Genomic DNA, 229,073 nt, shown 5'->3' on the forward strand with positions numbered 1-229,073 from the left:
GACCGGTGGCCTTGATTGCCTTGACGAAGTCTTCGTTATCCCACGCATTGATCTGACCAGGGCGGGCGATGTAGGGCGCGTCCGGGAACATCTCTTTCAGTTCCGGCACCAGCGGGCCATTGGGGCCTTGCTCGAAGCTGGTGGTGAGGATGGTCGGCAGGTTGAAGAACTTGGCCAGGTCAGCCAGGGCGAGCACGTTGTTCTTGAACTCGTTGGGCGAGAAGTCCTGTACCAGGGAAATCAGGCCGGTCTGGTGGTCGACCAGCAGGACGACGGCGTCGTCTTTGTTCAAGCGGTTGTAGGTTGCAGTGCTCATGGTTGAATCCTTTTTTGTTCAGGTTGGTTGGACGTTGCGTTCAACATGGGCACAGATTAATGGGTGGGCAGTAGGGGATAAATCGGGTGAAACCGGTAATACCGTCAACTCACAGGGGACAATGGTGGCTGCGTCGAAGGTGCTTGGGGAGCCGCTGGGTGCGCCGCAGAGGGCGGTGATGTATTTGATGGAGATGGCGAACAGGATGGCGAATCGGACTGTAAGCCGCCCGCTTTTGGTCATTCAATTGTCCAGCAGCTTGTTGGACAATTGAATTGGGATTTTCACGGGCATTAAAAAGCCGGCTTGTGGCCGGCTTCTCGGGGACTGCCTCAGCTTGTTTTTGACAAACCTCACCAGCCTTCAAATCGCTCAGCCCACAACACGTCTGGCTGAATAGTAGGGGCATCCGCGGTAACTCCTCCGCTTCGCCAGGCAAGGTGGATAGCGTAAAGCCACCCCCTGCCAAATGTGCGGCGCATGATACCCATATTCACCTCAGTTGCCCACCTCCGGATCCGATTTAGAGCCTTCCCAGCCCAACAGATGCTCATCCAGTGGCACGGGCGGGCGGCGGTTATTCAGGGTGGACCACCAGAAAACCCACCCCACAATCTGGAAGTTCTGCTCAAAGCGTTGTTCGTAGGTGAGGTATTCGTCGGGATGCTCGCCGGCATTGTGACTGCGCATGCGCAAACCTCCGCCGGGCCTGTTGTAGAGGTATTTGATGCGCAGCATGCCGTCGTGTTCTACCGCGTAGATCTCGCCGTCGATGATTTGCGTGCGGCCTCGGTCGATGGCGAGGGTGGCGCCTTGTTGGATGATGTCGATCATGCTGTTGTCGACCATGTAGGCGCCCAAAGCGCGGTCGGGGTTTACGTTCAGGGCCTGAAGGGTGTGCTGCGAGAGGCGGATGCGCTCGTTGGAGGTGAATGAAGGGTGGAGATCGATCTCCACGTCGGTTTTTTCCGGGAGGCAGGCGGGGCCTGTGAGGTATTTGCCGCTGGCTTCGCGGGTGGTGGGCAGTCCTTTTCGTGAGCTCGGGCCATCCAGCAGGAAGTTGGCCGGTGGGTGTTTGGGGCCTTCGCCGGTGCGCAGCCAACGGCTGGAGATGCACAGCAGTTCTGCGATCTCGTTGAGTCGGCCCATGGGTACACCGCGCTTGAACCAGTTGTTCACGTGCTGGGGCGTGACACCGCGGTTCTTGGCGAAGTCGGAGGCGGAAAGATGAACTTCCTGTAGTAGCGCTTTTAAACGATCACCTGATGTATTCATAAACGCAGAGTTTACTGGCCGGAATTACAGATCAAATAAACCATGCGTTGAGTTGCGCTTGTAGGGATTTACTTAGTTGTAGCCTGATACTTCGGATTTTGATTTAAATTAAACGTTATTTATAAAACATTGAACTTTCCGTTTAATTTTTCCCACAAAAAAAGCCCCGAATAATCGGGGCTTTTTCAATTGCCGGGGCAATGAGGAGCGGGTATCAGCCTTTGTAGGCGGCAACCGACTTCAGGATCTCGGCGCGGGCGGCGTCTGCGTTGCCCCAACCGTCGATCTTCACCCATTTGCCTTTTTCGAGGTCTTTGTAGTTCTCGAAGAAGTGTTTGATCTGCTCCAGCAACAGTGGCGGCAGGTCGGTGTATTCCTTCACGTCCACGTAGAGCTGGGACAGCTTGTCGTGTGGAACCGCGATCACTTTAGCGTCGCCGCCGCCGTCGTCGGTCATGTTCAGGATGCCGACTGGACGCGCACGGATAACCGAGCCTGGGGTAACCGGGTAAGGGGTTACCACCAGCACGTCGAGGGGGTCACCGTCGTCAGCCAGCGTGTTGGGGATAAAACCGTAGTTGGCCGGGTAGAACATCGGGGTGGCCATGAAACGGTCAACGAACAGGCAGTCGCTGTCTTTGTCGATTTCGTATTTGATCGGCGCGTGGTTGGCCGGAATCTCGATGGCGACGTAGATGTCGTTCGGCAGGTCTTTGCCAGCCGGAATCTTGCTGTAGCTCATTGGGCGTTGCCCCCGTTAATTGGCCATGAAACATGGCCGGATTGGCCTAAAAGTGGCGGCGATTATAGGCACATTCTGACGCCGATGCCATGCGCCAGACGTCGTACGGTCATTCGCCCGGTGGCTGATAGCGCGGGTCGCTGGCTTGCAGTTGACTGAGGCGGGCCAGGGGATCCTGGCGATAAAAGCGGCTGAGTTGGGCGTACACCTGTGGATAACTGCTGACCAGCAAATCCGGGGCGCTGAAAAAATATTCGCTGGTGACGGCAAAGAATTCAGCGGGGTTTTCGGCGGCGTAGGGGTCGATCTCGGTCTCGGCATCCGGGTTGGCATCGAGTTGGCGATTGAGATCGTCGTAGGCGCTCTGCATCACGTTGGCCCACTCCTGCACGCGCATGTCATGGTGCAGTGGCGGCAGGCCGTTGGCGTCGCCGTTGAGCATGTCGAGCTTGTGGGCCAGTTCGTGGATGACCAGGTTGTAGCCTTCCCACTGACCGCTGGCCAGCACGCCGGGCCAGGCGAGGATCACGGGGCCTTGTTGCCAGGCTTCGCCGCTGTGTTCGCCGTCCCACTCGTGTTCGACGCCGCTGCTGTCGCGGTGACGCTGGGGGCTGAGGAAGTCGTCGGGGTACAGCACGATTTCGTGGAAGCCCTGGTACCAGTCGAGGTCGCCCAGGTTCATCAGCGGCAATTGCGCCTGGGCGGCGAGCAGCAGGCGTTGTTCCTGATGCAATTCGACGCCGGGCAGGGCGGTCAGGTGTTTTTCGGCGAGGAACAGCACGCAGGCTTCGCGCAGCCACTGGTCCTGCTCGGTGCTGATGCCGTCGAGGAAGGTCAGGTGATGGCGCACCCGTTGCCAGGTGTCATCGGCAATCGGGTGTTTGGCCAGCAAGCGCCGGCGACGCCAGGCGCTGAGGGACCACATCGCAGGTTACTGCGGCTTGGCTTCGGAGGATGTGCGGCCAAACCGGCTGCGGAACACCCCAATGATCATCGGCACGAGCGACAGCAGGATGATGAACACCACCAGCAGCGACAGATTTTTCTTGATGAACGGCACATTGCCGAAGAAATAGCCCAGGGTTACCAGGCCGCCGACCCAGAGGATGGTGCCGAATACGCTGAAACCGAAGAAGCGCGGGTAGGGCATTTTCGCGATGCCGGCAACGAACGGCGCGAACGTGCGCAGGATCGGCAGGAAGCGCGCCAGGGTCACGGTTTTGCCGCCATGTTTGTCGTAGAAGTCGTGGGTCTTTTGCAGGTAGTCGCGACGGAAGATCTTCGAGTTCGGGTTGCTGAACAAGCGCTCCCCGGCCGTTCGCCCGATCACATAGTTGGTGCTGTCGCCGAGGATTGCCGCCAGCATCAGCAGGCCGGCCAACAGCACCGGGTCCATGCCACCACCCGCAGCGACTGCGCCGGCGATGAACAGCAATGAATCGCCTGGCAGGAACGGCATGACCACCAGGCCGGTTTCGCAAAAGATGACAAGGAACAGAATGGCGTAGATCCACGGACCGTAATTGGTTACCAGCAGGTCGAGGTAGACGTCGAGATGCAGGATAAGGTCGAGCGGGTTGAAATCCATGGATGGCACCTGTGTGAATGGCCCGGCTCAGCAGGCCTGTGCGGAAGCTCGGGTAATAAGGCTACAAGTGTATGCCGCATTTCTTACAACCCTGAAAGGTCCGCATTATACGGATTGAGAGGTGAAAAGCGTGTTGGTTTTGTAGCGAAGGATGTCGTGGTAGCTTCAGGCAAACATCCAGTCTGAACGTGGGAGGGGGCTTGCCCCGATGGGGTAGTGTCAGTCAACACATCTGATACTGACCCAACGCAATCGGGGGAAAGCCCCCTCCCACAGCGGATTTGTGGTGTTTTTGATAGCGATGATCAATCCTCGCTGATCGGCAGCGTGTAGTTCTTGAACTCCGTGTCTTCCCGAAACCCAATGGACTCATAGGTCTTCTGCGCCACTTCGTTGTCGCTGCTGGTCGACACGCGCAGTCGCACCGCGTGGGTCTCCTTGGCCATTTTCTTCGCCGTGCGCATCAGGTTGTCCGCCACCAATTGCCGGCGGGCGTCTTCAGCCACATAGATGTCATTGAGGATCCACACCCGCTTGAGCGACAGCGACGAAAAGCTCGGGTACAGCTGGCAAAACCCCAGCAGCTTCTTGTCATCATCATCCGCCAGGGCCAGGTAGATCACCGACTCCTTGCGCCGCAGGCGCTTCTCCAGGAAGGCCCGCGACGAATCCGGGAACGGCAACGCCCCGTAGAACTCACGGTATTTGACGAACAGCGGGGTCAACAGGTCCAGGTGTTCCAGGGTCGCTTGAGTAATCCGCATGCCAGGCCTCAACTTCCAAATGGGGGATGACCACACAAGCGGCCGTGACTCGATGCTGCCTAATGGCGCGAAAAAGCGCAATCGTGCAGCGTTCAGTCATCCGGTGAACTGAGCAGGAAATTGCCTTTCATCAGGTCAGGATCATCCGACTCGAGGGTCTGCACCTGCGCCTCATCCTTGAGATTGACCCCCGACAGCTGCCGGCGACACGCCTCTCGCATCAAGTAAAGCAGGCGGTGGGCGGCCATGCCGTAGCTCAGGCCTTCCAGGCGCACATTGGAGATGCAGTTGCGGTAGGCGTCGGTGAGGCCGACCTTGGGGTTGTAGGTGAAATACAGGCCCAGGCTGTCCGGCGAGCTGAGGCCGGGCCGTTCGCCGATCAGAATGACGGTCATCTTGGCCCCGAGCAACTGGCCCACTTCATCCGCCACCGCCACGCGGCCCTGTTCCACCAGGATGACCGGCGACAAGGACCAACCGTCTGCGCTGCTCTGTTCTTCCAGGCGCGTCAGAAACGGCAAGGTGTGTTTATGCACCGCCAGTGCCGACAGGCCATCAGCGACCACCACCGCCAAGTCCACGCCGCCGGGGTTGGCCGATGCATGATCGCGCAGCAACTGGGCTGACTCATCGCTCAGGCGCCGCCCCAGGTCCGGGCGTTGCAGGTAGAGGTGACGGTCAGTGGCAGCACTGTGCAGCAACAGGCTGTCACGCCCGCGTTCGGCCAACTGACCGCGCAGGCCCGCATGGTCGAAGGGCAAGTGCACCGCATCCCGCGCCTGGGCGTGGGCAAACTGGAAATCCAGCTGCGCGTTAGTGGGGATGCTGGTGCCGGTGCGGCCCAGGGCTATTCGGGCTGGCGTCAGGCGGCGCAGTTCCAGCCAAGGGTTGTCAGGCAGGTCGAGTTGCACAGGCGGCTCCTTCATCCCAATTGCGCCAAGGCTTGGCGAAACGCCGGTGGCAGGCTGTTGCCGAAGTGCACCTTGCCGTCGGCTTGCGTAAAGATGCCCATTTTCGCCAGCCACTGCTCAAACTCCGGCGCTGGCTTCAAGCCCAGGGTCTGGCGGGCGTACAAGGCGTCGTGGAATGAGGTGGTCTGGTAGTTGAGCATGATGTCGTCGGAGCCGGGAATGCCCATGATGAAGTTGATCCCGGCCACTCCCAGCAGGGTCAGCAGAGTGTCCATGTCGTCCTGGTCGGCTTCGGCGTGGTTGGTGTAACAGATGTCGCAACCCATCGGCACGCCGAGCAGCTTGCCGCAGAAGTGGTCTTCGAGGCCGGCGCGGATGATCTGCTTGCCGTTGTACAGGTACTCGGGGCCGATAAAGCCTACGACGGTATTCACCAAAAATGGTTTGAAATGTCGCGCCACCGCGTAGGCGCGGGTTTCGCAGGTTTGCTGGTCGACGCCAAAGTGCGCGTTGGCCGACAGGGCACTGCCCTGGCCGGTTTCGAAGTACATCAGGTTCTGGCCCAATGTGCCGCGATTGAGGCTCAGGCCTGCTTCGTAACCTTCCTGCAGCACACTCAGGCTGATGCCGAAGCTGGCGTTGGCCGCCTCGGTGCCGGCAATCGACTGGAACACCAGGTCCAGCGGCACGCCACGGTTGATCGCTTCGATGGAGGTGGTGACGTGGGTCAGCACGCAGGCCTGGGTGGGGATTTCATAGCGTTGGATGATCGCGTCGAGCATCTCCAGCATGGCGCAGATCGAGGCGATGCTGTCGGTGGCCGGGTTGATGCCGATCATGGCGTCGCCGTTGCCGTACAACAGGCCATCGAGAATGCTCGCGGCGATGCCGGCCGGCTCATCTGTAGGATGGTTGGGCTGCAGCCGCGTGGACAAGCGCCCGCGCAGGCCCAGGGTGCCGCGAAACTGCGTGACCACGCGGATCTTCTGCGCCACCAGCACCAGGTCCTGCACACGCATGATCTTCGACACGGCGGCGGCCATTTCCGGTGTCAGCCCTGGCGCCAGGGCGCGTAGGGAATGTTCATCGGCCGCGTCGCTGAGCAGCCAGTCGCGCAAGCCGCCGACGGTCAGGTGGCTGACCACGCTAAACGCCTGTTTATCGTGGGTGTCGATGATCAGTCGGGTGACTTCATCGCTTTCATAGGGGATCAGCACTTCGTCGAGGAAGTGTTTGAGCGGGATATTCGCCAACGCCATCTGCGCCGCCACGCGTTCACCGTCGTTCTGTGCGGCGACGCCGGCGAGAAAGTCACCGGAGCGTGCGGGGCTGGCCTTGGCCATCACGTCCTTGAGGCTGTCGAAGCGGTAGGTCTGTGCACCCACCGTGTGGGAAAAACTTGCCATACAGTGTCTCCTTGGCGACGCAGGCACGCGCCTGCGTCGAGGTTTACGGCTATCAGTGCAAGGCGGCCTCTGCGGCCTGGATCGCCGCGAATTCCTCTTCGGGCGTGCCCGCTACCAAGTGATGCCGGCTGTAGAAAGCAAAGTAAGCAATTAATACTCCATAGATGATCGCGGCGCCAATCACCACCCGTGGATCCACCAGAAAGCCCGCTACCACGGCCACGCAGGCCAGCACGAGGGCAACGCCGGAGGTGAAGACGCCGCCCGGCGTGCGGTACGGACGGTCCATTTTGGGGCGACGGATGCGCAGGGTGATGTGCGCGGCCATCATCAGCACGTAGGAAATGGTCGCGCCAAACACCGCCACCAGGATCAGCAGGTCACCCTGGCCGGTCAGCGACAGGCCAAAGCCGATGATGCCGGGGATCACCAACGCCAGCACGGGCGCCTTGCTTTTGTTGGTCTCGGACAGTTTGCGTGGCAGGTAGCCGGCACGCGACAGCGCGAAGATTTGTCGCGAATAGGCGTAGATGATCGAGAAAAAGCTGGCGATCAGGCCCGCCAGGCCTACCAGATTGACGAAGCTGCCCATCCAGGTCGAGCCGCCATAGGACAAGGCCAGCGCCTCCACCAGCGGGTTGCCGGACTTGATCAACGCGTACGTGCCGGCGCCGCCCGGTGCTATTACCAGGATCAGCAGGGCAAAACTGGTCAGCACCACAATGGCGCCAATCAGGCCGCGCGGCAGGTCGCGCTTGGGGTTCTTGGTTTCTTCGGCGGCCAGCGGCACGCCCTCGACGGCCAGGAAAAACCAGATGGCATAGGGGATTGCCGCCCACACACCCACATAGCCGAACGGCAGGAAGGTGCTGGCACCCTTGGCCTCGGTCACCGGGATGTCCAGCAGGTTGGCGACACTGAAGTGCGGCACCATCGACACCAGGAACACGCCCAGGGCAATCGCAGCCACGGCGGTAATCACGAACATCAGCTTCAAGGCTTCGCCGACACCCAAGATGTGGATGCCGATAAAGATGATGTAGAACGCCAGGTAAATCATCCAGCCGCCAATGCCGAACAGCGACTCGCAATACGCGCCGATAAACACCGCGATGGCGGCGGGGGCGATGGCGTATTCGATCAGGATCGCGGTGCCGGTGAGAAACCCGCCCCAGGGACCAAAGGCGCTGCGGGCGAAGCCGTAGCCACCGCCGGCGGTGGGGATCATGGAAGACAGCTCGGCCAGGGAAAAACACATGCACAGGTACATGGTGGCCATCAGCAATGTGGCCAGGAACATCCCGCCCCAGCCACCTTGGGCCAGGCCGAAGTTCCAGCCGGCGTAGTCGCCGGAGATCACGTAGGCAACGCCAAGGCCGACCAGCAGTACCCAGCCGGCGGCGCCTTTTTTCAGTTCGCGTTGTTGGAAGTATTGGGAGTCGACTTTTTCGAAGTCGACAGAAGATCCAGTCGGTTCGCTAGGCATGGGAAAGTACCTTTCATTCTTATTGTTTTTAATTTGGCGTCTTTGTGTCGAATGCAAAATGTGGGAGGAGATAAGCCCCTCCCACATTTGATTGCATTTCAAATGTGCGAGGGGGTAATTAGAAGAAGCCCAGCGGATTAATGTCGTAGCTCACCAGCAAGTTCTTGGTCTGCTGGTAGTGATCCAACATCATCTTGTGGGTTTCACGGCCAACGCCGGACTTCTTGTAACCACCGAACGCGGCATGGGCCGGGTACAGGTGGTAGCAGTTGGTCCACACGCGGCCCGCCTTGATCGCGCGGCCCATGCGGTAGGCGCGGTTGATGTCGCGGGTCCACACACCGGCGCCCAGGCCGAACTCGGTGTCGTTGGCAATCGCCAGGGCTTCGGCTTCGTCCTTGAAAGTGGTGATGCTCACCACCGGGCCGAAGATTTCTTCCTGGAACACACGCATCTCGTTGGTGCCCTTGAGCAGGGTCGGCTGGATGTAATAGCCGCCGGCCATGTCGCCGCTAAGCTTCTCGACCTTGCCGCCGGTCAGCAACTGCGCGCCTTCGCCCTTGGCGATTTCCAGGTAGGACAGGATCTTGTCGAACTGCTGCTCGGACGCCTGGGCGCCGACCATGGTGTCGGTATCCAGCGGGTCGCCGCGTTTGATCGACTCGATCTTCTTCATCACCACTTTCATGAAGTCGTCGTAGATCGATTCTTCCACCAGTGCACGGGAAGGGCAGGTGCACACTTCGCCCTGGTTGAAGAACGCCAGCACCAGGCCTTCGGCTGCTTTATCGATGAACGAAGGTTCGGCTTTCATGATGTCGGCGAAGAAGATGTTCGGCGACTTGCCGCCCAGCTCAACAGTCGACGGAATAATGTTCTCGGCCGCCGCATGCATGATGTGCGAACCCACCGGGGTGGAGCCGGTGAAGGCAATCTTGGCGATGCGCTTGCTGGTCGCCAGGGCTTCGCCGGCTTCCTTGCCGAAACCGTGCACCACGTTCAGCACGCCCGGTGGCAGCAGGTCGCCGATCACTTCCAGCAGCACGTTGATGCCCAGCGGCGTTTGCTCGGCAGGCTTGAGCACCACACAGTTACCGGCGGCCAGCGCCGGGGCGAGTTTCCACGCGGCCATCAGCAGCGGGAAGTTCCACGGGATGATCTGGCCAACCACGCCCAGCGGTTCGTGGAAGTGGTAGGAGGCGGTGTGTTCGTTGATCTCGGCGCTGGTGCCTTCCTGGGCGCGAATGCAGCCGGCGAAGTAGCGGAAGTGGTCGGCCGCCAGCGGGATGTCGGCGTTGAGGGTTTCACGCACGGCCTTGCCGTTGTCCCAGGTTTCGGTGATGGCCAGCAGTTCGAGGTTCTGTTCGATGCGGTCGGCGATTTTCAACAGGACCAGCGAACGGTCCTGGGCCGAGGTCTTGCCCCAGGCGTCGGCGGCGGCGTGGGCGGCGTCCAGGGCTTTGTCGATGTCTTTGGCGGTGGAACGCGGGAATTCAGCAATTGCCTTGCCGTTGACCGGCGAAGTGTTGGTGAAATAGTTGCCATCGACCGGTGCAACGAACTCGCCACCGATGTAGTTGCCGTACTTGGCCTTGAACGAAACGATGGCGCCTTTAGTACCGGGGTGTGCGTAACGCATGGTGGGTATCTCCTGGCTTTTATGTTTATTGGGAGCGCAGCGCAACGAGCGCTTGATAAGCGTAGAGCAAAGGTTGGGCCACCGCTGTGTGAGCCAGCTAAATCAAGGGGTTGGGCATTGTTGCAAGGCGTTGCTGTGGCAGGGTTGATACAGCCTGTGTGACAGTTTGTGCCGTAAACGGTACAGCCCGTGACCGGCGGGTCGGCACGGGATTGCATTGCCTGGATGGCTGGGGGATGCTGGGGGTTCTCACGCAGGGAGAATAATAAGAAATGCACAACGATCATTTCAGTCGCCATGCCCAGCAAGTGCTCACCGTGGCGCATGGCCGCGACCCGTCCAGCGATCCGTCCATCGCCCGCTCCTGGCTGCGCTGCCTGGAGGACTATCACCTCGACCCTGCGCAAACCATTGCCCCCACCGTGCTTGAACACGGGCGCCTGCTGGAAAGCCGCGAGCGCCTGCAGCAGGTGCTGCACATTGCCGGCAGTGAGATGAACAGCCTGCACCAGCAGCTGTCCGGCGCCGGGCATGCGGTACTGCTGACCGATGCGCGAGGCGTGATCCTCAACTGTGTCACCGCGCCGTCCGAGCGCAAGATCTTCGAACGCGCCGGGCTTTGGCTGGGCGCTGACTGGAGCGAAGCGTGCGAGGGCACCAACGGCATCGGCACCTGCCTGGTGGAGCGCCAGTCCCTGACCATTCATCGTGATGAACACTTCCGTGGCCGGCATACCGGGCTGACCTGTTCGGCTAGCCCGGTGTTCGATCCCCATGGCGATCTGCTGGCTGTGCTGGATGTGTCCTCGGCCCGCGAGGCGGTGTCGCGTCAGAGCCAGTTTCACACCATGGCGCTGGTCAATCTGTCGGCGAAGATGATCGAGAGTTGCTATTTCTTGCGCCACTTTGAAAACCACTGGTTGCTGCGCTTTCACCTGCAGGCTGAGTCGGTGGGGTTGTTCAGTGAAGGATTGCTGGCGTTCGATGGCGACGGGCGCATCTGCGCGGTGAACCAAAGTGCGCTGAACCTGTTGGGGCAGTTGCGTGGCGGTCTGCTGGGCCAGCCGGTGGAGGCATTTTTCGAATGCACCCTCGATCAGTTGCTCGGCCGCGCCAGCGCCAATGCCACCGCCAGTTGGCCGTTGCGTACCCGCGATGGTCGGCATTTGTTCGCGGCGCTGCGCGGTCAGGTGCGCAGTATTCCCACACCCGTTGCCAAACCTGCGGTAGTGGAACGGCCGCGCCTGCCCGGCATCTGCCTGGGCGATCCGGCCCTGCAACAGGACTTCAGCAAGGCGTTGCGGGTTTTCGAGCGCGATGTGCCGTTGCTGATCAATGGCGAAACCGGTTCCGGTAAAGAGGCCTTTGCCAAGGCCGTGCATCAGGCCAGCCGGCGGGCCGACAAGGCATTTGTGGCACTCAACTGTGCCGCCATCCCGGAAAGCCTGATCGAAAGTGAATTGTTCGGCTATCGGGGAGGCAGCTTTACCGGTGCGCGCAAAGAAGGCATGCAAGGCAAGTTGCAGCAAGCCGATGGCGGCACCCTGTTTCTCGATGAAATCGGCGATATGCCCCTGGCGCTGCAAACCCGTCTGCTAAGAGTGCTGGAGGACCGGCTGGTGGTGCCGCTCGGCGGTGAGCCCCAGGCGGTAAACGTACGAATTATCAGCGCCACCCATCGCAATTTGCTGGCGCGTGTGCAGGACGGCACCTTTCGCGAAGACTTGTACTACCGGCTCAATGGTCTGGAAATTTCCCTGCCGGCACTGCGTGATCGCGCGGACAAATCCCAGTTGCTGGATTTTCTGCTGGGCCAGGAGGCGGGTGAGCAACAGGTCGCGCTGGATCCTGCTGCACGCCGGGTGTTGTTGGCGTTTGCCTGGCCAGGCAATGTGCGTCAGATGCGCATGGTGCTGCGCACGCTGATCGCGCTATGTACGGACGGTCTTGTTCGGCTTGAAGACGTGCCCGCCCGTGTTCGTGGTTCGCAGACCGCACAGGCAAACAGTGTCATGCCATCGGTTGATTCATCGCTTGATGTCGCCGAACGTGGAGCGTTGCTGGCCGCCTTGGCGCAGCAACACTGGCACATGAGCCAGACCGCGGTTTTATTGGGCATCAGTCGAAATACGTTATATAGAAAGTTGCGCAAGTACGGAATCGCTCGTCAATTGCGCCAGGAATGTTAGTTGCCGGTCGCTTATTAACTGCGGCGTGTAAGTAACGGTTATCGCTCACCGTCCGAGGGGTCGGCTTTGTTTGCGCGGCATTGGTTTTCTGGAACTGGTGGTTGGTTTTTCAAGACGCAAAGGATAAGGCCAATGTGCAATTTGGCCTTGCCTGTCTCAACAACCATCCGTTTCAGAAGTTATCAGGGTGAAGGTTATGCGTATAACAGGTCAGACTCCGGCAACACCTATGCAAACTGAACAACCGTCCACCGAGTCATCAAAAGAGCCCACGGCACCGCCCATTAATTATCCCAGTGATGAAGCCCAAAACGGGCAAGAGGTACACAGTCGTCGCAAGAGAGACTTGTTTTTCAACCCGTTCAGGCGGCGTCCGCCATCACCACCGACACGGGGAAGCAGCGTTGGAGGCTCACGGCCACGCCTCAATCCCCCGCCTGCAAGCCCAGCGCCGCCGACGGGGTCTGCGGGAAGTGCCTTCAAGAGTATTTTGCCAAAGATCACTGGCCAGCCGGTGGCCAATGTGATTCCGTCCCAGACCCATGCTGCTCCCAAGACCTTGGCCGAGGTGACGCAAAACCTGATCGTTGCGGATCGATTGCACAAGGCCGGTGTGTTTTCCACTTCCCCCAAACTCGGCACGGTGGCCCGTGATGCCTTTGTAAATGCGGGTGTCAATGGGCTCGTCAGTGCGCCACTCAGTATTGCAACCTACGCAGGGTCCGCTTGGACAGGAGAGGCGATCAAAGGCCAGTACGCCGCACAGACCCCGGTACTGCCACCGGTGCACCAACCGGCCCCCAGCACTCAGGGGACGACGCCCACGGGCAGTATTTCGACGCAGAATGCCAATGTAGACACGCGATTGGCCCTGGCCGAACTGCGTATCGAGGTCGTGGCGAATAACATCATGGCAATACGGGAGGGGACGGATGCGACGGCCCTCAAATTGGTTGAACGTGATTCACAGTCTCCGGGTGAGCGACTGGCCGCGCTTGAGGCCTTGTACGACGTCGCCGAAAATCAACTCAAGATGATCGGTGATGAAAACGACATGATCTTTCGACCTTACAAAGAAGCTTCCGGCGCAACGACCGGTACCGACAGCAGCCGGCTGGACAGCCTGGACAAGCGTTTTGAGGCGGTGAACAAGTTCATCGGCAAACTCATCGTACTCAAGGCCACCGAGTTACCCGTCGAAACAACAGCTGATACGGCGACCGTCTGAGTCCCCGGGCGGCCCTCCGGGGCCGCTTCCTGACAGCTAAAGAGTGCGATTTTCGCCCCCCTGCGCTAACCTGCCTCGATGTTTTACGAGGTCGACTATGCACATTCATATTCTCGGTATCTGCGGCACGTTCATGGGCTCGATGGCGGTGCTGGCCAAAGAGCTGGGCCACCATGTCACCGGCTCCGACGCCAACGTCTATCCGCCCATGAGCACGCAACTCGAGGCCCAGGGCATCGAGCTGACCCAAGGCTACGACCCGGAGCAATTCGACCCGGTCCCTGACCTGGTGGTGATCGGCAACGCCATGTCCCGTGGCAACCCAGCGGTCGAATATGTGCTCAACAAAGGTTTGCCTTATGTGTCTGGCCCGCAGTGGCTGGCCGACCACGTGCTGCAAGGCCGCTGGGTACTTGCTGTCGCCGGCACTCACGGCAAGACCACCACCAGCAGCATGCTGGCCTGGGTGCTTGAGCATGCGGGCATGAGCCCGGGCTTCCTGATTGGCGGCGTGCCGCAGAATTTCTCGGTGTCGGCGCGCTTGGGCGACACGCCGTTCTTCGTGATCGAGGCGGATGAATACGACAGCGCCTTCTTCGACAAGCGCTCAAAGTTCGTTCACTACCGTCCGCGCACGGCAATCCTGAACAACCTGGAATTCGATCACGCCGACATCTTCCCCGACCTGGCGGCCATCGAGCGCCAGTTCCACCACTTGGTGCGGACCATTCCAAGCGAAGGCCTGGTGATCCACCCGACCACTGAGCCTGCCTTGCAGCGCGTGATCGAGATGGGCTGCTGGACCCCGGTACAAACCACCGGCGCGGGCGGGCAATGGCAGGTCAAGTTGCTCAGCGAAGACGGTTCCCGCTTTGAAGTGCTGTTCGAGGGCGAGGCCCAAGGCATCGTCGAGTGGGACATGACCGGCCAGCACAACGTCGCCAACGCTTTGGTGACCCTGGCGGCTGCGCGGCATGTAGGCGTAGTGCCGTCCATGGGTATCGCCGCGCTGAGTGCATTCAAGAGCGTGAAACGGCGTATGGAAAAGGTCGCCGACGTGAATGGGATTACCATCTACGACGACTTTGCCCACCACCCGACGGCGATTGCCACCACCCTGGATGGCCTGCGCAAGCGCGTTGGCGATGCGCCGATCATTGCGATTGTCGAGCCGCGCTCCAACTCCATGAAGCTTGGCGCGCACCGCGACGGCCTGCCGGAAAGCGTCACCGATGCCGACCAGGTGGTCTGGTACGCACCGGCCAATCTCGGCTGGGACCTGCCGGCGATTGCCGCCCTGTGCACGGTGCCGTCCAGCGTCTGCGACTCCATCGAAGGCATCATCGAACACGTCAAGCACCAGGCCAAGCCCGGCACTCACGTAGTGGTCATGAGCAACGGCGGCTTTGGCGGCCTGCATGGCAAGTTGGCCGAGGCGCTGAAATGAGCGGCCCGGAGCGCGTCACCCTGGCGATGACCGGTGCATCCGGCGCACCCTATGGCTTGCGTCTGCTCGATTGCCTGGTGCGTGAAGACCGCGAAGTGCATTTCCTGATCTCCAAGGCCGCGCAGTTGGTGATGGCCACCGAGACCGACGTGGCGCTGCCGCCCAAGGTGCAGACCATGCAGGCCTTCCTCACCGAATACACCGGTGCGGCGGCGGGGCAGATCAAGGTCTACGGCAAAGAGGACTGGATGTCGCCGGTGGCGTCCGGCTCGGGAGCGCCGGCGGCGATGGTGGTGGTGCCGTGTTCCACGGGCACCTTGTCGGCGATTGCCACGGGGGCCTGCAACAACTTGATCGAACGGGCTGCTGACGTGACCTTGAAGGAGCGCCGCCAGTTGATCCTGGTGCCACGAGAAGCGCCGTATTCGAGCATTCACCTGGAGCACATGCTCAAGTTGTCGAACATGGGCGTGACCATTCTGCCGGCCTCGCCGGGTTTCTATCACCAGCCGCAGACCATCGATGACCTGGTGGACTTTGTGGTGGCGCGCATTCTCAACCTGCTGAACATTCCCCAGGACATGCTGCCACGTTGGGGCGAGCACCATTTGAGCAGCGATGAATAAGGCGCTGCTGGTCCTGCTGGCGCTGCAACTGACGGGCTGCGCCACCGCGCGCACGTTGGACGCGGCGCAACCGGGTGCGCCGGTGGTGTATGCCGGCACGCGGTTGGATTTGTATGCGATGAATGGTGGCTGCTGCGCCAAGGACAGGTTTGGTGCCGAGGCGCCGGGTTATCCTGGGGTGGATCTGCCGGCGAGTGCGTTGCTCGATACCTTGTTGTTGCCACTGTCGGTGTTGACGGTGTTGGGCGTTGGTTTCAACGCCACGGGCGGCCTGTAACCCTGGGGCAAGCCAGCTCGCCACGAAAAAGCCCTTCAGTGGGAAGGGACCGGTTATTTGCCGAGCTTGCGCAACTCGTCCGACTCCACCACCCGCACCCCATCCTGCTCTTCCAGCGCCAGGCGCCACATGGCGCGGGCCAGTTCGCACACTTCAATGCCGTGGTATTTGCCCGGAATCAACCGCGACAGCGGCCCGGCCAATTGCTCCGCCAAGCGCGGTTGCAAGCGTTCCCCCAGCAACAACGAAGGCCGCACGATGGTCAGCTGTGGCCAGTCCTGGGCCCTCAAGGCTTGTTCCATTTCCCCCTTGACGCGGTTGTAGAACACCGAGGATTTCGGGTCGGCGCCAATCGCGCTGATCACGATCAGGTGCCGCGCGCCCATTTCCCGCGCACGCTTGGCGAACGCCACGACCATGTCCAGGTCAACCGCGCGAAAGGCGGCTTCGGAACCAGCTTGTTTGAGGGTGGTGCCCAGGCAGCAGAAGGCGATATCCACCCGGCCGCTCAGTTGTGGCAGGAGCACCGCCGGGTCGCCCACCGGGTTTTCCAAATGCGGGTGTTCGGCCAGCGGCTTGCGGCTGGGCGCAAGCACGCGGGTCACGGTGGGTTCGTTGAGCAGGCGGTCGAGCAGGTGTTCGCCGGTAAGGCCGGTGGCTCCGGCGAGCAAGATATGCTGAGGCGTCAGGTACATGGTGTTTCCCCCTTGTTACACGTTACAGCTTAGTTGCCTTTGGCTTCCTTGCTATTCATTGAGACGCTTTCCAGCGCCTTTCGTGCCTGCTGTTTGCGTAATAATTGCCAGTGGGCGATCACACCCTTGGGGGCCCAGATCTGCGGTTCGGAGGCTTCGAAGTTGTCCGCCTGTTCGCGTTCGGCCACATGCAGTTGCGCCAGCTTGAAGGCTTGCTGCAAGTCGTCGGTCTGGTTGAGGGCTTGGGCGAAGAGGGCGTCGCCGAAATAGGTGAAGTCGGCTTCCTCGGAGCAGCCGAAGGACACGCGGTCGGCCCGGGAGGCGGTCATGATCAGCGTGTGCTCATCCTTCAAGGCCGGGATGAAGCCGCCGGAGTAGCAGGCCGAAATCACCACGATCTTGTCGCGGTTCTTCAGCGGTGCCAGCACGGCCGCCAGCTCATCGGCTGGCAGGTCGGCCAGCTCCATGCGCGGCTGGTCCAGCACCAGTTCGTGTTCGTGGGTACCGTGGCTGGTCATGTAGATGAACACCAAGTCTTCCGGGCCGGTGCGCTCGGCCAGGGTTTGCACGGCGCGACGCAAGCTTTCGCGGGTGGCCAGGGGGCGATCGGTGATGTGGTCGCGGTGATTGACCAGGCGAATCTGCCCGCGTGCGCCGAAGCGGGTGGCGAGCATATTACTGACGTAATCGGCTTCGCGCAGGAACACGCTTTGTTTACCGTCGCCAGCCACGGCCAGGGTGTACAGCTCCACGGCGGGGGTGGAGGCGGGCACGGCGGCGAGGGCTGCATCCAGCAGGCGGCCTTGGGCCAGCACGCCGATTTCCAGGGGGTCGGGCAGCAGCTTGCCGTCGGCGTCACGCACGCGCATGCCATTGACCCAGGTACCGGCCTGCACGGTGCCGTCGGTGAGGACCAGGGTACCTTTGCCTTGATAGTTGTCGCCGTCGAAACCGCCGATATAGAAGCTGCCATCGGTGAGGTTGAGGCGACCTTCGCCGCTAAAGCGCCAATCAGCGAACTGGCCGACGTAGTGGCTGCCATCCACACCGATCAACTCGCCCTTGCCGCTGAGCGCGCCTTCCTTGAATTGGCCGATCCACACGTCGCCATCGGCGTTCTCGTAGCGGCCCTTGCCGTTGAGTTGGTTCTGCTTGAACTGGCCGACATAGATGTCACCGTCGGCGCTGTTGAAGGTGCCGTTGCCTTCCAACTGGCCATCGACGAAATGGCCGCTGAACTGGTTGCCGCTGTCGTCGTTACGCTGGCCTTCGCCATTGGGCTTGCCGTGGGCGAACTGGCCCTGGTACTGGCTGCCGTCCGCCAGCTCCAGGCGACCAAGGCCGGAATACTGGTCGTCCTTGAATTCGCCGCGATAGGTCATCTGCCCCTCTTTGAGGGTGCCTTCGCCATTGCGTCGTCCGTTCTTGAAGCCGCCCACATAGTGGCTGCCCGCCGTGGTCAGGCTGCCCTGGCCATCGAACAGGCCTTGCTGGAACCGGCCTTTATAGACTTCGCCGTTGCTGCCATGCCATTCGCCCTGGCCGTGCCACTGGCCCTTGTCGAACTGCCCGGCGTACCAGCTGCCATTGGGGTAGTCCACGCGGCCCTGGCCCTGCAGCAAGCCATCGACCACATCACCCCGGTAGCGGCCGCCATCAGGCAGGCGCGCATCGGGCGGCAACAGCGATTCGCCATCTCCGCAAGCGGTGAGCAACAGGGCAAGGGCGAGGGGAGCGAGTGGGCGCATAGCGGGATCCGGATAATTGAGCGCCGAGTATGCCGCAGCTGCGAGTTTCATACATAAATTTACATACCCTGTGGTGAGGTTTATTTCCCCACCACAGGCACGGCCTTATACAAAGCAGAGTGACAACGACTCGGCAATGTAAGCCGGTTTTTCCTGGCCTTCGATTTCCAGGGTGCAGGTTGCCTTGAGCAACCAGTGGCCGGGCTTTTTCTCGGACACGTCGGTGAGGGTGACCGCCAGGCGCACGTTGGAGTTGACCTTCACCGGCTGGATGAAGCGCACGCTGTCCAAACCATAATTGACTGCCATCTTCAGGCCTTCGGGCATGATCAGGATGTCTTCGATCAGCTTGGGAATCAGCGACAACGACAGGAAGCCGTGGGCGATGGTGCTGCCGAATGGCGTTTGCGCGGCCTTGACCGGGTCGACGTGGATGAACTGATGATCGCCCGTGGCCTCGGCGAACAGGTTGATGCGTGCCTGGTCGATGGTGAGCCATTCGGAACGTCCCAGTTCCTTGCCGACATAGTCTTTGAGCTGCGCTACGGGTACATGGGGCATTGCGTCTCTCCTTGGTTCATCGGTGCTGTTTTTATCGATTACAGAGAACCAATGTAGATCATCATGGCCAATCGGCCCGGTCAACCCACCATGCTTTTGGCGAATGCCGGTGCATAGGGCGGGCATGCTTATAATGCGGGCGAGTTTCGAGGGGGAAGAACGGATGCTGTTACGGGGCCTGACCTGGCTGGTGCTGTTTCAATTGATCGGCACCGCGATCAATCATTTGCTGTTGCCGGTACTGCCGGGGCCGATCATCGGGCTGCTGCTGATGCTGGGTTTCCTGGTCTGGCGTGGCGAAGTCGGCGAGCCATTGAGCCTGGCCGCCAGCAGCCTGTTACGGTACCTGCCGTTGCTGCTGGTGCCGCCGGCGGTAGGCGTGATGGTGTATGCCAAGGACATCGCCGCGGACTTCTGGGCCATTGTCGGTGCGCTGGTGTTGTCACTGGTGATTGCCATGGGCTTTGTCGGCGTGTTGATGCAGCAGATGGTCAAGCGCAAGGAGAAGGATCAATGACCTTCGACTGGCAGGGCGCCTGGGCGGCGGTGATCCATCACCCGTTGTTCGGCATCGGCATCACCCTGGGTGCCTATCAACTGGTACTGGCCGGTTTCGAGAAAACCCGCTGGATCTTCCTGCAGCCTGTACTGGTTTCCATGCTGCTGGTGATCGGCGTACTGATCAGCTGTGGCCTGAGCTACGCCGAGTACCGCAAGAGCACCGAGATCATGGGCATCCTGCTGGGCCCGGCGACGGTGGCCCTGGCGGTGCCGCTCTACTTGAACCTGCGGCGCATTCGCCAATTGTTCTGGCCGATTTTTACTACGCTGGTGATAGGCGGAGTGTTGGCCACCGGCCTGTGTGTACTGCTGGGCTGGTGGTTTGGCGCCGAACACAGGATGTTGATGACCATGGCGCCCAAGTCGGTGACCTCGCCGATCGCCATGCTGGTGGCCGAGCAGATTGGCGGTGTGGCGGCATTGGCGGCGGTGTTTGTGCTGATCACCGGGGTGATCGGCGCGATGATCGGCCCGGCATACCTGTCGCGCCTGGGCGTGCACAGCCCTGAGGCGCGGGGCATGGCCCTGGGCATGACCGCTCACGCGGTCGGCACCTCAGTGGCGTTGCAGGAAAGCGAAGAGTGCGGCGCCTTTGCGGCGCTGGCCATGAGTCTGATGGGCGTGGCCACGGCAGTGTTCCTGCCGCTGGCTGTGTCGGTGATCGTTTAAACCGGGTTTAAGGAAACCTTTATGAGTCTGGCGCTGTTCCCACTCAATACCGTGCTATTCCCAGGCTGCACCCTCGACCTGCAATTGTTCGAGGCGCGCTATCTGGACATGGTCGCCCGCTGCATGAAAAAGGGCGAAAGCTTCGGCGTGGTGTGCATCCTCGACGGCAAGGAAGTGGGCCTGGCCCCGGACGGCTACGCGCTGATCGGCTGTGAAGCGCTGATCCGCGACTTCAAGCAGCAGGACAATGGCCTGCTGGGGATTCGTGTCGAAGGCGGTCGCCGGTTCCGGGTGCGTGACGCGGGCGTGCAGAAAGACCAACTGCTGGTGGCTGATGTGCAGTGGCTCGAAGAACTGCCGGATCAACCGCTGGAAGAAGAGGACGCCGACCTGCTGGCATTGCTCCAGGCGTTGGCCGAGCATCCGATGGTGGCCTCGCTGGACATGGACGCCCACGCCGACGGGCAGCAAGCCTTGGGCAATCAACTGGCGTATCTGCTGCCATTCACCGAGGCCGACAAGATCGACCTGCTGCAACTCGACGACCCGCAGCAGCGCCTGGATGCGATCCAGATGCTGCTCGATGAGTTGCAGGGCGAGTTGTTCACTTAATAGGCATAACGCAGCAGGGCGTGGGGCGTGCCGGTGAGGGCGATAAAGCTGAGCACCGCCACCAATGCTGGCAGCAACAGCCACCAGGCTTTTTGCGGCATCGCCGGCAGCGGGCTGCGGTACTGGCTGACCCCCAGGCTGAACGCACATACCGTCATCGCCAGCAGCGTGCCGGCCAGGATGTCTGTGGGCCAATGCGCGCCCAGGTAGACCCGCGACAATGCGATAAAGGCGGCGGGAATGCAGCCCAGCAGCATCCAGGTCAGGCGTAGCCGGATGGGTTGCCCGCGCCCGGCCAGGACCGCGAGGGCCAGGAAAAACGCAAACGCGCCGGATGCATGGCCGCTGGGCATACTGAAACTGGTCAGTGGGTCTGTGAGGATTTCCGGGCGGCCACGGGCGAAAAACAACTTGGTTCCGGTGTTGATCACCGCCGCACCGGCGAGGGTCGCGCCGACAAACACCGCATGGCGCCATTGCCGAGCCACTAGCAGCAAGCCGGTAAACACGGCGCTGGCGACGAACATCTTCTTGAATTCGCCCAGTTGGGTGATGCGCACCATCACTTCGTCCAGCCAGGGGCTGCGGTGCTCCTGTACCAGGGCGCTCAGGCCCTGGTCAAAGTCATTGAGGTGGGGGTAGCCGATAAACAAGGCGATCAACATCGTCAGGCTGGCGCAACCGATCCAAAGGGTAGCGCGACGATGGCCACGCAGGCTGCTGTTCAGGCTCAGGCCCACCACCACCGCGATACAGGCTGCTACCACTCCCGCTTCAGGCCAGAAACCCTCCGGCAATGGCAGGCGGAACGCGGCGCCGGTCGCCCAGCCTGGCAGCAGGTACGCCACCGACCAGCCCGCCGCCGCCACGAGGCTGACAATCGCAAAACGCGGGAAGGGCATGTCGCACATCCCGGCCACCATCGGCAGCATGGGCCGCAGCGGGCCGATGAAGCGCCCGACCAGCAGGCTGGCAATGCCGTACTTGTGGAAGTAGGTTTCGGCGCCGTTCATCCATTCCGGGTGATGACGCAAGCCGGGCAAGCGCCGGATGTTCTGGTGGAAATGTCGCCCCAAGTAGTAGGAAACCCCGTCACCCAACAATCCGCCGAGGAAGCCCAGCAGCAGGGTCTCGCTCAGTGACAGCGCACCGCTGCCGGCGAGGGCGGCAATGGCAAACAACAATACCGTGCCCGGCACGATCAGCCCGGCGATGGCCAGGCACTCCACGCAGGCGACGATAAACACCGCGACCGCCAGCCATTCGGGGTTCAGGGTCAACCAGCCGGTAATGCTATCGAGCCATTGGCCCATACAATCCACTCCATGCTCAAATCAAAAAATAATCGCGGCCTTCGACCTGGCCCCTGCGCAGCGGGTTCCGCGTGCAATAAGGCGCGTAGCCAGCATCGACGAAGCGGTACATCAGGTGTTCATCACGCCCGCTGGGAATCCCCAGGCGGGTGGTCTGGATGATCTGGGTCGGGGTCTGCCCCACATCTTCCACGTAGAGCCGTTCCTGATCGAAGCGCTTGGCATCCCACATCGGCACCTTCAGACCCAAGGCCTTACACAGCAGGGTCTGGCCGGCGCACAGTTTTTGCGAGGCGCGGGGACTGCCGTCGGGGGTCGGGTTGTTCAACAACATCTGTGCCAGGCTGGCCGGGCCTGATACCTCATCGACCCATGGATAGGCCGATTTGATCAACACGGCATTGCCTGGTCCATGGGCGCTGAAGTTCAGCGAATCGCCACCCCGGGCGTAGTACATGTAGATATGCCCGCCATCCAGAAACAAAGCCTTACGCTTTTCTGTGTAGCCCAATGAGGCGTGACTGCCTTTTTCCGCCACGTAATAGGCTTCGGTTTCAATAATCCGCGCCGAAAGCCAGGTTTCACCGACGCGATGGCGGATGACTTTGCCGAGCAATTCCTGCGCAAGCAGTTGCGCGTCACGGTCGAAGAAGCAGTCGGGCAGGGCGCTGGCGGGGAGTTGCGGCGATGAACTGGGCATGGCGGTCAGGGTAAATACGGCTAAATGTGACGGAATCATAACAACTCCCACCTTAATTACCGCTGAACCCCAGGTTTTTACAGTTCATTTCGACCATCCGCCCCTCACCGCTGTCAGTCGGGCGGCGTCACAGCTATAATCTGCCGCTTTCCTCCCTGCCAAGACTCCCTGACCATGACTGAGTCCGTTCTTGACTACATGACCCGCCTGGGTCGCGCTGCCCGTCAGGCCTCGCGGTTGATCGCCCGTGCGAGCACTGCGCAGAAGAACCGTGCCCTGCTGGCCGCCGCCGATGCCCTGGATGCTTCGCGCTCCGAGCTCAGCGCCGCCAACGAGCAAGACCTGGCCAACGGCCGCGCCAGTGGCCTGGAGCCGGCCCTGCTGGACCGCCTGGCACTGACCCCGGCACGTATCGACGACATGATCGAAGGCCTGCGTCAGGTGGCCAAGCTGCCTGACCCCATCGGTGAAATTCGCGACATGCGTTACCTGCCGTCCGGCATTCAGGTCGGCAAGATGCGCGTGCCCCTGGGCGTGATCGGTATCATTTACGAGTCGCGTCCGAACGTGACCATCGACGCCGCGAGCCTGTGCCTGAAGTCTGGCAACGCCACCATCCTGCGCGGCGGTTCCGAGGCGATCAATTCCAACCGTGCCATCGCGGCCTGCATCCAGCAGGGCCTGGCCGTGGCCGAGTTGCCCGCCGAAGTGGTGCAAGTGGTGGAAACCACCGACCGCGCCGCCGTGGGTGCGCTGATCACCATGCCGGAATTCGTCGACGTGATCGTGCCGCGTGGCGGCAAGAGCCTGATCGAGCGCGTCAGCCGCGATGCCAAGGTGCCAGTGATCAAGCACCTGGACGGCGTGTGCCACGTGTACATCGACATCGCCGCCGACATCGACAAGGCGATCCGCATCGCCGACAACGCCAAGACCCACCGCTACGCCCCGTGCAACACCATGGAAACCCTGCTGGTGCACGTCGGCATTGCCGAGCGCGTGCTACCGCCGCTGGCTGCCATCTACCGCGACAAGGGCGTTGAACTGCGCGGTTGCGAGCGCACCCGTGCGCTGCTGGGCGCGGACGTGATCGAGGCGACCGAGCTGGACTGGTACACCGAATACACCGCGCCGATCCTATCGATCAAGATCGTCGATGACCTCGACGAAGCCATCGAACACATCAACACCTACGGCTCCAAGCACACCGACGCCATTGTCTCCGAGCATTTCAGCGATGCGCGACGCTTCCTCAACGAAGTGGATTCCGCCTCGGTGATGATCAACGCTTCGACACGCTTTGCCGACGGCTTCGAATACGGCCTGGGCGCAGAGATCGGGATTTCCACCGACAAGCTCCACGCCCGTGGCCCGGTCGGGCTGGAAGGCCTGACCAGCGAGAAGTACGTGGTGTTCGGCGACGGTCATGTGCGCACTTGATGGGTAAACGCATCGGGCTGCTCGGCGGTACCTTCGACCCCGTGCACATCGGCCATTTGCGCAGTGCCCTGGAAGTTGCGGATGCCCTCGCGCTGGACGAGCTGCGTGTGATGCCCAATGCGCGGCCGCCCCATCGCGATACGCCGCAGGTATCGCCGCAGCAACGCCTGGAAATGGTGCGCCTGGCGGTGGAAGGCATAACGCCGCTGGTGGTGGACGACCGCGAGCTCAAGCGCGATAAACCGTCCTACACTGTTGACACCCTGGAGCTGATGCGCGCCGAGTTGGCCGCGGATGACCAGTTGTTTTTGCTTCTGGGCTGGGACGCTTTTTGCGGCCTGCCCTCTTGGCATCGCTGGGAGGAACTCCTCCAGCATTGCCACATCCTGGTTCTGCAACGCCCGGATGCCGACAGCGAACCGCCGGATGCCTTGCGCAACCTGCTGGCCGCGCGGTCGGTAAGTGACCCCTTGGCCCTGACCGGGCCGAACGGGAATATTGCATTCGTCTGGCAGACCCCGCTTGCGGTGTCCGCCACCCAGATCCGTCAACTGCTGGCCAGCGGGAAGTCGGTACGTTTCCTGGTGCCTGACGCGGTCCTGGCCTACATCGATGCGCACGGGCTTTACCGTGCGTCGAACTGAAAAGGCGCGCTTGAACGCACGAAAAATCGTACGGCAGGCGCCCGAACATACGAGCAAAACGAGTTTTATATGACGAACAAAGACGTAAGCAAAGTTAAGCGCAAAGGCACTTTCAAAAGCGCGCCGTTGCCGGTTGAAGCCCACGTAGGCCCGGAACTGGCCGGCGAAGAGCTGGTAAAGGTTGCCGTGGCTGCCCTGGAGGACGTCAAGGCCCAGGATATCCAGGTGCTGGACGTGCGCGACAAGCAGAGCATCACCGACTTCATGATCATCGCCACCGGTACCTCGAACCGCCAGATCGGCGCGATGCTCGACAAGGTCCGCGAAGCCGTCAAAGCCCAAGGCGTGAAGCCGCTGGGTGAAGAAGGCAAGGGCGACAGCGACTGGGTGCTGCTGGACATGGACGATGTGATCGTTCACATGATGACCTCCAACGCTCGCCAGTTCTACGACCTGGAGCGTCTGTGGAAAGGCGCCGAGCAGAGCCGTGCCGCCGATGGCAAGCACCACAGCCCGGAAGTGGGCCACGCGCACTTCGACAAGCTGAACAAAGACCAGGAATAAGGAACGGCTGTGCGCCTGCGTCTGATTGCTGTCGGTTCACGCATGCCCAAGTGGGTGGAAGAAGGCTGGCACGAGTATGCCAAGCGTCTGCCCGCCGAGCTGTCGCTGGAACTGGTAGAGATACCGCTCAATACCCGGGGCAAGAATGCCGACGTGGCGCGCTTTATCCGTCAGGAAGGCGAAGCCATGCTGGCCAAGGTCGGCCCCAACGAGCGCATCGTCACCCTCGAAGTGCACGGCAAGCCCTGGAGCACCGAGCAGCTGGCGGTGGAACTGGATCGCTGGCGCCTCGACTCGCGTACGGTCAACTTCATGGTCGGCGGTCCCGAAGGGCTGGCGCCGGAAGTCTGTGCGCGGGCGGACCAGCGCTGGTCGCTGTCGGCGCTGACGCTGCCGCACCCGTTGGTAAGGATCCTGATCGGTGAACAGCTGTATCGCGCCTGGACAGTCCTGTCCGGGCACCCTTACCACAAATAATCTGCGCCCCTCCCGATGACCCAACCGATCCGCATCAAGGACCACGAGAAAGACGCACGTCTCGTACGCGCACGCGTGGTGTTTGGCGCGATCATGGTGGTGGCGTTGTTGGGCGTGCTGATCGCCCGTCTGTATTTCCTGCAGGTGATCCAGTACGACTATCACTCCACGCTGTCGGAAAACAACCGGGTGCATGTGCAGCCGATCCCGCCGACCCGTGGGCTGATTTTCGACCGTAATGGCGTGGTGGTGGCGGACAACCGGCCCAGCTTCAGCCTGAGCATGACCCGCGAGCGCTCTGGCGACTGGCAGCAGATCCTCGATGTGATCGTCGAGGTGCTGCAGCTGACGCCGGAAGACCGGGTGATCTTCGAGAAACGCATGAAGCAGGGGCGCCGGCCTTTCGAGCCGGTGCCGATCCTGTTCGAGCTGACCGAAGAGCAGATCGCGCGGATCGCGGTGAACCAGTTCCGCCTGCCGGGTGTGGAAGTGGTGGCGCAGTTGGTGCGGCATTACCCGCAGGGGCCGCACTTTGCTCACTCCGTCGGCTATATGGGGCGGATTAACGAGAAAGAGCTGAAAACCCTCGATCCGGTGAATTACAGCGGCACCCACCATATCGGCAAGACCGGCATCGAGCGTTTTTATGAGCCCGAGCTGCACGGCCAGGTGGGTTACGAGGAAGTCGAGACCAACGCCCGTGGCCGCGTGCTGCGGGTGCTCAAGCGCACCGACCCGGTGCCGGGCAAGGACATCGTACTGAGCCTGGACATCAAGTTGCAGGAAGCGGCGGAGATGGCCCTGGGCGGGCGTCGCGGCGCGGTGGTTGCCCTGGACCCGGCTACCGGTGAAGTCCTGGCGATGGTCAGCCAGCCGAGTTTCGACCCCAACCTGTTTGTGACCGGGATCAGCTTCAAGGCCTACGCCGAGTTGCGCGATTCCATTGATCGTCCGCTGTTCAACCGCGTGCTGCGCGGCCTGTACCCGCCGGGTTCGACCATCAAGCCGGCGGTGGCGATTGCCGGCCTGGACGCGGGTGTGGTTACCGCTTCCAGCCGCGTGTTCGACCCGGGCTACTACATGCTGCCCAACTACGATCACAAATACCGTAACTGGAACCGCACCGGCGACGGCTTTGTCGACCTGGACACCGCAATCATGCGCTCCAACGACACCTATTTTTACGACCTGGCCCATAAGCTCGGGATCGATCGCCTGTCTGCCTACATGGGCAAGTTCGGTCTCGGCCAGAAAGTCTCCCTGGACATGTTCGAAGAGTCCCCCGGCCTGATGCCGTCGCGGGAGTGGAAGCGCGCAACCCGCCGCCAGGCGTGGTTCCCGGGCGAAACCCTGATCCTCGGTATCGGCCAGGGCTACATGCAGGCCACGCCGCTGCAACTGGCCCAGGCCACGGCGTTGGTCGCCAACAAAGGCATCTGGAACCGTCCGCACCTGGCCAAGACCATCGAGGGCGAGAAGCCCCTGGATGAAAACCCGATCCCGAACATCGTGCTGCGCGATCCGTCCGACTGGACCAAGGTCAACCATGGCATGCAGCAAGTGATGCACGGTGCACGCGGCACCGCACGCAAGGCGGCCATTGGTGCGCAGTACCGCATTGCCGGCAAGAGCGGTACCGCCCAGGTGGTGGCGATCAAGCAGGGCGAAAAATACGACCGCTCCAAGGTTCAGGAACGCCACCGCGACCACGCCTTGTTTGTCGGCTTTGCCCCGGCGGACGATCCGAAGATCGTGGTCGCGGTGATGGTCGAGAACGGCGAGTCCGGCTCCGGCGTCGCGGCTCCCGTGGTGCGCCAGGTGATGGACGCCTGGCTGCTGGCCGACGACGGCAGGCTCAAGCCCGAATATGGCGGCCCCCCTTCAAGCACCGAGGTTACGGCCCGTGAAGAGTAATTTTGACCGCATCCTCTCCAGTGAGGATGTGATGCGTCGCCGTGCGACGTTGCTGCAACGCATGCACATTGATGGCCCGCTGCTGATCCTGCTGCTGACCCTGGCGGCCGGCAGCCTGTTCGTGCTGTATTCGGCCAGCGGCAAGAACTGGGACCTGCTGATCAAGCAGGCGTCGTCGTTCGGCCTGGGCTTGTTGTCGATGGTGGTGATCGCCCAGCTCGAGCCGCGTTTCATGGCGCGCTGGGTGCCGTTGGGCTACGTCGCCGGGGTGTTGTTGCTGGTGGTGGTCGACGTGATGGGCCACAACGCCATGGGTGCCACCCGCTGGATCAACATTCCGGGGGTGATTCGCTTCCAGCCGTCGGAATTCATGAAAATCCTGATGCCCGCGACCATTGCCTGGTACCTGTCCAAGCGCACCTTGCCGCCGCAGCTCAAGCACGTGGGGATCAGCCTGATCCTGATTGGCGTGCCGTTTATCCTGATCGTGCGCCAGCCCGACCTCGGCACCTCGCTGCTGATCCTGGCGGGTGGCGCGTTCGTGCTGTTCATGGGCGGCTTGCGCTGGCGCTGGATCCTCAGCGTGCTTGCCGCTGCCGTGCCGGTGGCCGTGGCCATGTGGTTCTTCTTTATGCACGACTACCAGAAGCAGCGGATCCTCACGTTCCTCGACCCGGAAAGCGATCCGCTGGGTACCGGCTGGAACATCATCCAGTCGAAGGCCGCCATCGGCTCCGGCGGGGTATTTGGTAAGGGTTGGTTACTGGGCACCCAGTCGCACCTGGACTTTTTGCCCGAGAGCCACACCGACTTCATTATTGCGGTGATGGGCGAAGAGTTCGGCCTGGTGGGCATTTGCGCGTTGTTGCTGATCTATCTGCTATTGATTGGTCGCGGCCTGGTGATCACCGCGCAGGCGCAGACGCTGTTCGGCAAATTGCTCGCCGGCGCCCTGACCATGACTTTTTTTGTTTACGTTTTCGTCAACATCGGTATGGTCAGTGGCCTGTTGCCGGTGGTTGGGGTGCCGTTGCCATTCATTAGCTACGGCGGAACTTCGCTGGTGACATTGCTGTCAGCGTTTGGGGTTTTGATGTCGATTCATACGCATCGCAAATGGATCGCACAGGTTTGAATAAGGTGAAGATGTCAATGCAAGTAATGCGCGGCTGGGCGACTCGGCACGCGTCCTGGATGGGCCTGATTGGGCTGCTGGGCGCAACGCAGGAGGCGCAGGCCGGTGACTATGATGGTTCACCCCAGGTCGCCGAATTTGTCGGTGAGATGACCCGCGACTATGGTTTCGCCGGTGAACAGCTGATGGGCGTGTTCCGCGAAGCGCAGAAAAAGCAGGCGATCCTCGACGCCATCTCGCGCCCCGCCGAACGTGTGAAGCAGTGGAAGGAATATCGCCCGATGTTCCTCACCGACGCCCGCGTGGCCCGTGGTGTGGACTTCTGGCGCCAGCACGAGGCCGTGCTGGCTCGCGCCGAGCAGGAGTACGGCGTGCCGGCCCAGGTCATCGTTGCGATCATTGGCATTGAAACCTTCTACGGGCGCAATACCGGCAGCTATCGGGTGATCGACGCCTTGTCGACCCTGGGCTTCGATTATCCGCCCCGCGCCGAGTTCTTCCGCAAGGAACTGCGCGAGTTCCTGCTGCTGGCCCGCGAAGAGCAGGTCGACCCGCTGAGCCTCAAGGGTTCCTATGCCGGTGCGATGGGCTTGCCGCAGTTCATGCCGAGCAGCTTCCGCGCCTATGCAGTGGACTTCGACGGCGACGGGCATATCAATATCTGGAGCAACCCCGACGACGCCGTCGGCAGCGTGGCCAGCTACTTCAAGCGCCATGGCTGGGTCGCCGGCGAGCCGGTGGTGATCCGCGCCGATGTCAGTGGGGACCGCGTCGATGAAGGTCTGACTCAGGGCATCGAGCCGGCCAAGACGGTCGGGGAGTTGCGGGCGCTGGGCTGGTCGAGTCAGAATGCGCTGCCTGACGATATGCCGGTCACGGCATTCCGCCTTGAGGGCGAAAACGGCCCGGAATACTGGATGGGCCTGAAGAATTTCTACGCAATCACGCGTTATAACCGCAGTGTGATGTACGCCATGGCCGTGCATCAGCTGTCAGACATGCTGGTCCAAGCACGGGGCACTAAGTAATGCGGGCATCGCCGTTCAATCAACCGCTCAAGCTGGTGGCGTTCGTCGCGTTGTCCCTGCTGGTCGTCAGTTGCTCCACCAGCCGCGGTCCGGCGCAGAAGTCCGGGGGCACCGCAGTTCGTTCCCAGCCGGGCCTGGACATCAACCGTGCGCACAAAGACGGCGCGCCGTGGTGGGATGTCGATGTGTCGAAGATCCCGGACGCCACGCCCACCCTGCACACCGGTGCCTACAAGGCCAACCCGTACACCGTGCTGGGCAAGACCTATTTCCCGTTGCAGGACTCCAAGACCTACGTGCAATCGGGCACGGCTTCCTGGTACGGCACCAAGTTCCATGGCCAGAACACTGCCAACGGCGAAGTGTATGACCTGTATGGCATGAGTGCAGCGCACAAGACCCTGCCGCTGCCGAGCTATGTGCGGGTGACCAACCTGGACAACAACCGCACGGTGATCCTGCGCGTCAACGACCGCGGCCCGTTTTACTCGGACCGTATCATCGACCTGTCCTACGCCGCCGCGAAGAAACTCGGCTACGCCGAAACCGGCACTGCGCGGGTCAAGGTCGAAGGCATCGATCCGGCGCAGTACTGGGCCCAGCGCGGCAAGCCGGCACCGTTGATGCTCAACGAGCCGCAGACACCACAACCGCAAATCACCGCATCGGCCGGCAAGGTCGAGCAGTGGACACCGCCGCCACAGCAGCACGCCCCGGACACCGTGGCTGTGCCGCAGGCTGCCCAGGGCGCTTCGCTGGCTGGCGGCCAATACTTGCAGGTGGGCGCTTTCGCCAACCCGGATGCGGCAGAACTGTTAAGGTCCAAGCTCAGCAGCATGGTCAACGCGCCGGTCTTCATCAGTTCCATCGTGCGTAACCAGCAAACATTGCACCGTGTGCGCATGGGCCCGATCGGCTCGCCGAGCGAAGTGGCGCAAGTGCAGAACAGCGTGCGCCTGGCCAACCTGGGGCAACCCAGCGTGGTCACCGCTGAATAAACAGAATTGATGGTTCTGGCCCGTGCGCGGGGCAGGGCTGTGGTTGTTGGCTCGTTGAACAATAAAAACCCGGGGGCAAGGGGTGAGCGGGCAACCGAACACGTGACAGTCTGGTAGCGGACTGTCTGAATAAGTTTTGCCCGCGAGGGCAAGTTTCCATAAGCAATTTCGAGAGACGGATGAACATCACCACCTTAGCCAAACGCACGTGCCTGCTTCTTTCGCTGATCATCACCCCGGCCGCCTGGGCGGTTGAAATGGTGCCGGCTTCCCCGCAACTGGCTGCCAAGGCCTGGGTCCTCATGGATGCCGCCAGCGGCAATGTGCTGGTCGAGAACAACGGTGACCAGCGCCTGCCACCGGCCAGCCTGACCAAACTGATGACCGCCTACATCGCGACCCTGGAAATCCGTCGCGGCCAGATCGGCGAGAACGACCCGGTTACCGTCAGTGAAAACGCCTGGCGTACCGGCGGTTCGCGGATGTTCATCAAAGTGGGTTCGCAGGTGACTGTGAGCGACCTGCTGCACGGCATCATCATCCAGTCCGGTAACGACGCCAGCGTCGCCCTGGCCGAGCACATCGCCGGCAGCGAAGACGCGTTCGCCGACATGATGAACAAAACCGTGGCCGACCTGGGCATGACCAACAGCCACTTCATGAACCCGACCGGCCTGCCGAACCCGGAGCACTACTCGTCGGCGCACGACATGGCGATCCTGGCGCGCGCGATCATTCGTGTCGACCCGGTGCACTACGCGATCTACTCCCAGAAGGAGTTCTTCTGGAACAACATCAAGCAGCCTAACCGCAACCTGCTGCTGTGGCGCGACAAGACCGTCGACGGTCTGAAAACCGGCCACACCGAAGAAGCCGGCTACTGCATGGTGTCGTCCGCTGTGCGCGACGGCCAACGCCTGATCGCCGTAGTCTTCGGCACCAACAGCGAGCAGGCCCGTGCGGCCGAGACGCAGAAACTGCTGACCTACGGTTTCCGTTTCTTCGAAACCCAGACCTTCTACCAGAAGGGTACTGAGCTGGCGACCGCGCCGGTGTGGAAGGGCGCTACCTCCCAAGTCAAGGCCGGCCTGGCTGAAGACCTGACCCTGACCATGCCTAAAGGCCAGCTGAAGAAGCTCGCTGCCAGCATGACCATGAACCCGCAACTGGTTGCGCCCATCGCCAAGGGCGACGTGATCGGTAAAGTCGAAGTGAAGCTGGACGACAAGGTGGTGCACAGCGCCGACCTGATCGCCCTGGACGCCGTCGACGAAGGTGGTATCTTCCGCCGCGTGTGGGATAGCATCCGTCTATTCTTCTACAGCCTGTTCAACTGATTGTGTGCACCTGCAAGGCCCCGTGTTGATCCGACGCGGGGCTTTGCCCGTCGCCACGGCTTACGCTTACGAGGCCGTTACGCCATGACCGATAAAGAAGCAGAAGTAAAGGCGCCCAAGATCGAATTCCCAGTGACGGATTATCCCGTCAAGGTGATCAGCGATACCGGCGTGGGCCGTAAGGACACGATTCTCGCGATCGTTCGCAAATACGCGACGATCAATGACAACCGCGTGGACGAGCGTCAAAGCTCCACCGGCAAATACACCACGATCCAGTTGCACATCGTTGCGACGGATCAGGACCAGCTCTACAACATCAACAGCGAACTGCGGGCCACCGGCTTCGTGCACATGGTGCTGTGATGTCACAGGTCCTGGGCTTTCGCGAGCTCGGCCGGATGGACTACGAGCCCGTCTGGCACGCCATGCAGCGCTTCACTAACGAGCGCGGCACGTCGGCCCCCGATGAGATCTGGCTGGTGGAACACCCGCCCGTGTTCACCCAGGGCCAGGCCGGCAAGGCCGAGCATCTGCTGCTGCCGGGGGAAATTCCGGTGGTGCAGGTCGACCGAGGTGGCCAAGTGACTTACCATGGGCCCGGCCAACTCGTGGCTTATTTGCTGCTGGATGTGCGCAAGCTGGGGTTTGGCGTGCGCGACCTGGTCAGCCGCATGGAGGCTTGCCTGATCGAGCTGCTGGCCAGTTACGGAGTGACTGCTGCGGCCAAGCCGGATGCGCCGGGTGTGTACGTTGATGGCGCGAAGATCGCCTCCCTGGGGCTGCGGATTCGCCACGGCTGTTCCTTTCATGGCCTGGCCCTGAACGTGGACATGGACCTGGCACCGTTCCGGCGGATCAACCCGTGTGGCTATGCCGGGTTGGCGATGACGCAACTGAGCGACCACGCCACACCGATTAAATTTGCCGAGGTAAGTGCCCGGCTGCGTGCGCAGCTCGTCAAACACCTCGACTATGCTGAGCAGACGACCCTTACGGGCGGAATCGACTGATTATGACTACTGATGCAGTGCAAACCATGATCCCGACGGTGGACGTTACCGAACGCCCAGCCCCGGCCCCGCGTGCCAAGGTGGAAGCCGGCGTCAAGCTGCGCGGCGCCGAAAAGGTTGCACGCATCCCGGTGAAGATCATTCCGACCACCGAACTGCCGAAGAAACCCGACTGGATCCGCGTGCGCATCCCGGTTTCGCCGGAAGTCGACCGTATCAAGGCGCTGCTGCGCAAACACAAGCTGCACAGCGTCTGCGAAGAGGCCTCCTGCCCGAACCTGGGCGAGTGCTTTTCCGGCGGCACCGCCACCTTCATGATCATGGGGGATATCTGCACCCGTCGTTGCCCGTTCTGCGACGTTGGCCACGGCCGTCCGAAGCCACTTGACGTCAACGAGCCGGAAAGCCTGGCCATCGCCATCGCCGACCTGCGCCTCAAGTACGTGGTGATCACCTCGGTAGACCGCGACGACCTGCGTGACGGCGGTGCCCAGCACTTTGCCGACTGCATCCGCGAAATCCGCAAGCTGTCGCCGAACGTGATGCTCGAAACCCTGGTGCCGGACTACCGCGGTCGCATGGACGTGGCGCTGGAAATCACCGCAGCCGAGCCGCCGGATGTGTTCAACCACAACCTGGAAACCGTGCCGCGCCTGTACAAGGCTGCCCGCCCCGGTTCGGACTACCAGTGGTCGCTGACCCTGCTGCAGAAATTCAAGCAGATGATGCCGCACATCCCGACCAAGTCCGGCTTGATGCTGGGCCTGGGCGAGACCGACGAAGAAGTCATCGAAGTCATGAAGCGCATGCGCGAACACGACATCGACATGCTGACCCTCGGCCAGTACCTGCAACCGTCCCGCAGCCACTTGCCGGTGCAGCGTTTCGTGCACCCGGACACCTTCGCCTGGTTCGCCGAGGAAGGCTACAAGATGGGCTTCAAGAACGTGGCGTCCGGCCCGCTGGTGCGTTCTTCGTACCATGCGGACGAGCAGGCCAAGCTGGTCAAGGCAAGCCTGGTTTCCTGATAGCGCTGTGAGCGGCACCGCAGGTTAATGTGGGAGGGGGCTTGCCCCCGATAGCGGACTGTCAGTCAGCACTTCTGATACTGATACACCGCCATCGGGGACAAGCCTCCTCCCACAGTTGTTTCGCGTTAGCCAAGGAGAGTCGTGGATGACCGCTGCAGTACCTGCCCTCCGTAGCGAAGGCACCATCGCCCTGATCGCCCCCGCCGGCCCCGCCACCCTGGACGTTGAAAAAGCCGGCCAATGGATGCGCACCCGCGGCTACGACCTGCGCATCTTCCCGGGTGTCTATGAACGCGACGGCTACCTCGCCGGCAGCGATAAAACCCGCCTCAACGACCTGCACACAGCTTTCGCCGACCCTGAAATCGACGCCATCTTCTGCCTGCGTGGCGGCTACGGCACGCCGCGCCTGCTCGATAGCCTGGACTTCGACCTGCTACGCGCCAATGCCAAACCCTTCGTGGGTTACAGCGACATCACCGCGCTGCACCTGGCAATCAGCCGTTACGCCGGCTTCGTGACCTTCCATGGGCCGATGCTCAACGCCGATCTCTTGGGCGACAAGCAACCACCTACCGAGTCTTCATTGTTCAGCATGCTGCGCGGCCAGTTGGGCGCTGGCAGCGAGTTGACGCACCCCGTGGCGTACCCGCTGACCACAATCGAGCCTGGCATTGCCTGTGGGCGCTTGCTGGGTGGCAATCTGTCGATGATCGCGGCAGTCATGGGCACACCCTTTGAGATCGACGCAGATGGCATCATCCTGTTGATCGAGGACGTCAACGAGCCGATCTACCGTATCGACCGCCTGCTGACGCACCTGCGCCTGGCGGGCAAGCTGGAGCAGGTCGCCGGCGTACTGGTAGGGGACGTGGCGGGTGTGGATCAGGTTGCGCTGGAGCGCTTGCTCAAGCAGACCTTCGAGCCATTGCGCATCCCGGTGTTGTCCGGTTGGCGCAGTGGTCATTGCGACCCGAACCTGACGTTGCCGATGGGCGCATTGGTGCGGTTGGATGCGGGGGAGCAGCGGGTGGTGTTGGAGCAGGATGTGGTGTTCAAAGCCTGAGCTTTTTAGTCTGTCAGTCCGTCATCGGGGGCAAGCCCCCTCCCACAATGGAATGCTGTCGAAATGTGGGAGGGGGCTTGCCCCCGATAGCGATAGCCGCCATAGGCAGCTCTATCGATTCTGCAACGACTCCAGCAGCTTCACGGTCGGATACCCATCCGCCGGCCAGCCCAAGGCCTGCTGCGCCGCACGAATCGCCTTGCGCGTATTGGCGCCGATAATCCCATCCGGGTTGCCCGCGTCATAGCCGTTGGCACTCAAGGCCGTCTGCAAGTCGATGCGCTGTGAGCGGCTCAATGGCAGCTCATCCTTCGGCCAATCGCCACGGATCACTCCACCGCCACCAAAGCGTTCCGACAACAAGCCAACCGCCAGTGCATAGGACGAGGAGTTGTTGTACTTGAGGATCGCGCGGAAGTTATCCAGCACCAGGAACGCCGGGCCACGGTAACCGGCCGGCAACAGCAGCGCAGCGGAGAGTTGGTCGACGTTGGGCGGCATGCTTGCGCCGGGCGGCAGTTGGATACCCAGTTTCAGCCAATCTGCGACCGTCTTGCGGATGCCGCCATCGGCCAGGGCGTAATCGAAGTTCGCCGGCAGTTGTTTCACTTCGAAACCCCACGGTTGGCCTTTCTGCCAGCCGGAGCTCTGCAGGTAGTGTGCGGTGGAGGCGAGGGCGTCTGACGGGCTGTTCCAGATATCGCGGCGACCGTCGCCATCGAAGTCGACGGCGTGGGTGTTGTAGGTGGTTGGGATAAATTGGGTCTGGCCCATGGCGCCGGCCCAGGAACCTTTCATCTGGTCGGCCTGGATATCGCCGTGCTGGATGATCTGCAGCGCCGCCAGCAATTGCGCCTGGGCAAATGCCGGGCGGCGGCCTTCGTAGGCCAGGGTCGCCAGGGAGCGGATCACCGAGTTGTTGCCCTGGAACTGGCCGAAGTTACTTTCCATGCCCCATACCGACACCAGCGCCTGGCGGTCGACGCCATAACGTTGTTCGATGCTTTGCAGGATGTCGGCGTACTTGACCAGCAACGCCTGGCCGTTGCGCACGCGCACGGGCGACAGGGCGCCGTCGAGGTATTCCCACACCGGGCGGGAAAATTCCGGCTGGCTGCGGTCGGCGCGGATCACCGCCATGTCGGGTGTGACGTTGGCGAATGCGTTGTCGAACACGGTGGCGGTGATGCCGGCCTGCAGGGCTTGCACGCGAAAGGCCGCCTGCCATTCGGCGAAGGTCTGGGTCGGCTGGATATCAAGATTATCCACAGCCAGCGGGGCCACGACAGCGGGCGCAACCACAGGGGCGGTCTGGAGCTTGGGCAGCGGTTGAGCGTCGGCGGCGGTGGGTTTCTCCGCACAGGCGACGAGCAGGATGAGGCTGGAGGCAGCGATCAGCTGGCGAAAGTGCCAACGACGGGAAAGACTAGAGGGCATGCACAGGTCCAGGGATTGCAAATCAGGTGCAGACCTTATCATGCCAGAGGGCTGCTTGCCTTCAGGCAGCCAGAAAGTAAGAAGCCTCCCAGCTATTAGACTGGAAGGCTTCGCGGCGGTAGCTGCCTTTGCCCTTGCCGGCGCGTTCCTGACGGCTACGGAACAGTGGCTGGGCGATGATGGATTTGGCCTTGTTGGGGCCATGCTTGGATGGCTTTTTGCTCATGGTCGTTACTCTCGTTGGGTGGTTGAAGCGGTGCAAATCATCTGCCGATGTTGCGCCGCTGTAAAGCCCTTCGAGAGGTAGGACTATTCTGCCGGCAATGTCAGGCGCTGGCCGGCCATCAACAATGATAAACGGCTCAGGCTCATCCACGGCGAACCCGCCGCCTGGCCCTTGATCTGCGCGTCGATGCGTTGCGCTTCCAGCAGCAATTGCGCCCAGCGTTGCGCCGAGTGCCGCTGCAGTGCTTTGCTCATCAAGGGTTTGCGCTTGTCCCACACCGGTGGCTTGGCCTGGCTGAAGCATTTGTCCAGCGGCGTACCCTGGCTGTATTGCAGGGCAATATTGGCCAGCACCCGCAGTTCCCGGGCCAGGGCCCAGAGAATCACCGGCGGTTCCACGCCTTCGCCGCGCAGGCCTTCAAGCATACGCAAAGCGTGGGCGGGTTCACCGTTGAGGATCGCATCCACCAGCCCGAACACATCGAAGCGCGCGCTATCGGCCACGGCGCCCTGGACGGTTTCGACGGTAATCTGCCCGTCTTCGGCCATCAGCTTGAGCTTTTCGATCTCCTGGGCAGCGGCCAGCAAATTGCCTTCAACCCGGGCGGCGATCAACTCCACTGCGTCCTGGGTCGCCGACAGTCCCGACTGCGACAGCCGCTGGCGAATCCATTGCGGCAACTGGCTGCTATCCACCGGCCAGATCTGGATGAACTGGGTCTGCGCCCCTTCCACCAGGGCCTTGCCCCACTTGGTTTTCTGCGCGCTGCCATCAAGCTTGGGCAGGCTGATCAACAGCACGGTGTCTTCGGCGGGGCGCGAGCAGTATTCCATCAGGGCGGCCGCGCCTTTGTCGCCAGGCTTGCCCGAAGGCAGGCGCAGTTCCAGCAGGCGCTTCTCGGCAAACAGCGACATGCTCGCACCGGCCTGCAGCAGCGTGCCCCAGTCGAAGCTGGCGTCGGCGCTGAAGACCTGGCGTTCGTCGAAACCTTGCTGGCGTGCCGCCGTGCGAATGGCGTCGGCGGCTTCCTGACACAGCAGCGGATCATCACCGCTGACAATGTAGACAGGCGCAAGGCCACCTTGCAGGTGTTTCGCGAGTTGGGCAGGGGCGAGTTTCATAGGCGGGGTAAACGGGGCGCTTGGGGCGCCCCGTCCGGCTTACTCGACAGGGACTTCAACAGGCGACTGTTTCGGTGTGTTGTCTTCGTACTCTTTGGCAGCTTTCAGCGCGTCGGCCTCGGCCTTGGCCTTGTTGTCAGCCTGTTGCTGCAGGGTCTCCAGTTGTTCCGGAGTCAGCATCGACAGGCGCAGCACAATGCGCTGTACCAGTTCGCGACGCATTTCCTTGCGCACCTGCTGGATTTCGGAGTCCGAACCCACCAGGTTGTTGCCATCGTGGCTGACCACTTTCTGCACCTGGATCTTGTCACCCATCAGCGGCAGATGATCGCGGCCCTGGATTTCGAAGTTGAGCGCAGTGCTCAGTTCGATGTCGGAGGCACGCCCGGCGCTGGCGTAGCTCAGGTTACGCTGGGTTTCTCTTTCATCCACCAGGAACAGTTTGTACGTCGCGCCGGTGTAGACGTGCACGCCGCTGTTTTCCAGCACCTGACGCAATTGCGTCACCGTATCGCCGTAGGCGTTGCGGGCGCTGACGTCGAGTTCCTTGATCGTCAGGTCATTGGTGGCAGTACCGCGCAGCTGGAAGCCGCATGCGCTCAGCAGCACGGCAAGGCCCATCACCAGCAAATTGCGTTTGATCATTTTGTTGCTCCCCTTGAAACCATGTGGGCCTTATCGAGGCCCTGAAGGCTTTGTTCGACGCAGGGCCCAAGCCCTGCGCCCGATCCGATTAGCTCGCGACGATATTGACCAGTTTGCCAGGCACCACGATCACTTTGCGAATCGTCAGGCCTTCGGTAAAGCGCAGCACGTTTTCGTTGACGCGGGCAGCCGCTTCAACGTCTTCGCGGCTGGCGGTGGCTGGCATGTCGATCTGGCCACGCAGTTTACCGTTGACCTGGATCACCAGTTGCAGCGTGTCCTGTACCAGGGCGCTGTCATCCTGCACCGGCCAGCGCGCATCGATGACGGCGTCGCTGTGGCCCAGGCGGTTCCACAGGTCGTGGCTGATGTGCGGCGTGATCGGCGCCAGCAGCAGGGTGACCGTTTCCAGGCCTTCCTGTACCAGTGCGCGATCCTGCTCAGTCACTTGTGGGGCTTTTTCCAGCACATTCATCAGCGTCATCACCTGGGCGATGGCGGTGTTGAACTTGTGGTTCTGGCCCACGTCCTGGCTGGCTTGCTTGATGGCCAGGTGGGTGCTGCGGCGAATGAGTTTCTGCTCGTCGCTCAAGGCGGCCACGTCCAGTTTGCCCGGCAGGCCCTGGCTGATGTGAGCGTGCGCCAGGCGCCAGACGCGCTTGAGGAAACGGTGCGAGCCTTCGACGCCGGAGTCGGACCATTCGGCGCTCATGTCAGGCGGCGAGGCGAACATCATGAACAGGCGGCAGGTGTCCGCGCCGAACTGATCGATCATCGACTGCGGGTCAACGCCATTGTTCTTGGACTTGGCCATCTTCTCGGTGCCGCCGATTTCCACCGGCAGGCCGTCGGCGATCAGCTTGGCGCTGATGACCTTGGCTTTGCTGTCGCGCTCAAGCTCGACGTCTGCCGGGTTGAACCAGGTGTAGGCGCCATTGGCTTCACGGCGATAGTAGGTCTCGGCGACCACCATGCCCTGGGTCAGCAGGTTCTTGAACGGCTCATCGGAGCTCACCAGGCCTTCGTCACGCATCAGCTTGTGGAAGAAGCGCGCGTACAACAGGTGAAGGATGGCGTGTTCGATACCGCCGATATACTGGTCAACCGGCAACCAGTGGTCGGCCGCGGATTTCTCTACCAGGCCGCCTTCATAGTGCGGCGAGGCGTAGCGGGCGTAATACCACGAGGACTCCACGAAGGTGTCCATGGTGTCGGTTTCACGTTTGGCAGGCGCGCCGCATTTGGGGCAACTGCATTCGTAGAATTCGGGCATGCGCGCCAATGGCGAACCGGCGCCGTCCGGCACCACGTCTTCCGGCAGGACGACTGGCAGTTGATCTTCCGGTACTGGCACGTCGCCACAGCTTTCGCAGTGGATGATCGGGATCGGGCAGCCCCAGTAGCGCTGGCGGCTGATACCCCAGTCGCGCAGGCGGAACTGGGTGCGCGAGGCACCGAGGTTTTTCTTGATCAGGGCGACTTCAATGGCGTCGAAGGCGCCCTGGAAGTCCAGGCCATCAAACTCGCCGGAATTGATCAGCTCACCGTGCTCGCCGTAGGCGTCCTGCCACGGGGCCGGGTTGGTGTCGCCCGAGCTGGTACGCACCACGGACTTGATCGGCAGGCTGTACTTGGTGGCGAATTCGAAATCGCGCTCGTCGTGAGCCGGCACAGCCATGACAGCGCCATCGCCGTAGTGCATCAGCACGTAGTTGGCCACCCACACCGGCAGCTTTTCACCGGTGAGTGGGTGCTCGACGAACAGGCCGGTCGGCAGGCCTTTTTTCTCCTGGGTGGCGACGTCGGCCTCGGCCACGCTACCGCCTTTGCATTCGGCGATGAACGCCTGCAACTCAGGGTTGTTCTGTGCAGCCTGGGTGGCCAGCGGGTGTTCGGCGGCCACGGCGACGTAGGTCGCGCCCATCAGGGTGTCCGGGCGGGTGGTGAAGACTTTCAGTGCGCCCGCTTCGCCGATCGAGTCGATGTTGTACGGGAACTGCACTTCCATGCCCTTGGATTTGCCGATCCAGTTGCGTTGCATGGTCTTGACCTGCTCCGGCCAGCCCGGCAGGTCGTCGAGGCTCGACAACAGTTCATCCGCGTAGGCGGTGATCTTGAAGTAGTACATCGGGATTTCGCGCTTTTCGATCAGCGCGCCGGAGCGCCAGCCGCGACCGTCGATCACTTGCTCGTTGGCAAGGACGGTCTGGTCGATCGGGTCCCAGTTCACGGTGCCGCTTTTTTTGTAGATCACACCTTTTTCGAACAGGCGCGTGAACAGCCATTGTTCCCAGCGGTAGTAATCCGGCTTGCAGGTGGTGACTTCGCGGGACCAGTCCACCGCCAGGCCCAGGCTGCGCAGCTGGGTCTTCATGTAGGCGATGTTTTCGTAGGTCCACTTGGCGGGGGCCACGTTGTTTTTCATCGCGGCGTTTTCCGCCGGCATGCCGAAGGCGTCCCAACCCATGGGTTGCAGGACGTTCTTGCCTTGCATGCGCTGGTAACGGGAAATCACGTCGCCGATGGTGTAGTTACGCACGTGCCCCATGTGTAGCTTGCCGCTGGGGTAAGGGAACATCGATAGGCAGTAGTAAGTCTCCTTGCCTGGCTGTTCACTGACTTCAAAGGACTTTTGCTCGTCCCAGAAGGTTTGGGCGGCATTTTCTATTTCACGGGGCTGATATTGTTCGTGCATGGCTACTTTTGAACTGAATAGGGGTGGCCTAATCCTCTTCGGTGCAACATTCAGGTTGATCGACACCAAAAAGCGGCGCGTCCGTGCCCAAACCCTGCGGGAAGTGGAGTTACAGGAAGCGCCGTAGCATACATGACCCCACTCTATCGAGGGAAACCCTGATTGCTCTGGCAGGGCCGTCTGTCGCGGCGCCGGGCAGGCGCAGCCACGGGGGCTACGCTGTTTATTGGGGAGCAAGTCTTTCTTCAATGAGGTGAGGGGATGGTTGAATCGCAGCGAATCGTAACGAAACCGGAAATCTACGAAGGACTGATCGACCGATTGGGTCGTGCATTGGATGCAGCGAGGACAGCGGGCCGATTGCGTGATGAACGGCCTGTGGAGTTGGAACTGCGCGGTTTGACCCGCGCGGAGCTGGAACTGATCAAGGCTTTTCTGGAACGGAATGGGCGCGGTGCGCCTCCTCTGGTGGCAACCCCGCCACCCAAGGAGCCCACGCACTCTGCCAAGGTGGTGTGGCTCAAGGACTTGTCGGTCGGTCGCGGCCCGGAAAAACGCCGCTTCGTACGCTACAAGTAGTTCACTCCCCCAGAGCAACACCTTCGCGTCATGTCACGATAAAGATTGTCGCTAAACCCCGTTACACCTTAGGCTTCGGGCATCTTTGGAGATGCCCGATGCCTATTCGTTACTTCATCAAACAACTGCTCCTGCCGCCCGGCATTCTTTTGCTGTTGCTGGCCCTTGCCTGGTGGTTTCGGCGCAGCCGGCCACGCTTGGCGGGTTGCTGCTTTGCGCTGGGGTTTGGCGGTATGTGGCTGATCAGTCTGCCGGTGATGGTGGAGTGGGGCGCGCGAACCCTGGAAACCGAGCCGCCGTTGGCGCGGGAAGACTGGTCGACGCTGGCGCAGCGCGCCGATGCGATCGTGGTGTTGGGCTCCGGGCGGGAGCGCGGGGACCCGGCCTGGGGCACCGATCAGCCGACGGGTATCGGCCTGGAGCGCCAGCGCTATGCCGCACGATTGGCCAAGGCCTCCGGGCTGCCGGTGCTGACTACCGGCGGCCTGCATTACGGCACACCGCCCAGCGAGGCGGAACTGATGGCGGTATCGATGCAGGATGACTTCGGCGTGACAGTGCGCTGGAAGGAAGAACGCAGCCGAACCACCTGGGAAAACGCGCAGATGAGCGCGGAAATTCTCTTGCCCGAAGGCATCAGTCGCGTGGTGGTGGTGACCCAGGCCTGGCACATGCCGCGTTCGGTGTGGAGCTTCGAGAAGGCCGGTTTCACCGTGGTGCCTGCGCCGGTGGGCTTCCTGGGCGTGGATAACGCCCGGCCACTGGGTGGCTGGATGCCTGAGTTCGTATCAGTGTGGCGCAGCGGGCAGTTGATCAACGAAGCGGTGGGGCAGCTGGGTTATCGGTTGTTCTATCGATAACACGGCAGATCAACATCTGGGAGGGGGCAACCCCCCCTCCCACATTGGTTATGGGTTGTCTGTCAGACGGTTTTGGACATGCGGCCCGCCAGCAGCGCCCAACCGAACAGCCCCAGGCACAGGATGATCAACGGCCACGAACGCCATTGCAGGTACGGCGTGAGGTTGTGCATCGGCACCACTTCGCCGTAGAGAATGCCGCGTTCGAATTGCGGGATCTGCGCCGTGATCTGCCCGAACGGGTTGATCAGGCCGGTCACGCCATTGTTGGTGGCGCGGATCATCCAGCGCCCGGCTTCCAGCGCACGCATCTGCGCCATTTGCAGGTGCTGCAACGGGCCGATGGAGCGGCCGAACCAGGTGTCGTTGCTGATGGTCAGCAGCAGATCGCTCTGGGCCGACAGGCCGGCGGCGAATTCCGGGTACACCACTTCGTAGCAAATGAACGGCGCAATCTGATAACCCTTGGCCTGCAGCATCGCCTGGTCAGAGGGACCGCGGGCGAAGTCCGACATCGGTAGATCAAAAAAGGCAATCAGGCCACGCAACATGTCCTGCAGCGGCACGTATTCACCGAACGGCACCAGCTTCTGCTTGAGGTAGGTACCGTCGCCTTCGCCGACCACGGTGATGCCATTGAAGTAGCGCTTCTGGTGGTGCACTTCCTGGCGAATCGGTACCCCGGTGATCAGCGCGGTGTGCCGGTCGGCGGCGAACTTGCCCATCATGCCCAGGTAGCCTTCGACAGACTCCTTGAGCACCGGCACCGCCGTTTCCGGCCATACCAGCAAGTCGACACGCTTGGAGCTGAAGCTCATGTCGCGATACAGCGCCAGCTGCGCGTTGAGCTGCTCCGGGTCCCACTTCATGCTCTGTTCGACGTTGCCCTGGATGGCGGCCACGCTCAGCGGCGCGCCGGACGGACTGGTCCAGGCGTGATGCTTGAGTGCCAGGCCGATCGCCCAGGGTGCTACCAGCAATACCAGGCCGGCACCGATAAAGGCGTTGCGCTTGCCGGCCAGCAGGCGCGGCAGGTTGCACAGCAGGGCGGCGGTGAGTGCCAGGGCAAAGGAGATCAGCCACATCCCGCCCAGCGGCGCGAGGCCGGTGAGCGGGCCATCGAGTTGGCTGTACCCGGAATACAACCACGGGAAACCGGTGAGGAACCAGCCGCGAAACGCCTCCTGGCCAACCCACAACGCGGCAAACGTCAGGGCATCGGCCAGCGGCGCTTCGTTGCGACGCAACCAGCGCGCCCACAGCCAGGCGGGCAGGGCGAAGAACCAGGCGATGGCAGCGGTGAACAGCAGCATCAGGAACCCCGCCAGCAACACCGAAGCGCCGCCGAAGTGGTGGATGCTGTAGTAGATCCAGCTGGTGCCGGCGCCGAACAGGCCGAAGCCGAAACACCAGCCACGGCCCAGAGCCTGGCGTGGGCTCAGTTCCCGCAGCCCGACATAGAACAGGCCGACCGCCACCAGCGCAAAAGGCCACAGGTCGAACGGCGCCAGCGCCAGGGTGGTGATGGCGCCGGCCACCACGGCCAGCAAATTACCGGGCCAGCCGGGGCGGGTTAGGCGCTGCATGTCATTCCTTAGCGGGCAATTGGTGTCAGGCGGATCAGGTGGATGCGACGGCTGTCGGCATTCAGGATACGGAAGCGATACGCGCCGATCTCGGTGGTTTCGTTACGCTTGGGCAGGTGCCCGAACGCACTCATCACCAGGCCGCCGACGGTGTCGAACTCATCGTCGGAGAATTCGCTGTCGAAGAACTCGTTGAAGTTCTCGATCGGCGTCAGCGCCTTGATCAGGAAGTCACCGCTGGGCAGTGGCTTGATGTAGCTGTCTTCTTCGACGTCGTGTTCGTCTTCGATATCGCCGACGATCTGTTCCAGCACGTCTTCAATCGTCACCAGGCCAGCTACGCCGCCGTATTCGTCGATCACAATGGCCATGTGATTGTGGTTGGCGCGGAATTCGCGCAGCAACACGTTCAGGCGCTTGGATTCAGGCACGAAGGTGGCCGGACGCAGCAAGTCCTTGATATTGAAGCTGTCGCCGTTCTCCTTGAGGATCAGCGGCAGCAGGTCCTTGGCCAGCAGGACGCCCATGACATCGTCATGGCTTTCACCGATCACCGGGTAGCGCGAGTGCGCCGAGTCGATCACGGCCGGGAGGAACTCCCGTGGGGTCTGGGTCGCCTTGATGCTGATCATCTGCGAGCGCGGGACCATGATGTCCCGTACTTGCAGGTCAGCCACCTGGATGGCGCCCTCGACAATGGCCAGCGCTTCGCTGTCCAGCAACTTGTTCTGATGGGCCTCGCGCAGCAGCTCCAAGAGCTCCTGGCGGTTTTTCGGCTCGTGGGCAAAAGCCTGGGTCAGTTTACCCAGCCATGACTTCTGCCCGTTGCTCGATCGGTCTTCGCTCATAGCGATTACTCTGAATCCTTTATTGTTACAGTTGAGTGTTTTTAAGCTTCGTCGTCGGCATATGGGTCCGGATGACCCAATTCTGCAAGCAACGTTTGTTCCAGTGTTTCCATTTCCTCGGCTTCCTCATCGTCTATATGGTCGTAACCCAAGAGATGCAAGCAGCCGTGGATGACTAGATGGGCCCAGTGGGCTTCAAGTTCCTTGCCTTGTTCCTTTGCCTCGCGCTCCACCACGGCGACACAGATGACCAGATCGCCCAGCAACGGGATATCCAGCAGCTCATCCGGCACATCGGCGGGGAAGGACAGCACATTGGTCGCGTAATCCTTCTGGCGCCAGGTGTGATTCAGTTCGCGGCCCTCGGGCTCGTCCACCAGGCGAATGGTCAGTTCCGAGTCGGCGGTGCGCTGGCGCAGGGCCAGGGCGCACCACTGACGGAACTGGACTTCGCTGGGGGCGGGCGCTTCGGTGGCCAGCTGCAGGTCTAGCTCAAGCATCGCGGCGAAGGTCCTTGGCCGGTGCATCGTCGCGATGGTCGAAGCGCTCGTAGGCTTCGACGATGCGCTGCACCAGCGGGTGACGAACCACATCCTTGGGCATGAAGTGCGTGAAGCTGATGCCCGGCACGTCCTTGAGCACCTCGATCACCTGGGCCAGGCCCGACTTGGTGCCTTTGGGCAGGTCGACCTGGGTGACATCGCCGGTGATCACGGCGGTGGAGCCGAAACCGATGCGGGTGAGGAACATCTTCATCTGCTCGACCGTGGTGTTCTGGCTTTCGTCGAGGATGATGAAGCTGTTGTTCAAGGTACGACCACGCATGTAGGCCAGCGGGGCGATCTCGATCACCTGGCGTTCGATCAGCTTGGCCACGTATTCGAAGCCGAGCATCTCGTACAGTGCGTCGTAGAGCGGGCGCAGGTACGGGTCGATCTTCTGGGCGAGGTCGCCGGGCAGGAAGCCGAGCTTCTCGCCAGCCTCGACCGCCGGGCGTACCAGCAGGATGCGGCGCACTTGCTCGCGCTCCAGCGCGTCGACTGCGCAGGCCACGGCCAGGTAGGTCTTGCCGGTACCGGCAGGGCCGATGCCGAAGTTGATGTCGTTGCCGAGGATTTCCTTGACGTACTTCTGCTGATTCAAGCCGCGCGGGCGAATCATGCCTTTTTTGGTACGCAGGGCCACGCTGGCTTCGGCCACGGGGTTATTGGCCAGGTCTTCGACGGCCGATTCCTGCAGGTACAGGTGCACGGTTTCCGGCGACAGCTCGCTACCCTTGGTTTCGCGGTAGAGGCGGCGCAGCAGGTTTTCTGCGGACGTGGTGTGTTGGGGTTCACCAATGAGCTCGAACTGATTGCCGCGGTTGCGGATCTCGATGCTCAGGCGTTGCTCGATCAGGCGCAGGTGCTCGTCGAACTGTCCGCACAGATTGGCGAAACGGCGAGCCTCAAAGGGCTCGAGGAGAAAACGATGGGGTTCTGCTATGGGTGCGTTCAAGGTTGTTTTTAGCCGCCCTTTGGCTGTTGAGGTGAAAGAGAGAATAACGCCAGCTGCCCGTGCGCGAAAGCACTTACGTCATCGGAATGTTGCGCGGTCAGAATGTGGGAGGGCGCTTGCCCCCGATAGCGCCGGTTCAGATAAAACATCTGTGTCTGACACGCCGTCAGCGGGGGCAAGCCCCCTCCCACCTAATCAGGCAATTATTGCCGCAATGACCCGCGCAACGAATGCGGCTGCGCCGCATCGATGTGCACATCGGCAAACTGGCCGATCAGGGTCGGATTATCGCAACGGAAGTTTACGATTCGGTTGTTCTCGGTACGCCCCTGCAATTCGCCCGGGTCTTTTTTCGAATAGTCGGTGACCAGGATGCGCTGGACAGACCCGACCATTTGTCGGCTGATCTCGAAACCCTGCTGGTTCAAGCGGTGTTGCAGCGCATTGAGGCGCTCTTTTTTCAGCGCTTCCGGGGTGTCGTCCGCCAGGTCGGCCGCCGGGGTGCCGGGGCGTTGGCTGTAGACGAACGAATAGGAGAAGTCGAAGCCGACATCTTCGATCAGTTTCATGGTCTGCTCGAAGTCTTTCTCGGTCTCGCCGGGGAAGCCGACGATAAAGTCCGAACTGATGCAGATGCCCGGCACCGCTGCGCGCAATTTGCGCAGTTTGGATTTGTATTCCAGGGCGGTGTGGTTGCGCTTCATGGCCGCCAGGATGCGGTCCGAGCCCGATTGCACCGGCAAGTGCAGGTGCTTGACCAGTTCCGGCACTTCAGCGTGGGCCTGGATCAGGCTGTCGGAGAACTCCAGCGGGTGTGAGGTGGTGTAGCGGATGCGCTCGATACCGTCCACGGCAGCCACCACGCGGATCAGCTCCGCCAGGTCGGCCAGGCGGCCATCCTCGGTCAGGCCGCGGTAGCCATTGACGTTCTGGCCCAGCAGGGTCACTTCGCGCACGCCGTTTTCGGCCAGGTGGATGATTTCCGACAGCACATCGTCAAATGGCCGGCTGACTTCTTCACCGCGTGTGTAGGGCACCACGCAGAAGGTACAGTACTTGCTGCAGCCTTCCATCACCGACACATAGGCGCTTGGCCCATCGATACGGGGTTCGGGCAAGTGGTCGAATTTTTCGATCTCCGGGAACGACACATCCACCTGCGGCAGCTTGGTAGCGCGCGCGGCGTCGATCATTTCCGGCAGGCGGTGCAGGGTCTGCGGGCCGAAGACCACGTCGACATAAGGTGCGCGGTCGCGGATCGCGGCGCCTTCCTGGCTGGCCACGCAACCGCCGACGGCGATCACCATGTCCGGGTTGGCCAGTTTCAATTCGCGCCAGCGGCCCAGCTGCGAGTACACACGGTCCTGGGCCCGCTCGCGGATCGAGCAGGTATTGAGCAGGATCACGTCGGCATCTTCGGCGCGGGCGGTGACTTCCAGGGCCTGGTGTTCGCCCAGCAGATCGACCATGCGCGAGCTGTCGTACTCGTTCATCTGGCAACCGTGGGTTTCGATGTAAAGCTTCTTGGCCATGGGAATCGTCAACTGGTGGTAAAGAACCGCGCATTATAGGGGGCATGCCCATTGGTTCCTAGCGTTGTGCATCGGGTGCCATGCTATAGTTCGCGCCCTCTTTTATATCCCCGATGTGTTGTTCGCCCACCATGACCAAACGTGAAGCTCCAATCTACAAGGTGATTTTCCTCAACCAGGGCCAGGTGTTCGAAATGTACGCCAAGCAGATCTATCAAAGTGATCTGTGGGGTTTCCTGGAGGTGGAAGAGTTCGTCTTTGGCGAGCGCACCCAGTTGGTCGTCGACCCGGGCGAAGAGAAGCTCAAGGCGCAGTTCGAAGGCGTGGTGCGCAGCTTTGTGCCGATGCATTCGATTGTGCGTATCGATGAAGTCGAGCGCCTGGGCACGCCGAAGATCAGCGAGGCGCGGGGCACCAGCAATGTGATGCCATTTCCGATGCCAATGCCGGAGAAGTAAGGCGGCTGTCAGGGCAGCGGTGAGAAGGGCGAACGCCCATCGGCGCTCTGCAGTTCCAGAAGGTAGTTGCGGAAAATCTGGCCCAGCACCTGGGTCGCCACTTCCAGTTCATCGCGCTGCATGTGCTCGGCGACTTCGTCGGCGGTGTCCAGCGCGTCTTCAGCGCCGTTGACCGCGGCCATTTTCAGCACGATGTAGGCCTGGACGTTGTTGGCCGGCACGCCTTCGCCCTTGAAGAACATGTTGCCCAACTGGAATTGCGCTTGGGCATGGCCCTGCAACGACGCTTTCTCGAAGTAGCTCAAGGCCTTGTTGAGGTCGCGGGCAGGGTTCTTGCTGTCGTGGAAGTACTCGCCCAACTCGTATTGCGCCTGCGCATCCCCGCCGTCGGCCTGCTTCTGGCACGCGCTCAGGGGTTCGGCCTGGCTGTCTGGCTGGGTATTGAGGGTGCAACGACCCATCGCTGGGATTAACAACGAGTTGCCGCCTGCTTGTGCATGTGCCAGCAGCGGCTGAAGGAGCAACAGGCAGCCCAGAACCAGGGTGCGGCCGGTGCGTTTCATGGGAATCGACTTACCTCTGACGGGGCACGCGGACCCTCGGGGGATCCAATAAGCGCGCATTATGAAATAAGCAGGCCTCTGCTTACAAAGTCTTTACTCGTTTTTCTGCTGCTTGGGCAAGTTATCTGCCGGATTGCAGGTGAATTCTCGGAAAAACTCGGAAATATCTGTAAGCAAAGTAGCAAATCAGACACCGTTTGCGGGGTGCCTGATGGTTGCGGCCTGTTACTTCAGTGCGGCGAAGGCGCGTTCGGCGGCGTCGAGGGTCAGTTTCAGCTCGGCTTCGCCGTGGGCGATCGAGGTGAAGCCGGCTTCGAAAGCGCTCGGTGCCAGGTATACGCCGCCTTCCAGCATCAGGTGGAAGAAGCGTTTGAACAGACCGGCATCGCTGCCCATTACGTCGTCAAAAGTGACGATATCGTCGGCACCGCTGAAGTACAGGCCGAACATACCGCCCGCCTGGGTGGTGACAAACGGAATGCCGGCGGCATCGGCGCGCTGTTGCAGGCCGTCGAGCAGGCGCGTGGTGTAGTCGGTCAGCTCGGCGTGGAAGCCCGGGCGGCTGATCAGGCGCAGGGTGGTCAAGCCGGCGGCCATGGCCAGTGGGTTACCCGACAAGGTGCCCGCCTGGTACACCGGGCCAAGCGGCGCGATGTGCTGCATGATCTCGCGCTTGCCGCCGAAGCAGCCCACCGGCATGCCGCCGCCGATGATCTTGCCGAAGGTGCTCAGGTCCGGCGTGACGCCGTAGTGCGCCTGGGCGCCGCCGAGGGCGACGCGGAAACCGGTCATCACTTCGTCGAAAATCAGCACCACGCCGTGTTTGTCGCACTGTTCGCGCAGGCCTTCCAGAAAGCCTGGCGCGGGCGGCACGCAGTTCATATTGCCGGCCACCGGCTCGACGATGATGCAGGCCACGTCCTGGCCCACTTCATTGAGCATCTGCTCGACGGCGGCGATGTCGTTGAACGGCAGGGTCAGGGTGTGCTTGGCAAACGCGGCAGGCACGCCCGCCGAGCTAGGGACACCTTGGGTCAGCGCGCCAGAACCGGCCTTGACCAACAGGCTGTCGGAGTGGCCGTGGTAGCAGCCTTCGAACTTGATGATGCTGTCGCGGCCGGTGAAACCACGGGCCAGGCGGATTGCGCTCATGGTGGCTTCGGTGCCGGAGCTGACCATGCGCACCATTTCCATCGACGGCACGATCGAGCAGACCAGGTCCGCCATCTCGGTTTCCATGGCGGTCGGCGCGCCGTAGGACAGGCCGTGTTCCAGTTGCTTGCGCACCGCGTCCAGTACGTCCGGGTGGCTGTGGCCGAGGATCATCGGGCCCCAGGAGCCGACGTAGTCCACGTAGCGCTTGTCATCTTCGTCGGTGACGTAGGCGCCTTCGGCATGCTTGAAGAACAGCGGCGTGCCGCCCACGCTCTTGAACGCACGCACGGGGGAGTTCACACCGCCGGGGATGTGTTTCTGGGCATTGGCAAACAGCGTTTCGGAACGGGACATGATCGGGCTCTCTAAACTGAAATTTTAAGAAGGTCGTTGAACGCACGGGCGCGGCGCGTGACTTCCTGGGTGCTATCGGCGCCAAACAGGCCGTGCACCACCGCCAGCAGGTCGGCACCGTGGGCCACCAGGGGTTCGGCGTTCTCCAGGGTGATGCCGCCGATCACGCAGATCGGCAGCTGCAGGCGCGCACGGGCCAGGGCCAGCATTTCGACGGTGGCGGCCGGGGCGCCGGGCTTGGTACTGGAATTGAAGAAGCGACCGAAGGCGACGTAGCTCGCACCTTCCTTGGCAGCCTGCTCGGCCAGTTCGATCTGGCTGTGGCAGGTGGAACCGATGATGGCCTTGGAGCCGAGCAGGGCACGGGCCGGGGTCAGCGGGCCGTCGGTCTGGCCCAGGTGCACGCCGACGCCGAGGCGCGCGGCCAGTTCGGCGTCGTCGTTGATAATGAGTTGGGTTTTGTAGCGCGAGCACAGCTCCCGCAGCTTTTCTGCTTCACGCAGGCGCCGGGCTTCGTCGCTGCTTTTGTCGCGGTATTGCAGCAGGGTCACGCCACCGTCCAGCGCCGCTTCGACGTAGGCGAGGAATTTGCCGGCCAACAGTTGGCTGTCGGTAATGGCGTAAAGGCCACGTAGTTTCATCAGGCAGGCCTCGTGCTGTTAAGAGCAGAAATCCAGCGGCAGACGGCGCGGCACGAACTGGCCCTGGCCGAGTTGTTCTGCGTCACGCAGGGTGCGCCAAGTGTAGTTGAGGGCCGATTGCACGGCGCTCACCAGGCCTTCGCCCTGGGCGATCCGGCCCGACAGGGCACTGGCCAGCGTGCAGCCCGAACCGTGATAACTGCCAGGCAGGCGCTGGCAGGTAAAGGTCTGGCGCGTGCCGTCGCGGCTGTAGAGGCGGTTGTGTACTTCGTGCTCGTCGCCATGCCCGCCGGTGATCAGCAAATGCCTGATATACGGCAGCAGCTTCTCGGCGCATTCGTCCGCCGAGCCTTCCGGCAGCTCGGCGAGGATGCGCGCTTCGGGCAGGTTCGGCGTGGCGATCAGCGACAACGGCAACAGCCGCTCGCGCATCGCATAACCGACCTCGTCCTTGCCCAGGCTACCGCCGCCACCGGCGCGCAGTACCGGGTCGCACACCACCGGCAGGTGCGGATGCGCCTGCAGCAGTTCGACCACGGTGTCGACCATCGCGGTGGAACCGAGCATGCCGAGCTTGACCGCCGCCACTTCGGAGTCGCCGAGCACGGCATTGGCCTGGGCCAGTACCCATTCGCGGTCGAGCACGCGGAAGTCGCTGACGTTGACCGTGTTCTGCACGGTCAGCGCGGTGACGGCCGGAGCCGCGTGGCAACCCTGGGCGAGCAGGGCTTCGATATCTGCCTGCAAGCCGGCGCCACCACTGGGGTCATGGCCGGAGAGACAGAGGACAACGGGGCGAGAGCTGTAGATATTCATGGTGCGCGAGCTTACCACCAAACGCTTTTGGCGGGGCTGTTGCGCGAAAGAGGATTTTCACCGCGGGTGGAAGGTTTCAGCAATCCAGGTGAGTGCATGAACATTGCTGAAAGCCGCGTTCTAGAGCCTTTCAAAAAATTATTTCAATGGTGTCTAATAGCCTTTAGTGGCTATGCTAGAGTGGATCCAAACTACTAACTGTATTGCCGGTGTACGTCTTCTCAAAAGGAATGGGGGGCTTTTTGACATAACCGGGCAGGCCACGCTGGGGCTCTATGCGCTATTTGCTGATTTTATTGTTGTGCGGGCTGCCGCTGCTCGCCAGCGCCATCGAGTTCAACCAGGACACGCGCAGTCTGCCGCTGGGTCGAGCCTTGCAAGTGCTCGAAGACCCGACCGATGCCCTCACGATCGCCGATGTCAGCGCACCCTCTGCCGTCACGCAGTTCAAGCCCCACGATAAAGACACGCTCAACGCCGGTTACTCACGTTCGGTGTTCTGGCTCAAGGTCAATCTGCACTACCTGCCTCAGAATCCTGAAGCCCAACGCACCTGGTTGCTGGAGCTGGCCTACCCGCCGCTCGACCATCTGGACCTGTACCTGCCCGACAGCACAGGCACCTATCGCCTCGCCGGGCGCACAGGGGATGCGCTGCCGTTTGCCGCCCGTGAGATTCGCCAGAACAACTACCTGTTCAAGCTCGACTTCACGCCGGGCGAAGCGAAAACCGTCTACCTGCGCCTGCAAAGCGAAGGCTCGATCCAGGCGCCCTTGACGCTGTGGTCCAGCACCGCCTACCTGGAACAACAGCCGCTGCGCCTGTATGTGTTGGGCCTGATCTACGGCGTGTTGCTGGGCATGCTGGTGTACAACCTGTTCATCTATCTCAGCGTGCGCGACACCAGCTACCTCTATTACATCCTGTATATCGCTTCATTCGGCATGTACCAGCTGTCGGTCAACGGCGCGGCAGTGGAGTACTTCTGGCCGGACAACCCCTGGTGGGCGAATGCGGCGACGCCGTTCCTGATTGGCTCGGCCGCGTTGTTCGGCAGCCTGTTTGCGCGCAGCTTTCTGCACACGGCCCAGCACAGCCGCTGGATCAACCGTCTGTTGCTGGGGCTGGTGGCGTGTGGCGGTGTGGTGATGCTGCTGTCGTTGATGACCAGCTACGCCCTGGCGCTGCGCCTGGCCACCGGCTTGGCGCTGGTATTTACCGTGACCATCTTTGTCGCGGCCATCAAGGCCTGGTATTGCGGGCAGCGGGTGGCGCGCTATTTCATCATTGCCTGGTCGGCGTTCCTGCTCGGCGGGGTGGTCAATACCCTGATGGTGCTGGGCTACCTGCCGAATGTGTTCCTGACCATGTACGCCAGCCAGATCGGTTCGGCGATCGAAGTAGCGTTGTTGTCCCTGGCCCTGGCCGACCGCATCAACGCAATGCGTGAGCAACAGGCGCAGATCCTGTTCGATGCCAGCCAGAAGCTCGAAGTGCTCAACCAGCAATTGGCCCGCAGCAACCGCCTCAAGGATGAATTCCTCGCCACCCTGACTCACGAACTGCGCACCCCGATGAACGGTGTGATCGGCTCCCTCGAACTCATGCAAACCGTGCCGCTGGATGCGGATCTGGCGCAGTACCAGCAAACCGCCGCCGGCTCGGCGCGGGACATGATGCGCATGGTCAACGGCATCCTTACCCTCACCGAGTTGCAGGCCGGACGCTTGGTTGCACGGCCCGAGGTGTTCAGCCTGCGCGGTACGCTCGACACCTTGCGCCAGCAGTTCAGCGCCAGCGCCCAGAGCAAGGGCCTGGCCTTTTCCATCGATGTGGCGGACGAGCTGCCGGACCGCGTGCTGGGCGATGCCGACAAACTGCTGCAGTGCCTCGATTGCCTGCTGGATAACGCCTTCAAGTTCACCCACGAAGGTTCGGTGCGCCTGCGGGTGGTCGGTGTGCCCCACAGCGATGGTCGCCTTCGCCTGAGTTTTATCGTCACCGACACCGGGATCGGCTTTGCTTTCCTTGATGAAGCCACCCTGTACCAGCGCTTCTTCCAGCTGGATGGCTCCACCACTCGTGAGTACGGCGGCCTGGGCATCGGCCTGGCCATCTGCCGGCAACTGGTCGAACTGCTGGGCGGGCGCCTCACCCATCATTCCGAGCCGCGCAAAGGCAGCCGCTTTCAGCTGGAAGTAGAGGTCAGCCCGGTCCCGTCCGAGTCAAAGCCTGGACCGGACAAACAACGTGCGCCCCAGGAATGCTCGGTGCTGTTGGTGGATGACAACAGCGTCGGCCAATTGGCGGTGCGCGGTATGTTGCTCAAGCTCGGTTACCGGGTGAAAACCGTGGACAGCGGCCCGAGCGCGCTGGCGGCGTTGCAGGCAGCGGATTTCGATGCAGTGCTGTTGGATGTTCCAGAAGGCGGTTTCTCGTTGTGCTGTCAGATTCGTGCGTTGCCTGGCTGCGGCGAATTACCGGTGATCGCCTTGAGCTCGTCACTGAATGTGTCGGAGCGCGAGGGCTGCCATGGCATCGGGATTTCCGAGCGCCTGGCCAAGCCTGTACGTTTCGAGGCGTTGCAGGTGGTGTTGGAGCGTCGGTTGTTGTGCCCGTTAGAGGGCAAAAGCGCCGGACAATCGGCGGGTATGTCACTTTTTTAAGCGGTATGACGGTGCTTAACTGAAATGCAGGCCTCAACTGAACGTGGCCTTTTTTCTTGGAGGCCCGTCATGAATCTGCATCAATTCGCCGAAACCCACGACGTCACCAACCAACCGCCGTCCCTGGACGGCACCAACCTGTACCGTATCGATCTGCCCCTGCAGGAATGGTCGCGCCGCTTTGGCGCCGGCTGGGCGCAGGCGCGTATCGACGCCTACGGTGCGTTGGCGGGCGGGCCGTTGATGGAAGCCGGGTTCCTGGCCAACCAGAACAAGCCGGTGTTCAACAGCCATGACCGTTATGGTCGTCGCATCGACCTCGTGGAATTTCACCCGGCTTATCACGAGCTGATGCGCACCGCCGTCGAACACGGCCTGCCGTCACTGCCCTGGGCCCATCCGCAGTCCGGCGCCCACGTGGCCCGCGCCGCCATGACCTACCTGCACAGCCAGGCCGAAGCGGGCACCGGCTGTCCGCTGACCATGACCTTCGCCTGTGTGCCGGCGCTGCGTTTGCAGCCGGACCTGGCCGATATCTGGCTGCCGAAAGTCCTCGGCACCCAATACGATTCGCGCAACGTTGGCATCGCCCACAAGGCCGGTGCCACCATCGGCATGGCCATGACTGAGAAGCAGGGCGGCACCGATGTGCGTGCCAACACCACCCGGGCATATCCGGTGGGCGCTGGCGGGCCAGGGCAGGCCTATGAACTGGTGGGCCACAAGTGGTTCTGTTCGGCACCGATGTGTGATGCGTTCTTGACCCTGGCGCAAACCGACAAGGGCCTCACCTGTTTCCTGCTGCCCCGGCACCGTCCGGATGACACACGCAACGAGTTCTACATCCAGCGCCTGAAAAACAAACTCGGCAACTGCTCCAACGCTTCCAGCGAAGTCGAATTCCGTGGCGCCCTGGCCTGGATGATCGGCGAAGAAGGCCGTGGCGTGCCGACCATCATCGAGATGGTCGCCATGACTCGCTTCGATTGCATGGTCGGCTCCAGCGCCCTGATGCGCCAGGCGCTGACCCAGGCCAGCCATCATTGTGCCCATCGTTCGGTCGGCGGCCGCGTGCTCAGCGAGCAGCCGTTGATGCAGAACGTGCTGGCGGACCTGGCGCTGGAAAGCGAATCCGCACTGGCCCTGAGCCTGCGCATGGGCCGTGCGCTGGATCATCTGGACGATGAACAGGAAGCCAAGTTCGCCCGGCTGGTGACGGCGGTGGGCAAGTATTGGATCTGCAAACGTGCGCCAGCGATGATCAACGAGGCCGCTGAGTGCATGGGCGGCGCGGGGTATGTGGAAGACAGCATTCTGCCGCGCCTGTACCGTGAGGCACCGGTGAACTCGACGTGGGAAGGGTCCGGCAATGTGCAGTGCCTGGACGTGCTGCGGGCGTTGTCGAAAGAGCCGGGCGTGCTGGAGGCGCTGTTTGTCGAACTGGGCGATGGGCACGGCGACCGGCAGCTGGCGCGGCATATCGAGCAGTTGAAGTCGGCATTCATGGATACCCAGGACATCCAGTACCGTGCGCGGCAACTCACCGAAGACATCGCCGTGGCATTGCAGGCCAAATTGTTGCTGGAGGCGGGGAATGCGGCGGTGAGTGATGGGTTTATTGCCAGTCGGTTGGGTGGCTTGTCTGGCCGTGTGTATGGAACCTTGCCACGCGGCGTAGATGTGGAGGCTCTCATCGCCCGTTCCACCCCCAATCTATCGGACTAAAATGCGGTAAACATGTGGGAGGGGGCTTGCCCCCGATAGCGGTGTGTCAGCGATAGATGTGTTGGCTGACAGTCAGCTATCGGGGCAAGCCCCCTCCCACATTTACCGCATTCCAACTCTGGTGTTTCGGTGAGGCCGGTATACAGGCAAGATAAAGGCCTGCAAGTCAGAACACAGGATGCTTACCGTGACCGAAGCTTTTGTTGTCGTTCAAACCGCTGAAGAAGCCGTGGACCGGCTGGCGGCCCTGCACGAGCGTGCCACTGGCGCGCTCAATCAAGCCCTCAAGCAATACCTCAAAGACCGCGTCGAGCCCGACGCCGAACAACGTGCGCTGTTTCGCTACCCGGAACTGCGCCTGACCTACCATTGCCACGGCGAAGTCCCACAGACCACCCGGGCGTATGCCAAGGTCCAGTTGCCGGGAACCTACAGCGTCACCGTCACCCATCCTGCGGCGTTCCGTAAATACCTGCTGGAGCAACTGGTGCCGTTGATGCACGACTTCACCGTGACCGTGGAAGTCGGCGTGAGCCAGCAGAACATCCCGTACCCGTACGTGGTGGAGCAGGGCGACGAACTGGCCGGTTCCGGCGTGACCGCCGCGACCCTGGCCCGTGTATTCCCCAGCACCGACCTGTCGGCCGCCACCGATGGCATCGCCGACGGCTTGTACGACTGGGAAAACACCGACCCACTGCCCCTGGCACTGTTCGATGCGGCCCGCGTGGACTTCTCCCTGCGCCGCCTGGTGCACTACACCGGCAGCGACTGGCGCCATGTGCAGCCGTGGATCCTGCTGACCAACTACCACCGGTATGTCGACCAGTTCATCCTGCATGGCCTGGAGCAACTGCGCAGCGACCCGCGCTTTATCCGCATGGTGCTGCCGGGCAACGTGGTGATCGACAAGAGCATGGATCACGGCGAGGCGTCGGCAATTGCCGCCGGTGTGGTGTGGCACCGTTACCAGATGCCGGCCTATCACCTGCAGGCCACTGATGGCCATGGCGTGACCCTGGTGAACATCGGCGTCGGCCCGTCCAACGCCAAGAACATCACCGACCACTTGGCCGTGCTGCGTCCGCATTGCTGGCTGATGATCGGCCACTGCGGCGGCCTGCGCCAATCCCAGACCATCGGCGACTACGTACTGGCGCACGCCTACATGCGCCGCGACGGTATTCTCGACCGCGTGGTGCCGCCGAACATCCCGATCCCGGCGCTGGCTGAAGTGCAGCTTGCGTTGCAGCAAGCGGCGGCTAACGTTACCGGCGAAAAAGGCGAAGAGCTGAAAAAACGCCTGCGTACCGGCACCGTGTTGACCTACGACGACCGTAACTGGGAACTGCGCTGGGCCCAGGAACGCCCACTGATCAACCTGTCCCGCGCCGTGGCCGTGGACATGGAGAGCGGCACCATCGCCGCGCAAGGCTATCGTTTGCGGGTGCCGTACGGCACCTTGTTGTGTGTATCGGACAAACCGCTGCACAGCGAAATCAAGCTGCCGGGTTCGGCCAACGCGTTCTATGAGCGTGCGGTCAGCCAGCACTTGAAGATCGGCATCGAGGCGGTGGACCTGTTGCGCACCGAACTCAACTCGCTGCACTCGCGCAAACTGCGCAGCTTCGACGAGCCGCCGTTCCGCTAAGCGGTTGGGATGGTCATTTAACGGTCAGGCCACTAGCATTGTCGGTCCTGACCGTTAGATGTTCCTTTGCCATGTCCCGTCCCACCCGTCCCGATTCGCGCCGCCCTGGCGTGAAACCCCCGTATTCCGCTGCGCGGCGTGTCGCCAAGGCGCCTCCGGCCGAACCGAAGTTGATCCTGTTCAATAAACCGTTCGATGTGCTGACCCAGTTCAGCGACGAAGGCGGCCGCGCGACGCTCAAGGATTTCATCGATATTCCCGGCATCTACCCGGCGGGCCGTTTGGACCGTGACAGCGAAGGCCTGCTGCTGCTGACCAATGACGGCCAGTTGCAGGCACGGATTGCCGATCCCAAACATAAACTGGCGAAAACCTACTGGGTGCAGGTGGAAGGCGAACCCACCGAAGAACAGTTGCAACGCCTGCGCAAAGGCGTCGAACTGAACGACGGCATGACCTTGCCCGCCGAGGCTCGGCAGTTGGATGAGCCCGAGCTGTGGCCGCGCAACCCGCCCGTGCGCTTTCGCAAAAGCGTCCCGACGCATTGGCTGGAACTGGTCATTCGTGAGGGGCGCAACCGACAGGTACGGCGCATGACCGCTGCTGTCGGTTTGCCTACTTTGCGTCTGGTGCGCGTGCGGATTGGCGATTGGTCGATCGACGGCCTGGACCAAGGCCAGTGGAAGGAAGTGCCGGCGCGCTTATAAGGCGCCGGACTCGATCAGGCCGATCACCACGCTCTTGATGATGAACGCGGCCACGCCCAGGCCCAGCACGAAGAACAGAATGAACGAGCCAAAGCGCCCGGCCTTGGACTTCTTCGCCAGATCCCAGACGATAAAACCCATGAAAATGATCAGGATCGTGACCAGGCCGGTCATCATCCATTCTTCGAAGAGGGCGGGGTCGATGTTGTTCATGGGGGATTTTTCCGACAGGGCAGGCGGGCAGTATACGGCAGCGTTACCGACGCAACATTGACCTGGATCGAAGTGCAATCCAAATGTGGGAGGGGGCTTGCCCCCGATAGCGGTGGGTCAGTTGATAAATAACTGACTGACACTCAGCCATCGGGGGCAAGCCCCCTCCCACATTTGACCTTCACCGATCTTAAGTGCGCAGGTGGGTCAGGGGCAGTTCGGTGCTGTTCAATACCTGATTGAGCACAAAGCTGGAGCGCACGCTGGTCACACCTTCGATGCGGGTCAAGTGTCCGAGCAGCAATTTCTGGTAGTGGTCCATGTCCGGCACCACCACCTTCAACTGATAGTCCGCATCCATCCCCGTCACCAAACTGCACTCCAGCACCTGGGGCAGGGTGCGGATCGCCGCCTCGAAGTTCTCGAAACGCTCGGGGGTATGGCGGTCCATGCCGATCAGCACGTAGGCGGTCAGGCTCAGGCCGAGCATCTTTCGGTCGAGCAACGCGACCTGGCGGGCGATGTAGCCGTCATCCTCCAGTTGCTTGACCCGGCGTGAGCAGGGCGACGGCGACAGGCCGATGCGTTCGGCCAACTCCTGGTTGGAGATCCTCGCGTCGCGCTGCAATTCCGCCAAAATACTCAGGTCGTATCGGTCAAGCTTGCTCATTGGGTTGGCCTTTGTCGTAACTATTGCGGCGAATTATCCATGAAGGGTTAAAAATTGCGCAAGCACTGTTTATTGACGCAATCTTCGCAATCATCTGTCGGCCGTCTACGGGTATCTTTATCAACAGAATCACCGCCTGGACAACAGTCCACAGCAGCCCGCCCAATCAGGCTCGCTGCGGCCGCTACCCCAGCAGGGTTGAGCCGGCCTCCAGGCTGCACACTGTCCACAAGACGGCGTGAGGTGAGCCAACGTCAAAAGCGTTGAGCCAGGACGAAGTTCTCAAGGGGTGGCCGACGGGTCACCCCTTTTCTTTTGCCTGCTGATAACCTGTGCGAGAACCGGGCCTGGCTTTTCCAGTCTCATGGACAGGCCCTAATCCGCAGTGAGGAATAGCATGAAGCGCATCTGGCGTATGGCAGGTGTAGGTTTGCTGGTGGTCACCGTTGGCGCCCAGGCAGTGGCCGACGAACGTGACAACGGGCCGCGTGGTGAAGGCGGTGGTCAGCATGAAAGAGGGCCGGAGGGCGGACGGCCAGGGGGCAATGAACAGCCGCGCCCGCAGAGCAACCCGCCACGGCCGGAGAACAATCAGCCACGCCCGCAGAATCAGCACTTTGATCGCGGCGGCCAGAACGGTGGCGGCCAATGGCAGGGACGTCCCCAGGGCAATGAGCAGGGGCGGCCGGTGCAACCCCCACCGCCACAACCGTCGAACAACCTGCCGATCCAGGGCCGCCCCGACACCGTACGCCAGACCCAGGAGCCCCGTCAGGGCTACTACCGCGACATCCCGCGCCGCAATGACGGCAATCAACACTGGGAAGCCGGCGGGCCCGGCTCGCGTCCCGGCGACAACCGCTGGCCAGGGCGCCCCGACGGTCATGGCAATGGCTGGGGCCTCGGCCCGCAACATCGCCCGGGCTATGTGATCGACCGTTTCCCCGACCGCAACTACCGTGTGCCTTACCGTGGCCAGGATTACTTCTACTCCGGCGGCTATTGGTATCGCCCGCAAGGCCCGCGTTATGTGGTGGTGACGCCACCGTACGGCATCCGTGTGCATTACCTGCCGGACTACGCGCGTGAAGTGTGGGTGGGTGGCGCGCTGTTCTTCCTCGCCGCAGGTGCCTATTACACCTACGAAAGCAGCTCCCAGCAGTACGTGGTCGTGCAACCACCGACGCAGGTGCCGCCGCCGCCCGCGCCGCAAGGCAATGGCTATGACGTGGTGGCGTACCCCGTCAACGGCCAGTCGCCGGCCCAGGTGCAGCAGGACGGTTATGACTGCTATCGCTGGGCGGTGCAGCAAAGCGGTTTCGACCCGCAGCAAGTGACCTACGCCCCCGACCCGGCAGTGGTGCAAACCTATCGCCAGGCCCAGGGCAACTGCCTGAGCAGTCGCGGCTATCAGGTGCAGTACTAGGGTTTATTGCCCGTGACCACTTCCCGTGGGTCGGCGTGCACCAGCACTTCGGCACGCGGGTAGGCTTTGTGAATGGCATTGGCGGCCTGGTCGCTGATGCCGTGGGCCACTGACAGCGTCAATTCCCCCGGCAATTCCAGGTGCAGCTGTACGAACCAGTGGCTGCCGGAAATCCGCGTGCGCAAATCATGGGCGCCCAACACTCCGGGCACACCACGGGCCAGTTCCAGCATGTGCTGGCTGACCTCCGGCGGCAGCTCCTCGTCCATCAGTACCGCAAAACTTTCCCGGGCGATCTGGATCGCGCTCCACAAGATATAGGCGGCAATGCCCAGGCCGAACCAGGCGTCCACCTGATGGTAGCCAAACCCTGCCAGCACCAGCGCCACCAGGATGCTGCCGTTGAGCAGCAGGTCCGAGCGATAGTGCAGTGAGTCGGCGCGCACGGCGTTGGAGCCGGTTTCGCGGATCACCCGGTGTTGCAGCATCAACAAGGCCACGGTCAGGACCAGGGAAAACACAATCACGCCAATGCTCAGCCACGGTGCGCCGACCGGCTCCGGGTGTTGCAGGCGCTGGTAGGCCTGGAACGCGATCAACACCGCACTGACGCCGATAAATAGCGCCTGGGCCATGCCGGACAGCGACTCAGCCTTGCCATGCCCATAGCGGTGATCGTCATCGGCCGGACGCAAGGCGTAGTGCACCGCGAGCAAATTCAACAGCGAGGTCACGCCGTCCAACAGCGAATCGGTCAAGCCGGCGAGCATGCTCACCGAGCCGCTGAGCCACCAGGCGATGGCCTTGGTGATAATCAGCGCACAGGCCACGCCCACCGAAGCGCGGGTGGCCAGGCGCAAGAGCCTGGCGTGTTCGGGACTGCTGGTCATGGACGGTCCTTATGCGGCGGGTTGCAGGCCCAGGGACGCGAGTTGCTGCACACTGCCCTTGAACTGGATCATGCGCGGGTCGTCCAGCGGCAGGCTGCGGCCGGTTTCCTTCTGGATGATGCTTTGCAGCTTGGCATTGTCGACCTTGCCGTCGGCGCCAATGGCGTCGTGGAGTTTGGCCGGGTCGACCTGGGCAGTCTTGCCCGGTTCGAAATAGATGGCGCCGGTGGCGAAGTCCACGCCGAACGCGATCAGGCCGGGGATCACATAGAACAGCAGGCCCACGGCGTCGAGCACGGCGATGGTCGGGTCGATCTTGCCGTCGATCTGGCCACGGCGGTCGGGGTAGAAAATCGACCCGCAGGCGGTGAGTTGGCTCAGCAGGGTGACGGCGAGGACACCGCCGATGACACGGGAAGCGATACGCATGGGGACTCTCCTGAACACGGTGGATACGCGACTATATAGCAACGGCCTTACAGCAATGGCCTTGAGACCATCGTCGGCATTCGGCAGTTCGCCGTTATACTCGCCGCTCTGCTTTGGAGCCAGTATGAATTCGTTGCCGATCGATGAAGTTTTACCCGCGCTGCGTGACGCCTTGGCGAATCGCCATGAAGCCGTGCTGGAAGCACCGCCCGGCGCCGGTAAAACCACCCGTGTGCCTTTGGCGTTGTTGAACGAGCCCTGGCTGGCCGGACAGACCATCCTCATGCTCGAACCCCGCCGCCTGGCCGCCCGTGCCGCGGCCGAACGCCTGGCCAGCGAGCTGGGTGAAAAGGTCGGCGAAACGGTCGGCTATCGCATCCGCCTGGACAGCAAAGTCGGCCCTGACACCCGCATCGAAGTGGTCACCGAAGGCATCCTCACCCGCCGTCTGCAGGACGACCCGGCGCTGGACGGTGTGGGCCTGTTGATCTTCGACGAGTTCCACGAGCGCAGCCTCGACGCCGACCTGGCGCTGGCCCTGAGCCTCAACGGCCGCGAACTGTTTCGCGATGAGCAACCGCTGAAGATCCTGCTGATGTCCGCCACTCTGGAAGGCGAGCGTCTGGCCAGCCTGCTGGATGACGCGCCGATCCTGCGCAGTGAAGGCCGCATGTTCCCGGTGCAGATGCGCTGGGGCCGCCCTTATCAGCCCGGTGAATTCATCGAACCGCGGGCGGTGCAAACCATCCTCGAAGCCCTGCACGACGAAACCGGCAGCGTGCTGGTCTTCCTGCCAGGGCAGGCAGAAATTCGTCGGGTCCACCAGCAACTGGCCGACGTCCTCGGCGAGCGCCCCGATGTGCTGTTGTGTCCGCTGCATGGCGAGTTGGACCTCAACGCTCAACGCGCCGCCATCGACCCGGCGCCCGCCGGTAAACGCAAAGTCGTGCTGGCGACCAACATTGCCGAGACCAGCCTCACCATCAACGGCGTGCGCGTGGTGATCGATGCCGGGCTGGCACGCGTACCGCGTTTCGACCCGGGCAGCGGCATGACTCGCCTCGACACCCAGCGCATCTCCCGCGCCAGCGCCACCCAGCGCGCCGGTCGGGCAGGGCGCCTTGAGCCGGGCGTGTGTTATCGCCTGTGGTCCGAAGACCAGCATGAAGGCCTGGCCGCTTACGGCAGTGCGGAAATCCTCGCCGCCGACCTCGCCGGCCTGGCCCTGCAGCTGGCGCGCTGGGGCGTTACACCCAATCAATTGGTGTGGCTGGATGTGCCGCCGACCGCCGCGTATACCCAGGCCCAGGATTTGCTGGTGCGCCTCGGTGCGTTGAATGACGACACACTCACCGCCCACGGCCAGAAAATGGCCGAACTGCCGGCCCACCCGCGTATCGCCCATCTGCTGTTGCGCGGGCAGGACCTGGGGCTGGCAAGCACCGCGTGCGATGTCGCCGCGCTGTTGGGCGAGCGCGATATCTTGCGCGGCGGCGGTGCGGACTTGCACAGTCGCCTGGCGCTGCTGTCCGGTGAAGAGCGCTCGCGCGGTACGCAAGGCGGCGTGCAACGGGCCAGGCAGTTGGCCCGGCAATACCGCGGCTATTTAAGAGGGCAGGCGACTCAAGCAGTGGCCGACCCCGATCATCCGCGCTGGCTCGGCGCCTTGCTGGCACTGGCCTACCCGGACCGCGTTGCCCAGCAACGTCGCCCAGGCGGTGCCGAGTACCGCCTGGCCAACGGCCGCGCGGCGCTGTTCGCCGAGGCCGATAGCCTGATGAAACAACCCTGGCTGGTCATCGCCGACCTGGGCAGCCGCCAGGGCCAGCGTGAAGAGCGCATCTACCTGGCGGCGGATTTTGACCCGGCGCTGTTCGACACGGTGCTTGCCGAACAAGTGCGCAACGTCGATCAACTCGACTGGGACGAGCGTGAAGGCGTGCTGCGCGCCGAGCGCCAACGCAAAGTTGGTGAGTTAGTGCTCAGCCGCGAACCCCTCACCGGCCTCGATGAGTCCGCGCGCAGTCAGGCACTGGTCAACCTGGTGCGTCGCAAAGGCCTGGAACTGCTGCCGTGGACGCCGGAACTGCGCCAATGGCAGGCCCGCGTCATGCTGCTGCGTCACCTTGACGCCGGCAAAACCAGTGAATGGCCGGATATCAGCGACAGTGCCTTGCTCGCCAGCCTCGAACACTGGCTGATGCCCTACCTGGGCAAAGTGTCGCGCCTGAGCCATTTCGCCAACCTGGATATCTCCAGTTTCCTGCACAACCTGCTGCCGTGGCCGCTGCCCCAGCGTCTCGATGAACTGGCGCCGCAGCATGTGAAAGTGCCGTCGGGCTCGTCGGTGCGGCTGGACTACAGCGAACAGCCACCGATCCTCGCGGTGCGCTTGCAGGAGTTGTTCGGGCTGGCCGACACCCCGCGCATTGCCGGTGGGCGCCAGGTGGTGAAGCTGCACCTGCTGTCCCCGGCGCGACGGCCGGTGCAGGTCACCCAGGATCTGGCGAACTTCTGGCGCAGCACCTACGCCGAGGTGAAGAAGGATCTGAAGGGGCGCTATCCCAAGCATTACTGGCCGGATGATCCGTTGGTGGCCGAGGCAACGGCGCGGATCAAGCCACGCAAGTCGTAACACCACAGGGTCCAAATGTGGGAGGGGGCTTGCCCCCGATAGCGGTCTGTCAGCTAGAGAGGTATTGGCTGGCACACTGTAATCGGGGGCAAGCCCCCTCCCACATGGGTTTGTGGTGTTGGTTATGGCGCGGCCGGTAGCAGGAACCGGGCGATCACCGGCAGGTGGTTGGATATCCGCAAGGTGTCTTCCTGCCGCACTTTCGCCTCGACCCGCTTGATCCGTGGGCTGTAGAACAGGTAATCCAGCGTGCGGTCCGGCCCGTCCACGCTTGGGTCGTTAGGGAAGTGCGTCAGCCACTTCTCACGGTCGATGCCGCTGGATTGGCTGTTGCTCGGGACCATCGGGTATTTGTCCCACAGCAGATGCAGCTCGCTGTCCGGCGAATACTGCCCGCGCTTGCCGGCGTCCAGGCGCAGGAATTGGCCCAGGGGCAGCAGGTTGAAATCCCCGCCGATCAGCCAGGGCGTGCCGCGCCCTTCGAATTTATCCAGCAGCTTGACCGTGGTCTGTACTTGTTCCAATACCGCGCTGCGCCCTGGGGCGTCACCGTCCAGGCGCGTGTTGAGCACCGCCAGTTGGCCGCCGTCGCTCAGGGGCAGGTAAGTCAGCAGCAAGGCCGGCTTGGGCTGGAACTGGCGGCTGAGGATGTTGGCATCGGACGCCGGCAATTGCAGGCGTTCGGCGTGTTCGATCTGATAGCGGCTGAGTGTCGCGAGCTTGCGGCCGACGCTGCCGAAGATATGCCAATCGGGCACGAAGTCGGCTTTCCAGTCGAAGGCCTGGGCGCTGCATGGGTACAGGTCGACCAGGCGTTCCTGCAGCAGGGCCAGTTGGTCCTGATAGTGGGAAGGCTTGGCGTTTTCGTCGAGCTCCTGCAAGAGCAGGATGTCGGGTTGTTCGTCGCGGATCACCCGCGCCACTTCGTCAAGGCTGGCGGCCATGTCTTCCACGGTAGGCCGATCATCCGGGCCGCTGCCATCGGCCGTGTCGTACCAGAACACGTAGTTCTTGCCGGCCAGGTATTGCACGTTCCAGGTCATGACCTTGAGCGCCTGCCCCGGCAGCAGCGTGGGCGCACGCGGCGCAACGCAACTCACCGGCAGGGTTTCCTTGGGCTCGGGACGCCAGGTCAGGCTGTAGACCATGGCTGCAAACAGCCCCGCGATGATCAGCAGGCTCAGCAAGGTGATGCGCAATAAACGGGTCATCGGCTCGGCTTATAGCGTTTCAGAAGTGGCACGGAGCATATCACCGCGCGTCGGCATCGCCACCGATCAGCATGAATAAACGGAACAGTACCACGCTGGTAAACAGCTGCAGGAAGCTGTGGGCGCTGTCCAGTAACAGGCCCAGCAGCGGCGCGGGCTCGGGGTAGGCCGCTACGCTGGCGCCCTTGAGCAGCCACAACGGCGTCATCACACACAGCAGGCACACCAGGATCCGCCAGAAATGCCCACGGCTCAGGCGGAAACTTTCCTTCATCGCCTCCAGCGCTGGCATGCCGCGCAGCACCAGCAGGTACTCGGCAAACGCCAGCACCACCATCAGCCACAGGCCCGGCAGGAAATACAGCGACAGCCCCAGCAGGATCAGCAGTGTGCTCATGGCCGTCAGCAGGGCAAAGCGCGGCCACAGGGTCAGGGCCATGGCCCAGACATCCTTGGTGCGCGGCGACTCGCCACGGGTGCGGGCATCCAGAAAAAGTATCAAGGCCCCGGTGTACAGCGGGTACACCAGCAACCCCACCACCACGCTGTAGCCGGGGAATGCATCCTCGCCCACCACGTGATTCAGCACCTGTTGCAGCAGGGCTTCGAAAATCACCAACGGCAAGCACAACTGGACGATGGCGCCCAGGTTGCGTTGGGTGAAACGGAAGGAGTCGCGCAGCACGTCTAACGGATTCATCAAGTTCATCGCAGGCCTGAAAGCAAGGGCAACACTTTAACCGATCATCACCGGCGGTGAGCAAACGTAAACCTTGAGTAAAGACCATTGAAACAACTCGTAACACCCCCATAACTAGAGCGGCGCCTGATGACAGGCACACCACGATTTCTACCGGCAATCTAACGAGGTCGCCATGAACAGCGAAGAGCAAACCCTGATCGATGGACTGTTTTCACGGTTGCAACAAGCCGAAACGGACTCAGCCCCCCGCGACGCCCAGGCCGAAGCGCGGATCAAGGAGCACATGACGCGCCAACCGGCGGCCGGGTACTACATGACCCAGTCGATCCTGGTGCAGGAACATGCGCTCAAGAGCCTCGACGCGCAGAACAAGCAGCAGGCGCAGCACATCCAGCAATTGCAGGATGAACTGCAGAGGGCCAAATCCGCGCAGCCTGCTCCGGCGAGCAGCGGCGGTTTCCTGTCGAGCATCTTTGGCGGCGGGGGTTCCCGTGATCAGCAGCCGGCTCAAAGTGCACCCCCTTCTTCTGGTGGCGGCTGGCGCGAACCGGCGCGGCCTGGGTTCAGCCAACCTGCCCCGCAGCAGAATTATCAACAGCCTGCTCCAGCCGCTCCGGTGGGCAGCGGTTTCCTCGGCGGCGCGATGAAAACCGCAGCCGGCGTGGCCGGTGGTGTATTGCTGGCCGAAGGCATCAGCAGCCTGTTCAACCACAATTCGCAACAGCCGCAAGTCGTGGAAGAAATCATTCGTGAGGAGCCAGCGCCTGCCAGTGACAACGGCAACTGGGGCAATGATGACCAGAAGTACGCCGGCAACGACAGCTGGGGCAGCAACAATTCGGACAGCTTTGCCGACAGCGATTATTCTGACGATTCTTCCTCCTTCGGCGACGACGATTCCTTCGTCTGACCTACCTTGGCCCGGGGCGCTGCGTCGCCCCGGTCTGATTTTTCCCGGCAACCCTCTCGCGGCTGGCATACTTGCACCCTTTCCGGGCCCTGGCGCCTGGCTGTCATGAGGAAGTGCGGTGAAGAAAATTGCAGTGTTCGCCGATGTGCAAAACCTCTACTACACCGTCCGCCAGGCCTATGGTTGCCACTTCAACTACGCCGCGCTGTGGGCTGACATCAGCGCGCGCGGGCAGATCGTCGAGGCGTACGCCTATGCCATCGACCGTGGCGACAGCAAGCAGCAGCAATTCCAGCAGATCCTGCGCAACCTGGGCTTCACGGTAAAACTCAAGCCCTACATCCAGCGCAGCGACGGCTCGGCCAAGGGCGACTGGGACGTGGGCATCACCCTCGACATCATGGACGCCGCCGACCACGTCGATGAAATTGTGCTGGCCTCCGGCGACGGTGATTTCGACATGCTGCTCGACCGGGTTATCCACAAGCATGGCGTCGAGGCTGTGGCCTATGGCGTACCGGGGCTGACGGCCAATTCATTGATACGCGCCGCCAGCCGCTACGTGCCGATCGAAGGCGCTTTGTTGCTTAAATAGATCTTCAGATGGAGTTGGAACAGGTTTGGAACGTATAGCGGTCATCGACTTTGAAACCACCGGCATCACCCCGAGCAGCCGTTGCCGGGCCACGGAAATCGCGGTGGTCATCCTTGAGCGTGGCCAGATCGTGGACCGCTACCAGAGCCTGATGAAAACCGGCGTGCACGTGCCCGCGTTCATCGAACAACTCACCGGCATCAGCAACGCCATGCTGCGCAGCGCGCCGCCGGCGGAGCGGGTGATGAACGAGGTCAATGAGTTCGTCGGGACTACGCCGCTGATGGCGCACAACGCTGCGTTCGACCAGAAGTTCTGGGATTACGAATTGGGCTTGATCCGCCGCACGCGTTTGCAGAAGTTTGCGTGTTCTCTGTTATTGGCGCGACGCCTGATGCCGTCGGCGCCAAACCATAAGCTCGGCACGTTGAACGCCTTCGCTCAACTGCCCCACACCGGCCAGGCTCACCGGGCGCTGGCGGATGCGGAGATGGCGGCCAACCTCACGGCGCACCTGGCCCAGGAGCTGCGCCGTACCCACGGCTTGCGCGAACTGTCCCACGACCTGCTGTGCACCTTGCAGAAAGTGCCGGCGGCGAAGATCAATGAGCACTTGAAGAAGCATCGCGGGTTCTGACCTCGCCACACGCTCCAGAACACTGGGCTCTGAATGTGAAACTCAACATGTGGGAGCCGGGCTTGCCCGCGATGTCGTCGTCAGGGGATAAACGCTATCACCGATGCGGGTGAGCCCGAACCGCCTTCCAGTGCCAGGACGCCGATCACTAATGTGGCTCCTTTGACCGGCAGTTGGTCGAGGTTGGTCAGGCACTCCAACACAATCCCGTCCCCGGCCAGCACCGCACGATTCGTCGCAAATGCAGTGCTCTGCCCCGAATCAATCCCGTGGGTATCAATGCCTACACCGGCTACTTGGCGCTGCGACAGCAGAAATTGAATTGCCGCCTCGCCGATCCCTGGGAAATGCGAGCCTTGGGCGTCCTGGCGGAAGAACGCCGCCGGATCATTCCAAAGGTGCTGCCAGCCGGTGTACATCAGCACCACGCAGCCCGGCTCGATAAGCCCGTGCTGGTATTCCCAGTCTTGAATGTCCTGCACGCTGATTTCGTAGTCTGGCGTGCATCGGGCCCGTACGTCGATGACCACCGCATGCCGCACCAGGTCGTGGGGTTGATAGCCGTCGATGCCTATGCCATCAGCATAAAAGCTGTTCGGCGCGTTCATGTGGGTGGCGCTGTGTTCGCCCATGCTGAAACGGCGCAGGAAGTAGCCGTCTTTGCTCAACGACGCTATGTCTTCGAACACCACCGGCGGATCCCCTGGCCACAACGGAATACGCGGGCTGATTGGATGGCTGAGGCTGACGACCTTACCCACCATTTTTCACCTCCAGTTGAGCCAACGGCACCCGCCTCTCTATCGCACTCGACAAAATAATCGAGGTCTTGCTGAACCCGAACTTCGCGATCCGGTTGATCAAATTCTCCAACTCCGGCATCGACCCCACCGCCGCCTGCATGATCACGCACGGGTCGCCGGTCACCCGATGGCATTCTGTCAGCTCGGGAATTTCCGCCAGCGCGTCGTACACCTTCTGACTGCCATGATTGGTCAACCGCAGTTCAATCACGCACTGGATCGGCAACCCCACCTTGGATAAATCCACCTTGGCCTGATACCCGGTGATCACCCCGCTGGCCTCCAATTTGGCCACGCGTTCGGCCACGGCAGGGGCGGAGAGGTTTACCGTGCGGGCCAGTTGCGCGTAGGACGCGCGGCCGTCTTCGAGCAGGGCGCTGAGGAGCATGCGGTCGTATTTGTCCATGATAAGGCTCCGGTTACGCGTGACTTTCGAAAGCACGGTTTATAGCCTTCACAACCATGCTTTGAAAAGTGTAACGGCGTTTTAAACAGGTTTTGTAACTTATGTTTAACGACCTGTCTTTTTAGAATAAGCCTCCCATCTCCTGCCATAGAGCTGCCCAATGCCTGGCCCACGTCGCTTTCCCTTACCGTTGATCGCCGCTTTTTTTGCGCTGTATGTGATCTGGGGGTCCACCTATCTGGTGATTCGCATCGGCGTTGAGTACTGGCCGCCGTTGTTGCTGGCGGGGATTCGGTTTTGCACGGCGGGGGCGTTGATGTATGGCTTCCTGCGCTGGCGTGGGGTGCCGGCGCCGACGTGGCCGCAGTGGAAAGCAGCCGGGATGATTGGTCTTTTGCTGCTCACCGTGGGCAACGGCGGTGTCAGCGTGGCGGAACACATGGGGGTGTCTTCCGGCGTGGCGGCGCTGGCCGTGGCGACGGTGCCGTTGTTCACCTTGCTGTGTGGGTATTTCTGGGGCGCGCGCAACACTCGCTTGGAGTGGGCGGGGGTGATTCTGGGGATCATCGGCATCGCCATGCTCAATATGGGCAGCACGTTGCAGTCGAGCCCGATGGGTGCTGTGTTGCTGTTGGTGGCGGCGGCTTCCTGGGCGTTTGGTTCGGTGTGGAGCCGGCAATTGCCGTTGCCCCAGGGCGCGATGGCCAGTGCTGCGGAGATGCTGGTCGCCGGTGTGGCGCTGTTGTTCGTCAGCGCGCTATCCGGTGAACGCCTGCAGGCCGCGCCGCCGCTGGAAGGCTGGCTGGCCCTGGCCTATCTGACGGTATTCGGCTCGATCATCGCCTTCAATGCCTACATGTACCTGCTCAAGCACGTACGCCCGGCGGCGGCGACCAGCTATGCCTACGTCAACCCGGCGGTGGCGGTATTGCTGGGGATTGTATTCGTGGGCGAGACCATCGGGCTGGAAGAAGCCCTGGCGATGCTGGTGATCATTAGCGCCGTCCTGCTGATCAGCCTGCCCCAGTGGCGCAAGCCCAAGCCGGAAATAAGGTAAACTGCGGCGCATTGCGACCTTGCGCTGAATTTTTCCTACGGTAAACACATGACTTTCGCCACCCTTGGCCTGATCGAACCTTTGCTGCGCGCCCTTGAGACGCTTGGCTACCAGACCCCGACGCCGGTGCAGGCGCAAGCCATTCCGGCAGTGCTGGCCGGTCGCGACCTGATGGCCGCGGCCCAGACCGGCACCGGCAAGACCGCCGGTTTCGCCCTGCCGCTCCTGCAACTGCTGACGATGGAAGGGCCGAAAGTCGCCGCCAACTCGGCGCGTGCGCTGATCCTGTGCCCGACCCGCGAGCTGGCCGAGCAGGTGCACGCCAGCGTCGCCGAGTACGCCCAACACCTGCCACTCACCACCTACGCGGTGTACGGCGGCGTGAGCATCAACCCGCAGATGATGAAGCTGCGCAAGGGCGTCGACATTCTGGTCGCCACGCCCGGTCGCCTGATCGACCTGTTCCGCCAGAACGCGCTGAAGCTCAACCAACTGCAAACCCTGGTGCTCGACGAAGCCGACCGCATGCTCGACCTGGGCTTCTCGGAAGAGCTGGCGAACATCTACCGCATGCTGCCGAAAAAGCGCCAGACCCTGCTGTTCTCCGCGACCTTCTCCGATGACATCCGCCTGCTGGCCGGGCAGATGCTCAACGACCCGCTGAGCATCGAAGTCAGCCCGCGCAACGTTGCTGCCAACACCGTGAAGCAATGGATCGTGCCGGTGGACAAGAAGCGCAAGCCGGAGCTGTTTGTGCACCTGATGCGCAAAGGCCGCTGGAAGCAGGTGCTGGTGTTCGCCAAGACCCGTAACGGCGTGGATGCGCTGGTGGATAAGTTGCAGGGCCTGGGCATCAATGCCGACGGCATCCATGGCGACAAGCCTCAAGCGACCCGCCAACGTGCGCTGGACCGTTTCAAATCCAGTGAAGTGCAGATCCTGGTAGCCACTGATGTGGCAGCCCGTGGCCTGGACATCGAAGATTTGCCGCTGGTGGTCAACTTTGACTTGCCGATCGTGGCTGAAGACTACATCCACCGAATCGGCCGTACCGGGCGTGCGGGCAATACCGGTGAGGCGATTTCCCTGGTGTGTGCCGATGAAGTGAACATGCTGTCGGCCATCGAGATGCTCACGCGTCAGACCCTGACCCGCAAGATGGAGCCGGACTTCGAACCGGAGCACCGCGTGCCGGACACCGACGCCAGCGGGCAGGTGGTAAAGAAGCCGAAGAAACCGAAGAAGCCTAAAACGTCCGGTGGTGGCGGTAAGCGCAACCTGGGCAAGTGGGTGGACAGCGGTGAAGTGACGCCGGCGGAGCCTTCGATCAAGCCGGTGCGCAAGGTGCCCGTTTTTAATACCGGGCCGCGCAAGAAGAAGTAAGTTCTTCAGCGCGGCTGATGGCCTCATCGGGGGCAAGCCCCCTCCCACACTTTGATTTGTGAATACAGTCAAATGTGGGAGGGGGCTTGCCCCCGATGGCGGCTTTGAATTCACCGCAATCTCAGCGATTGAGCCACTCCAACATCCCCCGCCCAGCCGCCCGGCCGCTGGCAAAACACCCCGTCAGCAAATACCCCCCGGTCGGCGCTTCCCAATCCAGCATCTCCCCCGCACAAAACACTCCCGGCAACTGCTTGAGCATCAAGCGCTCATCCAGCGCCTCAAACGGCACGCCGCCTGCGGTGCTGATGGCCTCATCCATCGGCCGTGTCTTCACCAGCGTCAATGGCAGCGCCTTGATCGCCACCGCCAACTTCGCCGGATCGTTGAAGTGCTCAGCCGGCGCCAACTCACGCAGCAGTGCCGCTTTGACCCCCTCCAACCCCAACTGACTGTGCAGGTGTTTGCTCATCGAGCGCGAACCACGCGGCTTGGCCAGGGCAGCCAGGACCTTGTCCAGCGGCTTGCTCGGCAACAGGTCGATATGCACGGTGGCCGAGCCGTCCCTGTTGATCGCTTCGCGAATCGGCGCGGCCAGCGCGTAGATCAAGCTGCCTTCGATGCCGGTAGCGGTGATCACGCATTCGCCCAGCCGAGGCTTGTCGTCCCCCAGCCCGATGGCGACGTTTTTCAACGGCGCGCCAGCGAATTTGCTGACCATCAATTCGCTCCAGGCCGACACCTCGAAACCGCAGTTGCTCGGTTGCAGCGGGGCGCAGGGCACGCCGCGATCCGCCAGCAACGGGAGCCACGCACCGTCCGAGCCCAGGCGCGACCAGCTGCCGCCGCCCAGCGCCAGCAGCACGGCATCGCTGCGGACCGTTTTTTCGCCTTCGGGGCTGTGGATAAGTAAGTCGCCCTCGGCATTCCAGCCTACCCAACGATGCCGGGTGTGGATAACCACGCCCTGGTCGCGCAGACGCTTGAGCCAGGCGCGCAGCAGCGGGGCGGCTTTCATATCTGTAGGAAACACTCGGCCCGAGCTGCCGACAAAGGTCTCGATCCCCAAGCCATGAATCCACTCGCACAACGCCTCGGCCCCAAAACTACGCAGCAGTGGCGCCATGTGCGGCGCACGTTCGGCATAGCGCGACAGAAACGCCGGGTACGCCTCGGAGTGGGTGATGTTCATGCCGCCCACACCGGCCAGCAGGAACTTGCGCCCCACGGACGGCATGCCGTCGTACAGGTCCACCCGTACGCCCGCCTGGCTCAGGACTTCGGCGGCCATCAATCCGGCAGGGCCGCCGCCAATGATGATGACGTGTGGGGGAGGGGTATCGGGCATGGGCTGCGCTCGCATAAATTAGCCGAGCATTCTACCCGACGAGAGTGAAAACGCCTGATCAAAAAACGTACAGCTTCCTACAGGCCTTATGGTTAGTAGCTCTCACACGCTTACACTCAAGTTATCCACAGGTGGTTCCACAGGCATTGTGGGTAACGCCCACAGTTCAGTGACAACCTGATGACGTCCATACCCGTTGCGCACTGTGGTGCAGAATACCGTGGCGGCGGGCCAGGGCCGGGCGGTCCTTGCTGTAGCCGCCGCCGATCACGCCCATCACCGGGATGTCGCGGCCCAGGCAATGGCGCATCACGCTTTCGTCGCGGGCGGCGACGCCTTGGTCTGTCAGCTTGAGGTAACCGAGGGCGTCGTCCTTGTGCACATCGACGCCGGCGTCGTACAGCACCAGGTCCGGCTGGTAGAGCGGCAGCAGGTAGTTGAGCGCGTCGTCCACCACCTTGAGGTAATCGGCGTCGCCCATGCCCATCGGCAGAGGGATGTCCCAGTCACTCTGGGCCTTGCGCGCGGGGAAGTTCTTTTCGCAGTGCAGCGATACGGTGATGGCGTCCGGCGTGTCGTGGAGGATGCGTGCCGTGCCATCGCCCTGGTGCACGTCGCAATCGAAGATCAGCACGCGGTTGACCCGGCCACTGGCAAGCAGGTAATGGCTGATCACCGCCAGGTCATTGAAGATGCAGAAGCCCGCCGGGTAATCGTAGTGAGCGTGGTGGGTGCCGCCTGCAAGGTGGCAGGCCAGGCCGTGTTCCAGTGCTTGCTCCGCTGCCAGGATGGAGCCACCGACCGCGCGCACGGTGCGCCGGGCCAGGGCTTCGTTCCAGGGCAGGCCGAGGCGACGTTGGTCCTCGCGGGACAACTCGCCGCCCATGTAGCGTTCGATATACCCAGCGTCATGGGCCAGGGCCAGAATCTCTGGCGGGCACAGCTGCGGGCGCAGCAGTTGGCTGTCCTCGGTCAGTCCGGTGGACACCAGGTGGTCGCGCAGCAGGCGGAACTTGTCCATGGGGAACCGGTGGTCCGCCGGGAACTCGGGGCTGTAGTCATCGTGGTAGATCAATGGCAGAGGCATGGGATTTTCTGACGGGAACCTGCGACGCATCTTACCCGCGTTGTACACTCACGCACATGGCAAGGGAGGGGACCCATGGAGCCGATACTCGAATTGGAAAGCGCACGCCTTTTGTTGCGCCAATGGCGCGACAGCGACCTGCCGGACTTTGCGCGCATGTGCGCCGACCCGCAGGTGATGCGTTATTTCCCGGCCACACTGAGCCACCTGGAAAGCGCCGCGTTGATCGGGCGGATTCGTGGCCACTTCGCCGAATACGGCTTTGGCCTGTGGGCGTTGCAACGCAAGGACACGGGGGAATTCATCGGTCTCACCGGGTTGCTGAATGTCAGCTTCGATGCCGACTTTACCCCGGCGGTGGAAATCGGCTGGCGCCTGGCTCGCGAACACTGGGGCCTGGGCTATGCCAGCGAGGCCGCGTGGACCGCATTGCGCTGTGGTTTTGATCGTCTGAACCTGGACGAGATTGTCGCCTTCACCACCGAATCCAATCTGCCATCACAAAAAGTCATGCAGGCCATCGGTATGCATTACGATCCCCAGGCAGATTTTGAACACCCCAAGGTCGCAGCCGATGACCCGCTGCGCCATCATGTTTTGTACCGCATCACCCGCGCCCAATGGTTGGACACGCTGCACGGATAGGCAGCCCGGAATGCCCGATAGATTTTAGGAGTTGCTCTATGAGCCAAGTATTGGAAGATCTGGTGGACCTGCTGACCCTGGAGCCGATCGAGGAAAACCTCTTTCGTGGCCGCAGCCAGGACCTGGGTTTTCGCCAACTGTTCGGCGGCCAGGTGCTCGGCCAGTCGCTGTCGGCGGCCAGCCAGACCGTAGAAGAAGCGCGGCATGTGCATTCGCTGCACGGTTACTTCCTGCGCCCCGGCGACGCGAAATTACCGGTGGTGTACTCGGTGGACCGCGTGCGGGATGGCGGCAGTTTCAGCACGCGTCGCGTGACCGCGATCCAGAAGGGCCACCCGATCTTCACCTGCAGTGCATCCTTCCAATATGACGAAGAAGGTTTTGCGCATCAGAGCACCATGCCGGTGGTAGTCGGCCCGGAAAACCTGCCGTCAGAGCTGGAACTGACCCAGCAACGCGCGCACCTGATCCCCGAGCACATGCGCGACAAGCTGCTGTGCCCCAAGCCGATCGAAGTGCGCCCGGTCACCGAGAAAGACCCGTTCAACCCGCAACCGTCCGACCCGGTCAAGTACGTGTGGTTCCGCGCCGACGGCGCCCTGGCCGATGCACCGGCGCTGCACAAATACCTGCTGGCCTACGCCTCGGACTTCGGCCTGCTGACCACTTCGCTGCTGCCCCACGGCAAAACCGTGTGGCAGAAAGACATGCAGGTCGCCAGCCTCGATCACGCGCTGTGGTTCCACGCCGACCTGCGTGCCGATGACTGGTTGCTCTACGCCATGGACAGCCCGTGGGCCGGCAATTCCAGGGGGTTCTCCCGAGGCAGCGTGTACAACCGCGCCGGGCAACTGGTGGCCTCGGTCACCCAGGAAGGCCTGATTCGCCATCGCAAGGATTGGGCATGAGCCTGACAGAGGTTAAACATTGGGTGTTCGACATGGACGGCACCCTGACGGTGGCCGTGCATGATTTCGCGGCCATTCGCGTGGCCCTGGAGATTCCACCTGAAGACGACATCCTCACGCACCTGGCGGCGTTGCCGAAGGAGGTTGCGGCGGCCAAGCATGCCTGGTTGCTGGAGCACGAGCGTGAGCTGGCGTTGGAGTCGGTGGCCGCCGAAGGCGCGGTAGAACTGGTGCGCGAACTGGCCGGGCGTGGCTATCGCCTGGGTATCCTGACGCGCAATGCTCGGGAGCTGGCGCATATCACCCTGGACGCGATTGGCCTGGCGGACTGTTTTGCCATGGAGGACGTACTGGGGCGTGACGATGCGCAACCGAAGCCGGATCCGGACGGCCTGCTGAAACTCGCGGCGGCGTGGGATGTGGCGCCAAGCGAGATGGTGATGGTCGGTGATTACCGCTTTGACCTGGACTGCGGCCGGGCGGCGGGGACGCGAACGGTGTTGGTGAATCTGCCGGAGAACCCGTGGCCGGAGTTGGCGGATTGGCATGCATCGGACTGCGCGGTGCTGCACCAGATGATCCAGCCCAGACAATAGAGATCAACTGTGGGAGGGGGCTTGCCCCCGATAGCGGTGTATAAATCAGCACATGTGTAGTTGGCAGACCGCAATCGGGGGCAAGCCCCCTCCCACAGGTTATGGCGTGAACAGTACTTTCTGGCCCTCGGGCGACGTAAACATCCCATCCCCGTTATGCCCCACTCCCGGCACTTCCACCAGCGTGTGACTCAACTGCGGGTGCCGCTGCTTGAGGTAGTCAAAATAGTTGTGCCCACGAATCAGGCGATACGCGCCCTGGGTTTCGGCGGCGCAGCTTTTGTCCAGCGCCGGGTGGTTCGGGTCGGTGTCCTGTTGGCCCAGCAGGTAGGTGATATTGCGTGACACGTAAGCCTGCTCCAGCTGTTGGGCGCTATGGCCCTTGGCGTAGTCGGGCAGGTTGTGCAGGCCGTACTTCCAGTCGTTGAAGCCTGGGCAACTCGCCGTGTCGAACTTCACTGGGCGTTGTGGGGTGAAGTAGGCGTAGGACGAAGGGTTGGCCACCACGTAACGCAGGCTGATGCCTTCGGTTTGCAGCAGCGGATGGTCGTGCCCGGTGAGGGCGAAGCGCTGCACCACCTGGCCGCCACCGGAGTGGCCGGCCACGACGATTTCCTTCAGCGCCGGGAACAGCGTGCGGTTGCCCAGGTGCTTGATGATCTGGTCGAGGACGCCGTAGGAACTGATGTGTCCCGGACCGGTGGAGGGTTCGCCGGCCATCCAGTCATTGCCGTTCCAGCGCAGTACCTGATTGTCCAAGTGGTTGCGCTTGACGTCGGACGCATTCAGAAACTGCGGCGCAATCACCAGTGTGTTGGCGCTCTGGCCTGCGTGCTCGGCGGCGTCTTCGGCGCTTTGCAGGTAGGTTTGCGCATTGCGCAGGCGGCCGTGCACGATGATCAATGCGCGGGTGACCTGGGGCAGTGGCTGGCGCCAATCCTGGCTCAAACCGAAGCTGAGATCGCCGGCCTCCAGGTGGAAACGATGGGGGCTGACGTCCTTGACGCCGTGTTCGGCGGCCCAGGTTGAACACGTGACTAACAAGCCCAGCAGCCATCCCAATCGTTTATTCATTTAAAGACTCTTGGCGGTAAACGTGTCGCATTGAGTGATCTGGCCCTGGGCGAAGCCGGTCTTGAACCAGCGAACCCGCTGTGCCGAGGTGCCGTGGGTAAACGAGTCCGGCACAACACGCCCCTGACCCTGTTGCTGCAAGCGGTCATCGCCAATGGCGTTGGCCGCGTTCAGTGCTTCTTCGATATCGCCGGGTTCCAGCCAGTTGAGGCGCTTTTGCGCACGGTTGGCCCAGACCCCGGCGAAGCAGTCGGCCTGCAGTTCCTGGCGCACCAGCAGGCCGCCATCACCTTGCATCGGCCGACCCTGCTGGCGTGCGGCCTGGATTTTCGACGAGATGCCCAGCAAGGTCTGCACGTGATGCCCGACTTCGTGGGCGATCACGTAGGCCTGGGCGAAATCACCGGCGGCCTGGAAGCGCTGCGACATTTCCCGGAAGAAATCCAGGTCCAGGTACACCTGCTGGTCAGCCGGGCAATAGAACGGGCCGCTGGCCGAGGTGGCTCCCCCGCAGGCGGAATTGACCCGGCCACGGAACAGAATCAGTTTCGGATTCTTGTAGGCCAGGCCGTTTTCCTGGAACACCTGGCCCCAGGTGTCTTCGGTATCGCCCAGCACGGCGCGGACAAAGTCTGCTTGCTCATCGTTGGCCGGCGGCGCCTGACGTGTCTGCGTACTCACCGAGGGTGCCTGTTCCATCTGGCCGGTCAGTTGGCCGAGGATCTGCAACGGGTCCTGGCCGGTCAACCAGCCGATGCCGACAATCAGCACGATGGCCGTGAGGCTCAGGCCCTTGCCGCCCCCAAAGCGCATACCGCCCCCACCACCGCCGCTGTCATCGCGGGCGTCGACCACGTTGTCGCTGCGTCGGCCTTTTTTCCATAGCATGGGGCAATCCTCTTGGTGAACGGTCCTACATTAATTGGGGAAGAGTATGGCCGTTAATCGCGGCAATAGCCTTCGCCGGTATCGACAATCAGGCAATCCTTTTTATCCGCCAACCATTTCAAACCGGTGGCTTCGCCGTCGCCGGCGCTCAATTGCTGGGGGCCGTCCGGGCGGGTAAAGGCGATGCCGTCTTCGTTGGCTTCACCTTTGAAGGTGCCGGAGTCGTCGTCATCAAGGCCATATTTCATGGTCAGAATGTAGTGACCACGGCCAATACTGTCGTCCTTGGCGATGGTGAGGTAGAGGCCTTCTACGCCGATCCACTTGCCGAGCCATTTGTCGGTGGGCGGCGTTGCCGGCACCAGGGTGGCCTGCACGGACGCCGGTGCCGGCTTGGGGGCTGGCTGCTCTTGCTGGTTGCACGCGGTGAGCAGGGCAAGGGCAGACAGGACAAAGAGGATTTTTTTCATAGCAGCAAGGCCTTGATTAAAAAGTGTGCAACACGGCGGTCAACGTGCAGCGTTGGACTCGAATCCCGTGATTTAGTGCGCTGTTCGCACGGTGTTTGGTTATGCTCTAGGGGCAGACGCAGGCCCGGCTGCTAGATTACCGGGTTGAGTGCCACGCGTTCAGCTCGCCACGCAAGAGAATTCCATGACTGTCAGCACCCCCCTTTCCGGCGTCAACCACCCCTTCAAAGGCATTTTGCTGATTGTACTGGCGACGTTCCTGTTCTCCAGCCACGACGCCTTGTCCAAATACCTGGCCGGGTTCTATCCGATCGTGATGGTGGTGTGGGCGCGTTACCTGGTGCACACCCTCTTGATGGCCGGCATCTTCCTGCCGCAATCGGGCTTGCGCGTGCTGCGCAGCAAGCGGCCGGGGATGCAGGTGGTGCGGGCGCTGTGCCTGTTGGGCACCAGCCTGTTTTTCACCTCGGCGCTGCACTTCATCCCTCTGGCGGAAGCCACGGCGGTGAACTTCCTTGCACCGATCCTGGTAACGGCGCTCTCGGTGCCGCTGCTCGGCGAACATGTGACGCGTGGCCAGTGGCTGGCGGTGATCTGCGGGTTTGTCGGGGTGCTGGTCATCATCCACCCGGGCGGCGAACTGTTCACCCCGGCGGTCTTGTTGCCCCTGTGTTCGGCGCTGTTCTTCTGCTTCTACCAACTGCTCACGCGCATTCTCAGCCAATACGACACGCCCACCACCAGCAACTTCTTCGCCGGCCTGTGCAATACCTTGGTGATGAGTGCGATGGTGCCGTTTTTCTGGCAAGTGCCGACGCTGTGGCACGGCGTGTTGATGCTGGCCCTGGGCACCTGCGGGATGACCGCGCATTTGATGCTGACCCAGGCGTTCCGCTTCGCGGCACCGGCCTTGCTGGCGCCGTTTGGCTATTGCCAGATCGTGTTCGCGGGGTTGTTGGGCTGGCTGGTGTTCAACCACACCCCGGACCTGACCACGGTGGTCGGTATCGGGGTGATCTGCATGAGTGGGCTGGCCGCTGCCTGGCAGCAGCGGCGCCGGTAGCTGAGACGGTAGATCAAACGTCCACGGTAGGGATCTTGCGCGGCGCCATGAAGTACATCCAGGTCAGCGCAATGAAGTACATCGCCGGGATCAGGGTGAACAACACGGTGTAGTTGTTGTTAGTGACCGTCAGGATGTGGCCGACGATCTGGGTCATGAACATGCCGCCGATGGCCGCGCACATGCCACCAAAACCGAACACCGTGCTCATCATGTGCTTGGGTGTGTAGTCCATCACCAGGCTCCAGATGTTGGCGGTCCAGGCCTGGTGTGCGCCAATCGCCAGGGAGATGGCAAACACCGCGACCCACAGCTGGCTGGAACCGGCGGCCATGATCACGCCGACGATGCAGCAGGCAAACAGCAGCATCGACAGCAGCCGCGCCTTGATCGAGTTCATGCCTCGGCCGATCAGGAACGACGACAGAATCCCACCCCCCACGCTGCCGAAGTCGGCGGTCAGGTAGATGATGATCAGCGGGATACCCATCTGGGTCACGTTGATGCCCAGGTTGTATTGCTGGTTCAGGAACGGCGGCAGCCAGTACAGGTAGAACCAGAACACCGGCGCGGTCATCGAGTAGGCGAGGGCGAAGGCCCAGGTGCCACGCATGCGCAGGATGCGGCTGAAGGGCACGCGGGGTTGTTCCGGTTCGACTTCCTGTTGCACGTAGTCCAGTTCGGATTGTTTGACGGTGGGGTGGTCTTCCGGGTTGAAGTACTTCAAGCCCCAGAACAGCAGCCAGATCCCGCCGAGCGCCGACATGCACAGGAACGCCGCCTGCCAGCCCCACACGTGCAGGATCAACGGCAGCAGCATCGGCGTCATCATCGCACCCACGTTGGTGCCGGCGTTGAAGATACCGGTGGCCACTGCCCGTTCACCGGCCGGGAACCACAGGCGCGTGGTCTTGACGCAGGCCGGGTAGTTGGCGGCTTCGGTCAGCCCGAGAATGAAACGACAGACCATGAAGCCCACCGCCGAGGTGGCCAGGCCGTGGGCGCCGGTGGCCAGGCTCCACAACAGGACCGCGCAGAAGAACACGCGTTTCACACCGACCCGGTCGATCAAGCGGCCCTGCAGCACAAAGCCGATGGCATAGCCGACCTGGAACCAGAAGTTGATGTTGGCGTAGTCCATCGCCGTCCAGCTCATCTCCTTGGCGAGGATAGGCTGCATCACGCCCAATGCGGCGCGGTCGATGTAGTTGAGGGTGGTGGCGAAGAACACCAGGGCCAACATGCCCCAGCGCGTTTTGCCCACGGCCAGGGCGCCGCGGATCTTGTCGCCGATGCCGGCGTGCGGTGTGCCCGGGCGGTCGGCCAGGACGGAGTTTTGCAGAGGCATGAGGTCGTACCCGTTTTTTGAAATTTTTATGGTGTGTTCTGGGTCTTGTTACTGAATCGATGGTGCGCAGCGGCTAAAAAATCGTCAATTCGCCAAAACGGCTTTGTGTTCGATAATCGCACCAAAAACTAACCGGTTCGTACATTTTAATTGCTGTGAACAGTTTAGCGGCCAATAATTTGCCGTAAATAAGACGCGCCTTAAATGCCGGGAGTCGCCCATGCAACGCTCTATTGCCACCGTTTCCTTGAGCGGAACCCTGCCGGAGAAACTCGAAGCCATCGCGGCCGCCGGGTTCGACGGCGTAGAAATCTTCGAAAACGATCTGTTGTATTACGATGGCAGCCCCCGTGAAGTGAGGCAAATGTGTGCCGACCTGGGCATTGCCATCACCTTGTTCCAGCCGTTTCGCGATTTTGAAGGCTGCCGTCGAGACCGCCTTGCACGCAACCTGGAGCGCGCCGAGCGCAAATTCGACTTGATGCAGGAACTGGGCACCGACCTGGTGCTGGTGTGCAGCAATGCCTCCGCCGATTGCGTGGGCGACGAGCGCATTCTGCTCGATGACCTCGGCCTGCTCGCCGAACACGCCGGCCGCCGTGGCTTGCGCATTGGCTATGAAGCGCTGGCCTGGGGCAAGCATGTAAATACCTGGCAACAGGTGTGGAACCTGGTGCGTCAGGTCGATCACCCGAGCCTTGGTGTATTGCTCGACAGCTTTCATACCCTGTCCCTCAAGGGCGACCCGAGCGCCATCGCCGAGATCCCCGGCGACAAGATCTTCTTCGTACAAATGGCCGACGCGCCGATCCTGGCCATGGACGTGCTGGAGTGGAGTCGGCACTTCCGTTGCTTCCCCGGCCAAGGCGAATTCGACTTGGCTGGGTTCCTCGCGCCGATCATCAAGAGCGGCTACACCGGGCCGCTGTCCCTGGAAATTTTCAACGACGGCTTCCGCGCCGCGCCCACCCGTGCGAATGCGGCGGATGGCCTGCGCTCCCTGCTGTACCTCGAAGAGAAAACCCGCGAACGCCTGAAGCAGGAAGCGCCGACGCAACCGGTCGAGATTCTGTTTGATACCCCGCCTGCCAGCGAATACGACGGCATCGAGTTCCTTGAATTTGCCGTGGACGAGAGCCTTGGCGCCAAGCTCACCCACTGGCTGGAACGCCTGGGGTTCGTCAAGGCCGGGCAGCATCGCTCCAAGAGCGTGAGCCTGTTGCGCCAGGGCGATATCAACCTGATCCTCAACTGCGAACCCTATTCGTTTGCCCACAACTTTTTCGAGGCCCACGGGCCGTCGCTGTGTGCCACCGCGATTCGGGTCAAGGACAGCGCCAAGGCCCTGGAGCGGGCGGTGGCGTACAAAGGCCAGCCGTATCGCGGCCTGGTCGGGCCGAATGAGCTGGAGCTGGCGGCGGTACGTGCGCCGGATGGCAGCCTGATTTACCTGGTGGATGAGAGTGAAGGCGGGCTGTACGACACCGACTTCAACCTGCAGCCCGGCGTGTCATCCAGCGGCGGCTTGCTGCGTATCGACCATATGGCCATGGCCCTGCCAGCCGACAGCCTCGACAGCTGGGTGCTGTTCTACAAGAGCCTGCTGGATTTCGAAGCCGATGACGAAGTGGTACTGCCCGACCCTTACGGCCTGGTGAAAAGCCGCGCGCTGCGCAGCCGTTGCAGCTCGATCCGTCTGCCGCTGAACATCTCCGAGAACCGCAACACGGCGATTTCCCACGCGCTGTCGAGCTATCGCGGCTCGGGTGTGCACCATATCGCCTTCGACTGCGCGGATATCTTTGCCGAAGTGCGCCGCGCCAAGGAGGCCGGTGTGCCGCTGCTGGATATCCCGCTCAACTACTACGACGACCTGGCGGCGCGTTTCGATTTCGACGATGAGTTCCTCAGTGAGCTGGCGTACTACAACGTGCTGTACGACCGCGATACCCAGGGCGGCGAGTTGTTTCACGTCTACACCGAACCCTTCGAAGGGCGGTTTTTCTTCGAGATCATCCAGCGCAAGAACGGTTATGCCGGCTACGGTGCGGCCAACGTGGCGGTGCGCCTGGCCGCCATGGCCAAATCGCGCAGCGGTGCGGTGCGCCAGGCACGTTTATAACGACGGTTGCGGTGCTTTCTTTCGGGGAGCGTCGCGGCCCATAATCACGGCCTGCATAACACTGGCCGTGAGCGCACCATGACCACCGAGGCACCTCGCAAGAGTCGTAAGAACAATCCGGAAAAGACCCGCGAAAACATACTCCAGGAAGCCATCGTCGAGTTTGTTCAGCAGGGCCTTTCCGGCGCTCGCGTGGACGCGATCGCCGAGCGTATCCACACCTCCAAGCGCATGATCTATTACTACTTCGGCAGCAAGGAGCAGTTGTACGTCGAGGTGCTGGAGAAACTCTACGGCGACATCCGCAACACCGAGACCCGCATGAACCTCACGGCCCTGGAGCCGCGTGAAGCGATCCGGCGGCTGGTGGAGTTCACCTTTGATCACCATGACCAGAATGTGGATTTTGTGCGCATTGTCAGCATCGAAAATATCCACAATGCCGAGTACGTGAAGCGCACAGACACCATCAAGGCGATGAACAGCAAGATCCTTGAAGGGTTGGGGGAGACCTTGCGCCGTGGCGCCGAGCTGGGCTTGTTCCGGGAAGGGCTGGAACCGTTGGACGTGCACCTGCTGATCAACTCGTTCAGCTTTTACCGGGTGTCCAACCGCCATACCTTCAGTGAGATTTTTCAGATCGACCTGTCGGATGAGGCGGTTAAACAGCGGCATCGGGACATGATTTGTGATTCGGTGATGCGTTACCTCCAGGCCTGAAGTCTCAGGTTGGAATGCATTCAAAATGTGGGAGGGGGCTTGCCCCCGATGACAGTGGGTCAGCTACAGATAAGCTGGCTGATCCACCGCTATCGGGGGCAAGCCCCCTCCCACATTTGGATTTTTATTCCAACTCAGTCAGGTATTCATGCTCTTGAAGTGCGCCAGCATGCGCTGCGCATCCGGCACTTCCCCACAGAACAGCTCAAACGCCTTCACCGCCTGAAACACCGCCATGTTGCCGCCATCCAGGGTGCGACAGCCCAATGCGCGGGCATCGCGCAGCAGTTCGGTTTCCAGCGGGAAATACACGATTTCCGCCACCCACAGGTCTGCCCTTAGCAAAGCGGCGGGCACCGGTGTGCCGGGCAGCTTGGCCATGCCCATCGGCGTGGTGTTCACCAGCCCATCGGCCTCGGCCACGGCGTTTTCTACGTGGTTGCCCACTTGGGCGCGCCCTGGGCCGAAACGGAGCGTGAGGTTCTCCACCAGGTCGCGGGCACGGGCGGGGTCCACATCGAAAATACTCAACTGTTGCACTCCCTCGGCCAGCAGCGCATGGGCCACTGCGGCACCTGCACCGCCGGCGCCCATCTGCACCACGCGTTGGCGGGCGACATCACTCAAGTTGCGCCGGAACCCTTCGGCAAATCCAAGGCAATCGGTGTTGTGGCCGATGCGCTTGCCGTCCTTGAACACCACCGTGTTGACCGCGCCAATGCCATGGGCCTCGTCGGAGAGTTCATCGAGCAGCGGTAGGATAGCCTGCTTGCACGGATAGGTAATGTTCAGCCCGGTAAAGCCCATGAGCTCGGCGGCGCGCAGCAGATCGGGCAAGGCGTCGATGCCCAACTGCCGGGGCTCAAGGTCGATCAGGCGGTACAAGTAGCGCAAACCTTGGGCATCGCCTTCCTGTTCATGCAGCGCGGGCGTGCGGGAAGCCTGGATGCCAGCGCCGATCAGGCCGGCGAGGATGCGTGTTTTCATCGGGCCGATCCTTTGAGCAACTGGCTGAAGTGTTCCAGCGCCAAGTGGTAGCCGTGGCTGCCGAACCCTGCGAGCACGGCCTTGGCGATGGGTGACACAAAGGAGTGATGACGGAACGCTTCGCGGGCATGCACGTTGGAGAGATGCACTTCGATCACCGGCACTTCACTGGCCACCAGCGCATCACGGATCGCCACCGAGGTGTGGGTCCAGGCCGCCGGATTGATCACGATCCCGGCGCAGCGGGCGCGGGCGCCGTGGATCCAGTCGAGCAGTTCGCCTTCATGATTGGTCTGGCGGAATTCGATTTTCAGGCCCAGCTGTTCAGCGCTGCGGCCGCACAAGGCCGCCACATCGGCCAGGGTTTCATGGCCGTAGGTAGCGGGCTCGCGGGTGCCGAGCAGGTTGAGATTGGGACCGTTGAGCACCAGCACGATAGGCGGCATGGGGTGTTCTCCACAATTCTTGTTAGTTGTGCAGATAAAATGTACTGAATGGTTAATTTGGTCAATTGATGGCGCCGTATGTGTTCGATTATCGAACCGTTAATCAGACCGTTCATAAAGGCGGATCAGATTAGATATCAATTGAAAATCATTCTCGACAACGCTTAAGATGCCCGCCTGTTTCCTTAACATTCCAGGGAGTCGGTTTGTCGGACGTGGATCTCAAAGGCCTGTTTCTCAAGCATGCCGATGCCTTGCGCGGGTATCTGGCGCGCAAGGTACGGGACCCGCAGTTGGCCGCAGACCTGGTGCAGGAGAGCTTCCTGCGCCTGGCGGAAAAGCCGGCGGGCGAGCGCATCGACAACTCCCAGGGCTATCTCTATCGAACGGCAAGCAATCTGCTGATCGACCATATTCGCCAGGAAGCGCGGCGCAAGACTGACTCCGTGCCCCATGAGGCGCTGGCCGAGATTGAAGATGACGTGGCTGGGTTGGAGGTTCAGGCAATGGCGCAGCAACAGCGACAGGCATTGAAGCAGGCACTGGCGGAGTTGCCGGAGCGCACCCAGCAGATTTTCCGCCTCAACCGTATCGAAGGCATGACCCACGCCCAGGTCGCCCGGCACCTGGACATCTCTGACAGCTGCGTCCAAAAGCACCTGGCCAAAGCGTTGGCCTACGTGATGCAACGCTTGCAGGAAGGCGAGAGGGCGCCATCCGACGAATGAATTACCGAAAAACGCCCGTTCACTCGTCACAGCGTTATATAACGAAAAATTCGAGATTCACACGTGAATAGCCAGGGTCCGCAGCAGCACAGCATTACCGAGGCGGCCGCCGAGTGGGCGGTGCGCCTGCACGCCGGTGCCCTGACCGAACAGGAGCAGGCCGAATTGCGGCATTGGATCGCCTGCGACAGCCGCCACGAAGCGGCATTGCGTTTTGCCGAACAGACCTGGGCGGCACTGGGCGAGGTGTACAAGGAACCGCCGGTGAACCGCCAGCGCCCGTCGACGGCGACGCAGCCTGTGCGCGGGACCAGGCGGCGCCGGCCATGGCAACGTGCGGCGGCCGTCGCGCTGGTCGTGGTGGTAGCCGGTGTCGGCTGGGTGCGTGGTCCGGACTTGTTGCTGCGCATGCAGGCCGACTACATCACCGAGAAAGGCGAAGTGCGCACCGTGCACCTGGCCGATGGCAGCAAGGTCGAGCTGGATTCCGCCAGTGCCATCCGCCTGGATTACGACAGTGTGCAACGCCGCATCAGCCTGCTGCAGGGCTCGGCGATCTTTGATGTGGCACCGAAGGTGGGCGAGGAAACCCGACCGTTCGTGGTGCAGAGCGCCGGCGGGCAGACCCGGGCGCTGGGCACGAAGTTTGTGGTGGAGCGCGAGGGCGACAGCCAGGCGTGGACCGGGGTGTTGGAACACAGTGTCGAGGTCACGCTGCAAGCCATCCCGAAAAAAGGCCCGGCCGACAAAGTGGTCAAACAAGGCCAGGCCGTACGCTACAGCACTCAGGAAGGCATCGTGCCTTTGGATCAACTCGACGTCGCGCGCGCCACCAGTTGGCGACGCGGTGTGTTGATCTTTGATCGCCAGCCGTTGGCCTATGTCATCGAACAACTCAACCGCTACCGTCCCGGGCGCGTGGTGTTGACTGACTCGGCCCTCGGCGAGCGTGAAGTCAGCGGCGTGTTCCGCCTCGACATGCTCGACACCGCCCTTGCCACGCTGACCCAGGAACTGCAGGTGCAACGCCTGGACCTGGCTGGCCTCAGCCTGATCTATTGATGACCCGGTGGGAGCCTGCTCCCACCGCCTGAAATCCCCCTTCCTGAAAAACTTTCAAAAAACCTTACTGACTTCCTGCGCGTCGCACGTCTTGCTAGGTGAGAAGCATTCGCATAAACAAGAAAACGCTCAGCGCAGGGAACAACAGAAATGTCAGCACTCAACAAGGGGCGTATCACCGCAAGCCGGTTAGCCCTGGCCATCCACTTGGGCCTGTTCGCCGCTGTGGCTCCGGTATTCGCTGCTCAGTCTCAGGCGAATGCTGCACGCCCTGCGGTGCTGATGCTGGATATCCCCGCGCAGTCCCTGGGCAGTGCTGTGCTGGCATTCGCCGACCAGGCCGGCCTGCAAGTGCTGTTCGACAGCCAGCGCCTGGCCGGTTTGCAGAGCACGGCCGTGAGAGGGCAATACAGCGTGCAGGAAGGTTTGGCGCGTCTGTTGGGGAATGCGCCGGTGGAGTATCGCTTCAATGGCGAACGCCAAGTCACCCTGACCCGCGTCGAGCAGAGCGGCGCCGCGTTGGCACTGGCGACCACCACGATCACCGGCCTGCACCCCAACGACTGGGTGTATTCGTCGCCACGGTCGGTGAGTGTGGTCGGGCGTGAGCAACTGGATCGCAACCCACCACGGCATGCCGCCGAGATGCTCGAAGAGGCGCCGGGCGTCTACTCGGCGGTCAGCCAGCAAGACCCCGGTTTGTCGGTGAATATTCGCGGCATCCAGGACTACGGCCGGGTCAACATGTCGGTGGACGGCATGCGCCAGAACTACCAGCAAAGTGGCCACCAGCAACGCAATGGCACGCTGTATGTCGACCCGGAATTGCTGTCGGAGGTGGTGATCGAAAAGGGCGCCACGTCCACGATGGGCGGCGCCGGGGTGATCGGTGGTGTGGCCAATTTTCGCACCGTGGAAGCCGCCGACCTGCTCAAGGGCGGCAAGGAAATCGGTGGGCGCATCCGCTTGACCACCGGGCTGGGTGGGCGCAGCAACGGCACGCATTTTATCGGCAGTTCGGCGTTTGCCGTGGGCACCGATGTGTGGGACATGTTGGTGGCTGCCAGTGAACGTCATCTCGGCGACTACAAACCCGGCACCCGGGGCAGCATCGGCGAGTTGCGCACCGGCAGTTCTTTCCTGCCGGCCAGTGAAGACCGGATCAAAAACTCCACCGTCGAGTACACCGGCTCGGTGATGCGTTCACGCCTGCTCAAGCTGGGTCTGAACCTGCCGGTGGATCAGCGTCTGCAATTGAGCTACCTGACCACCGAGGTCGACTACGACGACGTCAACATGATGACCGCCGAAAAGGCCCAGCTGTGGGAGAAGCTCGGCAGCAGCAATGTCACGGCGCAGAACTTCGCACTGGACTACAGCTACACGCCGGACAACCCGCTGATCGATTTCAAGGCCAAGCTTTACTACGTCGACACCCGCAATGACCAGACCACACTGACCCGTGGCAGCAGCAAGGGCTACGACGTTACCTATCAGACCAACACCTATGGTTTGCAGGCGCAGAACATTTCGACCTTCGCCTTGAGCGAGCTGTCGGTAATCAAGGCCAACTACGGCCTGGAGTTTTTCTACGACAAGGTCCGGCCGGATTCCAATCAAATGGTGGCCGCCGATTCGGCGGTGACGGCCTCGGCGGCGGAAAGCATCACGCCCAGAGGTGACCGGGCGATGGGCAGCCTGTTCGCGCGCCTGGACTACGACTACGACAACTGGCTGAACCTCAATGCCGGGTTGCGTTACGACCGCTATCGGCTGCGCGGCGAGACCGGCCTGAACACCCGTACCTTCATCATCGGCACCACGCGACAGATCGGCTTGCCCATGACTTATGACGTGGATCGGGAAGAGGGGCACGTCTCGCCGACCTTCGGCCTGTCAGTCAAGCCCGGCGTGGATTGGCTGCAACTGTTCGCCACGTACGGCAAGGGCTGGCGCCCTCCGGCCGTCACCGAAACACTGGTCAGCGGCCGGCCCCACGGCGGCGGTTCGGAGTCGATTTTCCCCAACCCGTACTTGAAGCCCGAGACGTCCACGGCCTGGGAGGTCGGCTTCAACGTGCTCAAGGAAGACCTGCTGTTCGCCGAGGACCGCGTGGGCATGAAGGTGTCCTACTTCAACACCCGCGTGGATGACTTTTCCTATATGGCCCTGGGGGTGCAGCCGCCCGGTTATGGCATCGCCAATATCGGCAATGCGGCGTATGTGAACAACCTGGAAACCACCCGTTTTCGCGGCCTGGAGTACCAGTTGGATTACGACGCCGGGTTCGCCTACGGCCAGTTCAACTACACGCGCATGCTCGGCAGTAATACGTTCTGCAGCAAGACCGCGTGGCTGGGTGGTGTCACCAAGATCCAGAAAGGCCCGGGCAGCCGAGCGCCGGTAGACGCGATGGTGCCGGACGACGTGGCCAATGCGGGGCAGAGCTGCAGCGCGATCCTGGGCTCCTCCGAACACATGCCGATGGACCGCGGCACCGCGACGCTGGGCGCACGCTTGTTCGAGCGCAAGTTGGATGTGGGGGTTCGTGCGCGCTACAGCGGCGGTTACTACGTCAAAGGTGGCGCCGGCGTGACCACCTCGCAAACCGGCGTCTACCCGGCTGACTGGAAGTCCTACACCGTCTATGACCTCTACAGCAGCTACCGCGCCACCGAGCAGTTGACCCTGCGCCTGGCCATGGAAAACGTCACCGACCGCGCCTACCTGGTGCCGCTGGGCGACGTACTGGCCTTCACCCTCGGGCGTGGGCGCACCTTACAGGGCACCGTTGAATATCAGTTCTGACCGATTTTGCCCAGTGACGGGCAAAACCACAGCAGGCACTGGCTTGCTGCGGAGATACCACCCCATGACTTGGAGTTTTGCATGAGCATTTCTATTTCATACAGCACCGCCTTCGCCGCGAACACCGTTGCCGAGTACCTGAGCGACTGGTCGGCTTACTTTGGTGACCTGAACCACCGTGAAGGGTCGGTCAAAGAGGGTTCGAATACCGGTGGTTTCAATCCTGGCCCGTTCGACGGCACCCAATATGGCGTGTCGAGCACCGTCAGCGATGCCGCGGTGGTGGCCAACGGCGACCTGCATTACACCTTGTTCAACCCGCCGTCGCACACCTTGTGGGGTTCGATCGACTCGCTGGACCTGGGCACCATTCTGACGGGCGGCGCTGCCGGCGGTAGCTACGCCCTCGCCGAGCAGGAAGTCAGCTTCGCCAACCTGGGCCTGTCGAGCCTGCAGTCCGAAGGCCGCGACGGCCAGGTGCACAAAATCGTCTACGGCCTGATGAGCGGCGACAGCTCGGCACTGGCGTCGGCGATCGACTCCCTGCTCAAGGACATCGACCCAAGTCTGTCGATCAACTCGACGTTCGACCAACTGGCCGCTGCCGGTGTGGCGCATGTGGACTCGGCTGCTGTCGCCGCCTCCGACGTGGCGCTGGTGGGCGTGCAAGACGTGCCTCAGGACTTCGCGCTGGCCGCTTAAGCAAAAAAGCGAATGGAAGATCGCTCTCCCATTCGCCGCATGACACACCGCCGTCGCCCAAGCCTTCTATCTCTTCAGCGACGGCGGTGCCGAATTCTGCGCAGCGTCGTACAGCCTGTCAACGCGACGGCGCTGCCCGCTCAACCCTTTGAGAATCCCCAGATGCGCCACGCCGGCAACGAAACCCTGGCTGCCCTCACGGCCTATAAAAGTGGCTTCTTCAACATCGGCCTGTTCTCGGCGGTGATCAACCTGCTGATGCTCGCCCCGGCGCTGTACATGCTGCAGGTGTACGACCGGGTGCTGGCTTCGGGCAACCAGATGACCCTGCTCATGCTGACGCTGATGATCCTTGGCTTGTTCGGCCTGATGGGCGCGTTGGAGTGGGTGCGCAGCCAGGTGCTGATCCGTCTCGGCACGCAGATGGACATGCGCTTGAACCAGCGGGTGTACGACGCCGCGTATGAAGCGCAACTCAAGGGCGGCACCCAGGCGGCCGGCCAGGCGTTGCATGACCTGACCACGCTACGTCAGTTCGCCACCGGCCAGGCGTTGTTCGCGTTTTTCGATGCGCCGTGGTTTCCGGTGTACCTGTTGGTGATCTTTCTGTTCCACCCCTGGCTCGGGCTGTTGGCGCTGGTCGGCGCAGTGCTGTTGATCGTGCTGGCGTGGGTCAACCACCACGTCAGCCAGGCCCCGATGGCCCTGGCCAGCCAACTGTCGATCAGCGCCAGCCAGCAGGCCACGGCTAACCTGCGCAATGCCGACACCATCGAAGCCATGGGCATGCTCGCCACCTTGCGCGCGCGTTGGTTCGGCCAGCACCAGGCGTTCCTGGCGCAGCAGAACCTGGCCAGTGAAAAGACCGCGACCGTCACCGCCTGGTCCAAGGGCGTGCGCCTGGCATTGCAGTCGCTGGTGCTGGGCCTGGGCGCGTTGCTCGCGGTGCAGGGTGACATCACGCCGGGGATGATGATCGCCGGTTCGATCCTCATGGGCCGCGTGCTCAGCCCCATCGACCAGTTGATCGGCGTGTGGAAGCAGTGGGGCTCGGCGCGCCTGGCGTTTGATCGCCTGTCACAGATGCTGGAGGCCAACCCGGCCCGGCCCGAACGCATGAGCCTGCCGGTGCCCAAGGGCCAACTGAGCGTCGAGCAAATCAGCGCCTGCGCCCCCGGCAGCCGCCGACCGGCGCTGGCCAACCTGGGTTTCAGCCTGGCGGCGGGCGAGGTACTGGGGGTGATCGGGCCGTCAGGCTGCGGCAAATCCACCCTGGCCCGGATCCTGGTGGGCGCCTGGGCGCCCTTGGCCGGCAAGGTGCGGCTGGACGGTGCCGACCTGGCCCTGTGGGACAAGCAGCAACTGGGCCCGCACATTGGCTACCTGCCGCAGGACATCCAGCTGTTCGCTGGCAGCATCGCGCAAAACATCGCGCGGTTTGCCGAGGTCGACGCGGACAAGGTCCTCGCCGCCGCACAAATGGCCGGCGTGCATGAGCTGATCCTGCAACTGCCGCAAGGCTACGACACGCCGTTGGGCGAAGGCGGCGCCGGGCTGTCCGGTGGCCAGAAACAGCGGGTCGGCCTGGCGCGTGCGCTGTACGGCCTGCCTGCGCTGATCGTGCTGGACGAGCCCAACGCCAACCTCGACGAAGTGGGCGAACAGGCCCTGCTCCAGGCCATCGCCCAGCTCAAGCAACAGCGCCGCACGGTGATCCTGATCACCCACAAGCCCAACGTACTGACCCTGACGGACCAGTTGCTGATTCTCAAGGACGGCCAGTTGCAGGCCTTCGGGCCGACGGCCCGCGTGTTGGAGGCACGGCAGAAACCGGCAGCGAGCAAGCCAGTGTCGACCCTGAACATGAGTTACCGCCTTGGTGAAGGAAAACAGGCATGAGCCAGAGCAAACCCGTGCTGATCAGTGACGCGCCGAACAATGTGCTGGCGCTGGATGATAAAAAATATTCGCGCCTGGGTTGGCTGCTGGTGCTCGGCGGTTTTGCCGGGTTTCTCGGCTGGGCAGCGTTGGCGCCGTTGGACAAGGGTGTTGCGGTGCCGGGCAAGGTCATGGTCTCGGGCCATCGCAAGACGGTGCAGCACCCGGCCGGGGGGATCGTGGAGCGCATCGAGGTGCGCGACGGTGATGTGGTCAGCGCCGGCCAGGTCCTGCTGCGCTTGAAAGAAACGCCTTTGCGCGGGCAGATGCAGTCCCTGCGCAGCCAGTACCTGGCATCCCTGGCCAGTGAGGCGCGCTTGAGTGCCGAAAGCGAAGGGCTGGCGGCGATCAGCTTCGGCCCCGAGCTGCTCAACGATCCCGAGGCGGCGGGCACGCTGAGCCTGCAACGGCAACTGTTCCAGAGCCGGGCCCAGGCACTGGCCACCGAGCAACAAGGCCTGCGCGAAACCATCGCCGGCGCCGAGGCGCAGTTGCGTGGCACGCGGGATTCGCAAGCGAGCAAAGTCCGGCAGCGGGCGGCGTTGAATGAGCAACTGCAAGGCCTGCGCGAGTTGGCGCGTGACGGTTACATCCCGCGCAACCGCCTGCTCGACAGCGAGCGGCTGTACTCCCAGATCGACGGCGCCATCGCCGAGGACGACGGGCGCATCGGCCAATTGCAGCGCCAGATGATGGAACTGCGCCTGCGCATCCGCCAGCTTGGCGAAGACTTCCAGAAAGACCTGCGCGGCCAGTTGGCCGAGACCCGCACCCGCAGCGACGACCTGCGCAATCGCCTGGCCTCGGCCGAGTTCGAACTGGCCAACAGCCTGGTGCGAGCGCCGGCGTCGGGCGTGGTGGTGGGGTTGGACGTGTACACCGAAGGTGGCGTGATCAAACCCGGCCAGGCGTTGATGGACATCGTGCCCCAGGGCGAGCCCTTGCTGGTGGAGGCGCGGGTGCCGGTGCAGATGGTCGACAAAGTGCATCCGGGCTTGCCGGTGGAGTTGATGTTCTCGGCGTTCAACCAATCCACCACGCCACGGGTGGCCGGTGAGGTGACCCTGGTTTCGGCGGACCGCCAGGTCGATGAGCGCACCGACGAGCCGTATTACACGCTGCGTGCCCAGGTCAGCGCGGCGGGCATGCAGCAACTGGACGGCGTGCAGATCCGTCCGGGCATGCCGGTGGAAACCTTCGTCAAGACCGGCGAGCGCTCGATGCTCAACTACCTGTTCAAACCGTTGATGGATCGCACCCACATGGCGCTGGTGGAAGAATGAAGGCGCTGCTGTTTACCTTGTGTTTGGGGTGTACCTCGGCGCACGCCTTGGGTTTGCTGGATGCCTACGACCTGGCCCTGCGCAATGACCCGACCTTTCAGGCCGCGATCCAGGCGCGTGAAGCCGGTGAAGAAAACCGCGTGATCGGCCGCGCGGCGCTGTTGCCGAACCTATCGTGGAGCTACAACAACTCGCGCAACGAATCCGAAGTGACGGCGGGTGATGTCACCAGTGACCGTGACTACCGCAGTTACGCGTCGACCCTGACCTTGCAACAACCGCTGCTGGATTACGAGGCCTACGCGCGCTTTCGCCAGGGCACCGCCCAGGCGTTGATGGCCGATGAACGCTTTCGCGGCAAGAGCCAGGAGCTGGCGGTGCGGGTGCTCAACGCCTACAGCCAGGCTTTATTGGCCCAGGAGCGAATCGAGCTGAGCCGCGCACAGAAACGTGCGTATGCCGAGCGCCTGCAACTCAATGACCGCCTGCTCAAAGGTGGCGAAGGCACGCGTACCGATGTGCTGGAAACCCAGGCGCGCCTGAGCCTGGCCCAGGCCGAAGAAATCGAATCCCAGGATGCCCAGGACAGCGCCCTGCGCGAGTTGGAAGCCATCGTCGGCCAACCGTTGCAGATCGAAGAACTGGCGCCACTGACGCGCCAATTCGAGATCCCGCCGCTGGAACCCAACCGTTTCGAAACCTGGCGCGAACTGGCCATGGCCAACAACCCGGAACTCCAATCCCAGCACCACGCCCTGGAAGTGGCCGCCTATGAAGTGGAGCGCAAACGCGCCGGGCACCTGCCCAAGGTCAGCCTGTACGCCTCCAGCCGCCAGACCCACTCCGACTCGGAGAGCAGCTACAACCAGAAGTACGACACCAACACCGTCGGCATCCAGGTCAGCCTGCCGCTGTTTGCCGGTGGCGGCGTATCGGCCTCTACGCGCCAGGCGGCTAATCAACTGTCCCAGGCCCAATACGAACTGGACGCGCAAACCTCGGCCACGCTGGTGGAGTTGCGCAAACAGTTCAACCTCAACACCAGCGGCGCGGCCAAAGTGCGTGCTTATGAAATGGCCGTCAGCTCTGCCACGGCTTTAGTCGCTGCGACGAAAAAGAGTGTGGCCGGCGGTGAGCGGGTCAACCTCGACGTGCTCGACGCAGAACAACAACTCTTCACCGCCCGCCGCGATTTGGCGAATGCGCGACATGCCTATCTGCTGGCGAGGATTCAGCTGAAGTATTACGCGGGGTTGCTGAGCGAGCAGGACTTGCGGGCCTTGGCGGGGTATTTCCAGCCTTCGGCCTGACAACGATAGTTGCTCCGATGTGGGAGGGGGCAAGCCCCTCCCACCTTTGGATCTTCGGTGTCCTGCAGTATTACCGGCGCGTCAACAACACCCCGGATTCCATGTGGTGCGTCCACGGAAACTGGTCAAACATCGCGCATTTCGTAATCTTATGCGTGTCATGCAGTTGCGCGATGTTCGCCGCCAACGTCTCCGGGTTGCAGGAGATGTACAGGATGTTGTCGAAGCGTCGGGTCAGTTCGCAGGTGTCCGGGTCCATGCCGGCGCGCGGTGGGTCGACGAACACGCTGCCGAATTCGTAGCTTTTCAGGTCGATGCCGTGCAGGCGGCGGAACGGGCGCACTTCGTTGAGGGCTTCGGTGAGTTCTTCGGCAGAGAGACGCACCAGCGTGACGTTACCCACCGCGTTTTCATCGAGGTTGCTCAGGGCCGCATTCACCGAGGTCTTGCTGATTTCGGTAGCCAGCACGTTGCGCACGCGCGTCGCCAGGGGCAGGGTGAAGTTGCCGTTGCCGCAGTACAACTCCAGCAGATCATCCGGGCGATCGCCCAGGGCGTCGTAGGCCCAGTTGAGCATCTTCTGGTTCACCTTGCCGTTGGGCTGGGTGAAGGCACCTTCGGGCTGGCGATAGCTGAAGGTGCGCCCGCCGACTTCGAGCTTTTCCACCACGTAGTCATGGCCGATCACATCGCGCTTGCCCTTGGAGCGGCCGATGATGCTGACATTCAAGTCGGCAGCCAGCTGGTTGGCGGCGGTGTGCCAGTGCTCGTCCAGCGGGCGGTGATAGCACAGGGTGATCATCGCGTCGCCGGCCAGGGTGGTGAGGAACTCCACCTGGAAAAGCTTGTGGCTCAGGGCGGCACTGGCTTGCCAGGCGGCCTTGAGCTGCGGCATCAACTGGTTGATGCGCTGGCTGGCGATGGGGAACGCTTCGATCAGGATCGGCGTGCGCTTGTCGTCCTGGGAGAACATCGCGTAGTGGCGTTCACCGCCTTCGCGCCACAGGCGGAACTCCGCGCGCAGGCGGAAGTGCTGCAGCGGCGAGTCGAAGACCTGCGGCTCGGGCGCGTCGAACGGTGCCAACAGGTCACGCAAGCGCGTGACCTTGTCTTGCAGTTGAGCGGTGTAGCGTGCGGCGTCAAAAGTCATGCGTTGAACCAGCCCAGCTTGATCACGAACAGAATCGACAGAATCACCAGCGCCGGGTTCAGCTCACGGTAGCGGCCCGAAAGCAGCTTGATGGCGGTCCAGGCGATGAAACCGAAGGCGATGCCGTTGGCGATGGAGTAGGTGAAAGGCATTGCCAGGGCGGTGATCACCACCGGCGCTGCTACGGTAATGTCGTCCCAGTCGATTTCGGCCAGGCCCTGGGTCATCAGCACCGCCACGAACAGCAGGGCCGGCGCGGTGGCGAAGGCTGGGACGCTGGCGGCCAGTGGCGAGAAGAACAACGCCAGCAGGAACAGGATCGCGACCACGATGGCGGTCAAGCCGGTGCGGCCGCCGGCGCTCACGCCCGCCGCCGACTCGATGTAGCTGGTGGTGGTCGAGGTGCCGAGCAGGGAGCCGGCCATGGCGGCGGTGCTGTCGGCGATCAGCGCACGGCCCATTTTTGGCATGTGGCCATCCTTGCCCATCAGGCCGGCACGCTTGGCCACGCCGATCAGGGTGCCGGAGTTATCGAACAGGTCGACGAACAGGAAGGCGAAGATCACGCTGACCAGGCCGATATCCAGCGCGCCCTTGATATCCAGCTGCAGGAAGGTCGGGGCCAGGGACGGTGGCATCGACGTGACGCCGCCAAAAGGCGTGACGCCCAGCAGGATGGACACGAGGGTCACCGCCAGGATGCCGATCAGCACCGCGCCGCGCACGGCCAGGGCTTCCAGGGCCACGATCAGCACGAAACCGAGGGTGGCGAGAATCGGTGCCGGTTGTTTCAAGTCGCCCAGGCCCACCATGGTGGCCGGGTTGCTGACCACGATGCCGGCGTTGTGCAGGGCGATCAAAGCCAGGAACAGGCCGATACCGGCGGCAATCGCCGAGCGCAGGGGCAGGGGGATGGCGTTGATGATCCACTCACGGATACGGAAGATCGACAACAGGAAGAACAACACCGCCGAAATGAACACCGCACCCAGCGTCACCTGCCAGGTGTGGCCCATGTGCAGCACCACGGTGTAGGTAAAGAAGGCGTTGAGGCCCATGCCCGGCGCGAGGGCGATCGGGTAGTTGGCGATCAGTCCCATCACGGTCGAGCCGATGGCGGCCGCCAGGCAGGTCGCGACGAACACCGCGCCCTTGTCCATGCCGGTCTCGCCGAGGATGCTCGGGTTCACGAACAGGATGTAGGCCATGGCCAGGAATGTCGTGATGCCCGCGAGGATCTCGGTGCGCACGTTGGTGTTGTGTGCCTTGAGTTGAAACAGCTTTTCCAGCATGCCTGCTCCCTGTGACGCTCTGTGGCGTCGTGATTTGTTGACCTCTAAGTCAAAGCACAAACTGCGCCAAGCGCCTTTGGTTTCAGAGAGGATCGGAAAAAGCGGCGCATCATACCAGCAGCCGAGGCCTTGAGGCATACTGCGCCGACGTTTAAACCAAGGTCATCTGCAACATGAAAAACGCCAGCCTGTGGAGTCTAGCCCTGATCCCCTGTATCAGCCTGTTGCTCGGCGCAGCACCGGCCTGGGGCGCGACTGCACCGCCGTTGAGCGAAGTGCGCGTGTTCAAGGTTGAATCGGCGGCGTGCACGGAAACCATCCCCGAGCGCGCACAAAGCACGCAGATGTGCACGCACCGTGGGCCCACCAAGGTGTCAGTCATGGAAGTCGGCCTGGGCAACAACCCCATGGGCCGCTTTGATGGCGCAGAGCTCAATGGGCAGCGCACGGCGGTCTGCCAGGTCGGCAACATCAGCGAGGCCTGCAACGGGGCCGGCACACTGATGGGCTACATCTATGTATTTGACCTGAACGTGCAGGCCCAGGGCTGGTTCCAATACAGCAATTCCTCGATCAACCCCCCGCAGAACACCCTGACGACGCTGCTCAATATCCGCTGATCAATCACCTTGAACGCTCATTACCCCGGGAAGTCGTACCCCTGAGACGGCGATTTCCCTGAACGCCGCGGATGTCCACCAACCCGTGAGGTGTTTATGAGCGCAACCCCCAATGGCGCGGCGGCCCAACCGTTCGTCAGCCACTCGATACGCCTGAGCCTCAACGGCCAGGACCGCCAACTGGATGTATTGCCGTGGACCACACTGCTCGACCTTCTGCGCGAGCAACTTGACCTTGTCGGTAGCAAAAAAGGCTGCGACCACGGCCAATGCGGCGCCTGCACGGTATTGCGCGACGGCAAGCGGATCAATGCCTGCCTGACCCTGGCGGTGATGTGCGACGGCGCCGAGCTGACCACTATCGAAGGCCTGGCCGACGGCGACCAACTGCACCCGATGCAGCAGGCGTTTATCAAGCACGACGCCTTCCAGTGCGGCTACTGCACCCCCGGCCAGATCTGTTCCGCCGTGGGCCTGGCCAATGAAGGCCGTGCCCACGACACCGCGCAGATCCAGGAGCTGATGAGCGGCAACCTGTGCCGCTGCGGCGCCTACAGCAATATCCGCGATGCCATCGAGGAAGTCCTGGAGGGCAAACCATGAACCCCTTCCATTACAGCAGGCCGACCGGCGTACAGGAGGCCGTGCACCTCAGCAGCGCCGCATCGCGCTTTATCGCCGGCGGCACCAACCTGCTGGACCTGATGAAAGAGAACATCAGCCGCCCCGAACACCTCATCGACATCACCGGCCTGCCGCTGCATGACATTCAGCAAACGTCCAGTGGCGGACTGTTGATCGGCGCCCTGGTGAGCAATGCCGACCTGGCCTGGCACCCGTTGATCGAACAGCGTTACCCGTTGCTCTCCCAAGCCATCCTCGCCGGTGCCTCGCCGCAGCTGCGCAATATGGCCAGTACCGGCGGCAACCTGTTGCAGCGCACCCGCTGCTACTACTTCTATGACGCCACGGTGCCGTGCAACAAGCGCGAGCCCGGCAGTGGCTGCCCGGCGCGCACCGGCTTGAACCGCATCCATGCGATCCTCGGTGCCAGTGAGCAGTGTGTCGCTACCCATCCTTCGGACATGTGTGTCGCCCTGGCGGCATTGGCGGCGCGGGTGCATGTCGAGGGCCGTGGCGGTGCGCGGATCATCGAGTTCGCCGACTTCCACCGCCTGCCCGGTGATACGCCGCAACGGGACAACCTGCTGGCCGACGATGAACTGATCACCGCCATCGAACTGCCTGCCGACAACCTGGCAAGCCATAGCAACTACCTGAAGATTCGCGACCGCGCCTCTTACGCCTTCGCCTTGGTGTCTGTCGCTGCAGCCCTTGAGCTGGACGGCGACCGCATCATTGATGCGCGCCTGGCGCTCGGCGGCGTGGCCCACAAACCCTGGCGCGACCGCGCGGTGGAAGCCGGGCTGATCGGCCAGGTTGTCAGCCGCGAAACCTTCAGCCAAGCCGCCGACGCCCTGTTGCAAGACGCAGAACCCTTGGAACACAACGGCTTCAAGATCAAGTTGGCGCGCCGGGGCATCATTCGTGCCCTGAGTGACGCCGCTGTTGCAGGAGAACGCCCATGACTGCCATCGGCAAACCCTTGGACCGGGTCGACGGTCTGCTCAAGGTTACCGGCCAGGCGCGTTACGCCGGTGAGTTTCCCGAGGAGGGCCTGCTGCATGGCAGCGTGGTGTCCAGTACCGTCGCCAAGGGCCGCGTGCTGCGTATCGACGCTTCCAGGGCGTTGGCGCTGCCGGGGGTGGTGGCGGTAATTGATCACCTCAACCGGCCAAGAATCGCCAGCTACGACGACGCTTTCCAGGACGACGACGCGGCCGACGGCTCGCCGTTCCGCCCGCTGTACAACGACCGTGTGCTGTACAGCGGCCAACCCCTGGCCTTGGTGATCGCCGACAACCTCGAATTGGCGCGGCATGCCGGCTCCCTGATGGAGATCGAGTACGCAACCGAAGCCTTCGAAACCGACCTGCTGGCCATGCAGGAACAGGCCTATGCCTCGCCGCAAACCCCGCCCAAGCCGCGCGGCAACTTCCAGGCCGAGTGGAGCGGCGCCCCCTTCAGCCTGGACCTGCACTACAGCACGCCCGTCGAACATCACAACCCGATGGAGCCCCACGCCAGCACCGTGCTGTATCAGCCGGACGGCACCCTGCATATCCATGACAAGACCCAGGGCCCGCAGAACTGCCAGGCCTATGTGCAAAAAGTCTTCGGCCTGGATAAAAGCCAGGTGCGCATCTTTGCCGCGTTCGTCGGCGGCGCGTTTGGCTCAGGTTTGCGCCCGCAGTACCAATTGCCGCTGGCGGTGATGGCGTCCCTGGCGCTCAAACGCTCGGTGCGCGTTACCCTGACTCGCCAACAGATGTTCACCTTCGGCTACCGCCCGCGCACCTTGCAGCGTTTGCAGATGGGCGCGGCCGCCGACGGTCGTTTGCTCGCGCTGGGCCACACCGCTATCGGCCAGACCTCGCGCTTCGAGGATTTCAGCGAACATGTGGTGGAGTGGAGCGGCATGCTCTATCACTGCGACAACGTGCAACTGACCTACAACCTGGTGCCCCTGGACGTGTTCACGCCCCTGGACATGCGCGCACCTGGCGCAGCGCTCGGGGTGATCGGCCTGGAGTGCGCCATGGATGAACTGGCCTGCGCCTTGGGAATCGACCCGGTGCAACTGCGGCTGATCAACTACGCCGAGCGCAACCAGAACGAAGACAAACCCTGGTCAAGCAAGGCCCTGCGCGAATGCTACAGCGAAGGTGCCGAGCGTTTCGGCTGGAGCCAGCGCAACCCGGAACCGCGCAGCATGCGCGACGGTCGCCAGTTGATCGGCTGGGGCATGGCCGGCGGGGTGTGGGAAGCCATGCAGATGAAGGCCAGCGCCAAGGCGCGGATCGACGCGCAGGGCAAGCTGACGGTCAGCAGCGCCACCACCGATATCGGCACCGGCACTTACACGGTGATGACCCAGATTGCCGCGCAGGCCAGTGGCGTGGCGGTCGAGGACGTGGCGTTTGTGTTGGGCGATTCCTCATTGCCTACCGCACCGCTGCAGGGCGGCTCGTTTACCGTATCTTCGGTGGGCACGGCGGTGCAGCAGGCGTGCGAAGCGTTGACCGGCAAACTACTGGCCATTGCTCGGCAGACTTACCCGGTCTTCACGCAGGCCGAAACCGTACGCTTTGAAGACGGCCAGTTGCATACCGGTGACGTGAGTGTGTCGTTGGCGCAGTTGGTCAAGGACAGTGGCGAAGACGCGCTGGAGGTGCAGGTCGACAGCGAGCCCGACAAAAAACGCGAGGGCTATAGCACCGCGACCCATTCGGCGGTGTTTGTGGAAGTCCGGGTCGACGAAGACCTGGGCACCATCAAGGTCAGGCGCGTGGTCAGTGCGATTGCCGCCGGGCGCGTGGTCAACCCCAAGATGGCCCGCAGCCAGATTCTCGGCGGGGTGGTGTGGGGCATCGGCATGGCCCTGCATGAGGAAACCCAGACGGATCATCAGTTGGGGCGCTTCATGAATCACAGCCTGGCCGAGTACCACATCCCGGTGAACGCGGACATCGGCGAGATCGACGTGGTGTTTGTCGAGGAGCATGACGAGATCGTCAACGCCCTCGGGTCCAAGGGCGTGGGGGAGATCGGCATCGTCGGTGTTGCGGCGGCGGTGGCGAATGCGATTTATCACGCCACCGGCAAACGGGTGCGGGAATTTCCCATCACCCTCGATAAGGTGCTCTGACACGCTCTAGCCAGCACTGGTTATCCAAGTGTGGGAGGGGGCTTGCCCCCGATGGGGGGTGTCAGTCAACGATGCTGTGACTGACATGGCGCTATCGGGGGCAAGCCCCCTCCCACACGGGTTATACGCTGGTCTTTTGAATAGGCTCTTCCACCGGCACGTGCATGCGGTCACGGTTGGCCAGGGTCGGGAACAGCTTGATCCACACGCCTGTTACCACCAGCGTACCGATCCCGCCCATGACCACGGCCGGCACGGTGCCGAACCAGTGGGCCGTGATCCCGGATTCGAACTCGCCCAACTGGTTCGACGCACCGATAAACAGGCCGTTGACCGCACTGACCCGACCGCGCATTTCATCCGGGGTTTCCAGCTGCACGAAGGACGCACGGATGACCATGCTGATCATGTCCGCCGCCCCCAGCACCACCAGCACCGCCAGGGAAAACCAGAAGGAGGTGGACAGGCCGAAGGCGATGGTCGCCACGCCGAACACACCGACAGCGGTGAACATCACGCGGCCCACATGGCGGTCCACCGAGAACCGCGCCAGCCACAGCGACATCAGCAACGCCCCCACCGCCGGCGCCGAGCGCAGCAGGCCCAGGCCCCAGGCGCCGGTCAGCAGGATGTCCTTGGCGAACACCGGCAACAGCGCGGTCGCACCGCCCAGCAGCACCGCGAACAGGTCGAGGGAAATGGCGCCGAGAATGTCCGGGCGGCTGCGGATAAACCGGATGCCGGCCAGCAGCGAATCCAGGGTGGCCTTGCCTTTATTCAATGGGGTCTGGCGGGCGGGCAGGTTGAGGGTCAGCACGCAGGCAATGAGGTACAGCACCACGGTAGGGCCATACACCCACACGCTGCCGAACGCGTAGAGCAAACCGCCGAGTGCCGGCGCGACAATGGTCGCCAGTTGCTGGGCCGACTGCGACGAGGCCACGGCGCGTGGGAACAGCGCGCTGGGCACGATGCTTGGCAGCAGTGCCTGGGTGGTGGGCATTTCGAACGAGCGCGCGGCACCCAGCAGGAAGGCGAGGATAAAGATCATCTCGCGGGTCACGTTGCCGGTCAGGCCGCCGATGGCCAGGCTCAGGGCAATCAGCGCCTGCACGGTCTGGCAGATGGCGGCCACCTTGCGTCGCTCATAGCGATCGGCCACATGCCCGGTGTGCAGCATGAACAGTACGCGCGGTACGAACTCCACGAGGCCGACCAGCCCCAGGTCCAGCACATTGCCGGTCAGTTGGTAGAGGTTCCAGCCGATGGCCACGGTGAGCATCTGGAAGCCGCTGGCGGTGAAGATGCGCGCCAGCCAGAACGCGATGAAAGGGCGGTGGTGACGCAACAGCAACGCGGGTTCACTAGGCATCGGGGAATTCAGATCAGAGCCAAAGGGAGCGCCGAGATTATCATTAAGTTGTAACAGATAGTTGCAACAACTGAGCTGAGGCAGTCTGTCACGCGGCAAAAGACCACACAGTTCATTCCTGAAAATGGGACTACTCTTTCAGCAATGCTTGATCCAGATCAATGCCCGCCCGGGCATCGGCCTGGTGGCCTCCGGGCCAGATTCCCTACGCGGTTGGCTAAAAAAAGAAACGAATCGAAATTCGCCAGACTCCATATCCGTGGGGGCAGTGGGTGCAGGCTCCCGCCAGCAGCCGGTATTACCTGACAGAGGAAGACTTATGTTCGGTTTGGAGGCGCTCGATCTCGCCCGAATTCAATTTGCGTTCACCATCTCGTTCCACATCCTGTTCCCGGCGATCACCATCGGCCTGGCCAGTTACCTCGCGGTGCTGGAAGGCTTGTGGCTCAAGACCCACAACGACACCTATCGCGACCTCTACCACTTCTGGTCGAAGATCTTTGCCGTCAACTTCGGCATGGGCGTGGTGTCCGGCCTGGTCATGGCCTACCAGTTCGGCACCAACTGGAGCCGCTTCTCGGACTTTGCCGGCGCCGTCACCGGCCCGCTGCTTACGTACGAAGTGCTCACGGCGTTCTTCCTCGAGGCCGGTTTCCTCGGCGTGATGCTGTTCGGCTGGAACAAGGTCGGGCGCAACCTGCACTTCTTCTCCACCGTGATGGTGGCCGTGGGGACGTTGATTTCCACGTTCTGGATCCTTTCGTCCAACAGCTGGATGCAGACGCCCCAGGGTTTTGAAATCATCGATGGCCGTGTGATCCCGACCGACTGGTTCGCCGTGGTCTTCAACCCGTCGTTCCCCTATCGCCTGGCGCACATGGCCACGGCGGCCTTTGTGGCCACGGCGTTCTTCGTCGGCTCCTCGGCAGCCTGGCACTTGCTGCGCGGCAAGGACAACCCGGCGATCCGTAAGATGCTCTCCATGGCGATGTGGATGGCCCTGATCGTTGCGCCCATCCAGGCGGTGATCGGTGATTTCCATGGCCTCAACACCCTGAAGCACCAACCGGCGAAAATCGCCGCGATTGAAGGCCACTGGGAAAACATCGGCAACGAACCGACTCCGCTGATCCTGTTTGGCTGGCCCGACATGAAGGCCGAGAAAACCAAGTACGCGGTGGAGATCCCGTACCTGGGCAGCCTGATCCTCACTCACTCCCTGGATAAGCAAGTGCCGGCCCTCAAGGAGTTTCCACCGGAAGACCGCCCCAACTCGACCATCGTGTTCTGGTCGTTCCGGGTCATGGTCGGCCTGGGCTTCCTGATGATCTTCACCGGCCTGTTCAGCCTCTGGCTACGCCGGGGCGACAAGATGTACACGTCCAAACCGTTCCTGTACCTGGCGTTGTGGATGGGGCCGTCCGGCCTGATCGCCATACTTGCGGGTTGGTTCACCACCGAGATCGGCCGCCAGCCGTGGGTGGTCTACGGGCTGATGCGCACGGCGGACGCGTCCTCCGGGCATAGCCTGGCGCAGATGACCATCACCCTGGTGTTGTTCGTGGTGGTGTACTTCGCGCTGTTCGGCGCAGGCCTGGGCTACATGATGCGCCTGGTGCGCAAAGGGCCTCAGACCCACGAAGGCAGCGAGCCCACCCATGGTGGCCCGGGCCAGAAACGTACACCGGCCCGTCCGTTGTCCGCCGCCGATGATGGCAGCGACGACGATCACGCGCACATCCAGCACAAGGGGCATTGAGATGGGTATTGATCTTCCGCTGATCTGGGCCGTGATCATTATCTTCGGCATCATGATGTACGTGGTCATGGACGGCTTCGACCTGGGTATCGGCATCCTGTTTCCGTTTATCCCGGGCAAGACCGACCGTGACGTGATGATGAACACCGTGGCCCCAGTGTGGGACGGTAACGAAACCTGGCTGGTACTGGGCGGCGCAGCGTTGTTCGGTGCGTTCCCGCTGGCCTATTCGGTGGTGTTGTCGGCGCTGTACCTGCCGCTGATCCTGATGCTGATCGGGCTGATCTTCCGCGGTGTGGCCTTCGAGTTCCGCTTCAAGGCCAAGGACCACAAGCGTCATCTATGGGACAAGGCCTTTATCGGCGGTTCACTGGCGGCCACGTTCTTCCAGGGCGTGGCGCTGGGCGCATTCATCGATGGTATCCCGGTGGTGAATCGCCAGTTTGCCGGCGGTTCGCTGGACTGGCTCACGCCGTTCACGATGTTCTGCGGCGTGGCGCTGATCGTGGCCTACGCGTTGCTCGGCTGCACCTGGTTGATCATGAAGACCGAAGGCCCGCTGCAGGAAAAAATGCACAACCTGGCGCGACCGTTGGCCTTCGTTTTGCTGGCGGTGATCGGCATCGTGAGTATCTGGACGCCGCTGACGCACCCGGAAATCGCCTCGCGCTGGTTCACCCTGCCGAACCTGTTCTGGTTCCTGCCGGTGCCGATCCTGGTGCTGGTGACCCTGTACGGGTTGTTCCGTGCCGTGGCGCGTAATGCGCACTACACGCCGTTCCTGCTGACGCTGGTGCTGATCTTCCTGGGCTACAGCGGCTTGGGTATCAGCCTGTGGCCCAACATCATTCCGCCATCGGTGTCGATCTGGGACGCTGCCGCGCCGCCCCAGAGCCAGGGCTTCATGCTGGTGGGTACGCTATTCATTATCCCGTTCATCCTGGGCTATACCTTCTGGAGCTACTACGTGTTCCGCGGCAAGGTCACCCACGAAGACGGTTACCACTAGGAGGGGCGTTCCATGTCCGGCAAACCTTCGTTGCACGAGATTGAACAGGCCGAGAAGCAGCCGTTGTGGCGGCGCCTGGGGTGGCTGGCGATGATCTGGACGGGCAGTGTGCTGGCCCTGTTCGTCGTGGCCAGCCTGATGCGCATGTTTATGAGTGCGGCTGGCCTGACCACCCACTGACATCCCGATCCGGGCTTTGCGGCCCGGCTTTCCAGCCCTGCTTTTCGCCAGAGAAGCAGGGTTTTTTTATTTGCGCGCCTTGAGGATCACGAATTTTGGCGTGGTGGCGACTTGCTCGACACCCCGGAACAGGCGCGCCAGCTTGGTGTGATAACCGAGGTGGCGGTTGCCGACGATATAAAGGGCGCCGCCCACCACCAGGGCTTCCCGTGCCTGTTGGAACATGCGCCAGGCGAGGAAATCGCCGACCACCTGCTGCTGGTGGAACGGTGGATTGCACAGCACCACGTCCAGGGATTGCGGCTCTTGCCCCGCCAGGCCGTCGGCGGCACGCACGATCACATCGCGATCACCAAGGGCCGCTTGCCAGTTTTCGGCCGCCGATTGCACCGCCATGTAGGACTCGTCCACCAAGGTGTAGTGCGCTTCGGGGTTTTGCAGGGCGCTGGCAATCGCCAGTACGCCGTTGCCGCAACCCAGGTCTGCCACGCGGGCGCTGCCCAGGTTTTTCGGCAGGTGGGGCAGGAAGGCGCGAGTGCCGATGTCCAGGCCTTCGCGGCAGAACACGTTGGCGTGGTTCAGCAGTTCGATAGCCGGTGCGTCCAGGGTGTAGCGGGTGGGGTAGGGCGACACGGCAGCAGGGCGATCTTCAACGGTGGCGATCAGCAATCGCGCCTTTTTTACCGCGAGCGATGCGTGCATCGGGCCAATGTAACGCTCCAGCAACTCGCCCGCCGCCCGTGGCAAATGCTTGATCATCGCCCCGGCGATCACTTCGGCGCCTGGGGCCAGCTGGCCTTGCAAGCGAATCAGTTGTTCTTCCAGCAATGCCAGGGTTTTGGGTACGCGGATCAGCACCCGGTCGAACGGCCCGGTGGGGATATGGCTGGCCGGGATGAACGCAACGGCGTCAAACGCCTTGCCGTTGCGCACCAGGTTTTTTTCCAGGCCTTGCGCCGCCAGGAACGAATCGCCACTGGAGGTCAGTTGCACGTTGCCTTGAAGGCTGGCCGCAAGGGCGCCGAAGCTGTCATTGAGCACCAGCACCCGGGTTTGTGCGGTCGGCTGCTGTTCCGCCAAGTGGCTGAGCAGGTACTCGTCGGCGGCATCGAAGGCTTGCAGCGGATCGTTGTGTTGCTCTGGCTGGCGGATCAGATCGAGCTGGGCAAAGGGGCTTTCGAGCAGGGGCATGGCGGGGGAGACTCTGGGTAAACGATGGGTGTTCGACAGCGGTTGCCGAACCGTCTGAGTGAACCACGGGCGACACCCCGGAGGGGTCGCTCAGCACTCAGAGTGGGTGGTAAATGTTACGTTTTTTTCAGCGCGATTACATGCGGTGTTTCTTGGCCGGTTAAATAATCCCGGCCTGCGCGGCGCGAAGCACGGCGGCGATTTTGTTGTTGACGCCCAGTTTCTTGAGGATACTGCTGACATGAAAGCCTACCGTACGCTCGGACAAACAAAGTATGGCGGCGATATCTGCTGCGGTCTTGCCCATGCCAGACCACATAAGGACTTCCGTTTCCCTAGGGGTCAATTTGCTTGCAGGGTTGACGCTGGGTTTTTCGGCAAACTTCTGCGCCAGCACGGCATGCATGGCGTGGCAAAGCCATAGCGCCATTCCTGCTTTTTCATACAATTCTTCCGGGCTGATGTCACCTTTGCCACGGCTCAACGTCAGCATGCTGAAGACCCCCCGGAAATCATGCACGCTGATGGTCAACGCCTTGTGTACCTCCAAGGTAGCGGCCAAAGACCAAAGACTGGGCACGTCTTTGAATGTTTCCTCCTTCCAGACAAGGGGTAACACGCCCTCCCTACAATGTTTCACTACGGGGTCTACATCGAAGTAGTGCGCTTGGTGGTATAGATTTTTCCATTCAATTGGATAGTTCGTCAGTTCCACCGGTTTGTTTTCACCGTTGGTGAGTTGAGAACTCATCTTGAAGGAACAGTATTGGAAACCGAGTTCGTAGGCCTTGTTGATGGTCATTTCAAATACGCTGGTGACCTCGTCCTCACCTTCGAGCGAGTGGAGTCGTGTATTTCGCCAGTTAAGCATGGGTAAATCTCCATGGGGTCTCCGTGACTTGGGGTACGTCCTTTATCCCCAACGTTGCACGAAAATCAGTGTAGGACACGTACTACATGGCGAGAGGAAAATTTCGTTCTTGCGCTGTAAGGTTTAAGAATTTTTCCACAGGAAGGTAGTTAGCCAAGCAATTGGCAAGTTCGAAACTCGCGATTTATTAGGGGGTTGAAGCGCCTGTAACAACCCACTAACAGCGGCTATATGAGGTAGTTTTTAAAGCTAATAGCGAATTGATCGAAGGTGAAATCAACTTGCCATCATTGCGTACTGGTGTGATGCCACTTCCTATCGTAGGTGTTTCCGCGCACGACTTTGAGCGACACTAGGGCACTTGTAGAACGGAGCCCCCCATGACGGCCAGTGCTGAGAAATTTACCCGCCAGATCTTGCTCGACGTGCAATCGCTGACACCCAGTCTGTTTACCCTGCGCACCACCCGCGATCCGGGCTTTCGTTTTACCGCGGGCCAGTTTGTACGCCTGGGTGTCACCAAGGCGGATGGCAGCACGGTATGGCGTGCGTATTCCTTGGTGTCCTCGCCGTTTGATGAGCACCTGGATTTTTTCTCGATTGTCGTCCCGGACGGTGAGTTCACCAGCGAGCTGAGCCGTCTGCGAGTCGGCGATACCTTGATGGTGGAGCGCCAGGCCACGGGGTTCCTGACCTTGAACCGCTTCGTCGACGGTCGGGATTTGTGGATGCTTGGCACCGGCACCGGGGTGGCGCCGTTTTTGTCGATCCTGCAAGACTTCGAGGTCTGGGAGAAATTCGAGCGCATCATCCTGGTGTACAGCGCACGGGAAGCCAAAGAGCTGGCTTACCAAGAGCTGATCAACGAGTTGGGCGAACGCGAATACCTGACCGAATACGCGCACAAACTGACCTACATCCCCATTGTTACCCGCGAACAACACCCCGGCGCATTGAATGGGCGCATCACCACGCTGATCGAAAATGGCGAACTGGAGCGCGCGGCCGGCGTCGAACTGACCCCGGAGCATTCCCGCGTGCTGATTTGCGGCAACCCGCAGATGGTCGATGACACGCGCCAATTGCTCAAGCTGCGCGATATGAACCTGAGCTTGAGCCGGCGACCCGGCCAGGTGGCGGTGGAGAACTACTGGTAATAAAAAAGGCGCCTCAAACAGGCGCCTTTTCATGCCGGCTCGATTAGAGCGGCTTGTCGTTCTGTGCCTTGAGCAGATCGCGGATCTCACCCAGCAGCACTTCTTCCTTGGTCGGCGTCGGCGGCAGGCTTGGCGCCACGGCCTCTTCACGTTTGAGGCGATTGATCGCCTTCACGCCCATGAAGATCGCAAACGCGATGATCACAAAGTCGATGACGCTCTGGATGAACTTGCCGTATGCCAGGACCACCGCAGGCACATCGCCTTGGGCAGCCTTTAGCGTTATCGCTAGGTCACCGAAGTCCACGCCACCGATCAACAGACCAATGGGCGGCATCACCACGTCGCCTACAAACGAGGAAACAATTTTGCCGAAGGCTGCGCCGATGATAATACCGACCGCCATGTCGACCACATTACCTTTGACCGCGAAGGCCTTGAACTCACTGATCACGCCCATAGGTTATTCCTTGTTACAGATGAGAAGGGTGGTACCCAGTGTAAGTCAGTCGTAGAGGGCTTGCCTGAAACAACCGCTCACACTGTTAGCTTTTATCGACACATTAAAACGCAATTAGTTTGCAAAGTGCCATCAATCGCGCGCGAAATACCCGCCAAATCAGCGACTTACCAGATTATTTTATCAATCGGGTTGTTATGACTTTTCTATTTATCTTCTGACTCGCGGGTCACTAGCCTCTGGCAAGCACAACTGAATGTGCACTAAAAAAACCAGAGGAAACCTCGATGAACAATCCAATGAGCCGCGGGCCTGTTACCGCGCGATCCGCGCTGGTACTGGTGACCGCCAGCCTGCTTTCCCTGTCTGTACACGCCGCCAACCTGACCCGCGACAACGGTGCCGCCGTCGGTGACAACCAGAACTCGCAAACCGCCGGCGCCAATGGCCCGGTGCTACTCCAGGACGTGCAGCTTATTCAGAAATTGCAGCGCTTCGACCGCGAACGTATCCCCGAGCGCGTTGTACACGCCCGTGGTACCGGTGCCCACGGCACCTTTACCGTCACTGATAGCCTCAGCGACCTGACCAAGGCCAAGGTGTTTGCCGCCGGCGAGGCCACCCCGGTGTTCGTGCGCTTCTCCGCCGTGGTCCACGGCAACCACTCCCCGGAAACCCTGCGTGACCCACGCGGTTTCGCCACCAAGTTCTATACCGCCGAAGGCAATTGGGATTTGGTGGGCAACAACTTCCCGACGTTCTTCATCCGTGATGCCATCAAGTTCCCGGACATGGTCCACGCATTCAAGCCAGACCCACGTACCAACCTGGATGACGATTCGCGGCGCTTCGACTTCTTCTCCCACGTGCCCGAAGCCACCCGTACGCTGACCGAGCTGTACTCCGACTCCGGCACCCCGGCCAGTTATCGGGAGATGGACGGCAATGGTGTGCACGCCTACAAGCTGATCAACGCCAAGGGTGAAGTGCACTACGTCAAGTTCCACTGGAAGAGCCTGCAAGGCATCAAGAACCTCGATCCCAAGCAGGTCACCGAAGTGCAGGGCCGCGACTACAGCCACATGACCAACGACCTGGTCACCCACATCAACAAGGGCGACTTCCCCAAGTGGGACCTGTACGTGCAGGTGCTCAAGCCTGAAGACCTGGCCAAGTTCGATTTCGACCCGCTGGACGCCACCAAGATCTGGCCGAACGTGCCTGAGCGCAAAGTCGGGCAAATGGTGTTGAACCGCAACCCGGCCAACGTGTTCCAGGAAACCGAGCAGGTGGCCATGGCCCCGGCCAACCTGGTGCCGGGCATCGAGCCGTCGGAAGATCGCCTGCTGCAAGGCCGGGTGTTCTCCTACGCCGACACCCAGATGTACCGCCTGGGCGCCAATGCCCTGCAACTGCCGATCAACGCGCCACGGGTGACCGTCAACAACGGCAACCAGGACGGCGCGATGAACTTCGGCAAGACCACCACCGGTGTGAACTACCAGCCAAGTCGCCTGTTGCCACGGGAAGAACCGCAAACCGCGCGCTACAGCCAGTCGGCGCTGTCAGGCAGCACCCAGCAGGCGAAGATCCAGCGTGAGCAGAACTTCAAGCAGGCGGGTGACTTGTACCGCTCCTACAGCAAGAAAGAGCGTCAGGACTTGATCGAAAACTTCGGCGGCTCGCTGGCCACCACCGATGACGAGAGCAAGCACATCATCCTGTCGTTCCTCTACAAAGCCGACCCGGAGTACGGCACCGGTGTAGCCAAGGTGGCCAAGGGTGACCTGGCGCGCGTGAAGGCGCTGGCGGAAAAACTGACTGACTGATCCGTTGGTTACGGTCGACGCCCCGATACGGGCGTCGACCCCTGGCAGGAGAACAACCATGCGAATTTCTATCGGCTTGCTGATGGCCATGCTGGCCTTTGTCGCCCAGGCCGAGACTCCCGACCCGGTGGCGCTCAAGGCCCAATTGCAGGACTACTATTTCGACGCCGCCCGCCGTGGCGACCTCGACATGCTCAATACCTTTATCGACTCCGGCTACAGCCTCAACACCCAGGACGACAAGGGCTACACCGCGCTGATCCTCGCTGCCTACCACGGCCAGGGGCCTTTCGTGGAGCGCCTGCTCAACGCCGGTGCCGACGCCTGCGTGCAGGACAAACGCGGCAACACCGCGCTGATGGGCGCGATCTTCAAGGGCGAGTTGAAAATCGCCCAGCGCCTGCTGGCCACCGACTGCAACCCCGACCAACGCAACGGTGCCGGACAGACCGCCGCCATGTACGCCGGGCTGTTCAAGCGTGTCGAGCTGCTGGATGAACTCAAGGCCAAGGGGGCCGATCTCAATGCCGAAGACCCGGTCGGTAACACCGCTTCACGCTTGGCCAGTGGTGAAATCCGGACCCCGGCGTCGCGCTGAGCTATCATCGCGGTTTTTCGGTTGGAGGTTCTCAAATGGCAAAGGCCAAGCGCATGTACGGCTGCACGGAGTGCGGCGCGACCTTTCCCAAGTGGGCCGGCCAGTGCTCCGAGTGCGGTGCGTGGAACACCCTGACTGAAACCATGATTGAGAGTGGCGGTGCGGCGGCCCCCACCGGCCGGGCCGGCTGGACCGGGCAGCAGGCGCAGATCAAGACCCTGGCTGAAGTCAGCGTCGAAGAGATCCCGCGTTTTTCCACGGCATCCGGCGAATTGGACCGCGTGCTGGGCGGCGGCCTGGTGGACGGCTCGGTGGTGCTGATCGGCGGCGACCCGGGCATCGGCAAGTCGACGATTTTGCTGCAAACCCTGTGCAGCATCGCCAGCCGCATGCCGGCGCTGTACGTCACCGGCGAAGAATCCCAGCAACAAGTGGCCATGCGCGCCCGCCGCCTGGGGTTGCCCCAGGATCAGCTGCGGGTCATGACCGAGACCTGCATCGAAAGCATCATTGCCACGGCCCGTATCGAAAAGCCCAAGGTCATGGTGATCGACTCGATCCAGACCATTTTCACCGAGCAGTTGCAATCGGCGCCGGGTGGCGTGTCCCAGGTGCGCGAGAGTGCTGCGCTGCTGGTGCGGTATGCCAAGCAGAGCGGCACGGCGATCTTCCTGGTCGGCCACGTCACCAAGGAAGGCGCGCTGGCCGGGCCTCGGGTGCTCGAGCATATGGTCGACACGGTGCTGTATTTCGAGGGCGAGTCCGATGGTCGCCTGCGCTTGCTGCGGGCGGTGAAGAACCGCTTCGGGGCGGTGAACGAGTTGGGTGTATTCGCCATGACCGACCGGGGGCTGAAAGAAGTCTCCAACCCATCAGCGATTTTCCTGACGCGTGCCCAGGAAGAAGTCCCTGGCAGTGTGGTGATGGCAACGTGGGAAGGCACCCGGCCGATGCTGGTGGAAGTGCAGGCGTTGGTGGATGACAGCCACCTGGCCAACCCGCGCCGCGTGACCCTGGGCCTGGACCAGAACCGCCTGGCGATGCTGTTGGCGGTCCTGCACCGCCACGGTGGCATCCCGACCCATGACCAGGACGTGTTCCTCAACGTGGTCGGCGGGGTCAAGGTGCTGGAGACCGCCTCCGACCTGGCGTTGATGGCGGCAGTCATGTCCAGCCTGCGTAACCGGCCATTGCCCCATGACTTGCTGGTGTTTGGTGAAGTCGGTTTGTCCGGTGAAGTACGCCCGGTGCCCAGTGGCCAGGAGCGCTTGAAGGAAGCGGCCAAGCATGGCTTCAAGCGTGCCATCGTGCCCAAGGGCAACGCGCCGAAGGAATCGCCGCCCGGGATACAGATTATTGGGGTGACCCGCCTGGAGCAGGCACTGGATGCACTTTTCGAGTAAACAGGGAGGGGCGCAATGCAACGAACGAATCGCTGGGGCGTGCTCGCCCTGTTCATGACCTTGGCCGGTCTGCCTGTCCTGGCGTGGGCCGACTTGCCGGCGGGATATCGCCTGGCGCAAAAGCTGGTCACGGAAGAAGGCAGCGTGCTGCAGGTGCTGGAAGACCAGCGCATCAGCGCTCAATTGCATAAGGACAGTTGGGGCAACGGGTTGGACGCAGACTCGTTCGACGAGCCCGGTGACCTGGTTGAAAACCCGTTGCTCGACGCCCAGGTGCATCTGGTGTCGGCCTCCGGCGAGGTGATCGCGCGCAAGGACCTCGGCTACCCGCTGGCCAAGGTCAAGAAAGCCCCGCTCAAGGGACAGCCCGCGCCTGTGTATTTTTTGATCGTTGATCAGACCGCGCCCATGGGCAGCTACAGTGGCCCGGCCACGCAACTGTTGCTGCCTGCCAAGCAGCAACTGGAACCGGTGAGCTACCAGGACACCGATGGCAAACTCAAACCACTGACCCTGGCCAGCACCGGCAAGGCGGCCTGGAAGGTTTCGACGCCCGTCGACGGTAGTGCGGATGAGCTGTTGCAAATCTCGTGCTTTATGGACGGCGACGGTGACGATGATTTTGCCATGCGTTACCAGACCTACCGTTGGGTGGATGGCCAGTGGCAGGCGGCATCGACGCAGAAAGCCGGTTACTGGGACACGGAAAGCGACTTCCCGGCGCGTACGGCATTTCCCTGAGCCGTCATACTTCCAGCAAGGCGGCCAACTCCCGGTGCAGCTCGTCCTCGTCACCCAGGTTCAATTCGACCAACCGCCGCAAGTGGCTGATCGAATCCAGGTCGATGTGCTGACACACAAACCCCAGTTGCCCAGGATCCTCATGGGTCAGTCGCACTTGCATCTTTATATGTGCCTTCGGATCGAGGCGTATATCGACGTCGAACGGCAGCGCCTTGTTGCCCTTCCAGTCTTCCGGCCGTTGCACCAGCAGGCCTTTTAGCGACAGATCCACCAATTGCACTGGCCATTCGCGGCCGTTTTGCCGAATTTCGGTCTTGGCATCAAAGGCGATGCGGCGGAAACGACGGCGGTCAGACGGTTGCTCGGTCATGGTGAAGCCCTCCGGGGATAGGGGGATTGTAGCCGTGCGCCACTATTGGCTCGGTTTTTCTGCTTTTTTTGTCCGCAGAAGGCTCTAGACCAACGTAGGGGGGTGGCCTTTAAGTCCAGTAGCGCTAAACTCCGGATGGCTGTCCTTTCTGTCCACCCTGGCTGGAATATAAAAATGAAAAATAATAATAGCCTGCTACGCCACCTACCCTGGCTGGTGCTGGCAATCGTAGGAGCGTGCGCCCTGGGCGTAGTGGCCTTGCGCCGCGGCGAGGCGATCAACGCCTTGTGGATTGTGGTCGCTGCTGTGGCCATCTACCTGGTTGCGTACCGTTACTACAGTCTGTTCATCGCTAACAATGTGATGCAACTCGACCCACGGCGGGCCACCCCCGCAGTGCTCAACAACGACGGTCTGGACTATGTGCCGACCAACAAACACATCCTTTTTGGTCACCACTTTGCGGCCATTGCCGGTGCAGGCCCGCTGGTCGGCCCGGTATTGGCGGCGCAAATGGGTTACCTGCCCGGCACGCTCTGGCTGATTGCCGGCGTGGTGCTGGCCGGTGCGGTGCAGGACTTCATGGTCCTGTTCCTGTCCACCCGTCGCAACGGCCGTTCCCTGGGCGACATGGTTCGCGAAGAGATGGGCCGCATCCCGGGGACCATCGCGCTGTTCGGTTGCTTCCTGATCATGATCATCATCCTCGCGGTGCTGGCGCTGATCGTGGTCAAGGCGCTGGCCGAGAGCCCATGGGGCATTTTCACGGTGATGGCGACCATCCCGATCGCGATGTTCATGGGCATCTACATGCGCTACATCCGCCCGGGCCGCATCGGTGAAATCTCGATCATCGGCGTGCTGTTGCTGCTGGGTTCGATCTGGCTGGGCGGGCAGATTGCCGCTGATCCGGTCTGGGCCAAGGCGTTCACCTTCACCGGTATCCAGATCACCTGGATGCTGATCGGCTACGGTTTCGTCGCCGCCGTTCTGCCGGTGTGGCTGATCCTGGCACCGCGTGACTACCTCTCCACCTTCCTCAAGATCGGCACCATCATCGCCCTGGCGATCGGCATCCTGGTCACCATGCCAGAGCTGAAAATGCCGGCCTTGACCCAGTTCATCGACGGTACCGGCCCGGTGTGGAAGGGCGGCCTGTTCCCGTTCCTGTTCATCACCATCGCCTGTGGCGCGGTCTCGGGTTTCCACGCGCTGATCTCCTCGGGCACCACGCCCAAGCTCCTGGATAACGAAACCAACGCCCGCTACATCGGTTACGGCGGCATGCTGATGGAGTCGTTCGTGGCCATCATGGCGATGGTCGCTGCTTCGGTGATCGAACCTGGCGTGTACTTCGCCATGAACAGCCCGGCCGCTGTGGTCGGTGGTGATGTGGTGGCCGTGGCGCAAACCGTCAGCAGTTGGGGCTTTGCGATCACGCCTGAGGCGCTGCAAGCCGTGGCCCATGATATCGGCGAAACCACCATTCTGGCCCGTGCCGGTGGCGCGCCGACATTGGCGGTGGGTATCGCACAGATCCTGCACAGCGTACTGCCGGGTGAAAACACCATGGCATTCTGGTACCACTTTGCGATCCTGTTCGAAGCCCTGTTCATCCTCACGGCGGTGGATGCGGGCACCCGTGCCGGCCGCTTCATGCTGCAGGACCTGCTGGGTTCCTTCGTGCCGGCGCTGAAACGCACCGAGTCGTGGACCGCCAACCTCATTGCAACCGCCGGTTGCGTGGCGATGTGGGGTTACCTGCTGTACCAGGGCGTGATCGACCCACTGGGCGGTATCAACACCTTGTGGCCACTGTTCGGTATCTCCAACCAGATGCTGGCAGGTATCGCGCTGATGCTGGCAACCGTTGTGCTGATCAAAATGAAACGCCAACGCTACATCTGGGTGACCATGCTGCCGGCCGTCTGGCTGCTGATCTGCACCACCACGGCGGGCTTCATCAAGCTGTTCGACGCGAACCCTGCGATTGGCTTCCTGTCGCTGGCCAAGAAGTACAGCGATGCATTGGCCAACGGCCAGATCCTCGCCCCCGCGAAGAGCATCGACCAGATGCAGCACGTAATCTACAACGCCTACACCAACGCAACGCTGACGGCGCTGTTCCTGTTCGTGGTGTTCAGCATCCTGTTCTATGCGCTCAAGGTCGGCGTCGCCGCCTGGGGCAACAAAGAACGTACGGATAAAGAAGCCCCGTTCCAGGCTGTACCGGACGCGTAATCGAGGGTTGCAACCATGTTCAATGACATCAGTCGCCTCGGTAAATACCTCGGTCAGGCCGCGCGCCTGATGGTCGGCATGCCCGACTACGACACCTACGTCGAGCATATGCAAACCAAACACCCGGACAAGCCGGTGATGGACTACAAGGCGTTCTTCCGGGAGCGCCAGGAAGCCCGTTACGGCGGCAAGGGTGGGCCCAAGTGCTGTTGAGTTAACGCAATATCCCTGTGGGAGGGGGCTTGCCCCCGATAGCGGTGTGTCAGTGACAGATAAGTGCCTGACACACTGCTATCGGGGGCAAGCCCCCTCCCACATTTGTTTCTGTGTTCCTTCAAGGAGAATTTCTTTTGTCCTCTCCCATTCCAGTCACGGTCCTCAGCGGCTTCCTGGGTGCCGGCAAGACCACCTTGCTGCGCCACCTGCTCAAAGCCGAGCACGGCCTGAAAATCGCCGTGATCGAAAACGAATTCAGTGACGCCGGTATCGACACCCAGCTGTTGGGCGCAGAACCGGTGCAAGTCATGACCCTGTCCAACGGCTGCGTGTGCTGCACCATCCACACCGACCTGACCAAGGCCCTGTACCTGCTGCTCGAGCGCCTGGACAGCGGCGAGATCGCCTTCGACCGCCTGGTGATCGAGTGCACCGGCCTGGCCGACCCGGCACCTGTGGCCCAGACCTTTTTCATCGACGAGGAACTGCGCGAGCGCTACATCCTCGACGGCATCATCACCCTGGTGGACGCGGCCCACGCCGAGCACCACCTGACCCAGACCATTGCCCAGGCCCAGATCGGCTTTGCCGACCGCCTGTTGGTGAGCAAACGCGACCTTGTGGATGACGCTACCTTCGATGCGCTCAGTGAACGCCTGACCCGCATCAATCGCCGTGCGCCGATCCGGGTGGTGGATCATGGCAAGATCGACCTAGCCGAGTTGCTCGATGTGCGCGGCTTCAACCTCAATGCCGGCATGAGCTTGCGTCCGGTGAGCAAGGCGCCGTCCATCGACCGTATCTCCAGCCTGGTATTGCGCACCGACCAGCCGCTGGATATCGACCGACTCAGTGAGTTCATGAACGAACTGCTGGAAGACCACGGCAAGCAACTGCTGCGCTACAAAGGCGTGCTGAACATTGCCGGGGAAGACCGGCGCATGGTGTTCCAGGGCGTGCTCAAGCTCTACGGTTTCGATTGGGATACCGAATGGGCCGAAGGCGAGGTGCGAGAGAGTGTGATCGTGTTCATTGCCGATGAGTTGCCCGAAGACAAGATTCGCGAAGGTTTTACCAAGGTCTACCAACCCTGACTTGAAACACAATCCAATGTGGGAGGGGGCTTGCCCCGATGAGGGTGTGTCAGTAGATAACTCTGTGACTGACACACTGCTATCGGGGGCAAGCCCCCTCCCACAATTAACTGTATTTCAAATTGGAATTTGGAATAAAAAAGCCCGGCTCAAGAGCCGGGCTTTTTAGTCAAGCAACTGCAATCAAGCGCCGTACACCGGCAGCTTCTTGCAGATGGCCTTGACCTTCTCACGTACCGCGTCGATCACGGCTTCGTTGTTCAGGTCGGCCAGGATGTCGCAGATCCAGCCGGCCAGTTCCTTGCACTCTGCTTCCTTGAAGCCGCGAGTGGTCACAGCCGGGGTGCCGAAGCGCAGGCCGGAGGTGACGAACGGCGAACGTGGGTCGTTCGGCACGGAGTTCTTGTTCACGGTGATGAAGGCTTTGCCCAGGGCCGCGTCAGCATCCTTACCGGAGATGTCTTGCTTGATCAGCGACAGCAGGAACAGGTGGTTTTCAGTACCGCCAGACACTACGTCAAAGCCGCGCTCGATGAACACGCTGGCCATGGCCTGGGCGTTCTTTACCACTTGTTGCTGGTAGGTCTTGAACTCAGGCTGCAGCGCTTCCTTGAAGCAGATCGCTTTAGCGGCGATCACGTGCTCCAGCGGGCCACCCTGGGCGCCTGGGAATACGGCGGAGTTCAGCTTCTTCTCGATGTCGGCGTTGGCGCGAGCCAGGATCAGGCCGCCACGTGGACCGCGCAGGGTCTTGTGGGTGGTGGTGGTCACGACGTCAGCGAAAGGTACCGGGTTCGGGTAGACGCCAGCGGCGACCAGACCGGCCACGTGGGCCATGTCGACGAACAGGTACGCACCGACCTTGTCAGCGATGGCGCGGAAGCGTGGGAAGTCCAGGATCTGCGAGTAGGCAGAGAAACCGGCCACGATCATTTTTGGCTTGTGTTCAACCGCCAGGCGCTCGACTTCGTCGTAGTCGATCAGGCCGTTGGCATCGATACCGTATTGAACGGCGTTGTACAGCTTGCCGGAGGAGGAAACGCTGGCGCCGTGGGTCAGGTGACCGCCGTGGGCCAGGCTCATGCCCAGGATGGTGTCGCCGCCTTGCAGCAGGGCCAGGTACACGGCGCTGTTGGCTTGGGAACCGGCGTGCGGCTGGACGTTGGCGTAGTCGGCGCCGAACAGTTCCTTGGCACGGTCAATGGCCAGTTGCTCAACCACGTCGACGTACTCGCAACCACCGTAGTAGCGCTTGCCCGGGTAGCCTTCGGCGTACTTGTTGGTCAGAACCGAACCTTGAGCCTCCATCACCGCAGGGCTGGTGTAGTTTTCCGAAGCGATCAGCTCAATGTGCTCTTCCTGGCGCACGGCTTCTTGCTCCATGGCGGCGAAGAGATCGGCGTCGTACTTGGCAATAGTCAAATCACGGCTGAACATGGCGGTCCTCAAGGATCGGGGGCAGAAAAGGAGGGCATTCTAACCCAATGGGTTTTAGATGGCATATGAAAGGACATCATGTCGCGGACAAGTGGGGCTCATCTGGGGATAGGCGGTGGCTGTGAGTGCCTTATCGGGGGGCAAGCCCCTTCCACAGTTGAATGTGTTCGCAGATCAGAATGTGGGAGGGGGCTTGCCCCCGATGAGGCCAGTGGCCTCACCGCAGAATTTCAGTCGAACATGAACAGCGCATCATTGCTGAACTGCGCTTCGAACCGATTCGCCGGCATCGGCCGCCCGAACAGGTAGCCCTGCACCTCATCGCAGCCATGCTCACGCAGGAAATCCAGCTGTTCATGGGTTTCCACCCCCTCGGCGATCACCGCCAGGTTCAGGCTGTGGGCCATGGCGATAATGGCGCGGGCGATCTGGGCGTCCTGTTCGCCGGAGGGCAGGCCGTCGACGAAGGTGCGGTCGATCTTCAGCACGTCGATGGGGAACTGCTTGAGGTAGTTGAGCGACGAGTAACCGGTGCCAAAGTCGTCGACCGCAATGCTCAGGCCCAGGTTCTTCAGGCTGTCGAGGATCTGCATGGCCTCGTTGACCTCACGCATCAGGATGCTTTCGGTCAGCTCCAGCTCCAGGCACGCCGGCGGCAGGCCGGTGTCCTTGAGGATGGTGGCGATGCGCGTACCCAACTGGCCGTCGGAGAATTGTCGCGCCGAGATATTCACCGAGACTTTCGGCACCCGCACCTTGTTCTGGTGCCAGGTCTTGAGCTGGCGACAGGCTTCGCTGATCACCCAGTCGCCCACGTCCACCACCAGGCCCAACTCTTCCAGCACCGGGATGAAGTCTCCCGGCGGCACCAGCCCGCGTCGAGGGTGGCGCCAGCGCAGCAGGGCTTCGGCGCCGGTCAGGCGTTTGCCGTCGCCGCTGAACTGCGGCTGGTAATAGAGCACGAATTCGTTCTGGTCCAGGGCGTGGCGCAGGTCGCTTTCCAGCTCCAGGCGTTCCAGGGCGCTGGCGTTCATGTCGGCCTGGTAGAACTGGAAGTTGTTCTTGCCGCGTTCCTTGGCGTGATACATCGCCGTGTCGGCGTTTTTCATCAACTGGCTCAGTTCGTTACCGTCCTGCGGGCTCAGGGCGATACCGATACTGGCGGTCACGAAGAACTCACGACCTTCCAGTACGAAAGGTTTCACCAGGCTGGCGAGGATCTGCTCGGCCACATGAATCGCACGGTTGAGTGCCATGTCACGGTTGACCCGTGGCTGCAGGAGCAAGGTGAACTCATCACCGCCCATGCGCGCCACAGTGTCGTCTTCGGCGACGCAGCCTAGCAGGCGGGTGGCCATTTCCTTGAGCATGCGGTCGCCGGCGGCGTGGCCCAGGGAGTCGTTGATCGGCTTGAAGCGGTCGAGGTCGAGGAACATCAGCACCACCCACGACTTCTGCCGTTCGGCGGACTGCAGCGCGGTGTGCAGGCGGTCCTGGAACAGTGTGCGGTTGGGCAGGTGGGTCAGGGCGTCGTAATAGGCCAGGCGGTGGATGCGCTGCTCGCTGGCCTTGCGCTCGCTGATGTCACTGAAGAAGCATACATAGCTGGCCAGGTCGCCTTCGTCGTCGAACACCGCAGTAATGCCGACCCACGCCGGGTAATGCTCGCCATTGCGGCGCTTGAGCCACACTTCGCCTTCCCAGGTGCTGTGCTGGTGCAACTGCTTGAGCACATAGCGCAGGTGGGCTTCCTGCTGTTCATCGACGGTGAGCATGTTCGGCAACTGGTCGAGTACATCGCTGACCGCATAGCCGCTGACCCGGCTGAACGCCTCGTTGGCCTGCACGATATAGCCGGCGGGGTCAGTGATCAGGATCGCCGAAGTGGAGTGCTCGAATACCGTGGCCGCCATGCGCAGGTCTTTCTCGGCGCGGCGTTGCTGGCTGATGTCGCGGCCCACCCCAAGGATGCCCTCGAAAGCGCCGTGTTCGTCCCACACCAGCACCAGGCGCAGTTCGATCGGCACCTTGCGACCGTCGGCGCGCAGGCAGTCGAACAGGAAGAGCTGGGTCTGGATCTCATCACGCAGCCTGTTCAGTGCATCAGGATCGCCCAGCGCGCGGCTGACCTGTTCCATCAGGCTGTAAATGCCGGTCAGTTGCTGCGGGTTGGCGATGATCGACTGCCAGCCGTTCTTGAACACCCAGTCCACGTCATAGCCGAGCACGGCGTTGACCGACGGGCTGACGTAGTTGAGGGCCAACTGACTGTCGGTGGAACAGATCACGTCGCTGATACTTTCGGCCAGCATGCGGTAGCGTTGTTCGCTGTCACGCAGGGATTCGCTGGCTTCGATCTGGTCGGTGATGTCCTTGGCCACGCCGATGATGCGGGTGATCTGCGCGGTCTTGTCCCGCGCCAGGGCTTGTTCGCGGATATCGAAGCGCCGCCATTCATTATTGCGGTGACGGAAGCGCAACTGGCATTGCAGTTGGGTGGTATAGCCGACCTGGCGCTGTTGCTGGCGCAAGTCGTGGTAATGCTCGGCGTCTTCGGGGTGCAGCAGGATTTCCCAGAAGTACTCGCCCATCTGCTGCAATTCGGCCTTGTTATAGCCGAGGGTGTGGCCTAGATGGTGGTTGCTGAAAATCATGCGCTGGCTGATTACGTCCTGCACATACAGGTGGTCGGGCACGGTGCGCACCACGTCCGACCAGAAACTCTCGCGTTCCACCAGCGACAGTTCGATCAGCTTGCGGCTGGTGATATCGCTGATGCTGAGGATCACCGCCTTGAAATCGTCCTGCTGCTCGGGCAGGCGCATCACCAGCCACAGGTATTGCTCGTTGCCGGCCACGTCCTTGAGCTGGATTTCCAGCTCCAACTGGCTTTGTCGGGTCAGCACGGCTTCGAGTATCTGGTAACCGATGGACGTGGCGTTGCGTGGGCAGTCATCGATCAGGCGTTCCCAGGCCTGCTCGCAGGAACCTACGTTCAACAGGCTGACCGCCACCTGGTTGACCTCGGTGACGCGCAGCTCCTTGAGCAGTTGCTGGCGCTCGCTGGGGTTGTGCTGCAGCCAGGCGTGCAGCTGCTCGCGGGTCTCCAGCCGAGTCTTGTCGAAGAACGCGTTCAGCCCCGACAGGTCCAGCACGCACAGGGCCACGCCGGTGCCTTCGAAAATATCCTGGTAGCGCCGCCGCCCCTCATGCACCTGGCGCTGACGGCGGCGCATGTTCAGCAGCACGATCACCGGGATCAACGAGAACGCCAGGCCCAGCAGGCATTTGCCGATGAAGGCCGGCAGCAGTTGCTCCAGCACCGCGCTGCGGTCGAACAGCCCGCGCAGTTGCCAGTCGCTTTTGCTCAACGGCGTGATCAGCACGCTTTTATTCAGTTCGTCCGGGGTCAATGCAGACGCCCACTGCGCGGGCATGCCGCTGTCGCGGCTGACCACGCGATGGTTGATGCGGTTCTCGATGGCCCACATCGGGCGCTGGCCCTGGCCGTCCTGGCGGGTGAGGTTGGTCAGGTAGTTGGGGGCCAGGCGCAGCGCCCAATACATCCGTGAGCCGCCACTGGGCTGATGCAACAGTAGATAGATGAGGGTGCCGTCGTTGCTGTTGCTCAGGTAATAAGACTGGCCGTGGCTGCGTTGCACCAGTTCTTCGAGCCAGGCGCTGTCCTGGCTGTCGCTGGCACTGTCGCTGATCATCGCGCCGCTGGGGGCAAGCAGGGCGATGCTGCGCAATTCCGGCAGCGAACGTTGCAAGGTCCGCATCAAGGCCTGTTGCTGTTCGCTGTCACGCGGTGGCTCGACCATCGGCAGCAGGTTCAGGGCGATCTTTGCACTGAGGGCCATGTTCAGGCTGATCTGTTCAGCCAGGTCGGCGCTGTAGTCGATGGTGTATTGCTGCTGGTTCTTCTGGTTTTGCTGCAACTGGTCCAGCAGTTGCCAGAACAATAACGCGAGCAGCATAAGGACAAGCGTCGCCAATGCGCCTTTGAGGGTGCCGTGCAGGGGCGCTCCCGGCGCTATATGAGCGGCGCGCAGGGGAGTTGGCGGCGTGACTTTGGACAAGCTGTGATCCTGCGGTTTGGCTGGACTGGCGCGCGACGTGCACTATAAGCCGGACGCCCGGAGGGCGGCTAGCATGCCTTGACTTGTGGCAAAGTGCCAGCCCTTGCCTGGCTGGACTGACCAAGCGCATTCAGGTAGCTTTGCCGGTTACGCGGGGGCGTTCCAGCCCCAGATATTCAGGCTTTATACCGCACGCTGGCATTGATGATAGTCAACGGCCCGCGCCGCGCATGGCCTGGCACGGGCTTCGCCCGCTTAATTCATCAGTCACTGACGCTAGGTTCACCATGGCTCAATACGTCTTCACCATGCATCGGCTGGGCAAAGTTGTCCCCCCGAAGCGGGAAATCCTGAAAAACATTTCGTTGTCCTTTTTCCCCGGCGCCAAGATCGGCGTACTCGGCCTCAACGGTTCGGGTAAATCCACGCTGCTGAAAATCATGGCCGGCGTCGACACCGAGTTCGAAGGCGAAGCCCGCCCGATGCCAGACCTGAACATCGGCTACCTGCCGCAAGAGCCGATCCTGGATCCGACCAAGACCGTGCGTGAAGTGGTCGAAGAAGCCGTCAGCGTGATCAAGGACGCCCAGGCGCGCCTGGACGAGGTCTACGCCGCCTACGCCGAACCGGATGCCGACTTCGACAAGCTCGCCGCCGAACAGGCCAAGCTCGAAGCCATCCTGCAGGCCGGCGACGGTCATAACCTGGAGCGCCAGCTGGAAGTCGCCGCCGACGCGCTGCGCCTGCCGGCATGGGACGCCAAGGTCGAACACCTGTCCGGTGGCGAGAAGCGCCGCGTGGCCCTGTGCCGCCTGCTGCTGTCGGCCCCCGACATGCTGCTGCTCGACGAACCGACCAACCACCTGGACGCCGATTCCGTCGCCTGGCTGGAACACTTCCTTCACGATTTCCCAGGCACCGTGGTTGCGATCACGCACGACCGCTACTTCCTGGACAACGTTGCCGGCTGGATCCTCGAGCTCGACCGTGGCGCCGGTATCCCTTACGAGGGCAACTACTCCGGTTGGCTGGAAGCCAAGTCCGACCGCCTGGCCGCCGAATCCAAGCAGCAATCGGCCCATGAAAAAGCCATGAAGGAAGAACTGGAGTGGGTGCGCAAAGGCGCCAAGGCCCGCCAGTCCAAGTCCAAGGCGCGTCTGCAACGCTTTGAAGAAATGCAATCGCAGGAATTCCAGAAGCGCTCGGAAACCAACGAGATCTACATCCCGGCCGGTCCGCGCCTGGGTGACAAGGTCATCGAGTTCAAGAACGTTACCAAAGGCTATGGCGACCGCGTACTGATCGACAACCTGTCGTTCTCCATGCCAAAAGGCGCGATCGTCGGCGTAATCGGCGGTAACGGTGCGGGTAAATCCACGCTGTTCCGCATGCTGATGGGCAAGGAAACCCCGGACTCGGGCACCATCGAAGTCGGCGAAACCGTGCAACTGGCCTGCGTGGACCAGAGCCGTGAAGACCTCGACGGCAGCAAGACCGTGTTCCAGCAGATTTCCGACGGCTCCGACCAGATCCGCATCGGCAACTATGAAATCCCGTCGCGTACCTATGTAGGCCGTTTCAACTTCAAGGGCGGCGACCAACAGAAGTTCGTCAAGGACCTGTCCGGTGGTGAGCGCGGTCGCTTGCACCTGGCCCTGACCCTGAAGGAGGGCGGCAACGTCCTGCTGCTCGACGAACCGTCCAACGACCTCGACGTTGAAACCCTGCGTTCCCTGGAAGAAGCCCTGCTGGACTTCCCGGGTGCTGCCATTGTGATCTCTCACGATCGGTGGTTCCTTGACCGCGTCGCGACGCACATCCTGGCGTACGAAGACGACTCGCAAGCGGTGTTCTTCGAAGGTAACTACACCGAGTACGAAGCGGACCGTAAAAAACGCTTGGGCGAAGCTGCTGCCCAGCCGCACCGTGTTCGTCACAAAAAACTGGCCTGATCCGGGTTGGTGGTTTGAAAGAGCGGAGCCTTCGGGCTCCGTTTTTTTTGCCTGGAAATTGATGGTGCGTGCGGTTTGATTTGAATCCCTGAAAGGGTGCATAAAAGCCCCTGAAACTGGATAAATTTATATAAAACGCACCATTTAAATTCACAAAGGCGACATTTTGCCCTGTCGCAGTGCGGAATGAATTGATAAAGTCCGGCTCAATCTCCGTTAACAACTAAAAATTTGCCGAGACTTTTCATGATCGAATCCGTCGAATCCTTCCTTGCCCGCCTCAAGAAACGCGACCCGGACCAGCCGGAATTCCACCAGGCCGTAGAAGAAGTCCTACGCAGTCTGTGGCCGTTTCTGGAAGCCAATCCTCACTACCTGACCTCGGGCATCCTGGAGCGCATCTGCGAGCCGGAACGCGCGATTACCTTCCGGGTGTCGTGGGTGGATGATCATGGCAAGGTCCAGGTCAATCGCGGTTTCCGTATCCAGATGAACAGCGCCATCGGCCCTTACAAAGGCGGCTTGCGCTTCCACCCGTCGGTCAACCTGGGCGTGCTGAAATTCCTCGCCTTCGAGCAGACCTTCAAGAATTCCCTGACGTCGCTGCCCATGGGCGGCGGCAAAGGCGGCTCGGACTTTGATCCAAAAGGTAAGAGCGACGCCGAAGTCATGCGCTTCTGCCAGGCCTTCATGAGCGAGTTGTATCGCCATATCGGCGCGGATGTGGACGTGCCGGCCGGTGACATCGGCGTAGGTGCCCGTGAGATCGGCTTCCTGTTCGGCCAGTACAAGCGCCTGAGCAACCAGTTCACCTCGGTGCTGACCGGCAAGGGCATGACCTACGGCGGCAGCCTGATTCGCCCGGAAGCCACCGGTTTTGGCTGCGTGTACTTCGCCGAAGAAATGCTCAAGCGCAACAACCAGCGGGTTGAAGGCAAGCGCGTGGCGGTGTCCGGTTCCGGCAACGTGGCGCAATACGCGGCGCGCAAGGTCATGGACCTGGGTGGCAAAGTGATTTCCCTGTCCGACTCCGAAGGCACCCTGTACGCGGAAAGCGGTTTGACCGAGGAGCAATGGTCGGCCCTGCTGGACCTGAAAAACGTGCAGCGCGGGCGCATCAGCGAACTGGCTTCGCGTTATGGCTTGGAATTCCGCGCCGGTAAAACCCCTTGGGAACTGGCCTGCGATATTGCACTGCCCTGCGCTACGCAGAACGAACTCGACGCCGAGGCCGCCCGCACTCTACTGCGCAACGGCTGCATCTGCGTGGCCGAAGGCGCCAACATGCCGACCACCCTGGAGGCTGTGGATATCTTTATCGAGGCCGGCATTCTGTTCGCCCCGGGCAAGGCGTCCAATGCCGGTGGCGTGGCGGTGAGTGGCCTGGAAATGTCACAGAACGCCATGCGCCTGCTGTGGACCGCCGGTGAGGTGGACAGCAAGCTGCACAACATCATGCAGTCGATCCACCATGCCTGCGTGCACTACGGCGAAGAAAACGGCCGCATCAACTACGTCAAAGGCGCGAACATCGCAGGTTTTGTCAAAGTTGCCGACGCGATGCTGGCCCAAGGCATCGTCTAGGCCTCGGGCTCGACCCGCAGCACTTCGATCAACTGATCGCCGACGGGGCGTTGCCACAACACCTCGTCGCCGACCTGGGCGCCCAGCAAGGCGCGGCCCAGGGGCGAGCCCCAGTTGATCAAGCCTGCGCCGGCATCGGCCTGGTCTTCACCGACCAACTGAATGCGTTGCTGTTCGTCCAGCTCATTGGCGAAGGTCACCCAACTGCCGATCTGCACCTTGTCGGTGGACGTCGCCAGTGCCACCACTTGGGCGCTTTGCACCCGTTGGTTGAAGTAACGCAAATCCCGCTCAAGATCCGCCTGGCGCTGTTTATCGCCTTTGGCGGATTCCAGGCCATATTCGTGCTGCAACTGCGCAACCTTGGCCTGCAACTGCGCCAGCCCTTGCGCGGTGAGGCGGTTGGGTTGCTCGCTGACCTGGCGCTCCACCGGTTGGTCGGCCTGGGCGGCGGCGTTGTCCTCGTTTACAAAAGCTCGGCTCATCACGTTCTCCCTCAATGGAGTTTGGGCCATGATCGCTGCGCATTAGTTTCGATGGATGTCTGAAAGCGACCTACTGCGAACGATAGGCCCTGGCGGCGTCGCGGTCCTTCTCGTGCTGCCAGGCGCGTTCGCGGTCATCCCAGTGATTGTCCTTGTAGTCGCGCAGCTCTTCGTTCTCGCGCATGGCCTTGCACTGGCGAAAGCCATCTTCCCAGCCCTCGGCGTATTCACGGACCTTGAGATAACGCGGCACGTTCTTGCGGAACTCCCCGCTGATCACCCCAGCCGCCTGACGACCGCTGCTGCAACCGTCATCAAAACCATCGGCAAACGCCGGTGGGTAACCCTTGGCCAACAACTCTTGATGGGTCGACTGGCAACCCGCCAACACCACCACTGCACACAGCATTACCGCACACCGCCACATGGCGTACTCCCTGGCCGTTTCACGGCTGATAGGGGAAGTCTAGAAGGGTAATTGTCGGGGAGGTGTGAAAGGGAGGTGAGAATGGCGTTGGGTTAAAGGGGCATCAACGACGATTCGCTTTAAATTGCAGGACGTTTCCTAGAGAATCTCTGGCCTATTGTGCCGTACCGTTTGGATCATTAGCCTCTTTGGGTCGCTGCATATCAGCGACCGGGTTTAGCGATCCGAGCCTCAAGAGTGGCACCGCTCCCAACAGTATTAGCTGGCATCTGTTAGCTTTTAGCGTTTTATGGCGGCTGTGTGCGGGAGACTGTCAGAAATTTTGTGTTCGGGCATAACATGTAGCTAGAGGTGCATGTATGCCGACCAAAAAGAAGTCCGCCAATGCAACAGCGAGGGAGTTGCCCTCGATTCCCCAAGAGCTGATCGAGCAGTTTGTTAAAGGCCCGATGAGCGCCGAAGCCATTCAAGACGCGTCCATGGCGTTCAAGAAGGCTCTGATCGAGCGTGCACTAGGCGCCGAGCTGGGTCACCACCTTGGTTACCCTCAGGGCGCGGAGCGCCCTGAGGAGTCGACCAATCAGCGCAATGGCAAAAGCAGCAAGACGGTTCTGACCGACGACGGGCCGCTTCGCCTGGATATCCCCAGAGACCGCGATGGTAGCTTCGCCCCGATCCTGATTCCCAAGCACGAACGCCGTTTTACAGGCTTCGACGACAAGATAATTGCCATGTACGCCCGGGGCATGACGGTGCGTGAGATCCGCGCTTTTCTGTCTGAGCAGTATGGAACTGACGTGTCCCATGACTTCATCAGCTCAGTCACCGATGCGGTCATGGAAGAGGTGGGCGCTTGGCAGCAACGACCCTTGGAACCGATGTATCCGGTGATCTTCTTCGATGCGTTACGGGTCAAAATCCGGGACGAGGGGTTAGTGTGCAACAAGGCTATTTATCTGGCGCTGGGGGTATTACCTGATGGCACGCGCGACATTCTGGGTATATGGATCGAGAGCACCGAGGGTGCCAAGTTTTGGATGAAGGTGTTCAACGACCTCAAGACTCGTGGCGTTGAAGATGTTCTGATCGCCGTCACGGATGGCCTCAAAGGAATACCGGAGGCGTTGGGGGCGGTTTTTCCTGCCACGACGCTGCAAACCTGCATCGTGCATCTGATCCGCAACAGCTTGGACTATGCCGCTTGGGATAAACGTCGGGCACTGGCCAAAGCACTCAAGCCGATCTACCAGGCGATCAATGCCGATGTGGCTGAGCAAGAGCTTAACGCCTTTGAAGCGGGCCCCTGGTGCAAGCAGTATCCGACTGTGGTTGCTGCATGGCGTCGCGCCTGGGATCGGGTTATACCGTTTTTTGTTTTCCCGGCGGGCATCCGCAAAGTGGTTTACACGACCAATGCCATCGAGAGCATCAATGCCCAGTTACGCAAGATCATCAAGACTCGAGGGCACTTCCCGACCGATGAGGCCGCGACGAAACTGATATGGCTTGGGTTGCGCAACATCACCGCCAACTGGGGTCATGCGGCACACGACTGGAAAGTGGCAATGAATCAATTTGCGATCCTGTACGGAGACCGATTTACCAGACCGAGCTGGTAAAACAAGGGCCTGCCTGACGGCAGGCCCTAACCAGCCCGAACACAAAAAAACTGATACTCCCGTGTGCGGGAGACTTTTGAGTCTACCCGGGGTGCTCTCAGACCCGGATCGCTAACCTGCACACAGCTGCCACCCTCTTCATGTTTAGCGATGTGATCTGGTGGCTCGACTTCACAAGAGAGCAATCATCATGAGCAAAGTCGTCCCTGATCCACCCTTGTCCGCAATCACCACACTTGGTGTCGTCACTTTCGGCGACTACGGCGAAAACGAAAAACCGCTGTTTCGTGTCAATTCCGGCATGCCGATTGAGGAAGCCTTGGAACACGCCTCCACTTTGCTTTTTTATTCCAAGAAACTCGCCACGGGGTTATCGACGGCTGAAAATATTCCGGTGCGGCCTTCAGTCGTAATAACCCACTGTTTTTTTCAGTTGATCCGCGTATTCGTAAATCTCATCAATGGATGAAATGGCGTGCCGGGTTTCATTTTTTTCCTCGTCGAATATCCCGAGGTATTTTTGGCTGCGATTGAAGTGAAGACGGCAGATAGGCTTGCGATTGTTGTCGTCCAGTAATATCCCAAAATAGCTTTGGGTATCGCGTTGAACGATTCGTTTGGCATCGACAACGGAGCGTACGACAGCGCGGACGATGTGATAGCCCTCCAGTTCTTCAAGCGTCGTCAGGATCTTGTCTTCCGATTCGTCTCGTTCCTGAAGATCCGTATTTGCGCTGTTCGTGACGGTCAATGAAGCTATCGTCGGTTGAATTACCCCGCTCATGGCCGATTTGAGTCGATCATTGATCTGGTCATTCAGAAACTGAGCCAAGGCTTTACGTGTCAGTTCGAAAAACTGCTCACGGACTCTCTGAGTGATGACTCCCTCGTAAACGCGGGAGGCAAAGAATTTAACGAAGTCGTCTTCCGGTTTACTGACTTGAGCGCCAATCAGCTTCTTGAGCTGGCTGACATATTTCAGCTCTCCCGCAGCGTTGATGATTGAATCGACGTCGAAGGCTGACTTGGTCAGCTTTATCAACTCCGGTACGGAGTATTCATCAATGTCCAGCAGGTCTAGCTCAAGAAATGGCTTTTCGTCCATTTTATTCGGTGCGTCCAAGTCAGTAAAAAACCGATAGACCTGGCCGTTGGTGAGAATTGAGATTCTTGCGCTGGTGACATGAAAATACCGAAACAGCTGCGAGGCATGATTGATGCTCAGTGACTCGCCGATCTTTTTGCATTCAATGAGTATCTGAACTTCACCGTCTTTCATGATGGCGTAGTCGATTTTTTCACCTTTCTTCGTCCCGACATCGCAGACAAACTCAGGCGTCACCTCCTGCGGATCAAACACGTCATAACCCAGTACCGTGTTGATAAACGGCATTACAAAAGCATTTTTGGTCGCTTCTTCTGTTTGAATGGCCGGGCCTTGCAACCGAACCTTGGCGGCCAGACTGGTGAGCTTTTCGAAAAATTCCATAGTAAGCCTCTTACCTATTCAGATCCGTGTATAGACGTGGTGGCAATTTGATTGCTACCCGAGACTAGACACAAATCCCCATAAAGCGAGGCTTCGTCGGAGCAAGTTTTCGATGACTCAAAAAAGCTAAAAAAACCGCAAGATTTCCTTCTTAGTAATCAGGGGCTTGAGGATGGCTTGTGAGTTTGCTGTGTAGGCGAATAATTTGGGTAATTCTTAGCGAGTTTCCGTGAGCGCAGCATGCTCCGCCAATTCCTGCTGGATAAACGCCGCAATCATCGCGCGATACACCTGTTCCGTGACCTCGGGATTGGCACCCACTGCCTGGGATATCTCCCGCACCTTGGCGATTACCTGTTCAACCCGTTGTGGGGCCTTGACGCTGTCTGTGTCTTTCTTGAAGCGCGCGGCCTGGGAGACGTAGCCGCCACGCTCGGCCAGCAGGGTGACGATCTGCTGGTCGAGGCGGTCGATGTGGGTGCGGACTTCTTCGAGGCTGGTGCAGTTAACGGCCATGTTGGTGGGGCTCCTTTTAGAAGAAACTGAATAGACGCTGACCCAATGTGGGAGGAGGCTTGCCTCCGATGGCGGCGTGTCAGGCGATGGATATGTGACTGATGCACTGCTATCGGGGGCAAGCCCCCTCCCACATATTGATCTCGGCCAGGCTTTAGTCAGTAGTGATACCACTTCACTTCAAGCATCACTTCATTCACCGGCGTCGACAAGTGGCTGTACTCGCGCTGTGCACTCAGGCGTAGCCCCAGGTTGCGCGACAATTCCCACTGTTGATTCAGGCTGATACTGCGGCGCACTTCGCCATTGGTGAAAAAGTCACCCTTGGCTTCCAGGCTCAGGTTGCCCAGCGGGTTCTTCCACAGCACGCCGGTGTTGAACCCGGCCGCCGGGGAGATGGCTTCGCTGAAGTCGTTGTTGTGCTCCACGCGCACGGTGCCGAGGGCGAAGCCGAGCATGTCGTCACTCAACTGCCAGGTGCCGCCGGCGCCGCCGTTGACGTGGGCGACCAGGGTTTCGTCGTCGTGTTTGCCGGGCACGCGTTCAAGGCCGCCAGTGACTTGCCAGGACCACGGCTGCAACAGGGCGTTGCGTGGGGTCAGGGAGCGGATGGTGGCCAGGTCCAGTTGCTGCAGCTGCCAGTGGTTGCCTTCGTACTGGCGCAGTTTCATTTGCAGGATTTCGATCTGTGCGCCCAGGGGGAAACCTTCGGCGTTGTCGTTGAGGTCGTGGTAGGCCATGCGCAGGCCGTATTCGCCGAAGGCCTTGTCGCCACGGGTGCCGATGCCGGCTTGCCAGGTGCGCGATTCGTGGCCGTTTTCCGGCAGGCCGGGCGGTGTGATCTTGAGGTCGGGCGCCGGGTTCTGGTTGATCGCGCGCAGCAGTTCGAAGCTGCGTTGGGAGCGGACGGTGTCGCGTTCCAGGCCGTTGGCGCGGTAGCGGCCGAGGCGGTAGGCGGCGTCGATGATCAGGGCCTGGCGGTCGCGGGGCAGGGCTTTGAAGGCCGGTTCCTGCAATTGCTGCTGGTCATCGCTGACCTTCAACACCCATTGCTGTTCGTCGCTGTCCAGCGGCTTGGCGCGTTCCAACAGCTCGCGCTCACGGGACGGGCGGTAGTCGATCCTTTCCACCAGGCCCGCATCTTTCACGGCCTTGACCGTATCGGTCGGGATGGCGGTCAGTGGAAACTGTTCGGTCAGGCGCAGGCCGGGGCGGGCCACTTGCAGCAGTTCGAGCAGGCGATAGGAGCAGTTTTCGTCGAAAAAGAAGTAATCGAACTGGATCTGCTTGAGCTCCCACACGTGCTCGACCATGCGCTCGGTCTCGACCTGGGTGAGGTTGAGGCGGTATTCCCACAGGTCGCGGTTCTCAAGGCTACGGTATTCGGAGAGTTTTTCCTGGTAGGGCACCAGGGCGAACAGGCCGGGATAACCACCCATCAGGCCTTTCCAGGCATAGAGGATACTGTTGTCGGAGCCTTCGATATAGGCACCGAAGTTGATCGCGTAGCTGAGCAGGGCGGTGTTGTTGCTTTGCACGTCGGCCTGGTCGATGCGCAGCAGGGTGTGGCCGAACATCGACGACGGGCTGTTGAGGTAGGCCGCCGGGAAGATCATCACCGCGCTGTGAGGGGCGACGTCCTTGAACCATTGCTTGAATTCCGTGCAGTCCACGGCGGGCAGGTCAGTGAGGTGCAACTGAGCCTTGAGCCAGCGGGTACGTGCGGGGTAAACGCATTGGGCATGTTTTTCACCCAGGCTGGCCGGCGCGTAGAGCGCGTCAACGGTGGCCTTGAGTTCGGCGTCCGGGTGGTGGGCGCCATCGGCTGCGAGGAAGAATTTCTTGTCGCTGACATAACTGCGCCAGCCACTGATTTTGCCGGCTTCATAATGGCCGAGGGACAGCCAGAACGGATCGTTGGCCAATTGCTGCAAACGTTGATCATCAAGATGCGGTGCCGCGTACAGCGGGGCGCAGGCGAAGAGTGCCGTCCAGGCAAAGCGTTTGAGCATAGGGGCAACTTAAGTCGGAATTAAGAGAGACCCAAAGGGGAGGCGGGCCCAAAAATAAAACCCGCGCCTTAAGCAGGCGCGGGCTGGACGAGCTTAAGCCTGGGTAGCGTATTTCGCCAGACGGGCATCGCTTTTCAGTACAGCAATGGTGTTGTTGTGCACGTCGTCAGCGGTCACGTCAGCCTTGCTGAAGATCTGCTGGAAGTGCTCGTGGGTCACGGCCGCGAAGTGTTCGCGATCTTCCGGGGCCACGCCCAGTACCACGGCGTAGGTGGTCAGCGCTTCGCCATTACCCTTGGCCATGTCTTCGGACAGCTCGTTCATCATGCCATTCATGGCAATCCACGATTTGCCGCCGTAAGTCAGGGCGCTGTTGGTGCTGCAACCGTTGGTGCCCGAGGTCATGCCGAACGTGGCGTTACCCGATGTACCGTTGGTGGTGGAAGCCAGGAAGTGAGCTGGAGTGCCGCGCTGGCCTTCGAACAACATGTTGCCCCAACCGCAGTTCGGGCCACCTGGTGCTTCTGCCATTGCATTGAGGGAGACGACGGTGAAGAGAGTACCGAGAAGGATCCGTTTCATAGCTTTGTTCTCTTTGTGTGCAAACCAATGGACAAGGGTTCAGGCGCATCGCGGCGCCCTAGGGGCCAGTTATTAGTCCAACCCGCGCAGTTTGGAGTTTAGGCACGTTCCAAGGGTTCCGTGCATTTTTCTAAAACATTCGATGATGACCCGATATTTTTACAGGGCGCGTCCCGTGTCTATGCTTTCCCACAGGCGCGCCTTGCCAGAGCGCGTAACCGGGAGCCAGAATGCCGTCATCTGCCCCGCCTGATGTAAGGAAGCCCGATGCCTGATCCTGTTGCTGCCAGCTTGCGTCTAGCGCCCGAAGCGCTGACTCGCCCTTTCTCCGCTGAACAGTTCAGCTTCTCGACCACCAATGATTTGGAGCCCTTTCGCGGTGTGCTTGGCCAGGAACGTGCGGTTGAAGCGTTGCAGTTCGGTGTGGCCATGCCACGCCCCGGTTACAACGTGTTTGTCATGGGCGAGCCCGGGACCGGTCGCTTTTCGTTCGTCAAACGCTACCTGAAGGCCGAAGGCAAGCGCCTGCAGACCCCGTCGGACTGGGTCTATGTGAATAATTTCGATGAGCCTCGCGAGCCGCGTGCCCTTGAATTACCGGGCGGCGGTGCGGCGGCGTTCATCAACGACATCAACGGTCTGGTCGACAACCTTGTCGCCACCTTCCCGGCAGTCTTCGAGCACCCGACTTATCAACAGCGCAAGAGCGCGATCGACCGCGCCTTCAACCAGCGCTACGACAAGGCCCTGGACGTGATCGAACGCCTGGCCCTGGAAAAGGACGTGGCGCTGTACCGCGACAGCTCCAACATTGCCTTCACGCCGATGCTCGACGGCAAGGCACTGGACGAGGCCGAGTTCTCGCAGCTGCCGGAAGCTGATCGCGAGCGCTTCCACACGGATATTTCCGAGCTGGAAGAGCGCCTCAACGAAGAGCTGGCCAGCCTGCCGCAGTGGAAGCGTGAGTCGAACAACCAACTGCGCCAGTTCAACGAAGAAACCATCACCCTGGCCCTGCAGCCTCTGCTTGCGCCATTGTCGGAAAAGTATGCGGAAAACGCAGGCGTCTGCGGCTACCTGCAAGCCATGCAGGTGTACTTGCTCAAGACCGTGGTCGAGCAATTGGTGGACGATGCCAAGACCGACGCCCAGGCGCGCAAGCTGCTTGAAGAGCAGTACTGCCCAAGCCTGGTGGTGGGCCATCCGGTCAACGGTGGCGCGCCGGTGGTGTTTGAGCCGCACCCGACCTACGACAACCTGTTCGGCCGCATCGAGTACAGCACCGACCAGGGCGCGCTCTACACCACCTATCGCCAGCTGCGTCCGGGCGCCTTGCACCGTGCCAACGGCGGCTTCCTGATTCTCGAAGCCGAAAAAATGCTCGGCGAGCCGTTCGTCTGGGACGCCCTCAAGCGCTCCCTGCAATCGCGCAAGCTTAAGATGGAATCGCCGCTGGGCGAACTGGGCCGCCTGGCCACCGTGACCCTCAACCCGCAGATGATCCCGTTGCAGGTCAAGGTGATCATCATTGGTTCGCGCCAGTTGTACTACGCGTTGCAGGACGCCGATCCGGACTTCCAGGAGATGTTCCGCGTACTGGTGGACTTCGACGAAGACATCCCGATGGTCGACGAAAGCCTGGAGCAGTTCGCCCAATTGCTGAAAACCCGCACGTCGGAAGAAGGCATGGCACCGCTGACCTCGGATGCGGTGGCGCGGTTGGCCACCTACAGCGCCAGGCTGGCGGAGCACCAGGGGCGCTTGTCGGCGCGTATCGGGGATTTGTTCCAGCTGGTCAGCGAGGCGGATTTCATTCGCCATCTGGCAGGCGACGAGATGACCGATGCCGGGCATATCGAACGCGCACTCAAGGCCAAGGCCACGCGTACCGGGCGGGTGTCGGCGCGGATTCTCGACGACATGCTCGCCGGGGTGATCCTGATCGACACCGCCGGTGCCGCGGTGGGCAAGTGCAACGGGCTGACGGTGCTGGAGGTGGGCGATTCGGCATTCGGTGTGCCGGCGCGGATTTCCGCCACGGTGTATCCGGGCGGCAGCGGTATTGTCGACATCGAGCGTGAGGTCAACCTCGGTCAGCCGATCCACTCCAAGGGTGTGATGATCCTCACCGGTTACCTGGGTAGCCGTTATGCCCAGGAATTCCCGCTGGCGATCTCGGCGAGTATCGCGCTGGAGCAGTCCTACGGTTATGTGGACGGCGACAGTGCCTCCCTGGGCGAAGCGTGCACCTTGATCTCGGCCTTGTCGAAAACCCCGCTCAAGCAGTGCTTCGCCATCACCGGCTCCATCAACCAGTTTGGTGAAGTGCAGGCGGTGGGCGGGGTCAACGAGAAGATCGAAGGGTTCTTCCGCCTCTGCGAAGCGCGTGGCCTGACCGGTGAACAGGGCGCGATCATTCCCCAGGCCAACGTCGCTACGCTGATGCTGGATGAGAAGGTGCTGCAGGCCGTGCGTGCCGGGCAGTTCCATATCTATGCGGTGCGCCAGGCGGACGAGGCGTTGAGCCTGTTGGTGGGCGAGGATGCCGGTGAGCCGGATGCCGAAGGGCAGTTTCCGGAAGGCACGGTGAATGCGCGTGTGGTAGAGCGGTTGCGCGCGATTGCCGAGATGATCAGCGAGGAAGACCTGAAGGAAGCGGAGAAGGAGTTGGCGCAGGAAGCGTTGGCGGAAGCCAAGCCCATCTGATGGCGACGTGAATTGTGGCGAGCGGGCTTGTTGTGGCGAGCGGGCTTGCCCCGCGTTGGGCTGCGAAGCAGCCCTAAAACCAGACAATTCAATCTCACTGGCACACCGCAGCGGTCCTATTGGGGCTGCTGCGCAGCCCAACGCGGGGCAAGCCCGCTCGCCACAACTAGCACCATAGCCACAACAATCCCCTCACCACATGACGGGTAAAACCGTCATGAATTTGGCGCGACTGTAGGACCAACGCCCGTTGGTCCCTACAACCTTGGTTTGTCGTGGTTTTCTTCTATTCTGTGCTCAAGGGATATCCACAGGAGTCGCGGGATAGAAACAGCCTCGCCCCAGGCGCAGGTTGAACACCGATCTACCGAGGGTCGCCGCCATGCCGCGCAACCTTTGCCTTACCCGCCAGTGCTTTGGCCTGGTCACCCGTATCGAATGTTCCATTCGCCCTCTTGCGGGGGATAACGGGATGTGGACCTTGTTGTTTGCTGCCGGAATGACCGGTGAACAGCCGTCCACCATCAAGTCTCAAGGCCCGTTCCCCGGGCCCTTCGTCGCGGAAAACATGCTGGAGTCCATCGTCGACAGCCTGACCCAGCACGGCTACGAGAAGGCGGGTGACCCGCAGATCTGGTGCCTGCACATGCAGGCCCATCTGCGACAGCTCAATGGTGACACCCAGCACTGACCGCTATTTGCTCTCGGGTTTGTCCAACTTGACCTCGAAGCCATATTGCACGGTGCTCAGGTCGGTGCGCTGGTAGCTTTCCAGGGTGGTCGGCCGGCCGTAGAAGTGATGCACGTCAAACAGTGCCGTGCCGTACTCCTCGGCGCGGTGGCTGACGCCGAGGATTTCCTTGAGGTAGTTGCCGCTGGCGTCCTTGGCGTAGAAGCGCCAGCTGTCGGCGGGGAAGGCCTTCTGGTCGACGATCAGCGCGTTGTCCTTGAGCGACAGCCCCTTGGGCAGCTTGGCCACGTCGATCTCGGCTTTGTCGATGGTCGCCAGGAACAGCGGAATCGAGCCCACCACATACGCCGGGTTTTCCGGGAACAGGTTCAGGTCGTAGGTGAGGGTGCCGCGTGCCGGGTTCAGTTCAAACGCCTCGGCCGGCAGTTCGATCGGCTCGCCACGTTCGCCTTTTTCGTCGGCGGTGAAGAAGGTCACCGGTGATTCGCTGCTGTTGCGCTCGCTGCCCACTAGGTCGTCATTGAAGGTGAACGGGTGGTCGAACACGATGTGCGCGGCGCTGGCGTCTTCAACCGACTGGCTGATGGTGACGCTGTTTTTCAGCTGGTCCTCGGTCATGCCCGCGTCTTTGAGCCAGCTGGCGGCGCCGTCGTCATACACGGTGACCGGCATCGGCAGGGCCTGGACGGTGTTCTGCAGGCTGTTCTTGTCGAAGCGCATCACGGGCAGGTCGAGGTCTTTGCGCGTGCGCGTGGCGGTGGAAAAATCCAGTACGTTGACCTGCAGGTTGTCGATCACGCCATTGAAATACACCTTGGCGTAATGGCTGCTCTGTTTGTGTTCGAAAGCTTTTTGTTCCTCGGTGAGCTGTTTTTCGAACGCCTCCGACCAGGCTTTCTGCTTTTGCATCTCGGCCAATTGTTTTTCGTAGAACGCCACCTGGGCGCTGCTTTCGTTGATCGAGCCCGACCGGGTGAGGAACTGCCCGGTGCTGTCCCGCGCCTGCACCAGCAGCGGGTTGGGCGATTCGTCACCGACTTCAGGCGCCAGCGGTTGGCTGTTGGTCAGCTCGATCTCGGCGTAGTTTTTTTCCAGGAGCAACAGGTTGAGGGTGATGTTGCCCTCGGTGCGCTTGTGGCCTACGTCTTTTTTCGACAGATCAAAGGTCAACACCTTGCCCGGCGCGACCACTTCCACCGTGCCCTTGAGGCTGACGGGCTGTGGCTGGCTCTTGTTTTCCGTCTCGATGCCGTCGATGAACGGGTAGGTCACCGTCAGGTCGTCGGGGTTGGTCAGGTTGGAGCTGCTGGGGCTCAGCTGGATGCCCGGATCGGTTTCCGACCATTCCGGCTGGAAGGGGATGACCTTGTTGTTGCTCAGGGTCACCGACTGCCATTCCAGGCCGTGGGGGAAGGGGAACTGGTCAGGCATGTTGAAGTTGAACGGGAACACCGGCTGCAAGTCGGTCAGGTAGTCGGAATGGGAGCTCTTGCGCAGCACAAACAGGCCATTGATGTAGGTGTCCACCAACGCCTGGGGCGTGGGGTAGTGCTTGAGCAGGGCCAGGGAGTCCTCGCCGTACTCGGCTTCGATGGGCTTGCTGGCGAGTTTGACCCGCGCCCGCTCCAGCAGCAGCAGCGAACCGCCCAGGTCGGCGACGGCGTCACGCAGCTTGGGGTCCTGGATGCTGTCCAGGGAGTGTTCGAACTTTGCGGTTTTCTCTTCGAGGGTGGTCTGCTTCTGCTCGTCACTGGGGGAGCAGCCGCCAGCCAGCAGCAATGCCGCGCACAGGCCGATACTGGCCAAAGGGGATCGCACATCCATCATCTGAGTTTTTCCTGTCCGACGTCATCGAGCCGAGTTGTTATTGGGCTCGACACTAGCAGAAAAATTCTCTTACAGATGCCGCACAGGTCAGTTTTCTCGTGGTTACAGCTGTCTTGTAGCGGCTGGTATACTCGCCGCCATTTCTAGCCAAGCTGTGTGAGATCCAATGGAACGCTTTATCGAAAATACTATGTACGCCTCACGCTGGCTGCTGGCGCCTATCTATCTGGGGCTTTCCCTGGGCCTGCTGATCCTGGCGCTGAAGTTCTTCCAGGAAATCATCCACGTCCTGCCCAATGTGTTTTCCATGCTGGAAGCTGATGTGATCCTGCTGCTGCTGTCGTTGATCGACATGGCCCTGGTCGGCGGCTTGCTGGTGATGGTGATGATTTCCGGCTACGAGAACTTCGTCTCGCAGCTGGATATCGATGAAAACAAAGAGAAACTCAACTGGCTGGGCACCATGGACTCTTCGTCGCTGAAGATGAAAGTGGCGGCGTCCATCGTGGCGATTTCGTCCATCCACTTGCTGCGCATCTTCATGGACGCCAAGAACGTCGATCCGCAGCACCTGATGTGGTACGTGATCATCCACATGACCTTCGTGGTCTCGGCGTTTGCCATGGGTTACCTGGACAAGGTCACCAAACACTGATGCCCCGCGCCGGCCTTACTGCTCCACGAAGTAGTAAGGCTGGCGGTTGATCGACATCTGCTTGATCACCTTCACCGGGGTGGCCAGGTCGTTGGTATGGTCCAGCAACGCAATGTTGCCGGGTTTGGCTCCTAAGTAGTTGTGCAGCTCGGCCTCGGTCTTCAGGATCGGCAAGTAGGCCTGCAGATAGAACACGCTGGCCCCGGCGATGCGCTCGTTGGGTTGGAACAGCACCACCTCCCTGCCTTCATCTTTAAACGCCTGAACCTGGCTGATCACCGGGACGAACGACTGGCGCACGTCGGCCTTGGGCGCAAACCAGAACGCTGCAATCAGATAGCAGCCCACGGCCAGGGTGAACACGCCGCCCACGAGGGTTCTGTGATGTGTGTAGAGCGCAGGTTTGCGGGTTTTCAGCCACGCCAGCAGCACCCGTGCATATTCCGCGGCCAGTACGGCGGCGGCCGGGGCCAGTGCCATCAGGTACACCGTGCGTTTGCTCGAGGCCAGGGTCAACAGGGTGAACTGCGCCACCAGCCAGACGCTGAAGAACAGGTGGTAGCGGTTGCGCACCAGGCTTTTGCGGAAATGCCACAGGCCCAGGTACACCAGGATATTCCACGGCAGGAACGCCTCGGGCAGCTTGGCGATGTAGTAGTAGAACGGCTCGTAATGGCCTGCCTCGACAAACGAACCGCTGAAACGGCCGACGCTGTTGGTCAGCAGCACTTCGGCCACCGCTTGCATGCCGCCACGCTGGAACAGGAAGCCCAGCCAGATCACCAATGGCACCAGCGCCAGCAAGGTGAACAGCGCGGGCTTGAGCCAGTCGCCAAGGCGCAGGCGCTTGTCCATGAGGCTGGTGCTGACCAGATATACAAAAATCACAATGCCCGGCATCGCCAGGCCCAGCACGCCTTTGCTGAGGGTGGCAATCACCATCCCTGCGGTAAACAGTGCCCATGCGCCTGTGCTTGACCCTTCACGATCGGGCCGCACGGCCTGGTAAAACCCCAGCAGTGCGGCGGTCACGCCGAGGGTGAGCAGCGAATCCTCACCCACACCGCGCGCATTGCTCCAGTAACTGGCCATGGTCGCCAGGATCAGCGCGGCGCTGAAGGCCAGCGTCTGCGGCCGGCCGAACCTGCGCAGCATGGTGTACAGCAGCATCACGCTGAACAACCCAGCAAACGCCGAAGCCAGGCGCACCGCCCAAGTGGTGCCGCCAAACAGGCGAATCGCCCCGGCATCGATCCACAGGCTCAAGGGTGGTTTTTCCAGGAACGGTTCACGAAACAACTGGGGCACCACCCAGTTATTGTCCAGGTGCATGGCCATGGCGATCCCGGCCACGCGGGCTTCGGTGGAGCCTTGCAGCTCGTGGTTACCCAGGGCAAAGAAGAACAACAGACCAGCAAGCAGGAACAGCAGGGGAGCGGGACGCGTCATGGAGTGTGGCTACCAGGGCAGGAGGACCGTCCGGGGGAACGGTCATTGCAATGGGCTAGTATCCGTCGGCGTTTCTGAATATTTCGTGAACGAATGTGGGTTTTTTGTAAGGTCGGTCACGGCGCCATCAGGCTGGGCAGTGCGGCTCTACCTGCCGGGCTCAGCACCGGCTCCAGTTGCTCCCAGGTAAAACTCAGTTCGTTATCACAGCCATCGCCCTGGGCGGGCGTCGACAGTTGCAGGCCCTGGGTGTTGAAGCTCAAGTCGAACGAGGAATAACTGGTCACGGCCGGGCACCCTTCGTCGGTGGTGGTCTGCTTGGCCAGCCAGATGCTGAAAGCGGCCGGCAAACTGACCTGGCCCGAGTAGGGCGTGTCCCATTGCTCATGGCCGCCCAACCACGTCCAGGGGTCGACCTTTTCACCGGTTTGCAGGTTCCAACTGTGCAGGCCCCAACTGATGCCCCCGCGTCCGTAGCCCGCCGACCAGCGATAGAACCGCACGGTGATCCAGTGCGATGACCAGTAGAACGGCTCCACCGCGATCTCACTGGTGGTGGTGCCGCCGCTCTGGTCCAGTGAGTTGCGCCGCTCCCTGTAGAAATCGGCCTGCCCGTCCGGGTTGATGGCCATGCGCGCGAGCTCTCGGTTGATCTTGTCGATGGCCGCACCGTCGCCTTCAAGTTTCAGGATGACCTGGCCTCCTTGGGTCTTCACTTGATAGGCGTGTTCGGCGAAGGTTTTCCGTTCGACCTTTACCGCGGGTGGCACGGCTTCAAGCGCATTGTTATAGGCATCGCTGGCGCAACCGTCCGTGTCCCTGCGTTTCAGCACCAACGCCAGGCTTTTACCCTCGAGAGATTTGCTCCAGGTACCCGTCAACGTGTCGCCTTGGGGATCATCCAACTGCCAGAACCCGGTTTGCCCTTCTTCAACCCATGGCTCACTGGCGTTGACCTGAGTGAGCTGAATGGGCGTGAGAATCCTTTGATAGTAATAACTGCCATTGGCGCCGTGGGCACCGTTGAAACACACGGTGATCGCGGATTTGCCCAAGGTGCCTGTCCAGACACCGGCCAGGTCGGCGGCGGTGGCAAGCAGAGGAGCGCAGGCAAGGATGAGAACGGCGAGAGGCTTGAACACGGGTATCGGACTTCCGGATGTCTGATAGAGGAGAGCAGGGTAATCGCAAGTGTGGCGGGATTCCAGACGCGCAACAAAAGGCCGAGTCGCTGAACGCGTCTCGGCCTTTTTGTTACTGGAATGTTTGGGTGTCTTGAGTGAGGGCCAGCACGCGCTCAACCAACAACTCGCCCAGTACGATCAGTTGCTGGGTGGCCAGCAGCTTGTGACGGTGGACGCCTTCGAGTTCGAAAGCCAGGTCGGTGGTCATGGCGTTGAGAGAGGCGAGGGTTTCGCTGGCTTGGATCAGCAGGGTTTCGCAGGTGACGTCCGGGGTGATAGTGAAGAGGTTGGCGGAGGGGGGATTGGGGGTGATCTTTTTCATGGCTGAAACTCCTTGATTGATGGAGTCGCCAGACATCGCTGCTAAACGAAAAGGGTGGCGACTGTGCGCGGGTTAGCAGACCAGGAATCAAGGAACCCGGCGCACCCGAAAGTGCCCCACGCACAGCCGCCATAATACGCACCAGCGGATGCTGACAGCATCGCTGGAACGGATGGTGGCTTTGCAGGCCTTGATAGTAAACGAGCTGCTAAACCCGGTCGCTGATTTTGCAGCGACTGGGGGAGGCTATCTGTGTGGGAGGAGTTGCACCAGTTCACCGATGGCGCGATATCTTGAGGGAAAATTCTGAAGCTCCATTCTGTGGGGGGGCCAAATCCCAGAAACGACAAAACCCGTAGTGGGCGGGTTCTGTTGATGTGCCGGGGGAAGTTGAATCTGCTTAGCAACCTATTGATTTATAGAGTTAATATCGATTTTATTTTTGGCTGGAATACCCATTGGAATACTGCACTCCACTTGACCACCCATTTTCATTCAATCTGACCAGCATGTTTCGTTACCATGATTGGCAGTGAGATGCCTTCTGCGCTTAGCCCAAACGTGCTATCCCCACTAAATTTCAGAAATAGGTAAAGTTTTTATTCTGTCACTGCTGTGATCCGGCTGCAATGCGGCCATCGCAGCTCTAGTAGCTCAGCAGTCGCCACACGCGATACGACCTTGTTCGAGGCTATCGGGGTTATCATGTCAGGCCGTGGCCGGCACGAAGGTTGAAGTCCTCAAGTGGTCTAGCCATCATCCGCAAAATTAACGGCTTAATTCGCCGTACTCGTGCATATGCGATCTGGACAGTGGTAAATCATGAATGCAGTAGAAATTGAGTCCGCTATTTCGGACCTGGCCCTTGAGCCCTTTGACGCGGCGGAGTTTCCGTTTGTCTTCCTAGCTGCTTTTGGCAATAAGGAAACAGCCCTCAAACGCTTGCGTGCTGGCAACAACAACGCTTCCGACGTGTCTGGTGGCGTGCTACTGCGCAGCAACATTCATATCGCCGCATGCGGATCTGGTAACGTGGGCGAAACGCTCAAGGCATTGCGCGCCAGCCCGGCCACCACAAAAGCCAAAGCCAAGTTCATCCTTGCCACCGACGGGCAAACGCTGGAGGCCGAAGAGCTAACCACGGGCGAAACCATCACCTGCGACTATCCAGACCTTCCCAACCACTTTGGTTTCCTGCTGCCGCTGGCCGGCATCTCCACCATCAAGGAGATCAAGGACAATCCCATCGACGTGCGCGCCACCAGCCGCCTTAACAAGTTGTACGTCGAGCTACTGAATGAAAACCCAGACTGGGCTAAAGCCGAACGCCGCCATGACATGAACCACTTTATGGCGCGGCTGATTTTCTGCTTCTTTGCCGAAGACACCGATATCTTTGATGGCGATAGCCTGTTCACACGTAGTGTGGAACGCTGGAGCGAGCGCGACGGATCTAACACCAACGAGGTGCTGTCGGAAATCTTCCGTGCCATGAACATCAAGCAGGCCGAGCGCGCCAATGCTCAGCGACGTCTGCCCAGTTGGGCCAACACCTTCCCTTATGTGAATGGCGGGCTGTTTTCTGGTAGCACCGAAGTACCGCGCTTTACGCGAATGGCGCGCACTTACCTGCTGCACGCTGGCAACCTGAACTGGCAAAAAATTAACCCGGATATCTTCGGCAGCATGATTCAGGCGGTGGCCGATGATGAAGAGCGCGGCGCACTGGGCATGCACTACACCAGCGTACCCAATATCCTCAAGGTGCTGAACCCGCTGTTCTTGGATGATTTACGTCTGCAACTGGACGCGGCCGGTGACAACAAATCCAAGCTGCTGAACCTTCGCAAGCGTATGGCGCGTATCCGCGTATTTGACCCTGCCTGCGGCTCCGGCAACTTCCTCGTCATCGCTTACAAGCAGATGCGCGAGATCGAGGCAGAGATCAATAGTCGTCGAGGCGAAGCCAACAATAAATCGGAAATCCCTCTGACCAATTTTCGCGGCATCGAGCTGCGCGACTTTCCGGCAGAAATTGCCCGGTTGGCGCTGATCATTGCTGAGTTTCAGTGCGACGTGTTATATCGCGGCCAGCAGGATGCTCTGGCCGAGTTTTTGCCGCTGGACTCACAGAACTGGATTGTGTGTGGCAATTCGCTGCGGTTGGATTGGTTGGCGGTGTGTCCACCGACGGGAACCGTTGTGAAGCTGGCGGCGGACGATTTATTCGACGTGCCGTTGGATCAATCTGAAATCGCCTTCGAGAACGAAGGCGGCGAGACGTATATCTGCGGTAACCCGCCGTACTTAGGGAGTAGATGGCAAACAGACGAGCAAAAGGCCGACCTGCAAGCCGTCTTTGCCAAGCGCACCAAAAACTGGAAGTCTCTCGACTATGTAGCTGGCTGGTTTATGAAAACAGCAGATTACGGAACTAAAACTCAAGCGTCCGCAGCCTTTGTTTCGACTAACTCCATTTGTCAAGGAATGCAAGTTCCCATTTTGTGGCCTTTGATTTTTGCTAGTGGCCATGAAATTATCTTTGCTCATACCAGTTTCAAGTGGCAAAACCTCGCCAGTCATAACGCCGGTGTCACGGTGGCAATCGTCGGAGTCGGTAAGGGAAAAGGCAAAGTACGGCGTCTATCTTCACTCGCAGACGATGGCAGTGTGGTGGTGAAAGAGACGGAAAATATCAATGCCTATCTGGTGTCTGGCGGTAATGTAGAAGTAGAGAAAGTCACCAATCCATTTGGGCCACAAGCGGAGATGACCTTTGGCAATACGCCTATTGACGGAGGGAACTTGCTACTGTCTGCCGATGAAGTCCAAGCTCTTGGCTTAAGTTCAGCGCAGCTCCAGCGCTTTGTAAGAAAAATTTATGGATCAGCTGAATTCATTCGTGGGTTACTGCGATATTGCTTATGGATTGATGATCAGTATTTGGATGAAGCTTTATCCATTCCTGCAATCCATCTGCGTGTTGAAAGTGTTCGAGCATTGCGAGTAAAGGGTGGAACAACTGCTAAGGATATTGCAAAACGATCACATCAGTTTCAGAGAATGAACGTAGGTGAGAGGCACACAATCGTCGTGCCCGGTGTCTCATCAGAATCACGTGACTACTTACCCGTAGGACTTGTTGACCGAAATTCAACCGTTACAAACCTAGTCTTCGCCCTATACGACGCGCCCCTTTGGAACATGGCCCTCATCGCCTCCCGCCTGCACCTTGTTTGGATTGGCACCGTCTGCGGAAAAATGAAAACGGACTTCCGTTACTCCAATACTCTAGGCTGGAACACTTTCCCTGTGCCGATGCTAACAGAGCAAAACAAGGCCGACCTCACCCGCTGCGCTGAAGACATTCTGCTGGCCCGTGAAGCACACTTCCCTGCCACCATCGCCGATCTGTATGACCCAGACACCATGCCTGACAACCTGCGTCGCGCCCATGAGCGCAACGATGAAGTACTGGAGCGTATCTATATCGGTCGTCGCTTTAAGAACGACACCGAACGGCTGGAAAAGCTGTTTGACCTTTACACCAAGATGACAGCTGATACAGCGAAGGGCACGCCGAAAAAACCACGAGGAAAGATGGCATGAGCGACACCTCTGCTAGCCTGACAACCCCACCCGAGGGCTACGGCGAGTGGCTGTCCGACCTCAAAAACCGCATCCACAACGCTCAGCAACGTGCCACGCTGGCTGTAAACCGCGAACTGGTGCAGTTGTACTGGCAGATCGGCAACGATGTTTTGACCCGGCAGGCACAGCAGGGCTGGGGCGCCAAGGTGATCGAGAGACTGGCGCACGACTTGCGTACTGCTTTTCCTGAGATGAAGGGATTTTCCCGTGCCAACCTAATGTATATGCGAGCCTTTGCCGAGGCTTGGCCGGATGCCGCAATTGTCCAACAGGCTGTTGGACAATTGCCCTGGGGGCATAATCTGGTGTTGCTGACCAAGCTGAAAGATTCACAGCAGCGTCTGGCCTATGCCCAGAGTGCGGTTACGCATGGCTGGTCGCGTAATGTGCTGAACATCCATATCGAAACCCGCCTGCTGGAGCGCAGTGGTGCGGCGGTCACTAACTTCGATGTCAGCTTGCCGAAGGCGCAGTCCGACCTGGCCCGTGAGTCGCTGAAAGATCCTTATCGCTTTGACTTCCTAGGTCTGCGCGATGAAGCGCAAGAGCGCGAGATCGAACATGCCCTGGTCAAGCACGTCACCGAGTTTCTGTTGGAACTGGGCGCGGGCTTTGCGTTTGTGGGGCGGCAGGTACTTCTGGATGTGGGTGGTGACGAGTTCTTCATCGACTTGCTGTTCTACCACCTCAAGTTGCGCTGCTATGTGGTGATCGAGCTCAAGGCCGGCAAGTTCAAGCCCGAGCATCTCGGGCAGCTGGGGTTTTATATGACTGCCGTGGATCGCCAGGTCAAAGGCGAACACGACACCGCCACCATTGGCCTTTTGCTCTGCAAGAGCAAAAACAAGATCGTGGCCGAATATGCGTTAGGCGATAAGACCCAGCCCATGGGCATTGCCGAATACAAATTGCTTGAGTCTCTGCCTGCCGAATTGCAAACCAGCCTGCCCAGCATTGAACAGATTGAACGTGAACTTACAGGCGACGGCACCCTCATGGAGGATGAATCACAGTGACTAACACTACCAACCCGACCAACAGCTACACGGTGCCGTCGGTATCCATTGCTACAGCGCACACTGGAGCATCCAGCAAGGCTAATGAATTGGGCATGCGTACCATGCAGGAACGTGCCTATGCCAAGCGCGGCGAACAGTACTTGCTGATCAAGTCTCCCCCAGCATCAGGTAAGTCCCGCGCCCTGATGTTTATCGCGCTGGATAAACTGCATAACCAGGGCTTGCAACAGGCAATTGTCGTCGTGCCAGAGCGCTCTATTGGCGGTAGTTTCGCCGATGAACCGCTGAGCAAGTTTGGTTTTTACTGGGACTGGCAAGTGGTTCCGCAGTGGAACCTATGCAATGCACCTGGCATTGACGAGCCGCGAGTGGCCAAGTCCAAGGTCGAGGCCGTACGTGCTTTTCTGAGTAGCCTCGACAAAATATTGGTCTGCACCCATGCCACCTTCCGTTTTGCCGTGGAAGAGTTGGGTATCGAAGCTTTCGACAACCGCCTGATCGCCATCGACGAGTTTCACCACGTTTCCGCTAACCCGGACAACAAGTTGGGTGGCCAGCTAAGTGCGTTTATCAGTCGCGATAAAATACATTTGGTCGCCATGACGGGCTCTTATTTTCGTGGCGACAGCGAAGCCGTGCTGGCACCGGCGGAAGAAAGCAGGTTTGAGACGGTGACTTACACCTACTACGAACAGCTCAACGGCTACCGCTGGCTCAAGTCGCTGGACATCGGCTACTTCTTCTACACGGGCAAGTATGTGGATGCTGTCGCCAAGGTGCTGGACCCAGTGCTGAAGACCATCGTACATATTCCTCATCCTGCTGCGCGTGAAAGCCTCAAAGACAAGGAGCGTGAGGTCAACGAGATCATGAGTTCGCTGGGCGATTGGCAGGGTGTCGACCCAGTTACCGGCTTCCACCTCATCAAAGCCAAAGATGGTCGCACACTGAAAGTGGCCGACCTGGTGGATGACAGCGACGCGTCCAGGCGCTCCAAAGTGCTCAGTGCACTGAAAGACCCTGCGCAGAAGAACAACCGCGACAACGTGGATGTGATCATTGCACTGGGCATGGCGAAGGAAGGCTTCGACTGGATCTGGTGCGAGCATGCGCTGACCATCGGCTACCGTTCGAGCCTGACCGAAATTGTACAAATCATTGGCCGCGCCACGCGTGATGCCGAGGGTAAGGAGCGCTCGCGCTTCACCAACCTGATCGCTGAGCCTATGGCCGACCAAGCGGCTGTAGCCGAAGCAGTGAACGATATGCTTAAGGCCATTTCCGCCAGCCTGCTGATGGAGCAGGTGCTCGCCCCGCGCTATGAGTTCAGTCCGAAAGATACCGGGCCGAAAGACGGTTTCATTTACAACGGTGGCGAGGGCTATCAATCAGGTAGTACCAACCTGGGCGTGAATGAAGCCACAGGCCAGTACCATGTCGAAATCAACGGTCTGACCACGCCGCAAAGCACAGAAGCCTCGCGCATCTGCAAAGAAGATTTGAACGAAGTGGTAACCAGCTTCCTACAGGACAAAACCGTGCTGGAACGCGGCCTATTCGACAAGGAAAACACCTTACCCGAAGAGCTGACCCAACTGCGCATGGGCAAGATCGTGCGCGAGCGTTACCCCGACTTGAGCGACGTCGACCAAGAAGCAATCCGTCAGCATGCTATCGCGGCCATGAACATTACCCAACAGGCCAAATTGATGTTGGCTCAGACCGATGCCAGCGAGAGTAGCGCCTTACAAGGCAGTACGTCTCTGCTAGAAGGCGTGCGCAAATTCGTCAACGTGCGCGAGCTAGACATTGATCTGATCGACCGCATCAATCCTTTTGAGGCCGCCTATGCGGTGTTGGCTAAGGCGATGGATGAAAAATCCCTGCGCCAGGTGCAAGCCAGCATTGCAGCCAAGAAGGTGAGCATTCCTGAAAGCGAAGCACGAGACTTAGCAATGCGCGCCCTGCAGTTCAAAAACGAGCGTGGCCGGCTGCCAGACATCAACTCCGCCGATGTCTGGGAGAAACGAATGGCTGAAGGCGTGGTTGCGTTCGCACGTTACCGTGCCCAAGCCAAAGCGGCGCAGGGAGAATCCGCTAATGGCTAAGATGAACGATGACGACCTACTGAATGCGCTAGGAGTAGAAGTACCCTCGCTAAAGACAGCCACTCGAACCCCTCGCGAAGAGCGCATCATCGCTGGCTTCGAGGATGTTCAGCGCTTCTATCAGACCCATGGTCGCACCCCATTACATGGCGAAGATCGCGACATCTTCGAGCGTTTGTACGCCGTGCGATTGGATCAGCTTCGCAAGTTACCGGAAGCACAAGCCCTACTGGCAGGCTTGGATAGTCATGACCTACTGTCAGGTTCTGTGGTAGCCACGGTAAATGTGAATGACTTGGATGAGGACGCCTTGCTCGCCGAGCTGGGCGTCGGCAATGAGTCCGTCGACCAGGACGACATCACCGTGCTGCGGCATGTGCGTTCCAGTGCGGCGATAAAGGCGGCAGAAGAAATTGCCGCCCGGAACCCATGTAAAGACTTCGAGAGATTTAAGCCACTGTTTGACGAGGTGGAAGCAGGCCTCAAGCAAAAACTATGGGTAACCAAGCCCTTTGGCAAGAACGCCAGCATCGAAGTCGGAGACTTCTTCATTCTGAGCGGACTCATTGCCTATGTCGCCGAGGTGGGAGATACCTACAAGACGCCAAATGCGGAAACGAATGGGCGTTTGCGGGTCATCTACTCGAACGAGACAGAAAGCGATTTGCTATTACGATCTTTGCAGCGGGCGCTCTACAAAGACGGTGACGGGCGTGCAGGGTCTCGGATCATCAAGGTAGACTCTGGCCCACTATTCAGCGACATAACCGAGCCGGACGACATCGAGACAGGCACCATTTATGTGCTACGCAGCCTGTCCAACCATCCCTACGTATCCGAGCACCGCGAGCTGATCCACAAGATCGGCGTAACCGGTGGCCGAGTGGAAACGCGTATCGCGGCGGCGGCGAAAGATGCCACCTACCTGCTGGCCGATGTGGAAGTGGTCGCAACTTACAAACTTCACAACCTGAACCGCACCCGGCTGGAAAACATCTTCCACCGCCTGTTCGGCGCAGCGCAGTTGGACTTGACCATTGAGGACCGATTCGGCCATGCAGTTAAACCTAGGGAGTGGTTCCTAGTGCCGCTACATGTGATTGATGAAGCAGTTGAACGCATTCGGGATGGCTCAATTACCGCTGTAACTTATGATCCGCAAACGGCTCGCCTGGTTAGCTAATGGCGCTGACGAGGTATGAACTTGAATGGGTTGGTATTGCACGCTTGCGTACGATATCGATCTAGTCGGAAGCGCTGAACGATATCTTCGGTGCCGAAGTGAGCGACGACGACTAACTGCAGTTCCTTACCGGCATCGCCCAGCGTATCAGCCGTCAGGAAGATGTGATGGCCCGGGTGAACAATCATTCGGTGGATCAAATGATGCACGGCCTGTTCCCTAAGCGCGTCCTCGATACAGTGCTGGACGCTATGACTGACCACGAGAAGCTCTCGCTGGAAGTGCTGGATAACGAAACGAAGAGCCGCGCCTTTGCGCTGGTGATTTTGAAGATGCTCAAGACCGCGGCTTCCTTCGACGAAGCCCGCGTGGGTGGCGCCTAAAGCAGCCGGTAAGATTAAGGAGCAACAGTGGCAATTCCGGACTTTCAAAGTGTGATGCGTCCAGTACTGAGCACCGTACAGAACGGTGCGCCGCTGCCGCTCAATGAGTTGCGCGAGCGGGTTGCTGATCAATTCCAATTGACCGAGGACGAACGCAAGGAGCGCCTTCCTTCCGGCCAGCAGACGGTGATCAACAACCGAGTGGGTTGGGCTCGTACCTATTTGAATAAGGCTGGGTTGCTGTGCATTCCGGCCAAGGGCATGGTGCAAATTACCCCGCGTGGCCTTGATGCTTTGGCCAATGGCCCGCAGCGCATCACAGTGAGCTGGTTGAAGCAGTTTCCCGAGTTTGCGGACTTCCATATGGCCAAATCACAATCCATTGACGCTCCCGCCCAGTTGAACGTCGGTATTGCTGAAACCACGCCAGACGAGCAGTTGGCCGAGGCGCACCAGGCTTTGATGCAGTCCCTGGCAGATGAGCTGTTGACGCAAGTCCGGCTAGCCACTCCCAGCTTCTTTGAGCAGTTGGTAGTCGATCTCATGATCGCCATGGGTTACGGCGGTTCACGTAAAGAAGCTGGTAAGGCGACCCAAGCGACCAATGATGACGGTATTGACGGCATCATCAAAGAAGACAAGCTCGGCCTCGATGTGATCTATCTGCAGGCTAAGCGCTGGGCCAACACAGTTCATCGTCCTGAGATCGACAAGTTTATCGGCGCACTGACTCGCCAGCGTGCACGTAAGGGCGTGTTCATCACCACCTCAGAGTTCTCCGAGGGTGCCCGCACTGCGGCGTTGGGGTTGGATATCAAAGTGGTATTGATCGACGGTGTTGAGCTGGCGCGATTGATGGTAGAGAACAATCTTGGCGTGAGCGTTAAGCAGGTGTACGAAGTGAAGCAACTCGACAGTGATTACTTTGCGGGCGAGTGACCGCTTTGAGCTGACGGTCGGAAAGGCGGGTTGTTTGAGCGCACATGAGAAGTACTCCATGCCACTTTGGTATTCCCAAGATTAGCTCCGGGAAGCAGGGAATACCAAAACCACCGGAACTCAAAATTCGTCCATGGAAGCCACTGGCCCTGAACCCTTGATTTCACTGGATTTCAGGCACAAAAAAAGACGTCCTTAGACGTCTTTAGATGATGAATTGGTGGAGCCGGGGGGATTTGAACCCCCGTCCGCCAGTACTCCGCTGTCGGTACTACATGCGTAGCCGTTTCTATTAAGTTAACCCTCAGCGACCCGAAGGGCAGGGTGCTTTGGGCGAGTTGTGTAAGTTTTAGCCGCTTCGTCCACAACGTACTGCACGGCGATTCTGTTCTATATGACAATCACTTTGGGTTTACAGACATCCCCTGGTGATTGCTGGACCCGAAGGTACCAGAAGCTCAGGGCTAAGGCTGCTTACGCAGCGAGAGCGAATTCCTGGCCGTAGTTTTCGTCATTGGCAACTATAAGAAGTTGCAACAGTGGATTTACGAGTTCTGTTACCAACTCGGCATGCACCTAAAGTTTCGCGACCGGCGTCGAATCCTAAACGGCCCCGTGCTTGTAACTCGTTGTTTCTTAGTGAGTGACAAGCCTATGCAGTGTACGCCAAACACTCGCGGAAGGCCAACCCGAAGGTTGGTCTTCCGCTATGGCGCTGCCTATTGGCCGCCTTTTTCGCTGTTCTGCAGGTCTTGCAGCGCCTTCGAGGTGATCTCGATGCACTTTTTGTCATCACCCGCGGCGTGGGCCGCCTTGGCCTGGGAGACGGCGGTGTCTATCTCGCCGCTTTTACCACTGGTGTCGGTGGCGAGCAGCGCTTTGCCGTTGTTGATTTTGTCCAGATTGATTTTGCACAGATCGGGCTCGCCCGCCGCGAACACAGGGGAGGCCAGCATCGCAGCGGTAATGAACAAGCCAGCAAGAGCGGAACGCTTCATAGGGTATCTCCTTGCGCAAAAGGGCTCGACGCTGCTGGCGTTCAACCGCTGCCAGCGACATCACTGATAAACCTCGCTTGGCGAGGCCTATGCAGATGACTACGCCGGCGCGCAGGGGTTCTGTTTTTTTTGCAGGCTCAGTGAGCGCGGGCCTGGGTGACGCGGTCCACCAGGTAGACCAAGCCGTGATAATCGATGCCGCCATGCTGGCTCAGGCCGATCTCACAAGTGCGGCTGGTGGAGATGCCTTCGCTGCAATATTGCACCGCATCCTTGAGGGTGCGCAGTGAGTGGGCGTTGAGTTCCGGTGTGGTGAAGCCCTTGTCGCCGGCGAACCCGCAGCAATGAATGCCTTCCGGGATCACCACGGTGTTGGAGCAGCGGCGAGCGAGGTCGATCAGGGCCTGGCTCTCGCCCAGGTGCTGGGTGCTGCAGGTGACATGCACCGCGATGGGGGCTTCCTGGGGGGTGAAGTCGAGGCGGTCCATCAGGTGCGTGCGGATAAATCGTACGGGGTCGTAAAGATCCAGGCGCGTTTCGCCCAGGTCCTGCACCAGGCGCAGGGTGCAGGGGCTGGTGTCGCAGTAGATCGGGTCGAGCCCGCCACGGCTGGCGTGGAGCAGTGCGCCGATCAGTTCCTGACGCTTGTGTTCGGCCTGTTCGGCGTAGCCTTTGGAGGCGAAAGGCTGGCCGCAGCACAGGCTGTCCTGATTGTCGGGGAATACGACTTGGTAACCGGCTTTTTCCAACAGGTTGCGGGTTTTGTCGTACAGCGACATCTGCTCTTTATCGCCCGCCGCCGGGCCCATGGCGCGTGAGACGCAGGCCGCCAGGTAGACCACCCGGGGTCGCTCGTCCGTCACCGCCGGGCTGAAGCGAATGGCTTTCTCCGGCTGCGGCATGGCGTTGGTCCACTGCGGAATCTGCCCCTTGGACAGCTTGGTCACCCTGGCCGATAGCTTCGCCAGGCGCGGGGCGCCCAGCAGCATGCGTGCGCCATTGGCCACATGCAGTGTAAAACGCGCGCCTTGCAGCGCGGTGGCGAAATGCGTGGCGAGCCATTCGGCGGTTTTCGTACGGTCAGCATCGCGGCTGCGCAGCTTTTTCACCAGGTCGCCGGTATTGATTCCTACAGGGCAGCGCTGGGCGCAAAGCCCGGTGGCGGCGCAGGTGTCGATGCCCTGGTACTGATAGGCGGCTTCCAGCTCAGCGGTGTCGATACCAGCGCGTTTTTTCGCCTGGATATCGCGCCAGATCACGATGCGCTGGCGTGGGCTCAGAGTCAGGCCTTTCGACGGGCACACCGGTTCGCAGAAACCGCATTCGATGCACTTATCCACAAGCTCGTCGGCGGCAGGCAGCGGCTTGAGGTGCTTGAGGTGGATTTGCGGGTCTTCGCTGAGCACCACGTCCGGGTTGAGAATGCCGCTGGGGTCGAGCAGGCGCTTGAGTTGCCACATCAGTTTGTAGGCGTCGCTGCCCCATTCCAGCTCGACGAACGGGGCCATATTGCGGCCGGTGCCGTGTTCGGCTTTCAGCGAACCACCGAATTCCACCGCTACCAGTTGTGCCACGTCGTCCATGAACGCTTGGTAGCGTGTGACTTCTTCCGCGCTGTTGAATCCTTGGGTGAACACGAAGTGCAGATTGCCTTCCAGCGCGTGTCCGAAAAGTATCGCTTCGTCGTAGTGATGTTTGTCGAACAGCTCGATCAAGCGATTCACGCCGATTGCCAGTTGTTCGACCGGGAAGGTCACGTCCTCGATGATTACCGTGGTGCCGGTTTTGCGCACGGCGCCGACGGCGGGAAAGGTGTCTTTGCGGATCGCCCACAGGCGGGCGTTTTCCACGGGGTCTTCGGTGAAATCGACCTGCTTCTCGACCGGAAACTGGGCCAGGGAAGCCATGATCAGCGCCAGTTGCTCGTGCAGTAACGACGAGGACGCTGCACGCGACTCGATCAATAGGGCGCAGGCATTTTCCGATAGGTGCTGTACGAAAGCGGGCATGCCCGGCTTGTTCTGTACCGAGCGCATGCTGCGACGGTCCAGCAGCTCAACGGCCGAAACGGGTTGGGTCTTGAGGACGGTGACTGCATTGCAGCAGGTTTCGACGTCCGGAAACACAATCAACGCCGAGGCTTTGTTGGGGTGATCGATCACGGTGTCGTAGGTGACCGCGCTGATAAACCCGAGGGTCCCCTCGGAGCCCACCAGCAGATGGCTGAGGATATCGAGGGGGTCGTCGAAATCCACCAAGGCATTGAGTGACAGCCCGGTGGTATTTTTCAGACGGTATTTGTGGCGGATCTTTGCCGCCAGTTCAGTATTTGCGCGGGTCTCGCGCCCCAGTGTCGCTAGACGCTCAAGCAGCGCGCCGTGCTGTTCGCGAAACGCCGCCACGCTGGCTGCGTCTTCGGTATCCAGGCGGCTGCCGTCAGCCAATACCAGGCGTATCCCGGCCAGGGTGTGGTAGGTGTTCTGCGCCGTGCCGCAGCACATGCCGCTGGCGTTGTTGGCGACGATGCCGCCGATTTTGCAGGCGTTGATCGACGCTGGGTCCGGCCCGATCTTGCGCCCGAACGGCGCCAGCCATGCGTTGGCCTGGGCGCCGATCACGCCGGGCTGCAGGCGGATTTGTGTGCCTTGGCCGCGAATTTCGCGGCCATTCCAGTTGTCCCCCAGTACGATCAGCACCGAGTCGCTGATGGCTTGCCCGGACAGGCTGGTGCCAGCGGCACGGAAGGTGACTGGAACGTGGTCGCGTTGAGCCAGTTGCAGCAGCGCGACGACTTCGTCTTCCGACTCCACGCGGATTACCAGTTGTGGGATCAGTCGGTAAAAACTGGCGTCGGTGCCGAAGGCGAGGGTGGAAAGCGGGTCGTCGAAGCGTCGATCTTTCGGGATCAGTTGTGCGGCGTCGCGCAGGAAAGCAGCAGGCAGGCTCATCGGTCCTCCAGAAATAGCAGACGCCGGAACCGTTGTCCGGCGTCGATTCTTACCCTATTGCATGCAGGTCTCAGTGCACCAGCATACCGGTGAACCAGTAGGCCTGGGCCAGGGTGATCAGCCCGACGATGGTGGCAAAGAACAAGCTGTGCTTGAGGGTAAAGCGGAACAGGTCGGATTCCTTGCCCACCAGGCCGGTGGCGGCGCAGGCCACGGCGATGGATTGTGGCGAGATCATTTTGCCGGTGACGCCGCCGCTGGTGTTCGCGGCAACCAGCAGGGTGTCGTTCACACCGATCTGATGCGCAGTGGTGGCTTGCAGCGAGCTGAACAGGGCGTTGGACGACGTGTCGGAGCCTGTCAGGAAAACTCCCAGCCAGCCGAGGAAAGGCGAGAAGAACGGAAAGGCTGCGCCGGTGCCGGCCAGTACCAGCGCCATGGTCGATGACATGCCGGAGTAGTTGGTGACGAAGGCAAAGGCCAGCACCATGCCGATGGACAGGATCGGCCAGCGCAGTTCGTAGAAGGTCTCTTTTAAAGTGGTAAGACCAGTCTTGATGTCGATCTTCAGTACCAGCATCGAGATCAGCGCGGAGAAGAAAATCGCGGTGCCGGTCGCGGAAATCGGGTCCAGCTTGAACACGGCCGGAATCGCAGTGGGGTTGGTCACGATCGGTGCGACCTTGATCACCAGTTGATCCAGGTGCGGGATCGCAAAGTTGAACACCCAGCTGTACATCGAGCCACCGGCGGCGAACATCGCCTTGAACGGCTTGAGGGTCCAGATGGTGACCAGCACCGTGAGAATCAGGAACGGCGACCAGGCCTTGAAAATCTGCACCAGGCTGTAGGGCGAGACAGTCGTGTTGCGCGGCAGGCCGAAACCGCCCGCACTCGCGGTGACCGCAGCGCTGGATGTGGCGCCGGCTATCTGTGCGCCCGCAGTGCGCTTGGGCTGCCAGACTTTCAGGAACAGCGTCAGGGAAATCAGGCTGGCCAGGGCCGAGGTGATGTCCGGCAGTTCCGGGCCGATGAAGTTGGAGGTGAAGTACTGGGTGATGGCAAAGCTCAAGCCTGCAACCAGAGCGGCCGGCCAGGTTTCACGCACGCCGCGCAAGCCGTCCATCATGAACACCAGCCAGAAAGGCACGAACAGCGACAGCAGCGGCAATTGGCGGCCGGTCATGGCGCCGATCTTGAACGCATCAATGCCGGTCACTTGACCTGCAACGATGATCGGGATGCCCAAGGCGCCGAATGCGACAGGCGCGGTGTTGGCGATCAGGCACAGGCCGGCGGCGTACAGCGGGTTGAAGCCCAGGCCGACCAACAACGCTGCGGTGATGGCCACGGGGGCGCCAAAACCGGCCGCACCTTCCAGGAAGGCGCCGAAGCAGAAGCCGATCAGCAGCACTTGCAGGCGTTGGTCATCGGTAATCGACAGGACCGAACTGCGGATGATCTCGAATTGGCCGCTTTTGACCGTGAGTTTGTAGAGGAACACGGCCGCGACGATGATCCACGCGATAGGCCATAGGCCGTAGGCAAAGCCGTAACCGGCGGCGGCCAGCGCCATGTCCACCGGCATCTGGAAGGCGAAGATCGCCACCAGGATCGACAGCGCCAGGGTGATGCTGCCGGCCACATGCCCTTTGAGGCGAAACACGGCCAGGGCCAGGAAGAAGAATACGATCGGGATGACGGCCGCCAGTGCGGACAGGCCGAGGCTGCCGAGCGGGCTGTAGAGCTGTTGCCAGGTTTGCATATGGGGTGGCCCCTGATTGTTGTTGTTTGGTCAGCTTGGATAATTGGTAATACCAATTTACAATCGCTGTTGGCTAGAGTAAAAGCCTTGCCAGGGGCGTGTCAATTTGCCGCTTGCGAAACTTTGGTCGTAGGTCGGTGTGCAGGGGGCTGATCGGTTGAAAGGAAGGCGTTCTGATAGGTGCCGCAAGCGCTGCGATAGGCCAGAATAGAGCCCCGGCGAGTGGTCGGGATGGTGGAGAGTGAGTGATGGGGTTTGATCAGGTGCGTCAGCGCCGTTTGTCTGACGATATTGTCGAGCAGCTTGAGGGCATGATCCTCGAGGGCACGCTGAAGTCGGGCGAGCGCTTGCCGGCCGAGCGCGCTTTGGCTGAGCAGTTCGGGGTGTCGCGGCCTTCCTTGCGCGAGGCGATCCAGAAGTTGGCGGCCAAGGGTTTGCTCGTCAGCCGTCAAGGCGGTGGCAATTATGTGGCTGAGTCCCTGGGCTCCACGTTCAGTGATCCGTTGCTGCACCTGCTGGAGAACAATCCCGAGGCCCAGCGTGATCTGCTGGAGTTTCGTCAGACCCTCGAAGCGTCTTGCGCCTATTACGCCGCGCTGCGCGCCACGGAGGTTGATCGCGAGCGGCTGACGGCGGCGTTCGAGGTGCTACAGGATTGCTACACCCGCTGCGATGAAGTGAGTCGAGCGGAAGAGGGCGCGGCCGATGCACGGTTTCACTTGGCGATCGCCGAAGCCAGTCATAACGCCGTGTTGCTGCACACCATTCGCGGTCTGTTCGACCTGCTGAAACGAAATGTGGTGACCAACATTGGTGGCATGTACCAGCAGCGTACGGAAACCCGTGACATGCTGATCAGTCAGCATCGGGATTTGTACCTGGCGATTATCGAAGGTCGCGCCGAGCAGGCGCGCGAGGTTTCAACACGTCACCTGCTGTATGTGCAGGAAGTGCTGGAGGAAGTACGTCAGGAAGTTCAGCGCGTGGCGCGTGCGGAGCGGCGCAAGGGGATGTAGCCGAGGGGGGGGGCGCCCACGGCTGCATCGCAGCAAGGATTATTCTTCCTTGCCCTTGTTGCGCACGGCGCGATGCAGTTCGCGGTTGGAATCACGTTCGCGCTCGGAATCACGCTTGTCGTATTCCTTCTTGCCCTTGCCCAGTGCGATTTCGCACTTGACCAGGTGCTTGCTCCAATACCAGGACAGGCAGACGCAGGCATAGCCCTTCTGCTGTACAGCGGCTGCGAGCTTTTCCAGTTCGCGGGCATTGAGCAGCAGCTTGCGCGTACGCACCGGGTCGGCGATCACGTGGGTGCTCGCGGTGGTCAGCGGGGTGATATGACTGCCGAGCAGCCATGCCTCGCCATCCTTGAGCAGCACATAACTGTCGACCAGTTGCAGCTTGCTGGCACGCAGACTCTTTACTTCCCAGCCGGCCAGGACCAGACCAGCCTCGAACCGATGTTCGATGAAGTAATCGTGTCGCGCCTTTTTGTTTTGCGCGATGGTCCCTGTGGGGTGTTTCTTTTGTTTAGCCATAGGGGCGGCATTATAGGGAGTTGCGAGCGTGTCGGCTACGGTCAACCTGCGTGCTTGAGCGTGTTGGATGAATCCCGGACAATGCAGGCAGTTCTCTGGATTTTTTCTTTCGCGGATCGGGCTGTTTTTTCGCGATGTTTGCCTCAGCTGTGGAAATAACGCACACATGACGACGCATATTCAACGTTCAGCGCTGCTGCCCTATCCGGCACAGGCGCTCTATGACCTGGTCAACGACGTGGCGCGTTACCCGGAATTCCTGCCGTGGTGCTCAACGGCCGAGGTGCTGGAAAGCAGTGATGACCACATGGTCGCCAGTGTCGGGGTCGCGAAGAGTGGCCTTAGTCAGCATTTTGTTACGCGTAATGTGCTGGTGCCCGGTAAGTCCATCGAAATGAATTTGCAGGAAGGGCCGTTTACCCAACTGCATGGCGTATGGGTGTTCAAGGCGCTGACGGATAAGGCCTGCAAAATCAGCCTGGATCTTTCTTTTGACTATGCCGGGCCTATTGTGCGGGCGACGTTGGGGCCGTTGTTCAACCAGGCCGCCAATACCCTGGTGGATGCATTTTGTCAGCGAGCCAAGCAACTGCATGGTTGAGATCGAAGTGGTGTATGCCGCCGAGGATCGCCAAGTGTTGCTCGCGGTGTCGGTGCCGGTGGGCACCCATCTGCGTGCTGCAGTGCAGGCGTCCGGTATTGCAGCGCGATTTCCCGAGCTGGATCTAGCGAATTGCCCTTTGGGGATATTCGGCAAGGTGGTTGCGGATGCCGACGTGCGCGCAGTGCAGGCCGGTGACCGTATTGAGATTTACCGTCCGTTATTGGTGGATCCGAAAGAGGTGCGCCGGCTCCGCGCGGCCAAGGCGGCCCTGGCCAAGCAGCAGCACCCATAGGCCAGCCAAATGGCAGGCAACAAAAAGCCCGGCATGCCGGGCTTTTTGTTGAGCGCCGCACACTTACTGCGGGCTGGTGTCCAGAGGCTGCGGCGTCGGGACGGGTACTGTCTCCACCCCGTCGACGTCTTTCTGGATCTTGTCAAGCAAGGAGCCAGGCTTGGCCGGTACTTCGGACTTCGGCTTCTCGCCTTCCTGCGCAGGCGCAGTCACGTTGTTACCGTTATCCTTGCCAAGCAGGGCTTCATCACGGCTTACGCCGGGCATGAAGTCGCCGGACAGGCTGACAAGCTGGTCATTGCCATTGAAGATGACACTGACGCGCTCCTGCTGGCGTTCACCGCCACCTGGTTGCAGGCTGTAGAGATAATCCCAGCGATCGGCATGGAAAGTGTCGGTCAGCAGGGGATTACCCATGATAAACCGTACTTGCCGTCGGGTCATTCCGGGGCGTAACTGGTCTATCATGTCCTGCGTGACGACATTGCCCTGCTGGATGTCGATTTTGTAAACCCCGGGGAATGAACAACCGGCGAGTGCGAGCAGTCCCACAAAGGTGAAACTGGTTAGCAAGAGCTTGGTGTTTTGCATCGGTGGGCGACTTCCACTATCTTGGCTGGGACAACGTAAACGCCGATCATACCCGTATTAAGAGAAGCTGCGAAGCAGCATCCGCGAGAAAGCTAACCATGGTTGAAAATAGCGAACTACGCAAAGCCGGTCTCAAAGTGACTCTGCCACGAGTCAAGATTCTACAAATGCTCGATTCTGCTGAGCAGCGCCACATGAGTGCCGAGGATGTCTACAAGGCGCTGATGGAGTCTAATGAGGACGTTGGTCTGGCCACGGTTTACCGTGTGCTGACCCAGTTTGAAGCCGCTGGGCTGGTGGTTCGTCATAATTTCGACGGCGGTCATGCAGTGTTCGAATTGGCTGACGGTGGTCATCACGACCACATGGTTGACCTGGATACCAACGAGGTTATCGAGTTCACCAGCCCGGAAATCGAAGCGTTGCAGCATAAGATTGCTGAAGAGCATGGCTTCGATCTGGTTGACCATAATCTGGTCCTGTACATCCGTAAGAAAAAGTAACAAGCGCTGCAGATTTACGCTGCAAAACGATCGAAGGCGACCTCAGGGTCGCCTTCGTGCTTTCTATAAAGAAGGAATGTTGTTCGCTCAGGCCTTTGCTGCCACGACCATTTTCTTCGCGTGCGCCAACGACTCCTTGGTCAAATCAATACCGCCGAGCATGCGCGCCACTTCTTCCACACGTTCGGATTTGTTCAGCTTGGACACGGCCGTGTGCGTCGCATCATTGCCGCGTACCTTGTGCACAAACAAGTGTTGATGACCTTGGGCTGCCACTTGCGGTAAGTGGGTGACCGTCAGTACCTGGCCTCGATCCCCCAGGCGTCGCAACAGTTGGCCAACAATTTCTGCTGTCGGCCCGCCAATGCCCACGTCAACTTCGTCGAATACCAGTGTCGGTACCCGGGAGGTTTGCGCGGTAATCACCTGGATCGCCAGGCTGATCCGCGAGAGCTCGCCGCCGGATGCCACTTTTGCCAACGCCTTGAGCGGCTGCCCAGGGTTGGCGCTTACCAGTAGTTCAACCTGCTCCAGTCCGTGGGGTTGCAGCTCGTTGCTGGTGTTGGCGTGCAGTTCGATGGTGAAGCGTCCGCCCGGCATGCCCAAGCGTTGGATCTCCAGCTCTACTGCGCTGGCCAGGCCGGTCGCGGCTTGTTGGCGCAGGTCGCTCAGTTCGCGCGCTTTCTCCTGGTAATGACGAGCGAACGAGGCGAGTTCTTCGCCCAGTCGTTCGATGGACTCGTCATTCGCATTCAGGGTCTCGATTTCATCCAGCAGCTTTTGCTGCATTGTCGCCACTTCGGTGGGCTGGATTCGATGCTTGCGCGCCAGGGTATAGATGGTGTCCAGGCGTTCTTCTATTTCCTGTAGGCGTGCCGGGTCGGCATCGAAGTGATCCAGGAAGCGATTCAGTTCGCCGACCGCTTCCTCCACCTGAATCTGTGCACTGGTGAGCAGCGTCGTAGCTTCGCTCAGCGAGCCGGAGGCATTGTTCACGCTCGACAAGCGATTGAGGCTGGCAGTCAGTGCATTGAGCACGTTGCCCGAGTCGCTTTCACTGCATTGCTCAACCACCTGGCGACAAATACCCAGCAGGGTTTCTGCGTTGGTGAGGTTCTTGTGTTCCTGCTCAAGCTGCTCCAGTTCGTTCTCGCCCAGGCCCAGGCTCTCCAGTTCTTCGAGTTGATAGCTGAGCAATTGATGGCGAGCACGTTGTTCATCGCCGGAGTTGGAGAGTCGCTCCAGTTCCTGGCGAGTCTGGCGCCAGCGCTGGGCGGCCAGTTGCACCTGGCGGGCAAGGTCTGTGGCGCCGGCGTATTCATCTAGCAGGCGGCGATGGGTGTCGGTCTTCAGGAGCGACTGGTGCTCATGCTGGCTGTGGATATCGATAAGCAGCTCGCCCAGGGCTTTCAGGTCGCCCAGTGGGCAGGGCGTACCGTTGATATAGCCGCGAGAGCGACCCTCCGCCGTGATAACCCGTCGCAGGATGCACGGGCCTTCATTATCAAGGTCGCGTTCGGCCAGCCAGGTTTCGGCCTCGGGAATATCGGCCAGGTCGAAGGTGGCCAGGATATCTGCCTTGTCTGCGCCGGGGCGCACCACGCCGCTGTCGGCGCGATCACCCAGGGTGAGACCCAGGGCATCAAGCATGATCGACTTGCCGGCGCCGGTTTCGCCTGTGATTACGCTCATCCCGCGATCCAGTTCGAGATCCAGGTGCTCAACGATGGCGTAGTTATGTACGGACAGGTGCACGAGCATGACGGCCGCTCCCAGGCTTTAAGTCTGGTTATTTATACAGTGTTTTGTTCGGAGCTGACAATCCTGGCGTTTAGCTCGATTTGCTTGAATAGATGTGTTTTTTAGCGCGCTGAGGAATGAAAGAGCAGGAATTGATCCCGGTCATGGGAAAGACTTTTGGTAACGCCTACGCCCTTGAACCTGGAAATTGTGGCCCCATATACCGGAACAGAAGCGCGAGTTGAGTTCGCGCATGATTTTGAAAGGAGAAAACTATGGCTGACGAACAGACGCAGGATACGCAAACTCCAGACGCCAATTCGGCTGTCGGCGACGAGCTGGCAACTCGCGTGCAAGTGCTCGAAGAGCAATTGGCGGCTGCGCGGGATCAGTCTTTGCGTGTTGCCGCCGATCTGCAGAACGTCCGCCGCCGTGCCGAGCAGGATGTAGAGAAGGCTCACAAGTTCGCACTGGAAAAATTCGCCGGTGACTTGCTGCCGATCATCGACAGCCTGGAGCGTGGTCTCGAGTTGTCCAATCCGGATGACGAAAACATCCGCCCAATGCGCGAAGGGATCGAGCTGACCCTGAAAATGTTCCAGGACACCCTGAAGCGTTATCAACTGGAAGCCATCGATCCAACCGGCGGCGAACCGTTCAACGCTGAACATCACCAGGCCATGTCCATGCAGGAAAGCCATGACCTGGAGCCTAACAGCGTGCTGAAAGTGTACCAGAAGGGCTATCAGCTCAACGGTCGCCTGCTGCGCCCGGCGATGGTTGAGGTGAGCAAGGAGCCTGCAGCGGTTGCGCCTTCTATTGATGAGCAGGCTTGAAATACGCTGTAAAGCCCCCATCTATAAGTCAAGCGTTTAAGTGCTACCGCAGTTAGCCACCACTGCTGCGGCAACCAAATTCAAGTTTCGGGAGAGTAAATCATGGGCAAAATTATCGGTATCGACCTGGGGACCACCAACTCGTGTGTGTCCGTCATGGAAAATGGCAAGGCCAAAGTCATCGAGAACGCGGAAGGCGCGCGTACCACACCGTCGATCATTGCTTACGCAAATGATGGCGAGATCCTGGTCGGTCAGTCGGCCAAGCGCCAGGCTGTCACCAACCCGCACAACACTCTGTACGCAGTAAAGCGTCTGATCGGTCGTAAGTTCGACGAAGAAGTCGTACAGAAAGACATCAAGATGGTGCCTTACAAAATCGCCAAGGCTGACAACGGTGACGCCTGGGTTGAAGTAAATGGCGCCAAGATGTCTGCACCGCAGATTTCGGCTGAAGTCTTGAAAAAGATGAAGAAGACGGCCGAAGACTACCTGGGTGAAACAGTGACCGAGGCGGTGATCACCGTTCCGGCCTACTTCAACGACAGTCAGCGTCAGGCCACTAAAGACGCCGGCCGCATCGCGGGCCTGGACGTAAAACGTATCATCAACGAACCAACCGCAGCTGCGCTGGCTTACGGCATGGACAAGGCCAAAGGCGACCACACCGTGATCGTTTATGACCTGGGTGGTGGTACGTTCGACGTGTCTGTCATCGAGATCGCTGAAGTTGACGGCGAGCACCAGTTCGAAGTGTTGGCCACCAACGGTGACACCTTCCTGGGTGGTGAAGACTTTGACATTCGTCTGATCGACTACCTCGTTGACGAATTCAAGAAAGAAAGCGGCATCAACCTCAAAGGTGATCCGCTGGCGATGCAGCGTCTGAAAGAAGCTGCTGAAAAAGCCAAGATCGAACTGTCTTCGAGCAATTCGACCGACGTGAACCTGCCGTACATCACTGCAGATGCCACCGGTCCTAAGCACTTGAACGTGAAGATTTCTCGCGCCAAGTTGGAAGCACTGGTTGAAGACCTGGTTCAGCGCACCATCGAACCTTGCCGCATCGCGCTGAAAGACGCCGGTATCGACGTTGGCTCCATCAACGACGTGATCCTGGTCGGCGGTCAGACCCGTATGCCATTGGTTCAACAGAAAGTTACCGAGTTCTTCGGCAAGGAAGCACGTAAAGACGTGAACCCGGACGAAGCGGTTGCCATGGGTGCTGCCATCCAGGGTGCGGTACTGGCCGGCGACGTGAAAGACGTGCTGCTGCTGGACGTCAGCCCGCTGACCCTGGGTATCGAAACCATGGGCGGCGTGATGACTGCGCTGATCGAGAAAAACACCACGATTCCTACCAAGAAATCCCAGGTGTTCTCGACTGCCGACGACAACCAGGGCGCGGTGACCATTCACGTGCTGCAAGGTGAGCGTAAGCAGGCTGCTCAGAACAAGTCCCTGGGCAAGTTCGACCTGGCCGAGATTCCACCAGCTCCACGTGGCGTGCCACAAATTGAAGTGACCTTCGACATCGATGCCAACGGCATCCTGCACGTTGGCGCGAAAGACAAGGCGACTGGCAAAGAGCAGAAGATCACCATCAAGGCCAACTCCGGTCTGTCTGATGAAGAAATTCAACAGATGATTCGTGATGCTGAAGCGAACGCTGATGCGGATGCCAAGTTTGCCGAGCTGGCTGGCGCCCGTAACCAGGGTGATGCGCTGGTTCACTCGACGCGCAAAATGGTCGCTGATGCTGGCGATAAAGTGACTGCCGAAGAGAAGGCTGCCATCGAAGCTGCTGTCGTTGCCCTGGAAACCGCCGTGAAAGGCGATGACAAGGCAGCTATCGAAGCCAAGATCGAAGAACTGTCGAAAGTGTCTGCGCCAGTTGCTCAGAAAATGTACGCCGAACAAGGTCAGCCAGCTGACGGTGCTGCGCAACAGGCAGAGCCTGAAGCCAAGCACGACGACGTTGTCGATGCCGAGTTCGAAGAAGTCAAAGACCAGAAGTAAGTTGGTCGCCCGGTTGACCGCTATCAAGCGGTGACTGGTAGGATGTCGCCGCGCGGGAGCTTGCTCCCGCGTTGGCGTGTCTGGGGTATGCGAATTTTTACAGCATGCGACAGTCTTCGGATGCTGGCGGTGTGATCGGGAATGCTCCTGCTTTCCGAGCAGTAAATACCGCATTTTTGGCCGGGTCCCTGGCTAAAAGTAGTAATGACCAGGATCGTTGAATTGACGTGAGTTGGGTCCGGGCCTGTATTGGGGCTCAACGAGTTTGGCAAGGCTCAGGAGGGTCTGGCCGAACGTCCTTAAGAGTGCAAAGACTTATGGCAAAGCGTGACTATTACGAAGTATTGGGTGTGGAGCGCGGCTCCAGCGAGACGGACCTGAAGAAGGCCTACCGTCGCCTGGCGATGAAGCATCACCCGGACCGTAATCCGGATAGCAAAGAATCCGAGGAAATGTTCAAAGAGGCCAACGAGGCCTACGAATGCCTGTCTGATCCCAACAAGCGGGCAGCGTACGACCAGTATGGCCACGCCGGTGTCGACCCGAGCATGGGCGGCGGCGGTGCCGGTTTTGGTGGCCAGAACTTCTCCGATATCTTCGGCGATGTATTCAGCGACTTCTTCGGTGGTGGCCGGGGTGGTCAGCGTGGCGGCGCCCAGCGTGGCAGCGACTTGCGCTACACCCTGGAGTTGAACCTGGAAGAAGCCGTACGCGGCACCAGCGTCAATATCCGTGTGCCGACGCTGGTCAATTGCAAGCCGTGCGACGGTTCGGGGGCCAAGAAAGGCTCTTCGCCGATCACCTGCCCAACGTGCGGCGGTATTGGTCAGGTCCGTATGCAGCAGGGCTTCTTCTCTGTGCAGCAGACCTGCCCGCGCTGCCATGGCCAGGGCAAGATCATTTCCGACCCATGCGACTCCTGCCACGGCGAAGGTCGTGTCGAAGAGTACAAAACCCTTTCGGTGAAAGTGCCGGCGGGTGTGGATACCGGTGATCGCATTCGTCTGTCGGGTGAGGGCGAGGCGGGTACGCAGGGTGGCCCTACGGGGGACTTGTACGTGGTGATCAATGTGCGCGAGCACTCGATCTTCCAGCGTGACGGTAAGCACTTGTTCTGCGAAGTGCCGATCAGCTTTGTTGATGCGGCGCTGGGTGGCGAGCTTGAGATTCCAACGCTCGACGGTCGGGTCAAGCTCAAGATTCCTGAGGGCACCCAGACTGGCAAGCAATTCCGTATCCGTGGCAAGGGCGTTGCGCCGGTGCGTGGCGGCGGTGCTGGCGACCTGATGTGCCGTGTGGCGGTAGAGACTCCGGTCAACCTGAATCGTCGTCAGCGCGAACTGCTTGAGGAGTTCCGCAGCTCGATGGAGGGTGATGACTCTCACTCGCCGAAAACCGCGGGCTTTTTCGACGGTGTGAAGCGCTTCTTCGGCGACCTGTAAGGAATTGAATATGCGACGTATAGCCGTAATGGGCGCTGCCGGGCGCATGGGCAAGACGCTGGTCGAGGCGGTGCAGCAACGCTCGCCGGCCTCCGGGCTGACGGCGGCGATCGTCCGCCCGGGCAGCACGTTGATCGGTGCGGATGCCGGTGAGCTGGCTTCGCTGGGGCGCATCGGCGTTTCGTTGTCGGGCAACCTGGAGCAGGTGGCTGACGAGTTCGACGTACTTATCGACTTCACCCTGCCGGAAGTGATGCTGAAAAACCTGGCGTTCTGCCGCAAGGCGGGCAAGGCGATGGTGATCGGTACCACCGGTTTGACGGTTGAGCAGAAGCAGTTGCTGGTGGAGGCGGGCAAGGATATTCCTATCGTCTTCGCGGCCAACTTCAGCGTGGGCGTGAACCTGTCGCTCAAGTTGCTTGATCTGGCAGCGCGCGTGCTGGGGGACGAGGCGGATATCGAAATCATCGAGACCCATCATCGCCACAAGATCGATGCGCCGTCGGGCACCGCGCTGCGCATGGGCGAGGCGATCGCTGATGCGCTGGGTCGCGACCTGTCGAAAGTGGCGGTATACGGCCGCGAAGGCCATACCGGCGCGCGTGCGCGTGACACCATCGGCTTTGCAACGGTGCGCGGGGGGGATGTGGTGGGTGATCACACCGTGTTGTTCGCCACTGAGGGCGAGCGCCTGGAAATCACGCACAAAGCGTCCAGTCGCATGACGTTTGCCAAGGGGGCGGTGCGTGCAGCGCTCTGGTTGGAAGGTCGCGAAGCGGGTCTTTACGACATGCGCGATGTGCTGGATCTGCACTAAGCAGTAGCTAAAACGGGGCCTCAAGCTTATGCTTAGGCCCCGTTTTTACCCGCTGAGCGACGCCCTGTCGCATTCCCCTGCCTTTAAGGCTCATTAGCGGTGGACCAAAAAAGCCTTTTTCTGTAAGCTACAGCTTTAGTGTGTCCACTAAAAGCGCGCAGAATAATTCGGTGAAGAAGCGGGGTGACGTGTCCATACGTCACTCCGCTTTTTTACAACCTGCGATCGCCCTTTCAGGCTTTATTTACGGGAGGTCTTCTTGACTAAGCCAGCCATACTCGCCCTTGCTGATGGCAGCATTTTTCGCGGCGAAGCCATTGGAGCCGACGGTCAGACCGTTGGAGAGGTAGTGTTTAACACTGCCATGACCGGCTATCAGGAAATCCTTACCGATCCTTCCTACGCCCAACAGATCGTTACCTTGACCTATCCGCACATCGGCAACACCGGTACTACACCGGAAGACGTCGAGTCTGATCGTGTCTGGTCGGCCGGTCTGGTGATTCGTGACCTGCCTCTGGTTGCGAGCAACTGGCGTAACACGATGTCGCTGTCCGATTACCTGAAGGCCAACAATGTTGTGGCGATCGCGGGTATCGACACGCGCCGCCTCACGCGCATCCTGCGTGAGAAGGGGTCGCAGAACGGCTGCATCATGGTCGGTGACAATATTTCCGAAGAGGCGGCGATTGCCGCAGCCCAAGGTTTCCCTGGCCTGAAGGGCATGGACCTGGCGAAAGTCGTCAGCGTCAAAGAGAAGTACGAATGGCGCTCCACGGTCTGGGACTTGAAGACCGACAGCCACGCGACCATCGAAGCCGCGGACCTGCCTTACCACGTAGTGGCCTACGACTACGGCGTGAAGTACAACATCCTGCGCATGCTGGTCGAGCGCGGTTGCCGCGTGACCGTGGTGCCGGCGCAAACCCCGGCCAGCGACGTGCTCGCCCTGCAACCGGACGGCGTGTTCCTGTCCAATGGCCCGGGTGACCCTGAGCCATGCGACTACGCCATCCAGGCGATCAAGGAAGTGCTGGAAACCGAGATTCCGGTGTTCGGTATCTGCCTCGGTCACCAATTGCTGGCCCTGGCCTCCGGCGCCAAGACCCTGAAAATGGGTCATGGCCACCACGGCGCCAACCACCCGGTACAAGACCTGGATACCGGCGTTGTGATGATCACCAGCCAGAACCACGGTTTTGCGGTAGATGAAGCCACCCTGCCGAGCAACGTGCGCGCCATTCACAAGTCGCTGTTCGACGGTTCCCTGCAGGGTATCGAGCGCACCGACAAGAGCGCGTTCAGCTTCCAGGGCCACCCTGAAGCCAGCCCGGGCCCGAACGACGTAGCGCCGCTGTTCGACCGTTTCATCAATGAGATGGCCAAGCGACGCTGACTGAGCGGCCTGCGGGCGGCCCCGAATGTCGGTGGCCCCCGCAGGCTCTTCAAAGATTGTTCAAGACGGCTTGCCGACTGACCTGCGGATTTGAGTGATAAACCCATGCCAAAACGTACAGACATAAAAAGCATCCTGATTCTCGGCGCTGGCCCGATCGTGATCGGCCAGGCCTGCGAATTCGACTACTCCGGCGCCCAGGCCTGTAAAGCCCTGCGCGAGGAGGGCTACCGCGTCATCCTGGTGAACTCCAACCCGGCCACCATCATGACCGACCCGGTCATGGCCGACGCCACCTACATCGAGCCGATCAAGTGGCAGACCGTTGCCAAGATCATCGAGAAAGAGCGTCCGGACGCGCTGCTGCCGACCATGGGTGGCCAGACCGCACTGAACTGCGCCCTGGACCTGGAGCGCGAAGGCGTCCTGGAAAAGTTCGGCGTAGAGATGATCGGCGCCAATGCCGACACCATCGACAAGGCTGAGGACCGTTCGCGCTTCGACAAGGCCATGAAGTCCATCGGCCTGGCCTGCCCGCGCTCCGGTATCGCCCACAGCATGGAAGAGGCCAATGCGGTCCTCGAGACCCTGGGCTTCCCGTGCATCATTCGTCCGTCGTTCACCATGGGCGGCACCGGTGGCGGTATTGCTTACAACCGTGAAGAGTTCGAAGAAATCTGCGCCCGCGGCCTGGACCTGTCGCCGACCAAAGAGCTGCTGATCGACGAATCCCTGATCGGCTGGAAAGAATACGAGATGGAGGTTGTCCGCGATAAAAAGGACAACTGCATCATCGTCTGCTCCATCGAAAACTTCGACCCGATGGGCGTGCACACCGGTGACTCGATCACCGTGGCTCCGGCACAGACCCTGACCGACAAGGAATACCAGATCCTGCGTAACGCCTCCCTGGCGGTATTGCGCGAGATCGGCGTGGAAACCGGCGGCTCCAACGTTCAGTTCGGTATCTGCCCGAACACTGGCCGCATGGTCGTGATCGAGATGAACCCGCGCGTATCCCGTTCGTCGGCCCTGGCTTCGAAAGCCACCGGCTTCCCGATCGCCAAGGTCGCGGCCAAGCTGGCCGTGGGTTACACCCTGGACGAGCTGTCGAACGACATCACTGGCGGCAAGACCCCGGCGTCCTTCGAGCCTTCCATCGACTACGTCGTCACCAAGCTGCCGCGTTTTGCCTTCGAAAAATTCGCCAAGGCTGATGCGCGCCTGACCACCCAGATGAAGTCTGTCGGTGAGGTCATGGCCATCGGCCGTACCTTCCAGGAATCCCTGCAGAAAGCCCTGCGCGGCCTGGAAGTGGGCGTTTGCGGCCTGGACGAGAAACTCGACCTGAGCAACCCGGAAAGCATGAGCGTGCTCAAGCGCGAGCTGACCGTGCCGGGCGCCGAGCGCATCTGGTACGTGGCGGACGCGTTCCGTGCCGGCATGACCGTCGAAGACATCTTCGGCATGAACATGATCGACCCGTGGTTCCTGGTGCAGATCGAAGATCTGATCAAGGAAGAAGAGAAGGTCAAGACCCTGGGGCTGGCCAGCATCGACCGCGACATGATGTTCCGCCTCAAGCGCAAAGGTTTCTCTGATCAGCGTCTGGCCAAACTGCTGGGTGTGACCGAGAAGAACCTGCGTACCCATCGCCACAAGCTGGAGATCTTCCCGGTCTACAAGCGTGTTGACACCTGCGCGGCCGAGTTCTCCACCGACACCGCGTACCTGTACTCCACCTATGAGGAAGAGTGCGAAGCCGCGCCGTCGGGTCGCGACAAGATCATGATCCTGGGCGGCGGTCCGAACCGCATCGGCCAGGGTATCGAGTTCGATTACTGCTGTGTCCACGCTGCCCTCGCCCTGCGCGAAGATGGCTACGAGACCATCATGGTCAACTGCAACCCGGAAACTGTTTCTACTGACTACGACACCTCCGATCGTCTGTACTTTGAGCCAGTGACCCTGGAAGACGTGCTGGAAATCGTGCGCGTCGAGAAGCCGAAAGGTGTGATCGTCCAGTACGGCGGGCAAACTCCGCTGAAACTGGCGCGTGCCCTGGAAGCGGCCGGCGTGCCGATCATTGGTACCAGCCCGGACGCTATCGACCGTGCAGAAGACCGCGAGCGCTTCCAGCAAATGGTTGAGCGCCTGAACCTGCGTCAGCCGCCAAACGCCACTGTGCGCAGCGAAGACGAAGCCATCCGTGCCGCCAGCAAGATCGGCTACCCGCTGGTGGTGCGTCCGTCCTACGTGCTGGGCGGTCGTGCGATGGAAATCGTCTACGAAGAAGAAGAGCTCAAGCGTTACCTGCGTGACGCGGTGAAAGTGTCCAACGACAGCCCGGTGCTGCTGGACCACTTCCTCAACTGTGCCATCGAGATGGACGTGGACGCGGTGTGCGACGGTACCGACGTGGTGATCGGCGCGATCATGCAGCACATCGAACAGGCGGGCGTTCACTCCGGTGACTCCGCTTGCTCGCTGCCGCCGTACTCGCTGCCGGCGCACATCCAGGACGAAATGCGCGAACAGGTCAAGAAAATGGCCCTGGAGCTGGGTGTTGTCGGCCTGATGAACGTGCAGCTGGCGTTGCAAGGCGAAGACATCTACGTGATCGAGGTCAACCCGCGTGCTTCGCGTACCGTGCCGTTTGTTTCCAAGTGCATCGGTGTGTCCCTGGCCATGATCGCTGCCCGCGTGATGGCCGGTAAGACCCTGAAGGAAATCGGCTTTACCAAGGAAATCATTCCGAACTTCTACAGTGTGAAAGAGGCGGTGTTCCCATTCGCCAAATTCCCTGGCGTGGACCCGATCCTGGGCCCAGAGATGAAGTCCACCGGTGAAGTGATGGGCGTTGGCGATACCTTTGGTGAGGCGTTTGCCAAGGCCCAGATGGGCGCCAGCGAAGTGCTGCCGACCGGCGGTACTGCGTTTATCAGTGTGCGTGATGACGACAAGCCACTGGTTGCAGGCGTGGCCCGCGATCTGATCAACTTGGGCTTCGAAGTCGTGGCCACTGCCGGGACCGCCAAGCTGATCGAAGCTGCCGGCCTCAAAGTGCGTCGCGTGAACAAGGTGACGGAAGGCCGTCCGCACGTGGTCGACATGATCAAGAATGACGAAGTCACCCTGATCATCAACACCACCGAAGGTCGCCAGTCGATCGCGGATTCCTACTCTATTCGTCGTAACGCCTTGCAGCACAAGATCTACTGCACCACCACCATTGCTGCTGGCGAAGCCATCTGTGAAGCGCTCAAGTTCGGTCCGGAAAAGACCGTGCGTCGCTTGCAGGATCTACACGCAGGATTGAAGGCATGACCAAATACCCAATGACCGTCCAGGGCTTCAAGGCCCTGGAAGAGGAGCACGCCCACCTGACCAAGGTCGTCCGTCCGAAGCTTAGCCAGGACATCGGGACGGCCCGCGAACTGGGTGACCTGAAGGAAAACGCCGAATACCACGCTGCCCGCGAGCAGCAAGGTATGGTCGAAGCGCGGATCCGTGACATCGAAGGCCGTCTGCAGAACTCGGTGGTCATCGATGTGACCACCATTCCTCATACGGGCAAGGTGATCTTCGGTACGACCGTCGAAATCGCCAATGTCGAGACCGATGAAAGCGTGACCTACCACATCGTGGGAGAGGACGAGGCCGACATCAAGCAAGGCAAGATCTCTGTGGGGTCTCCGATTGCCCGCGCCTTGATCGCCAAGGAAGAGGGTGATGTGGTCGCTGTGAAAACGCCGAGCGGTGTGATCGAGTACGAGATTGTTGAAGTTCGTCACATCTGAAAGACGGCGCCCGCTTCGTGCGGGCGCCATGCTTTGGCAGCTCTCCCAGATGCTTTGGGTGGGCGGCCTGTGGTTGTTGCACATCGGTGTGTTGCCGGCGCTGGGCCTGATTGGCCTGGCACCGCTGCTGATCGACGAGATCGATGGACTACTCAGTGCGCTGCTGGTGGGTTTTGCGGCGGTGTGCGTGACGCTCCAGGTATTGGTGCTGGTCAAAGCCGAGGGCTTGGGGAGTTTGTGGCGGGATATTCGCGGGCAACTGCTGTTGATGGCGCTGTATGCATGCGCAATGTTTTGCGTGGTGCATGTCTGGTTGCCGGAAGCGTTGCGCTGGCAGCTATTCAGCTATCTTGTGCTAGGGTTCTCCGGCCTGGTGCTGGTTTTACAGCCTGCACCGGGATGGAGTGGTGGGGCGCGCGAAGCACGCCCGTGACCCTTTTTATTACTTGAAGCGGTGTACGTTCGACAGTTGCTTGTTGACGCTGAAGTTCTTGCGATACAGCAGCGCCATCTTGCCGATGACCTGGACCAGGTCCGCTTTGCCTGCCTTGCACAGTTCTGCAATAGCAGCCAGGCGAGCTTCGCGATCAAGGATGTTGACCTTGATCTTGATCAGTTCATGATCGTTCAGCGCACGTTCGAATTCGGCTAACACACCTTCAGTCAAACCGTTATCTGCCACAATCAGAACTGGTTTCAGATGGTGGCCAATGGATTTGTACTGTTTCTTCTGCTCTTGAGTGAGCGGCATAATCTGACCCCTGCGTCTGATCTTGTAAAAAGCGGCGGCCAGTTTACCCGAGCGAGTCCGGGACCGCCCAGTTAATCACGACCCGTTTTATTTTTCGAGGTGGCCCGTGGCCCGTTCCAAAACCAGCCTTAAGTGGCTACAAGAACATTTCAACGATCCTTACGTCAAAAAGGCGCAAAAGGACGGTTACCGGTCCCGGGCCAGCTACAAGTTGCTGGAACTCCAGGACAAGGACAAATTGTTCCGCCCAGGCATGAGCGTGATCGACCTGGGTGCCGCCCCGGGTGGCTGGTCCCAGGTGGCCAGTCGTCTGATTGGTGGGCAAGGCCGGTTGATCGCTTCTGACATCCTGGAGATGGACAGCATCCCGGATGTGACGTTCGTGCACGGGGACTTTACCCAGGACGCGGTCCTGGCCGAAATCCTGGAAGCCGTCGGAAATTCGCAGGTGGACCTTGTGATTTCCGACATGGCCCCCAATATGAGTGGATTACCGGCTGTTGATATGCCGCGAGCCATGTTCCTGTGCGAGTTGGCGCTGGATCTGGCGGGTCGGGTATTGCGTCCGGGTGGTGATTTCCTGGTCAAGGTCTTCCAGGGTGAAGGCTTCGACGAGTACCACAAGAACATTCGCAAGCTGTTCGACAAGGTGCAAATGCGTAAGCCGGACTCCTCGCGTGACCGGTCTCGCGAGCAGTATCTGCTGGCGCGGGGGTTCCGTGGCATCGAAGGCGCCGCCAGTGATGAGCGTCTTTGAGGGTTTGAAGGGAGTCGATAGGTTTTTTTATATCGCTTTCGTCACGAAGCTTTACGAATATTGTGTAGTCAAAGTTTCACAAAGGGTTACAGACGGCGCCTGCCAGTGTTGTAGGTAATGTAGTAAGTTAGGCCGGTGAATATCATGCGAAGCGCGCGCCAGTAGCGGAGCTTGCTTCAGAGGGTAGTTAATTGAACGATATGGCAAAGAATCTGATCCTGTGGTTGATCATCGCGGCTGTCCTGGTGACGGTGATGAACAACTTCTCCAGCCCTAACGAGCCGCAGACCCTCAACTATTCCGACTTCATCCAGCAAGTTAAGGATGGCAAGGTCGAGCGCGTAGCGGTTGATGGCTACGTGATCACCGGCAAACGCAACGATGGCGACAGCTTCAAGACCATTCGTCCGGCCATCCAGGACAACGGTCTGATCGGTGATCTGGTGGATAACCACGTGGTCGTCGAAGGCAAGCAGCCTGAGCAGCAGAGCATCTGGACCCAGTTGCTGGTAGCCAGCTTCCCGATCCTGGTGATCATCGCGGTGTTCATGTTCTTCATGCGCCAGATGCAAGGTGGTGCGGGAGGCAAGGGCGGACCGATGAGTTTCGGCAAGAGCAAGGCACGCCTGCTCTCCGAAGACCAGGTGAAAACCACGCTGGCTGACGTTGCCGGTTGCGACGAAGCCAAGGAAGAAGTGGGCGAGCTGGTCGAGTTCCTGCGCGATCCGGGCAAGTTCCAGCGATTGGGCGGCCGCATTCCTCGTGGTGTGCTGATGGTTGGCCCTCCGGGTACCGGTAAAACTTTGCTGGCCAAGGCGATTGCCGGCGAAGCCAAGGTGCCGTTCTTCACCATTTCCGGTTCCGACTTTGTCGAGATGTTCGTCGGTGTGGGCGCCAGCCGTGTTCGTGACATGTTCGAGCAGGCTAAGAAACATGCGCCTTGCATCATCTTCATCGATGAAATCGACGCCGTCGGTCGCCATCGTGGCGCCGGCATGGGCGGCGGTCATGATGAACGTGAGCAGACCCTCAACCAGTTGCTGGTTGAGATGGACGGCTTTGAAATGAACGACGGCATCATTGTGATCGCTGCTACCAACCGTCCGGACGTGCTGGACCCTGCATTGCTGCGTCCAGGCCGCTTCGACCGTCAGGTTGTGGTGGGCTTGCCGGATATCCGTGGTCGCGAACAGATCCTGAAAGTACACATGCGCAAAGTGCCAATGGGTGATGATGTGGCTCCGGCCGTGATTGCCCGTGGTACTCCTGGCTTCTCCGGTGCCGATCTGGCCAACCTGGTCAACGAGGCCTCGTTGTTCGCTGCCCGTACCGGCAAGCGTATCGTGGAGATGAAAGAGTTCGAATTGGCCAAGGACAAGATCATGATGGGCGCCGAGCGCAAGTCCATGGTCATGTCCGAGAAAGAGAAGCAGAACACCGCTTATCACGAAGCCGGTCACGCCATTGTCGGTCGTGTTGTGCCTGAGCACGACCCGGTCTACAAAGTGTCGATCATCCCGCGTGGTCGGGCGCTGGGTGTCACGATGTTCCTGCCGGAAGAAGACCGTTACAGCCTGTCCAAGCGCGCACTGATCAGTCAGATCTGCTCGCTGTACGGCGGTCGGATTGCCGAAGAGATGACCCTTGGCTTCGATGGCGTCACCACCGGCGCTTCCAACGACATCATGCGTGCCAGCCAGATTGCACGGAACATGGTGACCAAGTGGGGCTTGTCGGAAAAACTCGGTCCGCTGATGTATGCCGAAGAAGAAGGCGAAGTGTTCCTGGGGCGTGGCGGTGGTGGTCAAAACGCCAGCTTCTCCGGTGAGACAGCCAAGCTGATCGACTCCGAGGTGCGCAGCATCATTGACCAGTGCTACGGCACGGCCAAGCAGATTCTCACGGATAACCGCGACAAGCTGGATGCCATGGCGGATGCGCTGATGAAGTACGAGACCATTGATGCCGACCAGATCGACGACATCATGGCCGGCCGCACGCCGCGTGAACCTCGCGATTGGGAAGGCGGTTCTGGCACCTCTGGCACTCCACCCGTGGTTCAGAATGAACGCCCTGAAACCCCGATTGGCGGCCCGGCAGCTGACGTCTAAGGTTTGAAATGACTTCTGTGTTGTCCTCCACCCGGTTGCCTTGCGGCAACCGGGTTCTTGATTTGGCCCATACGCATGTCATGGGCATTCTCAATGTAACCCCCGACTCTTTCTCTGATGGCGGCCGCTTCAGTCAGCGCGATGCTGCATTGCGTCATGCAGAGGCCATGGTGGCGGCGGGAGCGACCCTGATTGATGTCGGCGGTGAGTCGACTCGGCCTGGTGCTCGACTGGTTTCTCCCTTGGAGGAGCTGGAGAGGGTCGCGCCAATAGTTGAACGCATTGCGCGTGAACTGGACGTGATCATCTCGGTTGATACATCAACCCCGGCGGTAATGCGCGAAACTGCACGCCTGGGGGCGGGAATGATTAACGATGTCCGCTCCCTTCAGCGTGACGGTGCGCTTGATGCGGCAGCGGCCACCGGTTTGCCGGTGTGTCTGATGCATATGCTGGGTGAGCCGAGCAATATGCAGGACAGTCCTCACTATGATGATCTTGTTGGTGAGGTGAGTGGATTTCTTGCCGAGCGGGTTGCGCACTGCGTTGCCGCCGGGATTGCTGTGGAAAAGATCGTCCTCGATCCCGGTTTCGGCTTTGCCAAGACCCTGCAGCACAATCTAAGTCTGTTCAAGCATATGGAGTCCTTGCATGCCCTTGGTCGGCCTCTTCTGGTCGGCGTTTCGCGCAAGAGCATGATAGGGCTTGCGCTGAATCGCCCGGTGGGTGAGCGACTGTACGGTGGTCTTGCACTGGCGGCGCTTGCAGTCACCAAGGGTGCGCGTATCTTGCGGGTGCATGATGTTGCCGAGACGGTGGATGTGGTGCGTATGATTGCCGCGGTAGAATCAGCCGAATAAGAATGATGGAGCACTTATGACTAAAAAATATTTTGGCACCGACGGTATTCGCGGTCGGGTCGGCGAGTTTCCGATTACTCCTGATTTCATGCTCAAGCTCGGCTGGGCCGCAGGTATGGCGTTCCGCAGCATGGGCGCGTGCCGCATCCTGGTGGGCAAGGACACTCGGATTTCGGGTTACATGTTCGAGTCGGCGCTGGAGGCGGGGTTGTCTGCTGCGGGTGCCGATGTGATGCTGCTGGGGCCGATGCCGACGCCGGCCATCGCTTACCTGACGCGCACCTTTCACGCTGAAGCCGGTATCGTGATCAGTGCTTCGCATAATCCTCATGATGACAACGGCATCAAGTTCTTCTCGGGTCAGGGCACCAAGCTGCCGGACGAGATCGAGTTGATGATCGAAGAGCTCCTGGATGCGCCGATGACGGTGGTTGAGTCCAGCAAGCTTGGCAAGGTGTCGCGTATCAACGACGCCTCCGGCCGATACATTGAGTTCTGCAAAAGCAGCGTGCCAAGCAGCACCAATTTTGCCGGCCTGAAGATTGTGGTCGATTGCGCCCATGGTGCGACCTACAAGGTCGCGCCGAGCGTATTCAAGGAGCTGGGCGCAGACGTGACAGTGCTGTCGGCCCAGCCTAACGGGTTGAACATCAACGAGAACTGCGGCTCCACCCATATGGAGCAGTTGCAGGCCGCTGTACTTGCCGGGCATGCCGACCTGGGTATCGCCTTTGATGGTGATGGTGATCGTGTACTGATGGTGGATCACACGGGTGTCATTGTTGATGGTGATGACCTCCTGTTCATCATTGCTCGCGACCTGCACGAGCGTAACAAGCTGCAGGGCGGTGTCGTCGGTACGCTGATGAGTAACCTGGGGCTTGAACTGGCCCTGGCGGATCTGGGTATTCCGTTCGTGCGTGCCAATGTCGGTGACCGTTATGTGATCGCGGAACTGCTTGAGCGCAACTGGCAGGTAGGTGGTGAGAATTCCGGACACGTAGTCTGCTTCCAGCACACCACGACAGGCGATGCGATCATTGCTGCGCTGCAGGTGCTTATGGCCATGAAGCGTCGTGAAGAAAGTCTGGCCCAGGCGCGCCAGGCCATGCGCAAGTGCCCGCAAGTATTGCTGAACGTGCGTTTTGCGGGCGGCTCAAATCCTATTGAGCATCCGGCTGTCAAAGAGGCATGTGAGCGTGTAACCCTGGCAATGGAGGGGCGTGGCCGTGTGTTGTTGCGCAAGTCCGGCACAGAGCCGTTGGTGCGTGTCATGGTCGAAGGTGATGACGAAACACAGGTTCGCGGCCATGCCGAAGACCTGGCAAAACTGGTAACTGAAGTTTGCGCCTGAATTCGGCTTGCCAGTGATGATGTGGTTGGGTAACATCTGCGCCCACTTTGACCGACGAGGTACAGCATGCGTCGCACTATGGTAGCTGGTAACTGGAAGATGCACGGTACCCGCGCCAGTGTCGCTGAGCTGATCAATGGCCTTCGTCACTTGGCCTTGCCGAGCGGTGTTGATGTCGCGGTTTTCCCGCCTTGCTTGCATATCACCCAAGTGGTTGATGGCTTGAAGGGCAAGTCGATCCAGGTCGGCGCGCAGAATTCTGCGGTGGAAGCCATGCAAGGCGCATTGACCGGTGAGATTGCACCGAGCCAGTTGGTCGATGCGGGTTGTTCCTATGTGCTTGTCGGGCACTCCGAGCGCCGTCAGATGATGGGCGAGCGTGATGGAGCACTCAATCGCAAGTTCGCAGCAGCACAGGCTTGTGGCTTGATTCCGGTGTTGTGCATAGGGGAAACCCTGGAGCAGCGCGAATCGGGCAAGACTCTTGAAGTTGTCTCGCGTCAGCTGGGCAGCATCATCGAGGAGTTGGGTGTTGGTGCGTTTGCAAAGGCAGTAATCGCTTACGAGCCGGTCTGGGCCATTGGTACCGGGCTGACTGCTACACCGCAACAAGCGCAGGATGTGCACGCAGCCATCCGCGCGCAGTTGGCGGCAGAGAATTCTGAAGTCGCACAAGGTGTGCGTCTTCTATACGGCGGCAGCGTGAAGGCGGCCAATGCGGTCGAACTGTTCGGCATGCCGGATATCGATGGGGGGCTCATTGGTGGAGCTTCCCTGAATGCAGATGAGTTCGGTGCGATCTGTCGCGCCGCGGGAAACTGAAAAAATGCTGGAAACAGTCGTAGTCGTTTTTCATCTGTTGGCTGCTCTGAGCGTAGTTGCTCTGGTTTTGCTGCAACAGGGTAAAGGTGCGGATGCTGGTGCGTCTTTCGGTGCAGGTGCTTCAAATACTGTGTTCGGAAGCCAAGGTTCCTCTACCTTTCTTAGTAAGTTTACTGCTATACTTGCCGCCGGTTTCTTCATAACCAGCTTGGGGTTAGGTTACTTTGCTAAAGAGAAAGCTCATGTGCTGACTCAAGTAGGTCTCCCGAACCCAGCAGTGTTGGAAGTACCAAAAGCAAAACCGGCTTCTGATGATGTCCCGGTGCTTCAAGAGCAAAAGTCGGCTACTCCAGCGACTGACGTGCCTCCAGCTCAAGAGCAGAAGTAAGAAGGGTTGTAAACGCTGTATTGCCGAGGTGGTGGAATTGGTAGACACGCAACCTTGAGGTGGTTGTGCCCATAGGGTGTAGGGGTTCGAGTCCCCTTCTCGGTACCAATTGTCAGGAGAGCCCGCTGTTGCGGGCTTTCTTGTAGGTGGAAGGTTACATTGACCCTGTAAGGGATCGGTCGTATACTTCCGCCCCAGCTTTGTCGCGGGGTGGAGCAGTCTGGTAGCTCGTCGGGCTCATAACCCGAAGGTCGTCGGTTCAAATCCGGCCCCCGCAACCAGTTTTAGCGGAGCCCCTTTTAAGGGGCTTTTTGTTAGCTGGACACTTTCAACGCCGCTGTTCGACGGCGTTTCAAGGATGGGCGTTTCGCCCATTTTTTTATTTTGCACAGCATGCACATACATGCACGAGGGGGTTCAGGTGTCGAGCAAGCTAGAAGAGTTGCAGGCCTTGTTGGCCCCGGTGGTCGTGGCCCTAGGCTATGAATGCTGGGGTATTGAGTTTTCGGCTCAAGGTCGCCACTCAATGTTGCGCGTTTATATCGATAAAGAGGGCGGCGTGCTGGTGGACGATTGTGCCATTGTCAGCCGGCAGATCAGCGGTGTGCTGGATGTTGAAGATCCGATCTCCGTTGAATACACCCTCGAAGTTTCCTCGCCAGGCATGGAACGCCCACTGTTCACTATTGATCAGTTTGCAAAATTTGCCGGTGAACAAGTGAAGATCAAGCTGCGATCTCCCTTTGAAGGGCGACGCAACTTTCAGGGCCTTCTGCGCGGTGTAGAAGAACAGGATGTCGTGGTGCAGGTAGAAGACCATGAATTCCTGTTGCCGATCGATATGATCGACAAGGCCAACATTATTCCCAGTTTTGACTGAGACGCGGATCCCGCGGATCCAATGGCTTGCGAAAGGCGAGGCGTACGATGAGCAAAGAAGTACTGCTGGTTGTTGAGTCGGTATCCAATGAAAAGGGCGTACCGGCAAACGTGATTTTTGAAGCGCTGGAGCTGGCCCTGGCCACTGCTACCAAAAAGCGTTTTGAAGACGAAGTTGATCTGCGTGTGGAAATCAACCGCCACACCGGTGCCTATGAGACTTTCCGTCGCTGGACGGTCGTCGAAGAAGCCGATCTTGATGATCCGGCCATCGAAACCTGGCCAAGCAAGGTTGCCGAAACGCATCCTGGTGCCAAGGTCGGTGATGTCGTCGAAGAAAAGATCGAATCGATCGAATTCGGCCGTATCGCTGCACAGACCGCCAAACAGGTCATCGTGCAGAAGGTTCGCGAAGCCGAGCGCGCTCAAGTCGTTGACGCCTATCGCGAGCGCCTGGGTGAAATCATCTCCGGCACCGTGAAAAAAGTCACCCGCGATAACGTGATCGTCGACCTGGGCAACAACGCCGAAGCGTTGCTGGCTCGCGAAGACATCATTTCCCGCGAAACCTTCCGTGTCGGCGTGCGCCTGCGTGCGCTGCTCAAGGAAATCCGCACCGAGAACCGCGGCCCGCAGCTGATCCTGTCGCGTACCGCACCGGAAATGCTGATCGAGCTGTTCCGTATCGAAGTGCCGGAGATCGCCGAAGGCCTGATCGAAGTCATGGCTGCGTCCCGCGACCCGGGTTCGCGCGCCAAGATCGCGGTCCGCTCCAAGGACAAACGCATCGACCCGCAGGGCGCGTGCATTGGTATGCGCGGTTCGCGTGTTCAGGCAGTGTCGGGCGAGTTGGGTGGTGAGCGTGTGGACATCGTGCTGTGGGACGATAACCCGGCGCAGTTTGTCATCAACGCCATGTCGCCGGCTGAAGTGGCGGCAATTATCGTTGACGAGGATGCCCATGCCATGGACATCGCCGTTGGCGCAGACAATCTGGCTCAGGCCATTGGTCGTGGTGGTCAGAACGTGCGTCTGGCCAGCCAACTGACCGGTTGGACCCTGAACGTGATGACCGAATCGGACATCCAGGCTAAGCAGCAAGCTGAAACCGGTGACATCCTGCGCAACTTCATCGAAGAGCTCGAAGTCGATGAAGACCTGGCGCAGGTGCTGGTAGATGAAGGCTTCACCAGCCTGGAAGAGATTGCCTACGTACCGTTGGAAGAAATGCTCAACATCGACGGCTTTGACGAAGACACCGTCAACGAGCTTCGCGCTCGGGCCAAGGATCGTTTGTTGACTAAAGCCATCGCTACTGAGGAAAAGCTGGCAGACGCCCATCCGGCCGAAGACCTGCTCTCGCTTGAGGGTATGGACAAGGATTTGGCGATGGAACTGGCGGTGCGCGGCGTAATTACCCGCGAAGACCTGGCCGAGCAGTCTATTGACGATCTGCTCGACATCGACGGCATTGACGATGATCGTGCCGGCAAGTTGATCATGGCCGCCCGAGCCCATTGGTTCGAGTAACTAGGCGCGGCCTGAGGAGAGAAGTGCATGACGCAAGTCACGGTGAAACAACTGGCCGATGAGGTCAAAACACCGGTAGAGCGCCTGTTGCAGCAGATGCGTGAGGCAGGTCTGCCGCACACCGCCGCCGATGAAGGTGTGAGCGATAGTGAGAAGCAGTCTTTGCTGACTCACTTGAAGAGCAGCCACAAGGCGAAAGTGGAAGAACCGCGCAAGATTACATTGCAGCGCAAAACCACCAGCACCCTGCGTGTTGCTGGTAGCAAGAGCATCAGCGTTGAAGTACGCAAGAAGAAAGTCTTCGTACAGCGCAGCCCGGAAGAAATCGAAGCCGAGCGCAAACGCGAACTGGAAGAACGTCGCGCAGTAGAAAATGCTGCTCGTCAGAAGGCTGAAGAAGAAGCCAAGCGTCGCGCCGAAGAAGAAGCGCGTCGCCAGCCTGCTGCTGCGCAACCTGCTGCCACTGAAGCGGTCGCCGCGCCTAGCGCGCCAGTTGAAGCTGTGCGTGAGGCCGCTCCGGTTGCCGCTGCACCAGCACCGGCTGCTGACGCCCGTAAACGCGACGAACCTCGTCGTCCGGACAAACCACGTGCCGACGATAACAATCGTCGCGGTGGTGGTGGCGATGGCGAGCGCAAAAACGCTCCGCATCGTGCCTCGGTCAAAGAGAAAGCGCCTGCTCCACGCGTTGCCCCACGTACTACTGACGAAGAAAGCGATGGCTTCCGTCGTGGTGGTCGCGGCAAGGCCAAGCTGAAGAAACGCAACGCCCACGGTTTCCAGAGCCCAACCGGCCCTGTCGTGCGTGAAGTGAAGATCGGCGAGACCATCACTGTGGGCGATCTGGCCCAGCAGATGTCGGTCAAGGCTGCTGAAATCATCAAGTTCATGTTCAAGCTGGGCACACCGGCCACCATCAACCAGGTACTGGATCAGGAAACTGCCCAACTGGTTGCTGAAGAGCTGGGCCACAAAGTGACCCTGGTCAGCGACACCGCCCTGGAAGATTCCCTGGCCGAGTCCCTGAAGTTTGAAGGTGAGGCGGTTTCCCGTGCACCGGTTGTGACCGTAATGGGCCACGTTGACCACGGTAAAACCTCCCTGCTCGACTATATCCGTCGTGCCAAGGTAGCCGCAGGCGAAGCCGGCGGTATCACCCAGCACATCGGCGCGTACCACGTTGAAACCGACCGTGGCATGGTGACGTTCCTCGATACCCCTGGTCACGCTGCGTTTACCGCAATGCGTGCCCGTGGTGCCAAGGCGACCGACATCGTGATCCTGGTGGTTGCAGCCGACGACGGCGTGATGCCACAAACCATCGAAGCCGTTCAGCATGCCAAGGCAGCTGGCGTTCCGCTGGTAGTCGCTGTGAACAAAATCGACAAGCCGGGCGCCGATCTCGATCGCATCCGTAGCGAACTGTCGGTTCACGGCGTGACATCCGAAGAGTGGGGTGGCGACACTCCATTCGTACCGGTTTCCGCGAAGATGGGTACTGGTGTTGACGAACTGCTCGAAGCCGTTCTGCTGCAAGCCGAAGTTCTGGAACTGACTGCCACTCCATCGGCTCCTGGCCGTGGCGTTGTAGTTGAGTCCCGTCTGGACAAGGGCCGTGGCCCGGTTGCGACCGTTCTGGTTCAAGACGGTACCCTGCGCCAAGGCGACATGGTGCTGGTCGGTTCGAACTACGGCCGTGTACGTGCCATGCTCGACGAGAACGGCAAGCCAATCAAGGAAGCCGGCCCGGCTATCCCGGTCGAGATCCTCGGCCTGGACGGTACACCGGACGCTGGTGACGAGATGAGCGTGGTTGCCGACGAGAAGAAAGCCCGTGAAGTGGCTCTGTTCCGTCAAGGCAAGTTCCGTGAAGTCAAGCTGGCCCGTGCTCACGCCGGCAAGCTGGAAAACATCTTCGAGAACATGGGCCAGGAAGAGAAGAAGACGCTTAACATCGTCCTCAAATCTGACGTACGTGGTTCCCTCGAAGCGTTGAACGGCGCTTTGAACGGCCTGGGTAACGACGAAGTACAAGTGCGCGTTGTCGGTGGCGGTGTCGGTGGTATCACCGAGTCCGACGCCAACCTGGCACTGGCTTCCAACGCTGTACTGTTCGGCTTCAACGTGCGTGCCGATGCCGGCGCTCGCAAGATCGTCGAGCAGGAAGGCCTGGACATGCGTTACTACAACGTCATCTACGACATCATCGAAGACGTCAAGAAAGCCCTCACCGGCATGCTTGGCAGCGACGTCCGGGAGAACATCCTGGGTATTGCCGAAGTACGTGACGTGTTCCGCTCGCCGAAATTCGGCGCGATCGCCGGCTGCATGGTGGTTGAAGGCACTGTGTACCGTAACCGTCCAATCCGTGTACTGCGTGAAGACATCGTTATCTTCGAAGGCGAGCTGGAATCCCTGCGCCGCTTCAAGGATGACGCTTCCGAAGTACGTGCCGGCATGGAATGCGGTATCGGCGTCAAGAGCTACAACGACGTCAAGGCTGGCGACAAGATCGAAGTCTACGAGAAGGTTCAGGTTGCTCGCAGCCTCTAACTCGCGCACTTCAGGAGCCACGCAACGCGTGGGCATGCAATTGCCCCGCGCAGCGTACGGACTCTAAACGCAACGCCCGGTCTGGCTTTTGTCAGGCCGGGCGTTTGCCGCTTTCAGACCCCACGGGTTTCACCGTGTGGCAGTAACAGGTAACAAGACATGGCAAAAGAATACAGCCGTACCCAGCGTATCGGCGATCAGATGCAGCGCGAGCTGGCCCAATTGATCCGTCGCGAAGTCAAAGACCCACGCGTTGGCCTGGTCACCATCACCGCCGTTGAAGTGAGCCGTGACGTGGGTCACGCCAAGATCTTCATCACCGTGATGGGGCAGGACAACAGCGAAGAAATCGCGCAAAGCATCAAGGTGCTCAACTCGGCTGCAGGCTTCCTGCGCATGCAGTTGGCCCGTGAAATGAAGCTGCGCAGTGTTCCTCAGCTGCACTTTCACTACGATGAGAGCGTCGTGCGGGGTGCACATCTGTCGGCCCTGATCGAGCGCGCCGTGGCTGAAGACAGCCAGCACCCGTCCACACCTGAAGACGCCAAGGAGTAAGCGGTGGCTCAGGTCAAACGTATCCGTCGCAACGTCAGCGGCATCATTCTGCTCGACAAGCCCATTGGTTTTACCTCCAATGCCGCGTTGCAGAAGGTCCGCTGGCTGCTCAATGCCGAAAAGGCCGGGCACACCGGCAGCCTCGATCCACTGGCCACCGGCGTGTTGCCGTTGTGCTTTGGCGAGGCCACCAAGTTCTCCCAATACCTGCTCGACTCCGACAAGGGTTATGAAACCCTGATGCAACTGGGCAAGACCACCACCACGGCCGACGCCGAAGGTGATGTTTTGCAGGTTCGCGAAGTGACCGTTGGTCGTGCTGATATTGAAGCTGCTTTACCCGCTTTTCGTGGGGAAATCAGTCAGATACCGCCGATGTACTCGGCGCTCAAGCGTGATGGCCAGCCTCTTTACAAGCTGGCACGTGCGGGCGAAGTAGTGGAGCGCGAACCGCGTTCTGTTACTATTGCGCGCTTGGAATTGCTCGCCTGTGAAGGCGACACCGCCCGGTTGGCCGTGGACTGCAGCAAAGGCACCTATATCCGTACCCTGGTGGAAGATATTGGTGAAAAGCTCGGTTGCGGCGCGTACGTTGCAGAACTGCGGCGCACCCAGGCCGGTCCTTTCAGCCTGGCCCAGACGGTCACGCTGGAAGAGTTGGAAGCGGTACACGCCGAAGGCGGCAATGAAGCAGTTGATCGCTTCCTGATGCCATCGGACAGCGGTTTGCTCGATTGGCCATTGCTGCACTTCTCGGAGCACAGCGCGTTCTACTGGCTCAACGGCCAGCCGGTACGTGCCCCGGATGCCCCGAAGTTCGGCATGGTGCGGGTACAGGATCATAACGGTCGCTTTATCGGTATCGGTGAAGTGAGCGAAGACGGGCGCATCGCGCCGCGTCGACTGATTCGGTCAGAATGACCGAACGAGTGTGGCTGTTAACAGGCACGGTCAACACTCATTTTTAGATACAGGGATTTGTCCCTGGCCTGTTGAAACTGCCCTTTGGGTGGTTTCCTGAAAAAAGGATTGCCTCATGGCTCTCGACGTTCAAGAAAAAGCACAAATCGTTGCTGACTATCAGCAAGCTGTTGGTGACACTGGTTCGCCAGAAGTGCAAGTTGCATTGCTGACCCACAACATCAACAAGCTGCAAGGTCACTTCAAGGCCAACGGTAAAGACCACCACTCGCGTCGTGGTCTGATCCGCATGGTAAACCAGCGCCGTAAGCTGCTGGACTACCTGAAAGGCAAGGATCTGGGTCGTTATCAGACTCTGATCGGTCGCCTGGGTCTGCGTCGCTAATAAGCGATTGCGCTAGAGGTTGGTTGTCTGCCGTGTGCCAGTGGGATTCCCGCTGGCCCATGGCAGGCTCCCAGCCTCAAGTTTTATCTGGACACACGTTTTACCCTGGACGAGCGTCGGGCCGATTCCCGGCATTGCCCAAGAATTTCGCAAGAAGACAAGTTCCCCAAGAGCCACAAAGAAGGTAGGACACCGTGAACCCGGTTATCAAAAAATTCCAGTTCGGTCAGTCGACCGTTACCCTCGAGACAGGCCGTATCGCCCGTCAAGCCTCCGGCGCAGTGCTGGTTACCGTTGATGACGACGTTACCGTACTGGTGACCGTTGTTGGCGCCAAGACCGCTGACCCGAGCAAAGGCTTCTTCCCCCTGTCCGTTCACTACCAGGAAAAGACTTACGCTGCCGGTAAGATCCCTGGCGGTTTCTTCAAGCGCGAAGGCCGTCCTTCCGAGAAAGAAACCCTGACTTCCCGACTGATCGACCGTCCGATCCGTCCGCTGTTCCCAGAAGGCTTCATGAACGAAGTGCAGGTTGTCTGCACCGTCGTTTCCACCAGCAAGAAGACCGATCCGGACATCGCTGCGATGATCGGTACCTCGGCGGCCCTGGCCATCTCCGGTATTCCTTTCGATGGCCCGATCGGCGCCGCCCGCGTTGCATTCCACGAAAGCACCGGCTACCTGCTGAACCCGACTTACGAGCAACTGAAAGCATCGAGCCTGGACATGGTCGTTGCCGGTACCTCGGAAGCCGTGCTGATGGTTGAATCGGAAGCCAAAGAGCTGACCGAAGACCAGATGCTGGGCGCCGTACTGTTCGCCCACGACGAGTTCCAGGCTGTCATCAAGGCTGTCACCGAACTGGCTGCCGAAGCTGCCAAGCCAACCTGGAGCTGGGCTCCACAGGCTGAAGCCACCGAACTGCTGGGCGCTATCCGCTCCGAGTTCGGCGCTGCCATCTCCGACGCCTACACCATCACCGTCAAGGCCGACCGTTATGCTCGCCTGGGCGAGTTGAAGGATCAGGTTGTCGCCAAGCTGTCCGGTGAAGAAGGCCAGCCTTCCGCCAGCGACGTCAAAGCGGCTTTCGGTGAGATCGAATACCGCACCGTCCGCGAAAACATCGTTAACGGCAAGCCACGTATCGACGGTCGCGACACTCGTACCGTGCGCCCGCTGAACATCGAAGTCGGCGTTCTGCCGAAGACTCACGGTTCGGCCCTGTTCACCCGTGGTGAAACCCAGGCGCTGGTCGTTGCGACCCTGGGTACCGCCCGTGACGCACAGTTGCTGGACACCCTGGAAGGCGAGAAAAAAGACCCGTTCATGCTGCACTACAACTTCCCTCCGTTCTCGGTGGGCGAGTGCGGTCGCATGGGTGGTGCTGGTCGTCGCGAAATCGGTCACGGCCGTCTGGCCCGCCGTTCGGTCCAGGCCATGCTGCCTGCCGCTGACGTGTTCCCGTACACCATCCGTGTTGTGTCGGAAATCACCGAATCCAACGGTTCCAGCTCCATGGCTTCCGTTTGCGGTGCTTCCCTGGCACTGATGGACGCCGGTGTGCCGATGAAGGCGCCGGTTGCCGGTATCGCCATGGGCCTGGTTAAAGAAGGCGAGAAGTTCGCCGTCCTGACCGACATCCTGGGCGACGAAGACCACCTGGGCGACATGGACTTCAAGGTAGCCGGTACCGCCAAAGGTGTGACCGCGCTGCAGATGGACATCAAGATCAAGGGTATCACCGAAGAGATCATGGAAATCGCCCTGGGCCAAGCCCTGGAAGCGCGCCTGAACATCCTCGGCCAGATGAACCAGATCATTGGTCAGTCCCGTACCGAACTGTCGGAAAATGCTCCGACCATGATCGCGATGAAAATCGACACCGACAAAATCCGTGATGTTATCGGTAAAGGCGGCGCGACCATTCGTGCGATCTGCGAAGAAACCAAGGCTTCGATCGATATCGAAGACGACGGCTCGATCAAGATCTTCGGCGAAACCAAGGAAGCGGCTGAAGCAGCACGTCAGCGCGTCCTGGGCATCACTGCCGAGGCCGAGATCGGCAAGATCTACGTCGGTAAGGTTGAGCGCATCGTCGACTTCGGCGCATTCGTCAACATCCTGCCGGGCAAAGACGGTCTGGTGCACATCTCCATGCTGAGCGACGCTCGCGTTGAGAAAGTCACCGACATTCTGAAGGAAGGCCAGGAAGTGGAAGTGCTGGTACTGGACGTGGACAACCGCGGCCGTATCAAGCTGTCCATCAAGGACGTAGCAGCAGCCAAAGCTTCGGGCGTTTAATCACCCAAGGCTTCAGGTTGAAAAAGAGGACTCTTCGGAGTCCTTTTTTTTGGATGCAGGAAAGTACCTAAAAATCAGGCGCTTAAATGAGAGCAAAAGCCGCAACTTGCATGCAGGCGCGGGCGGCATCATGCAAGTTGCACGAATCCGAAATTTTCTGTTTTTTATAAGTTGTTGTTTATAAAGGGTTTTATTGATGATTCGGACTTGGCACACTGCCTGCAATAACCCTGTTAACGCTGCAGCATCAAGGTTCACACACTGCAGACTTTTAATAAAACAGGAGTTACTCGTATGAAGAAGTTCGCTCTCGCTACTGCTACCGCTCTGACCCTGGCCATGGGTGCCAACGTTGCCTTTGCCCAGACTTCCCAAGCGCCAATGACCCTTGCAGCGGGTGAAGCCACCAAGGCGAAAGAAGCTACTTCCGACACTTGGATCACTACCAAAGTCAAAGCTGACCTGCTGACCGAAAAAGGTATTCCAGGTTCCGACATCAAGGTTGAAACCAATAAAGGCGTGGTTTCCCTTTCTTCTGACGTCGCTATCTCGGACTCGCAAAAAGCGACTGCCGTAGCCATCACCAAAAAAATCAAAGGTGTAACCGCTGTTTCGGCTGACGGCCTGCTGGCTGGCGGCGCGACCAAGGCGGACAACGTCGACAAAACCAAAAGCGCAGCAGCAGGCGCTAAAGAGTCCACCTCCGATACCTGGATCACCACCAAAGTAAAAGCTGACCTGGTAACCGAGAAAGGCATCCCTGGTACCGACATCAAAGTCGAAACCAATAAAGGTGTAGTGTCCCTGTCTTCGACCACCCCGGTCACTGAAGCTCAGAAAACTACCGCGGTGAACATCACCAAGAAAATCAAAGGCGTTAAAGCTGTATCGGCCGACGGCCTGAAAGCAGAGTAACCCTTGGAGCTTCGTCTGAACGAGACGGCGGCGGCTTAGGGTGAGTTAGATATCCACCCGATGCACCTCTGGAGTTCATGCGACCGACCACACGGATGTGGTCATTACAGGCCCCGGCACTTGTGTCGGGGCCTGTTCTATTGTGGGCTGTTCCTACAGGGCTTATTCGGCATCCAGGTGCATTGGCGTAACGACGCGACCATCTTTCTCCGCCTGGCCCAGATTGGCATCAATGAAGTACACCCGGTCATCTTCCAATTGGCCTTTATCCACCAGGTAATCCTTGATGGTGCTGGCACGGTCCTGGCCAAGTTGGCGTAGCAGTACGTCGCTGCCACTCCAGAATTTGATCACGCCGTCGCGAAGCTTAGCGCTGCGCTCATCGCTGCTCAGGTCCTTCCATTCGGCCGGCGGTTGTTGTTTCAGGCGGGTGCGGTAGATGCCTTCCAGCAAGGGGGCTTTTTCCTTCTCGGGTACGACGAGCAACGACGCCTGGGCGGGTACTTTGTCACCGCGACGTTGAAGAATCTTGTAGTAGTTGTACTGGTATTCACGCTCTAGCCGCTGGGCCGCAAGGAATGGCCCATCGCTGCTGGCTGCGGCGGTGCCTTCGATTTCCAGGCGCAGGGTAGGACGCTCTTTCAGCGCTTTGGCCAGTGTGTTCAAGGCGCTTTCGGCATCCTTGTTCAACTCGCTGGAACCGGCGGCGAACGACACATTACCGAGATCTTCCGAGCCGCCACCGGTCACCAACCCACCGATAAACTTGAAAGGCGCCGTTGCCGCGCGTACCACGAGGTTACGCAGGGTCTGCCATACGATCGGCATCACGCTGAATTGCGGGTTGTTCAAGTCACCGGTTACCGGCAATTCGATGGAGATCTTGCCATCACTGTCCTTGAGCAAAGCGACGGCCAGGCGAATCGGCAAGTCCACGGCATCGGCGCTGTCGACTTTCTCGCCCAATTGCAATTGCTCAACCACCACCTTGTTCTCGGCCTTCAACTGGCCTTTGGTGATTACGTAGTGCAGGTCGAGGTTCAGCCGTCCCTTGCGGATACGGAAGCCAGCGAACTTGCCGGAATAAGGCGTCAGGGTGGTCAGTTCGACACGCTTGAAGCTGGTCGCAATGTCCAGCGCCGCCATCGGGTCGAACGGGTTCACGCTGCCCTTGATAGTCACTGGCGCATAGCGATCAACCTTGCCCTTGATATCGACGCTGGCCGGTTTGGCCTGGCGACTGTCGATAGTGCCGATCTGCCCGTTGAGCTGTTGAATCGCGGTGGCGAAGTTGGGGGTAAGGCTGAAATCGGCAAAATTGGCCGAGCCGTCATTAATCGCAATCTGCCCGATGCGGATGCCCAGGGGCTTGTCCTTGCTGGCGGGTTTGGAACCTTTGTCGGGCGCTTGTGGAATCAGCAGGTCATCCACGTTGGTGGTGCGGTCGTCGTTGATCATGAAGCGCGCATACGGCTGCAGCAGGTTGACCTTGTCGATCGACAGGCTGTCGCCGTGCTGGTAGTTCACGCCTTCGAGCACCAGGCGCTGCCATTTGAGAAAGTCGCGGGTCTTGAGGGTATCCAGGGTGTGCAATTGATCGACTTGAGCCCGGCCGGTGACCTGCAACTTCAGCGGATCGGTGCTTTTGAGGTTCACATCAAGATTGCTGCCGAGCATACCGCTGCGCAGTTCCAGGCGAATGAACGGGCTGATGTAGGACTGGGCCACCCGCAGGTCGATGTCCTGGGAATTCACTTTCAGCCTGGCACTGACCGGGTCGAGGTTGACCTCGCCGGTCGCCTGGAGCTTGCCTTGCTTGCCCACGCCGGAGTCGACCTTCACGGTAAACGGGCTCCGGTTGAGGCTGTCGAAATTCTGCATGTCGACGTTCAACGGGCCGAGTTCCAGCGCTACTGCTGGCTTGGCCTGTCGATCGGCCAGGTGCACCTGGTAGTTACGCAGTTGCACGTCCTTGAGCAGCACTTGCCACGGTTTGCTTGGCGCGGCGGGTTCGGCTTTTGGCGAGTCGGCGGTGGCGGGTGCGTTTTTCGCTTCGGGTGCCTTGGCCGGTTTGCTCGGCTGGCTGGCGAACAGTTTCTGCCAGTCCAGTTGCCCGTCAGCCTCAAGGGCCGCCCAGGTCTCCAGTTTGTTACTGCGGATCTTGCCGACCACCACTTGCTGCTTGGCCAGGTCCACCGTGGTCTCGCTGACGTCCAGGCGCTCCAGGCGCACCAATGGGCGGCCGTCCGGTGCCTTGATGGCAAAGGGCGCGATGCTGGCGGCGGTGTTGGTCAGGTTCAGCTCGGTCTCTTTGGCCAGGCTGAATTTGTACTCGGTGCTGAAGTTGAGCACGCCGTCTTCAAGCACCAGTGGCAGCGCGTCACGTACATAGGGCCACCAGGCTTTCATCTTGCCGTTGGTGACCTTCAACGTGCCTTCGGAGGTGATCGGCACCAGGCTGAAATTGCCTTTCCAGTCGATCTGTCCACCTGCGGGGCCGGCTGCGACCAGGGTCATGTCGGCATTGTCTTCGGGCAGGGTGCTGAGGTTCTTCAGCTCGAAGTCGAGTGTGTCGTAGAGGAATTCGATGGGCTCGCTGGGGCGCAAGTCTTCGAAATGCACATAGCCGCCGGCCAGCTTGATGCTGTCGATACGCAAAGGGAACGGTTTGGCATCCGGATTGGTCGGTGTTGGCTCGCTGGGCGGCAGTTTGAACAACTGCGCCAGGTTGAGTTGGCCGGACTTGTCGAACAGCAGCTCGGTCTTGGGCTTGTCCAGCTGTATATCGGCCAGGTGCAGGGCGCGGGTCCAGAGGCTGTCGAGCTGCAGGTTGGCGTAGAGGCGTTCGAACCCGACTTGTTCCTTGCCGGGTTCACCGATCTTCAGGCCCCACAGGGTCAGTTCCAGGCTGAACGGGTTGAGCTCGATTCGCTCGATCCGCGCCGGCACCGTGGCGTAATTGGCCAACTGCTGGTTGGCGATGCGAAGGGCGATGCCGGGGAGAATCAAAAAGCCCAGCAAGCTGTACAGGGCAAGGGCGGTCAACAAGGCGCCAGCGGCGCGAATCAATCCTTTGGGCATGGGGCGGCGCCATCTATGTCAAACAGGAGTGCCTTGGAGTATGGCACGGGTTTTCGGTTCCGAAGAGCAAGGGCCTTTGAGAAACGTCTTACAGTTGGAGTAGCAGGGTTTTCAGGGGCGGTTGCTGATCCTGGGACGGGAAGTCCGCTCCAGGCGTCATGATTTTCCAGTCACGCACCGGGCGCCCGGCTTTTTCCGCGCAGCGCAGCACCTGTTCGCGCCAATCCTCCATGCTGACTTTCGCCAGGTTGTTGCAGCAGATCAGCACGCCATTGTCAGCGGTGGCCAGCAGGGCTGGCTTGAGCAGGCTCTGGTAGTCGCGCAGCAGGTCGACGGTGCCGAACGCGCTCTTGGCCCAGGCCGGTGGATCCAGCAGCACCAGGTCGTATTGACGTTGCTCCAGGCGCGGATAACTCGGCAGCTTTTGCCCACGGCGCTGGGTGATCGGCAGGCCTGCCAATTGGCGAATCGCCGGGAAGTAGTCGGACTGTACGAACTCCATGCTCGGCAATTGCGGGTTCAGCAAGCCGTTTTCGCGACCGACCGCCAGGTTGCCCTCGGCAAAGTCCAGGTTGCACACCTCGCGGGCGCCACCGGCGGCTGCGCTCAGGCCCACGCCGCAGGTGTAGGCGAACAGGTTGAGCACGCTTTTTCCGGCGCTGTTGGCCTTGACCCAGCCGCGGGTGTTACGCAGGTCGAGGAACAGCAGCGGGTCCTGGCCGGCATGCCGCCCACGCACGCGGTAACTGAGGCCCCACTCGTGGCCAACCAGGTCCTGCAGTGCGGCGGGTTCGGCGCGATACACCGTGTCTTCGCGGTCGATGCGCGAATTGCCACGGGCGCGATCGTTGTACACCAGCAGCAACTCCAGGCCCATGTACTGGTTGACCTGTTGATGCAGGTCCAGCAGGTCGGCGGTTTCCAGGGATTGGTGGAAACTCTGCACCAGCAACTGCGGGCCGTAGCGGTCGATGGTCAGGCCCCCGGCGCCTTCCTGGCTGCCATGGAACAGCCGGTAACAGTCGGTGCCCTGTGCGTGCAACTCGCTGATCAGGTCTTGGCGATGATCGAGGGCGGCGCGCAGCGCCTGATTCAAGGGAGACATGGAGCGCGCCTTGCTGGGGAATTGAGGGCGCGAAGTTTAACAGCTATGCGCCGTCGCCTACATCAACCCCATCCGGCGATGGGCGCGTTGCACAGAGCCATTGCGCATCGCCCAGCGCAACATCGGGGCACTGCGTTTGACGCCGGCACGGATCATCTGGCGTTGCAGCGGGCTCTGGTGCTGGTCGAGCATCGCGCTGGCCCAATCCGGCAGCAGGTCGATCCCGGCGCGCATCATCAAGCTGCCAAATGGCTTGGCCAGCAGGCTGGGGGAGGGAGCATTCAGCAGTAGCCGCAGCACTTCGCGGCTGCGATCGTCGCACAGCAATTGCGGGCGGATGCGAGCCAGATAATCCGAAACGTCCTGCCGAGAACGCGGAACATGCCGCGCACCCAGCTGTTCAGCGACCAAGGCAATTTCACTGTAGTAACGGTCCTGGTCGCGACCGGACAGGTGCGGGTTGCAATAACGCAAGTGAGCGGCCAGAAAGTGACTGACCTCCGCCACATGCACCCAGGTCAGCAATTCCGGGTCGCTGGCCGCATAAGGCCGGCCATCCGGGGCGTGGCCGACCACCTGCAAGTGAATGGTGCGGACTTTTTCGATCAGCCATTCGGCGTCTCTGCGCGAGCCGAACGTCGTGCCCGAAATGAACTGCGAGGTCCGCCGCAAGCGCCCAAGCATGTCCTGGCGAAAGTTGGAATGGTCCCACACGCCCGCCAGGGCCAACGGATGCAAGGCTTGCAGCATCAAGGCGCTGATGCCGCCGATGAGCATACTGCTGAAGTCGCCATGCACTTGCCAACTCACCGAGTCGGGCCCGAACAAGCCTGGGTCGCCCTTGGGGTTTTCCAGGTCCAGTTGGCCCAGCGACAGGCCGGTCAGGCTCATCAACTGGGTTTCGATACGGCTGCGGATAAATTCCATGGCGACGTGGGGTTTCCTATCGGTTCAGGCGTTTGTCGATCAAACCGTCCACCACGCTCGGATCGGCCAGGGTCGAGGTGTCACCCAGGCTGTCCAGTTCGTTGCAGGCAATCTTGCGCAAGATCCTGCGCATGATTTTGCCGGAACGGGTTTTCGGCAAGGCCGGGGCCCATTGGATCAGTTCCGGCTTGGCGAAGCTGCCAATTTCTTTGCTGACCAGATCCAGCAGGTGTTTTTTTAACGCATCGCTGGGTTCCACGCCATTCATGGGGGTGACAAAGGCATAGATGCCCTGGCCTTTGACATCATGGGGATAGCCCACCACGGCAGCCTCGGCCACCTGGTCGTGCAGCACCAGGGCGCTTTCTACCTCGGCAGTGCCGATGCGGTGGCCTGACACGTTGATCACATCGTCGATGCGCCCGGTGATCCAATAATCGCCGTCTTCATCGCGGCGTGCGCCGTCACCGGTGAAGTAGTAGCCGGGGTAGGGGTTGAAGTAGGTGTCGACCATGCGCTGCGGATCGCCGTACACACTGCGGATCTGCCCCGGCCAGCTGGCTTTGATCGCCAGTACGCCACTGCCGGCGCCGCTGAATTCCTTGCCGTGTTCATCGAGGAGTACCGGCTGTACGCCGAACATTGGCTGGGTCGCGCACCCTGGCTTGATTCGCTGGGCGCTGACCAGTGGGCTGAGCATGATGCCGCCGGTCTCGGTCTGCCACCAGGTATCCACAATCGGGCAGCGTTGTTCGCCCACGGCATTGAAGTACCAGTCCCAAGCCTCCGGGTTGATCGGTTCGCCGACGCTGCCCAGCAGGCGCAGGCTGGCGCGCGAGGTATTTTCCAGCGGGCCGTGGCCTTCGCGCATCAGCGCACGCAGGGCGGTGGGCGCGGTGTAGAAGATGTTGACCTGGTGCTTGTCGATCACCTGCCAGAAGCGCGAACTGTCCGGATAGTTCGGCACGCCTTCGAACATCAGCGAGGTCGCGCCATTGGCCAGCGGGCCGTACACGATGTAACTGTGGCCGGTGACCCAGCCCACATCGGCGGTGCACCAGAACACTTCACCGTCGCGGTAATCGAGCACGTACTTGAAGGTCATCGCCGCTTGCAGCAGATAGCCGCCGGTGGTGTGCAGCACGCCCTTGGGTTTGCCGGTACTGCCGGAGGTGTAGAGGATGAAGAGCGGGTCTTCGGCGTCCATCGGCTCGGGCGGGCAGTCGCTGCTGGCCGCATCCAGGGCTTGTTGATACTTGAGGTCGCGACCTTCGCTCCAGCCAACGGTCGCTCCGGTGCGCTCCACTACCAGCACCGTGCTCACATTCGGACAACTGGCCAGGGCCTTGTCGACATTCTGCTTCAGTGCAACGGGCTTGCCGCCGCGCACGCCTTCGTCTGCAGTGATCACCGTGCGGCAGTCGGCATCGAGAATACGGTCACGCAAGGCATCCGGCGAGAAACCACCAAACACCACGGAGTGCACCGCGCCAATCCGTGTGCAGGCGAGCATGGCGTAGGCGGCCTCCGGGATCATCGGCATGTAGATGCATACCCGGTCGCCTTTCTTCACGCCACGGCTTTTCAGCACATTGGCCAGGCGGCTGACGTTCTGGTGCAACTGGCGGTAGGTGATTTTTGAAGATTTTGTCGGATCATCGCCTTCCCAGATGAAGGCCGGCTGATCGGCGCGTTGCGCCAGGTGACGGTCGATGCAGTTGTAGCTGACGTTGAGTTGACCACCGGCAAACCATTGGGCGGCGCCGGTGTGGATGTCTGAGCGTTGAACGGTGTGCCAGGGCGTTATCCAGTCGAGAAAGCGCTCGGCCTGTTCAGCCCAGAAGGTATCCGGCTGTTCGATGGATTGGCGGTAGAGGCGCTGATAGTCCTCTTGACTGAGTTGCGCAGCCCGGCGGACGGCATCGGCGGTGGGGAACGTGCTGATATCGAACATGAGCGATCCTTATTCTTGTTTTTGCGACAAGTCATAAAGATGCACCCGGCAGGGGTAGGGTTCAAGGCCAACCTCCAAATGGACATTGGCCTTGCAAAACCCGGATCAGCCGCGGTGACGACCGCGGAAGTAATTGATCAGGCCCTGGGTCGAAGCGTCCTCGGCCGAGGTCTCTTCGGCGCCGGTCAGGCGGTTGTAGACGCCCTTGCCCAGCTCCTTGCCCAGCTCCACACCCCATTGGTCGAAGGCGTTGATACCCCAAATCACGCTCTGTACGAACACTTTGTGCTCATACATGGCTACCAGGGCACCCAGGCGACGCGGGCTGATGCGTTCGACCACGAGGGTGTTGCTCGGGCGGTTGCCCGGAATCACCTTGTGCGGTGCCAGCTTCTGCACTTCGTCTTCCGGGATACCTTTGTCGCGCAGCTCGGCTTCCGCTTCGGCGCGGGTCTTGCCGAGCATCAGCGCCTGGCTCTGGGACAGGCAGTTGGCGTACAGCCATTGATGGTGGTCGGACACCGGGTTGAAGCTGACGATCGGCACGATAAAGTCGGCCGGGATCAGTTGGGTACCCTGGTGCAGCAACTGGTGGTAAGCGTGCTGGCCGTTGCAGCCAACGCCGCCCCAGATCACCGGGCCGGTATCGGTAGCGACGGGCGTACCGTCCTGGCGCACGCTCTTGCCGTTGGATTCCATGTCCAGCTGTTGCAAGTGTTTGGTGATGTTACGCAGGTAGTGGTCGTACGGCAGGATCGCGTGGCTCTGCGCGCCCCAGAAGTTGCCGTACCACACGCCCAGCAAGCCCAGCAGCACCGGCATGTTCTGTTCGAACGGGGCGTTCTGGAAATGCTGGTCCATGGTGTAGGCACCGGACAGCAGTTCCTTGAAGTTGGACATGCCGATGGCCAGGGCGATCGGCAAGCCGATGGCCGACCATAGCGAGTAACGGCCGCCGACCCAATCCCACATCGGGAAGATGTTTTCTTCGCGAATTCCGAAGGCCACGGCCGCCGCGTTGTTGCTCGACACGGCGATGAAGTGGCGATACAGCTCGGCTTCCGAGCCACCCTGGGCCAGGTACCAGGCACGGGCGGCCTGGGCGTTTTTCAGGGTTTCGAGGGTGTTGAAGGATTTTGACGAGACGATGAACAGCGTGGTCTCGGCGCGCAGCTTCAGGGTCAGCTCGTGGAACTCGCTGCCGTCGATGTTCGCCAGGTAGTGGCAGCGCACGCCTTTGTGGGCGTAGGACAGCAGCGCTTCGGAGACCAGCTCCGGGCCGAGGAACGAGCCACCGATACCGATGTTCACCACGTCGGTGATCGGCTTCTCGGTGTAGCCACGCCACAGGCCGTCGTGGATGCGGCCGACCAGGTCGGTGATCTGGTTCAGCACTTTGTGCACGTCCGGCATGATGTTCACGCCGTTGACCGACAGCTTGTCACCCACCGGACGGCGCAGTGCGGTGTGCAGCGCTGGGCGGCCTTCCGACGAGTTGACCGGTTCGCCTTTGTACAGCGCGTCAATGGCTTCCTTGAGGTGGACCTCTTTGGCGAGGTTTACCAGCAGGTCACGGGTTTCGCCGGTGATCAGGTTTTTCGAGTAATCGAGGAAAAGTCCGCAGCTGCTCAAGGTGAACTGGGAAAAACGCTGAGGATCGGCATTGAACGCTTCGCGCATGCTGAAATCCTGCATGGCTTGGCGATGTTGATTGAGCGCTTGCCAGGCGGGCAGAGCGGTAACGTCATGAGGGGTGCGGTAGTACGCCATCGCTGCGGGTTTCCTTTTATTACGGGGACTGCCTTTAGGACACTTATTTGCCTGGAACATCCAGTCTTTGATCAAGCAATGGGTTCCAGACAGCGCTAACCATAGCGCAGGGCGATTACATTAAACCTAGCGTGTCGATATGTCTTGGCTTTGTCTGCGCTAAGGCCGGTACTTTTTTATACCGGCACTTTTTATTTACGCAGTGAGGAGGGCAACTGGAAGGGTCAGTCGAGGATCAGATGCAGGTTATCGATGAGGCGGGTGGCCCCCAAGTAGGCGGCGACCAGGATCACGATATCCCGATCTTCGGCCGTGGCCGGGCGCAAATGCACGCCTTGGCGCACTTCGAGGTAGTCCAGGCGCAGCCCGGCGGCTTCGATCTGGCGGACCTGTTCGGCGCGCAGCTTGGCGAAGTCATGGTCACCGGCCTTGATCGCAGCGCCTATCTGGCTGAGGCTGCGGTACAGCACCGGCGCAATGGCGCGCTGTTCGTCGCTGAGGTAGCCGTTGCGCGACGACAGCGCCAGGCCGTCGTCGGCGCGCACGGTGGGCTCGCCGATGATCTGGATCGGCATGTTCAGGTCATGCACCATGGCGCGGATCACGGCCAGTTGCTGGTAATCCTTCTGCCCAAACACGGCCATGTCCGGCTGCACCATGTTGAACAGCTTGCTGACCACCGTCGCCACGCCTTCGAAATGCCCGGGACGGCTGGCGCCGCACAGGCCTTCGGACAGTTGCGGCACGCTGACACGGGTCTGGCCGGTCATGCCGCCGGGGTACATTTCCTCGACGGTAGGTGCGAAGAGCAGGTTGCAGCCGGCCTGCAGCAACTTTTCCTGATCGGCGGCCAGGGTGCGGGGGTATTTGTCCAGGTCTTCGCCGGCGCCAAATTGCAGCGGGTTGACGAAGATGCTGGCGACCACGAAATCCGCCTGCTGGGCGGCCTTGGTCACCAGGGTGGCGTGGCCGCTGTGCAGGTTGCCCATGGTCGGCACAAAGCCGATACGCTTGCCGGCGCTGCGGGCATGGGTTACGGCGGCCCGCAGTTCACGTACGGTTTTAACGGTGTTCATGCAGAGAACCCATGTTCGGCGGCCGGGAAGGTCACGCCTTTGACTTCGGCGACGTAGGCGCTCAAGGCGTCATGGATGCTGGTCTGGCCAGCCATGAAGTTCTTCACGAACTTCGGCACACGACCGCTGATCGACAGGCCGAGCATGTCGTGCAGCACCAGCACCTGGCCATCGGTGGCCGAACCTGCGCCGATACCGATTACTGGCACTTTCACGGCCTGGGTGATTTCTGCCGCCAACTCGCTCGGCACACACTCAAGCAGGATCATGGCCGCGCCGGCCTGTTCCAGGGCGATGGCGTCCGCACGCATCTGGCGCGCCTGGGCCTCATTCCGGCCCTGGACCTTATAGCCGCCAAGGATGTTCACGGACTGCGGCGTCAGTCCCATGTGCACACACACCGGCACGCCGCGTTCCGCGAGCAGGCGGATCGACTCGGCGAGCCATAACGCGCCTTCAATTTTGATCATGTGCGCGCCGGCTTGCATCAGCTTGCCGGCATTCTGGAAGGTTTGTTCGAGCGTCGCGTAACCCATGAACGGCAGGTCGGCGATGATGAAGGCGCCATCGTTACCGCGCTTGACGCTGGCGGTGTGGTACGCAAGTTCATCGGTGGTGACGGGCAGGGTGCTGTCATTCCCTTGAAGAACCATGCCCAGGGAGTCGCCCACCAGCAGCACTTCAACCCCGGCCTGGCAACTGGCGTGGGCGAACGTGGCGTCGTAGCAGGTCAGCATGGCGATTTTTTCACCTTTGAGCTTGAGGCTCTGCAAGGTGGTCAGGGTAATGTCTGGCATGAAAAGGGTCCTCGTTCAGGCGCTTGGAAACAGCGAGTAACGCGCGTGAGTCTTCGTTTATACAGGCGCACTGTCTTGAGAGCAGTGCTTATAAGGCCTGGATTGCGCCCTTCAGCGCCGGGTTGGCGGCAGCGGGACGCCTATAGTCGTGAGGAGGACACGGGAAGTCAATTGGATGTGTTACCGCATTGTTACGATGACGGTGTTACCGCTGTTACTGACGCGATTCAGCAACGGTGAGCCGTTCAAGACCGACAAACGGGCAGGCTTCAAGCAGTTCGTTGAGGGTTTGGCCATCGGGTAACGCCAGGCTGGCGGGCGCCAGTTCGGCCAACGGGTACAGCACAAAAGCCCTCAGGTGCATCTGGTAGTGCGGCACCTTGAGACGCGGTTCGTCGATCAGGCGATCGCCAAACAGCAGGATGTCCAGGTCAAGCGTGCGCGGGCCCCAGCGCTCGAGGCGTTCGCGGCCCTGGTCGTTCTCGATGGCTTGCAGCGCATCCAGCAGCTCAAGAGGGGCGAGGTTACTGTCAAGGGCAGCCACTGCATTGGTATAGCGCGGTTGGCCCGGGAGCAGGGAGTCACTTTGATAGAAGGCAGAGACACCGGCGACGTGCGTGCCGGGCAATTGCGCCAGTGCTTCGATAGCGCTGCGCAATTGCTGATCCGGGGCCGCCAGGTTGCTGCCCATGCCGATGTAGATGCGTTCCACGCTTATTCGCCCGAGGCGTCGGCCGCGCTGCGCTTGCGCTTGCTGCTGCTGCGGCGACGCTTCTTCGGCCCGGCGCCTTCGCCATCGCCTTTGCTGCCGAGGTCACGGATCATGTCGCGGCGTTCGCTGTCATTGGCGTCCTGGTAGTCGGTCCACCATTCGCCCAGGCCGTCGGTCTGCTCGCCGGCGCTCTCACGCAACAACAGGAAGTCGTAGCCGGCGCGGAAACGCGGGTTGTCCAGCAACAGGTCGGCACGTTTGCCACTGCGGCGTGGCAGGCGCTCCTGCATGTCCCAGATCTCACGGATCGGTATGGTGAACCGTTTTGGAATGGCGATGCGCTGGCACTGCTCGGCGATCAGCTCATGGGCGGCTTCCTGCATGGCCGGGATCGGCGGCATGCCACGCTCCTGCAGGCGCAGCACGCGCTTGGGCAGGGCCGGCCACAACAGGGCGGCAAACAGGAACGCCGGGGTGACCGGTTTGTTCTGCTTGATGCGCAGGTCGGTGTTGATCAGTGCTTCGCTGATCAGGGTGTGGGTGTACGTCGGGTTGTATTCCAGCGCCTCGGCGCTGGCCGGGAACAGTGGGTCGAACAACTGCAGGTCGACGAGCATTTCGAAGGTGTCGGCGGCGTAGCCCGAGAGGAACAGCTTCAACACTTCTTCGAACAGGCGCGCCGAAGGGATCTCCCGCAGCATCGGTGCCAGTTCGCGAATCGGCGCGGCGGTGTGTTTCTCGATGCCGAAGTTGAGCTTGGCGGCAAAACGCACCGCACGCAGCATGCGCACCGGGTCTTCCTGGTAGCGCTGGACCGGGTCACCGATCAGGCGGATCAGGTTGTTGCGGATATCGTGTACGCCATTGGCGTAATCGAGAATGCGCTCGCTGACCGGATCGTAATACAAGGCATTGATAGTGAAGTCGCGGCGCTGCGCGTCTTCCTCGAGGGTGCCGTAGACGTTGTCACGCAGGATGCGCCCGCTTTCGTTGCGAGAGGACTGATTGGTGTCTTCCTCTTCATCGTTTTGCGGGTGGCCGGCGCGAAACGTCGCAACTTCGATGATTTCGCGACCGAAGTGGATATGCACCAGCTTGAAACGCCGGCCGATGATCCGCGCATTGCGAAATTCGGCACGCACTTGCTCAGGCGTGGCGCTGGTAGCGACGTCGAAGTCCTTGGGCGTGATATTGAGCAGCATGTCGCGTACACAACCGCCCACCAGATAAGCCTGGTAGCCGGCGTTCTGCAAACGTTCGACGATATTCACGGCATAACGGCTGAATTGAGCGCGTTGCAGCGAATGCTGGCTGCTGTTGAGCACTTCAGGCGTGCTGCGTTTGTGTTGCGTACGACGCAAGGGAGAACGGAATGACTGGAACAACTTCTTCAGCATGGGATGCACTGTTTGAAGGAATGTTCGGCCATAACGAAGAATGACCGCATGATGGGCGGGGATTCTAGCATTTAGTCAGGGGATGGTGTAGGAACAAGCTGCAAGCCCCAAGCCAAAAGCTTCAAGAGGTTGCTGGGTGGTCAAATGGCGGAAACTACAAGGGGAGCCGAAGCTCCCCCAGAAGTAGTTGCGTGCTCTATTTTTATTATGGATTGCGGGCTTCTTGTTTTTGTTGATCGCCCTCGCCATGAAGCTTCACCTTCATGACACTCCCAATCGGGAGTCAAGAGCAAACGGATTGCTTTGGTCGCTGTGTTGCTGATCTACGATCCAACCAGTTCAGGCTCTGCCTTAGGGCAGTTTTTGTTGTTCTCGGCCTGGTTGCGGGGCAAGCCCCAAATGCAACGCCTCTCCAAAAGAATCAGTTAGCTGCGCCTCCGCCGTGTTGTTTTTGTTATGCGTGAGTCGATTCGTCTTATTTTTATTGTCTTGTACAAAGCTTGTTATTGTTTTTGTACTAAGCATATAGCAGGGTGCGTGCCAACTTTTGCACCGCCCAGCAAAACCGGGGGGTTGAGGTGGTATCGGGCTTTTGACGGCCCAAAAAAAACCGGGGCTTCGTTACCGTAAGCCCCGGCTTTTGTTACGCGAAATATCCGCGGTAACAGTTTTTTCACATCTGCGGGTGTTACCTGTGGGGGCGCGCCCTCAACTCTCGCTGGCCACGCCGGTCTTGCGCCGCGGAATGCCCAGGCGCTGGCGACGTTCCCACAGGCATTTACGGCTCACGCCCAGCTTGCGCGCCAGTTCGGTCTCGGTCATATGGTCCTGGTGCTCAAGGACGAAATGCTGGAAGTAATCTTCCAGTGACAGATCTTCCGTCGGCTCGTGGCTGGTGTTGCTACCGCCGCCCTGTTGTGGGGCCAGGCCGATGAAGTCGTCGTCCTCCAGATCGCTCAGCTCAATGTCGATACCCAGCAGCTCGGCGGAAATCTCCGGGCTCTCCGACAGGATCACCGCACGCTCGACCGCATTTTCCAGCTCCCGCACGTTACCCGGCCACGAGTAATGGCGAATCGCCTGCTCGGCGTCCGGGGCAAACTTCAGGTCGGTACGGTTGATGCGCGCGCTCTGGCGCAGCAGGAACGCGTTGGCGATCTCATTGACGTCGGCGCCACGCTCACGCAGGGCCGGCAACTTGAGGGCGATCACGTGCAGGCGGTAATACAAGTCTTCACGGAACTGGCCGATCTTGGCCAGGCTCTTCAGGTCCCGGTGGGTCGCGGCGATCAGTCGAACATCGACCTTCTGCGATTGCACCGAGCCCACACGGCGAATCTCGCCTTCCTGCAACACGCGCAGTAACCGCGCCTGGGCTTCCAGAGGCAGTTCGCCGATTTCGTCGAGGAACAGCGTGCCGCCGTCCGCCGCTTCCACCAGGCCCGCACGCCCGGCGCTGGCGCCGGTAAACGCGCCTTTTTCGTGGCCGAACAGTTCGGACTCGATCAGGGATTCAGGGATCGCCGCGCAGTTCACCGAGATCATCGGCGCCTTGGCACGCTTGGACAGGTTGTGCAGGGCGCGGGCCACCAGTTCTTTACCGGTGCCAGACTCGCCCTGGATCAATACATTGGAGTCGGTGGGCGCGACTTTGCGGATCTTGCTGTACAGGTCCTGCATGGGTGGGCAGGAACCGATGATGCCGATCTCGCCGTTGCTGTTGTCGACGCCTGGCTTGTCATTGGTTTTGCTCGCCGGTCGTTGCTCGGCCGGCGCGCTGCTGGCCGACTGGCGGTCGCGCAGGATACGGGCCACCGCCTGGAGCATCTCGTCATGGTCGAATGGCTTGGCGATGTAATCCACCGCGCCCATCTTCATGGAGTCCACCGCCGACCGCAGGCTGGCGTAGCTGGTCATGATCAGCACCGGAGTGCCCTGGCCCAGTTTGATCAACTCGGTACCAGGCGCGCCAGGCAGGCGCAGGTCGCTGACAATCAGGTCGAACGTGGGAATGCTGAACCGCTCCTGGGCTTCCTGCACCGAGCCGGCTTCGCTGACCTGGTACTGATTTCGTTCAAGCAGGCGACGCAAGGCAGAGCGGATAATGGTTTCGTCTTCGACGATCAAAATGTGCGGCATTGATTCAATTCTCTCGACGGTCTCAGTTCACAGCGGACGTCGCTTCGACATGACGCGGCAAGGTCACCCGAATACGGGTGCCGCGTTGGCTTTCGGTGTCAGCCGGGCTGTCGATGGTGATTTGTCCATAATGCTCTTCAACGATGGAATAGACCAGTGCAAGGCCCAGACCGGTACCTTCACCTGGGTCCTTGGTGGTGAAGAAGGGTTCGAACAATCGGTCCATGATGTTCTGTGGAATACCGCTGCCTTCATCTTCGACGATCAGATCGACCGTATGTTCGAAAGCCTCGGTCTTGACGCGCACCGCACCGCCGGCCGGGGTGGCGTCACGGGCGTTGGACAGCAGGTTGATCAGCACTTGGGCGAGGCGTTGGGAGTCGCCGTCGACCCAATGGTCGGGGTCGCATAAATTGAAGAACTGTACTTCGAAATTGCGCCGGTTCAAGGCCAGCAGCCCAATGGCGTCCTGTGCCACCTCGGCCAGGCACACGGCTTCGTCGTGGTTCTGGTGGGCGCCGGCGTGGGCAAAGCTCATCAGCGACTGCACGATGCGCGAAACACGCTTGGTCTGTTCGAGGATCTGCCCGCTGATTTCGGTGATTTCGCCGTCGTCTTCACGCTCTTCCCGCAGGTTCTGCGCCAGGCAGGCAATACCGGTGATCGGATTGCCGATTTCATGGGCCACGCCCGCCGCCAACCGACCGATACTGGCCAGGCGCTCGGAGTGCACCAGCTTGTCTTCGAGCATCTGGGTTTCGGTCAGGTCTTCCACCAGCAGCACCAGACCACTGTTACCGGGGGCCAGGGGTTCGTCGATGGCGGCTTTGTGCAGGTTGAGCCAGCGGGTCTGGCCGTCGAGGGCCAGGTGCTGCTTGTGCAGGTGTTCGTCGGGCAGATTGATGAAACCTTGCAACAGTTCTTTCCACGGCTCGCCCAGTGTATTCAGGCGTGAGCCGACTACGCGTTGCGCCGCGATACCGGTGAGTTCTTCCATGGCCTTGTTCCACATCAGGATCTCTTGATCCTTGGCCAGGGAGCAGACGCCCATCGGGAGTTCCTGCAGGGTCTGGCGGTGGTAGCGACGCAGGGCATCGAGTTCGGCGGCCAGGCCTGTGAGGCGGGAGTGGTAGTCCTCCAGCCGGCTTTCGATGAAATGGATGTCTTCGGTTACGTAGTTTTCGCCGCCGGCCTTGTAGGGCAGGAAGGTTTCCACCATGTCCTGGGACACGCTCGGCCCCATCAATCCGGACAGGTTGGCTTCGATACGGTCACGCAGGCGGCGCAGGGCGTACGGGCGGCGCTCATCGAACGGCAGGTAGAGATCGCGCAGCGCCTGCTCGACTTCCTTCTGTGCCGCCTTGGCACCCAACGGCTTGGCCAGTTGCGTGGCGAATTCCTGGGGTGAGGCGGCATGCAATTCACGTCGTTGCGGACGGCGTACGTTATCCACCGCGCAAGCTTCGGCGGCGCTGGTTTCTTCCGGGCTGGCGTTGGTAAACAGTGAGATCAGGGTGAACATCAAGACGTTGGCGGCCAGCGACGCAATCGCGGCCATGTGCCAACTGGTGTCATCCAGCACGTAGATCATGTTCAGCAACGGGATGTAGAAGCCCTGCAGGTTGCCGACCAGCGGCAGCAGCATGGTCACGACCCACACCAGGATCCCCGCCAGCAGCCCGGCGATGAAGCCACGCCGATTGGCGGTCGGCCAATACAGTACCGACAGCACGCCCGGCAGGAACTGCAAGGTGGCGACAAATGCAACGATCCCCAGGTTGGCCAGGTCTTGACCCGCGCCCAGCAGCAGGTAGAAACCATAGCCGGCCATGATGATCGCGACGATCAGCGCGCGCCGTGTCCATTTCAGCCAGCGGTAGATATTGCCCTCGGCCGGTGGTTGGTACAGCGGTAACACCAGGTGGTTGAGTGCCATCCCCGAGAGGGCCAGGGTGGTCACGATGATCAACCCGCTGGCAGCCGATAGCCCCCCGACGTACGCCAATAGCGCCAAGGCCGGGCTATTCGCGGCTATGCCGATGCCCAGGGTGAAATACTCAGGATTGGTGGTGGCCCCCAGTTTCAGACCGGCCCACAGGATCAGCGGCACCGCCAGGCTCATCAACAGCAGGAACAACGGCAAACCCCAGCTGGCGCTGACCAGCGAGCGCGGGTTGAGGTTTTCGGTAAAGGTCATGTGGTACATGTGCGGCATCACGATTGCCGAGGCGAAGAACACCAGCAGCAGTGTGCGCCAGGGGCCTTCCTGCAATGGCGTATGCAGGGCGGCGAGGGCGGTCTGGTTCTGCAGCAGCCACAGTTCCAGCTGTTGCGGGCCGTCGAACACGCCGTAGAGCGCGTACAGGCCAACGCCGCCGATGGCGATCAGCTTGATCACCGACTCGAAGGCAATCGCGAACACCAGGCCCTCGTGCTTCTCGCGGGTGGCGATATGGCGTGAGCCGAAGAAAATCGTGAACAGCGTGATCAGCGCGCAGAAGGCCAGGGCCACCCGATGTTGCACCGGTTCGCGGGTCAGGATGCTGATGGAGTCCGCCACCGCCTGGATTTGCAGGGCCAGCAACGGCAGCACGCCGATCAGCATGAACATGGTGGTCAGCGCGCCGGCCCAGGTGCTGCGAAAGCGGAAGGCGAACAGGTCGGCCAGGGAGGACAGTTGGTAGGTGCGGGTGATCTTCAGGATCGGGTAAAGCAGCACCGGTGCCAGCAGAAACGCACCGGACACCCCGAGGTAGCTGGAAAGAAAGCCGTAACCGTATTGATAGGCCAGGCCTACGGTGCCATAGAACGCCCAGGCGCTGGCGTAAACGCCAAGGGACAAGGTGTAGGTCAGCGGATGGCGAATGATCGCCCGCGGAATCATTCCACGCTCACTGATCCAGGCCACCCCGAACAGCGCGGCCAGGTAGGCGGCGCTGATCAGCAGCATCTGGGTCAGGCTAAAGCTCATCGGCATCTTTTTGGCTCTGCAGGATGAAAGTCACGACGATCAGGATCAGCCACAGCAGATAAGGGCGATACCAGGCGCCCGTGGCGTCGATCCACCAATCCATGATGGCGGGGGAAAACAGGTAGATCCCGACGACCAGCAGCAGGACCAATCGATAGATGTACATGTTGGCCTCTGATTGAAAAACTGCGGCGATGGTAACGGATGCCGGCCAAGCTGCAAGCGCCTTCAGCTCAATTGCGCTTCTGCCAGCGTGAGTGTGTGCGGTATCCGCGTGGCGTCCCAGTGCTGGATGCCCCAATCCAGCAGTTCCCGTGGGCTGGCGTGGAGCAGCTCGTCACCGGGTTGCTGCCCGAGGGCGCGCAGGGCCCTTAATAGCAAAGGCGTGGCCTGGTCGGGTGTCAACGGCGGGGAACGATAGGATTTGCCCAATTTGTTACCGTCCGGCTGGACGATCAGTGGCACATGCAGGTAGCGCGGTTGGCGCAGGCCGAGCAGTTCCTGCAGGTAGAGCTGGCGCGGCGTGGAGTCGAGCAGGTCGGCGCCGCGCACGATGTCGGTAACACCTTGCCACGCATCGTCGAGGACGACTGCCAATTGATAAGCATAGAGCCCATCGCGGCGACGGATGACGAAATCGCCTACATCGCGACCCAGGTGCTGTCGGAATTCGCCCTGGACGCGGTCGGTAAAGTGGTAAGCAAGCTCAGGAACACGCAAACGGATGGCGGCATCTTGCTGATCGTGGCCGGCATTGCGACACAGGCCCGGGTAGATGCCGTTGTAGGCCTCCAGTTGTTTACGTGAGCAAGTGCAGGCGTAGGCGAGGCCGTGGTTGAACATATCGTTCAGTACTTTGGCATAGGCTTCGTGCCGTTCGCTTTGTCGGACCAGTTCGCCGTCCCACTCAAACCCGTAGCTTTCCAGTGCGTGCAGGATCGCAGCCTGGGCGCCGGGCTCTTCGCGGGGCGGGTCGAGGTCTTCCATGCGCATCAGCCAGCGGCCGTGGTTGGCGCGGGCGTCGAGGTAGGAGGCGAGCGCGGCGACCAGTGAGCCGAAATGCAAGTGGCCGCTGGGCGTGGGGGCAAAACGCCCGATATAGGTAGAGGCTGTCATGGGCCGGATACTACTGGAAATTCGCTAAACCCCAGAAACAAAAATGGGGCGTTCGCACGCCCCATTCGTTCAGCTCGGCTGGATTACTTGCCGACCTGTTTTTCCTTGATTTCGGCCAAGGTCTTGCAGTCTACGCAGAGGTCTGCGGTTGGGCGGGCTTCCAGGCGACGAATACCAATCTCGACACCGCAGGATTCGCACCAGCCGTATTCTTCGTCCTTGATCAGCTGCAGCGTCTTGTCGATCTTCTTGATCAACTTGCGCTCGCGATCACGGGCGCGCAGTTCCAGGGCGAATTCTTCTTCCTGGCTCGCGCGGTCGGCCGGGTCAGGGAAGTTGGCTGCTTCGTCCTTCATATGGTCAACCGTACGGTCGACTTCCTGCATCAAGTCCTGTTTCCACTTGTTCAGGATCTTGGTGAAGTGCTCGCGCATGGGCTCGCCCATGTACTCCTCACCTTTCGTCTCTACGTAAGGTTCGAAGCCGTTGAGGCCTTGAGTCTGCTGTTGCTTTGCTTGGGTGGACATGAATAGACCGCCTCTCACTCTTCTAATCCATTGCGCAGGATTGCAACGTCACCGACACCTGCCGGCCCTGCGGCTGCAAGCGGGCGAACTTACCAGATAGATTCGGGGTGCGCCACTCCCGGTTGTCGAGGCCCACCGCAAAGGGGTTGCAAACTGCGACTGCCCGCCATTGCTGGGTATGTGTTGCCTCGAATGTAGATTTTAGTCGGTTTGCACGCGCTTGCCCGGACTGCACATGCCGCCGGGCAGGCAATAGAACATGTTTTACGGCGCGGGTTCGGTAGAATCCAGATTTTGTCCTCACCGTTAAGGAAGGCTAATGGCCCAGCCCTACAGTGCGCGCAGTCGCGCCATCGAACCTTTTCATGTCATGGCATTGCTGGCGCGGGCCAATGAGCTGCAGGCCGCCGGCCATGATGTGATCCACCTGGAAATCGGCGAGCCGGATTTCACCACCGCCGAGCCGATCATCCAGGCCGGCCAGGCGGCATTGGCCAATGGTAAGACCCGTTACACTGCAGCCCGTGGCCTGCCAGAGTTGCGCGAAGCCATCAGCGGTTTTTATCAGCAGCGTTACGGCTTGAACGTGGATCCCGAGCGCATTCTGATCACTCCTGGCGGGTCCGGCGCGTTGCTGCTGGCCAGCAGCCTGCTGGTTGACCCGGGCAAGCATTGGCTGCTCGCAGACCCTGGTTACCCCTGCAATCGCCACTTCCTGCGCCTGGTAGAGGGCGCGGCGCAACTCGTGCCGGTAGGCCCGGAGGTGCGCTATCAGTTGACCGCCGACCTGGTGGCCAGGCACTGGGATCAGGACAGTGTGGGCGCGCTGGTGGCCTCGCCAGCCAACCCGACGGGGACGATCCTCACCCGTGACGAATTGGCCGGGCTTTCTGCGGCCATCAAGGCGCGCAACGGCCACCTTGTGGTGGATGAGATCTACCATGGCCTCACTTACGGCACCGACGCAGCCAGCGTGCTGGAAGTCGACGACGACGCCTTCGTCCTCAATAGTTTTTCCAAGTATTTCGGCATGACCGGCTGGCGCCTGGGGTGGCTGGTTGCACCCCCGGCGGCAGTGGGCGAGTTGGAGAAGTTGGCGCAAAACCTCTACATCAGTGCTCCTAGCATGGCCCAACACGCGGCGCTGGCGTGTTTCACCCCACAGACCCTGAGCATTCTCGAAGAGCGCCGTGCCGAATTCGGTCGCCGTCGCGACTTCCTGTTGCCCGCCCTGCGCGAGCTGGGGTTTGGCATCGCCGTTGAGCCGGAAGGGGCGTTCTACTTGTACGCCGATATCAGCGCATTTGGCGGTGATGCCTTCGCATTCTGCCGCCATTTTCTCGAAACCGAGCATGTGGCTTTTACGCCTGGCTTGGACTTTGGCCGCTACCAGGCCGGTCATCATGTGCGTTTTGCCTACACGCAGAACCTCGATCGGCTACAAGAAGCGGTGGAGCGGATCGCCCGTGGTCTGCGGAGCTGGCAAGGCTGATGCGCTTTAATCCTCCCCTTGAAGAAGCGCGACTGATTCGCCGCTACAAGCGTTTTCTCACCGATATCGAGACCGTTACCGGCGAGTTGCTGACCATTCATTGCCCCAACACGGGCTCAATGCTCAATTGCATGGTGGAAGGTGGGCAGGTCTGGTTCAGCCGCTCCAATGACCCCAAGCGCAAATTGCCCGGCACCTGGGAAATCGCCGAGACGCCCCAGGGCCGGTTGGCCTGTGTGAACACGGCGCGGGCCAATCAATTGGTCGAGGAGGCGCTGCATGCAGGGGTGATCACTGAGCTCAATGGCTTTACCGCGTTGAAACGCGAAGTGCCTTACGGCCAGGAGAAAAGCCGCATCGACTTTCGCCTGGATTATCCCGACGGCGCGGCCTATGTCGAAGTCAAAAGTGTGACCCTGGGCTATGACGGCTCTGCGGTTGCGGCGTTTCCCGACGCGGTGACCCAGCGCGGCGCCAAGCATTTGCGTGAGCTGGCGCACCTGGCGCGGGAGGGTGTGCGCGCGGTGCAGCTGTACTGCGTCAATCTCTCGGGGATTGAGGCTGTGCGACCGGCGGTGGAAATCGACCCCGGTTATGCCGCAGCCCTGCGTGAAGCCAAGGCGGCAGGGGTGCAAGTGCTGGCGTATGGCGTGCGTGTGACCTGCGAAGAAATCTGTGTAGGCCGGCGCCTGGACGTGCTGCTCGACTAGAGTTCCACCCATAGGCCTTGAGCGTCTTCGCAGCCGCGCAGGGCGGTCAGGCTCTGCCCGGCGCAAGGGCCGGCGATGCATTCGCCATTCTCGATCAGGAACAGGGCCCCGTGAGTCGCACACTGGATCAGGCTGGCGCTGTCGTCGAGAAACTGGTCGGGTTGCCATTCCAGTGGAATGCCACGATGGGGGCAACGGTTGATGTAGAAGTACGCAACGCCGTCGCGACGCACGGCCAGCAGCTTGCACCCGTCGATATCAAAACCGAGGCTGCTGTTGGGCGCGAGTGCGGTGGAGGGGCAGAGAAACTTCATTTCACTCCTTAAGTGCCTTGACGTTCAAATGCAAACAATTATCAAATGCCGGCTCGCCCGTCAGCTGACCGGGCGCTCAATACGATGCCAGACGGGCGTTTGCTGTCACATCAATGAGTGCTTGAGCGGCCCTGCCCTTGGAAGGAAACCCTGTTATGCGACTGAGTACCAGCGCTATTGCGCTCGTTGTCGGACTGCTGGTCAACCACGGGGCGCAAGCCTCTGAACTGCCACAACGCTGGGTGAGTGCCGGTGGGGCGCTGTCGGAATGGGTGACGGCCCTGGGCGGCGAGTCGAAACTGGTCGGGGTGGACACTACCAGCCAGCATCCCGAGTCCCTCAAGGCGTTGCCGAGCATTGGTTATCAGCGGCAATTGTCGGCGGAAGGCATTTTAAGTCTGCGCCCGCAGGTGCTGGTCGGCACCGAAGAAATGGGGCCGCCGCCGGTGCTGGCGCAGATTCGCAGTGCAGGCGTGCAGGTGGAAATGTTCTCGGCGCAGCCGGACCTGCCAACGTTGAAAGACAATCTTCAACACCTGGGTAAGTTGCTGGGCAGCGAGGCCAAGGCCACCGAATTGTTTACCGGATATGAGCAGGCGCTGGATCAGCAGAAACGCTGGGTGACCAAGGCCCAGTCCACGCAAAAGGCGCCAGGCGTGTTGTTGTTGCTCGGGCATGCAGGCGGCAAGCCGCTGATCGCGGGCAAAGACACGGCGGCCGACTGGATGTTGCAACAGGCGGGCGGGCGCAATCTGGCGGTCCATGAAGGTTACAAGCCGTTTTCGGTGGAGTCGTTGGCGGGCTTGAGCCCGGATGTACTGGTGTTTGCTGACCGTGCCTTGACCGCAGACGCAGCGCGTGCGGCACTGTTCAAGGAAAACCCGATCCTGGCGTCCACGCCGGCGGCCAAGAGCGGGCGAGTGTTTGAGGTCGATCCCACCCTGTTGGTCGGCGGACTTGGGCCGCGTATGCCGCAAAGCCTCGCGGACCTGTCTGCCGGGTTTTACCCGTCCCAGGCCAAACCAGCCCCATGACCACTCCGGTAAGACCGAAAACGCTGTTTGTTGGGTTGGCGTTGTTGTGTGTCTTGGCGATCTGGCTTTCGCTGGCGCTGGGGCCAGTCAGCTTGCCTCTGTTGGATACGCTCAAAGCCGCCTTGCGCTTGATGGGGCTGCCTATTGAGCCCCAAGGGCTGGAGCAGGCTGAGCTGATCCTGGGGCAGATCCGTTTGCCACGCACGCTGCTGGGCTTGGCTGTCGGCGGGGTATTGGCCTTGTCGGGGGTGGCGATGCAGGGGTTGTTCCGCAATCCTCTGGCGGATCCGGGTTTGGTCGGGGTCTCCAGCGGTGCTGCGCTGGGGGCGGCGGTGGCGATTGTCGGCGGTTCGTTTTTCGGTGGTTTGCCGGATGCAGTTGGACCTTACCTGTTGTCACTTTGCGCATTCCTGGGAGGGCTGGGTGTGACGGCACTGGTATATCGCTTGGGGCGGCGCAACGGCCAGACCAACGTCGCGACGATGCTGCTCGCGGGCATTGCCCTTACGGCTCTCGCCGGTTCGGCGGTGGGCCTGTTCACCTACCTGGCCGACGACGCCACCTTGCGCACCCTGACATTTTGGAACCTGGGCAGTCTCAACGGCGCCAGCTATTCGCGGTTATGGCCGCTGTTGCTCGTGAGCGCGGGTGTGGCGCTGTGGTTGCCGCGCCGGGCCAAGGCGTTGAATGCCCTGTTGCTCGGTGAGTCGGAGGCCAGTCATCTCGGCATCGATGTGGAACGGCTCAAGCGCGAATTGGTGTTGTGCACGGCGCTGGGCGTGGGGGCGGCGGTTGCCGCAGCGGGCATGATCGGTTTCGTGGGGCTGGTGGTGCCGCATCTGGTGCGCTTGTTGGCGGGGCCGGATCATCGTGTGCTGTTACCGGCATCGGTCTTCGCGGGTGCGAGCCTTTTGTTGTTTGCCGATCTGGTCGCACGGCTTGCCTTGGCACCGGCTGAGTTGCCGATCGGTATCGTTACAGCGTTTATCGGTGCGCCGTTCTTTCTTTTCCTGTTGTTGCGGGGGCGTGCCTGATGCTTCGTGTGGAAGACCTGCACATCCGTCGCGGGCGCAAAACCGTATTGGCGGATATCACACTCGACCTGTTGCCGGGTGAAGTGCTCGGCGTGTTGGGGCCCAATGGTGCAGGCAAAAGTACGCTGCTCGGTGCGTTGTGCGGCGAGTTGCATCCCGACCTAGGCACAGTGTGCCTGGATCAACGTCCTTTGCAGGCGTGGAGTGGGGCACGACGAGCACAGCGCCTGGCGGTATTGCCGCAAAGCTCGACGTTGGACTTCGCTTTCCGTGTCGAAGAGGTTGTCGGCATGGGCCGCTTGCCTCATCAGACCGGGCGCGTGCGCGATGACGAGATCATCGAGGCGGCCTTGCAGGCGGCTGACGTCGGGCACTTGAGCGGTCGCAGCTACCTGGCGTTGTCCGGTGGCGAGCGCCAGCGGGTGCACCTGGCGCGCGTGCTTGCACAATTATGGCCAGGTGAAGCGGGGCAGACGTTGTTATTGGATGAGCCGACGTCAATGCTGGACCCTTTGCATCAACACACGACCTTGCAGGCCATTCGTACCTTCGCCGATCGTGGGGCGGCGGTGCTGGTGATCCTTCATGACTTGAACCTCGCAGCCCGTTACTGTGACCGTATTCTGTTGCTGGAGGCGGGGCGTCCGCATGCCTTGGATACGCCGGCGCAAGTGATGCAGCCTGAGCCCCTGAAAGCTGTTTTTGGTCTGGATGTGCTTGTGCAGGCTCATCCCCAGCGTGGGCATCCTCTGATCATTGCGCGCTGAATTCGACTTTTTCATAGGCAAAAAAAGACCCGGCAAAAGCCGGGTCAAATAACCGTGATTAGCCTGATGAGGAGATAATCTGAGAGTCCGAACCAATGGTCTTTCAGTTATCGGCTGATCTCGCGACCAGTTGTGATAATCATAACGATTCTCATTTGAGAGTCAACCTTTGTTTTCTCGGTGTCTTGGGGTTTTCACAAACGCCCGTTCGGAATGTCTATAAACAGGGGGGCCTGATAGTCGATCTAATTCTTTTGGCGCGTTGAAAGAGCGTCGAGTTGACGGTTCAGCGCTTCCTTGCGCTCGGCAGGAATGTCATTCCAGTGCACGTCCATCAATGCCCCTTCGATGGCATACAGCAGCACTTTCGATGCACGAAACCCGCGCGTTCGCACGGCCCGGTAGGCATCAACCGCACCCAGGCGACGCAAGTCGGACGCGCTGTGGATGCCCACCGCATGCAGCCACTGTGCTGATGTCTTGCCAAGGTTTTTCAGGTGTTGCAGCTCATCGTTCATCAAGCCTCCTTGCGACGGCCGAATGGTGCGGTGGGTATGTGACCAGGCAAGCCTGAACAGAAGTGTAGCGCTCAGTAGGAAAAGCGTAGTTCTTTAGTCGGAAACGGCCTAAAGACGTATAAGCATGACCAGGTCAGGCAGGCGGGAAGTCCCCGGCACGCCTGCGCGAAACCGGGGCGGAAGCAGAGGGTTTCAGCGAGTGCGATAGCGCAGGCGTGTGCCGAAATTGACCGACATGAGAATCTCGTCAGCGCTCAGTTCGGGCGGGAAGTATGTGCCGGAAATCTGCGCGTGGGCCAGGCTGGCGCCCTCCAGCGGGCAGTCGCGCAGGTCCAGCCCGCGTAAATCGGCAGATCGGAAATAGGCGTCGGTAAAGTCCACGCCTGCCGTGTTCAGTTCGCGCAGATCCAGCCCACGGAAGTCGCCACCGCGCATGTCGATGGCACCGTCTTTTGGACGTTCCCGGTTGAAGCCTCGCACATCGTCTTTATGCAGGAGCGAGTAAAGCGGCGTATCAAGAAGCTTGGGCTGACTCATGACGGCAACTCCCGTTGGATTTATGGCGCCATTATAGTGCCACTATTGCTTGGTCGCGTGGCCCAAGTAGGCGACACGACCAAGAAACTTTTTCTTACAGGCCCGGCAGGCGCTGGCGGATATGCGCCACCAGTGCATCGAGGGTCCCGCTTTCATTGGTCTCGACGCGCTTGCTGAGGAGCAACTCCTCGGCGGTGAGTGGCTCGCGATTGGCTTGCTGTTCTTTGATAACAGTCAGTGTCGCGTCGGAAGGGTCGTTGTTGTCCTCCTGACGTTGCGCCAGCCAACTGGCGATAACTGCTTGTGGGGCGTTGCAATCCAGAATCAGGAAAGGCGCACCCGTGGCTTCGGCAACAGTGGCGGCCGCATCGCGTTGTTCACGTTTCAGGAAGGTCGCATCCAGCACGACCGGGTAGCCGGCGCGCAGCACGGTATCGGCGATTTCATTCAGGCGTGCGTAGGTCGCAGCACTGGCGTCGGCCGCATAGATACCGGCCTGTGGTGTGTTTTCCACGTGCTGCTCGCCAAACAGGCGCTTGCGCTCCACGTCCGATCGCAGGCGCACGGCACCCAGTGCCTCCACCAGGCGCATGGCCACATGGCTTTTACCGACAGCCGAAACGCCGTGGGTAATGGCCAGGAAGCGCGATGGAATGGTGCTGTAGCTTTCCGCCAGGTTGGCATAGTTGCGGTATTGGCGCAGAGTCGTGGCGCGCTGCACCGGGCTGGCTTCGCTCGGCATGCTGAACAGCGCGATCTTGGCGCGGACCAGGGCGCGATAGGCTTTGTAGAAGTTCAGCACTTCCAGGCCCTGATAGTCACCGGTCAATTCCAGATACTGGCTGATGAAGCGGCGTGCCAGGGACTTGAGTCCACGGTCTTCCAGGTCCATGGCCAGGAAGCCGGTATCGGCGTACACATCGGTGAAACGGAAGGGTTCGTTGAATTCGATGCAATCGAAGATCACCACGTGGCCGTCGATCAACGTTGCATTACCCAGGTGAATATCACCGTGGCATTCGCGGGTGAAGCCGTCCAGCTTGCGTTGGGAAAACAGTGGCTTGAGACGCTCGAAGCTGCTTTCGGCCCAGGCCTGCAGGGCTTCCAGCTGGGTCAGGTCAGTCTTGTCGCTGAGGAATGGGCGGATCTGGTCGAAGTTCTGGCGAACCGGCGCCATTACCTCATCCGGCGTGCCGGCCGGGTGTTCCTGCGGCACTTTCGGTGCGCAGAGGTGGAAGTGCGCGATCTGCTTGGCCATCTCATCGATGTGTGCGCTGGTCAATTCGCCGTTGGCTTGCAGGGTGCTGAGCAGTTGGCTCTGCGGAAACTGGCGCATTTTCAGTGCGTATTCGATCACCGGGCCATCGCCACCCAACTGCGGGGCTTCGGCTGTGCCGGTGATCGGCAACACTTCAAGATACAAATCTTCGGTCAGACGCTGATTGAGGCGCAGCTCTTCGTTACAGAAGTGGCCGCGCTTTTCCAGGTCGGTAAAATCCAGAAATCCGAAGCTCATCGGCTTTTTCAGCTTATAGGCGTAAGGACCGGTCAGTACGACCCAGGAAATATGGGTCTCGATGACTTGGAACGCTTCAACCGGATGGGGGTATAAAGCCGGATTTTGCAGGGCAGCGATCAGGGACTGGCTCACGGGCGATCCTTCAGAGTCTGGGGAAAAACATGGCGGGCATTATGGCTGCTGCGACCGCTTGTGCAAACCGCTGTCCGGCTCATGTTGATCATCAATAAAGTGCGTATAATCCGCCGCCATGACTCGAACCCGATCTCCCCGTTCCCGTAAAAAACCTCCTTCCCGTGGTCTGCGCCCCTGGCTTGGCTGGGCGCTCAAGCTTGGCCTGGTAGGCCTTGTGGTGCTTGCCGGCTTTGCGGTCTACCTCGACGCTGTGGTGCAGGAGAAGTTCTCCGGCAAGCGCTGGACCATTCCGGCCAAGGTGTACGCGCGCCCGCTGGAATTGTTTGCAGGCCAGAAGCTGAGCAAGGATGACTTCCTGACCGAACTCGACGCCTTGGGCTATCGTCGTGAGCCCGTGAGCAATGGTCCGGGTGCAGCGGCTGTCAGCGGAAATACCGTCGACCTGAACACCCGTGGCTTCCAATTCTATGAAGGCCTCGAAAAAGCCCAGCCGGTGCGTGTGCGTTTCTCCGGCGATTACGTCGCCGAGTTGTCGTCCCTCAATGGCTCGAAGCTGCCTGTGGTTCGCCTGGAGCCGCTGATGATCGGCGGCATTTACCCGAAGAACCTTGAAGATCGCATCCTGATCAAACTTGATCAGGTGCCGCCTTACCTGCTGGAAACCCTGGTAGCCGTTGAAGACCGTGATTTTTACCATCACTGGGGTGTCTCGCCGAAGTCGATCGCCCGCGCAGTCTGGGTGAATACGTCCGGCGGCAAGATGACCCAGGGCGGCAGTACGCTGACGCAACAATTGGTCAAGAACTTCTACCTGACCAACGAACGCAGCCTGACCCGCAAGCTCACAGAAGCCATGATGGCGATGCTGTTGGAGTTGCATTACAGCAAGCAGGAAATCCTTGAGGCGTACCTCAACGAAGTATTCGTCGGCCAGGACGGTCAGCGCGCGGTGCATGGTTTCGGTCTGGCCAGCCAATTCTTCTTTGGCCAGCCGCTGTCCGAACTGAAGCTGCACCAGGTTGCGTTGCTGGTGGGCATGGTCAAGGGGCCTTCCTACTACAACCCGCGTCGCAACCCCGAGCGTGCGCTGGAGCGTCGCAACCTGGTGCTGGATGTTCTAGAGCAGCAAGGTGTTGCCACCGCCGAACAAGTTGCCGCCGCGAAGAAAATGCCACTGGGTGTCACCACCCGCGGCAAGTTGGCAGACAGCTCCTTCCCGGGCTTTATCGACCTGGTCAAGCGCCAGTTGCGTGAAGACTACCGTGACGAAGACTTGACCGAAGAAGGCCTGCGGATCTTCACCAGTTTCGATCCGATCCTGCAGATGAAAGCCGAAGCGTCGGTCAATGACACGTTCAAGCGAATGACCGGCCGCAAAGGCGCGGATGAAGTCGAAGCGGCCATGGTCGTGACCAACCCGGAAACCGGTGAGGTCCAGGCCCTGGTCGGCAGCCGCCTGGCCAGCTTCGCCGGTTTCAACCGCGCCCTGGATGCCGTGCGACCTATTGGTTCGTTGGTCAAGCCGGCGGTCTACCTCACGGCCCTGGAAAAACCGAGCAAGTACACCCTGACCAGTTGGCTGTCTGACGACCCGCTGTCAGTAAAAGGCGCTGACGGGCAGGTGTGGACGCCACAGAACTTCGATCGCCGTTCTCATGGGACAGTGTTCCTGTACCAAGGGTTGGCGCACTCCTACAACATCTCCACTTCGCGTCTCGGCCTCGAAGTGGGAGTGCCGAATGTCCTGAAGACCCTCGCGCGCCTGGGCATTACGCGTGAGTTCCCGGCATTTCCATCGATCCTGCTGGGTGCCGGCGCAATGACCCCAATGGAAGTCGCGACGATGTACCAGACCCTGGCCAACGGTGGTTTCAATACGCCGATGCGCGGGATCCGAAGCGTGCTGACGGCTGAAGGCGAGCCGCTCAAGCGTTATCCGTTCCAGATCCAGCAGCGTTTCGATGCGGGCTCCATCTACTTGATCCAGAACGCCATGCAGCGTGTGATGCGTGAGGGTACTGGTAGTTCGGTCTATAAGGTGCTGCCGTCCAACCTGACCCTGGCGGGTAAGACCGGTACCAGTAACGATTCGCGCGACAGTTGGTTTGCGGGTTTTGGCCAGGATGTGCTGGCGGTGGTTTGGATGGGGCGTGACGACAACGGCAAGACACCGTTCACCGGTGCCACCGGTGCGCTGCAGGTCTGGACCAGTTTCATGCGCAAGGCCGACCCGCTGCCGTTGAACATGCCGCAGCCGGACAACATCGTGCAGGCCTGGATCGATCCGCACACCGGGCAGGGGTCCGATGCCAACTGTCCGGGCGCGGTGCAGATGCCGTATATTCGCGGCAGCGAACCGCCACCCGGCGCCGCATGCGGTGGCAGTGCCCCTGCTGACGCGGAATCGGTGATGGATTGGGTCAAGGGCTGGATGAATTAAGCAAAGAGGGTTTCAAGTGAACAAGTGGTGGATTCCAGCTATTACAGCTCTGGCTTTGCTCAATGGTTGCGCCAGCGTGCAGCGCGGCTCCATTCCCGTGGTGGACTCGAGCACGTCCGTGTCCAATAACGACCGGATCTCGGCCAACGGCGGGTTCCGCCAGACCGTGACCAACCGTCCCGCCCAGGCCAAGCCGCAAGCTGTGCCGCAGGATTCAGGTGTGGTGGTGATGGTGCCGGGTGGTGGCGCAGCGACGTCGGCGCCGATCAGCGCCGAGCCGTGGACCCCGGGGCCAAGCACCTCCGGTCCGATTGACGCGACCCCGATTCAGACGGCCCCGATCAACCAGGGCACCTACAACATGCCATCCACCCCGAGCGGCATTCCATCGTCCTCCAGCGCCGGCGGCCTGTCGGCTGACGAGCAATTGGATGGCCCGGTACTGGCCTTGCTGACCACTGCACAGCAGCAGCAGGCGAGTGGCGACCTGAATGGTGCGTCGTCGAGTCTCGAGCGCGCCCAGCGCGTTGCGCCGCGTGAACCGCAAGTGCTGTATCGCCTGGCCCAGGTGCGCCTGGCCCAGGGCGATGCGCCGCAGGCCGAGCAATTCGCGCGTCGTGGCCTGACCTTGGCCAATGGTCGTCCCGACCTGCAAGCCAGCCTGTGGGCCTTGATTGGTGACGCGCGCGCCGCACAAGGCGACGCCGCCGGTGCCGCCCAGGCGCGCCAGAAAGCCAAGGTCAGTCTCTGATGGATGCACGGTTTCCCGCGATTGCCGAACAGTTATTGCTGATCGAGCGAGAGTTGCGTGTCCAGGGCTGGTGGGACGAGGTGTCCCCCAGCGTCGAGGCGCTCAGCAGTGTCGAACCCTTTTCGGTGGACACCCTGGACTTTCACCAGTGGCTGCAATGGATATTCCTGGTACGCATGAAGCAGATCCTCGAACAGGACCTGCCGCTGCCCAATGCGTCGGGCATTCTGGAAATGGCCGAGATGGTTTACGCCGATCGCCCGCTGGAAAGCCTTGGCTTACGCAATGCGCTGAAAAAGTTCGATCAACTGATCGTCGACGCTCGTTAATTGCCTGACTGCCGGCTTTTTCGGCAGTCTTGCGCATATTTCTACCGCTTGACGACATTCAGGCGAGTTTTATCCCTCCTCAAAGCCCTTTCTTCTACGTTCTCATGCGCTTAGTTGGAAAAAAGCGCAATTATTGCTTGACTTGAAGGGCCTGAAACAGAAGAATCCAAAGTCCGCTGTATCGGGACTGCCAGAAGCAGGCCCGCTCAGCAGATCATGAGGCGCACATCCGCGCCGACCTGTTACACCCGCAACGCGTTACCTCGCGCTGGGTGGGAAAAGCCCGCAACACTTGGGACGATCCCAATACTTGCTCAGTCAGTGCTGACGTAGTCGGCGACCACCGTCGCTCATGCTCTGTTGAGAAGTAAACCTATTAAGACCCGTCGGTTTTCAACGGACGGTATTCTGGCGTTTTAGAGGTGAACAACGTGGAGCTTTTATCTGGCGGTGAGATGCTCGTCCGCTTTTTGCGTGACGAAGGCGTCGACTATATCTACGGGTACCCAGGTGGTGCTCTGCTGCATGTTTACGACGCACTGTTCAAGGAACCGGCTGTTACCCACATCCTGGTTCGCCACGAACAGGCCGCGACCCATATGGCTGACGGTTATGCCCGTGCCACCGGTAAAGCCGGCGTGGTACTGGTAACGTCCGGCCCTGGCGCAACCAATGCCATCACCGGCATCGCGACTGCGTATATGGACTCTATCCCGATGGTGGTCATTTCCGGCCAGGTGCCCAGCACCATGGTGGGGACCGATGCATTCCAGGAAACCGACATGATCGGTATCTCCCGGCCGATCGTGAAACACAGCTTCATGATCAAGCATCCTTCGGAAATCCCGGAAGTCATGAAAAAGGCCTTCTACCTCGCACAGTCCGGTCGTCCGGGTCCTGTGGTGGTCGATATCCCCAAGGACATGACCAACCCGGCCGAAAAATTCGAATACATCTTCCCGAAGAAAGCCAAGCTGCGCTCCTACAGCCCGGCGGTCCGCGGGCACTCGGGGCAAATCCGCAAGGCGGCAGAAATGCTGTTGGCGGCCAAGCGCCCAGTGTTGTACTCGGGGGGGGGTGTGATCCTGGGCGGCGGTTCTGCACAGCTGACCGAACTGGCCAAGCTGCTCAACCTGCCGGTCACCAACACCCTGATGGGCCTCGGCGCCTTCCCGGGTACGGACCGTCAGTTCGTCGGGATGCTCGGCATGCACGGCAGCTACACCGCCAACCTGACCATGCACCATGCCGACGTGATCCTGGCCGTGGGTGCGCGGTTCGATGACCGTGTGATCAACGGTGCGAGCAAGTTCTGCCCGAATGCCAAGATCATCCATATCGACATCGACCCGGCGTCCATCTCCAAGACCATCAAGGCCGACGTGCCGATCGTAGGTCCTGTTGAAAGCGTGTTGACCGAAATGGTTGCCGCGCTCAAGGACATCGGCGAGGCGCCGAACAAGGAATCCGTTGCCAGCTGGTGGAAGCAGATCGACGAATGGCGCGGTGATCGCGGCCTGTTCCCTTACGACAAGGGTGACGGCAGCATCATCAAGCCACAAACCGTGATCGAGACCCTGTGCGAAGTGACCAAGGGCGACGCCTTTGTGACCTCCGACGTGGGCCAGCACCAGATGTTCGCCGCGCAGTACTACAAGTTCGACAAGCCTAACCGCTGGATCAACTCCGGTGGCCTGGGCACGATGGGCTTTGGTTTTCCTGCGGCCATGGGCGTGAAACTGAGCTTCCCCGACACCGACGTCGCGTGCGTCACCGGTGAAGGCAGCATTCAGATGAATATCCAGGAACTGTCGACGTGCCTGCAGTACGGCCTTCCCGTGAAGATCGTCTGCCTGAACAACGGCGTGCTGGGCATGGTTCGTCAATGGCAGGACATGAGCTACAACAGCCGTCACTCCCATTCCTACATGGAGTCGTTGCCGGATTTCGTAAAATTGGTTGAAGCCTATGGCCACGTCGGCATTCGCATCACTGATTTGAAAGATCTGAAGCCGAAGATGGAAGAGGCGTTCGCCATGAAGGACCGCCTGGTATTCATCGATATTCAGGTGGATACCAGCGAGCACGTCTACCCGATGCAGATCAAGGACGGCTCTATGCGCGACATGTGGCTGAACAAGACGGAGCGTACTTAATCATGCGGCACATTATCTCCCTGCTTCTGGAGAACGAACCCGGCGCTCTGTCTCGTGTTGTCGGCCTGTTTTCGCAGCGTAACTACAACATCGAAAGCCTGACCGTGGCTCCGACCGAAGACCCGACCCTGTCGCGTCTGACGTTGACCACTGTGGGCCACGATGAGGTGATCGAGCAGATTACCAAGAACCTCAACAAGCTGATCGAAGTGGTCAAGCTGGTCGACCTGTCGGAGAGTGCCCACATCGAGCGCGAGCTGATGCTGGTTAAAGTCAAGGCTACGGGTGCCCAACGTGCCGAGATCAAGCGCACGACCGACATCTATCGCGGGCAGATCGTCGATGTGAGCGCCAGCGTTTATACCGTTCAACTGACCGGTACAAGCGACAAGCTGGACAGCTTCATCCAGTCGATCGGGACGGCCTCGATTCTGGAAACGGTACGCAGTGGTGTCACCGGGATTGCCCGTGGCGACAAAGTACTCAGCATCTAACCCAAATTAGCGAATGGCCTTACGGCCTGGATATATAGAGGAACCTCATGAAAGTTTATTACGATAAAGATTGTGACCTGTCGATCATCCAGGGCAAGAAAGTCGCCATCATCGGCTACGGTTCCCAGGGCCACGCTCAAGCGTGCAACCTGAAAGATTCCGGCGTTGACGTGACCGTTGGCCTGCGCAAAGGCTCGGCCACTGTTGCCAAGGCTGAAGCCCACGGCCTGAAAGTGACTGACGTCGCTTCCGCTGTTGCTGCTGCCGACCTGGTCATGATCCTGACCCCGGACGAGTTCCAGTCCGCGCTGTACAAGAACGAAATCGAGCCGAACATCAAGAAGGGCGCCACCCTGGCCTTCTCCCACGGCTTCGCGATCCACTACAACCAGGTCGTGCCACGCGCCGACCTGGACGTGATCATGATCGCGCCAAAAGCGCCGGGTCACACTGTACGTTCCGAGTTCGTCAAGGGCGGCGGTATTCCTGACCTGATCGCGATCTACCAGGACGCATCGGGCAACGCCAAGAACGTGGCACTGTCCTACGCCGCTGGCGTGGGTGGCGGTCGTACCGGCATCATCGAAACCACCTTCAAGGACGAGACTGAAACCGACCTGTTCGGCGAGCAAGCCGTACTGTGCGGCGGTACCGTCGAGTTGGTAAAAGCCGGTTTCGAAACCCTGGTTGAAGCTGGCTACGCGCCGGAAATGGCCTACTTCGAATGCCTGCATGAACTGAAGCTGATCGTTGACCTCATGTACGAAGGCGGTATCGCCAACATGAACTACTCGATCTCCAACAACGCCGAATACGGCGAGTACGTGACTGGCCCGGAAGTGATCAACGCCGAGTCCCGTCAGGCCATGCGCAACGCCCTGAAACGTATTCAGGACGGCGAATACGCCAAAATGTTCATCAGCGAAGGTGCTACCGGCTACCCTTCGATGACCGCCAAGCGTCGTAATAACGCCGCTCACGGTATCGAAGTCATCGGCGAGCAACTGCGCTCCATGATGCCGTGGATCGGTGCCAACAAGATCGTCGACAAAGCCAAGAACTAAGTCGTACGTATCAAGGGAAAACGCGGCCTAGGCCGCGTTTTTTCGTTTGGGCGGCGGGTTCTGGTATAAAGCTGCATCGTTTGCGGGCGAACACTCGCCGCAAGTATCTGTCGAACTTTTTTCACACCGTTGCAAGGTAAAGTCCATGAGCGAACGTCCCGAAGAGCCAAGCCAGGCTCCTGACGCCGAAAGCCTGCTGCCGATCGATGAACATGTCGAAGAAGGGCATGACGCGGAAGGTCGCAAGGTCCGGCATCGTGGCATCTATCTTCTGCCCAACCTGTTCACCACGGCGAACCTGTTTGCCGGGTTCTATTCCATCATCAATTCCATGAGCGCGCAGAGTGCTCTGGCGGCGGGTGATGCGGCGAGTGCCAGCAAGTATTTCGGTTTTGCTGCCATCGCAATCTTCGTGGCCATGGTGCTCGACGGCCTTGATGGCCGTGTGGCGCGCATGACCAACACACAAAGCGCCTTCGGTGCCGAGTACGACTCGCTCTCGGACATGGTTGCGTTTGGCGTCGCCCCCGCGTTGCTGGCGTTTGCCTGGGCGTTGGGTGATATGGGTAAGGTTGGCTGGATGGTTGCCTTCATCTATGTCGCCGGTGCTGCCCTGCGCCTGGCGCGCTTCAACACCCAGGTTGGGACCGCCGACAAGCGTTACTTCATCGGTCTGGCCAGCCCTGCTGCTGCGGGTGTGGTGGCAGGTATCGTCTGGGCCTTCAGTGATTACGGCATCCAGGGTTCGAAAATGTCGTTCCTGGTGGCCTTGATGGTGGCCGCTGCCGGCATGCTGATGGTCAGCAACATCAAATACAACAGCTTCAAGGAACTGGACTTGAAGGGGCGTGTACCTTTCGTGGCAATTCTGGCGGTAGTGCTGGTATTTGCCGTGGTGTTCAGTGATCCACCGCGCATCCTGTTGCTGGCGTTCCTGGTGTACGCCGCTTCGGGGCCGGTTCAATACCTGCTGCATCTGCGCCGCGACAAAACATTGCCTTAATGTAATTTCCCCCATACTCCGCAGTCTATTGGTGCATCAGTCCTCCAATGCTGCGGAGTTGCCATGTTAATCAAATTACCCAAAGCGTCCGATTGCCACGAGTCGGATGTCACGCCTGAATCCTTCTATTTCTCTCGCCGTAGCTTGCTCGGTGGTGCGCTTGCCGGCATTGCAGCCAGTAGCTTGCCGCGTTGGGCCAGTGCTGACGAGGCCTCGCGTTATGCCGATGTTGAAGCGGGCAAGGCGCCTGGCTGGTTTACCGAGAAACTGCCAGGCACAAAATGGCAGGCCATCACGGTGAAGGACGAGGCGATCACGCCTTTCAAAGACGCTACGCACTACAACAACTTCTATGAGTTCGGTACAGGTAAGGGGGACCCGGCCACGAATGCCGGTTCACTCAAGACCGAGCCGTGGAGCGTTGTCATTGATGGTGAGGTTGCCAAGCCAGGCCGTTATGCCCTGGAAGACTTCACGAAGCCCTATCAGTTGGAAGAGCGGATCTACCGTCTGCGCTGTGTCGAGGCCTGGTCGATGGTTATTC

General features: G+C 60.5%; 203 protein-coding genes, 2 tRNA genes, 1 other RNA gene and 2 pseudogenes (1 of these 208 running past the window's edge). 118 read left to right on the forward strand and 90 right to left on the reverse strand.

The genetic code is table 11. The features are described from left to right. Positions 1–316 (reverse strand): annotated as a pseudogene (locus tag BM017_RS21300) (hydrolase); the annotation flags it as partial. On the opposite strand from BM017_RS21300, the gene BM017_RS28930 reads away from it, so the two are divergent. Beyond that, positions 315–590 (forward strand): hypothetical protein, encoded by a 276-nt coding sequence (locus BM017_RS28930; RefSeq protein ID WP_139216871.1) that lies wholly within the window; start codon positions 315–317, stop codon positions 588–590. The pseudogene BM017_RS21300 and the gene BM017_RS28930 overlap by 2 nt on opposite strands. A gap of 224 nt (positions 591–814) precedes the next feature. Here the strand turns inward: BM017_RS28930 and BM017_RS21310 are convergent, their stop codons facing one another. From BM017_RS21310 to BM017_RS21350, 9 genes are all read right to left on the reverse strand, one after another. Beyond that, positions 815–1,591 (reverse strand): LexA family transcriptional regulator, encoded by a 777-nt coding sequence (locus tag BM017_RS21310; RefSeq protein WP_092248102.1) that lies wholly within the window; start codon positions 1,589–1,591, stop codon positions 815–817. A gap of 214 nt (positions 1,592–1,805) precedes the next feature. Beyond that, positions 1,806–2,333 (reverse strand): inorganic diphosphatase, encoded by a 528-nt coding sequence (ppa, locus tag BM017_RS21315; RefSeq protein ID WP_003219382.1) that lies wholly within the window; start codon positions 2,331–2,333, stop codon positions 1,806–1,808. Between the two features lie 109 nt (positions 2,334–2,442). After that, positions 2,443–3,258: a M90 family metallopeptidase gene (locus BM017_RS21320; protein ID WP_092248105.1), complete on the reverse strand. Its 816-nt coding sequence runs from the start codon at positions 3,256–3,258 to the stop codon at positions 2,443–2,445. A gap of 6 nt (positions 3,259–3,264) precedes the next feature. After that, positions 3,265–3,921 (reverse strand): DedA family protein, encoded by a 657-nt coding sequence (locus BM017_RS21325; RefSeq protein WP_028618093.1) that lies wholly within the window; start codon positions 3,919–3,921, stop codon positions 3,265–3,267. Positions 3,922–4,226: 305 nt separating this feature from the next. Continuing rightward, positions 4,227–4,685: a GNAT family N-acetyltransferase gene (locus tag BM017_RS21330; protein ID WP_017528964.1), complete on the reverse strand. Its 459-nt coding sequence runs from the start codon at positions 4,683–4,685 to the stop codon at positions 4,227–4,229. 92 nt (positions 4,686–4,777) lie between these two features. Then, positions 4,778–5,611: an ethanolamine ammonia-lyase subunit EutC gene (gene eutC, locus BM017_RS21335; RefSeq protein WP_092248108.1), complete on the reverse strand. Its 834-nt coding sequence runs from the start codon at positions 5,609–5,611 to the stop codon at positions 4,778–4,780. Continuing rightward, positions 5,608–7,002 carry an ethanolamine ammonia-lyase subunit EutB gene (locus BM017_RS21340; RefSeq protein ID WP_092248111.1) on the reverse strand — a complete coding sequence of 465 codons (1,395 nt, stop codon included), beginning with the start codon at positions 7,000–7,002 and terminating at the stop codon, positions 5,608–5,610. Before BM017_RS21340 ends, eutC begins: the two co-directional genes overlap by 4 nt. A gap of 52 nt (positions 7,003–7,054) precedes the next feature. Further along, positions 7,055–8,488, reverse strand: coding sequence for an ethanolamine permease (gene eat, locus BM017_RS21345; RefSeq protein ID WP_092248114.1), 1,434 nt, complete (start codon positions 8,486–8,488; stop codon positions 7,055–7,057). A gap of 118 nt (positions 8,489–8,606) precedes the next feature. Next, positions 8,607–10,127 carry an acetaldehyde dehydrogenase ExaC gene (locus BM017_RS21350; protein WP_092248117.1) on the reverse strand — a complete coding sequence of 507 codons (1,521 nt, stop codon included), beginning with the start codon at positions 10,125–10,127 and terminating at the stop codon, positions 8,607–8,609. Positions 10,128–10,399: 272 nt separating this feature from the next. Between BM017_RS21350 and BM017_RS21355 the strand changes: the two genes are divergently transcribed. From BM017_RS21355 to BM017_RS21375, 5 genes are all read left to right on the forward strand, one after another. Next, complete coding sequence (locus BM017_RS21355; RefSeq protein WP_092248120.1) at positions 10,400–12,316, forward strand: sigma-54-dependent Fis family transcriptional regulator; 1,917 nt, start codon at positions 10,400–10,402, stop codon at positions 12,314–12,316. A gap of 490 nt (positions 12,317–12,806) precedes the next feature. Then, a complete protein-coding gene (locus BM017_RS21360; protein ID WP_256572987.1) occupies positions 12,807–13,544 on the forward strand; it encodes a hypothetical protein in 738 nt (245 codons plus the stop codon). A gap of 97 nt (positions 13,545–13,641) precedes the next feature. After that, a complete protein-coding gene (mpl, locus tag BM017_RS21365) occupies positions 13,642–14,991 on the forward strand; it encodes a UDP-N-acetylmuramate:L-alanyl-gamma-D-glutamyl-meso-diaminopimelate ligase (RefSeq protein ID WP_092248123.1) in 1,350 nt (449 codons plus the stop codon). Further along, complete coding sequence (gene ubiX / locus BM017_RS21370; RefSeq protein WP_028618086.1) at positions 14,988–15,617, forward strand: flavin prenyltransferase UbiX; 630 nt, start codon at positions 14,988–14,990, stop codon at positions 15,615–15,617. Before mpl ends, ubiX begins: the two co-directional genes overlap by 4 nt. Continuing rightward, a complete protein-coding gene (locus tag BM017_RS21375; RefSeq protein ID WP_071493681.1) occupies positions 15,610–15,894 on the forward strand; it encodes a YceK/YidQ family lipoprotein in 285 nt (94 codons plus the stop codon). The genes ubiX and BM017_RS21375 overlap by 8 nt, the downstream gene beginning before the upstream one ends. A gap of 53 nt (positions 15,895–15,947) precedes the next feature. Here the strand turns inward: BM017_RS21375 and BM017_RS21380 are convergent, their stop codons facing one another. The 3 genes from BM017_RS21380 to BM017_RS21390 all read right to left on the reverse strand — a co-directional run bounded on the left by BM017_RS21380 (position 15,948) and on the right by BM017_RS21390 (position 18,898). Continuing rightward, on the reverse strand, positions 15,948–16,589 hold the full coding sequence (locus BM017_RS21380) for an oxidoreductase (protein WP_092248126.1): 642 nt from the start codon (positions 16,587–16,589) through the stop codon (positions 15,948–15,950). A gap of 29 nt (positions 16,590–16,618) precedes the next feature. Continuing rightward, positions 16,619–18,337, reverse strand: a complete 1,719-nt coding sequence (locus tag BM017_RS21385; RefSeq protein WP_092248130.1) for a C13 family peptidase — start codon at positions 18,335–18,337, stop codon at positions 16,619–16,621. Positions 18,338–18,442: 105 nt separating this feature from the next. Further along, on the reverse strand, positions 18,443–18,898 hold the full coding sequence (locus tag BM017_RS21390; protein WP_092248133.1) for a MaoC family dehydratase: 456 nt from the start codon (positions 18,896–18,898) through the stop codon (positions 18,443–18,445). Between the two features lie 163 nt (positions 18,899–19,061). Between BM017_RS21390 and BM017_RS21395 the strand changes: the two genes are divergently transcribed. Genes BM017_RS21395 through BM017_RS21405 form a run of 3 tightly spaced genes read left to right on the forward strand, consistent with a single transcriptional unit; the run spans position 19,062 to position 20,740 of the window. Further along, positions 19,062–19,415, forward strand: a complete 354-nt coding sequence (locus tag BM017_RS21395) for a CidA/LrgA family protein (RefSeq protein WP_015886074.1) — start codon at positions 19,062–19,064, stop codon at positions 19,413–19,415. Then, on the forward strand, positions 19,412–20,128 hold the full coding sequence (locus tag BM017_RS21400) for an LrgB family protein (RefSeq protein ID WP_092248136.1): 717 nt from the start codon (positions 19,412–19,414) through the stop codon (positions 20,126–20,128). Before BM017_RS21395 ends, BM017_RS21400 begins: the two co-directional genes overlap by 4 nt. 21 nt (positions 20,129–20,149) lie before the next feature. Then, entirely contained in the window at positions 20,150–20,740 is a 591-nt protein-coding gene (locus tag BM017_RS21405; protein ID WP_058427778.1) for an LON peptidase substrate-binding domain-containing protein, read from the forward strand. Here the strand turns inward: BM017_RS21405 and BM017_RS21410 are convergent. Continuing rightward, positions 20,737–22,053 (reverse strand): bifunctional DedA family/phosphatase PAP2 family protein, encoded by a 1,317-nt coding sequence (locus BM017_RS21410; protein ID WP_071489886.1) that lies wholly within the window; start codon positions 22,051–22,053, stop codon positions 20,737–20,739. The two genes, BM017_RS21405 and BM017_RS21410, sit on opposite strands and share 4 nt — an antisense overlap. Positions 22,054–22,069: 16 nt before the next feature. Continuing rightward, the gene (locus BM017_RS21415; protein WP_092248442.1) at positions 22,070–22,753 is read right to left on the reverse strand and encodes a DNA-3-methyladenine glycosylase; all 684 of its coding nucleotides are present in this window, start codon (positions 22,751–22,753) and stop codon (positions 22,070–22,072) included. Between the two features lie 174 nt (positions 22,754–22,927). On the opposite strand from BM017_RS21415, the gene BM017_RS21420 reads away from it, so the two are divergent. The 13 genes from BM017_RS21420 to BM017_RS21480 all read left to right on the forward strand — a co-directional run bounded on the left by BM017_RS21420 (position 22,928) and on the right by BM017_RS21480 (position 35,400). After that, a complete protein-coding gene (locus tag BM017_RS21420; RefSeq protein WP_092248139.1) occupies positions 22,928–24,193 on the forward strand; it encodes a glutamate-5-semialdehyde dehydrogenase in 1,266 nt (421 codons plus the stop codon). Next, on the forward strand, positions 24,193–24,837 hold the full coding sequence (nadD, locus tag BM017_RS21425; RefSeq protein WP_071489888.1) for a nicotinate-nucleotide adenylyltransferase: 645 nt from the start codon (positions 24,193–24,195) through the stop codon (positions 24,835–24,837). Before BM017_RS21420 ends, nadD begins: the two co-directional genes overlap by 1 nt. Positions 24,838–24,906: 69 nt before the next feature. After that, positions 24,907–25,401: a ribosome silencing factor gene (gene rsfS / locus BM017_RS21430; protein WP_003176298.1), complete on the forward strand. Its 495-nt coding sequence runs from the start codon at positions 24,907–24,909 to the stop codon at positions 25,399–25,401. A gap of 9 nt (positions 25,402–25,410) precedes the next feature. Continuing rightward, a complete protein-coding gene (gene rlmH / locus BM017_RS21435) occupies positions 25,411–25,878 on the forward strand; it encodes a 23S rRNA (pseudouridine(1915)-N(3))-methyltransferase RlmH (RefSeq protein WP_003176297.1) in 468 nt (155 codons plus the stop codon). A 15-nt stretch (positions 25,879–25,893) separates the two neighbouring features. Further along, positions 25,894–27,792, forward strand: a complete 1,899-nt coding sequence (gene mrdA, locus BM017_RS21440) for a penicillin-binding protein 2 (RefSeq protein WP_071489890.1) — start codon at positions 25,894–25,896, stop codon at positions 27,790–27,792. A gap of 31 nt (positions 27,793–27,823) precedes the next feature. After that, positions 27,824–28,927, forward strand: coding sequence for a rod shape-determining protein RodA (gene rodA, locus BM017_RS21445; RefSeq protein ID WP_042570827.1), 1,104 nt, complete (start codon positions 27,824–27,826; stop codon positions 28,925–28,927). 17 nt (positions 28,928–28,944) lie between these two features. Next, the gene (gene mltB, locus BM017_RS21450) at positions 28,945–29,955 is read left to right on the forward strand and encodes a lytic murein transglycosylase B (RefSeq protein ID WP_071489891.1); all 1,011 of its coding nucleotides are present in this window, start codon (positions 28,945–28,947) and stop codon (positions 29,953–29,955) included. Then, positions 29,955–30,953 (forward strand): septal ring lytic transglycosylase RlpA family protein, encoded by a 999-nt coding sequence (locus tag BM017_RS21455; protein WP_071489892.1) that lies wholly within the window; start codon positions 29,955–29,957, stop codon positions 30,951–30,953. The genes mltB and BM017_RS21455 overlap by 1 nt, the downstream gene beginning before the upstream one ends. Positions 30,954–31,132: 179 nt before the next feature. Next, positions 31,133–32,290 carry a D-alanyl-D-alanine carboxypeptidase family protein gene (locus BM017_RS21460; protein ID WP_071489893.1) on the forward strand — a complete coding sequence of 386 codons (1,158 nt, stop codon included), beginning with the start codon at positions 31,133–31,135 and terminating at the stop codon, positions 32,288–32,290. Positions 32,291–32,374: 84 nt separating this feature from the next. After that, on the forward strand, positions 32,375–32,656 hold the full coding sequence (locus tag BM017_RS21465; protein ID WP_071489894.1) for a DUF493 domain-containing protein: 282 nt from the start codon (positions 32,375–32,377) through the stop codon (positions 32,654–32,656). Continuing rightward, positions 32,656–33,303: a lipoyl(octanoyl) transferase LipB gene (gene lipB / locus BM017_RS21470; protein WP_071489895.1), complete on the forward strand. Its 648-nt coding sequence runs from the start codon at positions 32,656–32,658 to the stop codon at positions 33,301–33,303. Before BM017_RS21465 ends, lipB begins: the two co-directional genes overlap by 1 nt. Positions 33,304–33,329: 26 nt before the next feature. Continuing rightward, positions 33,330–34,331 carry a lipoyl synthase gene (lipA, locus tag BM017_RS21475; RefSeq protein ID WP_166794335.1) on the forward strand — a complete coding sequence of 334 codons (1,002 nt, stop codon included), beginning with the start codon at positions 33,330–33,332 and terminating at the stop codon, positions 34,329–34,331. Positions 34,332–34,479: 148 nt separating this feature from the next. Then, on the forward strand, positions 34,480–35,400 hold the full coding sequence (locus tag BM017_RS21480; protein WP_092248142.1) for a S66 peptidase family protein: 921 nt from the start codon (positions 34,480–34,482) through the stop codon (positions 35,398–35,400). Between the two features lie 111 nt (positions 35,401–35,511). On the opposite strand, the gene BM017_RS21485 is transcribed toward BM017_RS21480, so the two are convergent. From BM017_RS21485 to leuS, 5 genes are all read right to left on the reverse strand, one after another. Beyond that, the gene (locus BM017_RS21485; RefSeq protein WP_092248145.1) at positions 35,512–36,837 is read right to left on the reverse strand and encodes a lytic murein transglycosylase; all 1,326 of its coding nucleotides are present in this window, start codon (positions 36,835–36,837) and stop codon (positions 35,512–35,514) included. A gap of 61 nt (positions 36,838–36,898) precedes the next feature. After that, positions 36,899–37,063 carry an alternative ribosome rescue factor ArfA gene (gene arfA, locus BM017_RS21490; RefSeq protein ID WP_003176285.1) on the reverse strand — a complete coding sequence of 55 codons (165 nt, stop codon included), beginning with the start codon at positions 37,061–37,063 and terminating at the stop codon, positions 36,899–36,901. Positions 37,064–37,146: 83 nt separating this feature from the next. After that, the gene (holA, locus tag BM017_RS21495) at positions 37,147–38,184 is read right to left on the reverse strand and encodes a DNA polymerase III subunit delta (RefSeq protein ID WP_058427766.1); all 1,038 of its coding nucleotides are present in this window, start codon (positions 38,182–38,184) and stop codon (positions 37,147–37,149) included. Positions 38,185–38,223: 39 nt separating this feature from the next. After that, entirely contained in the window at positions 38,224–38,829 is a 606-nt protein-coding gene (gene lptE / locus BM017_RS21500; protein ID WP_092248148.1) for an LPS-assembly lipoprotein LptE, read from the reverse strand. Positions 38,830–38,917: 88 nt separating this feature from the next. After that, positions 38,918–41,524, reverse strand: coding sequence for a leucine--tRNA ligase (leuS, locus tag BM017_RS21505; protein ID WP_092248151.1), 2,607 nt, complete (start codon positions 41,522–41,524; stop codon positions 38,918–38,920). A gap of 261 nt (positions 41,525–41,785) precedes the next feature. On the opposite strand from leuS, the gene BM017_RS21510 reads away from it, so the two are divergent. Together BM017_RS21510 and BM017_RS21515 are read left to right on the forward strand one after the other, a co-directional pair. Beyond that, entirely contained in the window at positions 41,786–42,103 is a 318-nt protein-coding gene (locus tag BM017_RS21510) for a hypothetical protein (RefSeq protein ID WP_092248154.1), read from the forward strand. Positions 42,104–42,201: 98 nt separating this feature from the next. After that, positions 42,202–42,963, forward strand: a complete 762-nt coding sequence (locus BM017_RS21515; protein WP_092248156.1) for a YdcF family protein — start codon at positions 42,202–42,204, stop codon at positions 42,961–42,963. Between the two features lie 62 nt (positions 42,964–43,025). Here BM017_RS21515 and lnt read toward each other — a convergent pair whose 3' ends face one another. The 5 genes from lnt to miaB form a co-directional block, all read right to left on the reverse strand. Next, the gene (gene lnt, locus BM017_RS21520) at positions 43,026–44,549 is read right to left on the reverse strand and encodes an apolipoprotein N-acyltransferase (RefSeq protein WP_092248159.1); all 1,524 of its coding nucleotides are present in this window, start codon (positions 44,547–44,549) and stop codon (positions 43,026–43,028) included. Positions 44,550–44,557: 8 nt separating this feature from the next. Next, positions 44,558–45,397: an HlyC/CorC family transporter gene (locus BM017_RS21525; RefSeq protein WP_010206772.1), complete on the reverse strand. Its 840-nt coding sequence runs from the start codon at positions 45,395–45,397 to the stop codon at positions 44,558–44,560. A 41-nt stretch (positions 45,398–45,438) separates the two neighbouring features. After that, the gene (ybeY, locus tag BM017_RS21530; RefSeq protein ID WP_092248162.1) at positions 45,439–45,897 is read right to left on the reverse strand and encodes an rRNA maturation RNase YbeY; all 459 of its coding nucleotides are present in this window, start codon (positions 45,895–45,897) and stop codon (positions 45,439–45,441) included. After that, on the reverse strand, positions 45,890–46,894 hold the full coding sequence (locus BM017_RS21535) for a PhoH family protein (RefSeq protein ID WP_092248165.1): 1,005 nt from the start codon (positions 46,892–46,894) through the stop codon (positions 45,890–45,892). The genes ybeY and BM017_RS21535 overlap by 8 nt, the downstream gene beginning before the upstream one ends. 203 nt (positions 46,895–47,097) lie before the next feature. Beyond that, positions 47,098–48,426: a tRNA (N6-isopentenyl adenosine(37)-C2)-methylthiotransferase MiaB gene (gene miaB, locus BM017_RS21540; RefSeq protein WP_092248168.1), complete on the reverse strand. Its 1,329-nt coding sequence runs from the start codon at positions 48,424–48,426 to the stop codon at positions 47,098–47,100. 131 nt (positions 48,427–48,557) lie between these two features. On the opposite strand from miaB, the gene BM017_RS21545 reads away from it, so the two are divergent. After that, positions 48,558–48,884 carry a DUF1820 family protein gene (locus BM017_RS21545; RefSeq protein WP_003194436.1) on the forward strand — a complete coding sequence of 109 codons (327 nt, stop codon included), beginning with the start codon at positions 48,558–48,560 and terminating at the stop codon, positions 48,882–48,884. 8 nt (positions 48,885–48,892) lie between these two features. Here BM017_RS21545 and BM017_RS21550 read toward each other — a convergent pair whose 3' ends face one another. The 4 genes from BM017_RS21550 to BM017_RS21565 form a co-directional block, all read right to left on the reverse strand. After that, a complete protein-coding gene (locus BM017_RS21550) occupies positions 48,893–49,447 on the reverse strand; it encodes a tetratricopeptide repeat protein (protein ID WP_092248171.1) in 555 nt (184 codons plus the stop codon). A gap of 225 nt (positions 49,448–49,672) precedes the next feature. Further along, positions 49,673–50,956 (reverse strand): glutamate-1-semialdehyde 2,1-aminomutase, encoded by a 1,284-nt coding sequence (hemL, locus tag BM017_RS21555; protein WP_092248174.1) that lies wholly within the window; start codon positions 50,954–50,956, stop codon positions 49,673–49,675. 11 nt (positions 50,957–50,967) lie between these two features. Then, positions 50,968–51,597 (reverse strand): thiamine phosphate synthase, encoded by a 630-nt coding sequence (thiE, locus tag BM017_RS21560; RefSeq protein WP_092248177.1) that lies wholly within the window; start codon positions 51,595–51,597, stop codon positions 50,968–50,970. A gap of 18 nt (positions 51,598–51,615) precedes the next feature. Further along, entirely contained in the window at positions 51,616–52,413 is a 798-nt protein-coding gene (locus tag BM017_RS21565; RefSeq protein ID WP_092248180.1) for a hydroxymethylpyrimidine/phosphomethylpyrimidine kinase, read from the reverse strand. 275 nt (positions 52,414–52,688) lie between these two features. On the opposite strand from BM017_RS21565, the gene BM017_RS21570 reads away from it, so the two are divergent. The 4 genes from BM017_RS21570 to BM017_RS21585 all read left to right on the forward strand — a co-directional run bounded on the left by BM017_RS21570 (position 52,689) and on the right by BM017_RS21585 (position 59,162). Next, positions 52,689–55,079, forward strand: coding sequence for a hybrid sensor histidine kinase/response regulator (locus BM017_RS21570; RefSeq protein WP_092248183.1), 2,391 nt, complete (start codon positions 52,689–52,691; stop codon positions 55,077–55,079). A 69-nt stretch (positions 55,080–55,148) separates the two neighbouring features. Beyond that, positions 55,149–56,804 (forward strand): acyl-CoA dehydrogenase family protein, encoded by a 1,656-nt coding sequence (locus tag BM017_RS21575; RefSeq protein WP_092248186.1) that lies wholly within the window; start codon positions 55,149–55,151, stop codon positions 56,802–56,804. Positions 56,805–56,982: 178 nt separating this feature from the next. Continuing rightward, positions 56,983–58,455 carry an AMP nucleosidase gene (gene amn, locus BM017_RS21580; protein WP_161630243.1) on the forward strand — a complete coding sequence of 491 codons (1,473 nt, stop codon included), beginning with the start codon at positions 56,983–56,985 and terminating at the stop codon, positions 58,453–58,455. A 71-nt stretch (positions 58,456–58,526) separates the two neighbouring features. After that, complete coding sequence (locus BM017_RS21585) at positions 58,527–59,162, forward strand: pseudouridine synthase (RefSeq protein WP_071489914.1); 636 nt, start codon at positions 58,527–58,529, stop codon at positions 59,160–59,162. On the opposite strand, the gene BM017_RS21590 is transcribed toward BM017_RS21585, so the two are convergent. Together BM017_RS21590 and BM017_RS21595 are read right to left on the reverse strand one after the other, a co-directional pair. Continuing rightward, on the reverse strand, positions 59,157–59,366 hold the full coding sequence (locus BM017_RS21590; protein ID WP_025999909.1) for a DUF2788 domain-containing protein: 210 nt from the start codon (positions 59,364–59,366) through the stop codon (positions 59,157–59,159). The genes BM017_RS21585 and BM017_RS21590 overlap by 6 nt on opposite strands. Before the next feature lie 199 nt (positions 59,367–59,565). After that, entirely contained in the window at positions 59,566–60,045 is a 480-nt protein-coding gene (locus BM017_RS21595) for an Lrp/AsnC family transcriptional regulator (RefSeq protein WP_003194418.1), read from the reverse strand. A gap of 397 nt (positions 60,046–60,442) precedes the next feature. On the opposite strand from BM017_RS21595, the gene BM017_RS21600 reads away from it, so the two are divergent. Beyond that, a complete protein-coding gene (locus BM017_RS21600; RefSeq protein ID WP_092248189.1) occupies positions 60,443–61,471 on the forward strand; it encodes a DUF6515 family protein in 1,029 nt (342 codons plus the stop codon). Here BM017_RS21600 and BM017_RS21605 read toward each other — a convergent pair. Both BM017_RS21605 and BM017_RS21610 read right to left on the reverse strand, forming a co-directional pair. Beyond that, positions 61,468–62,361, reverse strand: coding sequence for a cation diffusion facilitator family transporter (locus BM017_RS21605; RefSeq protein WP_092248192.1), 894 nt, complete (start codon positions 62,359–62,361; stop codon positions 61,468–61,470). The genes BM017_RS21600 and BM017_RS21605 overlap by 4 nt on opposite strands. Positions 62,362–62,370: 9 nt before the next feature. Further along, positions 62,371–62,790 (reverse strand): polyribonucleotide nucleotidyltransferase, encoded by a 420-nt coding sequence (locus tag BM017_RS21610; protein WP_071489917.1) that lies wholly within the window; start codon positions 62,788–62,790, stop codon positions 62,371–62,373. Positions 62,791–62,914: 124 nt separating this feature from the next. On the opposite strand from BM017_RS21610, the gene hrpB reads away from it, so the two are divergent. Beyond that, positions 62,915–65,425, forward strand: coding sequence for an ATP-dependent helicase HrpB (hrpB, locus tag BM017_RS21615; protein ID WP_092248195.1), 2,511 nt, complete (start codon positions 62,915–62,917; stop codon positions 65,423–65,425). A 122-nt stretch (positions 65,426–65,547) separates the two neighbouring features. Here hrpB and BM017_RS21620 read toward each other — a convergent pair whose 3' ends face one another. Continuing rightward, entirely contained in the window at positions 65,548–66,636 is a 1,089-nt protein-coding gene (locus BM017_RS21620; protein WP_092248198.1) for an endonuclease/exonuclease/phosphatase family protein, read from the reverse strand. 40 nt (positions 66,637–66,676) lie between these two features. Further along, complete coding sequence (locus BM017_RS21625; RefSeq protein ID WP_071490028.1) at positions 66,677–67,336, reverse strand: YciC family protein; 660 nt, start codon at positions 67,334–67,336, stop codon at positions 66,677–66,679. Between the two features lie 175 nt (positions 67,337–67,511). Between BM017_RS21625 and BM017_RS21630 the strand changes: the two genes are divergently transcribed. The 3 genes from BM017_RS21630 to BM017_RS21640 all read left to right on the forward strand — a co-directional run bounded on the left by BM017_RS21630 (position 67,512) and on the right by BM017_RS21640 (position 69,481). Next, complete coding sequence (locus tag BM017_RS21630) at positions 67,512–68,249, forward strand: DUF2076 domain-containing protein (RefSeq protein ID WP_092248201.1); 738 nt, start codon at positions 67,512–67,514, stop codon at positions 68,247–68,249. A 118-nt stretch (positions 68,250–68,367) separates the two neighbouring features. Next, positions 68,368–68,844: a LabA-like NYN domain-containing protein gene (locus BM017_RS21635; protein ID WP_025858209.1), complete on the forward strand. Its 477-nt coding sequence runs from the start codon at positions 68,368–68,370 to the stop codon at positions 68,842–68,844. Positions 68,845–68,869: 25 nt separating this feature from the next. Beyond that, on the forward strand, positions 68,870–69,481 hold the full coding sequence (locus BM017_RS21640) for a 3'-5' exonuclease (protein WP_092248204.1): 612 nt from the start codon (positions 68,870–68,872) through the stop codon (positions 69,479–69,481). Between the two features lie 80 nt (positions 69,482–69,561). On the opposite strand, the gene BM017_RS21645 is transcribed toward BM017_RS21640, so the two are convergent. Continuing rightward, positions 69,562–70,245 (reverse strand): cyclase family protein, encoded by a 684-nt coding sequence (locus BM017_RS21645; protein WP_092248207.1) that lies wholly within the window; start codon positions 70,243–70,245, stop codon positions 69,562–69,564. Further along, positions 70,235–70,690 carry an Lrp/AsnC family transcriptional regulator gene (locus tag BM017_RS21650; RefSeq protein WP_092248210.1) on the reverse strand — a complete coding sequence of 152 codons (456 nt, stop codon included), beginning with the start codon at positions 70,688–70,690 and terminating at the stop codon, positions 70,235–70,237. Before BM017_RS21650 ends, BM017_RS21645 begins: the two co-directional genes overlap by 11 nt. Positions 70,691–70,850: 160 nt before the next feature. On the opposite strand from BM017_RS21650, the gene yedA reads away from it, so the two are divergent. Together yedA and BM017_RS21660 are read left to right on the forward strand one after the other, a co-directional pair. After that, complete coding sequence (gene yedA, locus BM017_RS21655) at positions 70,851–71,747, forward strand: drug/metabolite exporter YedA (RefSeq protein WP_092248213.1); 897 nt, start codon at positions 70,851–70,853, stop codon at positions 71,745–71,747. Between the two features lie 48 nt (positions 71,748–71,795). Next, complete coding sequence (locus BM017_RS21660) at positions 71,796–73,130, forward strand: RNA helicase RhlE1 (RefSeq protein ID WP_071489925.1); 1,335 nt, start codon at positions 71,796–71,798, stop codon at positions 73,128–73,130. Between the two features lie 121 nt (positions 73,131–73,251). On the opposite strand, the gene BM017_RS21665 is transcribed toward BM017_RS21660, so the two are convergent. Next, on the reverse strand, positions 73,252–74,478 hold the full coding sequence (locus tag BM017_RS21665; protein ID WP_092248216.1) for a TIGR03862 family flavoprotein: 1,227 nt from the start codon (positions 74,476–74,478) through the stop codon (positions 73,252–73,254). 166 nt (positions 74,479–74,644) lie between these two features. Next, a complete protein-coding gene (locus BM017_RS21670; protein ID WP_071489927.1) occupies positions 74,645–75,565 on the reverse strand; it encodes a histone deacetylase family protein in 921 nt (306 codons plus the stop codon). A 75-nt stretch (positions 75,566–75,640) separates the two neighbouring features. Between BM017_RS21670 and BM017_RS21675 the strand changes: the two genes are divergently transcribed. The 3 genes from BM017_RS21675 to BM017_RS21685 are packed head-to-tail and all read left to right on the forward strand — an operon-like array spanning position 75,641 to position 77,714. Continuing rightward, on the forward strand, positions 75,641–76,210 hold the full coding sequence (locus BM017_RS21675; RefSeq protein WP_071489928.1) for a GNAT family N-acetyltransferase: 570 nt from the start codon (positions 75,641–75,643) through the stop codon (positions 76,208–76,210). A gap of 38 nt (positions 76,211–76,248) precedes the next feature. Continuing rightward, on the forward strand, positions 76,249–77,118 hold the full coding sequence (gene tesB / locus BM017_RS21680; RefSeq protein ID WP_092248219.1) for an acyl-CoA thioesterase II: 870 nt from the start codon (positions 76,249–76,251) through the stop codon (positions 77,116–77,118). Beyond that, complete coding sequence (locus tag BM017_RS21685) at positions 77,115–77,714, forward strand: HAD family hydrolase (protein WP_092248221.1); 600 nt, start codon at positions 77,115–77,117, stop codon at positions 77,712–77,714. Before tesB ends, BM017_RS21685 begins: the two co-directional genes overlap by 4 nt. Positions 77,715–77,813: 99 nt before the next feature. Here the strand turns inward: BM017_RS21685 and BM017_RS21690 are convergent, their stop codons facing one another. Genes BM017_RS21690 through BM017_RS21700 form a run of 3 tightly spaced genes read right to left on the reverse strand, consistent with a single transcriptional unit; the run spans position 77,814 to position 80,146 of the window. Continuing rightward, positions 77,814–78,788 (reverse strand): hypothetical protein, encoded by a 975-nt coding sequence (locus BM017_RS21690; RefSeq protein ID WP_092248224.1) that lies wholly within the window; start codon positions 78,786–78,788, stop codon positions 77,814–77,816. Continuing rightward, positions 78,789–79,676 (reverse strand): KPN_02809 family neutral zinc metallopeptidase, encoded by an 888-nt coding sequence (locus tag BM017_RS21695; RefSeq protein ID WP_092248227.1) that lies wholly within the window; start codon positions 79,674–79,676, stop codon positions 78,789–78,791. A 53-nt stretch (positions 79,677–79,729) separates the two neighbouring features. Next, complete coding sequence (locus BM017_RS21700) at positions 79,730–80,146, reverse strand: membrane lipoprotein lipid attachment site-containing protein (protein WP_071489932.1); 417 nt, start codon at positions 80,144–80,146, stop codon at positions 79,730–79,732. 184 nt (positions 80,147–80,330) lie between these two features. Between BM017_RS21700 and BM017_RS21705 the strand changes: the two genes are divergently transcribed. After that, positions 80,331–81,209, forward strand: a complete 879-nt coding sequence (locus BM017_RS21705; protein WP_071489933.1) for a DMT family transporter — start codon at positions 80,331–80,333, stop codon at positions 81,207–81,209. 13 nt (positions 81,210–81,222) lie between these two features. Here BM017_RS21705 and BM017_RS21710 read toward each other — a convergent pair whose 3' ends face one another. After that, positions 81,223–82,557: an MFS transporter gene (locus BM017_RS21710; protein WP_092248230.1), complete on the reverse strand. Its 1,335-nt coding sequence runs from the start codon at positions 82,555–82,557 to the stop codon at positions 81,223–81,225. 220 nt (positions 82,558–82,777) lie between these two features. On the opposite strand from BM017_RS21710, the gene quiC reads away from it, so the two are divergent. Together quiC and BM017_RS21720 are read left to right on the forward strand one after the other, a co-directional pair. Beyond that, the gene (gene quiC / locus BM017_RS21715) at positions 82,778–84,679 is read left to right on the forward strand and encodes a 3-dehydroshikimate dehydratase QuiC (RefSeq protein WP_092248233.1); all 1,902 of its coding nucleotides are present in this window, start codon (positions 82,778–82,780) and stop codon (positions 84,677–84,679) included. 78 nt (positions 84,680–84,757) lie between these two features. Next, positions 84,758–85,399, forward strand: coding sequence for a TetR/AcrR family transcriptional regulator (locus tag BM017_RS21720; protein WP_033897904.1), 642 nt, complete (start codon positions 84,758–84,760; stop codon positions 85,397–85,399). A 138-nt stretch (positions 85,400–85,537) separates the two neighbouring features. Here BM017_RS21720 and BM017_RS21725 read toward each other — a convergent pair whose 3' ends face one another. Both BM017_RS21725 and aroQ read right to left on the reverse strand, forming a co-directional pair. Beyond that, positions 85,538–86,386: a shikimate dehydrogenase gene (locus tag BM017_RS21725; RefSeq protein WP_092248235.1), complete on the reverse strand. Its 849-nt coding sequence runs from the start codon at positions 86,384–86,386 to the stop codon at positions 85,538–85,540. After that, complete coding sequence (gene aroQ / locus BM017_RS21730; RefSeq protein WP_010206717.1) at positions 86,383–86,832, reverse strand: type II 3-dehydroquinate dehydratase; 450 nt, start codon at positions 86,830–86,832, stop codon at positions 86,383–86,385. Before aroQ ends, BM017_RS21725 begins: the two co-directional genes overlap by 4 nt. A 206-nt stretch (positions 86,833–87,038) precedes the next feature. On the opposite strand from aroQ, the gene BM017_RS21735 reads away from it, so the two are divergent. The 7 genes from BM017_RS21735 to BM017_RS21765 all read left to right on the forward strand — a co-directional run bounded on the left by BM017_RS21735 (position 87,039) and on the right by BM017_RS21765 (position 96,663). Continuing rightward, positions 87,039–87,560 carry an RNA polymerase sigma factor gene (locus tag BM017_RS21735; protein ID WP_092248238.1) on the forward strand — a complete coding sequence of 174 codons (522 nt, stop codon included), beginning with the start codon at positions 87,039–87,041 and terminating at the stop codon, positions 87,558–87,560. A 63-nt stretch (positions 87,561–87,623) separates the two neighbouring features. Beyond that, entirely contained in the window at positions 87,624–88,622 is a 999-nt protein-coding gene (locus BM017_RS21740; RefSeq protein WP_092248241.1) for a FecR family protein, read from the forward strand. Positions 88,623–88,772: 150 nt separating this feature from the next. Continuing rightward, entirely contained in the window at positions 88,773–91,430 is a 2,658-nt protein-coding gene (locus tag BM017_RS21745; protein WP_092248244.1) for a TonB-dependent receptor, read from the forward strand. A gap of 81 nt (positions 91,431–91,511) precedes the next feature. Next, entirely contained in the window at positions 91,512–92,132 is a 621-nt protein-coding gene (locus tag BM017_RS21750) for a heme acquisition protein HasA (RefSeq protein WP_092248247.1), read from the forward strand. 162 nt (positions 92,133–92,294) lie between these two features. Next, positions 92,295–94,031, forward strand: coding sequence for a type I secretion system permease/ATPase (locus BM017_RS21755; RefSeq protein WP_092248250.1), 1,737 nt, complete (start codon positions 92,295–92,297; stop codon positions 94,029–94,031). Further along, entirely contained in the window at positions 94,028–95,353 is a 1,326-nt protein-coding gene (locus BM017_RS21760; protein ID WP_092248253.1) for an HlyD family type I secretion periplasmic adaptor subunit, read from the forward strand. Before BM017_RS21755 ends, BM017_RS21760 begins: the two co-directional genes overlap by 4 nt. Beyond that, positions 95,350–96,663: a TolC family outer membrane protein gene (locus tag BM017_RS21765; protein ID WP_092248256.1), complete on the forward strand. Its 1,314-nt coding sequence runs from the start codon at positions 95,350–95,352 to the stop codon at positions 96,661–96,663. The genes BM017_RS21760 and BM017_RS21765 overlap by 4 nt, the downstream gene beginning before the upstream one ends. Before the next feature lie 70 nt (positions 96,664–96,733). Here BM017_RS21765 and trmA read toward each other — a convergent pair whose 3' ends face one another. Further along, positions 96,734–97,813 (reverse strand): tRNA (uridine(54)-C5)-methyltransferase TrmA, encoded by a 1,080-nt coding sequence (trmA, locus tag BM017_RS21770; RefSeq protein ID WP_092248259.1) that lies wholly within the window; start codon positions 97,811–97,813, stop codon positions 96,734–96,736. Then, on the reverse strand, positions 97,810–99,105 hold the full coding sequence (locus BM017_RS21775; RefSeq protein ID WP_092248263.1) for an NCS2 family permease: 1,296 nt from the start codon (positions 99,103–99,105) through the stop codon (positions 97,810–97,812). Before BM017_RS21775 ends, trmA begins: the two co-directional genes overlap by 4 nt. 173 nt (positions 99,106–99,278) lie before the next feature. Between BM017_RS21775 and BM017_RS21780 the strand changes: the two genes are divergently transcribed. The 4 genes from BM017_RS21780 (at position 99,279) to BM017_RS21795 (ending at position 103,494) form a co-directional block, all read left to right on the forward strand. After that, a complete protein-coding gene (locus BM017_RS21780) occupies positions 99,279–99,725 on the forward strand; it encodes a DUF4879 domain-containing protein (RefSeq protein ID WP_092248266.1) in 447 nt (148 codons plus the stop codon). Between the two features lie 96 nt (positions 99,726–99,821). Continuing rightward, positions 99,822–100,328: a (2Fe-2S)-binding protein gene (locus BM017_RS21785; protein WP_071493627.1), complete on the forward strand. Its 507-nt coding sequence runs from the start codon at positions 99,822–99,824 to the stop codon at positions 100,326–100,328. Continuing rightward, positions 100,325–101,314, forward strand: a complete 990-nt coding sequence (locus tag BM017_RS21790; protein WP_092248269.1) for an FAD binding domain-containing protein — start codon at positions 100,325–100,327, stop codon at positions 101,312–101,314. Before BM017_RS21785 ends, BM017_RS21790 begins: the two co-directional genes overlap by 4 nt. Further along, entirely contained in the window at positions 101,311–103,494 is a 2,184-nt protein-coding gene (locus tag BM017_RS21795; protein WP_092248271.1) for a xanthine dehydrogenase family protein molybdopterin-binding subunit, read from the forward strand. The genes BM017_RS21790 and BM017_RS21795 overlap by 4 nt, the downstream gene beginning before the upstream one ends. Positions 103,495–103,615: 121 nt before the next feature. Here the strand turns inward: BM017_RS21795 and BM017_RS21800 are convergent, their stop codons facing one another. Continuing rightward, positions 103,616–104,866, reverse strand: coding sequence for an MFS transporter (locus BM017_RS21800; RefSeq protein ID WP_092248274.1), 1,251 nt, complete (start codon positions 104,864–104,866; stop codon positions 103,616–103,618). Between the two features lie 319 nt (positions 104,867–105,185). Here BM017_RS21800 and BM017_RS21805 point away from each other — a divergent pair, with 319 nt between their 5' ends. Genes BM017_RS21805 through BM017_RS21815 form a run of 3 tightly spaced genes read left to right on the forward strand, consistent with a single transcriptional unit; the run spans position 105,186 to position 107,814 of the window. Next, complete coding sequence (locus tag BM017_RS21805) at positions 105,186–106,625, forward strand: cytochrome ubiquinol oxidase subunit I (protein WP_071489952.1); 1,440 nt, start codon at positions 105,186–105,188, stop codon at positions 106,623–106,625. A 1-nt stretch (position 106,626) separates the two neighbouring features. Next, positions 106,627–107,634, forward strand: coding sequence for a cytochrome d ubiquinol oxidase subunit II (gene cydB, locus BM017_RS21810; RefSeq protein WP_092248277.1), 1,008 nt, complete (start codon positions 106,627–106,629; stop codon positions 107,632–107,634). 12 nt (positions 107,635–107,646) lie between these two features. After that, positions 107,647–107,814 (forward strand): DUF2474 domain-containing protein, encoded by a 168-nt coding sequence (locus BM017_RS21815; protein ID WP_071489954.1) that lies wholly within the window; start codon positions 107,647–107,649, stop codon positions 107,812–107,814. A 66-nt stretch (positions 107,815–107,880) separates the two neighbouring features. On the opposite strand, the gene BM017_RS21820 is transcribed toward BM017_RS21815, so the two are convergent. Together BM017_RS21820 and BM017_RS21825 are read right to left on the reverse strand one after the other, a co-directional pair. Beyond that, the gene (locus BM017_RS21820) at positions 107,881–109,005 is read right to left on the reverse strand and encodes a methyltransferase (protein ID WP_092248281.1); all 1,125 of its coding nucleotides are present in this window, start codon (positions 109,003–109,005) and stop codon (positions 107,881–107,883) included. Between the two features lie 160 nt (positions 109,006–109,165). Then, positions 109,166–109,876 carry a helix-turn-helix transcriptional regulator gene (locus BM017_RS21825; protein WP_092248284.1) on the reverse strand — a complete coding sequence of 237 codons (711 nt, stop codon included), beginning with the start codon at positions 109,874–109,876 and terminating at the stop codon, positions 109,166–109,168. Positions 109,877–110,256: 380 nt separating this feature from the next. Between BM017_RS21825 and BM017_RS21830 the strand changes: the two genes are divergently transcribed. Next, positions 110,257–111,033 (forward strand): ferredoxin--NADP reductase, encoded by a 777-nt coding sequence (locus tag BM017_RS21830; protein ID WP_092248287.1) that lies wholly within the window; start codon positions 110,257–110,259, stop codon positions 111,031–111,033. Between the two features lie 43 nt (positions 111,034–111,076). Here the strand turns inward: BM017_RS21830 and mscL are convergent, their stop codons facing one another. Beyond that, positions 111,077–111,493: a large-conductance mechanosensitive channel protein MscL gene (mscL, locus tag BM017_RS21835; RefSeq protein WP_071489958.1), complete on the reverse strand. Its 417-nt coding sequence runs from the start codon at positions 111,491–111,493 to the stop codon at positions 111,077–111,079. Between the two features lie 287 nt (positions 111,494–111,780). On the opposite strand from mscL, the gene katB reads away from it, so the two are divergent. Genes katB through BM017_RS21855 form a run of 4 tightly spaced genes read left to right on the forward strand, consistent with a single transcriptional unit; the run spans position 111,781 to position 116,064 of the window. Then, entirely contained in the window at positions 111,781–113,322 is a 1,542-nt protein-coding gene (gene katB / locus BM017_RS21840; RefSeq protein ID WP_071489959.1) for a catalase KatB, read from the forward strand. Between the two features lie 58 nt (positions 113,323–113,380). Further along, positions 113,381–113,920 carry an ankyrin repeat domain-containing protein gene (locus BM017_RS21845; protein ID WP_092248290.1) on the forward strand — a complete coding sequence of 180 codons (540 nt, stop codon included), beginning with the start codon at positions 113,381–113,383 and terminating at the stop codon, positions 113,918–113,920. A gap of 35 nt (positions 113,921–113,955) precedes the next feature. Next, positions 113,956–115,323: a DNA repair protein RadA gene (gene radA, locus BM017_RS21850; protein WP_049711449.1), complete on the forward strand. Its 1,368-nt coding sequence runs from the start codon at positions 113,956–113,958 to the stop codon at positions 115,321–115,323. Positions 115,324–115,338: 15 nt separating this feature from the next. After that, positions 115,339–116,064, forward strand: a complete 726-nt coding sequence (locus BM017_RS21855) for a hypothetical protein (RefSeq protein ID WP_092248293.1) — start codon at positions 115,339–115,341, stop codon at positions 116,062–116,064. Positions 116,065–116,068: 4 nt separating this feature from the next. Here BM017_RS21855 and BM017_RS21860 read toward each other — a convergent pair whose 3' ends face one another. Further along, positions 116,069–116,437 carry a PilZ domain-containing protein gene (locus BM017_RS21860; RefSeq protein ID WP_092248296.1) on the reverse strand — a complete coding sequence of 123 codons (369 nt, stop codon included), beginning with the start codon at positions 116,435–116,437 and terminating at the stop codon, positions 116,069–116,071. 174 nt (positions 116,438–116,611) lie between these two features. On the opposite strand from BM017_RS21860, the gene BM017_RS21865 reads away from it, so the two are divergent. The 3 genes from BM017_RS21865 (at position 116,612) to yjiA (ending at position 119,988) form a co-directional block, all read left to right on the forward strand. After that, positions 116,612–118,678: a carbon starvation CstA family protein gene (locus BM017_RS21865; RefSeq protein WP_058427703.1), complete on the forward strand. Its 2,067-nt coding sequence runs from the start codon at positions 116,612–116,614 to the stop codon at positions 118,676–118,678. Between the two features lie 15 nt (positions 118,679–118,693). Further along, complete coding sequence (locus tag BM017_RS21870) at positions 118,694–118,891, forward strand: YbdD/YjiX family protein (protein ID WP_003194308.1); 198 nt, start codon at positions 118,694–118,696, stop codon at positions 118,889–118,891. A gap of 137 nt (positions 118,892–119,028) precedes the next feature. Further along, positions 119,029–119,988, forward strand: coding sequence for a GTPase (gene yjiA / locus BM017_RS21875; RefSeq protein ID WP_092248299.1), 960 nt, complete (start codon positions 119,029–119,031; stop codon positions 119,986–119,988). Positions 119,989–120,171: 183 nt separating this feature from the next. Here the strand turns inward: yjiA and glyA are convergent, their stop codons facing one another. After that, positions 120,172–121,425, reverse strand: a complete 1,254-nt coding sequence (glyA, locus tag BM017_RS21880; protein WP_058427701.1) for a serine hydroxymethyltransferase — start codon at positions 121,423–121,425, stop codon at positions 120,172–120,174. A gap of 230 nt (positions 121,426–121,655) precedes the next feature. Beyond that, positions 121,656–125,507 carry a sensor domain-containing protein gene (locus BM017_RS21885; protein ID WP_092248301.1) on the reverse strand — a complete coding sequence of 1,284 codons (3,852 nt, stop codon included), beginning with the start codon at positions 125,505–125,507 and terminating at the stop codon, positions 121,656–121,658. A 287-nt stretch (positions 125,508–125,794) separates the two neighbouring features. Between BM017_RS21885 and ettA the strand changes: the two genes are divergently transcribed. Both ettA and gdhA read left to right on the forward strand, forming a co-directional pair. Beyond that, complete coding sequence (gene ettA / locus BM017_RS21890) at positions 125,795–127,459, forward strand: energy-dependent translational throttle protein EttA (protein WP_071489964.1); 1,665 nt, start codon at positions 125,795–125,797, stop codon at positions 127,457–127,459. Positions 127,460–127,705: 246 nt separating this feature from the next. Continuing rightward, on the forward strand, positions 127,706–129,043 hold the full coding sequence (gene gdhA, locus BM017_RS21895; protein ID WP_092248304.1) for an NADP-specific glutamate dehydrogenase: 1,338 nt from the start codon (positions 127,706–127,708) through the stop codon (positions 129,041–129,043). Here gdhA and BM017_RS21900 read toward each other — a convergent pair. Together BM017_RS21900 and BM017_RS21905 are read right to left on the reverse strand one after the other, a co-directional pair. Beyond that, complete coding sequence (locus BM017_RS21900; protein WP_092248307.1) at positions 129,040–129,528, reverse strand: GreA/GreB family elongation factor; 489 nt, start codon at positions 129,526–129,528, stop codon at positions 129,040–129,042. The genes gdhA and BM017_RS21900 overlap by 4 nt on opposite strands. Before the next feature lie 70 nt (positions 129,529–129,598). After that, a complete protein-coding gene (locus BM017_RS21905; protein WP_071489967.1) occupies positions 129,599–129,955 on the reverse strand; it encodes a hypothetical protein in 357 nt (118 codons plus the stop codon). A gap of 359 nt (positions 129,956–130,314) precedes the next feature. On the opposite strand from BM017_RS21905, the gene BM017_RS21910 reads away from it, so the two are divergent. Beyond that, the gene (locus BM017_RS21910) at positions 130,315–131,574 is read left to right on the forward strand and encodes an IS256-like element ISPsy17 family transposase (RefSeq protein ID WP_092248310.1); all 1,260 of its coding nucleotides are present in this window, start codon (positions 130,315–130,317) and stop codon (positions 131,572–131,574) included. A 190-nt stretch (positions 131,575–131,764) separates the two neighbouring features. Next, positions 131,765–132,043, forward strand: coding sequence for a DUF3077 domain-containing protein (locus tag BM017_RS29410; protein WP_256575657.1), 279 nt, complete (start codon positions 131,765–131,767; stop codon positions 132,041–132,043). Here BM017_RS29410 and BM017_RS21925 read toward each other — a convergent pair. The 4 genes from BM017_RS21925 to BM017_RS21940 form a co-directional block, all read right to left on the reverse strand. Beyond that, entirely contained in the window at positions 131,978–133,063 is a 1,086-nt protein-coding gene (locus BM017_RS21925; RefSeq protein WP_058427694.1) for a type I restriction endonuclease, read from the reverse strand. The two genes, BM017_RS29410 and BM017_RS21925, sit on opposite strands and share 66 nt — an antisense overlap. A gap of 216 nt (positions 133,064–133,279) precedes the next feature. Beyond that, complete coding sequence (locus BM017_RS21930; RefSeq protein WP_092248313.1) at positions 133,280–133,579, reverse strand: chorismate mutase; 300 nt, start codon at positions 133,577–133,579, stop codon at positions 133,280–133,282. A gap of 158 nt (positions 133,580–133,737) precedes the next feature. After that, complete coding sequence (locus BM017_RS21935) at positions 133,738–135,591, reverse strand: Lnb N-terminal periplasmic domain-containing protein (RefSeq protein ID WP_092248316.1); 1,854 nt, start codon at positions 135,589–135,591, stop codon at positions 133,738–133,740. 93 nt (positions 135,592–135,684) lie between these two features. Continuing rightward, positions 135,685–136,173: a DUF3015 domain-containing protein gene (locus tag BM017_RS21940; protein ID WP_015885974.1), complete on the reverse strand. Its 489-nt coding sequence runs from the start codon at positions 136,171–136,173 to the stop codon at positions 135,685–135,687. Positions 136,174–136,440: 267 nt separating this feature from the next. Here BM017_RS21940 and BM017_RS21945 point away from each other — a divergent pair, with 267 nt between their 5' ends. Together BM017_RS21945 and BM017_RS21950 are read left to right on the forward strand one after the other, a co-directional pair. Next, complete coding sequence (locus BM017_RS21945) at positions 136,441–138,879, forward strand: Lon protease family protein (protein ID WP_092248319.1); 2,439 nt, start codon at positions 136,441–136,443, stop codon at positions 138,877–138,879. A gap of 382 nt (positions 138,880–139,261) precedes the next feature. Further along, on the forward strand, positions 139,262–139,570 hold the full coding sequence (locus tag BM017_RS21950) for a PA4575 family protein (RefSeq protein ID WP_058427690.1): 309 nt from the start codon (positions 139,262–139,264) through the stop codon (positions 139,568–139,570). A gap of 3 nt (positions 139,571–139,573) precedes the next feature. Here BM017_RS21950 and BM017_RS21955 read toward each other — a convergent pair whose 3' ends face one another. Then, positions 139,574–141,397, reverse strand: a complete 1,824-nt coding sequence (locus BM017_RS21955) for a hypothetical protein (protein ID WP_092248321.1) — start codon at positions 141,395–141,397, stop codon at positions 139,574–139,576. 166 nt (positions 141,398–141,563) lie between these two features. On the opposite strand from BM017_RS21955, the gene BM017_RS21960 reads away from it, so the two are divergent. Then, positions 141,564–142,052 (forward strand): TIGR00645 family protein, encoded by a 489-nt coding sequence (locus BM017_RS21960; protein WP_071489973.1) that lies wholly within the window; start codon positions 141,564–141,566, stop codon positions 142,050–142,052. A gap of 15 nt (positions 142,053–142,067) precedes the next feature. Here BM017_RS21960 and BM017_RS21965 read toward each other — a convergent pair whose 3' ends face one another. From BM017_RS21965 to BM017_RS21975, 3 genes are all read right to left on the reverse strand, one after another. Then, positions 142,068–143,501, reverse strand: coding sequence for an ArnT family glycosyltransferase (locus tag BM017_RS21965; RefSeq protein WP_092248324.1), 1,434 nt, complete (start codon positions 143,499–143,501; stop codon positions 142,068–142,070). Positions 143,502–143,617: 116 nt separating this feature from the next. Continuing rightward, positions 143,618–144,643 (reverse strand): hypothetical protein, encoded by a 1,026-nt coding sequence (locus tag BM017_RS21970; RefSeq protein WP_092248327.1) that lies wholly within the window; start codon positions 144,641–144,643, stop codon positions 143,618–143,620. 112 nt (positions 144,644–144,755) lie between these two features. Then, on the reverse strand, positions 144,756–145,007 hold the full coding sequence (locus BM017_RS21975) for a DUF6124 family protein (protein ID WP_092248330.1): 252 nt from the start codon (positions 145,005–145,007) through the stop codon (positions 144,756–144,758). A gap of 822 nt (positions 145,008–145,829) precedes the next feature. On the opposite strand from BM017_RS21975, the gene BM017_RS21980 reads away from it, so the two are divergent. From BM017_RS21980 to BM017_RS22005, 6 genes and pseudogenes are all read left to right on the forward strand, one after another. Next, positions 145,830–148,616, forward strand: coding sequence for a class I SAM-dependent DNA methyltransferase (locus BM017_RS21980; protein WP_092248333.1), 2,787 nt, complete (start codon positions 145,830–145,832; stop codon positions 148,614–148,616). Further along, entirely contained in the window at positions 148,613–149,674 is a 1,062-nt protein-coding gene (locus BM017_RS21985; protein WP_092248336.1) for a PDDEXK nuclease domain-containing protein, read from the forward strand. The genes BM017_RS21980 and BM017_RS21985 overlap by 4 nt, the downstream gene beginning before the upstream one ends. Beyond that, on the forward strand, positions 149,671–151,785 hold the full coding sequence (locus BM017_RS21990) for a DEAD/DEAH box helicase (protein WP_092248339.1): 2,115 nt from the start codon (positions 149,671–149,673) through the stop codon (positions 151,783–151,785). The genes BM017_RS21985 and BM017_RS21990 overlap by 4 nt, the downstream gene beginning before the upstream one ends. Further along, positions 151,778–152,968 (forward strand): GIY-YIG nuclease family protein, encoded by a 1,191-nt coding sequence (locus BM017_RS21995; protein ID WP_092248342.1) that lies wholly within the window; start codon positions 151,778–151,780, stop codon positions 152,966–152,968. Before BM017_RS21990 ends, BM017_RS21995 begins: the two co-directional genes overlap by 8 nt. Before the next feature lie 68 nt (positions 152,969–153,036). Beyond that, positions 153,037–153,351, forward strand: a pseudogene (locus BM017_RS22000) (hypothetical protein); the annotation flags it as partial. Between the two features lie 27 nt (positions 153,352–153,378). Beyond that, positions 153,379–154,290 carry a restriction endonuclease gene (locus BM017_RS22005; RefSeq protein WP_092248345.1) on the forward strand — a complete coding sequence of 304 codons (912 nt, stop codon included), beginning with the start codon at positions 153,379–153,381 and terminating at the stop codon, positions 154,288–154,290. 218 nt (positions 154,291–154,508) lie between these two features. On the opposite strand, the gene ssrA is transcribed toward BM017_RS22005, so the two are convergent. The 4 genes from ssrA to BM017_RS22025 all read right to left on the reverse strand — a co-directional run bounded on the left by ssrA (position 154,509) and on the right by BM017_RS22025 (position 160,001). Further along, positions 154,509–154,905, reverse strand: a transfer-messenger RNA (tmRNA) gene (gene ssrA, locus BM017_RS22010). 104 nt (positions 154,906–155,009) lie between these two features. Then, positions 155,010–155,288, reverse strand: coding sequence for a hypothetical protein (locus BM017_RS22015; RefSeq protein WP_010206635.1), 279 nt, complete (start codon positions 155,286–155,288; stop codon positions 155,010–155,012). A gap of 137 nt (positions 155,289–155,425) precedes the next feature. After that, positions 155,426–158,236, reverse strand: a complete 2,811-nt coding sequence (locus tag BM017_RS22020; protein WP_092248348.1) for an FAD-binding and (Fe-S)-binding domain-containing protein — start codon at positions 158,234–158,236, stop codon at positions 155,426–155,428. A gap of 70 nt (positions 158,237–158,306) precedes the next feature. Beyond that, on the reverse strand, positions 158,307–160,001 hold the full coding sequence (locus BM017_RS22025) for a lactate permease LctP family transporter (protein WP_071489983.1): 1,695 nt from the start codon (positions 159,999–160,001) through the stop codon (positions 158,307–158,309). A 248-nt stretch (positions 160,002–160,249) separates the two neighbouring features. Between BM017_RS22025 and BM017_RS22030 the strand changes: the two genes are divergently transcribed. Next, positions 160,250–161,017, forward strand: coding sequence for a GntR family transcriptional regulator (locus tag BM017_RS22030; protein ID WP_092248351.1), 768 nt, complete (start codon positions 160,250–160,252; stop codon positions 161,015–161,017). A gap of 39 nt (positions 161,018–161,056) precedes the next feature. Here BM017_RS22030 and smpB read toward each other — a convergent pair whose 3' ends face one another. Next, the gene (smpB, locus tag BM017_RS22035) at positions 161,057–161,539 is read right to left on the reverse strand and encodes an SsrA-binding protein SmpB (protein WP_058427663.1); all 483 of its coding nucleotides are present in this window, start codon (positions 161,537–161,539) and stop codon (positions 161,057–161,059) included. A 166-nt stretch (positions 161,540–161,705) separates the two neighbouring features. Between smpB and BM017_RS22040 the strand changes: the two genes are divergently transcribed. Both BM017_RS22040 and BM017_RS22045 read left to right on the forward strand, forming a co-directional pair. Continuing rightward, the gene (locus BM017_RS22040; protein WP_071489985.1) at positions 161,706–162,140 is read left to right on the forward strand and encodes a type II toxin-antitoxin system RatA family toxin; all 435 of its coding nucleotides are present in this window, start codon (positions 161,706–161,708) and stop codon (positions 162,138–162,140) included. Further along, a complete protein-coding gene (locus tag BM017_RS22045; RefSeq protein WP_092248354.1) occupies positions 162,133–162,435 on the forward strand; it encodes an RnfH family protein in 303 nt (100 codons plus the stop codon). Before BM017_RS22040 ends, BM017_RS22045 begins: the two co-directional genes overlap by 8 nt. A 63-nt stretch (positions 162,436–162,498) precedes the next feature. Here BM017_RS22045 and BM017_RS22050 read toward each other — a convergent pair whose 3' ends face one another. Continuing rightward, the gene (locus tag BM017_RS22050) at positions 162,499–163,026 is read right to left on the reverse strand and encodes an outer membrane protein assembly factor BamE (RefSeq protein WP_071489987.1); all 528 of its coding nucleotides are present in this window, start codon (positions 163,024–163,026) and stop codon (positions 162,499–162,501) included. Positions 163,027–163,124: 98 nt separating this feature from the next. Between BM017_RS22050 and fur the strand changes: the two genes are divergently transcribed. Next, positions 163,125–163,529, forward strand: coding sequence for a ferric iron uptake transcriptional regulator (gene fur / locus BM017_RS22055; RefSeq protein ID WP_003194220.1), 405 nt, complete (start codon positions 163,125–163,127; stop codon positions 163,527–163,529). An 87-nt stretch (positions 163,530–163,616) separates the two neighbouring features. Here fur and recN read toward each other — a convergent pair whose 3' ends face one another. Beyond that, entirely contained in the window at positions 163,617–165,290 is a 1,674-nt protein-coding gene (gene recN, locus BM017_RS22060; protein ID WP_092248357.1) for a DNA repair protein RecN, read from the reverse strand. A gap of 254 nt (positions 165,291–165,544) precedes the next feature. Between recN and grpE the strand changes: the two genes are divergently transcribed. The 8 genes from grpE to BM017_RS22100 all read left to right on the forward strand — a co-directional run bounded on the left by grpE (position 165,545) and on the right by BM017_RS22100 (position 176,012). Beyond that, positions 165,545–166,105, forward strand: coding sequence for a nucleotide exchange factor GrpE (gene grpE / locus BM017_RS22065; RefSeq protein WP_092248360.1), 561 nt, complete (start codon positions 165,545–165,547; stop codon positions 166,103–166,105). Positions 166,106–166,207: 102 nt separating this feature from the next. Then, complete coding sequence (gene dnaK / locus BM017_RS22070) at positions 166,208–168,124, forward strand: molecular chaperone DnaK (RefSeq protein WP_092248363.1); 1,917 nt, start codon at positions 166,208–166,210, stop codon at positions 168,122–168,124. 317 nt (positions 168,125–168,441) lie between these two features. After that, complete coding sequence (dnaJ, locus tag BM017_RS22075; protein WP_071489991.1) at positions 168,442–169,566, forward strand: molecular chaperone DnaJ; 1,125 nt, start codon at positions 168,442–168,444, stop codon at positions 169,564–169,566. 10 nt (positions 169,567–169,576) lie between these two features. After that, positions 169,577–170,383, forward strand: a complete 807-nt coding sequence (gene dapB, locus BM017_RS22080; RefSeq protein WP_092248366.1) for a 4-hydroxy-tetrahydrodipicolinate reductase — start codon at positions 169,577–169,579, stop codon at positions 170,381–170,383. A 259-nt stretch (positions 170,384–170,642) separates the two neighbouring features. Next, positions 170,643–171,779, forward strand: coding sequence for a glutamine-hydrolyzing carbamoyl-phosphate synthase small subunit (gene carA, locus BM017_RS22085; RefSeq protein WP_071489993.1), 1,137 nt, complete (start codon positions 170,643–170,645; stop codon positions 171,777–171,779). 105 nt (positions 171,780–171,884) lie between these two features. Continuing rightward, entirely contained in the window at positions 171,885–175,106 is a 3,222-nt protein-coding gene (gene carB, locus BM017_RS22090) for a carbamoyl-phosphate synthase large subunit (protein ID WP_092248368.1), read from the forward strand. Beyond that, complete coding sequence (gene greA, locus BM017_RS22095; RefSeq protein WP_060752268.1) at positions 175,103–175,579, forward strand: transcription elongation factor GreA; 477 nt, start codon at positions 175,103–175,105, stop codon at positions 175,577–175,579. The genes carB and greA overlap by 4 nt, the downstream gene beginning before the upstream one ends. Before the next feature lie 28 nt (positions 175,580–175,607). Then, on the forward strand, positions 175,608–176,012 hold the full coding sequence (locus BM017_RS22100; protein WP_092248371.1) for an MFS transporter: 405 nt from the start codon (positions 175,608–175,610) through the stop codon (positions 176,010–176,012). Positions 176,013–176,021: 9 nt separating this feature from the next. Here the strand turns inward: BM017_RS22100 and yhbY are convergent, their stop codons facing one another. Then, complete coding sequence (gene yhbY / locus BM017_RS22105; RefSeq protein ID WP_028617972.1) at positions 176,022–176,330, reverse strand: ribosome assembly RNA-binding protein YhbY; 309 nt, start codon at positions 176,328–176,330, stop codon at positions 176,022–176,024. Positions 176,331–176,436: 106 nt separating this feature from the next. Here yhbY and rlmE point away from each other — a divergent pair, with 106 nt between their 5' ends. From rlmE to BM017_RS22185, 16 genes are all read left to right on the forward strand, one after another. Beyond that, on the forward strand, positions 176,437–177,087 hold the full coding sequence (gene rlmE / locus BM017_RS22110) for a 23S rRNA (uridine(2552)-2'-O)-methyltransferase RlmE (protein WP_010206606.1): 651 nt from the start codon (positions 176,437–176,439) through the stop codon (positions 177,085–177,087). Positions 177,088–177,287: 200 nt separating this feature from the next. Then, entirely contained in the window at positions 177,288–179,198 is a 1,911-nt protein-coding gene (gene ftsH, locus BM017_RS22115) for an ATP-dependent zinc metalloprotease FtsH (RefSeq protein ID WP_058427653.1), read from the forward strand. An 8-nt stretch (positions 179,199–179,206) separates the two neighbouring features. After that, positions 179,207–180,058 carry a dihydropteroate synthase gene (gene folP, locus BM017_RS22120; RefSeq protein WP_071489995.1) on the forward strand — a complete coding sequence of 284 codons (852 nt, stop codon included), beginning with the start codon at positions 179,207–179,209 and terminating at the stop codon, positions 180,056–180,058. A gap of 16 nt (positions 180,059–180,074) precedes the next feature. Next, the gene (gene glmM / locus BM017_RS22125; protein WP_092248374.1) at positions 180,075–181,412 is read left to right on the forward strand and encodes a phosphoglucosamine mutase; all 1,338 of its coding nucleotides are present in this window, start codon (positions 180,075–180,077) and stop codon (positions 181,410–181,412) included. Positions 181,413–181,478: 66 nt separating this feature from the next. Beyond that, positions 181,479–182,234, forward strand: coding sequence for a triose-phosphate isomerase (gene tpiA / locus BM017_RS22130; protein WP_092248377.1), 756 nt, complete (start codon positions 181,479–181,481; stop codon positions 182,232–182,234). A 4-nt stretch (positions 182,235–182,238) separates the two neighbouring features. Beyond that, positions 182,239–182,622 (forward strand): preprotein translocase subunit SecG, encoded by a 384-nt coding sequence (secG, locus tag BM017_RS22135; RefSeq protein ID WP_003194191.1) that lies wholly within the window; start codon positions 182,239–182,241, stop codon positions 182,620–182,622. 22 nt (positions 182,623–182,644) lie between these two features. Continuing rightward, a tRNA-Leu gene (locus BM017_RS22140) sits at positions 182,645–182,730 on the forward strand. Positions 182,731–182,826: 96 nt separating this feature from the next. Beyond that, positions 182,827–182,903: transfer RNA gene (locus tag BM017_RS22145), tRNA-Met, on the forward strand. A gap of 140 nt (positions 182,904–183,043) precedes the next feature. Next, positions 183,044–183,502: a ribosome maturation factor RimP gene (gene rimP / locus BM017_RS22150; protein WP_003235029.1), complete on the forward strand. Its 459-nt coding sequence runs from the start codon at positions 183,044–183,046 to the stop codon at positions 183,500–183,502. Positions 183,503–183,549: 47 nt separating this feature from the next. Continuing rightward, positions 183,550–185,031, forward strand: a complete 1,482-nt coding sequence (gene nusA, locus BM017_RS22155; RefSeq protein ID WP_025857112.1) for a transcription termination factor NusA — start codon at positions 183,550–183,552, stop codon at positions 185,029–185,031. Positions 185,032–185,058: 27 nt separating this feature from the next. After that, positions 185,059–187,584: a translation initiation factor IF-2 gene (infB, locus tag BM017_RS22160; protein ID WP_071489997.1), complete on the forward strand. Its 2,526-nt coding sequence runs from the start codon at positions 185,059–185,061 to the stop codon at positions 187,582–187,584. 159 nt (positions 187,585–187,743) lie between these two features. Then, positions 187,744–188,139 (forward strand): 30S ribosome-binding factor RbfA, encoded by a 396-nt coding sequence (rbfA, locus tag BM017_RS22165; RefSeq protein WP_003176137.1) that lies wholly within the window; start codon positions 187,744–187,746, stop codon positions 188,137–188,139. 3 nt (positions 188,140–188,142) lie between these two features. Next, positions 188,143–189,060, forward strand: coding sequence for a tRNA pseudouridine(55) synthase TruB (truB, locus tag BM017_RS22170; protein ID WP_043051764.1), 918 nt, complete (start codon positions 188,143–188,145; stop codon positions 189,058–189,060). A 115-nt stretch (positions 189,061–189,175) separates the two neighbouring features. After that, positions 189,176–189,445 (forward strand): 30S ribosomal protein S15, encoded by a 270-nt coding sequence (rpsO, locus tag BM017_RS22175; RefSeq protein ID WP_003177875.1) that lies wholly within the window; start codon positions 189,176–189,178, stop codon positions 189,443–189,445. Positions 189,446–189,639: 194 nt separating this feature from the next. After that, the gene (pnp, locus tag BM017_RS22180) at positions 189,640–191,745 is read left to right on the forward strand and encodes a polyribonucleotide nucleotidyltransferase (RefSeq protein ID WP_092248380.1); all 2,106 of its coding nucleotides are present in this window, start codon (positions 189,640–189,642) and stop codon (positions 191,743–191,745) included. 294 nt (positions 191,746–192,039) lie between these two features. Then, complete coding sequence (locus BM017_RS22185) at positions 192,040–192,660, forward strand: BON domain-containing protein (RefSeq protein WP_092248384.1); 621 nt, start codon at positions 192,040–192,042, stop codon at positions 192,658–192,660. A gap of 162 nt (positions 192,661–192,822) precedes the next feature. Here BM017_RS22185 and BM017_RS22190 read toward each other — a convergent pair whose 3' ends face one another. The 14 genes from BM017_RS22190 to dksA all read right to left on the reverse strand — a co-directional run bounded on the left by BM017_RS22190 (position 192,823) and on the right by dksA (position 212,232). After that, the gene (locus BM017_RS22190) at positions 192,823–195,741 is read right to left on the reverse strand and encodes a DUF748 domain-containing protein (RefSeq protein ID WP_092248387.1); all 2,919 of its coding nucleotides are present in this window, start codon (positions 195,739–195,741) and stop codon (positions 192,823–192,825) included. An 88-nt stretch (positions 195,742–195,829) separates the two neighbouring features. Continuing rightward, positions 195,830–196,846, reverse strand: a complete 1,017-nt coding sequence (locus tag BM017_RS22195; protein WP_092248390.1) for a class I SAM-dependent rRNA methyltransferase — start codon at positions 196,844–196,846, stop codon at positions 195,830–195,832. 57 nt (positions 196,847–196,903) lie between these two features. Continuing rightward, positions 196,904–197,773, reverse strand: coding sequence for an oxygenase MpaB family protein (locus BM017_RS22200; protein WP_071490002.1), 870 nt, complete (start codon positions 197,771–197,773; stop codon positions 196,904–196,906). A 16-nt stretch (positions 197,774–197,789) separates the two neighbouring features. Further along, positions 197,790–199,727: an acetate--CoA ligase gene (gene acs / locus BM017_RS22205; RefSeq protein ID WP_092248393.1), complete on the reverse strand. Its 1,938-nt coding sequence runs from the start codon at positions 199,725–199,727 to the stop codon at positions 197,790–197,792. 105 nt (positions 199,728–199,832) lie between these two features. Then, on the reverse strand, positions 199,833–201,497 hold the full coding sequence (gene pgi / locus BM017_RS22210) for a glucose-6-phosphate isomerase (RefSeq protein ID WP_071490004.1): 1,665 nt from the start codon (positions 201,495–201,497) through the stop codon (positions 199,833–199,835). Between the two features lie 224 nt (positions 201,498–201,721). After that, positions 201,722–202,573, reverse strand: coding sequence for a pantoate--beta-alanine ligase (gene panC / locus BM017_RS22215; RefSeq protein WP_092248396.1), 852 nt, complete (start codon positions 202,571–202,573; stop codon positions 201,722–201,724). After that, positions 202,570–203,370: a 3-methyl-2-oxobutanoate hydroxymethyltransferase gene (panB, locus tag BM017_RS22220; RefSeq protein WP_092248400.1), complete on the reverse strand. Its 801-nt coding sequence runs from the start codon at positions 203,368–203,370 to the stop codon at positions 202,570–202,572. The genes panC and panB overlap by 4 nt, the downstream gene beginning before the upstream one ends. A gap of 214 nt (positions 203,371–203,584) precedes the next feature. Continuing rightward, positions 203,585–204,082 (reverse strand): 2-amino-4-hydroxy-6-hydroxymethyldihydropteridine diphosphokinase, encoded by a 498-nt coding sequence (folK, locus tag BM017_RS22225; RefSeq protein WP_092248403.1) that lies wholly within the window; start codon positions 204,080–204,082, stop codon positions 203,585–203,587. A 2-nt stretch (positions 204,083–204,084) separates the two neighbouring features. Beyond that, on the reverse strand, positions 204,085–205,479 hold the full coding sequence (locus BM017_RS22230) for a polynucleotide adenylyltransferase PcnB (protein ID WP_071490008.1): 1,395 nt from the start codon (positions 205,477–205,479) through the stop codon (positions 204,085–204,087). A gap of 708 nt (positions 205,480–206,187) precedes the next feature. Continuing rightward, positions 206,188–207,618: a sigma-54-dependent transcriptional regulator gene (locus BM017_RS22235; RefSeq protein ID WP_092248406.1), complete on the reverse strand. Its 1,431-nt coding sequence runs from the start codon at positions 207,616–207,618 to the stop codon at positions 206,188–206,190. A 22-nt stretch (positions 207,619–207,640) separates the two neighbouring features. Next, entirely contained in the window at positions 207,641–210,595 is a 2,955-nt protein-coding gene (locus BM017_RS22240) for a sensor histidine kinase (protein WP_162276390.1), read from the reverse strand. Beyond that, on the reverse strand, positions 210,579–210,755 hold the full coding sequence (locus BM017_RS22245) for a hypothetical protein (protein WP_003176118.1): 177 nt from the start codon (positions 210,753–210,755) through the stop codon (positions 210,579–210,581). The genes BM017_RS22240 and BM017_RS22245 overlap by 17 nt, the downstream gene beginning before the upstream one ends. Positions 210,756–210,817: 62 nt before the next feature. Next, entirely contained in the window at positions 210,818–211,705 is an 888-nt protein-coding gene (gene gluQRS, locus BM017_RS22250) for a tRNA glutamyl-Q(34) synthetase GluQRS (RefSeq protein WP_092248409.1), read from the reverse strand. 83 nt (positions 211,706–211,788) lie between these two features. After that, positions 211,789–212,232 (reverse strand): RNA polymerase-binding protein DksA, encoded by a 444-nt coding sequence (dksA, locus tag BM017_RS22255; protein ID WP_058427634.1) that lies wholly within the window; start codon positions 212,230–212,232, stop codon positions 211,789–211,791. A gap of 319 nt (positions 212,233–212,551) precedes the next feature. Here dksA and BM017_RS22260 point away from each other — a divergent pair, with 319 nt between their 5' ends. After that, positions 212,552–213,724 carry a pyridoxal phosphate-dependent aminotransferase gene (locus BM017_RS22260; protein WP_071490012.1) on the forward strand — a complete coding sequence of 391 codons (1,173 nt, stop codon included), beginning with the start codon at positions 212,552–212,554 and terminating at the stop codon, positions 213,722–213,724. Continuing rightward, positions 213,724–214,434 (forward strand): DNA/RNA nuclease SfsA, encoded by a 711-nt coding sequence (gene sfsA / locus BM017_RS22265; RefSeq protein WP_092248412.1) that lies wholly within the window; start codon positions 213,724–213,726, stop codon positions 214,432–214,434. Before BM017_RS22260 ends, sfsA begins: the two co-directional genes overlap by 1 nt. Here the strand turns inward: sfsA and BM017_RS22270 are convergent. After that, positions 214,431–214,748 carry a Rieske (2Fe-2S) protein gene (locus tag BM017_RS22270; protein WP_071490014.1) on the reverse strand — a complete coding sequence of 106 codons (318 nt, stop codon included), beginning with the start codon at positions 214,746–214,748 and terminating at the stop codon, positions 214,431–214,433. The two genes, sfsA and BM017_RS22270, sit on opposite strands and share 4 nt — an antisense overlap. Positions 214,749–214,903: 155 nt before the next feature. On the opposite strand from BM017_RS22270, the gene BM017_RS22275 reads away from it, so the two are divergent. Genes BM017_RS22275 through BM017_RS22285 form a run of 3 tightly spaced genes read left to right on the forward strand, consistent with a single transcriptional unit; the run spans position 214,904 to position 217,583 of the window. Further along, positions 214,904–215,782 (forward strand): heme/hemin ABC transporter substrate-binding protein, encoded by an 879-nt coding sequence (locus BM017_RS22275; protein ID WP_092248415.1) that lies wholly within the window; start codon positions 214,904–214,906, stop codon positions 215,780–215,782. After that, positions 215,779–216,816, forward strand: a complete 1,038-nt coding sequence (locus BM017_RS22280) for a FecCD family ABC transporter permease (RefSeq protein WP_092248418.1) — start codon at positions 215,779–215,781, stop codon at positions 216,814–216,816. The genes BM017_RS22275 and BM017_RS22280 overlap by 4 nt, the downstream gene beginning before the upstream one ends. Then, a complete protein-coding gene (locus tag BM017_RS22285; RefSeq protein ID WP_092248421.1) occupies positions 216,816–217,583 on the forward strand; it encodes a heme ABC transporter ATP-binding protein in 768 nt (255 codons plus the stop codon). The genes BM017_RS22280 and BM017_RS22285 overlap by 1 nt, the downstream gene beginning before the upstream one ends. Before the next feature lie 245 nt (positions 217,584–217,828). On the opposite strand, the gene BM017_RS22290 is transcribed toward BM017_RS22285, so the two are convergent. From BM017_RS22290 to BM017_RS22300, 3 genes are all read right to left on the reverse strand, one after another. Continuing rightward, positions 217,829–218,101, reverse strand: a complete 273-nt coding sequence (locus BM017_RS22290; protein WP_092248424.1) for a TfoX/Sxy family protein — start codon at positions 218,099–218,101, stop codon at positions 217,829–217,831. Positions 218,102–218,293: 192 nt separating this feature from the next. Further along, the gene (locus BM017_RS22295) at positions 218,294–218,638 is read right to left on the reverse strand and encodes a pentapeptide repeat-containing protein (RefSeq protein WP_071490019.1); all 345 of its coding nucleotides are present in this window, start codon (positions 218,636–218,638) and stop codon (positions 218,294–218,296) included. Positions 218,639–218,732: 94 nt separating this feature from the next. Then, positions 218,733–220,289, reverse strand: a complete 1,557-nt coding sequence (locus tag BM017_RS22300; RefSeq protein ID WP_092248427.1) for a bifunctional aminoglycoside phosphotransferase/ATP-binding protein — start codon at positions 220,287–220,289, stop codon at positions 218,733–218,735. Positions 220,290–220,407: 118 nt separating this feature from the next. Here BM017_RS22300 and mrcB point away from each other — a divergent pair, with 118 nt between their 5' ends. The 8 genes from mrcB to msrP form a co-directional block, all read left to right on the forward strand. Continuing rightward, positions 220,408–222,732 carry a penicillin-binding protein 1B gene (mrcB, locus tag BM017_RS22305; RefSeq protein WP_071490021.1) on the forward strand — a complete coding sequence of 775 codons (2,325 nt, stop codon included), beginning with the start codon at positions 220,408–220,410 and terminating at the stop codon, positions 222,730–222,732. Positions 222,733–222,748: 16 nt separating this feature from the next. Then, positions 222,749–223,483, forward strand: coding sequence for a tetratricopeptide repeat protein (locus BM017_RS22310; protein ID WP_092248430.1), 735 nt, complete (start codon positions 222,749–222,751; stop codon positions 223,481–223,483). Beyond that, positions 223,483–223,812, forward strand: a complete 330-nt coding sequence (locus tag BM017_RS22315) for a YqcC family protein (protein WP_071490023.1) — start codon at positions 223,483–223,485, stop codon at positions 223,810–223,812. The genes BM017_RS22310 and BM017_RS22315 overlap by 1 nt, the downstream gene beginning before the upstream one ends. A 431-nt stretch (positions 223,813–224,243) precedes the next feature. Next, the gene (locus BM017_RS22320; protein ID WP_071490031.1) at positions 224,244–225,968 is read left to right on the forward strand and encodes an acetolactate synthase 3 large subunit; all 1,725 of its coding nucleotides are present in this window, start codon (positions 224,244–224,246) and stop codon (positions 225,966–225,968) included. A 2-nt stretch (positions 225,969–225,970) separates the two neighbouring features. Then, entirely contained in the window at positions 225,971–226,462 is a 492-nt protein-coding gene (gene ilvN / locus BM017_RS22325) for an acetolactate synthase small subunit (RefSeq protein ID WP_003176102.1), read from the forward strand. 47 nt (positions 226,463–226,509) lie between these two features. Then, positions 226,510–227,526, forward strand: a complete 1,017-nt coding sequence (gene ilvC / locus BM017_RS22330; protein WP_003176099.1) for a ketol-acid reductoisomerase — start codon at positions 226,510–226,512, stop codon at positions 227,524–227,526. A 145-nt stretch (positions 227,527–227,671) separates the two neighbouring features. Then, complete coding sequence (gene pssA, locus BM017_RS22335; protein ID WP_058427621.1) at positions 227,672–228,529, forward strand: CDP-diacylglycerol--serine O-phosphatidyltransferase; 858 nt, start codon at positions 227,672–227,674, stop codon at positions 228,527–228,529. Positions 228,530–228,592: 63 nt separating this feature from the next. Further along, positions 228,593–229,073 carry the beginning of a protein-methionine-sulfoxide reductase catalytic subunit MsrP gene (gene msrP / locus BM017_RS22340; protein ID WP_092248433.1) on the forward strand. It continues 533 nt past the right edge of the window, so only the first 481 of its 1,014 coding nucleotides appear in the window; it begins with the start codon at positions 228,593–228,595; its stop codon lies off the right edge, out of view.

Origin of the sequence: Pseudomonas sp. NFPP04, from assembly GCF_900113815.1 — a bacterium.
GTDB classification, from domain to species: Bacteria; Pseudomonadota; Gammaproteobacteria; order Pseudomonadales; family Pseudomonadaceae; genus Aquipseudomonas; species Aquipseudomonas extremorientalis.

What these genes read in the sequence shown, in the direction of transcription:
- BM017_RS21375 (WP_071493681.1), top strand. Translation starts at nt 15,610, where the DNA reads ATGAATAAGGCGCTGCTGGTCCTGCTGGCGCTGCAACTGACGGGCTGC.
- BM017_RS21400 (WP_092248136.1), top strand. Translation starts at nt 19,412, where the DNA reads ATGACCTTCGACTGGCAGGGCGCCTGGGCGGCGGTGATCCATCACCCG.
- BM017_RS22235 (WP_092248406.1), bottom strand. Translation starts at nt 207,618, where the DNA reads ATGCCGCACATTTTGATCGTCGAAGACGAAACCATTATCCGCTCTGCC.
- lnt (WP_092248159.1), bottom strand. Translation starts at nt 44,549, where the DNA reads ATGCAGCGCCTAACCCGCCCCGGCTGGCCCGGTAATTTGCTGGCCGTG.
- rbfA (WP_003176137.1), top strand. Translation starts at nt 187,744, where the DNA reads ATGGCAAAAGAATACAGCCGTACCCAGCGTATCGGCGATCAGATGCAG.
- BM017_RS21930 (WP_092248313.1), bottom strand. Translation starts at nt 133,579, where the DNA reads ATGGCCGTTAACTGCACCAGCCTCGAAGAAGTCCGCACCCACATCGAC.
- ubiX (WP_028618086.1), top strand. Translation starts at nt 14,988, where the DNA reads ATGAGCGGCCCGGAGCGCGTCACCCTGGCGATGACCGGTGCATCCGGC.
- BM017_RS22240 (WP_162276390.1), bottom strand. Translation starts at nt 210,595, where the DNA reads ATGCCGATGAGCTTTAGCCTGACCCAGATGCTGCTGATCAGCGCCGCC.
- ftsH (WP_058427653.1), top strand. Translation starts at nt 177,288, where the DNA reads ATGGCAAAGAATCTGATCCTGTGGTTGATCATCGCGGCTGTCCTGGTG.
- glmM (WP_092248374.1), top strand. Translation starts at nt 180,075, where the DNA reads ATGACTAAAAAATATTTTGGCACCGACGGTATTCGCGGTCGGGTCGGC.
- ettA (WP_071489964.1), top strand. Translation starts at nt 125,795, where the DNA reads ATGGCTCAATACGTCTTCACCATGCATCGGCTGGGCAAAGTTGTCCCC.
- BM017_RS21485 (WP_092248145.1), bottom strand. Translation starts at nt 36,837, where the DNA reads ATGCCCTCTAGTCTTTCCCGTCGTTGGCACTTTCGCCAGCTGATCGCT.
- mpl (WP_092248123.1), top strand. Translation starts at nt 13,642, where the DNA reads ATGCACATTCATATTCTCGGTATCTGCGGCACGTTCATGGGCTCGATG.
- BM017_RS21575 (WP_092248186.1), top strand. Translation starts at nt 55,149, where the DNA reads ATGAATCTGCATCAATTCGCCGAAACCCACGACGTCACCAACCAACCG.
- ilvN (WP_003176102.1), top strand. Translation starts at nt 225,971, where the DNA reads ATGCGGCACATTATCTCCCTGCTTCTGGAGAACGAACCCGGCGCTCTG.
- BM017_RS21570 (WP_092248183.1), top strand. Translation starts at nt 52,689, where the DNA reads ATGCGCTATTTGCTGATTTTATTGTTGTGCGGGCTGCCGCTGCTCGCC.
- BM017_RS21665 (WP_092248216.1), bottom strand. Translation starts at nt 74,478, where the DNA reads ATGCCCGATACCCCTCCCCCACACGTCATCATCATTGGCGGCGGCCCT.
- dnaJ (WP_071489991.1), top strand. Translation starts at nt 168,442, where the DNA reads ATGGCAAAGCGTGACTATTACGAAGTATTGGGTGTGGAGCGCGGCTCC.
- BM017_RS21465 (WP_071489894.1), top strand. Translation starts at nt 32,375, where the DNA reads ATGACCGATAAAGAAGCAGAAGTAAAGGCGCCCAAGATCGAATTCCCA.
- BM017_RS21550 (WP_092248171.1), bottom strand. Translation starts at nt 49,447, where the DNA reads ATGAAACGCACCGGCCGCACCCTGGTTCTGGGCTGCCTGTTGCTCCTT.
- BM017_RS21790 (WP_092248269.1), top strand. Translation starts at nt 100,325, where the DNA reads ATGAACCCCTTCCATTACAGCAGGCCGACCGGCGTACAGGAGGCCGTG.
- holA (WP_058427766.1), bottom strand. Translation starts at nt 38,184, where the DNA reads ATGAAACTCGCCCCTGCCCAACTCGCGAAACACCTGCAAGGTGGCCTT.
- dapB (WP_092248366.1), top strand. Translation starts at nt 169,577, where the DNA reads ATGCGACGTATAGCCGTAATGGGCGCTGCCGGGCGCATGGGCAAGACG.
- BM017_RS21780 (WP_092248266.1), top strand. Translation starts at nt 99,279, where the DNA reads ATGAAAAACGCCAGCCTGTGGAGTCTAGCCCTGATCCCCTGTATCAGC.
- tesB (WP_092248219.1), top strand. Translation starts at nt 76,249, where the DNA reads ATGAGCCAAGTATTGGAAGATCTGGTGGACCTGCTGACCCTGGAGCCG.
- BM017_RS21700 (WP_071489932.1), bottom strand. Translation starts at nt 80,146, where the DNA reads ATGAAAAAAATCCTCTTTGTCCTGTCTGCCCTTGCCCTGCTCACCGCG.
- BM017_RS21855 (WP_092248293.1), top strand. Translation starts at nt 115,339, where the DNA reads ATGCAACGAACGAATCGCTGGGGCGTGCTCGCCCTGTTCATGACCTTG.
- BM017_RS21960 (WP_071489973.1), top strand. Translation starts at nt 141,564, where the DNA reads ATGGAACGCTTTATCGAAAATACTATGTACGCCTCACGCTGGCTGCTG.
- BM017_RS21320 (WP_092248105.1), bottom strand. Translation starts at nt 3,258, where the DNA reads ATGTGGTCCCTCAGCGCCTGGCGTCGCCGGCGCTTGCTGGCCAAACAC.
- BM017_RS21830 (WP_092248287.1), top strand. Translation starts at nt 110,257, where the DNA reads ATGACGGCCAGTGCTGAGAAATTTACCCGCCAGATCTTGCTCGACGTG.
- BM017_RS21410 (WP_071489886.1), bottom strand. Translation starts at nt 22,053, where the DNA reads ATGGGCCAATGGCTCGATAGCATTACCGGCTGGTTGACCCTGAACCCC.
- BM017_RS21775 (WP_092248263.1), bottom strand. Translation starts at nt 99,105, where the DNA reads ATGCTGGAAAAGCTGTTTCAACTCAAGGCACACAACACCAACGTGCGC.
- BM017_RS21630 (WP_092248201.1), top strand. Translation starts at nt 67,512, where the DNA reads ATGAACAGCGAAGAGCAAACCCTGATCGATGGACTGTTTTCACGGTTG.
- BM017_RS21705 (WP_071489933.1), top strand. Translation starts at nt 80,331, where the DNA reads ATGACTGTCAGCACCCCCCTTTCCGGCGTCAACCACCCCTTCAAAGGC.
- BM017_RS21815 (WP_071489954.1), top strand. Translation starts at nt 107,647, where the DNA reads ATGTCCGGCAAACCTTCGTTGCACGAGATTGAACAGGCCGAGAAGCAG.
- BM017_RS22050 (WP_071489987.1), bottom strand. Translation starts at nt 163,026, where the DNA reads ATGCAAAACACCAAGCTCTTGCTAACCAGTTTCACCTTTGTGGGACTG.
- leuS (WP_092248151.1), bottom strand. Translation starts at nt 41,524, where the DNA reads ATGCACGAACAATATCAGCCCCGTGAAATAGAAAATGCCGCCCAAACC.
- BM017_RS21760 (WP_092248253.1), top strand. Translation starts at nt 94,028, where the DNA reads ATGAGCCAGAGCAAACCCGTGCTGATCAGTGACGCGCCGAACAATGTG.
- pssA (WP_058427621.1), top strand. Translation starts at nt 227,672, where the DNA reads ATGAGCGAACGTCCCGAAGAGCCAAGCCAGGCTCCTGACGCCGAAAGC.
- BM017_RS21935 (WP_092248316.1), bottom strand. Translation starts at nt 135,591, where the DNA reads ATGCTCAAACGCTTTGCCTGGACGGCACTCTTCGCCTGCGCCCCGCTG.
- BM017_RS21565 (WP_092248180.1), bottom strand. Translation starts at nt 52,413, where the DNA reads ATGAATATCTACAGCTCTCGCCCCGTTGTCCTCTGTCTCTCCGGCCAT.
- BM017_RS21545 (WP_003194436.1), top strand. Translation starts at nt 48,558, where the DNA reads ATGACCAAACGTGAAGCTCCAATCTACAAGGTGATTTTCCTCAACCAG.
- BM017_RS22185 (WP_092248384.1), top strand. Translation starts at nt 192,040, where the DNA reads ATGAAGAAGTTCGCTCTCGCTACTGCTACCGCTCTGACCCTGGCCATG.
- BM017_RS21900 (WP_092248307.1), bottom strand. Translation starts at nt 129,528, where the DNA reads ATGAGCCGAGCTTTTGTAAACGAGGACAACGCCGCCGCCCAGGCCGAC.
- BM017_RS21510 (WP_092248154.1), top strand. Translation starts at nt 41,786, where the DNA reads ATGGTTGAATCGCAGCGAATCGTAACGAAACCGGAAATCTACGAAGGA.
- nusA (WP_025857112.1), top strand. Translation starts at nt 183,550, where the DNA reads ATGAGCAAAGAAGTACTGCTGGTTGTTGAGTCGGTATCCAATGAAAAG.
- BM017_RS21685 (WP_092248221.1), top strand. Translation starts at nt 77,115, where the DNA reads ATGAGCCTGACAGAGGTTAAACATTGGGTGTTCGACATGGACGGCACC.
- BM017_RS21795 (WP_092248271.1), top strand. Translation starts at nt 101,311, where the DNA reads ATGACTGCCATCGGCAAACCCTTGGACCGGGTCGACGGTCTGCTCAAG.
- BM017_RS22285 (WP_092248421.1), top strand. Translation starts at nt 216,816, where the DNA reads ATGCTTCGTGTGGAAGACCTGCACATCCGTCGCGGGCGCAAAACCGTA.
- radA (WP_049711449.1), top strand. Translation starts at nt 113,956, where the DNA reads ATGGCAAAGGCCAAGCGCATGTACGGCTGCACGGAGTGCGGCGCGACC.
- BM017_RS21605 (WP_092248192.1), bottom strand. Translation starts at nt 62,361, where the DNA reads ATGACCAGCAGTCCCGAACACGCCAGGCTCTTGCGCCTGGCCACCCGC.
- dksA (WP_058427634.1), bottom strand. Translation starts at nt 212,232, where the DNA reads ATGTCCACCCAAGCAAAGCAACAGCAGACTCAAGGCCTCAACGGCTTC.
- ppa (WP_003219382.1), bottom strand. Translation starts at nt 2,333, where the DNA reads ATGAGCTACAGCAAGATTCCGGCTGGCAAAGACCTGCCGAACGACATC.
- BM017_RS22295 (WP_071490019.1), bottom strand. Translation starts at nt 218,638, where the DNA reads ATGAGTCAGCCCAAGCTTCTTGATACGCCGCTTTACTCGCTCCTGCAT.
- BM017_RS21620 (WP_092248198.1), bottom strand. Translation starts at nt 66,636, where the DNA reads ATGACCCGTTTATTGCGCATCACCTTGCTGAGCCTGCTGATCATCGCG.
- BM017_RS21800 (WP_092248274.1), bottom strand. Translation starts at nt 104,866, where the DNA reads ATGCCTAGTGAACCCGCGTTGCTGTTGCGTCACCACCGCCCTTTCATC.
- thiE (WP_092248177.1), bottom strand. Translation starts at nt 51,597, where the DNA reads ATGAAACTACGTGGCCTTTACGCCATTACCGACAGCCAACTGTTGGCC.
- fur (WP_003194220.1), top strand. Translation starts at nt 163,125, where the DNA reads ATGGTTGAAAATAGCGAACTACGCAAAGCCGGTCTCAAAGTGACTCTG.
- trmA (WP_092248259.1), bottom strand. Translation starts at nt 97,813, where the DNA reads ATGACTTTTGACGCCGCACGCTACACCGCTCAACTGCAAGACAAGGTC.
- lipA (WP_166794335.1), top strand. Translation starts at nt 33,330, where the DNA reads ATGATCCCGACGGTGGACGTTACCGAACGCCCAGCCCCGGCCCCGCGT.
- BM017_RS22290 (WP_092248424.1), bottom strand. Translation starts at nt 218,101, where the DNA reads ATGAACGATGAGCTGCAACACCTGAAAAACCTTGGCAAGACATCAGCA.
- glyA (WP_058427701.1), bottom strand. Translation starts at nt 121,425, where the DNA reads ATGTTCAGCCGTGATTTGACTATTGCCAAGTACGACGCCGATCTCTTC.
- cydB (WP_092248277.1), top strand. Translation starts at nt 106,627, where the DNA reads ATGGGTATTGATCTTCCGCTGATCTGGGCCGTGATCATTATCTTCGGC.
- BM017_RS21395 (WP_015886074.1), top strand. Translation starts at nt 19,062, where the DNA reads ATGCTGTTACGGGGCCTGACCTGGCTGGTGCTGTTTCAATTGATCGGC.
- BM017_RS21650 (WP_092248210.1), bottom strand. Translation starts at nt 70,690, where the DNA reads ATGGACAAATACGACCGCATGCTCCTCAGCGCCCTGCTCGAAGACGGC.
- lipB (WP_071489895.1), top strand. Translation starts at nt 32,656, where the DNA reads ATGTCACAGGTCCTGGGCTTTCGCGAGCTCGGCCGGATGGACTACGAG.
- BM017_RS21820 (WP_092248281.1), bottom strand. Translation starts at nt 109,005, where the DNA reads ATGCCCCTGCTCGAAAGCCCCTTTGCCCAGCTCGATCTGATCCGCCAG.
- BM017_RS22040 (WP_071489985.1), top strand. Translation starts at nt 161,706, where the DNA reads ATGACGACGCATATTCAACGTTCAGCGCTGCTGCCCTATCCGGCACAG.
- BM017_RS21585 (WP_071489914.1), top strand. Translation starts at nt 58,527, where the DNA reads ATGTCCCGTCCCACCCGTCCCGATTCGCGCCGCCCTGGCGTGAAACCC.
- BM017_RS21995 (WP_092248342.1), top strand. Translation starts at nt 151,778, where the DNA reads ATGGCTAAGATGAACGATGACGACCTACTGAATGCGCTAGGAGTAGAA.
- BM017_RS21670 (WP_071489927.1), bottom strand. Translation starts at nt 75,565, where the DNA reads ATGCCTCTGCCATTGATCTACCACGATGACTACAGCCCCGAGTTCCCG.
- tpiA (WP_092248377.1), top strand. Translation starts at nt 181,479, where the DNA reads ATGCGTCGCACTATGGTAGCTGGTAACTGGAAGATGCACGGTACCCGC.
- BM017_RS21350 (WP_092248117.1), bottom strand. Translation starts at nt 10,127, where the DNA reads ATGCGTTACGCACACCCCGGTACTAAAGGCGCCATCGTTTCGTTCAAG.
- BM017_RS21975 (WP_092248330.1), bottom strand. Translation starts at nt 145,007, where the DNA reads ATGAAAAAGATCACCCCCAATCCCCCCTCCGCCAACCTCTTCACTATC.
- recN (WP_092248357.1), bottom strand. Translation starts at nt 165,290, where the DNA reads ATGCTCGTGCACCTGTCCGTACATAACTACGCCATCGTTGAGCACCTG.
- yhbY (WP_028617972.1), bottom strand. Translation starts at nt 176,330, where the DNA reads ATGCCGCTCACTCAAGAGCAGAAGAAACAGTACAAATCCATTGGCCAC.
- smpB (WP_058427663.1), bottom strand. Translation starts at nt 161,539, where the DNA reads ATGGCTAAACAAAAGAAACACCCCACAGGGACCATCGCGCAAAACAAA.
- BM017_RS21695 (WP_092248227.1), bottom strand. Translation starts at nt 79,676, where the DNA reads ATGCTATGGAAAAAAGGCCGACGCAGCGACAACGTGGTCGACGCCCGC.
- BM017_RS21325 (WP_028618093.1), bottom strand. Translation starts at nt 3,921, where the DNA reads ATGGATTTCAACCCGCTCGACCTTATCCTGCATCTCGACGTCTACCTC.
- pgi (WP_071490004.1), bottom strand. Translation starts at nt 201,497, where the DNA reads ATGGCGTACTACCGCACCCCTCATGACGTTACCGCTCTGCCCGCCTGG.
- carB (WP_092248368.1), top strand. Translation starts at nt 171,885, where the DNA reads ATGCCAAAACGTACAGACATAAAAAGCATCCTGATTCTCGGCGCTGGC.
- BM017_RS21745 (WP_092248244.1), top strand. Translation starts at nt 88,773, where the DNA reads ATGTCAGCACTCAACAAGGGGCGTATCACCGCAAGCCGGTTAGCCCTG.
- ybeY (WP_092248162.1), bottom strand. Translation starts at nt 45,897, where the DNA reads ATGCTTGAGCTAGACCTGCAGCTGGCCACCGAAGCGCCCGCCCCCAGC.
- BM017_RS22315 (WP_071490023.1), top strand. Translation starts at nt 223,483, where the DNA reads ATGGATGCACGGTTTCCCGCGATTGCCGAACAGTTATTGCTGATCGAG.
- BM017_RS21380 (WP_092248126.1), bottom strand. Translation starts at nt 16,589, where the DNA reads ATGTACCTGACGCCTCAGCATATCTTGCTCGCCGGAGCCACCGGCCTT.
- eutC (WP_092248108.1), bottom strand. Translation starts at nt 5,611, where the DNA reads ATGAAGGAGCCGCCTGTGCAACTCGACCTGCCTGACAACCCTTGGCTG.
- BM017_RS21755 (WP_092248250.1), top strand. Translation starts at nt 92,295, where the DNA reads ATGCGCCACGCCGGCAACGAAACCCTGGCTGCCCTCACGGCCTATAAA.
- BM017_RS21690 (WP_092248224.1), bottom strand. Translation starts at nt 78,788, where the DNA reads ATGAATAAACGATTGGGATGGCTGCTGGGCTTGTTAGTCACGTGTTCA.
- BM017_RS21965 (WP_092248324.1), bottom strand. Translation starts at nt 143,501, where the DNA reads ATGACGCGTCCCGCTCCCCTGCTGTTCCTGCTTGCTGGTCTGTTGTTC.
- BM017_RS21390 (WP_092248133.1), bottom strand. Translation starts at nt 18,898, where the DNA reads ATGCCCCATGTACCCGTAGCGCAGCTCAAAGACTATGTCGGCAAGGAA.
- panC (WP_092248396.1), bottom strand. Translation starts at nt 202,573, where the DNA reads ATGAACACCGTTAAAACCGTACGTGAACTGCGGGCCGCCGTAACCCAT.
- BM017_RS21330 (WP_017528964.1), bottom strand. Translation starts at nt 4,685, where the DNA reads ATGCGGATTACTCAAGCGACCCTGGAACACCTGGACCTGTTGACCCCG.
- BM017_RS21765 (WP_092248256.1), top strand. Translation starts at nt 95,350, where the DNA reads ATGAAGGCGCTGCTGTTTACCTTGTGTTTGGGGTGTACCTCGGCGCAC.
- BM017_RS22200 (WP_071490002.1), bottom strand. Translation starts at nt 197,773, where the DNA reads ATGGAATTTATCCGCAGCCGTATCGAAACCCAGTTGATGAGCCTGACC.
- gdhA (WP_092248304.1), top strand. Translation starts at nt 127,706, where the DNA reads ATGATCGAATCCGTCGAATCCTTCCTTGCCCGCCTCAAGAAACGCGAC.
- mscL (WP_071489958.1), bottom strand. Translation starts at nt 111,493, where the DNA reads ATGGGCGTGATCAGTGAGTTCAAGGCCTTCGCGGTCAAAGGTAATGTG.
- BM017_RS22195 (WP_092248390.1), bottom strand. Translation starts at nt 196,846, where the DNA reads ATGTCTCCCTTGAATCAGGCGCTGCGCGCCGCCCTCGATCATCGCCAA.
- BM017_RS21710 (WP_092248230.1), bottom strand. Translation starts at nt 82,557, where the DNA reads ATGCCTCTGCAAAACTCCGTCCTGGCCGACCGCCCGGGCACACCGCAC.
- grpE (WP_092248360.1), top strand. Translation starts at nt 165,545, where the DNA reads ATGGCTGACGAACAGACGCAGGATACGCAAACTCCAGACGCCAATTCG.
- BM017_RS21355 (WP_092248120.1), top strand. Translation starts at nt 10,400, where the DNA reads ATGCACAACGATCATTTCAGTCGCCATGCCCAGCAAGTGCTCACCGTG.
- greA (WP_060752268.1), top strand. Translation starts at nt 175,103, where the DNA reads ATGACCAAATACCCAATGACCGTCCAGGGCTTCAAGGCCCTGGAAGAG.
- mrdA (WP_071489890.1), top strand. Translation starts at nt 25,894, where the DNA reads ATGACCCAACCGATCCGCATCAAGGACCACGAGAAAGACGCACGTCTC.
- BM017_RS21955 (WP_092248321.1), bottom strand. Translation starts at nt 141,397, where the DNA reads ATGATGGATGTGCGATCCCCTTTGGCCAGTATCGGCCTGTGCGCGGCA.
- eat (WP_092248114.1), bottom strand. Translation starts at nt 8,488, where the DNA reads ATGCCTAGCGAACCGACTGGATCTTCTGTCGACTTCGAAAAAGTCGAC.
- BM017_RS21600 (WP_092248189.1), top strand. Translation starts at nt 60,443, where the DNA reads ATGAAGCGCATCTGGCGTATGGCAGGTGTAGGTTTGCTGGTGGTCACC.
- dnaK (WP_092248363.1), top strand. Translation starts at nt 166,208, where the DNA reads ATGGGCAAAATTATCGGTATCGACCTGGGGACCACCAACTCGTGTGTG.
- BM017_RS21860 (WP_092248296.1), bottom strand. Translation starts at nt 116,437, where the DNA reads ATGACCGAGCAACCGTCTGACCGCCGTCGTTTCCGCCGCATCGCCTTT.
- BM017_RS22045 (WP_092248354.1), top strand. Translation starts at nt 162,133, where the DNA reads ATGGTTGAGATCGAAGTGGTGTATGCCGCCGAGGATCGCCAAGTGTTG.
- acs (WP_092248393.1), bottom strand. Translation starts at nt 199,727, where the DNA reads ATGTTCGATATCAGCACGTTCCCCACCGCCGATGCCGTCCGCCGGGCT.
- BM017_RS22230 (WP_071490008.1), bottom strand. Translation starts at nt 205,479, where the DNA reads ATGCTGAAGAAGTTGTTCCAGTCATTCCGTTCTCCCTTGCGTCGTACG.
- BM017_RS21865 (WP_058427703.1), top strand. Translation starts at nt 116,612, where the DNA reads ATGAAAAATAATAATAGCCTGCTACGCCACCTACCCTGGCTGGTGCTG.
- BM017_RS22030 (WP_092248351.1), top strand. Translation starts at nt 160,250, where the DNA reads ATGGGGTTTGATCAGGTGCGTCAGCGCCGTTTGTCTGACGATATTGTC.
- BM017_RS21980 (WP_092248333.1), top strand. Translation starts at nt 145,830, where the DNA reads ATGAATGCAGTAGAAATTGAGTCCGCTATTTCGGACCTGGCCCTTGAG.
- BM017_RS21460 (WP_071489893.1), top strand. Translation starts at nt 31,133, where the DNA reads ATGAACATCACCACCTTAGCCAAACGCACGTGCCTGCTTCTTTCGCTG.
- BM017_RS21645 (WP_092248207.1), bottom strand. Translation starts at nt 70,245, where the DNA reads ATGGTGGGTAAGGTCGTCAGCCTCAGCCATCCAATCAGCCCGCGTATT.
- BM017_RS22280 (WP_092248418.1), top strand. Translation starts at nt 215,779, where the DNA reads ATGACCACTCCGGTAAGACCGAAAACGCTGTTTGTTGGGTTGGCGTTG.
- BM017_RS21595 (WP_003194418.1), bottom strand. Translation starts at nt 60,045, where the DNA reads ATGAGCAAGCTTGACCGATACGACCTGAGTATTTTGGCGGAATTGCAG.
- BM017_RS22245 (WP_003176118.1), bottom strand. Translation starts at nt 210,755, where the DNA reads ATGTACATCTATCGATTGGTCCTGCTGCTGGTCGTCGGGATCTACCTG.
- infB (WP_071489997.1), top strand. Translation starts at nt 185,059, where the DNA reads ATGACGCAAGTCACGGTGAAACAACTGGCCGATGAGGTCAAAACACCG.
- BM017_RS21905 (WP_071489967.1), bottom strand. Translation starts at nt 129,955, where the DNA reads ATGTGGCGGTGTGCGGTAATGCTGTGTGCAGTGGTGGTGTTGGCGGGT.
- lptE (WP_092248148.1), bottom strand. Translation starts at nt 38,829, where the DNA reads ATGATCAAACGCAATTTGCTGGTGATGGGCCTTGCCGTGCTGCTGAGC.
- BM017_RS22025 (WP_071489983.1), bottom strand. Translation starts at nt 160,001, where the DNA reads ATGCAAACCTGGCAACAGCTCTACAGCCCGCTCGGCAGCCTCGGCCTG.
- BM017_RS21455 (WP_071489892.1), top strand. Translation starts at nt 29,955, where the DNA reads ATGCGGGCATCGCCGTTCAATCAACCGCTCAAGCTGGTGGCGTTCGTC.
- arfA (WP_003176285.1), bottom strand. Translation starts at nt 37,063, where the DNA reads ATGAGCAAAAAGCCATCCAAGCATGGCCCCAACAAGGCCAAATCCATC.
- BM017_RS21515 (WP_092248156.1), top strand. Translation starts at nt 42,202, where the DNA reads ATGCCTATTCGTTACTTCATCAAACAACTGCTCCTGCCGCCCGGCATT.
- BM017_RS21610 (WP_071489917.1), bottom strand. Translation starts at nt 62,790, where the DNA reads ATGCGTATCGCTTCCCGTGTCATCGGCGGTGTCCTCGCCGTCACCCTG.
- aroQ (WP_010206717.1), bottom strand. Translation starts at nt 86,832, where the DNA reads ATGCCGCCTATCGTGCTGGTGCTCAACGGTCCCAATCTCAACCTGCTC.
- BM017_RS22020 (WP_092248348.1), bottom strand. Translation starts at nt 158,236, where the DNA reads ATGAGCCTGCCTGCTGCTTTCCTGCGCGACGCCGCACAACTGATCCCG.
- mltB (WP_071489891.1), top strand. Translation starts at nt 28,945, where the DNA reads ATGCAAGTAATGCGCGGCTGGGCGACTCGGCACGCGTCCTGGATGGGC.
- BM017_RS21785 (WP_071493627.1), top strand. Translation starts at nt 99,822, where the DNA reads ATGAGCGCAACCCCCAATGGCGCGGCGGCCCAACCGTTCGTCAGCCAC.
- BM017_RS21805 (WP_071489952.1), top strand. Translation starts at nt 105,186, where the DNA reads ATGTTCGGTTTGGAGGCGCTCGATCTCGCCCGAATTCAATTTGCGTTC.
- sfsA (WP_092248412.1), top strand. Translation starts at nt 213,724, where the DNA reads ATGCGCTTTAATCCTCCCCTTGAAGAAGCGCGACTGATTCGCCGCTAC.
- hrpB (WP_092248195.1), top strand. Translation starts at nt 62,915, where the DNA reads ATGAATTCGTTGCCGATCGATGAAGTTTTACCCGCGCTGCGTGACGCC.
- BM017_RS28930 (WP_139216871.1), top strand. Translation starts at nt 315, where the DNA reads ATGGTTGAATCCTTTTTTGTTCAGGTTGGTTGGACGTTGCGTTCAACA.
- BM017_RS21480 (WP_092248142.1), top strand. Translation starts at nt 34,480, where the DNA reads ATGACCGCTGCAGTACCTGCCCTCCGTAGCGAAGGCACCATCGCCCTG.
- ilvC (WP_003176099.1), top strand. Translation starts at nt 226,510, where the DNA reads ATGAAAGTTTATTACGATAAAGATTGTGACCTGTCGATCATCCAGGGC.
- BM017_RS21660 (WP_071489925.1), top strand. Translation starts at nt 71,796, where the DNA reads ATGACTTTCGCCACCCTTGGCCTGATCGAACCTTTGCTGCGCGCCCTT.
- BM017_RS21420 (WP_092248139.1), top strand. Translation starts at nt 22,928, where the DNA reads ATGACTGAGTCCGTTCTTGACTACATGACCCGCCTGGGTCGCGCTGCC.
- BM017_RS22015 (WP_010206635.1), bottom strand. Translation starts at nt 155,288, where the DNA reads ATGAAGCGTTCCGCTCTTGCTGGCTTGTTCATTACCGCTGCGATGCTG.
- BM017_RS21415 (WP_092248442.1), bottom strand. Translation starts at nt 22,753, where the DNA reads ATGCCCAGTTCATCGCCGCAACTCCCCGCCAGCGCCCTGCCCGACTGC.
- BM017_RS21950 (WP_058427690.1), top strand. Translation starts at nt 139,262, where the DNA reads ATGCCGCGCAACCTTTGCCTTACCCGCCAGTGCTTTGGCCTGGTCACC.
- BM017_RS21385 (WP_092248130.1), bottom strand. Translation starts at nt 18,337, where the DNA reads ATGCGCCCACTCGCTCCCCTCGCCCTTGCCCTGTTGCTCACCGCTTGC.
- rsfS (WP_003176298.1), top strand. Translation starts at nt 24,907, where the DNA reads ATGACGAACAAAGACGTAAGCAAAGTTAAGCGCAAAGGCACTTTCAAA.
- gluQRS (WP_092248409.1), bottom strand. Translation starts at nt 211,705, where the DNA reads ATGACAGCCTCTACCTATATCGGGCGTTTTGCCCCCACGCCCAGCGGC.
- BM017_RS29410 (WP_256575657.1), top strand. Translation starts at nt 131,765, where the DNA reads ATGAGCAAAGTCGTCCCTGATCCACCCTTGTCCGCAATCACCACACTT.
- BM017_RS21845 (WP_092248290.1), top strand. Translation starts at nt 113,381, where the DNA reads ATGCGAATTTCTATCGGCTTGCTGATGGCCATGCTGGCCTTTGTCGCC.
- BM017_RS21940 (WP_015885974.1), bottom strand. Translation starts at nt 136,173, where the DNA reads ATGAAACGGATCCTTCTCGGTACTCTCTTCACCGTCGTCTCCCTCAAT.
- BM017_RS22190 (WP_092248387.1), bottom strand. Translation starts at nt 195,741, where the DNA reads ATGCCCAAAGGATTGATTCGCGCCGCTGGCGCCTTGTTGACCGCCCTT.
- miaB (WP_092248168.1), bottom strand. Translation starts at nt 48,426, where the DNA reads ATGGCCAAGAAGCTTTACATCGAAACCCACGGTTGCCAGATGAACGAG.
- BM017_RS21525 (WP_010206772.1), bottom strand. Translation starts at nt 45,397, where the DNA reads ATGAGCGAAGACCGATCGAGCAACGGGCAGAAGTCATGGCTGGGTAAA.
- quiC (WP_092248233.1), top strand. Translation starts at nt 82,778, where the DNA reads ATGCAACGCTCTATTGCCACCGTTTCCTTGAGCGGAACCCTGCCGGAG.
- BM017_RS21945 (WP_092248319.1), top strand. Translation starts at nt 136,441, where the DNA reads ATGCCTGATCCTGTTGCTGCCAGCTTGCGTCTAGCGCCCGAAGCGCTG.
- BM017_RS21925 (WP_058427694.1), bottom strand. Translation starts at nt 133,063, where the DNA reads ATGGAATTTTTCGAAAAGCTCACCAGTCTGGCCGCCAAGGTTCGGTTG.
- BM017_RS21910 (WP_092248310.1), top strand. Translation starts at nt 130,315, where the DNA reads ATGCCGACCAAAAAGAAGTCCGCCAATGCAACAGCGAGGGAGTTGCCC.
- BM017_RS21675 (WP_071489928.1), top strand. Translation starts at nt 75,641, where the DNA reads ATGGAGCCGATACTCGAATTGGAAAGCGCACGCCTTTTGTTGCGCCAA.
- BM017_RS21725 (WP_092248235.1), bottom strand. Translation starts at nt 86,386, where the DNA reads ATGAAAACACGCATCCTCGCCGGCCTGATCGGCGCTGGCATCCAGGCT.
- BM017_RS21870 (WP_003194308.1), top strand. Translation starts at nt 118,694, where the DNA reads ATGTTCAATGACATCAGTCGCCTCGGTAAATACCTCGGTCAGGCCGCG.
- katB (WP_071489959.1), top strand. Translation starts at nt 111,781, where the DNA reads ATGAACAATCCAATGAGCCGCGGGCCTGTTACCGCGCGATCCGCGCTG.
- BM017_RS22100 (WP_092248371.1), top strand. Translation starts at nt 175,608, where the DNA reads ATGCTTTGGCAGCTCTCCCAGATGCTTTGGGTGGGCGGCCTGTGGTTG.
- BM017_RS22270 (WP_071490014.1), bottom strand. Translation starts at nt 214,748, where the DNA reads ATGAAGTTTCTCTGCCCCTCCACCGCACTCGCGCCCAACAGCAGCCTC.
- BM017_RS21405 (WP_058427778.1), top strand. Translation starts at nt 20,150, where the DNA reads ATGAGTCTGGCGCTGTTCCCACTCAATACCGTGCTATTCCCAGGCTGC.
- BM017_RS21985 (WP_092248336.1), top strand. Translation starts at nt 148,613, where the DNA reads ATGAGCGACACCTCTGCTAGCCTGACAACCCCACCCGAGGGCTACGGC.
- amn (WP_161630243.1), top strand. Translation starts at nt 56,983, where the DNA reads ATGCTTACCGTGACCGAAGCTTTTGTTGTCGTTCAAACCGCTGAAGAA.
- BM017_RS21340 (WP_092248111.1), bottom strand. Translation starts at nt 7,002, where the DNA reads ATGGCAAGTTTTTCCCACACGGTGGGTGCACAGACCTACCGCTTCGAC.
- BM017_RS21720 (WP_033897904.1), top strand. Translation starts at nt 84,758, where the DNA reads ATGACCACCGAGGCACCTCGCAAGAGTCGTAAGAACAATCCGGAAAAG.
- rpsO (WP_003177875.1), top strand. Translation starts at nt 189,176, where the DNA reads ATGGCTCTCGACGTTCAAGAAAAAGCACAAATCGTTGCTGACTATCAG.
- hemL (WP_092248174.1), bottom strand. Translation starts at nt 50,956, where the DNA reads ATGTCCCGTTCCGAAACGCTGTTTGCCAATGCCCAGAAACACATCCCC.
- yedA (WP_092248213.1), top strand. Translation starts at nt 70,851, where the DNA reads ATGCCTGGCCCACGTCGCTTTCCCTTACCGTTGATCGCCGCTTTTTTT.
- BM017_RS21310 (WP_092248102.1), bottom strand. Translation starts at nt 1,591, where the DNA reads ATGAATACATCAGGTGATCGTTTAAAAGCGCTACTACAGGAAGTTCAT.
- panB (WP_092248400.1), bottom strand. Translation starts at nt 203,370, where the DNA reads ATGCCAGACATTACCCTGACCACCTTGCAGAGCCTCAAGCTCAAAGGT.
- BM017_RS22275 (WP_092248415.1), top strand. Translation starts at nt 214,904, where the DNA reads ATGCGACTGAGTACCAGCGCTATTGCGCTCGTTGTCGGACTGCTGGTC.
- BM017_RS21825 (WP_092248284.1), bottom strand. Translation starts at nt 109,876, where the DNA reads ATGCTTAACTGGCGAAATACACGACTCCACTCGCTCGAAGGTGAGGAC.
- secG (WP_003194191.1), top strand. Translation starts at nt 182,239, where the DNA reads ATGCTGGAAACAGTCGTAGTCGTTTTTCATCTGTTGGCTGCTCTGAGC.
- mrcB (WP_071490021.1), top strand. Translation starts at nt 220,408, where the DNA reads ATGACTCGAACCCGATCTCCCCGTTCCCGTAAAAAACCTCCTTCCCGT.
- BM017_RS22260 (WP_071490012.1), top strand. Translation starts at nt 212,552, where the DNA reads ATGGCCCAGCCCTACAGTGCGCGCAGTCGCGCCATCGAACCTTTTCAT.
- BM017_RS21750 (WP_092248247.1), top strand. Translation starts at nt 91,512, where the DNA reads ATGAGCATTTCTATTTCATACAGCACCGCCTTCGCCGCGAACACCGTT.
- rodA (WP_042570827.1), top strand. Translation starts at nt 27,824, where the DNA reads ATGCGTCGCCGTGCGACGTTGCTGCAACGCATGCACATTGATGGCCCG.
- folP (WP_071489995.1), top strand. Translation starts at nt 179,207, where the DNA reads ATGACTTCTGTGTTGTCCTCCACCCGGTTGCCTTGCGGCAACCGGGTT.
- BM017_RS21625 (WP_071490028.1), bottom strand. Translation starts at nt 67,336, where the DNA reads ATGAATCCGTTAGACGTGCTGCGCGACTCCTTCCGTTTCACCCAACGC.
- nadD (WP_071489888.1), top strand. Translation starts at nt 24,193, where the DNA reads ATGGGTAAACGCATCGGGCTGCTCGGCGGTACCTTCGACCCCGTGCAC.